Origin of the sequence: Sphingomonas sp. PAMC 26617 (assembly GCF_000242835.1) — a bacterium.
Taxonomy (GTDB): Bacteria; Pseudomonadota; Alphaproteobacteria; order Sphingomonadales; family Sphingomonadaceae; genus Sphingomonas.
Map to the genome: position 1 here is coordinate 12,970 of NZ_JH594425.1, position 230,686 is coordinate 243,655.

194 protein-coding genes and 5 pseudogenes (1 of these 199 cut by a window edge) are annotated in these 230,686 nt (G+C 66.0%); 88 read left to right on the forward strand and 111 right to left on the reverse strand.

The genetic code is table 11. From position 1 onward, the window contains the following. The 5 genes and pseudogenes from RH91_RS22740 to RH91_RS00080 form a co-directional block, all read right to left on the reverse strand. Positions 1–424: pseudogene (locus tag RH91_RS22740) on the reverse strand (hypothetical protein); the annotation flags it as partial. Positions 425–564: 140 nt separating this feature from the next. Beyond that, entirely contained in the window at positions 565–1,836 is a 1,272-nt protein-coding gene (locus tag RH91_RS21335; protein ID WP_198283211.1) for a reverse transcriptase domain-containing protein, read from the reverse strand. Positions 1,837–2,550: 714 nt separating this feature from the next. Then, complete coding sequence (gene typA, locus RH91_RS00070) at positions 2,551–4,392, reverse strand: translational GTPase TypA (RefSeq protein ID WP_010160405.1); 1,842 nt, start codon at positions 4,390–4,392, stop codon at positions 2,551–2,553. Between the two features lie 141 nt (positions 4,393–4,533). After that, a complete protein-coding gene (locus RH91_RS00075) occupies positions 4,534–5,361 on the reverse strand; it encodes a 2OG-Fe(II) oxygenase (protein WP_010160406.1) in 828 nt (275 codons plus the stop codon). Between the two features lie 122 nt (positions 5,362–5,483). Beyond that, a pseudogene (locus RH91_RS00080) lies at positions 5,484–7,853 on the reverse strand (TonB-dependent receptor). A 175-nt stretch (positions 7,854–8,028) separates the two neighbouring features. Between RH91_RS00080 and RH91_RS00085 the strand changes: the two are divergent. Both RH91_RS00085 and RH91_RS00090 read left to right on the forward strand, forming a co-directional pair. Next, entirely contained in the window at positions 8,029–9,240 is a 1,212-nt protein-coding gene (locus tag RH91_RS00085; protein WP_010160409.1) for a toxic anion resistance protein, read from the forward strand. A 4-nt stretch (positions 9,241–9,244) separates the two neighbouring features. Further along, a complete protein-coding gene (locus RH91_RS00090) occupies positions 9,245–9,931 on the forward strand; it encodes a hypothetical protein (protein ID WP_010160410.1) in 687 nt (228 codons plus the stop codon). A 114-nt stretch (positions 9,932–10,045) separates the two neighbouring features. On the opposite strand, the gene RH91_RS00095 is transcribed toward RH91_RS00090, so the two are convergent. Beyond that, positions 10,046–10,585: a PEPxxWA-CTERM sorting domain-containing protein gene (locus tag RH91_RS00095; protein WP_010160411.1), complete on the reverse strand. Its 540-nt coding sequence runs from the start codon at positions 10,583–10,585 to the stop codon at positions 10,046–10,048. Positions 10,586–11,185: 600 nt separating this feature from the next. Here RH91_RS00095 and rplK point away from each other — a divergent pair. From rplK to RH91_RS00110, 3 genes are all read left to right on the forward strand, one after another. Further along, positions 11,186–11,617 (forward strand): 50S ribosomal protein L11, encoded by a 432-nt coding sequence (rplK, locus tag RH91_RS00100; protein WP_010160412.1) that lies wholly within the window; start codon positions 11,186–11,188, stop codon positions 11,615–11,617. A gap of 4 nt (positions 11,618–11,621) precedes the next feature. After that, the gene (gene rplA, locus RH91_RS00105; RefSeq protein WP_010160414.1) at positions 11,622–12,320 is read left to right on the forward strand and encodes a 50S ribosomal protein L1; all 699 of its coding nucleotides are present in this window, start codon (positions 11,622–11,624) and stop codon (positions 12,318–12,320) included. Between the two features lie 412 nt (positions 12,321–12,732). Next, positions 12,733–14,805 carry a catalase gene (locus tag RH91_RS00110; protein WP_010160415.1) on the forward strand — a complete coding sequence of 691 codons (2,073 nt, stop codon included), beginning with the start codon at positions 12,733–12,735 and terminating at the stop codon, positions 14,803–14,805. Positions 14,806–14,993: 188 nt separating this feature from the next. Here the strand turns inward: RH91_RS00110 and RH91_RS00115 are convergent, their stop codons facing one another. Then, positions 14,994–15,707: an ArsR/SmtB family transcription factor gene (locus tag RH91_RS00115; protein WP_010160416.1), complete on the reverse strand. Its 714-nt coding sequence runs from the start codon at positions 15,705–15,707 to the stop codon at positions 14,994–14,996. Between the two features lie 135 nt (positions 15,708–15,842). Between RH91_RS00115 and RH91_RS00120 the strand changes: the two genes are divergently transcribed. Further along, positions 15,843–16,172, forward strand: a complete 330-nt coding sequence (locus tag RH91_RS00120; RefSeq protein WP_010160417.1) for an NIPSNAP family protein — start codon at positions 15,843–15,845, stop codon at positions 16,170–16,172. Next, positions 16,169–16,516, forward strand: a complete 348-nt coding sequence (locus RH91_RS00125) for an antibiotic biosynthesis monooxygenase family protein (RefSeq protein WP_010160418.1) — start codon at positions 16,169–16,171, stop codon at positions 16,514–16,516. The genes RH91_RS00120 and RH91_RS00125 overlap by 4 nt, the downstream gene beginning before the upstream one ends. A 53-nt stretch (positions 16,517–16,569) precedes the next feature. Here RH91_RS00125 and RH91_RS00130 read toward each other — a convergent pair whose 3' ends face one another. Continuing rightward, a complete protein-coding gene (locus tag RH91_RS00130; RefSeq protein WP_232283347.1) occupies positions 16,570–18,444 on the reverse strand; it encodes an AsmA family protein in 1,875 nt (624 codons plus the stop codon). Between the two features lie 159 nt (positions 18,445–18,603). Beyond that, a complete protein-coding gene (locus RH91_RS00135; protein ID WP_037478404.1) occupies positions 18,604–19,773 on the reverse strand; it encodes a pyridoxal phosphate-dependent aminotransferase in 1,170 nt (389 codons plus the stop codon). A 579-nt stretch (positions 19,774–20,352) separates the two neighbouring features. Between RH91_RS00135 and rplJ the strand changes: the two genes are divergently transcribed. Together rplJ and rplL are read left to right on the forward strand one after the other, a co-directional pair. Beyond that, complete coding sequence (rplJ, locus tag RH91_RS00140) at positions 20,353–20,886, forward strand: 50S ribosomal protein L10 (protein WP_010160422.1); 534 nt, start codon at positions 20,353–20,355, stop codon at positions 20,884–20,886. Between the two features lie 70 nt (positions 20,887–20,956). Continuing rightward, positions 20,957–21,334, forward strand: coding sequence for a 50S ribosomal protein L7/L12 (rplL, locus tag RH91_RS00145; protein ID WP_010160423.1), 378 nt, complete (start codon positions 20,957–20,959; stop codon positions 21,332–21,334). A 424-nt stretch (positions 21,335–21,758) separates the two neighbouring features. Here the strand turns inward: rplL and RH91_RS00150 are convergent, their stop codons facing one another. From RH91_RS00150 to RH91_RS22920, 6 genes are all read right to left on the reverse strand, one after another. Beyond that, positions 21,759–22,574, reverse strand: a complete 816-nt coding sequence (locus RH91_RS00150) for a hypothetical protein (protein ID WP_010160424.1) — start codon at positions 22,572–22,574, stop codon at positions 21,759–21,761. 1,168 nt (positions 22,575–23,742) lie between these two features. Then, positions 23,743–24,783, reverse strand: coding sequence for a hypothetical protein (locus RH91_RS22745; protein WP_086010149.1), 1,041 nt, complete (start codon positions 24,781–24,783; stop codon positions 23,743–23,745). Between the two features lie 355 nt (positions 24,784–25,138). Beyond that, a complete protein-coding gene (locus tag RH91_RS00165; protein WP_010160427.1) occupies positions 25,139–25,927 on the reverse strand; it encodes a hypothetical protein in 789 nt (262 codons plus the stop codon). Then, complete coding sequence (locus tag RH91_RS00170) at positions 25,924–26,142, reverse strand: helix-turn-helix domain-containing protein (protein ID WP_010160428.1); 219 nt, start codon at positions 26,140–26,142, stop codon at positions 25,924–25,926. The genes RH91_RS00165 and RH91_RS00170 overlap by 4 nt, the downstream gene beginning before the upstream one ends. After that, on the reverse strand, positions 26,142–26,666 hold the full coding sequence (locus tag RH91_RS00175) for a DUF2975 domain-containing protein (RefSeq protein WP_010160429.1): 525 nt from the start codon (positions 26,664–26,666) through the stop codon (positions 26,142–26,144). Before RH91_RS00175 ends, RH91_RS00170 begins: the two co-directional genes overlap by 1 nt. A 52-nt stretch (positions 26,667–26,718) precedes the next feature. After that, positions 26,719–27,930, reverse strand: a complete 1,212-nt coding sequence (locus RH91_RS22920; protein WP_232283348.1) for a hypothetical protein — start codon at positions 27,928–27,930, stop codon at positions 26,719–26,721. 350 nt (positions 27,931–28,280) lie between these two features. Between RH91_RS22920 and rpoB the strand changes: the two genes are divergently transcribed. The 3 genes from rpoB to RH91_RS00195 all read left to right on the forward strand — a co-directional run bounded on the left by rpoB (position 28,281) and on the right by RH91_RS00195 (position 37,578). Next, entirely contained in the window at positions 28,281–32,465 is a 4,185-nt protein-coding gene (gene rpoB / locus RH91_RS00185; RefSeq protein ID WP_010160433.1) for a DNA-directed RNA polymerase subunit beta, read from the forward strand. 169 nt (positions 32,466–32,634) lie between these two features. Further along, the gene (gene rpoC, locus RH91_RS00190; protein ID WP_010160434.1) at positions 32,635–36,927 is read left to right on the forward strand and encodes a DNA-directed RNA polymerase subunit beta'; all 4,293 of its coding nucleotides are present in this window, start codon (positions 32,635–32,637) and stop codon (positions 36,925–36,927) included. Positions 36,928–37,029: 102 nt separating this feature from the next. After that, positions 37,030–37,578, forward strand: coding sequence for a pseudouridine synthase (locus RH91_RS00195; RefSeq protein WP_010160435.1), 549 nt, complete (start codon positions 37,030–37,032; stop codon positions 37,576–37,578). Positions 37,579–37,739: 161 nt separating this feature from the next. Here RH91_RS00195 and RH91_RS00200 read toward each other — a convergent pair whose 3' ends face one another. The 3 genes from RH91_RS00200 to ubiA form a co-directional block, all read right to left on the reverse strand. Further along, positions 37,740–38,519 (reverse strand): inositol monophosphatase family protein, encoded by a 780-nt coding sequence (locus tag RH91_RS00200; protein WP_010160436.1) that lies wholly within the window; start codon positions 38,517–38,519, stop codon positions 37,740–37,742. Then, complete coding sequence (locus RH91_RS00205; protein WP_010160437.1) at positions 38,512–39,867, reverse strand: TldD/PmbA family protein; 1,356 nt, start codon at positions 39,865–39,867, stop codon at positions 38,512–38,514. The genes RH91_RS00200 and RH91_RS00205 overlap by 8 nt, the downstream gene beginning before the upstream one ends. Before the next feature lie 82 nt (positions 39,868–39,949). Further along, positions 39,950–40,876, reverse strand: coding sequence for a 4-hydroxybenzoate octaprenyltransferase (gene ubiA / locus RH91_RS00210; RefSeq protein ID WP_029623477.1), 927 nt, complete (start codon positions 40,874–40,876; stop codon positions 39,950–39,952). A gap of 136 nt (positions 40,877–41,012) precedes the next feature. Between ubiA and RH91_RS22750 the strand changes: the two genes are divergently transcribed. Next, a complete protein-coding gene (locus RH91_RS22750; protein WP_029623478.1) occupies positions 41,013–41,168 on the forward strand; it encodes a hypothetical protein in 156 nt (51 codons plus the stop codon). Positions 41,169–41,501: 333 nt separating this feature from the next. On the opposite strand, the gene RH91_RS00220 is transcribed toward RH91_RS22750, so the two are convergent. Beyond that, positions 41,502–42,158, reverse strand: coding sequence for a YoaK family protein (locus RH91_RS00220; protein WP_010160439.1), 657 nt, complete (start codon positions 42,156–42,158; stop codon positions 41,502–41,504). 172 nt (positions 42,159–42,330) lie between these two features. Here RH91_RS00220 and RH91_RS00225 point away from each other — a divergent pair, with 172 nt between their 5' ends. Then, a complete protein-coding gene (locus RH91_RS00225; RefSeq protein ID WP_010160440.1) occupies positions 42,331–43,071 on the forward strand; it encodes a 16S rRNA (uracil(1498)-N(3))-methyltransferase in 741 nt (246 codons plus the stop codon). A 54-nt stretch (positions 43,072–43,125) separates the two neighbouring features. Then, on the forward strand, positions 43,126–44,499 hold the full coding sequence (locus RH91_RS00230) for a glutamate--cysteine ligase (protein ID WP_010160442.1): 1,374 nt from the start codon (positions 43,126–43,128) through the stop codon (positions 44,497–44,499). Positions 44,500–44,534: 35 nt separating this feature from the next. Here RH91_RS00230 and RH91_RS00235 read toward each other — a convergent pair whose 3' ends face one another. After that, on the reverse strand, positions 44,535–44,750 hold the full coding sequence (locus RH91_RS00235; protein WP_010160443.1) for a hypothetical protein: 216 nt from the start codon (positions 44,748–44,750) through the stop codon (positions 44,535–44,537). A gap of 118 nt (positions 44,751–44,868) precedes the next feature. Here RH91_RS00235 and RH91_RS00240 point away from each other — a divergent pair, with 118 nt between their 5' ends. Together RH91_RS00240 and dinB are read left to right on the forward strand one after the other, a co-directional pair. Continuing rightward, complete coding sequence (locus tag RH91_RS00240; protein ID WP_232283349.1) at positions 44,869–45,600, forward strand: PAS domain-containing protein; 732 nt, start codon at positions 44,869–44,871, stop codon at positions 45,598–45,600. A 243-nt stretch (positions 45,601–45,843) separates the two neighbouring features. Further along, entirely contained in the window at positions 45,844–46,938 is a 1,095-nt protein-coding gene (dinB, locus tag RH91_RS00245) for a DNA polymerase IV (RefSeq protein ID WP_010160445.1), read from the forward strand. A 38-nt stretch (positions 46,939–46,976) separates the two neighbouring features. Here the strand turns inward: dinB and RH91_RS00250 are convergent, their stop codons facing one another. After that, positions 46,977–47,603 carry a hypothetical protein gene (locus RH91_RS00250; protein WP_010160446.1) on the reverse strand — a complete coding sequence of 209 codons (627 nt, stop codon included), beginning with the start codon at positions 47,601–47,603 and terminating at the stop codon, positions 46,977–46,979. 220 nt (positions 47,604–47,823) lie between these two features. Here RH91_RS00250 and RH91_RS23395 point away from each other — a divergent pair, with 220 nt between their 5' ends. Beyond that, positions 47,824–48,507 (forward strand): PEPxxWA-CTERM sorting domain-containing protein, encoded by a 684-nt coding sequence (locus RH91_RS23395; RefSeq protein WP_198283278.1) that lies wholly within the window; start codon positions 47,824–47,826, stop codon positions 48,505–48,507. A 28-nt stretch (positions 48,508–48,535) separates the two neighbouring features. On the opposite strand, the gene RH91_RS00255 is transcribed toward RH91_RS23395, so the two are convergent. The 4 genes from RH91_RS00255 to RH91_RS00270 all read right to left on the reverse strand — a co-directional run bounded on the left by RH91_RS00255 (position 48,536) and on the right by RH91_RS00270 (position 53,335). Then, a complete protein-coding gene (locus RH91_RS00255) occupies positions 48,536–48,943 on the reverse strand; it encodes a retropepsin-like aspartic protease family protein (protein ID WP_232283350.1) in 408 nt (135 codons plus the stop codon). Between the two features lie 191 nt (positions 48,944–49,134). After that, positions 49,135–50,049 carry a hypothetical protein gene (locus RH91_RS00260; protein WP_010160448.1) on the reverse strand — a complete coding sequence of 305 codons (915 nt, stop codon included), beginning with the start codon at positions 50,047–50,049 and terminating at the stop codon, positions 49,135–49,137. Between the two features lie 430 nt (positions 50,050–50,479). After that, positions 50,480–50,977, reverse strand: a complete 498-nt coding sequence (locus tag RH91_RS00265; RefSeq protein ID WP_010160449.1) for a DUF3833 family protein — start codon at positions 50,975–50,977, stop codon at positions 50,480–50,482. Positions 50,978–50,986: 9 nt separating this feature from the next. After that, the gene (locus RH91_RS00270; RefSeq protein WP_010160450.1) at positions 50,987–53,335 is read right to left on the reverse strand and encodes an FdhF/YdeP family oxidoreductase; all 2,349 of its coding nucleotides are present in this window, start codon (positions 53,333–53,335) and stop codon (positions 50,987–50,989) included. A 136-nt stretch (positions 53,336–53,471) separates the two neighbouring features. Here RH91_RS00270 and fdhD point away from each other — a divergent pair, with 136 nt between their 5' ends. Then, positions 53,472–54,296, forward strand: coding sequence for a formate dehydrogenase accessory sulfurtransferase FdhD (gene fdhD, locus RH91_RS00275; protein ID WP_010160451.1), 825 nt, complete (start codon positions 53,472–53,474; stop codon positions 54,294–54,296). Further along, on the forward strand, positions 54,293–54,823 hold the full coding sequence (mobA, locus tag RH91_RS00280; RefSeq protein ID WP_010160452.1) for a molybdenum cofactor guanylyltransferase: 531 nt from the start codon (positions 54,293–54,295) through the stop codon (positions 54,821–54,823). The genes fdhD and mobA overlap by 4 nt, the downstream gene beginning before the upstream one ends. 53 nt (positions 54,824–54,876) lie before the next feature. On the opposite strand, the gene RH91_RS00285 is transcribed toward mobA, so the two are convergent. Beyond that, complete coding sequence (locus RH91_RS00285; protein ID WP_029623480.1) at positions 54,877–56,178, reverse strand: molybdopterin molybdotransferase MoeA; 1,302 nt, start codon at positions 56,176–56,178, stop codon at positions 54,877–54,879. 471 nt (positions 56,179–56,649) lie between these two features. Here RH91_RS00285 and RH91_RS00290 point away from each other — a divergent pair, with 471 nt between their 5' ends. The 5 genes from RH91_RS00290 to RH91_RS00310 all read left to right on the forward strand — a co-directional run bounded on the left by RH91_RS00290 (position 56,650) and on the right by RH91_RS00310 (position 60,974). Beyond that, entirely contained in the window at positions 56,650–57,945 is a 1,296-nt protein-coding gene (locus RH91_RS00290) for a sugar transferase (RefSeq protein WP_232283351.1), read from the forward strand. 152 nt (positions 57,946–58,097) lie between these two features. Next, positions 58,098–58,337, forward strand: a complete 240-nt coding sequence (locus RH91_RS00295) for an XrtV sorting system accessory protein (protein ID WP_010160455.1) — start codon at positions 58,098–58,100, stop codon at positions 58,335–58,337. 138 nt (positions 58,338–58,475) lie between these two features. Continuing rightward, positions 58,476–59,369: an exosortase V gene (gene xrtV / locus RH91_RS00300; RefSeq protein WP_010160456.1), complete on the forward strand. Its 894-nt coding sequence runs from the start codon at positions 58,476–58,478 to the stop codon at positions 59,367–59,369. Further along, positions 59,366–60,067: an exosortase-associated protein EpsI, V-type gene (epsI, locus tag RH91_RS00305; protein WP_232283352.1), complete on the forward strand. Its 702-nt coding sequence runs from the start codon at positions 59,366–59,368 to the stop codon at positions 60,065–60,067. Before xrtV ends, epsI begins: the two co-directional genes overlap by 4 nt. Before the next feature lie 49 nt (positions 60,068–60,116). Beyond that, complete coding sequence (locus RH91_RS00310; protein WP_010160458.1) at positions 60,117–60,974, forward strand: SurA N-terminal domain-containing protein; 858 nt, start codon at positions 60,117–60,119, stop codon at positions 60,972–60,974. A gap of 40 nt (positions 60,975–61,014) precedes the next feature. Here the strand turns inward: RH91_RS00310 and RH91_RS00315 are convergent, their stop codons facing one another. Beyond that, on the reverse strand, positions 61,015–62,496 hold the full coding sequence (locus RH91_RS00315; protein WP_010160459.1) for a tetratricopeptide repeat protein: 1,482 nt from the start codon (positions 62,494–62,496) through the stop codon (positions 61,015–61,017). Between the two features lie 284 nt (positions 62,497–62,780). Between RH91_RS00315 and RH91_RS00320 the strand changes: the two genes are divergently transcribed. The 5 genes from RH91_RS00320 to RH91_RS00340 are packed head-to-tail and all read left to right on the forward strand — an operon-like array spanning position 62,781 to position 68,114. Beyond that, positions 62,781–63,338 carry a polysaccharide biosynthesis/export family protein gene (locus RH91_RS00320; protein WP_010160460.1) on the forward strand — a complete coding sequence of 186 codons (558 nt, stop codon included), beginning with the start codon at positions 62,781–62,783 and terminating at the stop codon, positions 63,336–63,338. Next, a complete protein-coding gene (locus RH91_RS00325; RefSeq protein ID WP_010160461.1) occupies positions 63,335–64,633 on the forward strand; it encodes a hypothetical protein in 1,299 nt (432 codons plus the stop codon). Before RH91_RS00320 ends, RH91_RS00325 begins: the two co-directional genes overlap by 4 nt. 5 nt (positions 64,634–64,638) lie before the next feature. Next, the gene (locus tag RH91_RS00330) at positions 64,639–66,072 is read left to right on the forward strand and encodes a Wzz/FepE/Etk N-terminal domain-containing protein (RefSeq protein ID WP_010160462.1); all 1,434 of its coding nucleotides are present in this window, start codon (positions 64,639–64,641) and stop codon (positions 66,070–66,072) included. 24 nt (positions 66,073–66,096) lie between these two features. Continuing rightward, positions 66,097–66,894, forward strand: a complete 798-nt coding sequence (locus tag RH91_RS00335; RefSeq protein ID WP_010160463.1) for a CpsD/CapB family tyrosine-protein kinase — start codon at positions 66,097–66,099, stop codon at positions 66,892–66,894. A 38-nt stretch (positions 66,895–66,932) separates the two neighbouring features. Continuing rightward, positions 66,933–68,114, forward strand: a complete 1,182-nt coding sequence (locus RH91_RS00340) for a glycosyltransferase family 2 protein (protein WP_010160465.1) — start codon at positions 66,933–66,935, stop codon at positions 68,112–68,114. An 18-nt stretch (positions 68,115–68,132) separates the two neighbouring features. Here the strand turns inward: RH91_RS00340 and RH91_RS00345 are convergent, their stop codons facing one another. The 3 genes from RH91_RS00345 to RH91_RS00355 are packed head-to-tail and all read right to left on the reverse strand — an operon-like array spanning position 68,133 to position 70,743. Beyond that, entirely contained in the window at positions 68,133–69,182 is a 1,050-nt protein-coding gene (locus RH91_RS00345) for a glycosyltransferase (protein WP_010160466.1), read from the reverse strand. Continuing rightward, positions 69,179–69,706: a serine O-acetyltransferase gene (locus RH91_RS00350; RefSeq protein WP_010160467.1), complete on the reverse strand. Its 528-nt coding sequence runs from the start codon at positions 69,704–69,706 to the stop codon at positions 69,179–69,181. Before RH91_RS00350 ends, RH91_RS00345 begins: the two co-directional genes overlap by 4 nt. Further along, on the reverse strand, positions 69,703–70,743 hold the full coding sequence (locus RH91_RS00355) for a glycosyltransferase (RefSeq protein ID WP_029623481.1): 1,041 nt from the start codon (positions 70,741–70,743) through the stop codon (positions 69,703–69,705). Before RH91_RS00355 ends, RH91_RS00350 begins: the two co-directional genes overlap by 4 nt. A 104-nt stretch (positions 70,744–70,847) precedes the next feature. Here RH91_RS00355 and RH91_RS00360 point away from each other — a divergent pair, with 104 nt between their 5' ends. Beyond that, positions 70,848–71,645 (forward strand): WecB/TagA/CpsF family glycosyltransferase, encoded by a 798-nt coding sequence (locus tag RH91_RS00360; protein ID WP_010160469.1) that lies wholly within the window; start codon positions 70,848–70,850, stop codon positions 71,643–71,645. Between the two features lie 49 nt (positions 71,646–71,694). Here the strand turns inward: RH91_RS00360 and RH91_RS00365 are convergent, their stop codons facing one another. Continuing rightward, positions 71,695–74,895: a beta strand repeat-containing protein gene (locus tag RH91_RS00365; protein ID WP_232283353.1), complete on the reverse strand. Its 3,201-nt coding sequence runs from the start codon at positions 74,893–74,895 to the stop codon at positions 71,695–71,697. Positions 74,896–75,628: 733 nt separating this feature from the next. Here RH91_RS00365 and RH91_RS00370 point away from each other — a divergent pair. Beyond that, a complete protein-coding gene (locus RH91_RS00370) occupies positions 75,629–77,116 on the forward strand; it encodes an O-antigen ligase family protein (RefSeq protein ID WP_010160471.1) in 1,488 nt (495 codons plus the stop codon). Between the two features lie 188 nt (positions 77,117–77,304). On the opposite strand, the gene RH91_RS00375 is transcribed toward RH91_RS00370, so the two are convergent. Continuing rightward, positions 77,305–78,630, reverse strand: coding sequence for an oligosaccharide flippase family protein (locus RH91_RS00375; RefSeq protein WP_232283354.1), 1,326 nt, complete (start codon positions 78,628–78,630; stop codon positions 77,305–77,307). Positions 78,631–78,939: 309 nt separating this feature from the next. On the opposite strand from RH91_RS00375, the gene RH91_RS00385 reads away from it, so the two are divergent. Continuing rightward, complete coding sequence (locus RH91_RS00385; protein WP_037478413.1) at positions 78,940–80,511, forward strand: hypothetical protein; 1,572 nt, start codon at positions 78,940–78,942, stop codon at positions 80,509–80,511. A 32-nt stretch (positions 80,512–80,543) separates the two neighbouring features. On the opposite strand, the gene RH91_RS00390 is transcribed toward RH91_RS00385, so the two are convergent. Together RH91_RS00390 and RH91_RS00395 are read right to left on the reverse strand one after the other, a co-directional pair. Continuing rightward, positions 80,544–81,938: an HlyD family type I secretion periplasmic adaptor subunit gene (locus tag RH91_RS00390; RefSeq protein ID WP_010160475.1), complete on the reverse strand. Its 1,395-nt coding sequence runs from the start codon at positions 81,936–81,938 to the stop codon at positions 80,544–80,546. Continuing rightward, positions 81,935–84,118, reverse strand: a complete 2,184-nt coding sequence (locus tag RH91_RS00395) for a type I secretion system permease/ATPase (RefSeq protein WP_010160476.1) — start codon at positions 84,116–84,118, stop codon at positions 81,935–81,937. Before RH91_RS00395 ends, RH91_RS00390 begins: the two co-directional genes overlap by 4 nt. Before the next feature lie 294 nt (positions 84,119–84,412). Here RH91_RS00395 and RH91_RS00400 point away from each other — a divergent pair, with 294 nt between their 5' ends. The 3 genes from RH91_RS00400 to prsR all read left to right on the forward strand — a co-directional run bounded on the left by RH91_RS00400 (position 84,413) and on the right by prsR (position 88,407). Further along, positions 84,413–84,868 (forward strand): PilZ domain-containing protein, encoded by a 456-nt coding sequence (locus RH91_RS00400; RefSeq protein WP_010160477.1) that lies wholly within the window; start codon positions 84,413–84,415, stop codon positions 84,866–84,868. 146 nt (positions 84,869–85,014) lie between these two features. After that, positions 85,015–87,027, forward strand: coding sequence for an XrtA/PEP-CTERM system histidine kinase PrsK (gene prsK, locus RH91_RS00405; protein WP_010160478.1), 2,013 nt, complete (start codon positions 85,015–85,017; stop codon positions 87,025–87,027). A gap of 12 nt (positions 87,028–87,039) precedes the next feature. Continuing rightward, positions 87,040–88,407: a PEP-CTERM-box response regulator transcription factor gene (gene prsR, locus RH91_RS00410; RefSeq protein ID WP_010160479.1), complete on the forward strand. Its 1,368-nt coding sequence runs from the start codon at positions 87,040–87,042 to the stop codon at positions 88,405–88,407. A gap of 61 nt (positions 88,408–88,468) precedes the next feature. Here the strand turns inward: prsR and rfbB are convergent, their stop codons facing one another. The 7 genes from rfbB to RH91_RS00445 form a co-directional block, all read right to left on the reverse strand. After that, positions 88,469–89,542: a dTDP-glucose 4,6-dehydratase gene (gene rfbB, locus RH91_RS00415; RefSeq protein WP_010160480.1), complete on the reverse strand. Its 1,074-nt coding sequence runs from the start codon at positions 89,540–89,542 to the stop codon at positions 88,469–88,471. Next, on the reverse strand, positions 89,535–90,392 hold the full coding sequence (rfbD, locus tag RH91_RS00420; protein ID WP_010160481.1) for a dTDP-4-dehydrorhamnose reductase: 858 nt from the start codon (positions 90,390–90,392) through the stop codon (positions 89,535–89,537). Before rfbD ends, rfbB begins: the two co-directional genes overlap by 8 nt. Beyond that, complete coding sequence (gene rfbC, locus RH91_RS00425) at positions 90,389–90,934, reverse strand: dTDP-4-dehydrorhamnose 3,5-epimerase (RefSeq protein ID WP_010160483.1); 546 nt, start codon at positions 90,932–90,934, stop codon at positions 90,389–90,391. The genes rfbD and rfbC overlap by 4 nt, the downstream gene beginning before the upstream one ends. Then, positions 90,928–91,824: a glucose-1-phosphate thymidylyltransferase RfbA gene (gene rfbA, locus RH91_RS00430; protein WP_010160484.1), complete on the reverse strand. Its 897-nt coding sequence runs from the start codon at positions 91,822–91,824 to the stop codon at positions 90,928–90,930. Before rfbA ends, rfbC begins: the two co-directional genes overlap by 7 nt. Positions 91,825–92,029: 205 nt before the next feature. After that, on the reverse strand, positions 92,030–92,626 hold the full coding sequence (locus RH91_RS00435; RefSeq protein ID WP_010160485.1) for a Smr/MutS family protein: 597 nt from the start codon (positions 92,624–92,626) through the stop codon (positions 92,030–92,032). Next, on the reverse strand, positions 92,601–93,809 hold the full coding sequence (gene mltA, locus RH91_RS00440; protein WP_051116703.1) for a murein transglycosylase A: 1,209 nt from the start codon (positions 93,807–93,809) through the stop codon (positions 92,601–92,603). The genes RH91_RS00435 and mltA overlap by 26 nt, the downstream gene beginning before the upstream one ends. 50 nt (positions 93,810–93,859) lie before the next feature. Next, positions 93,860–94,504, reverse strand: a complete 645-nt coding sequence (locus RH91_RS00445; protein ID WP_029623484.1) for a Tim44/TimA family putative adaptor protein — start codon at positions 94,502–94,504, stop codon at positions 93,860–93,862. Between the two features lie 179 nt (positions 94,505–94,683). Here RH91_RS00445 and secB point away from each other — a divergent pair, with 179 nt between their 5' ends. From secB to trpS, 3 genes are all read left to right on the forward strand, one after another. Beyond that, on the forward strand, positions 94,684–95,199 hold the full coding sequence (secB, locus tag RH91_RS00450; RefSeq protein ID WP_010160488.1) for a protein-export chaperone SecB: 516 nt from the start codon (positions 94,684–94,686) through the stop codon (positions 95,197–95,199). Positions 95,200–95,280: 81 nt separating this feature from the next. Beyond that, positions 95,281–96,846 carry a murein biosynthesis integral membrane protein MurJ gene (murJ, locus tag RH91_RS00455; protein WP_010160489.1) on the forward strand — a complete coding sequence of 522 codons (1,566 nt, stop codon included), beginning with the start codon at positions 95,281–95,283 and terminating at the stop codon, positions 96,844–96,846. Positions 96,847–96,862: 16 nt separating this feature from the next. Beyond that, complete coding sequence (trpS, locus tag RH91_RS00460) at positions 96,863–97,864, forward strand: tryptophan--tRNA ligase (RefSeq protein WP_010160490.1); 1,002 nt, start codon at positions 96,863–96,865, stop codon at positions 97,862–97,864. 161 nt (positions 97,865–98,025) lie between these two features. Here the strand turns inward: trpS and dnaA are convergent, their stop codons facing one another. The 3 genes from dnaA to mutM form a co-directional block, all read right to left on the reverse strand. Beyond that, positions 98,026–99,429 (reverse strand): chromosomal replication initiator protein DnaA, encoded by a 1,404-nt coding sequence (dnaA, locus tag RH91_RS00465; protein ID WP_010160492.1) that lies wholly within the window; start codon positions 99,427–99,429, stop codon positions 98,026–98,028. Positions 99,430–99,897: 468 nt separating this feature from the next. Next, positions 99,898–100,161 carry a 30S ribosomal protein S20 gene (gene rpsT / locus RH91_RS00470; protein WP_010160493.1) on the reverse strand — a complete coding sequence of 88 codons (264 nt, stop codon included), beginning with the start codon at positions 100,159–100,161 and terminating at the stop codon, positions 99,898–99,900. A gap of 107 nt (positions 100,162–100,268) precedes the next feature. Further along, entirely contained in the window at positions 100,269–101,078 is an 810-nt protein-coding gene (mutM, locus tag RH91_RS00475) for a bifunctional DNA-formamidopyrimidine glycosylase/DNA-(apurinic or apyrimidinic site) lyase (RefSeq protein WP_010160494.1), read from the reverse strand. A 56-nt stretch (positions 101,079–101,134) separates the two neighbouring features. On the opposite strand from mutM, the gene RH91_RS00480 reads away from it, so the two are divergent. From RH91_RS00480 to coaBC, 4 genes and pseudogenes are all read left to right on the forward strand, one after another. Then, positions 101,135–101,878, forward strand: coding sequence for a class I SAM-dependent methyltransferase (locus tag RH91_RS00480; protein WP_010160495.1), 744 nt, complete (start codon positions 101,135–101,137; stop codon positions 101,876–101,878). A gap of 139 nt (positions 101,879–102,017) precedes the next feature. After that, positions 102,018–103,553, forward strand: coding sequence for a 2-polyprenylphenol 6-hydroxylase (ubiB, locus tag RH91_RS00485; protein WP_010160496.1), 1,536 nt, complete (start codon positions 102,018–102,020; stop codon positions 103,551–103,553). A 62-nt stretch (positions 103,554–103,615) separates the two neighbouring features. Next, entirely contained in the window at positions 103,616–104,668 is a 1,053-nt protein-coding gene (locus RH91_RS00490; RefSeq protein WP_442852536.1) for a hypothetical protein, read from the forward strand. Beyond that, positions 104,665–105,873, forward strand: a pseudogene (coaBC, locus tag RH91_RS00495) (bifunctional phosphopantothenoylcysteine decarboxylase/phosphopantothenate--cysteine ligase CoaBC). The gene RH91_RS00490 and the pseudogene coaBC overlap by 4 nt, the downstream one beginning before the upstream one ends. A 31-nt stretch (positions 105,874–105,904) precedes the next feature. Here the strand turns inward: coaBC and RH91_RS00500 are convergent. Continuing rightward, positions 105,905–106,129, reverse strand: coding sequence for a DUF3072 domain-containing protein (locus tag RH91_RS00500; RefSeq protein ID WP_010160498.1), 225 nt, complete (start codon positions 106,127–106,129; stop codon positions 105,905–105,907). A gap of 358 nt (positions 106,130–106,487) precedes the next feature. Between RH91_RS00500 and RH91_RS22930 the strand changes: the two genes are divergently transcribed. After that, positions 106,488–107,108, forward strand: a complete 621-nt coding sequence (locus RH91_RS22930) for an ABC transporter permease (RefSeq protein WP_232283558.1) — start codon at positions 106,488–106,490, stop codon at positions 107,106–107,108. A gap of 330 nt (positions 107,109–107,438) precedes the next feature. Here the strand turns inward: RH91_RS22930 and RH91_RS22935 are convergent. Both RH91_RS22935 and RH91_RS00510 read right to left on the reverse strand, forming a co-directional pair. Beyond that, positions 107,439–108,428 (reverse strand): annotated as a pseudogene (locus RH91_RS22935) (DUF2341 domain-containing protein); the annotation flags it as partial. A gap of 2 nt (positions 108,429–108,430) precedes the next feature. Beyond that, positions 108,431–110,140 carry a ShlB/FhaC/HecB family hemolysin secretion/activation protein gene (locus RH91_RS00510; RefSeq protein ID WP_010160501.1) on the reverse strand — a complete coding sequence of 570 codons (1,710 nt, stop codon included), beginning with the start codon at positions 110,138–110,140 and terminating at the stop codon, positions 108,431–108,433. A 513-nt stretch (positions 110,141–110,653) separates the two neighbouring features. Here RH91_RS00510 and RH91_RS00520 point away from each other — a divergent pair. The 3 genes from RH91_RS00520 to kdsB all read left to right on the forward strand — a co-directional run bounded on the left by RH91_RS00520 (position 110,654) and on the right by kdsB (position 113,307). Continuing rightward, positions 110,654–111,346 (forward strand): STN domain-containing protein, encoded by a 693-nt coding sequence (locus RH91_RS00520; protein WP_010160502.1) that lies wholly within the window; start codon positions 110,654–110,656, stop codon positions 111,344–111,346. 135 nt (positions 111,347–111,481) lie between these two features. After that, entirely contained in the window at positions 111,482–112,474 is a 993-nt protein-coding gene (locus tag RH91_RS00525) for a KpsF/GutQ family sugar-phosphate isomerase (protein ID WP_010160503.1), read from the forward strand. Continuing rightward, on the forward strand, positions 112,474–113,307 hold the full coding sequence (gene kdsB, locus RH91_RS00530; RefSeq protein WP_010160504.1) for a 3-deoxy-manno-octulosonate cytidylyltransferase: 834 nt from the start codon (positions 112,474–112,476) through the stop codon (positions 113,305–113,307). The genes RH91_RS00525 and kdsB overlap by 1 nt, the downstream gene beginning before the upstream one ends. Before the next feature lie 27 nt (positions 113,308–113,334). Here the strand turns inward: kdsB and RH91_RS00535 are convergent, their stop codons facing one another. From RH91_RS00535 to RH91_RS00550, 4 genes are all read right to left on the reverse strand, one after another. Continuing rightward, positions 113,335–114,018, reverse strand: a complete 684-nt coding sequence (locus RH91_RS00535) for a helix-turn-helix transcriptional regulator (RefSeq protein ID WP_232283357.1) — start codon at positions 114,016–114,018, stop codon at positions 113,335–113,337. 254 nt (positions 114,019–114,272) lie between these two features. Continuing rightward, a complete protein-coding gene (locus tag RH91_RS00540) occupies positions 114,273–115,274 on the reverse strand; it encodes a FecR family protein (RefSeq protein WP_010160506.1) in 1,002 nt (333 codons plus the stop codon). A 62-nt stretch (positions 115,275–115,336) separates the two neighbouring features. Continuing rightward, positions 115,337–115,885 (reverse strand): RNA polymerase sigma factor, encoded by a 549-nt coding sequence (locus RH91_RS00545; protein WP_010160507.1) that lies wholly within the window; start codon positions 115,883–115,885, stop codon positions 115,337–115,339. 54 nt (positions 115,886–115,939) lie between these two features. Further along, positions 115,940–116,545 carry an energy transducer TonB gene (locus tag RH91_RS00550; protein WP_232283358.1) on the reverse strand — a complete coding sequence of 202 codons (606 nt, stop codon included), beginning with the start codon at positions 116,543–116,545 and terminating at the stop codon, positions 115,940–115,942. Positions 116,546–116,906: 361 nt separating this feature from the next. On the opposite strand from RH91_RS00550, the gene dut reads away from it, so the two are divergent. From dut to wecC, 5 genes are all read left to right on the forward strand, one after another. Beyond that, positions 116,907–117,398, forward strand: coding sequence for a dUTP diphosphatase (gene dut / locus RH91_RS00555; RefSeq protein ID WP_010160509.1), 492 nt, complete (start codon positions 116,907–116,909; stop codon positions 117,396–117,398). A gap of 111 nt (positions 117,399–117,509) precedes the next feature. Then, a complete protein-coding gene (locus RH91_RS00560) occupies positions 117,510–117,905 on the forward strand; it encodes a hypothetical protein (protein WP_232283359.1) in 396 nt (131 codons plus the stop codon). Continuing rightward, complete coding sequence (locus RH91_RS00565; protein ID WP_010160511.1) at positions 117,902–118,654, forward strand: HesA/MoeB/ThiF family protein; 753 nt, start codon at positions 117,902–117,904, stop codon at positions 118,652–118,654. The genes RH91_RS00560 and RH91_RS00565 overlap by 4 nt, the downstream gene beginning before the upstream one ends. A gap of 34 nt (positions 118,655–118,688) precedes the next feature. Beyond that, entirely contained in the window at positions 118,689–119,828 is a 1,140-nt protein-coding gene (gene wecB, locus RH91_RS00570) for a non-hydrolyzing UDP-N-acetylglucosamine 2-epimerase (protein ID WP_010160512.1), read from the forward strand. Further along, positions 119,812–121,110, forward strand: a complete 1,299-nt coding sequence (gene wecC, locus RH91_RS00575) for a UDP-N-acetyl-D-mannosamine dehydrogenase (RefSeq protein WP_010160513.1) — start codon at positions 119,812–119,814, stop codon at positions 121,108–121,110. Before wecB ends, wecC begins: the two co-directional genes overlap by 17 nt. A gap of 240 nt (positions 121,111–121,350) precedes the next feature. On the opposite strand, the gene mnmA is transcribed toward wecC, so the two are convergent. Further along, the gene (gene mnmA, locus RH91_RS00580; RefSeq protein WP_010160514.1) at positions 121,351–122,478 is read right to left on the reverse strand and encodes a tRNA 2-thiouridine(34) synthase MnmA; all 1,128 of its coding nucleotides are present in this window, start codon (positions 122,476–122,478) and stop codon (positions 121,351–121,353) included. A gap of 117 nt (positions 122,479–122,595) precedes the next feature. On the opposite strand from mnmA, the gene RH91_RS00585 reads away from it, so the two are divergent. The 3 genes from RH91_RS00585 to RH91_RS00595 all read left to right on the forward strand — a co-directional run bounded on the left by RH91_RS00585 (position 122,596) and on the right by RH91_RS00595 (position 123,602). Next, positions 122,596–122,835, forward strand: a complete 240-nt coding sequence (locus tag RH91_RS00585) for a hypothetical protein (RefSeq protein WP_232283360.1) — start codon at positions 122,596–122,598, stop codon at positions 122,833–122,835. A 105-nt stretch (positions 122,836–122,940) separates the two neighbouring features. Then, positions 122,941–123,240 carry a CtrA inhibitor SciP gene (sciP, locus tag RH91_RS00590; RefSeq protein ID WP_010160517.1) on the forward strand — a complete coding sequence of 100 codons (300 nt, stop codon included), beginning with the start codon at positions 122,941–122,943 and terminating at the stop codon, positions 123,238–123,240. A gap of 107 nt (positions 123,241–123,347) precedes the next feature. Continuing rightward, positions 123,348–123,602: a GlsB/YeaQ/YmgE family stress response membrane protein gene (locus tag RH91_RS00595; RefSeq protein ID WP_010217999.1), complete on the forward strand. Its 255-nt coding sequence runs from the start codon at positions 123,348–123,350 to the stop codon at positions 123,600–123,602. A 70-nt stretch (positions 123,603–123,672) separates the two neighbouring features. Here the strand turns inward: RH91_RS00595 and RH91_RS00600 are convergent, their stop codons facing one another. Both RH91_RS00600 and RH91_RS00605 read right to left on the reverse strand, forming a co-directional pair. Continuing rightward, on the reverse strand, positions 123,673–124,398 hold the full coding sequence (locus RH91_RS00600) for an SIMPL domain-containing protein (RefSeq protein WP_010160519.1): 726 nt from the start codon (positions 124,396–124,398) through the stop codon (positions 123,673–123,675). Positions 124,399–124,480: 82 nt separating this feature from the next. Beyond that, a complete protein-coding gene (locus tag RH91_RS00605; protein ID WP_010160520.1) occupies positions 124,481–125,935 on the reverse strand; it encodes a glycosyltransferase family 2 protein in 1,455 nt (484 codons plus the stop codon). A gap of 104 nt (positions 125,936–126,039) precedes the next feature. Here RH91_RS00605 and RH91_RS00610 point away from each other — a divergent pair, with 104 nt between their 5' ends. Continuing rightward, the gene (locus tag RH91_RS00610; RefSeq protein ID WP_010160521.1) at positions 126,040–126,606 is read left to right on the forward strand and encodes a cytochrome b; all 567 of its coding nucleotides are present in this window, start codon (positions 126,040–126,042) and stop codon (positions 126,604–126,606) included. A gap of 10 nt (positions 126,607–126,616) precedes the next feature. On the opposite strand, the gene RH91_RS00615 is transcribed toward RH91_RS00610, so the two are convergent. From RH91_RS00615 to rpiA, 6 genes are all read right to left on the reverse strand, one after another. Next, positions 126,617–127,639 (reverse strand): acetamidase/formamidase family protein, encoded by a 1,023-nt coding sequence (locus RH91_RS00615; RefSeq protein WP_010160522.1) that lies wholly within the window; start codon positions 127,637–127,639, stop codon positions 126,617–126,619. Positions 127,640–127,691: 52 nt separating this feature from the next. After that, positions 127,692–128,513: a Cof-type HAD-IIB family hydrolase gene (locus tag RH91_RS00620; RefSeq protein ID WP_010160523.1), complete on the reverse strand. Its 822-nt coding sequence runs from the start codon at positions 128,511–128,513 to the stop codon at positions 127,692–127,694. Continuing rightward, entirely contained in the window at positions 128,510–129,493 is a 984-nt protein-coding gene (gene gnd / locus RH91_RS00625; RefSeq protein ID WP_010160524.1) for a phosphogluconate dehydrogenase (NAD(+)-dependent, decarboxylating), read from the reverse strand. Before gnd ends, RH91_RS00620 begins: the two co-directional genes overlap by 4 nt. A gap of 85 nt (positions 129,494–129,578) precedes the next feature. After that, positions 129,579–130,703 (reverse strand): transaldolase, encoded by a 1,125-nt coding sequence (gene tal, locus RH91_RS00630; protein WP_010160525.1) that lies wholly within the window; start codon positions 130,701–130,703, stop codon positions 129,579–129,581. Next, positions 130,703–132,784, reverse strand: coding sequence for a transketolase (tkt, locus tag RH91_RS00635; protein WP_010160526.1), 2,082 nt, complete (start codon positions 132,782–132,784; stop codon positions 130,703–130,705). The genes tal and tkt overlap by 1 nt, the downstream gene beginning before the upstream one ends. A gap of 70 nt (positions 132,785–132,854) precedes the next feature. Continuing rightward, on the reverse strand, positions 132,855–133,514 hold the full coding sequence (gene rpiA / locus RH91_RS00640; RefSeq protein WP_010160527.1) for a ribose-5-phosphate isomerase RpiA: 660 nt from the start codon (positions 133,512–133,514) through the stop codon (positions 132,855–132,857). 103 nt (positions 133,515–133,617) lie between these two features. Here rpiA and RH91_RS00645 point away from each other — a divergent pair, with 103 nt between their 5' ends. Next, complete coding sequence (locus RH91_RS00645; protein ID WP_010160528.1) at positions 133,618–134,247, forward strand: DedA family protein; 630 nt, start codon at positions 133,618–133,620, stop codon at positions 134,245–134,247. 88 nt (positions 134,248–134,335) lie between these two features. Next, positions 134,336–134,995, forward strand: coding sequence for a peptide-methionine (S)-S-oxide reductase MsrA (gene msrA / locus RH91_RS00650; protein WP_010160529.1), 660 nt, complete (start codon positions 134,336–134,338; stop codon positions 134,993–134,995). 153 nt (positions 134,996–135,148) lie between these two features. Here msrA and pdeM read toward each other — a convergent pair whose 3' ends face one another. Further along, positions 135,149–135,811: a ligase-associated DNA damage response endonuclease PdeM gene (pdeM, locus tag RH91_RS00655; RefSeq protein WP_010160530.1), complete on the reverse strand. Its 663-nt coding sequence runs from the start codon at positions 135,809–135,811 to the stop codon at positions 135,149–135,151. Between the two features lie 112 nt (positions 135,812–135,923). Between pdeM and RH91_RS00660 the strand changes: the two genes are divergently transcribed. The 3 genes from RH91_RS00660 to RH91_RS00670 all read left to right on the forward strand — a co-directional run bounded on the left by RH91_RS00660 (position 135,924) and on the right by RH91_RS00670 (position 139,351). Further along, positions 135,924–137,870 (forward strand): potassium transporter Kup, encoded by a 1,947-nt coding sequence (locus RH91_RS00660; RefSeq protein ID WP_010160531.1) that lies wholly within the window; start codon positions 135,924–135,926, stop codon positions 137,868–137,870. A 430-nt stretch (positions 137,871–138,300) separates the two neighbouring features. Continuing rightward, positions 138,301–138,846 (forward strand): PEP-CTERM domain protein, encoded by a 546-nt coding sequence (locus tag RH91_RS00665; RefSeq protein WP_010160532.1) that lies wholly within the window; start codon positions 138,301–138,303, stop codon positions 138,844–138,846. Positions 138,847–139,093: 247 nt separating this feature from the next. Continuing rightward, on the forward strand, positions 139,094–139,351 hold the full coding sequence (locus RH91_RS00670) for a hypothetical protein (RefSeq protein ID WP_010160534.1): 258 nt from the start codon (positions 139,094–139,096) through the stop codon (positions 139,349–139,351). Here the strand turns inward: RH91_RS00670 and RH91_RS00675 are convergent, their stop codons facing one another. The 20 genes from RH91_RS00675 to sdhC form a co-directional block, all read right to left on the reverse strand. Beyond that, a complete protein-coding gene (locus RH91_RS00675; RefSeq protein WP_029623488.1) occupies positions 139,352–140,758 on the reverse strand; it encodes a M20/M25/M40 family metallo-hydrolase in 1,407 nt (468 codons plus the stop codon). Between the two features lie 109 nt (positions 140,759–140,867). Further along, the gene (locus RH91_RS00680) at positions 140,868–141,857 is read right to left on the reverse strand and encodes a retropepsin-like aspartic protease (protein WP_010160536.1); all 990 of its coding nucleotides are present in this window, start codon (positions 141,855–141,857) and stop codon (positions 140,868–140,870) included. A 36-nt stretch (positions 141,858–141,893) separates the two neighbouring features. After that, positions 141,894–144,323 (reverse strand): ligase-associated DNA damage response DEXH box helicase, encoded by a 2,430-nt coding sequence (locus RH91_RS00685; protein ID WP_029623489.1) that lies wholly within the window; start codon positions 144,321–144,323, stop codon positions 141,894–141,896. Between the two features lie 127 nt (positions 144,324–144,450). Continuing rightward, a complete protein-coding gene (locus RH91_RS00690) occupies positions 144,451–145,065 on the reverse strand; it encodes an SOS response-associated peptidase family protein (RefSeq protein ID WP_010160538.1) in 615 nt (204 codons plus the stop codon). A 96-nt stretch (positions 145,066–145,161) separates the two neighbouring features. Then, positions 145,162–145,446 (reverse strand): hypothetical protein, encoded by a 285-nt coding sequence (locus RH91_RS00695; protein WP_010160539.1) that lies wholly within the window; start codon positions 145,444–145,446, stop codon positions 145,162–145,164. A 123-nt stretch (positions 145,447–145,569) separates the two neighbouring features. Continuing rightward, positions 145,570–146,967, reverse strand: coding sequence for a dihydrolipoyl dehydrogenase (gene lpdA, locus RH91_RS00700; RefSeq protein WP_010160540.1), 1,398 nt, complete (start codon positions 146,965–146,967; stop codon positions 145,570–145,572). A gap of 98 nt (positions 146,968–147,065) precedes the next feature. After that, complete coding sequence (locus RH91_RS00705) at positions 147,066–147,353, reverse strand: GIY-YIG nuclease family protein (protein ID WP_269724622.1); 288 nt, start codon at positions 147,351–147,353, stop codon at positions 147,066–147,068. A gap of 110 nt (positions 147,354–147,463) precedes the next feature. Then, a complete protein-coding gene (gene odhB, locus RH91_RS00710) occupies positions 147,464–148,720 on the reverse strand; it encodes a 2-oxoglutarate dehydrogenase complex dihydrolipoyllysine-residue succinyltransferase (protein ID WP_010160542.1) in 1,257 nt (418 codons plus the stop codon). Positions 148,721–148,855: 135 nt separating this feature from the next. Beyond that, positions 148,856–151,789 (reverse strand): 2-oxoglutarate dehydrogenase E1 component, encoded by a 2,934-nt coding sequence (locus RH91_RS00715; protein ID WP_010160544.1) that lies wholly within the window; start codon positions 151,787–151,789, stop codon positions 148,856–148,858. 103 nt (positions 151,790–151,892) lie between these two features. Next, positions 151,893–152,777: a succinate--CoA ligase subunit alpha gene (sucD, locus tag RH91_RS00720; protein WP_010160545.1), complete on the reverse strand. Its 885-nt coding sequence runs from the start codon at positions 152,775–152,777 to the stop codon at positions 151,893–151,895. A gap of 37 nt (positions 152,778–152,814) precedes the next feature. After that, complete coding sequence (locus RH91_RS00725) at positions 152,815–153,105, reverse strand: GIY-YIG nuclease family protein (RefSeq protein ID WP_010160546.1); 291 nt, start codon at positions 153,103–153,105, stop codon at positions 152,815–152,817. A gap of 90 nt (positions 153,106–153,195) precedes the next feature. Next, on the reverse strand, positions 153,196–154,158 hold the full coding sequence (gene mdh, locus RH91_RS00730; RefSeq protein ID WP_010160547.1) for a malate dehydrogenase: 963 nt from the start codon (positions 154,156–154,158) through the stop codon (positions 153,196–153,198). Positions 154,159–154,421: 263 nt separating this feature from the next. Next, complete coding sequence (zapE, locus tag RH91_RS00735; protein WP_010160548.1) at positions 154,422–155,531, reverse strand: cell division protein ZapE; 1,110 nt, start codon at positions 155,529–155,531, stop codon at positions 154,422–154,424. A gap of 7 nt (positions 155,532–155,538) precedes the next feature. Next, complete coding sequence (locus tag RH91_RS00740) at positions 155,539–156,012, reverse strand: PaaI family thioesterase (RefSeq protein ID WP_010160549.1); 474 nt, start codon at positions 156,010–156,012, stop codon at positions 155,539–155,541. A 69-nt stretch (positions 156,013–156,081) separates the two neighbouring features. After that, positions 156,082–156,867, reverse strand: a complete 786-nt coding sequence (locus RH91_RS00745; protein WP_010160550.1) for a succinate dehydrogenase iron-sulfur subunit — start codon at positions 156,865–156,867, stop codon at positions 156,082–156,084. Between the two features lie 139 nt (positions 156,868–157,006). Next, entirely contained in the window at positions 157,007–157,567 is a 561-nt protein-coding gene (locus tag RH91_RS00750) for an ATP-dependent Clp protease proteolytic subunit (protein WP_029623490.1), read from the reverse strand. A 276-nt stretch (positions 157,568–157,843) separates the two neighbouring features. Beyond that, complete coding sequence (locus RH91_RS00755; protein WP_010160553.1) at positions 157,844–158,089, reverse strand: DUF1902 domain-containing protein; 246 nt, start codon at positions 158,087–158,089, stop codon at positions 157,844–157,846. Positions 158,090–158,223: 134 nt separating this feature from the next. Beyond that, entirely contained in the window at positions 158,224–160,026 is a 1,803-nt protein-coding gene (sdhA, locus tag RH91_RS00760; RefSeq protein WP_010160554.1) for a succinate dehydrogenase flavoprotein subunit, read from the reverse strand. Continuing rightward, entirely contained in the window at positions 160,019–160,417 is a 399-nt protein-coding gene (gene sdhD, locus RH91_RS00765; RefSeq protein WP_010160555.1) for a succinate dehydrogenase, hydrophobic membrane anchor protein, read from the reverse strand. The genes sdhA and sdhD overlap by 8 nt, the downstream gene beginning before the upstream one ends. Before the next feature lies 1 nt (position 160,418). Further along, positions 160,419–160,838, reverse strand: coding sequence for a succinate dehydrogenase, cytochrome b556 subunit (gene sdhC / locus RH91_RS00770; protein ID WP_010160556.1), 420 nt, complete (start codon positions 160,836–160,838; stop codon positions 160,419–160,421). A 233-nt stretch (positions 160,839–161,071) separates the two neighbouring features. Between sdhC and RH91_RS00775 the strand changes: the two genes are divergently transcribed. The 3 genes from RH91_RS00775 to RH91_RS00785 all read left to right on the forward strand — a co-directional run bounded on the left by RH91_RS00775 (position 161,072) and on the right by RH91_RS00785 (position 164,608). Further along, positions 161,072–162,415 carry a methyl-accepting chemotaxis protein gene (locus tag RH91_RS00775; protein ID WP_010160557.1) on the forward strand — a complete coding sequence of 448 codons (1,344 nt, stop codon included), beginning with the start codon at positions 161,072–161,074 and terminating at the stop codon, positions 162,413–162,415. A 40-nt stretch (positions 162,416–162,455) separates the two neighbouring features. Then, positions 162,456–163,844 carry a methyl-accepting chemotaxis protein gene (locus RH91_RS00780; protein ID WP_010160558.1) on the forward strand — a complete coding sequence of 463 codons (1,389 nt, stop codon included), beginning with the start codon at positions 162,456–162,458 and terminating at the stop codon, positions 163,842–163,844. 65 nt (positions 163,845–163,909) lie between these two features. Then, the gene (locus tag RH91_RS00785) at positions 163,910–164,608 is read left to right on the forward strand and encodes an SDR family NAD(P)-dependent oxidoreductase (protein WP_010160559.1); all 699 of its coding nucleotides are present in this window, start codon (positions 163,910–163,912) and stop codon (positions 164,606–164,608) included. Positions 164,609–164,748: 140 nt separating this feature from the next. On the opposite strand, the gene RH91_RS00790 is transcribed toward RH91_RS00785, so the two are convergent. The 6 genes from RH91_RS00790 to RH91_RS00815 all read right to left on the reverse strand — a co-directional run bounded on the left by RH91_RS00790 (position 164,749) and on the right by RH91_RS00815 (position 172,305). After that, positions 164,749–165,333 (reverse strand): nucleotidyltransferase family protein, encoded by a 585-nt coding sequence (locus tag RH91_RS00790; RefSeq protein ID WP_010160560.1) that lies wholly within the window; start codon positions 165,331–165,333, stop codon positions 164,749–164,751. Next, positions 165,330–166,262, reverse strand: coding sequence for an XdhC family protein (locus tag RH91_RS00795; RefSeq protein WP_010160561.1), 933 nt, complete (start codon positions 166,260–166,262; stop codon positions 165,330–165,332). The genes RH91_RS00790 and RH91_RS00795 overlap by 4 nt, the downstream gene beginning before the upstream one ends. A 94-nt stretch (positions 166,263–166,356) precedes the next feature. Further along, positions 166,357–168,564 carry a xanthine dehydrogenase family protein molybdopterin-binding subunit gene (locus RH91_RS00800; RefSeq protein WP_010160563.1) on the reverse strand — a complete coding sequence of 736 codons (2,208 nt, stop codon included), beginning with the start codon at positions 168,562–168,564 and terminating at the stop codon, positions 166,357–166,359. Between the two features lie 26 nt (positions 168,565–168,590). Further along, complete coding sequence (locus RH91_RS00805; RefSeq protein WP_010160564.1) at positions 168,591–170,816, reverse strand: xanthine dehydrogenase family protein molybdopterin-binding subunit; 2,226 nt, start codon at positions 170,814–170,816, stop codon at positions 168,591–168,593. After that, on the reverse strand, positions 170,813–171,787 hold the full coding sequence (locus RH91_RS00810) for an FAD binding domain-containing protein (RefSeq protein WP_010160565.1): 975 nt from the start codon (positions 171,785–171,787) through the stop codon (positions 170,813–170,815). The genes RH91_RS00805 and RH91_RS00810 overlap by 4 nt, the downstream gene beginning before the upstream one ends. Next, a complete protein-coding gene (locus tag RH91_RS00815) occupies positions 171,784–172,305 on the reverse strand; it encodes a 2Fe-2S iron-sulfur cluster-binding protein (protein WP_010160566.1) in 522 nt (173 codons plus the stop codon). Before RH91_RS00815 ends, RH91_RS00810 begins: the two co-directional genes overlap by 4 nt. 165 nt (positions 172,306–172,470) lie before the next feature. Between RH91_RS00815 and RH91_RS00820 the strand changes: the two genes are divergently transcribed. Both RH91_RS00820 and RH91_RS00825 read left to right on the forward strand, forming a co-directional pair. Next, positions 172,471–173,475, forward strand: coding sequence for a glycerophosphodiester phosphodiesterase (locus RH91_RS00820; protein WP_157136812.1), 1,005 nt, complete (start codon positions 172,471–172,473; stop codon positions 173,473–173,475). Beyond that, positions 173,472–173,720: a hypothetical protein gene (locus RH91_RS00825; protein WP_010160568.1), complete on the forward strand. Its 249-nt coding sequence runs from the start codon at positions 173,472–173,474 to the stop codon at positions 173,718–173,720. The genes RH91_RS00820 and RH91_RS00825 overlap by 4 nt, the downstream gene beginning before the upstream one ends. On the opposite strand, the gene RH91_RS00830 is transcribed toward RH91_RS00825, so the two are convergent. Together RH91_RS00830 and RH91_RS00835 are read right to left on the reverse strand one after the other, a co-directional pair. Beyond that, positions 173,717–174,415 carry an esterase/lipase family protein gene (locus RH91_RS00830; RefSeq protein WP_029623492.1) on the reverse strand — a complete coding sequence of 233 codons (699 nt, stop codon included), beginning with the start codon at positions 174,413–174,415 and terminating at the stop codon, positions 173,717–173,719. The two genes, RH91_RS00825 and RH91_RS00830, sit on opposite strands and share 4 nt — an antisense overlap. Further along, positions 174,412–175,047 (reverse strand): TIGR02117 family protein, encoded by a 636-nt coding sequence (locus RH91_RS00835; RefSeq protein WP_232283361.1) that lies wholly within the window; start codon positions 175,045–175,047, stop codon positions 174,412–174,414. The genes RH91_RS00830 and RH91_RS00835 overlap by 4 nt, the downstream gene beginning before the upstream one ends. Before the next feature lie 73 nt (positions 175,048–175,120). Between RH91_RS00835 and phhA the strand changes: the two genes are divergently transcribed. Then, positions 175,121–175,987 carry a phenylalanine 4-monooxygenase gene (gene phhA, locus RH91_RS00840; protein WP_010160571.1) on the forward strand — a complete coding sequence of 289 codons (867 nt, stop codon included), beginning with the start codon at positions 175,121–175,123 and terminating at the stop codon, positions 175,985–175,987. After that, positions 175,984–176,316 carry an EthD family reductase gene (locus tag RH91_RS00845; RefSeq protein WP_010160572.1) on the forward strand — a complete coding sequence of 111 codons (333 nt, stop codon included), beginning with the start codon at positions 175,984–175,986 and terminating at the stop codon, positions 176,314–176,316. The genes phhA and RH91_RS00845 overlap by 4 nt, the downstream gene beginning before the upstream one ends. An 83-nt stretch (positions 176,317–176,399) precedes the next feature. Here RH91_RS00845 and RH91_RS00850 read toward each other — a convergent pair whose 3' ends face one another. Further along, positions 176,400–178,103: a glycoside hydrolase family 43 protein gene (locus tag RH91_RS00850; RefSeq protein ID WP_157136813.1), complete on the reverse strand. Its 1,704-nt coding sequence runs from the start codon at positions 178,101–178,103 to the stop codon at positions 176,400–176,402. A 78-nt stretch (positions 178,104–178,181) separates the two neighbouring features. Between RH91_RS00850 and RH91_RS00855 the strand changes: the two genes are divergently transcribed. From RH91_RS00855 to RH91_RS00865, 3 genes are all read left to right on the forward strand, one after another. Next, positions 178,182–179,762, forward strand: coding sequence for an aldehyde dehydrogenase (NADP(+)) (locus RH91_RS00855; protein WP_029623493.1), 1,581 nt, complete (start codon positions 178,182–178,184; stop codon positions 179,760–179,762). After that, positions 179,759–180,730 carry an AraD1 family protein gene (araD1, locus tag RH91_RS00860; protein ID WP_010160575.1) on the forward strand — a complete coding sequence of 324 codons (972 nt, stop codon included), beginning with the start codon at positions 179,759–179,761 and terminating at the stop codon, positions 180,728–180,730. Before RH91_RS00855 ends, araD1 begins: the two co-directional genes overlap by 4 nt. Positions 180,731–180,794: 64 nt before the next feature. Beyond that, positions 180,795–181,511, forward strand: coding sequence for a FadR/GntR family transcriptional regulator (locus RH91_RS00865; RefSeq protein WP_010160577.1), 717 nt, complete (start codon positions 180,795–180,797; stop codon positions 181,509–181,511). 174 nt (positions 181,512–181,685) lie between these two features. Here the strand turns inward: RH91_RS00865 and RH91_RS00870 are convergent, their stop codons facing one another. Further along, positions 181,686–183,482 carry an IlvD/Edd family dehydratase gene (locus tag RH91_RS00870; protein ID WP_010160578.1) on the reverse strand — a complete coding sequence of 599 codons (1,797 nt, stop codon included), beginning with the start codon at positions 183,480–183,482 and terminating at the stop codon, positions 181,686–181,688. A gap of 114 nt (positions 183,483–183,596) precedes the next feature. Here RH91_RS00870 and RH91_RS00875 point away from each other — a divergent pair, with 114 nt between their 5' ends. Continuing rightward, positions 183,597–184,883: a sugar MFS transporter gene (locus RH91_RS00875; RefSeq protein ID WP_442852549.1), complete on the forward strand. Its 1,287-nt coding sequence runs from the start codon at positions 183,597–183,599 to the stop codon at positions 184,881–184,883. A 127-nt stretch (positions 184,884–185,010) separates the two neighbouring features. Here the strand turns inward: RH91_RS00875 and RH91_RS00880 are convergent, their stop codons facing one another. Genes RH91_RS00880 through RH91_RS00890 form a run of 3 tightly spaced genes read right to left on the reverse strand, consistent with a single transcriptional unit; the run spans position 185,011 to position 189,844 of the window. After that, positions 185,011–186,078, reverse strand: coding sequence for a DUF2252 family protein (locus RH91_RS00880; RefSeq protein WP_232283362.1), 1,068 nt, complete (start codon positions 186,076–186,078; stop codon positions 185,011–185,013). Between the two features lie 37 nt (positions 186,079–186,115). Beyond that, positions 186,116–187,432 carry an MFS transporter gene (locus tag RH91_RS00885; protein WP_051116658.1) on the reverse strand — a complete coding sequence of 439 codons (1,317 nt, stop codon included), beginning with the start codon at positions 187,430–187,432 and terminating at the stop codon, positions 186,116–186,118. A gap of 39 nt (positions 187,433–187,471) precedes the next feature. Beyond that, a complete protein-coding gene (locus tag RH91_RS00890) occupies positions 187,472–189,844 on the reverse strand; it encodes a glycoside hydrolase family 3 N-terminal domain-containing protein (RefSeq protein WP_010160582.1) in 2,373 nt (790 codons plus the stop codon). Between the two features lie 222 nt (positions 189,845–190,066). Here RH91_RS00890 and RH91_RS00895 point away from each other — a divergent pair, with 222 nt between their 5' ends. Next, positions 190,067–192,214 (forward strand): alpha-glucuronidase family glycosyl hydrolase, encoded by a 2,148-nt coding sequence (locus tag RH91_RS00895; protein ID WP_010160583.1) that lies wholly within the window; start codon positions 190,067–190,069, stop codon positions 192,212–192,214. 52 nt (positions 192,215–192,266) lie between these two features. Further along, positions 192,267–193,352: a LacI family DNA-binding transcriptional regulator gene (locus tag RH91_RS00900; RefSeq protein ID WP_010160584.1), complete on the forward strand. Its 1,086-nt coding sequence runs from the start codon at positions 192,267–192,269 to the stop codon at positions 193,350–193,352. Positions 193,353–193,424: 72 nt separating this feature from the next. On the opposite strand, the gene RH91_RS00905 is transcribed toward RH91_RS00900, so the two are convergent. Genes RH91_RS00905 through RH91_RS00920 form a run of 4 tightly spaced genes read right to left on the reverse strand, consistent with a single transcriptional unit; the run spans position 193,425 to position 197,657 of the window. Continuing rightward, the gene (locus tag RH91_RS00905) at positions 193,425–194,858 is read right to left on the reverse strand and encodes a sugar porter family MFS transporter (protein ID WP_269724625.1); all 1,434 of its coding nucleotides are present in this window, start codon (positions 194,856–194,858) and stop codon (positions 193,425–193,427) included. 21 nt (positions 194,859–194,879) lie between these two features. Then, positions 194,880–195,737, reverse strand: coding sequence for an SMP-30/gluconolactonase/LRE family protein (locus RH91_RS00910; RefSeq protein WP_010160586.1), 858 nt, complete (start codon positions 195,735–195,737; stop codon positions 194,880–194,882). Positions 195,738–195,750: 13 nt separating this feature from the next. Beyond that, positions 195,751–196,518, reverse strand: a complete 768-nt coding sequence (locus RH91_RS00915) for an SDR family NAD(P)-dependent oxidoreductase (RefSeq protein WP_010160587.1) — start codon at positions 196,516–196,518, stop codon at positions 195,751–195,753. Between the two features lie 5 nt (positions 196,519–196,523). Next, the gene (locus tag RH91_RS00920) at positions 196,524–197,657 is read right to left on the reverse strand and encodes a fumarylacetoacetate hydrolase family protein (protein ID WP_010160588.1); all 1,134 of its coding nucleotides are present in this window, start codon (positions 197,655–197,657) and stop codon (positions 196,524–196,526) included. Positions 197,658–197,762: 105 nt separating this feature from the next. Here RH91_RS00920 and RH91_RS00925 point away from each other — a divergent pair. Beyond that, positions 197,763–198,989, forward strand: a pseudogene (locus tag RH91_RS00925) (SGNH/GDSL hydrolase family protein). A 117-nt stretch (positions 198,990–199,106) separates the two neighbouring features. After that, positions 199,107–199,490: a hypothetical protein gene (locus RH91_RS22940; RefSeq protein WP_157136814.1), complete on the forward strand. Its 384-nt coding sequence runs from the start codon at positions 199,107–199,109 to the stop codon at positions 199,488–199,490. Between the two features lie 52 nt (positions 199,491–199,542). On the opposite strand, the gene RH91_RS22150 is transcribed toward RH91_RS22940, so the two are convergent. Then, positions 199,543–200,016 (reverse strand): hypothetical protein, encoded by a 474-nt coding sequence (locus RH91_RS22150; RefSeq protein ID WP_157136815.1) that lies wholly within the window; start codon positions 200,014–200,016, stop codon positions 199,543–199,545. Between the two features lie 405 nt (positions 200,017–200,421). Here RH91_RS22150 and RH91_RS00935 point away from each other — a divergent pair, with 405 nt between their 5' ends. The 3 genes from RH91_RS00935 to RH91_RS00945 all read left to right on the forward strand — a co-directional run bounded on the left by RH91_RS00935 (position 200,422) and on the right by RH91_RS00945 (position 203,695). Then, a complete protein-coding gene (locus RH91_RS00935; RefSeq protein WP_010160592.1) occupies positions 200,422–200,871 on the forward strand; it encodes a DUF2231 domain-containing protein in 450 nt (149 codons plus the stop codon). Next, positions 200,871–202,220 carry a PQQ-dependent sugar dehydrogenase gene (locus tag RH91_RS00940; RefSeq protein WP_010160593.1) on the forward strand — a complete coding sequence of 450 codons (1,350 nt, stop codon included), beginning with the start codon at positions 200,871–200,873 and terminating at the stop codon, positions 202,218–202,220. The genes RH91_RS00935 and RH91_RS00940 overlap by 1 nt, the downstream gene beginning before the upstream one ends. A 185-nt stretch (positions 202,221–202,405) precedes the next feature. Then, entirely contained in the window at positions 202,406–203,695 is a 1,290-nt protein-coding gene (locus tag RH91_RS00945) for a dipeptidase (protein WP_010160594.1), read from the forward strand. A 242-nt stretch (positions 203,696–203,937) separates the two neighbouring features. Here RH91_RS00945 and RH91_RS00950 read toward each other — a convergent pair whose 3' ends face one another. The 5 genes from RH91_RS00950 to RH91_RS00970 all read right to left on the reverse strand — a co-directional run bounded on the left by RH91_RS00950 (position 203,938) and on the right by RH91_RS00970 (position 209,789). Continuing rightward, positions 203,938–206,247: a TonB-dependent receptor domain-containing protein gene (locus tag RH91_RS00950; RefSeq protein WP_010160595.1), complete on the reverse strand. Its 2,310-nt coding sequence runs from the start codon at positions 206,245–206,247 to the stop codon at positions 203,938–203,940. Positions 206,248–206,719: 472 nt separating this feature from the next. Further along, entirely contained in the window at positions 206,720–207,610 is an 891-nt protein-coding gene (locus RH91_RS00955) for an HpcH/HpaI aldolase/citrate lyase family protein (RefSeq protein WP_010160596.1), read from the reverse strand. After that, complete coding sequence (locus tag RH91_RS00960) at positions 207,607–208,071, reverse strand: MaoC family dehydratase (protein ID WP_010160597.1); 465 nt, start codon at positions 208,069–208,071, stop codon at positions 207,607–207,609. Before RH91_RS00960 ends, RH91_RS00955 begins: the two co-directional genes overlap by 4 nt. Positions 208,072–208,261: 190 nt before the next feature. Then, complete coding sequence (locus RH91_RS00965) at positions 208,262–208,888, reverse strand: 2-dehydro-3-deoxy-6-phosphogalactonate aldolase (RefSeq protein WP_010160598.1); 627 nt, start codon at positions 208,886–208,888, stop codon at positions 208,262–208,264. Positions 208,889–208,892: 4 nt separating this feature from the next. Next, the gene (locus tag RH91_RS00970; protein ID WP_010160599.1) at positions 208,893–209,789 is read right to left on the reverse strand and encodes a 2-dehydro-3-deoxygalactonokinase; all 897 of its coding nucleotides are present in this window, start codon (positions 209,787–209,789) and stop codon (positions 208,893–208,895) included. Positions 209,790–209,974: 185 nt separating this feature from the next. Between RH91_RS00970 and RH91_RS00975 the strand changes: the two genes are divergently transcribed. Continuing rightward, positions 209,975–210,913 (forward strand): Gfo/Idh/MocA family protein, encoded by a 939-nt coding sequence (locus RH91_RS00975; protein ID WP_010160600.1) that lies wholly within the window; start codon positions 209,975–209,977, stop codon positions 210,911–210,913. 336 nt (positions 210,914–211,249) lie between these two features. Here the strand turns inward: RH91_RS00975 and RH91_RS00980 are convergent, their stop codons facing one another. The 3 genes from RH91_RS00980 to RH91_RS00990 are packed head-to-tail and all read right to left on the reverse strand — an operon-like array spanning position 211,250 to position 215,474. Beyond that, on the reverse strand, positions 211,250–212,638 hold the full coding sequence (locus tag RH91_RS00980; protein ID WP_010160601.1) for an efflux transporter outer membrane subunit: 1,389 nt from the start codon (positions 212,636–212,638) through the stop codon (positions 211,250–211,252). Continuing rightward, positions 212,635–213,816: an HlyD family secretion protein gene (locus RH91_RS00985; RefSeq protein ID WP_010160603.1), complete on the reverse strand. Its 1,182-nt coding sequence runs from the start codon at positions 213,814–213,816 to the stop codon at positions 212,635–212,637. Before RH91_RS00985 ends, RH91_RS00980 begins: the two co-directional genes overlap by 4 nt. Continuing rightward, a complete protein-coding gene (locus RH91_RS00990) occupies positions 213,813–215,474 on the reverse strand; it encodes an MFS transporter (RefSeq protein ID WP_010160604.1) in 1,662 nt (553 codons plus the stop codon). Before RH91_RS00990 ends, RH91_RS00985 begins: the two co-directional genes overlap by 4 nt. A gap of 176 nt (positions 215,475–215,650) precedes the next feature. Here RH91_RS00990 and RH91_RS00995 point away from each other — a divergent pair, with 176 nt between their 5' ends. From RH91_RS00995 to RH91_RS01010, 4 genes are all read left to right on the forward strand, one after another. Next, positions 215,651–217,108 carry an ATPase domain-containing protein gene (locus tag RH91_RS00995; RefSeq protein WP_010160605.1) on the forward strand — a complete coding sequence of 486 codons (1,458 nt, stop codon included), beginning with the start codon at positions 215,651–215,653 and terminating at the stop codon, positions 217,106–217,108. 7 nt (positions 217,109–217,115) lie between these two features. Beyond that, on the forward strand, positions 217,116–219,992 hold the full coding sequence (locus RH91_RS01000) for a PAS domain-containing protein (RefSeq protein WP_010160606.1): 2,877 nt from the start codon (positions 217,116–217,118) through the stop codon (positions 219,990–219,992). Positions 219,993–220,103: 111 nt separating this feature from the next. After that, entirely contained in the window at positions 220,104–220,385 is a 282-nt protein-coding gene (locus tag RH91_RS01005; protein ID WP_010160607.1) for a DUF6916 family protein, read from the forward strand. A gap of 46 nt (positions 220,386–220,431) precedes the next feature. Beyond that, entirely contained in the window at positions 220,432–221,595 is a 1,164-nt protein-coding gene (locus RH91_RS01010; protein WP_010160608.1) for a glycosyl transferase, read from the forward strand. On the opposite strand, the gene RH91_RS01015 is transcribed toward RH91_RS01010, so the two are convergent. Next, the gene (locus RH91_RS01015) at positions 221,588–222,433 is read right to left on the reverse strand and encodes a glycosyltransferase family 2 protein (RefSeq protein ID WP_010160609.1); all 846 of its coding nucleotides are present in this window, start codon (positions 222,431–222,433) and stop codon (positions 221,588–221,590) included. The two genes, RH91_RS01010 and RH91_RS01015, sit on opposite strands and share 8 nt — an antisense overlap. After that, complete coding sequence (locus tag RH91_RS01020; protein ID WP_010160610.1) at positions 222,430–224,502, reverse strand: HAD-IIB family hydrolase; 2,073 nt, start codon at positions 224,500–224,502, stop codon at positions 222,430–222,432. The genes RH91_RS01015 and RH91_RS01020 overlap by 4 nt, the downstream gene beginning before the upstream one ends. 106 nt (positions 224,503–224,608) lie before the next feature. Between RH91_RS01020 and RH91_RS01025 the strand changes: the two genes are divergently transcribed. Beyond that, a complete protein-coding gene (locus tag RH91_RS01025; protein ID WP_010160611.1) occupies positions 224,609–225,763 on the forward strand; it encodes a glycosyltransferase family 4 protein in 1,155 nt (384 codons plus the stop codon). Here the strand turns inward: RH91_RS01025 and RH91_RS01030 are convergent. Further along, the gene (locus RH91_RS01030) at positions 225,739–226,635 is read right to left on the reverse strand and encodes a hypothetical protein (protein ID WP_010160613.1); all 897 of its coding nucleotides are present in this window, start codon (positions 226,633–226,635) and stop codon (positions 225,739–225,741) included. The genes RH91_RS01025 and RH91_RS01030 overlap by 25 nt on opposite strands. Then, positions 226,632–227,705 (reverse strand): glycosyltransferase family 4 protein, encoded by a 1,074-nt coding sequence (locus RH91_RS01035; RefSeq protein ID WP_010160614.1) that lies wholly within the window; start codon positions 227,703–227,705, stop codon positions 226,632–226,634. Before RH91_RS01035 ends, RH91_RS01030 begins: the two co-directional genes overlap by 4 nt. 209 nt (positions 227,706–227,914) lie before the next feature. Between RH91_RS01035 and RH91_RS01040 the strand changes: the two genes are divergently transcribed. From RH91_RS01040 to RH91_RS01050, 3 genes are all read left to right on the forward strand, one after another. Further along, the gene (locus tag RH91_RS01040; protein ID WP_010160615.1) at positions 227,915–228,340 is read left to right on the forward strand and encodes an organic hydroperoxide resistance protein; all 426 of its coding nucleotides are present in this window, start codon (positions 227,915–227,917) and stop codon (positions 228,338–228,340) included. Positions 228,341–228,703: 363 nt separating this feature from the next. Then, on the forward strand, positions 228,704–229,954 hold the full coding sequence (locus RH91_RS01045) for an arsenic transporter (RefSeq protein ID WP_010160616.1): 1,251 nt from the start codon (positions 228,704–228,706) through the stop codon (positions 229,952–229,954). Between the two features lie 47 nt (positions 229,955–230,001). Beyond that, positions 230,002–230,686, forward strand: the 5' portion of a protein-coding gene (locus tag RH91_RS01050) for an MFS transporter (RefSeq protein WP_010160617.1). The gene runs 578 nt beyond the window's last position; the window shows 685 of its 1,263 coding nt (coding positions 1–685); it begins with the start codon at positions 230,002–230,004; its stop codon lies beyond the right edge, outside the window.

Here is a 230,686-nt window from a genome sequence, read left to right on the forward strand (position 1 = left end):
CGATGGTGGTGCGCCGCCCCTCGGCGTCATGGCCATAATGGCGCAGGCAGAACATCAGCAGCGCGTCGTTGGTCTTGCGGCGATAGCCCATCAGCTTCCCGCCGACGAACACCGGCACCTGATACCCCTCGATCGCGCGTTCGAACGCAATGTCCTTCAGCCGCTGCAACCCGAAGTCGAGCGCGGCATCCCACGCGCGGCGGAACTCCTCCGCGCCGGGCGCGCGGCGCAGCGTGTAGCAATTGGCCTGCGCCATGTTGACCATCGCGGCGGCGCGGCTGACACAGCCGGTATCGGCGAGCGCCTCGATGAACGCCTTCTGCCGCTCGGGCGTCCAGCCATCATGCCGGTATTTGCGCGGCACGGGCGCGCACTCGGGAAGATCCGGCCGATCGCTGCGCGCGACGGGGGTGCGGTTCTGCATGACGCTGCCTCCTGTTGGGGTGGTGGCGTGCAGGGTAGGCAGGATTGGGGCGTGTAGGACAGAGGTTTGTGCGCGTTTTGTTCTCACTGCGCGTTGGTTGTCGACGACAAGCTTGGTTAGGAGCCCAAGAAAGAGCTAAATCATTCGCGACTTTTTGGATACGCGAACGGCTCGCGCTGCAGTCGAGCTAGCTCAGAGAGACCTAGAACCTGCATTTTCGTAGTAGCCGGAACATCTTCTCTAACGGCGCGATAACACCCTAAATAACCGGAAATTCGTTCAGCGATCCGCTGATCAATGCCTTGGAAAGTCTGCCCATCGTTGCAGAACCAATAATGCTTGCCCCAACCGTCGATCATACCATCCACACGCTTGAGAGTAGCTATCAGTGATCGATCACGATGCAGCAGCGCCCCTCCGTTTTTCATCGACAGCATTGCTTTTTGGGAATCAGCAAGTGTTTTTGCAACGGACTCTATAAATCGTGCCTGTGCTTTATCGCTCGGTCTAATCAGACCAGGGTAGATTGTTATACCCAAAAACTCGACGCCTTCAGAAACGGGGGCACCGCCTTTTGAACTTTTCTCTGGCGACAACTCCATCTTCATTTCAGACAATAAGGCTGTCGCCTTCGTAAGCCTTGCAGTCGCCGCCCTGCGTGTTGGGGCGAGAATTATAAAGTCATCAATATAGCGAATACAGCGACAGTCACCTTCATTCATTAACTCGTCGAACTTTGCGAGAGCTATGTTTCCTAACAGTGGCGACAGCGAGTTGCCTTGTGCAACTCCGATCTCCTCTGTCGGAAACTCGGATACTTTTTCCTTCAACAACGCAATATTATCTAATTCTACAGTAATCGCACTAAGCAAGAATTCACAGAACTCTTGATCACCGTCGACTGCGTGTTGGATCACCTGCATCACGTACGGTTTTGATATGGGGGTAAAGAATGCACGTATGTCCGCACTCGCAAAGAAAACGCGCCCTTGCCCGATTTCATGCAATACTGCTTTAATGGCGGCGGGGACAGCCGACAGTTCGTCTCCACGCACCTGTCCGCTTCGCTCGCGATTACTTCGTATCCCGCCAAAGCTATATGGCGTTTTTACGTAGGGTTTGAGCGCTTCAATCTCCACGAGCACGTTAAGAACTGCCCGCTGCACAATCCTACTCTCGACGGGCGCGAGTACGATAGGGCGAATTTTACCGGTCGGGGTGCCCTTAGCGTCGAGCTTTGGGATTGGAACGCCTTTCGCCTTCTGAAATTTGAAACGCCCGCCGCTTAGTTGGCCTTTCAAAGAACGAATATTACGTGGCGCATCTTCGGCGAAACGCTCTAGTTCGAGGCGAACCGCCTCAGACTTTGAGGAACGCCCGTTTTGTTGGATAACGCGCCATGCGCGCTCCAAGTTGTCGAGCTTTCGTACAGCTGTGATCAGATCAGAAGTCAGAGTCCTATGGGTCCTGTCAGTTCGCCTCACCCGTCCGACGGGGTGCTGTACTCCGCAGCGGTTCCTTTCGGCCCGTGCCGCACTAGCGAGGTAACGACCTTCGCCGTCGCCTCGCCGTAGCAGGTTCGCTTGGTCCCGACGGTCATCCCGCCTGCCAGGCTACCGGCTAAAGCCAGTCCGATCAGGAGGCGCGAGGCTCCCCAACCGGCCCGTGCCGAAGTGGCACGTTTTTGCATGTCTGACGCATCTTCATCACCTCCGCGAAAGCCTAGCGTTTTTGGACGCTTAGGCAACCGCCGCGATGAATTCGCGCCCGGCTCCCGCCCGCCCCTCAGAATAATGCCACTAGCCGCCTGACAGGTACCCGAAACGGTAAAGGTTGCAGCTAGAGTAAACTCTTCGGACGAGTGGGTGCTGTACTCCGCAGCGGTTCCTTTCGGCCCGTGCCGCACTAGCGAGGTAACGACCTTCGCCGTCGCCTCGCCGTAGCAGGTTCGCTTGGTCCCGACGGTCATCCCGCCTGCCAGGCTACCGGCTAAAGCCAACCTCAATACAGTAGCGAAACATTCAGGACGCGGTCAAGCTCAACGTAATCGACACCCAAGTTGTAAAAGAAAAAGGCCGGGTGCTTTCGCACCCGGCCTCCCTCCTAGCCCCTAAAGACCAGCAACCTTACCCGGCCTGCTTCGCCCGGCTCGCGCGCTTGCGCTCGTTGGCATCCAGGAAGCGCTTGCGCAGCCGGATCGACTTGGGCGTCACTTCGACCATCTCGTCGTCGTCGATATAGGCGATCGCCTGCTCGAGCGTCATCTTCTTCGGCGGCGTCAGGCGCACCGTGTCGTCCTTGCCGCTGACCCGGAAGTTGGTCAGCGCCTTGGTCTTCATCGGATTGACTTCCATGTCCTCCGGCTTGGCGTTCTCGCCGACGACCATGCCCTCGTACAGTGCCTCGCCGTGGCCGACGAACAGGATGCCGCGCTCTTCGAGCGGACCCAGTGCGTAGGTGTTGGCTTCGCCCGACCCGTTGGAGATCAGCACGCCGTTCTTGCGGCCTTCGATGTTGCCCTTGAACGCGTCATACTTTTCGAACAGCCGGTTCATGATGCCGGTGCCGCGCGTGTCCGACAGGAACTCGCCGTGATAGCCGATCATCCCGCGCGACGGTGCGGAGAAGGTGATGCGGGTCTTGCCGCCGACCGACGGACGCATGTCGGTCATCTCGGCCTTGCGCAGGTTCATCTTCTCGACGACCGTGCCCGAATATTCCTCGTCTACGTCGATGATGACGGTCTCGTACGGCTCGGTCTTCTTGCCGTTCTCGTCCTCGCCGAACAGCACGCGCGGGCGGCTGATGCCGAGCTCGAAGCCCTCGCGGCGCATCGTCTCGATCAGCACGCCGAGCTGGAGCTCGCCGCGCCCGGCGACTTCGAAGCTGTCCTTGTCGGCGGCTTCGGTCACCTTGACCGCGACATTGCTCTCGGCTTCGCGGAACAGGCGCTCGCGGATCATGCGGCTGGTCACCTTGCTGCCCTCGCGGCCCGCCATCGGCGAATCGTTCACGGCAAAGCGCATCGACAGCGTGGGCGGATCGATCGGCTGGGCGTGGAGCGGCTCGGTCACGGTGATGTCCGCGATCGTGTCGGCGACGGTGGCGACCGAGAGGCCCGCGAGGCTGATGATGTCACCTGCCTTGGCTTCGTCGACCGGCACGCGGTCGAGCCCGCGGAACGACATGATCTTGGAGGCGCGGCCGGTCTCGATGATCTTGCCATCGTTGTCGAGCGCGTGGATCGGCTGGTTGACCTTGACCACGCCCGAGTTGACGCGGCCGGTGAGGATGCGGCCGAGGAACGGATCGCGATCGAGCAGTGTGACGAGGAAGGTGAACGGCACGCCGGCGACTTCGACCGCGGGCGGCGGCACGTGCGCGACGATCGTCTCGAACATCGGGATCAGCGTGCCTTCGCGCGCGTCCATGTCGGTCGAGGCGTAGCCGTTGCGGCCCGATGCGTAGAGCACGGGGAAATCGAGCTGCTCGTCGTTCGCGTCGAGCGACACGAACAGGTCGAACACTTCGTCGAGCACTTCCTGGATGCGCGCGTCGTTCCGATCGACCTTGTTGACGACGACGATCGGCTTCAGCCCGAGCGCGAGCGCCTTGCCGGTGACGAACTTGGTCTGCGGCATTGCGCCTTCCGACGAATCGACCAGCAGGACGACGCCGTCGACCATGCTGAGGATGCGCTCGACTTCGCCGCCGAAATCGGCGTGGCCGGGGGTGTCGACGATGTTGATGCGGATGCTCTCGTCTGCACCCGGTGGCGTCCAGTCGACCGAGGTCGGCTTGGCAAGAATGGTGATGCCACGCTCTTTTTCCAAGTCATTGGAATCCATGGCTCTTTCTTCAATCCGCTGGTTGTCGCGGAAGGTCCCGGACTGGCGGAAGAGCTGGTCGACCAGGGTCGTTTTGCCATGATCGACGTGTGCGATGATGGCCACATTGCGGAGGCTCATGGGTGTCTCGTTACAAAATCGGGAAAAGGATCGCGTGCCCCTAGCGGAAACCGTGCACTGCAACAAGGGCGGGGGCGAAACGAGCTGCGGGCCGGGCGGCGCGAACGCCACCCGACCCGCCGCGCTTTGGTCGGACAAGGGTCAGATCCGCTTGATCCGGCGCCGGATCACCGGCGGCACCCAGTCGTCGATCAGATGCTTGCTGCGGATCCGCCAATCGACCTGATCGGCCGATTTGGGCCGCACCTGGAACGCGGTCGTCCGCTTGGGCAAGGTCGCGAGCCCGCCCTCGACCGCCTTGTAATAATACAGCGCCATCGACCGGCGCGAGAGCTCGGGCGGGCACGTCACCGGGTCGGGCTGGCCATGATAGCTGTCGAGCGTGGTCGTGAACACGACCGCACGCCCGAGCACCGGCAACACGCTGACCTCGCGCGTCTTCATGCCCTTGTCCCAAAGTTCGAGATTGCCGCCGTAACTCTCGTCCCAATCCTCGTTGAGATAGACGAGCAGGTTGAGCTGGCGCACCACGTTCAGCCGGACATGCTGGTTGAAGTCGGCATGCACCCCGAGATGCCCGCCGCGCTTGGTCTCGTGCAACCCGCCCCCGACGAACGACGGATCGACGATCAGCCCGCTGATCCCGGTCATTTCCTCAAGGAAGCCGACGAACGCGTCGCTGTTGAACGCCGCGAACAGGCTGTGCGTAACCGGCCCGGACCATTCGCTTGGCGGATATTGATATTTCAGCCGTTCCTGCGACCGGTCGAAATGCGTCTTGCCGTCCGACCTTGGAAATTCCGCGACAACCTTGCGCAGAAGGTCCGGATCCAGAAAATCGTCGATCACGATGCTGGGGAAAGGACTGGCCGCTACATATTGGTCGTGCAGCGCCTTGCCCGCGGCGCGACATGCCGCCTCGTCGAAGACGACAACCCCCGAATCGACCTTGAGATCTAATACAGCCATCAAACGCCCCCGTTTATAGAAGCGAATGTCTATAGTATTTAAGGTGTATCGGCAATTAGGCATTCTTCCCGGGACTTGGGGCTTCAGTCTGCCAAGTCGCTCTGAAGCCCCATAACTTGGCCTTAGAACCGGCCGCTCACCTCCACGCCGTAGACGCGTGGCTCACCCCGGATGTAGGTCGGGATTCCGAAGCCGCCGCCGGTGTTGCCCGCATCGATCAGATACTTGCGGTCAAGCAAGTTGCGCGCGAAACCGCCGATCGAATAGCGCCCGTCCGCCAATTCGACGCCGGCGCGGATGTTGGCCAGCGCCTAGGCACCCTGGCTGATCGCGGGGTTGTTGGGCAGCTCGAAGAACTGGCTGCTTTGATACGTCGCGGACGGCGTAGCGTAGAAGGTCACCCGCTGTACCGGCACCCGGATCGTCGCCCCGCCCGAGGCGGTATATTGCGGCTGCAACCGGAAGCGATCGCCCGAGAAGACGCCGTAGCTCGCGTTATTGGCGATCTTGCCGTCGACATAGGCGAAGTTCCCGAACAGCTGGACGAACCGCCCGAGCTTGAGATTGCCCTCGGCCTCGACGCCGGGGTTGCGCGCCTTGCCCGCGCTCTGCGTGGTGGTGCGGCCGCTGCTGTCGGTCACGCTGACCTGGAAGCCGTTATAGGTCTGATAGAACACCCCGACAGACCCGTTGAACGGCCCCACCGTGCCCTTGATTCCGCCCTCGTAATTCCACACCACTTCCTCGGGCACGATCTGCAGGTTGGGGATCACGCCCGCCGCCGAATTCATCGCCGCCAGCTGAACGACCGGCGAGCGCCGCCCCTTGCTGATCGTCGCGTAGAGGTTGATGTCGCTGGTCACGCGGTACAGCGCGTTGAAGCGCGGCAGGATCGCCTGGAAGCTGCGCACCGCGGTGAACAGTTGCCCCCCGGTACTGACGGTCGGCAGCAAGGGAACCCCGCCCAGCACCGACTTGGGCTGGACCGAGCTGTAGCCCGACTTGCGCTGCTCGATCAGTACGCGCGCGCCTGCGGTCAGTTCGAGCCTGGGGGTCGGGATCCACGTCCCGTCGGCAAACACCGAATAAGTGTCGTTGGTCCCGTAATTGGTGAAGACCGAGGCGTAGGGAATTTGCGTTGCCGCGCCGCGGGTCAGGATGCCGGTGGTGCGAGTCGCGGGGATCGTCCCGTTGGGCAGTACGCACCCTGCCCCGCTTGGGATTCCGGCGGCCGCCAGCGCGGTGCGTGTGGCCGCGGGCAGCGCGCCCGCGCAGGTCAGGTACGTCCCTTCCTCGGTCGAAAAGGGAACGCGCTGCAGATTGTTCTCGAAGAAGGCGTTCCAGCCGAACGACGCACGGTATGTGTCACCGGTGAAGTTGAAGCGGCCTTCGTGGCTCCACTGGTCGCCGCGCGCGTCCTCGCCGAATTCGAGATACCAGGCGGGCCCGCCGTCCGCGTCGAACACTTCGTTGCTGTTGAACTTGCGATAGCCGTTGACGGTCGTGAAGGTCACCCCGGGGGCGAGCTCCGCGACGACGGTCAGGTTCGCGTCATAGACATCGCGCTTGAGCCCGAGCTTGCGGGCGCCCAGCACGCTTTCGCTGAACGGCGAGCCCGACAGTTCGGCGTAGCTGTAATCGCCGCCATTGCCGCCGGTCGGTGCCTGCGCGCGCGAGCGGAAGGCGGTGCCCGGGTTGCGCTGGCCGTCATAGCTCAGCACGAGATTGGCAGTCAGCCGGTCGGTCGGTGCCCAACGCAGCGAACCGCGGATGCCGCGCTGGTCCTGTCCGTTGAGATCGTCCTGATTGACCTTGCCCTGGTTCTGGTTGGGCACCTTGGGGTCGCCCGCGATGTTGCGGACGAACCCGTCGTGATATTTGTACGCAAACGCGACGCGCGCAGCGAGCGTGTCGTTGCCGACGTTGAGGAAGCCAGACGCCTGCCCGCGATTGTAATTGCCGTACGTGCCGATCAGCTGCGCAGACGTCCCGGCGCGCGCCGGCGCGGAGATGAGGTTGACCGCGCCGACGGCGGAAGCGGTGCCGAACAGTGTCGCCTGCGGCCCCTTGACCACTTCGATCCGCTCGAGATCGTAAAGATCCTGATACGCGCCGCGCGTCCGCGAAATGTCGACCCCGTTCGCATACAGCGAAACGCGCGCACCCTGCTGCGACGAACCGCTGTCCGACGTGATCCCGCGAATGACGAAGCCCGGATTGTTGGCGCTCTGCTCCTGAATCCGCAGCCCCGGAATATAGAGGGCGACTTCGGCAAGCGAATTGACCCCCAGCTCGGCCATCCGCGCGCCGGTGACCGCGCTGACCGTGATGGGAACGTCCTGGATCCGTTGCTCGCGCTTCTGCGCGGTCACGACGATGTCGCCGCCTTCGGCGGTCGGCTCGCTCGGTTGCACGGTTGCCTGCGCGATCGCGGTGGACGAACAGCAGCCGAGCAGGATTGCACTCGTTACAAAGGTAATATGGTTACGCATCAAGGACCCCCAGTTTTGTGTTGCGCCGCAATATGGAGGGGATGCGTCGAACGCGTGGCTGAACCGTTACGGTTTCGTTACAACCTGCGGGAATTACGTGTACTGTTGTTTTAATACACTTGAAGCGACGGAAGATCGGCGGCATTTATCGTCCGCGTAAGTGGGAGACTGACCGATGGCGACGACTGCACCGACTGATACGGATGCCGCGGCGTCCGGGCTGGTCCTGACGCCCCCCGATCCCGTTCCCGTGCTCGCGCCCGAAAAGGCGATCGGGCTCGTGCCCGTAGAAGATGGCGTCCGCAGCAAGTTGCAGGACAAGGTCGCGGGCTTCGTCGACGATCTCGTGGCGCAGGACGTCAACTCCCCCGAATTCGGCAAGCGCGTCGACGCGATCGCCGCGATGGGCCAGAAGGAAATCCGCGCCGCAGCCGAGCAGTCCAACCGCTTCCTCGACCGTCCGGTCAAGGCGATGGACGGCGAGACCGGAGTCGGTGCCGACCTTACGGAACTCCGCCGCACGATCGAAAAGCTCGACCCCTCGACCAACAGCAAGCTGATCTCGAGCCGGGGCATCATGTCCAAGCTGTTCGGCGGCGGACTCAACACCTATTTCGACAAATACCGCTCCTCGCAGTCGCACATCTCGGCGATCCTCAAGACGCTCGCGCGCGGCAAGGACGAGCTGCTGATGGACAATGCCGCGATCGATACCGAACGCAGCAACCTGTGGACCGCAATGGGGCGGCTCGAGCAGATGATCGTGTTGTCGAAGGAAATGGACGCACGGCTCGAGGACAAGGCGAACGACCTCGACCATAGCGACCCCGCCAAGGCCAAGGCGATCCGCGAGAGCGCGCTGTTCTACGTGCGCCAGCGGACTCAGGATCTCCTTACGCAGATGGCGGTGACGGTGCAGGGGTATCTCGCGCTCGACCTCGTCAAGAAGAACAACGTCGAGCTGATCAAGGGCGTCGACCGCGCCTCGACTACCACCGTGTCCGCGCTGCGCACTGCGGTCACGGTCGCGCAGGCGCTCGCCAACCAGCGGCTCGTGCTCGACCAGATCACCGCGCTCAACACCACCACCGCCAACATCATCGATGCGACCGGCAAGCTGCTCAAGTCGCAGACCGCGACGATCCACGAGCAGGCCGCCGCCTCGACCATCCCGGTCGAGACGCTCCAGCGCGCGTTCCAGAACATCTACGACACGATGGATGCGATCGACTCGTTCAAGCTCAAGGCGCTGGATTCGATGAAGACCACGGTCGGCACGCTGTCGAACGAGGTCGAGAAGTCGAAGGGCTATATCGCGCGTGCCGAGGGTGCCGCGCAGAACCGGCTGTCCGGCCCGGGCGACACCTTCAAGCTTGAGGCGGAGTAAGCCGATGACCGACGTCGATCGCCAGGTAGCGCGCGCGGGCGAGGTTCTCGACCGAACCCGCGCGGCGCGCGCGCTCCAGCGCGGACGGCGGCGTGCGGCGACCGGCATCGCGAAGCGGGTCGGCTATGCCGCGGCGGCGGATCTAGCGATCCTGGTCGTGGCGGTCACGCTCGGATGGTTCATTCCGCTCGGCATGGGCGGCGCGTTGCTCGTCTTCGCGCTGATGGCGGTCGTGACCGCGACCCTGCTGTTCGCAAGCCTGACACCGCAGGTTCGCGCCGAACAGTTGACCGCGGTGCCGCTCAAGACCCTACCGCGAATGACCGAGCAATGGCTCGAGACACAGCGTGCCCTGCTCCCTGCCCCTGCGCAAACGCTGGTGGACGGAATCGGTGTCCGGCTCGAGGCGCTCGCGCCGCAACTCGCCACGCTGGACGAGCAACAGCCCGCCGCGACCGAAGTCCGCAAGCTCGTCGGCGAGCAATTGCCCGAACTGATCCGCGATTATGCCAAGGTTCCCGCCGGATTGCGCACGGTCGAGCGCAACGGGCGGACCCCCGACGCGCAGCTTGCCGACGGCCTTCGCCTGATCGACGAGGAGATTTCGCAAATGTCCGCGCAACTGGCGCAGGGCGATCTCGACCTGCTGGAAACGCGCGGTCGCTTTCTCGAGATCAAATACCGCGACTGACGTGTCTGCCGATCCGTTACCCTGAAGCGACCCGGCTTCGGACGGCTTGGCGACCGGACAAAAAAATACCGCCGTCCCGAAGGACGGCGGTACCTTTAGACGTTGGTCTTACGCTTAGGCGTAGGTGACCTTGGTCGACTTGCGCTGGTACGAACGCAGGCCGAAACCGATCATGCCGAAGCCGACCAGCATCATGCCCCACGTTGCGGGCTCCGGCACTGCAGCGACCGAAACGGTGTACGAACCGCCGTTGTCACCGAACTGGTCGTCCAGCACGCCGAACGACAGCAGGCTCGCCTGCGACAGGCCGGTGTTCAGCACGAAGCTGTAGGTGTTGTTCGCGCTGTACGTCGGCACGACACCGCCGAAGATCGAGTTCGAAACAGCCTTCAGCGCCGCGCCGTTTGCCGCGAAGCCGAGCTGGTACAGACCCGAGTTACGGTTCTGCGTCGAAACCGAATAGAAAGCGTCGTTCACGGCAGTGCCGTTCGAGAAGCCCGTGCCGCTGACGGTCACGCGAACCAGACCCGAGAAGGCCTCGGTGGTTGCAACGCCGGTCGGCGCGGTGAACGGAACGTTGATCGGCGTGGCGGCGAATGCCGGCGCTGCGGTGGCGAGCAGTGCAACCGTCGCTGCGCTCAAAATCTTCTTCATAATAGGAACCCTTTTCCTCTGATCACCCGGGGGGGGCATGAGCACTGGTTAACAAGAGTCGTGCCAACCGCGGATTTCCGCCACTTTCTATGATGCATTGCAGCAAAACGTCCGGATCTGTGATCAGGAGCGGCAGGGCACCTTGCTGCGCCGACCGGCGTCGAACAGGTTCGGGGTCACGCAAAATGGTCGCGGGCAATGGCACTGTAATTGGTGTAACCGATACCGACAGGTCGCCTGCGATCGTAGTCGCGCCAAGTGGACAACACGCGGTTTCCTTCGTTTTTCAAGAAAGATACGGCCAACACCTGCCAAGTCGGGAAACGATCCTCCGTCCTCGGACGGGAATTTCCACCAAAAGGATTGTAGACTTTTCACGACTTTGCCTTGCCCCGAAACGACCGCGCCGACGGACGGGATCGCCCTCGAGCCCGCCTTGCGCACTCGTTGCCGATCGGCTATGCGCGCTCCCTTCCGACGAGACATCGCTGGGATTTGCGGGAGGCGGCTCTTTATGGAGGCGTCGCTAGAACCGCTAAACTTGAACCGGGCACGGCACCCTCGCGGCGCCCGCGCCCCATGACAGAGTGAGACCGCCTTATGGCAAAGAAGATTACAGGCTACATCAAGCTTCAGGTGCCGGCCGGCAAGGCCAACCCGTCGCCCCCGATCGGTCCTGCGCTGGGTCAGCGCGGCGTCAACATCATGGAATTCTGCAAGGCGTTCAACGCGTCGACCGGTGACCAGGAAGTCGGCACGCCGCTCCCCACCGTCATCACCGTCTATGCCGACCGCAGCTTCTCGTTCGAGACCAAGACGCCGCCCGCGACGTTCCTGATCAAGAAGGCCGCAGGCCTCAAGTCGGGCTCGAAGGAGCCGGGCAAGACGGTTGCCGGCAAGATCAAGCGCTCGCAGCTTTCGGAAATCGCGACCGCGAAGATGAAGGATCTCAACGCCAACGACATCGACGCGGCAACCCGCATCATCGAAGGCTCCGCCCGCGCAATGGGCCTCGAAGTGGTGGAGGGCTGAGATCATGGCAAAGCTGACCAAGAAGGCAAAGACGCTCGGCACCGCGATCAACAGCGAGAAGCTGTACGGCATCGACGAGGCAATTGCGCTCGCCAAGACCCACGCAACGTCGAAGTTCGACGAGACGATCGAAGTCGCGATGAACCTTGGCGTCGATCCGCGTCACGCGGACCAGATGGTGCGCGGCGTCGTTACGCTGCCAAAGGGCACCGGCAAGACGGTTCGCGTTGGCGTGTTCGCCAAGGGTGCCAAGGCTGACGAAGCCCGCGCCGCTGGTGCAGACGTCGTCGGTGCGGAAGACCTGATGGAAATCGTCCAAGGTGGCACGATCGATTTCGATCGCTGCATCGCGACCCCGGACATGATGGGCGTCGTCGGTCGCCTCGGTAAGGTGCTCGGTCCCAAGGGCCTGATGCCGAACCCGAAGCTCGGCACGGTCACGATGAACGTCGCCGAAGCGGTCAAGGCAGCCAAGGGCGGCCAGATCGAATATCGCGTCGAGAAGGCCGGGATCATCCACTCGGGCATCGGCAAGGCATCGTTCACGAACGAGGACCTGCGCGCGAACTTCGACGCGCTGGTCGACGCCATCGTCAAGGCCAAGCCGACGGGCGCCAAGGGCAAGTATGTCCGCAAGGTCGCCGTCAGCTCGACGATGGGCGCCGGCATCAAGGTCGACACCGCCGAGGTTTCGGCGGCGTAAGCCTGCGTTCGACGAACGGAATGCGAAAGGGCCGGGGGAAACCCCGGCCCTTTTTCTTTGCGCGGCGGGGCGTGCGGACAGGTTCCGACGCCCTCCGCGCGACGGCAGGCGGCGGTATACCCGCCCCTCCCCACACCGTCGTCATGCCGAACTCGTTTCGGCATCCACCGTGCGGCGGGCTCCCGCACCCGTTGGATCCGGACCGCGGTGGATCCCGAAACGAGTTCGGGATGTCGGGTGCGTTGGGCGGGCGCAGTGCCCGTTCTGCGGCACCAGTGGTCTACAACAAAGCCATCTCCACGCACCCCGCCCCACCCCGCCCCACCCCGCACCAATCTCGATCAACCATCTTTCACGGAACCTAGCCGCCCCGCATTCGTCGTCTGCCCGAACCCCCAAGAAGGCTCCCTACATGGCAGATTTCGACACGGTCACCGGCAACGGTGGCGAGACGCATCAGCAGGCGCAAGGCGATGCGCCCGTCCTGACGACCAACCACGGCGTTCCCGTTTCCGACAACCAGAACAGCCTCAAGAGCGGTTCGCGCGGCCCCACGCTGCTCGAGGACTTCGTGCTGCGCGAGAAGATCTTCCACTTCGATCACGAGCGGATCCCGGAGCGGATCGTCCACGCGCGCGGTTCGGGCGCCCACGGCTATTTCGAAGCGACCGACGACATTTCGGACCTGTCGCGCGCGGCGGTGTTCAAGAAGGGCGAGAAGACCGAGGTCTTCGCACGCTTCTCGACCGTCGCCGGCGGTGCAGGCTCGGTCGACACCCCGCGCGACGTGCGCGGCTTTGCGGTCAAGTTCTACACGACCGAGGGCAATTGGGATCTCGTCGGCAACAACATCCCGGTGTTCTTCATCCAGGACGCGATCAAGTTCCCCGACCTGATCCATTCGGTGAAGATGGAAGCCGACCGCGCCTATCCGCAGGCCGGCAGCGCGCACGACACCTTCTGGGACTGGGCATCGCTGATGCCGGAAGCGACTCACATGCTGATGTGGGCGATGTCGGACCGTACCCTCCCCCGCTCGCTGCGGATGATGGAAGGCTTCGGCGTTCACACCTTCCGCCTCGTCAATGCCGAGGGCAACAGCAGCTTCGTCAAGTTCCACTGGAAGCCCAAGCTCGGCCTCCAGTCGACGATCTGGGACGAGACGCTCAAGCTCCAGGCCGCCGACAACGATTATCATCGTCGCGACCTGTTCGAGGCGATCGACGGCGGCGATTTCCCCGAGTGGGAGCTCGGCATCCAGGTGTTCGACCAGGCGTTTGCCGAAGCGCAGCCGTATGACGTGCTCGATTCGACCAAGCTGATCCCGGAAGAGGACGTGCCGGTGCGGATCATCGGGCGGATGGTGCTCGACCGCAACGTCGACAACTTCTTCGCCGAGACCGAGCAGGTCGCCTTCCTGCCGACCAACGTCGTGCCGGGGATCGATTTCTCGAACGATCCGCTGCTGCAAGGGCGCCTGTTCAGCTATCTCGACACGCAGAAGTCGCGTCTGGGGACGACCAACTTCCACCAGATCCCGATCAACAGCCCGCGCTCGCCGGCTGGCAACTTCCAGCGCGACGGGATGATGCAGACCAAGGTCCCCAAGGGCCGCGCAAACTACGAGCCCAACAGCCTTGCCGCGCACGGCGAGGATGGCGGACCGCGCGAGAGCGCGACCAAGGGCTATGTCACGACCAACGCCGCGACCGGCGCCGACGAGACGGGCGACAAGCTCCGTGTCCGTTCGGAACTGTTCGCGGATCACTACAGCCAGGCACGGCTGTTCTTCCATTCGGCAACCGAAAACGAGCAGGCGCACATCGCGTCGTCGTTCGTATTCGAGCTGTCGAAGGTCGGTTTGCTCGATCAGGTCCCGCCGCGGATGGTCGCCAATCTGCGCAACGTCGATGAGGGTCTAGCGCAGCGTGTCGCGGACGGCCTCAACATCGATTTGCCCGAGAAGGCGAAGGCTGCGCGCGAGCCGGTCGACATGAAGCCTTCGGACGCGCTGTCGATCCAGAAGAACATGAAGGAGACGCTGGAAGGCCGCGTCGTCGGCATCCTGATCGCGGACGGCACCGACGCCGCCGAGCTCGACGCGCTGGTCGCGTCGATCAAGGACGCCAAGGGCAAGGCCGTGCTGGTCGCGCCCAAGGTCGGCGGCGCAACGCTGTCGGACGGCAGCAAGCGCAAGGCCGACGGCCAGCTCGCCGGTACGCCGTCGCAGATCTTCGACGCGGTCGCGATCGCGCTTTCGGCAGAGGGTTGCGCGATGCTGCTCAAGCAGGGCGCGGCGGTCCAGTTCGCGATGGACGCGTTCGGGCATCTCAAGGCGGTCGGTGCGAGCGCAGCGGCACAGCCGTTGCTCGACAAGGCCGGCGTGGAGAAGGACGAAGGCGTGACCGATCTTGGCGCGGGCTTCGTCAAGGCAGCGGCGAAGCGCTTCTTCGCGCGCGAGCCTAACGTGCGCGATCTCGCCTGATTGCTGAGGCGATAGGGTAACGGAAAAGGCCCGGTGCGCTTCGCACCGGGCCTTTTTTGTGTTTCGCCGGTATGCGGGGTGAAGGTATTCGCCTGGGTCGTGGACGAGCGGACGGACAGGATGAATTTCAGAGCGCTGGACGGGGACGCTATCCTGCTGCGGGTTCCTGATCGGAAACAGAACGCCTGCTATTGCTCGACTGATTCGATCCCGAAGTTGAGTTTCAATGCGAGCGCGCCGGTCCACGTGAGCGAGATCGCCCGCGAGCCATCGGTGCGGCGCATCCAGTCATGTTCGAAGCATGCCGTCAACAAGGCCGCACCAATCGTACCGGCGATGTGCGGGCGACGTTCGCTCCAGTCGAGGCAGGGACGACAGAACAGCCTGCGGGCGGTCGTACGGCTTAACGCAGTATCGACGTCGATGCCGATCGATCGGAGGAACGCCACCCCTTCGGCAGTTAACGCGCCACCGTCCGCCAGATCGGCGATGTAACCCTGCTCACCCATGCGATCGGCGACGGTGACCGCAATACTGCCGGCGAGGTGATCGTAACAGGAGCGGGCACGACGCATTGCCGCATCACGCGGCCCCGTTCTTACCGTGCGTTTGGACCTGTTGGCCGGCTCGGCCGCAACCGCCATGATTCCCTCGATCATGGTCGCGACGGTCGAGGATGCGAGCCGATGATACCGATGGCGTCCTTGTCGTTCGACGGCCAGCAATCCCGCAACCGTCATGCGCCCCAGATGGCCGCTCGCTGTCTGGGGCATTATGCCTGCAACGTTGGCGAGTTCGGTTGCGGTGAGCGCGCGCCCGTCCATCAGCGCGACCAGCATCGCGCTTCGGGCAGGATCGCCGATCAGGGCGGCGATCTCGGCAATTCCGGTCGTGGTAAGCATCGATCGTCCCTTCGGAATAAGCCCTCTTGCACGACTCATCGCACAAAGGGGCGTCTTCACGCTTCGGTGGCGACCGAAACATCGTTCGATGCCTCGAGTCTACGGCGGTCCGGTAACGATCCCGGAAGGCCAGCCATGATTACATGTTTCATCCGCTACGAAATCGACCAGTTCCGTGTCGACGCGTTCGAGGAATATGCCCGCAATTGGGGAGAGGCGATACCGCGGTGCGGAGCCGATCTGATCGGCTATTTCGCGCCGCACGAAGGCTCCGCCACGACCGCCTATGGCCTATACAACATCGCGGACCTCGCCGCCTACGAGGCTTACCGTGCCCGACTTCGCGACGATCCGCTCGGCCGCAGCAATTACGACTTCGCGAAGCGGGAGCGCTTTATCCTGCGGGAGGATCGGATGTTCCTCCGACTTGCTTCTGCGCCCCATGCACCGTTGATGAAACCATGATCGCCGTCATCTTCGAGGTCGAGCTCGCTGAAGGACAGAGGGATCGATATCTCGCGTTCGCCGCTGCGTTGTGCGACGAGCTTGGAAGGATCGACGGGTTCCTGTCGGTCGAGCGCTTCCAGAGCATGTCGGTGCCCAACAGGTTGGTGTCGCTCTCCTTCTTCAGGGACGAAGACGCTGTTCGGCAGTGGCGAAACACCACCGCGCATCGCGCCACGCAGGCGCATGGACGAGCGGGCATCTTCATGACCTATCGGCTACGGGTTGCGTCTGTCATCCGTGATTACGGCATGGTCGATCGCGCTGAGGCCCCGGCCGACAGTTTCGATTTTCACGCGCCGTAGCGCATGCGGTCGGACGACGGAAACACGCAGTCCTTACCATGTTGCGCCCGCCCCTATCGCAACGCCGCCGCCACCGCCGCCGAGCAATTCACCGTCGTCGGCGGACGCCCCGCCGCCGAGGGCGGCGTCTTGGTAATCCCCAGCGCCTGCCCGATCGACCGCCCCAACACGCGCAGCACGCCGCCAGCGGTCGGCTTCTCCGACGCGCCGAGCCCCGCGACGGTCACCGTCGGCGACCCCAGCGTGCCCCGGACGTGGATCGGGTCCGCGATCCGCAGCAGCGCATTGCTCTTGCTCGCGCCCGCCAGCGTCAGCTCGAGCCGTTCGCCATCGAGCAAAATCCGCCCCGACCCGCGCCCGACCGAAGCGCCCGTATCGATCGCCAGCGGATTGGGCGTCAGCACGCCGCCGCTCGCGCGGAAATTGGCGACGAGGCAGCGCAGCGGCACCGTCTCGCTCGGGCCGCCGATCGCATGCGCGACCGCGCCGCTGAGATTCTGCCCGAGCACGTCCGCGACCATCCGCTGGACATGCCCGTCGGTCGCGACGATCGCGGCCTTGCCGCTCGCATGCGCCATCGCCTCGCGCACCGTGTCGCCCTGCCCGGTCATCACGATATGCCCGCGCACCGGCCCCGAGATCATCCTTGGCTGCCCGACCAGCGCATCCAGCGTCAGCCCCGCCAGCCGCAGGTCGATCGCGAGCTTGGGCACGCCGCTGCGGTGATCGACCTTGACCGTCCCCGTCATGCGCCCGCTCGCCAGCGTCGCGACCACGTTGCTGACCGTGATCACGCGGTGGTCGAGCGTCAGCGAACCCGACAGGCTCTTGAACACCGTCCCCCCGCTCGACAGCAGCCGGTGCGCGACGAACACGATCCGCCCGTCGGTCTTGCCCATCTTGGACAGGTTGATCCGTGTCGGCGGGATCACGCGCGGGCCGAGCGCCGCCTTGCGCGCCGCCGATTGCGCGCGCCCCTCGGCATCCGCAAGATCGTCGAAGTCGAACTGCCGCGCATCGACCTTGGCGTCGATGTTGGTCCGCCCGCCATCCTTGTGGATCGTCGCCACGCCGCTGAACAACGACCGCCCCATGCTCCCGGCGATCCGGTCGACATACCAGTCGCGCCCGTCGTGGCGGATCTTGCCCGCGAGGTTGATCGGCTGCGACCCGAACAGCCCCGCCTCGATGATCCGGTCGAGGTTCTTGAGCGTCGGCGCGCGGGCGGTGATGTCCGCGCTGAAATGCCGTGTGTCGAGCACCCCACGCATCTGCCCGTTGACCGCCATCCGCAGCGCAGGCGAAGCGAGCGTCGCCTTGAACGGATAGGGTGCGGTCGGGTCGATCCCGGTGATCTTGCCGCCGGTAAGGTTCAGCGTGGCGGGGGTATCCTGGAACGTCCCCGTCGCGGCATAGCGCAGCCCGTTCTGTGCATCGACGCTGAGCGGCCCGCCGACGATCAGCCCACGCTTGGCATCGCGGATCACGACCTGGCTGTTGGTGATCGTCAGGTCGGACAGGCTCGGGCGGCTGTCACCGTCGCGCTTGGGCTTCTTGCGTTCGGGCTTCCAGTTCTCGCGCCCCGTGGCGTCGCGCACCAGCGCGATCCTCGCGCCGTCGATGCTGACCTTGTCCGGGCGAAACTTGCCGAGCAGCAGCGACAGCACCGGCACGCGCACGCTTGCGGTCGCCACGCGGACGAAATCGCCCGGCCCGACCCAGGCGGGCTGCGCGATCCGCATGTCGCGGACCGACACCACCGGGGTATAGGAAAACACGCTGTCGCGCGTCACCGATCCGACCTGCACCTTCGTATCGAGCGCGGCGGACAGGCGGTTCTCGATCGTCCCGCGGAGCAGGCCGAACGGAAACGCCCCCAGCGCGACGACCCCGACCACCACCACCGCGCTGCCCACGACGGCGCTCACGAGCAACCGCGATCGCAGGCGCGATCGCGGCTTGGGGGTGAAGGAGATCGCGGGCTGCTCGGACGGGGCCGGAACGGGAGGATTGGTCACGGCCAATCAACCCGAAAACCGGCAGTTGGTTTCACTCGCGTATCATTATGTGTCCGGGCTTACCCCGCGTCAGGCGATCACCCGGTCGAGCGCGGTGCAGAACGCCTTCATCTCCGCCGCCGACCCCACCGTCACCCGGCTGACCGTCGGCCAGATCGGCCACGACCGCCCGATCTCGACGCTCTCCTTGCGGAACGCGACCTGCATGTCCTTCGCCTGCCGGGTCTTCCAGTCGATCATGAACATGTTCGCGTTGGTCGGCTTGACGCTGATCCCCTTCGCCTTGAGATGATCGAGCGTCAGTCCCCGCGCAGTCTCCATCTGCGCGCGGCGGGCGGCGATCAGCGGCGCGGCGGTCAGGCTCGCGGTCGCGCAGGCGATGCTCGTCACCGGCAGCGCGCCCGATTGCATCCCGCCGTCGTAGCGCATCATCCTGGTGATATTGGCCGGATCGGTGATGATATAGCCGACGCGCAGCCCCGCCATCCCGAACAGCTTGGAGAAGGTCCGCAGCACGATCACGTCGGGATGCTTCACCGCAAGATAGGAGGCGACCGGCACGCCCGCGAAATGCGTGTACGCTTCGTCGACCAGCACCATCGACCCTGCGGGCTTGTTCGCGATCAGCCATTCGATGTCGGCGAGCGGGGTGATCGTGCCCGTAGGATTGTTGGGGGTGCAGATGTAATAGAGCCCCGCGTTCGGGTCCGCGGCGAGCATCGCCTTCACGTCGTGCGTATACTCGGCCGTCAGCGGCACCGCCTTGACCGGCGCGCCGAGCCACGCCGCGGTCCGCCCCGCAAGCTCGAAGGTCGGATCGGCGGTGACGAGGCCGCGGGTCGGCGAACAATAGCTCACCACCGCGCGGCACAGCGGATCGCTCGATCCCGGCCAGGGCGCGACATGGTCGAACGGGACCTGCTCGACCGTCATCACCGCCTTGATGAAATCACCGCGCTGGTCCTGCGGCGAATAGCGGTTGCCCTGCCCGATCATCGTCGCGGCCGCGGTCGCGCCGGGCGCGAGCGGGCCGGTCCAGCATTCGTTCGCGCCGATCCGCACCTTCGCGCTTGGGGCGGGATCGGGCACGCCGCCCGACGCCCAGGCGGGTTGCCCGATGCTCGCCGCAACCGCGCCGGCGCCGAACACCGCCGCGATTCGCGCCAGATCGCGCCGCGCGAACCCGCGCGTCAGCAGGTCGTCGTCGGTTTCCGGGTTCAATAAAATGGTCTGTGTCATCGGTCGGCTCCTGTTGGAGGAAGTCCGTCCACTCCTGCGCGGGCTCACCGGCCCTTGGCGACAGAGTGTTCCGTAAAACAGCCCGAAAGGGAAGGTGGCAAATCGTTGCGTAAACAGATTCGCAACATTGTTTCTTCGGCCGCCGTTCACCTTCTAATTCCGTCATCCCCGCGGAGGCGGGGATCCATACGGGCTGACCTCGAATATCAAGCGTAACGCTAATGGATTCCCGCGGTCGCGGGAATGACGGTGGTGGGGACGGCGCAACGCCCCCCGTTGACTTTCCCCCGCATCCAGCTATCAGCGCCGCTCTCCCGACCCGAGTTCGCTTGGGGAAGGACCGTCCGAGACAGCAGGTGGCCGAATTCCGTCGGTCTTAATGCCCTGCCGAGACGGGGACAGGATTTTCGCCGCAACCGGGTTCGCCCGCGTTCCGGCTTGCCGCCCTCCTCCTCGCCCTTGCGGCGATGACGGGCGTCGCTCCCATTCCCCATCGCTGGACACTTCCGGGGTGCATCTGCGCCCTGGTTCGTAACCGGTCGTGCCGTTCGCGGCATGGCCAAAAAAGTGGAGAATGGCATGGATCGTGCTCAAAAGACCGAGCTCGTTGCAGAGCTGAACCGCACTTTTGCCGAAGTCGGCGTGGTGGTCGTCACCCGCAACCTCGGCATGACCGTTGCCCAGTCGACAAAGCTGCGCAATGCGATGCGGGATGCTGGCGCGAGCTACAAGGTCTCGAAGAACAAGCTTGCCAAGATCGCTCTGGACGGCACCGACTACACCCCGCTGGGCGACATGCTCACGGGTCCGGTCGGTCTCGCCAGTTCCATCGACCCCGTCGCGGCCGCCAAGGTGGCCGTGGAATTCGCGAAGACGAACGACAAGTTCGAAATCGTCGGTGGTGCGATGGGTGCGACCGTCCTCGACGTGGACGGCGTGAAGGCACTCGCGACGATGCCGTCGCTGGACGAACTGCGCGCGAAGATCGTGGGCCTCCTGGTTGCACCTGCAACCAAGCTCGCGACGATCGCCCAGGCGCCTGCGGCTCAGCTCGCTCGTGTGCTTTCGGCCTATGCCGAGAAGGACGCCGAACAGGAAACGGCGGACGCCTGACATCTGTCGGGTATTCGAGATCTTTTGAACTGAAACCATGGGGCGATGCCCCTGTTACTGGAGACTACACATGGCAGACCTCAACGCGCTGGTTGACCAGCTTTCGGCCCTCACCGTCATCGAAGCAGCAGACCTGTCGAAGATGCTCGAAGAGAAGTGGGGCGTTTCGGCCGCAGCAGCAGTCGCAGCAGCTCCGGCAGCTGGCGGCGGCGCAGCAGCACCGGTTGCTGAAGAGCAGACCGAATTCGACGTCATCCTCACCGGCGACGGTGGCAAGAAGATCAACGTCATCAAGGAAGTCCGTGCGATCACCGCGCTCGGCCTGACCGAAGCGAAGACGCTGGTCGAGTCGGCTCCCAAGGCCGTCAAGGAAGGCGTTTCGAAGGACGAAGCAGCCAAGATCAAGGCGCAGCTCGAAGCAGCTGGCGCGACCGTCGAAGTCAAGTAAGGCAGGCGAAGGGCGGCGGGCAACCGGCGCCCTTCCCTTCCGGACCTTGGTTCGAACCGAAAAGGGCGGCCCCTCTCGAGGGGGTCGCCCTTTTTGCGTCCGGCGGGTGGTGGAGCCGTGCGTTTGCCCCCGACCGTTCGCCCAACAAAGCGCCCGTCTCCCTTAGCCCCTCCCCTTCAGGAGCGTCGGGTGAACAGCGCCCCGCGCTGTTCAGGTCATGCCGGGGGCATGACCGACCCGACGCTGGGTTGGGGTGGGGAAGTGCCTCGCAGAGAACACCCCCTAGACCCACGCCACGCCAAACTGCCCCGAAACGACCGCAGCCAGGCGGTCCGCATCCCGGTCGAATGCGAACGTCCTGCGCGCGCAGCCCCCTCCTGGCCGCCGGGGATGCCTAAACAGGCGGCGACAGGGCCCGGGCGCCCTACCGCGCGGCGACGAAGCTGCCGACGATGGTTCTGGTTCCGCTCCTGAACTGGAAGACGCCGCCGACCTGCAGCGCGTTGACGCCGTAGGTCTGCCCCTGGAACGTTCCGGGTAGCGGGCTCGTCTGGCCGAAGCCGGTCAGCGTCAGCGACGTGCCCTGGAGCACGCCGCTCGCCAGCGCATCTGCGACCAGATCGACCGTGAACGGCTTGGTGGTATCGCTGAGCGCCTGGAACTGGCTGACCGTGATGTGGCCTAATGCGCCCCCTGCGGTCGCGGCATAATTTACCGTGATCGTAACCGGCCCGATGAACTGCGTGGCTACACCGGTACCGTCGCCATAATCATAGGCATAGCCGACCGCTTCGCCGGTATAGGTATAGGTGCCGGTCGTCGGTCGCGTTGCCGGGGCAGTCGGATCGCCGATCACGCTGAACGCATGCTGGTTGCCGAGCGAGCCTGCGCTACTGGCATAGCCGATGAGATAGACGTTCTTGACCGGCGTGTTGGTGCTCGTCTGGCCAGCCGCGGGCACGCCTTGCTCGGCGCTGTAAATGTCGATCTGATCCCCGGTGCGCGTTATGCCGCCGTTCGAGAGGACCGAGACGGGGATGATCCGCTTCGTGCCGTCGGCGCCGATATAGGTCTGCGGCGCCTGGAACGGGATCGCCGGATCGTTGCTGAAGCTTTCCGTAATGCCGTTGATCACCAGCGTCGCGGTCTCGTTGCCGTTGATGTTCAACCCGGCGATCGTGCCATTGCCATCCGGGTCGGTGATCGATCCGGTCAGGCTGCCAAGGCCGGTCGCGGCCACCGCGCTGACCGGCGACGAGAAATTTGCGACAGGCGTCGGTGTGGGAGTGGGTGTCGGCGCAGGAGCCGGTGTCGGCGTTGGGGTCGGAGTGGGTGTCGTCACCGCAGTCACCCCGCCGCCGCTCGCTCCATTGCCACCGCATCCACTGACGAGCGCCAACGCCGAACAGGCACCGGCGAACCTGACAAACACCTTGCTTCGGATCATACCAATAAATCCCCCTGAAACGTACCACAGTCCTGCCGACACAGTAACAACAGTCTATAGGATCGAAGTCGAGGGAGCCGCAACGCCGTTATGCGTATCAAATAATGGATGTTTGTGCCTGAACGGTCGAACCCGGTCGATATTTGCCTGACCTATTCTTCCCCCCGATAGCTGCCGGTTGGTTTTCCCGAGACGGTGGCTTGCAATCGCGTGCGGAACGGCGAAAAGTGGTGGGAAAGCGACGGTCCGGTTTGAGGTGGCTCTTTCGAAAAGAGGACCTCAATAAAGTGGCAACAATGCTCTGCGTAAGACGGATTTCATGACAATCCGCGGGCACCTTGTCAGGGCAGCTTTGTGCCTGCTCCTCGTCTTTAGTCCTGTCGGCGCGCCTCTGATCGGAGTGTTCATTACCGAAATATGCCCCGTCGATCACACAGTCTTCGCAGATGGGCCGTTCGCGTTGGACTTGGCGTATTGCGGTATCAACAAACCCATCGAGTTCTTTTATCAACGATCGCTATTCCTTCCGGTCATCCCAGTTTTTTTCTTTGACCCCTTGGTGGGAGGTCTCCTTGCGATCGTCTGGTGGCTCTGCGTTATCGCCGTGGCTGGTCGGTGCGTCTGGCATGTGTGGCGAACTGTATCTGCGCTAACGATTGCGCGTATCTGAAGAAGTCGTGTCCGCTTTCGGCGGTAGTATTATGGTTGATCTACGGCAGCCATTGGGCGACCGCGGAAGGGCCTCTTTCCGCCCGATGGCCGGTGCGCCTTCGGAAACGGCGGTCGCGTTCATCGCCGCCGAACGTCGCCATGCGGCGGAAATTGGTCTGGCCACTATTCGTTGGTGAACTATAGTATGAAGCCGTTCATTCCCAACGCCATATCGACAGTCTCGGCCCGGCTCCGTCAAGCGCGATCACAACTTGCATCCAGCCCCGCCGCGGCTTTGTGCGGGCGCATGCTAGCGCTTGGTAGCAAAGGCAAGGGTCAGCACGAAGTCAGGCCGGCTCGGATCGACATCCTTCAACCGGAAACCGACGCCACCGGCAAGTTCCTCGCTCGCAGGGCCGTAGGCCGTATATGCGATCTGACCGGTGCCGCTCGTAAAACGACCCGACGCGCTCATCTGCGCAAGCGTACCGTTCTTCATGATGGTGAAACTACCCAAGGTCTCGGTTGCCCCGGTAAGGTCGTTGACGCCGGTCAAGGTGATCGTGCCGGACAAGGACCCGCTCGCAAAGTTGACGATCAAGCTCGCCTGCCCGCTTAGCGCGTAAACCGGAACGCCGCTCGTATAGGAATCCCGCAAGCCGACCCCAGTTACGATCCCTTGATAAGCGGTGTCGCTGCCGGGAAGCGCTGCGCCTGCCGATGGTGCAATGCCGTAAGAGAAAGCCTGCAGAGTATCCGGCGAAAGCAAGGGGGGCTTTCCCGGTAGCATGCGCACTTCGTAAATTCCGATCGAAGCGTAAGTCAGCGCTATCAGCGAGTTCGTCGGACCGGGATTGAGCAGCCGCAGGCTGTAGCTCGGGAAGCCGGAACCGGGCACGCTGTAGACGGAATAGTCCGACGTCGATTGCGCCGCCACGCGCTGCGCTTCGCCGAAATCGGTGTAAGTGATCGGTACTTCCGTGGCCGGATTATAGGTCGGGTCAAACACACGATAAGTCTTGGTTGCGGCGAAATATTGGACGAACGTAGCGCTTGATCCCGCGCCCACCGCGTTCACGCTATTTTGGTTCGCCGCGTTACGCCCATACTTCAACTGGCCATACGGGGTGACGAACTGCTGGTCGTAGCTCAGGTCGGTGAGCGTCGTGTTGGTTGGCGTCGGCGCAGGGGTCGGCGTTGACGTTGGCGTTGGCGTTGGCGCCGGCGTCGGACCGGGGGTCGGGCTCGGGGTCGGGGAAGGCGTTACGACAGGAACCGACGTCGGATCCCCTCCGCTGCAACTGCTCAGGAACAAGCCGATAATGGATAGTGCGATTTGACGGTGACGCATGGTTCCCTCGTATCTCTTTCACGCACTTTCGGTACACGTATTAGAAGGGAAGAGCGCCAGCAACGGATATCACCAACAAGTTAAATCTAATTCGTTTGAAGGAGATATTCGTGACATTTCGTAGCAGTCCCGCGTCCTTAGCAAAGCGTCACTTTGAAAAGGAGTAGGCGGCTGGAATAGCTTTAGCGGCCACCCGCTCAATCCAAGGCTACTATGAGAAACGAACGAGTGACTGGTTTTAGGATACAGACGTGGGGACTAAACGTCCCACTTGGGCGTTTCCGGTCCGTCCGATCTTGGGCGTTACCAGTCGTCAACCGCGACGAGTTTGCCCCCCCCCCGTCCGGCACCCCCCTCAAGCCACCGCCACCCCCCGCGCGACCTCCGCCAGCACCCGCACCCCCCGCCGCTCCGCGACAAACCCCGCCGCGCGCAGCTGCACCGCCGCGATCATCACCACCATGATGCTGACGAGCACCGCGTCGAGCGCTAGCATTCCCCACATCACACCCGCCGACTGCCCCATCGCATAGCGGTTGAGCGCCTGATGCGCCGCGTTGAACGGCAGCCGGGTGACGAACACCATCAGCAAGACGACGAAATACCACCACCCTGTCGCACGCGCCGAAGCGACCGGGCCAAAGCCCGTTGTCCCGATCGCGGCGTTGACGAACCACAGCAGCAGCAGCGGCTCGAGCAGTTGCTGGCCGAGCCCGAAGACGAGCCGCACCCCCATCACTGCCGGTGCGGTCGGCGTGGTCCCCAGCGCCGCGAGGATCGGCTCGGCATAGATGATCGCCAGCGCCGGGACCAACTGGAACACCACCACCCCCGCATAGCGCCGCCACGCCAGCGCGGGCACGCGCAGCGCCGCGCGCGCATCGTCCAGCACGAGGAAGCGCACCGCGAAGAAGGCGAGCGCCCAGGTCGCGACCATCTTGGGCCAGCCGAGCGCCATCCGTACCGGCGTCAGGCTCGCCGCCTTGCGCACCGCCGGATCGAGCGAGAAGAAGCCGGTGTGGACTTCGATCACATGCTGCACCAGTTCGAGCGCGATCATCCCGGCGACCAGCCACGGCAGCGCGCGCAGCGCCTTCACGCCATCGCCGAACCCGCCCGCCCAGTTTGTGAAAAAGCGTTTCATGTCGTTTCCCCCTCTGCTTCGAACCGCAAGATGTCCCCCGGCTGGCAGTCCAGCGCCGTGCAGATTGCCTCCAGCGTCGAGAAGCGGATCGCGCGCGCCTTGCCCGTCTTGAGGATCGACAGATTGACGACGGTCAGGTCGACCGCGGCGGCGAGCTCGGTCAGCGTCATCCGCCGGTCATGGAGCATCGCCTCGAGCGTGACGACGACCGGCATCAGACCGTCATCGCCAGATCGTCGCGCATCTCCGCGCCGCGCTGGAACACGCGCGCAAGCACGAACAGCATCAGCACCACGATCCAGCCGCTGAAGGTCGGGGTCCAGCTCGGCATCTCGAGATGCCGCGCCATCGCCCAGGCGGTAAAGCCTCCGAGCCCGAGGTCGAGCAGCTGGATCACCAGCATTGCCCAGGCGATCGTGTGGAGCCGCTTCGCACTGGCGGCGGTGAACGGGTCGCCCGCGCGCACCGTCGCGACGATCGCGAGCAGGGCCTTGAAGATCTGGTGGAGCGTGACCCCCGAAACGATCCCCGCCACCGCGAGCAACCGAAGACCCCAAATGATCGCGCCGACATCCATCGCCGGCCCGTATTTGCGGGTCAGCTGCGCCGTCAGCGCGCCGTCGAGCGGGAAGGACACGAGGATCGCAACCGCGAACATGACCGCTGCAGCGATGTTCACATAGAGAAAACCGCGCAGCACCAGCCGCGCTGCGCTTAGAACCCGGTCCTGTCCCGCCATATGCCACTCATATCGTTTATCGATGTCAAACGTATCGATAAACGATATGGCGTCAAGTGGTAACGCCATCCGTGTACGCGATGATCGCCACGTTCTGGACCATCCGCGCCCCGGCATCGAGGCGGAACGGCTGCAACCGCCCCCCCGTCCCCGGGTCGATCCCGATGACGAACGGCCGCGCGGTCTGGCCCTTCCCGCCATTCGACCCGTCCCCCGCCAGCCCGTAGCGTAGGTTGACCGCGAGCAGCGGCACCACCATCGCCCGCCCGCCGATCTCGACCGTCTCGATCGTCTCCTTGGGGTGCATCGCCATCCCACCGAGATCGACCGCGGTCCCCGGCGGCAGGTCGAACGGCGCGGCGATCGACTTGTCGATCGGCATCGCGAACAGCGCCGCCAGCAGCGCATCGTGCTGCGTCCCCATCCCGAGCAGGCGGATATCGACCCGGATCCCGGTCGCCAGCGCGTCGCCGACGTTGCGCACGACGATCTTGTAATCGACCGCCACGCTCAACAGGTTGGTCCCGCCGCGGGTCGCGACGCACTCGATCTCGATCCGCGCGCGCGCTGCGGTCGCGGCTGGCACCGGTGGCGGCGTCGGAGCGGTTGGTGCCGGAGCGACCGCCCCCCGCGGCGCGGCGACCGGGAGTTCGGGGGGCGCCGCATCCTCGGGCGCTTCACCCGCATCCCCGCGCTGCCCCCGACGCCACACCAGCAGCGCCACCCCTGCCAGCGCCGCAGCCAAGATCGCCAGCGCCACCCAGCCCCAGGACGAGCGCGTCTCGGTTACCGGCGCGGCTTGCGAAGAGGTTTGCGGCGTGGCCGAAACTGCGGGCGTCGGTGCGGCGGTTACGGGTGTCGGCGCAACGGTAGCAGGAGTCGGCGCCGTCACCGGCTCGGGCAGCGGCCCCGTTGGCGGCGCTGCTGCGGTCGGAGTCGCGACGGGCTCGGGCCGCGCCGGTACAACGACGCGCGGTGCCGGGGTCGGCCGCGCGACCGGGGTCGGGCGGACGGTCGGAACAACCCGCGGCGGTTCGACCGGTGCCGTGACAACAGGCGCGGCGGGGCTCGGCGTCGGGCGCGGCGCAGTAGCGCCCGTCGTCGGCTCGGCATCGGGCGCGACGCGTGGGGTCGGCCGCGACGACGGCAAGCTGAAGCCGCCAAGATCGGGCAGTGGCGTCGCCGGCGCGGAGGTCTGCGCAGAGGCCGGAGCCGCTAGCGCGGTGGCGAGGGCGAATGGAACGGAGCGGGAGAGGTTCTTCACAGTCCCGGCCATAGCGACAATATGACGTGCGCCAAAGCATACCGTCCGACGCGCCCCACGATCCACCGCGCGCGACAGTCGGCTCGCCCGATCGGACTCCGCCCGCGCCGCGTGTCAATCCATGATTTGACACCCCGGACCACCGTCCCTATATGGCGCACTCCACCACAGTCTTCGGGAAACGACGTGCCGTCGCGCAGCTCGTCGATCGTATTGGGATTGTGGTTTCACGAGACGCATGAAAGCTGCTGTCGTTCCACTCCTGTGGAGGACATGCGGCTTTTTGCGTTTTCGGCGTGCCCGCCCGGGCGTTTCCGGGCACGAATTTAGAGCTTGAGGGCAAAAACTCCATGGCGACCAAGGCAACCAACGAGGGCACGGCCAAGCCGCGCGCAGCAGAAAGCGGCACCGCCAAGCGCCGCATCCGCAAGGTTTTCGGCAACATCCACGAAGTCGTGCAGATGCCGAACCTGATCGAGGTCCAGCGCGAAAGCTACGAGCAGTTCCTGCGTTCCGACCCCGCGATCGGGTATGTCTCGGGTCTCGAGAAGACGCTGCGCAGCGTCTTCCCGATCCGCGATTTCGCGGGCACCGCCGAACTCGACTTCGTCAATTACGAGCTCGAGCCCCCCAAGTTCGACACCGACGAGTGCCGCCAGCGCGGCATCACCTACGCGGCGCCGATGCGGGTCACGCTGCGCCTGATCGTGTTCGAGGTGGACGCCGACACCGATTCGCGTTCAGTCCTCGATATCAAGGAGCAGGACGTCTACATGGGCGACATGCCCCTGATGACGGGCAACGGCACCTTCATCATCAACGGCACCGAGCGTGTCATCGTCTCGCAGATGCACCGTTCGCCGGGCGTGCTGTTCGACCATGATCGCGGCAAGACCCACGCATCGGGCAAGTATCTGTTCGCCGCGCGCGTCATTCCGTATCGCGGGTCGTGGCTCGACTTCGAGTTCGACGCCAAGGACATCGTTAACGTCCGCATCGATCGCAAGCGCAAGCTGCCGGTTACGGCGCTGCTCTATGCGCTCGGCATGACCGGCGAGGAGATCCTCAACCACTTCTACAACCGCGTGACCTTCGTCCGTGGCCAGGGTGGCTGGATCATCCCGTTCCAGCCCGAGAACTGGCGTGGCCAGAAGCCGATGTACGACATCATCGACGCCAAGACCGGCGAGATCGTGTTCGCCAACGGCCAGAAGATCAGCCCGCGTGCCGCCAACAAGGCAGCCAAGGACGGCCTGACCGACCTGCTGATCCCGACCGAGGAAATCTTCGGTCGCTACAGCGCCTATGACCTGATCAACGACAACACCGGCCAGATCTACATCGAGGCGGGCGACGAAGTGTCGGCCGAGAACCTCGAGCTGCTCGACCAGGCCGGCATCGATCGCATCGAATTGCTCGACATCGATCACGTCGCGACGGGTCCGTGGATCCGCAACACGCTCAAGGTCGACAAGGCCGAGGAGCGCGAGCAGGCGCTGTCCGATATCTACCGCGTCATGCGCCCGGGCGAGCCGCCCACGCTCGAGACCGCAGAGTCGCTGTTCAGCGGCCTGTTCTTCGATCCCGACCGGTACGACCTGTCGGCGGTTGGTCGTGTGAAGCTCAACATGCGTCTCGACCTCGACGTCGAGGACACCGTCACCACGCTCCGCACCGAGGATATTCTCGAGGTCGTCAAGACGCTCGTGAACCTCAAGGACGGTAAGGGCGACATCGACGATATCGACAACCTCGGTAACCGTCGTGTGCGTTCGGTCGGCGAGTTGCTCGAGAACCAGTATCGCGTCGGTCTGCTCCGCATGGAGCGCGCCGTGAAGGAGCGTATGTCGTCGGTCGACGTGTCGACCGTGATGCCGAACGACCTGATCAACGCGAAGCCCGCGGTTGCCGCGGTCCGCGAATTCTTTGGCTCGTCGCAGCTGTCGCAGTTCATGGATCAGACCAACCCGCTGTCGGAAGTCACCCACAAGCGACGCGTGTCGGCGCTTGGACCGGGTGGTCTGACGCGTGAGCGCGCAGGCTTCGAAGTCCGCGACGTTCACCCGACGCATTATGGCCGCATCTGCCCGATCGAGACGCCGGAAGGCCCGAACATCGGTCTGATCAACTCGCTCGCGTCGTTCAGCCGCGTCAACAAATATGGCTTCATCGAGACGCCGTACCGCAAGGTCATCGACCACAAGGTAACCGACGACGTCGTGTACCTGTCGGCGATGGAAGAGGCCAAGCACACGATCGCACAGGCCAACGCTGACCTGAGCGCGGACGGCACCTTCACCGAGGAACTCGTTTCGTCGCGTCAGGCGGGCGAATTCCTGATGGCGATCCCCACCAACATCACGTTGATGGACGTCAGCCCCAAGCAGCTCGTCTCGGTCGCTGCATCGCTCATTCCGTTCCTGGAAAACGATGACGCCAACCGCGCGCTGATGGGCTCGAACATGCAGCGTCAGGCGGTTCCGCTCGTCCAGGCCGAAGCGCCGTTCGTCGGCACCGGCATGGAAGAGACCGTGGCACGCGATTCGGGTGCGGCGATCTCGGCCAAGCGGGCGGGCATCGTCGACCAGGTCGACGCGGCGCGTATCGTCATCCGCGCAACCGGCGAGATCGATGCCGGCCAGTCGGGTGTCGACATCTACACGCTGATGAAGTTCCAGCGCTCGAACCAGAACACCTGCATCAACCAGCGTCCGCTGGTGAAGGTGGGCGACGTGATTACCGCCGGCGACGTCATCGCCGACGGCCCGTCGACCGAGTTCGGTGAGCTCGCCCTCGGCCGTAACGCGCTCGTCGCGTTCATGCCGTGGAACGGGTATAACTACGAGGATTCGATCCTCATCTCCGAGCGCATCGTCAAGGACGACGTCTTCACCTCGATCCACATCGAGGAATTCGAAGTCATGGCGCGCGACACCAAGCTCGGGCCGGAAGACATCACGCGCGATATCCCCAACGTCGGTGAGGAAGCGCTTCGCAACCTCGACGAGGCTGGCATCGTGTACATCGGTGCAGAGGTCGAGCCGGGCGATATTCTCGCGGGCAAAATCACGCCGAAGGGCGAAAGCCCGATGACGCCGGAAGAAAAGCTGCTCCGCGCGATCTTCGGTGAGAAGGCGTCGGACGTGCGCGACACCTCGCTCCGCCTGCCGCCGGGTGTTGCCGGGACGGTCGTCGAGGTCCGGGTGTTCAACCGCCACGGCATCGACAAGGACGAGCGTGCGATGGCGATCGAGCGCGAGGAAATCGAGCGCCTGAAAAAGGACTCGGACGACGAGCGCAGCATCCTCAACCGCGCGACCTGGTCGCGTCTGCGCGAGATGCTGATCGGCCAGACGGCAACCGCCGTCCCCAAGAACGGGCCGAAGAAGGGCGTGGTCATCGACCAGGACGTCCTCGACAGCGTCGATCGTCACGAGTGGTGGAAGTTCGCGGTTGCCGACGACAAGACCCAGAGCGATCTGGAAGCGGTCAAGACGCAGTATGACGATGCCGCCAAGCTGATCCTCGACAAGTTCCACGATCGTCGCGACAAGCTCGAGCGTGGTGACGAGCTGCCGCCAGGCGTGCTCAAGATGGTCAAGGTGTTCGTCGCGGTGAAGCGCAAGCTGCAGCCGGGCGACAAGATGGCCGGCCGTCACGGGAACAAGGGCGTCATCAGCCGCATCCTGCCGGCGGAAGACATGCCGTTCCTCGCCGACGGCACGCCGGTCGATCTCGTGCTCAACCCGCTGGGCGTGCCGTCGCGCATGAACGTTGGTCAGATCTTCGAGACGCATCTCGGTTGGGCTGCCCGTAACCTCGGTCAGCAGGTCCATCGTGCGCTCGAGGAATGGCGCGATGCCAATCCTGAGCCGAAGCCGGGCGACATGCCCGACGCGGTCAAGGCACGGCTGCTCGAAGTCTACGGCGATCACTATGCCGCAGACATCGAGGCGCGGACTGCCGAGCAGATCATCGAGCTCACGGACAACCTGCGCACCGGTATCCCGATGGGAACGCCCGTGTTCGACGGTGCCCGCGAAGCCGACGTTTCGGCGATGCTGGAACTGGCGGGTCTCGATACGTCGGGTCAGTCGGATCTGTTCGACGGACGCACCGGGGATCAGTTCGACCGCAAGGTGACCGTGGGCATCATCTACATGCTCAAGCTCCACCATCTGGTCGACGACAAGATCCACGCCCGGTCGATCGGGCCGTACTCGCTCGTCACGCAGCAGCCGCTGGGTGGTAAGGCGCAGTTCGGTGGCCAGCGCTTCGGCGAGATGGAGGTCTGGGCGCTTCAGGCATATGGTGCTGCGTACACCTTGCAGGAAATGCTCACGGTCAAGTCGGACGACGTCGTCGGGCGCACCAAGGTCTATGAGGCGATAGTCAAGGGTGACGACACGTTCGAGGCCGGGATTCCGGAGAGCTTCAACGTTCTCGTCAAGGAAATGCGCTCACTCGGCCTCAACATCGAGCTGACCACGACCGAGCATTTCGACAGCGACGGCGTCGCGATCGCGGCGGAATAACAAGAGCCTCCCCTCCTGCTTGCGGGAGGGGATTGAGGGATGGGCTCCCGGCCCGCGGCCGACCGCACGGTCGCTACCGGGTGCCCACCCCCTCCCAGCCTGAAGAGGCTGGGTCCCTCCCCCTCCCGCACGCGGGTGGGGGTAAGATTTCGAGGAAAGGTTCATCTCCATGAACGAACTGACCAATTTCGCGAACCCGGTCGTCAAGGCCGAGACCTTCGACCAGATCCAGATCGGCATCGCCAGCCCGGACAAGATCCGCAGCTGGTCGTTCGGTGAGATCAAGAAGCCTGAGACCATCAACTATCGCACGTTCAAGCCTGAGCGTGACGGCCTGTTCTGTGCGCGCATCTTCGGTCCGATCAAGGATTACGAGTGCCTGTGCGGCAAGTACAAGCGCATGAAGTACAAGGGCATCGTCTGCGAGAAGTGCGGCGTCGAAGTCACCGTCTCGAAGGTCCGGCGTGAGCGCATGGGCCATATCGAGTTGGCCGCCCCGGTTGCGCACATCTGGTTCCTGAAGTCGCTGCCGTCGCGCATCGGCCTGCTGCTCGACATGCAGCTCAAGCAGCTCGAGCGCGTGCTGTACTTCGAGGCGTATATCGTGATCGAGCCGGGCCTGACCCCGCTCGAAAAGTACCAGCTGATGACCGAGGACGAGCTCCTCGACGCACAGGACGAGTATGGCGAAGACGCCTTCTCGGCCGGCATCGGCGCGGAAGCCGTCCGCATCATGCTGCAGGACCTCGATCTCGAGGGCGAGCGCAAGGAGCTCCTCGAGGAGCTCGCGGTCACCAAGTCCGAGCTTAAGCCCAAGAAGATTATCAAGCGCCTGAAGGTCGTCGAGAGCTTCATCGATTCGGGCAACCGCCCGGAGTGGATGATCCTCGAGGTCGTTCCGGTCATCCCGCCCGAGCTGCGCCCGCTGGTGCCGCTGGACGGTGGTCGTTTCGCGACGTCGGATCTGAACGATCTGTATCGCCGCGTGATCAACCGCAACAACCGCCTCAAGCGTCTGATGGAGCTCCGCGCGCCGGACATCATCGTCCGCAACGAGAAGCGCATGCTGCAGGAGGCCGTCGACGCATTGTTCGATAACGGTCGCCGCGGTCGCACGATCACGGGCGCCAACAAGCGTCCGCTCAAGTCGCTGTCCGACATGCTCAAGGGCAAGCAGGGCCGCTTCCGCCAGAACTTGCTCGGCAAGCGCGTCGATTATTCGGGTCGTTCGGTCATCGTGACCGGTCCGGAACTCAAGCTGCACCAGTGCGGTCTGCCGAAGAAGATGGCGCTCGAGCTGTTCAAGCCGTTCATCTACGCGCGTCTCGATGCCAAGGGTCTGTCGATGACCCTGAAGCAGGCGAAGAAGTGGGTCGAGAAGGAGCGCAAGGAAGTCTGGGATATCCTGGACGAGGTGATCCGCGAGCATCCGGTCATGCTGAACCGTGCGCCGACGCTTCACCGTCTTGGCATCCAAGCGTTCGAGCCGGTGCTGATCGAGGGCAAGGCGATCCAGCTTCACCCGCTGGTCTGCTCGGCGTTCAACGCCGATTTCGACGGCGATCAGATGGCGGTCCACGTGCCGCTGTCGCTGGAAGCACAGCTCGAAGCACGCGTCCTGATGATGTCGACCAACAACATCCTGTCGCCCGCGAACGGCAAGCCGATCATCGTGCCGTCGCAGGACATGGTGCTGGGTCTGTATTATCTGTCGATGCTCAAGGAAGGCGAGCCCGGCGAGGGCATGATGATCTCCGACATGCAGGAGGTTCATCACGCGATCGAGGCTGGCGCGGTCACGCTCCACACCAAGATCATCAGCCGCGTCCCGCAGACCGACGAGGACGGCAAGCAGTACCTCAAGCGCTATGAGACCACCCCCGGTCGCATGCTGCTCGGCGAGTGCCTGCCGCAGAACCACAAGGTGCCGTTCGACATCGTCAACCGCCTTCTGACCAAGAAGGATGTCGGCGACGTGATCGACGAGGTCTATCGCCACGCCGGCCAGAAGGACACGGTGCTGTTCGCCGATGCGATCATGTCGCTGGGCTTCAAGCACGCGTTCAAGGCGGGGATCTCGTTCGGCAAGGACGACATGATCATTCCGGACGCCAAGATCGCCCTGGTCGACGAGACCAAGGGTCTGGTGAAGGACTTCGAGCAGCAATATCAGGACGGCCTGATCACGCAGCAGGAGAAGTACAACAAGGTGATCGACGCCTGGAGCCGTTGCGGCGATCAGGTCGCGAACGCGATGATGAACGAGATCAAGGCGGTCAAGCATTACGACGACGGTCCCAACAAGGGCCGCGAGAAGCCGATCAACTCGATCTACATGATGGCCCACTCGGGTGCTCGTGGTTCGCAGGCGCAGATCAAGCAGCTTGCCGGTATGCGTGGTCTGATGGCCAAGCCGTCGGGCGAGATCATTGAAACGCCGATCATCTCGAACTTTAAGGAAGGCCTGACCGTCCTCGAATACTTCAACTCCACCCACGGTGCCCGTAAGGGTCTCGCGGATACGGCATTGAAGACCGCCAACTCGGGCTACCTCACCCGCCGTCTCGTCGACGTGTCGCAGGATTGCGTCATCATCGAGGAGGATTGCGGGACGACCCGTGCGCTCGAAATGCGTGCGATCGTTCAGGGCGGTTCGACCATCGCGTCGCTCGGTGAGCGCATCCTCGGTCGTACGACCGCGGAAGACATCGTGGACAGCAAGACCGGCGAGATCGTGATCCCGTCGGGCACGCTGCTCGACGAGCCGATGGTTGCGCGGATCGAGGCAGTCGGGACGCAGTCGTGCAAGATCCGCTCGCCGCTGGTCTGCGAGACCAAGATCGGTGTCTGCGGCAAGTGCTACGGGCGCGATCTCGCCCGCGGTACGCCGGTGAACATCGGTGAAGCGGTCGGCGTCATCGCCGCGCAGTCGATCGGTGAGCCGGGCACGCAGCTGACCATGCGTACCTTCCACATCGGTGGTGCGGCGCAGCTCAACGAGCAGTCCAACCTGGAGGCAGTGGCCGACGGCACGATGGAATATCGTGATCTTCGCACCATCACCGACCAGCGTGGCCGCCGCGTCGTGCTCAGCCGTTCGGGCGAAATCGCGATCGTCGACATGGACGGCCGCGAGCGCGCGGTGCACCGCATTCCGTACGGCGCGTACGTGCTGTTCGACGATGGCCACATCGTCGAAAAGGGCGATCGTCTGGCGGAGTGGGATCCCTTCACCATGCCGGTGATCACCGAGAACCCCGGTGTCGTGAAGTACGTCGATCTGATCGAGGGCAAGACCCTCACCGAGCAGGCCGATGAAGCGACCGGTATCTCGCAGCGTGTCGTCATCGAATATCGTGCCACGACCAAGGCCAAGGAAGATCTTCGTCCGCGCCTCACCCTCACGGGTGAAAGCGCAGAGGAAGCCGGCCGATATATGCTGGTTCCGGGCGCGACGCTCTCGGTCGAGGATGGGGCGACGGTTTCGGGCGGCGACGTTCTGGCCCGTGTCAGCCGCGAGAGCGCCAAGACGCGCGACATCACCGGTGGTCTGCCGCGTGTTGCCGAGCTGTTCGAGGCCCGCAAGCCGAAGGAGAATGCGATCATCGCAAAGGTCTCCGGCCGCGTGGTGTTCGGCAAGGATTACAAGGCGAAGCGCAAGATCGGTATCCAGCCCGAGGACGGCGGTGATGTCGTGGAGTATCTGGTGCCGAAGTCGAAGGTCATCGACGTGCAGGAAGGCGATTACGTCAAGCGCGGCGACAACCTGATCGGTGGTTCGCCCGATCCGCACGACATTCTCGAAGTGCTCGGCATCGAGCCCTTGGCGGAATATCTCGTGTCGGAAATTCAGGAGGTCTATCGTCTCCAGGGCGTGAAGATCAACGACAAGCACATCGAAACGATCGTTCGTCAGATGCTGCAGAAGGTCGAGATCACCGACGGCGGCGACACCACGCTGCTCGCCGGCGAGCAAGTCGATCGCGACGAGATGGACGAGATCAACTCGAAGATCGACAAGAAGGAGCGTCCGGCACAGGGCAAGCCCGTCCTGCTCGGCATCACCAAGGCGTCGCTGCAGACCCGCAGCTTCATCTCGGCGGCGTCGTTCCAGGAGACCACCCGAGTCCTTACCGAGGCTTCGGTGCAGGGCAAGAAGGACACGCTGACCGGTCTCAAGGAGAACGTGATCGTGGGTCGTCTTATCCCGGCGGGTACGGGAGCGGGGCTTAACCGCCTGCGCGTCACTGCTTCGTCGCGCGATGCGGCGCTGCGGGTCCAGCAGCGGCGTCTCGCGGAGGTTGCGATCGTCGCGCCGAACTCGGCGAAGGAAGAGCATGACGCAGAGCTCGCGCGCTCCACGCGTGACTCGGGCGGTGCCGGGAGCGATCCGCTCGCGGCCGTCACCACCAGCGGTCATGGCACCGATGCCGATGCGGGCGAGTATCTGAACAAGGAGTAAGCTCCGCGTTCGGGTGATCTGCCTGATCTGAAAAGAGCCGCCGTCCGGGACCATTCCCGGGCGGCGGTTTTTTTATGTGAGCGGAACGCGTAAGGCACGGCGATGGCGCGCCTGATCCTGCTCAACAAACCCTATGACGTCCTGTCGCAATTCACCGACGCGAAGTCCCCCACCCCGCGCGCGACGCTGTCCGCCTATGTCGCGGTGCCCGGCGTCTATCCCGCGGGGCGGCTCGACCGCGACAGCGAGGGACTGATGCTGCTGACCGACGACGGCCGGTTGCAGGCGCGGATCGCGGACCCGAAGTTCAAGCTGCCCAAGACCTATCTGATCCAGGTCGAGGGTGATCCCGACGACGCGGCATTGGCGCCGTTGCGCGCGGGGGTGCTGCTCAAGGACGGGATGACGCTGCCCGCCGAGGTTGAGCGGATCGACGACCCTTCGCTGTGGCCGCGCGATCCTCCGGTGCGGTTTCGCAAGAGCGTGCCGGATGGGTGGATTTCGCTGACGATTCGCGAGGGGCGTAACCGGCAGGTGCGGCGGATGACTGCGGCTGTGGGGTTTCCGACGCTGCGATTGGTGCGGTGGAGGATCGGGGAGTGGACGATCGCGGGGCTGGCGCCGGGGGAGATGCGGGAGGTTCTGGTTTAGGCACGTAGGCCGGGTTCTCGGTGAGACACGGCCCCACCCCAACCCCTCCCCTGAAGGGGAGGGGCTAAAAAAGAAGCGCGCGTGGAAAGCCCCTCCCCTTCAGGGGAGGGGTTGGGGTGGGGCCGTGCAGCAAAACCAACCTCAGTTGGCGGCCTCACCCATCACCGCGACAAAACCGTCGCCCGCTCGCGCAACCGCTCGATCGCAGCGGCATGGATCCCCGGCACCGACGTCACGACGCCAAACGCCTGCGCCCGCGGCGTATTGAAGGAAAGCCCCTGCCCCAAGGCATCGGAAACGCTAGCCCCCGCCTCGGCGGCGATCAGCACTGCTGCCGCCACATCCCACTCCCAGCCCCAGCGCAGCGTCGCGACCAGATCCGCTTCGTCCGCCGCGACCATCGCGATCCGCAGCGCGATTGAGTTGGGCTTGGCCACCGCGACGAGATCGCGATCGACCTTGGGCAGCGCATCGGTCGGCACCCGCGACCCGCTGAACACCGTCCGGTCGCCGACCCGCAGCCGGACGCCGTTGCCCCACGCCCCCTGCCCCAGCTCGGCGCGGAACACCTGCCCGCGCGCGGCGGCATCGAGCACGCCGATCACCGGCTGCCCCTGGTCCACCAGCGCGACCGAGACCGCCCAGCCGTCGCGCCCGCGGATATAATCGCGCGTCCCGTCGATCGGATCGACCACCCACAGCCGCGAACACGCCAGCCGGTCCGCATTGTCCGCCGTCTCCTCGGACAGCCAGCCAGCGTCGGGGAGCAACGCGGACAGCCGCTCGCGCAACAGCGCGTTCACCTCCAGATCGACCGCGCACACCGGATCGCCCGGGCTCTTTTCCCAGCGCGCGAAGTCGGTCCGCCACTGGCGCAACGCCAGTGCTCCCGCTTCCGCCGCAATCGCCGCGACCGCATCCGCCAGGCCGGGCTCAACCACTGGCGATGGTCATCCCCTCGACCCGGAGCGTCGGCACGTTGGTGCCATAACGGAACTCGAGGTCGTTGGCGGGGGTGAGGTTGCGATACATGTCGCGCAGATTGCCCGCGATCGTGAACTCGGCGACCGGCCCCGCGATCTGCCCGTCGACGATCCGGAACCCCGCCGCACCGCGCGAGTAATCGCCCGTCACGCCGTTGACGCCCATGCCGATCAGCTCGGTCACGAACACGCCATTGGCGATGTCTTCGATCAGCGTCGAAACCGGCACCTTGCCCGCGACCATGTGGACGTTGCTCGGCGAAACCCCCGGCGCGCCGGCGACGCCGCGTGCGGCATGCCCGGTCGGCTCCAACCCCAATTGCCGCGCCGAAGCGCTGTCCAGCAGCCATGCCTCGAGCATGCCATGCTCGATGATCGCGGTGGGGCTGACCGGCAGCCCCTCGCCGTCGAACGGACGCGAGCGCAGCCCGTGCGGGCGGTGCGGATCGTCGAGCACGGTGACGCCGTCCGAGAATACCTGCGTTCCGAGCGCATCGAGCAGGAAGCTCGTCTTCCGCGTGATCGCCGATCCCGAGATCGCGCCCATCAGATGCCCGAGCAGGCTCGACCCGACACGCGGATCGTACACCACCGACATCGGCCCGCTCGCGAGACGACCTGGATTGACCCGCGCGACCGCACGTTCGCCCGCTTTTGTCCCGATCACCTCGGGGGCTTCGAGCGCCCGGCGATGCCGTGCCGAGCTGAACGCATAATCCCGGACCATTTCGCCACCACCTTCGGTCGCGCCCGCAAGGACGCTTGCCGAGAGACCATACGCGCTGGTCGCATAGGCTGCGGCGAAGCCGTGGCTCGTCGCCAATGCCCAGATCGACCGGGAGGCACTTGCCGAGCCGCCCTCGCTGTTGGTGACGCCCGCAACCGCGCGGGCCGCGTCCTCGGCAGCGAGCGCGACTTCACGCAGGCTCTCGGGCGAGGCTTCGCCACCATCGTCGAGGTCGAGCAGCGGCGGCGCGCCGTGCATCAGTCGCTCCTTCGGGGCGAGCCCGGCCCAGGCATCCTCGGGTGCCTCGCGCGCCATTGCGACAGCCCGCTCGACCAGTGCGCCGATCGAGTCGTCCGACAGGTCGGATGTGGAGACACTCGCCGACCTCTTGCCGACGAAAACGCGCAGGCCGAGGTCCGCGCTTTCCGACCGGCCGACGTCCTCGAGTGCGCCGAGCCGGACCGAAATGTCGAGCGACATGTCGGCGGCATAGACGGCATCGGCGGCATCGGCGCCAGCGGCGGTGGCACGGGTGACGATGGCGGCGGCGCGATCCTGCGCCTGATCGGGGGTCAACATGGCGTGGACTTAAGACGTCGCACCGCTCGATGCTAGAGCGGTTTCGCGGTCTTCACGGGTGCAACCGCTTCGGACCGGGCCGTCAGAGCGTCGTTCCGACCACGACGCACGCCAGGAACATCAGCAACCCCGCAAACCGGTTCGACCGGAACCGCGCCAGCGCGCCCGCGCTGTCATCGGGGCGAAGCGTCGCCACCTGCCACGTGAAATGCAAGGCGACCGGGAGCAAGGCCACGATCGCTAGCCAATCCGGCCGCAAGACCCAGATCGCGCCCGCCCACAGCGCCAGCGCCGCCATATAGAAGGCTGCGACGCCCGATCGCACGCGGCTTCCCATGCGCAACGCCGACGAGCGCACCCCGATCAGGGCGTCGTCTTCCCGGTCCTGGAGCGCGTAGATCGTGTCATAGCCGACCACCCAGCAGATCGACCCCGCGTACAAGAGTAGCCCGGGCCAGGAGAGCGCGCGCGTGATCTCCGCCCAGCCGACCAGCGCCGCCCACGAAAAGACCAGCCCGAGCCAGATCTGCGGCCACCAGGTGATCCGTTTCATGAACGGATAGGCCGCGACCGGCGCGAGACTGCACAAGGCGACCACCGCAGCGAAGCCGTGCAATTGCAGCAACACCGCCAGCCCGACCAGGCACAGCAGGACCAGCCACACCGCCGCCGCCGTGACCGAGACCGCGCCACTCGCGAGCGGTCGACTGCGTGTCCGCGCGACCTGCCGGTCGAGATCGCGGTCGATGATGTCGTTGAACACGCACCCCGCGCCGCGCATCGCGATGCTGCCCAGCAACAGCCACAGAATCAGGTCCCAGCGGTCGACCGCGCCCCCGGCCAGCGCGACGCTCCACGCGCCGGGCCAGAACAGCAGCCACCACCCGATCGGGCGATCGAACCGCGCAAGCAGCGCGAACGGCCGCGCGGGCGCGGGCAAGAGGCCGATCATCCCGCGATGCTCGGTATCGGGGGTGAGGAGCGGAGCGGAGGGCGGGATGGCGGACATGCCGCCGCCGTAGCCCAAGAGGCCTCGCCGGGGAAACATTGCGCCTCGCTTTTGCCATCCGGGGTCGGCACAGAGGTGACCACACCCGCCCCTCCCGTTCGGCCCCGCTTGGCGAACGCCCCGGAGACCCCCGCTCTTGGTCCATCTTTCCGTCGCGATCGGGCGCTTCTTCGAAGCCTTGCTTTGGGCGGTGGCGCGCAGCGTCGGGATGGTCGCGGCCTGGGTCGTGCTCGGCGCGATCGCGGTCGCGCTGCTCGCGGTACTGGTCCGTGCGGGGTTTCGGCGGCGGTAGACGGAAGCGGTGGCACGTCATCGGTAGCGCCGCCCCAAGCCGCACTGGCTTACACCGGTGACCGGCCGTGTGAAAATGCCGGGAAGTCGTCACCGGTCGCGACGAGATCGCCGCGCGACCGCCGCGCAAATGGGCGGGTGACCTGAAATATTAGCTGGTCTACGAAGCGCGGGCACCCGACCGCAACCGGATCGTGCTTCGCTCCGCTTAAGCCACTACGGAAGCACCTAGTGGTGGTGCGCCACCCATCGATCACAACCTGCCGGTCGCCCCTCCAGCTGGACACCGGGCAAAGCGCCCCGCGGGCCATCCGACACCTGGCGGCTTCGGGCTCTAGGCGCGCGTGCGCGAAGGCTCGGCTGGCCCCAGCAGCAACGCGAACCCCGCCAGCACGGTCGCCACGCCCGCTGCGCCCCACAGGCTCGCCAGGCCAACCGCACGATACGCCAGGCTGCCTGCCAGCGCGCCCGCGACCAGACCCACCCACAGCGCCAGATACGGCACCCACGCCCAGCGCGCCCCGCCCAGCACCGCATCCGCCAGTCGCTGCCCGAACTTGACGAGCGTGCCGGTCATGTACGTGACGCCGATACTCACCTCGCCCGCGCGCTGGAAGGTGGTGTTCACGCAGCCCATCGCCGCCGCCATCAGCGGCGTTGCCCATCCCGCCACGCCCTGCGTATCGAGCCAGCCCGCCATCGCAAGCAGTGCGCCTACCACCAGCAGGATCACGGGCTTGCGCCACCGCCCTGCCGCCGCCGCGATCAGCGTGCCGAGCACGACGCCCCCGACGAACGCACCGAGCAGCCCGATCGCGACCCGCGCGACATAAGGGTCGACGACCAGGCCAACCGCGAGCCGGGTCGAATTGCCGCTCATGAACGACACGAACAGCCCCCCGAGCTTGAGGAAACCGATCGCATCGACATAGCCCGCCATGCTCGACGTTCCCGCCGCGAGCAGCCAGACGCGCGCGCTGTATCGTGTCATGGTCGAGTCCTTAGCTTCATCCCCGGCGAAGGCCGGGGCCAGTGGCGCAGAGTGCTCAATAGGGCATTCCGTCCAAACGCCTGCACGTCGACTGGGTCCCGGCCTCCGCCAGGGAAGCAGGGTTCGAATGCGAACGATTGTGCAGCGGCGGCAATACGCCCTAGGAGGCGCCATGCCCGCAACCCCCGCATGGCCCCCGCAATCCACCCCGCGCCTGTTCGTCGAGCATCGCCTCGCGCGCGGCCCGCTGCGCGTCGAGGGCGCGCAGGCGCATTATCTTGCGACCGTGATGCGGATGAAACCGGGGGACCCGGTCAAGCTGTTCGATGGCGAGTCGGGCGAATGGCTCGGCGTCGCTGCGAGCGTCGGCAAGCGCGACCTGATGCTCGACGTTACTGACCAGTTGCGCACGCGCGAGCATGTCCCCGACCTGTGGCTGTGCGCCGCGCCGATCAAGAAGGGCCGGATCGACTGGGTCGCGGAAAAGGCGTGCGAGCTCGGGGTTGCGCGCCTCGTGCCTGTCCTCACGCGCCGGACGATCGTCGACCGGCTGAACGGCGAGCGGCTTCGCGCGCACATGATCGAAGCGGCCGAACAATGCGGCCGGACCGCGGTTCCCGAGCTTGCCGAACCGGTGAAGCTCACCGCCCTGCTGCGGGATTGGCCTGCCGGACGCGCGCTGTATTTCGCGGACGAAACGGGCGGTACCCCCGCCGCCGCCGCGATGCGCGACGGGCCGCCATGCGCTGCAATCCTGATCGGTCCAGAAGGCGGATTCGATGATGCCGAACGCGACGCGATCCGCGCCGTGCCGGGCGCAACGGCGATCACGCTGGGCCCGCGCATCCTCCGCGCGGACACCGCCGCGGCGGCGGCGACCGCGCTGTGGATGGCCGCGCGCGGCGATTGGTAGGTAGCGGATCGAAACCCGCTGGCGGGCGACGCATCGCGGCGCTAAGGCGCGACGATGACGACCCGCTCCGACACCATCAAGACCTCGCCCCTGATCGAGTCGCGCGACCAGCTCGTCGCCAGTTTCGCCAGTGGCGAAAAGCCCCCCGAGCGCTGGCGGATCGGCACCGAGCATGAGAAGTTCGTCTATGCCGACAGCGACCATCACGCGCCGAGCTACACCGAAAAGGGCGGCATTCGAGACCTGCTCGACGCGCTGACTGCTTATGGCTGGCAGCCGGTGGAAGAGAATGGCAACGTCATCGCGATGACCGGGAGCGACGGTTCGATCAGCCTCGAACCCGCCGGCCAGTTCGAACTGTCGGGCGCCCCGCTCGAAAACCTGCACCAGACCTGCGCCGAGACCGGCCGGCATCTGGAACAGGTCAAGGCAATCGGCGAGAAGTTCGGGATCGGTTTCCTCGGCCTCGGCATGTGGCCCGACAAGACCCGCGCCGAACTGCCGATCATGCCCAAGGGGCGCTATGCGATCATGCTGCGGCACATGCCGCGCGTGGGCACGATGGGCCTCGACATGATGCTGCGCACCTGCACGATCCAGGTGAACCTCGATTACCAATCGGAAGCCGACATGGTGCAGAAGTTCCGCGTCGGGCTCGCGCTGCAGCCGCTCGCGACGGCGTTGTTCGCCAATTCGCCGTTCACCGAGGGCAAGCCGAACGGCATGCTGTCGTATCGCAGCCATATCTGGTCCGACACCGACCCGGCGCGGACGGGCATGCTGCCGTTCGTCTTCGAGGACGGGTTCGGCTACGACCGCTACACCGAGTATGCGCTCGATGTGCCGATGTATTTCGTCTATCGCGAAGGTCGGTATATCGACGCGGCGGGGCTGTCGTTCCGCGACTTCCTCAAGGGCGACCTGTCGGTGCTGCCCGGCGAGAAGCCGACGCTCGACGACTGGAACGACCATCTCTCGACCGCCTTCCCCGAGGTGCGGCTCAAGACGTTCCTCGAGATGCGCGGTGCCGATGGTGGTCCGTGGGGACGAATCTGCGCGTTGCCCGCGCTGTGGGTCGGGTTGCTCTACGACAATCAGGCGCTCGATGCGGCGTGGGACCTCGTCAAGCACTGGACGATCGAGGAACGTCAGGCATTGCGCGATTCGGTGCCGAAGCTCGGGCTCGATGCGCCGATTGCCGGAGGGCGTACGCTGCGCGCCATTGCCGGCGAAGTGCTCGACATCGCCCATGCGGGCCTCGTCGCGCGCGCGCGCCTCGACGCGGGCGGGAGCAACGAAACCGGTTTCCTCGACCCGCTCCGCGAAGTCGTCCGCAGCGGAAAGGTGCCTGCCGAGGTTCTGCTGGAAAAATATCACGGCGTCTGGGGTGGCGATGTGTCGAAGGTTTACGACGAACTGCGCTTCTAGCCTGACCGCAACGCGCACGCGGCGCTTCGGGGCGGTCAGGCGCTCGGCCCGCCGCCCTTCGCCTGCGCGACGCTTTGTTCGATCAAAACGCCGATCCGTCGCCATGTCTCCGCGACCGGAGGCTGGTCGGTAGCGGCGGCTTTCGCCTGCGCCTGCGCGACGGCAACCGCGCGTGCGCCAAAGGTATCGACCATCACCTTCGCCATCGCTGCGATCTTGTCGTCAGTCTCGGACAGGACGGTCGTCATCATGCAACGCTCCCAGAGAGGTCTGCACTGCCGGATACGCGCCGGTTCGACGGTGTTCCATAGCGCATATCACTCTAATATGGCATTGATTCTGCACCTTAGGTTTATGCGAGCGGCGATTTTGCACGATTTCGTTCATCCGGCGCGCCCGATCGCGCATGTCCTGACCGACCTTGCCGGTACGTATCTGGCGGTGGACGACGCCTATTGCGAAATTCTCGGGCGCGAGCGGGGCGCCTTGATCGGTGAAGGCGCGGTGCAATTCACCAATCCGGTCGAACAGGCGGAGCATGTCGCGGTCATCGCGCAGTTGTGCGACACCGGGATCCCGCTCACGATCAGCAAGAGCTACATGCGCCCGGACGGCAAATTGATGCGCGTTCAGAACCATGCATCGGTCATCACCGACGGCATTGGCCCGCGACGACTTGTCGCGACGGTCATGCCGCTTGCCGACCTGACACCCGTCACTGCGCTGGAAAGCAATTTCGCGACCGTGACGCGGATGCTCCGCGCGCGGCGTGGCCGTGCGCTGGCCTTTGGCGAGGATCGGTTCGCCGGGCACAAATGGGATATCGCACTCGCCTGCTACAAGCTGGAATGCACCGGCCCGCGGCTGACGATTGCGGATCTTTGCCGCGAAGTCGGGCTCGATCCCGCGGGCGGCGCGCTGACTGTGGTGGAAATGGTGGCGCGTGGCGATCTCGAGATCGAACATGCCGGACGCGGGCTCGCGGATTCGGCGATCCGCAGTTCGATCGCGCTCCAGCACGAACTGACGCGGTATTTGTCGTCTTATGGCGGGGTGCCGGGTAGCATTGCAGAAGCAGACGCGGTTTCGCCTGGTCCTTGAGCCGACCCCGGCGACCGACGTTTTCAGGCGGGGCGTGACTGCCCGCACGGGATTGCAGCAGACACGATCAGTCTCCCCTTTTTCAAGCAAAACCGGCATTCTGGCGCACCGAACGCGCCTTTCCGTTCACCCCATGTTCTCACTCTTCGCTGGTGTTCGGGGCAATCGCCAGCTATCTTTCGTGTCTGAAACCCCGTCGATCCGGGCGTGGCGGGGTCAGCGGTGCGAAGTGCCAAACCCCTGATGAGTAAGCTGGATAAGCCGTCGACCATCCGGAAGATCATTCACGTCGACATGGACGCCTTCTTCGCCTCGGTCGAGCAGCGCGATGATCCGGCGCTGCGCGGCAAGCCGATCGCGGTCGGGCATGCCGCTGCGCGCGGCGTGGTGGCGGCGGCAAGCTACGAGGCGCGGGTGTTCGGCGTTCGCTCCGCCCTGCCCTCGGTTACCGCTTTGCGCCGCTGCCCCGATCTGGTGTTCGTCCCGCCACGTTTCGATGTCTACAAGGCGGTCTCCCGTCAGATCCAGGCGATCTTCCGGGACTATACCCCGCTCGTCCAGCCGCTGTCGCTCGACGAGGCATATCTCGACGTGACGGCGAACCTGCAGGACCTCCCGACCGCCTGGGCGACCGCAAAGGCGATCCGTGCGCGGATCCTCGAAGAAACCGGGCTGACGGCTTCGGCAGGGATCTCGTACAACAAGTTCCTCGCCAAGCTCGCCTCGGACCAGCGGAAACCCAACGGCCAGTTCGCGGTCACCCCGGACATGGGGGCGGCCTGGGTCGAGACACTCCCGGTGTCGCGCTTCCACGGCGTCGGGCCGGTCACCGCGAAAAAGATGCACCGCCTCGGCATCACGACCGGCGCCGACCTGCGCGCGAAGTCGATCGATTTCCTGCGCGCCAATTTCGGCAACGCGGCGGACTGGTATCACGCGATCGCCCGGGGCGAGGATCACCGTCCGGTCGACCCCGACCGGATCCGCAAGTCCTCGGGATCGGAAACCACGTTCAATCGCGACCTGCTCGACCCCGTGGAAATCGCAACGGGGGTACAACAGATGGCGGACGATGTCTGGGCATGGTGCGCCAAGGCGGAGGCGTATGGCCGGACCGTGACGGTCAAGGTCAAATACAATGATTTCCAGCAGATCACCCGCAGCCGAACCTATCCGGGGCCGATCGACACCGCCGCGAAGCTGAGCGCGGCGAGTGCCGAGTTAATCCGGTCGGTCCTGCCCCCGACCAAGGGAATTCGGCTGGTCGGGGTTACGGTGTCGACGTTCGATACGCTGGGCGACGGGGCTGCTGCATTGCCGTTGTTCGAAACGGACTAGCAGGAGACGGGATTCCAAGGACCGTCACCGCTTCCCGCTTAGAACAGCCAGTTGCTCCACTGGCCGATCGCGATCCAATCATCGTTGCGGCGCTGGAACGCATAGGTCGTTCCCCAATGCTCGATGTTCACCGTGACGAAGGCGGTCGTGTCCGACCACACCGGATCGGATACGACATATTTGTAATTGCACTTCCGCGACAGGCGGACGAACGGCCACCACCGCGCGTCGACACCCGCGACGCCAAACCCGCCGACGAAATCGACGATCTTGGTCTGGCCGGTTCGCGATAAGACCATCGCGGCGTTGTTCAACCGTTGCTGCTCCAGGAAGCCGAGCGAGGCGGTCGTGTTCCCGGGGTCGGGGATATGCGACGGTCGATTGACGATCGTGTCCTGATAGAGTTGCTGCGTCGTCAGCGCTTCCTTCGAGCGTAGCGGCGCAACGACGTGCCACGCCAGCGGACGCCGCGAGGGTGCGGGTGCGACTGCCATCGTCGCAAAGATCGCCAGCGGCCTGCCGTTGGTACGATTGTCGACGCAGATCGCGTTGCCGTCGTTGGTCAGCACCTTGAGCGTCGCGCGCACGAGCTTTTGCGAGTCATCGAACGGCGGCTTCGGCGCTGCGGCGCAGGCGGAAACCGACAGCGTTGCCAGCGTCACCACGACCCGAGGGATCGACCGGGATGGCCGGTGCTGGCGTTCACCCATGGTTCCGTCGCCGCATTGGTATCACTCCCCCTGTTTACACGACCCACACCCCCGAGTGGGAAGTGCGGCGACTTTGCGCGCCGGTCCTCATGAATAGGTCGTAGCCGGTCCCGTCGGGGGATTCCACCCGTTCAAATGTATCGCTATTTTCATGCCGACGGCATATCAGCCAGTCATGGCTACTGAGACATTCGATTTCAAAAGCGGTGAAAACAAGGCCCGCTCGCTGATCGTTGGTTCGCTTGGCGCGACCCTCCTGCTGGCAGCACTGGCGCCGCAAAATACACGCGCAGTCTTCATCGTCGATGGCGGTCTGCCGGGCGCAAAAGCGTTTACGGCAACCGTCGACGCTGACGGCACAGGGCCACGACCTCCAAGTTTCCTTTCCGGCCTGGCCGGTCCGCGTCGCCCCGCGGGAGTGCGATCGCGAGGCATCCCGGGCGTTGGTCGTCCTGGTCCGGTTGGCGCAGGTGTACCGAACGGCGGTCCCGTCGGACCACAGGGCGCAAGCGGTGCCATTCCGCCGGTTGCGCTCGCGGACAACGCCTTCACGCCCGCCGGTCGCGACGCGGCAGTCGATGCTGGTGTCGGATCAGGCCCGGCTGGTGGCGGCCAGCCATTCGCGCCATTCATCTCGCAGCCGGTCGCTGGTTCGGGCTTTGGCGGGACGACGCCGGGCAATGCCGGAACGCCGTCCACGCCGGGAACGCCAGGTACCCCAGGCACGCCTGGAACTACTACGCCAACACCCGTGTCGGCTGTGCCGGAACCATCGACCTGGGCCATGCTGGTGGGTGGGTTCATGCTGATCGGGCTAGCGCTTCGTCAGCGTCGACGGGGTGCAACCCACCTCGCCTGACCACGCGTGCTGCGACCGCAGACACCGTTCACTTCAGTTCGAGGGAATCCCCGGAGATCGTGACCGGGCCAAGGCGCGACAGCAGGTCCTGACCAAGCAACGACACCTTCAGGCCCTGGCGGACGACCGCGGCATCGACTTCGACGACGTGATGCCCTGCAATCGCGACATGGTTCAGCCTGACGCGATCGATCGCCGAGGGCCCCGAGGCCGTTTCCATCATCACCGCACCGCCATGCCGCGCTGCCCCGACCCGCGCCGCGTCCGCCTTCGTCAGCACGACCATCGTTGCCCCGGTATCGATCAGGAATCTGACCCTGACACTATTTACGCGCGCCGTAACGTAGAACAGCCCGTCAGCGGCGCGCCGGAACCGGCTTTGCGGGTCGGCGAGCGCGCCCTCGGCTAGATCCGGGGCCGCTGGAACGGTGACCATGCGGGAGGCCGCGGGGGCCGGGATCGCCGCTATCGATCGCGCCGCCGGTACGTGCGCGCTGAGCGAAAGGCCGGCAAAAGCCGCCATTCCGACTAGGCCGGGGGTCGCCAGGAGGAGCTTGACCGCGAACATGCCGCAACCCTGCGGGTCACGGCATAAAGATCGCGTACCCTTAAGTAGTTAACGTCCAATCAAGCGTCTGCTTCCGCGACCGGTCGCCCGTCGCGCGCGATGAGCCGACGACGGCGAAACCATTGCACCAGCGCCCCTAGCGCAATCAGGAAAGCCCCCACCGCGAATTCGGACGCCCAGACCCAATACGGCCAGCGCATCGTCGCGGCCGATCGGAACAGGACGTAATGCGTCGGCGTGACGCGAAAGCCCGCGTAGCGATACAGTCGGAACAGCTCTCCCGGCAGCGCATCCTTGACCAGGATGCCCTGGCGCGGGCTGATCGTTTCCGCCCGTTGTGACCCGTCGGTGGGCGACAGCTCGATGAAGTAGCGGACTGCCGACGGGTCCGCGCCGGCATCAACCATCGGTGCGAAGCGGATGTTACGCCGCGTCAACCAGAGATCCTCGTCGAACGCCGAAGTCCGGGTGTAGAGGATCGCGCCGCGGAGCTCGGTCAGTCCTTGCGACGGCGTCTCGGGAAGAGTCGCGCTTGCGGAGATCCGCTGGATTGGCCCCGCGGCGGTCGGCAGCATCAGGATCATCCCGCACGCCAGCAACGCTGCAGCAAGGCACCCCACCGCAGCCACCAGCAGGACGTTGAGAAATCGGGTCGCCTCCCCGATGGCGCGGGACAGGTCGCTGCGGACCGGAACAACGTCGCTGGCGGGGACCGCGGCGGAGGATGCCGCCGGTGACTTGCGGTGGCGGCGCGTAAACAGGAATGGCAGGGGTGCCAGGACCAGGACGAACAGCAGGAACGTCAACAGCGGGTGATAGACACCGAATTCATTGAACTGCCATTCAGCCAGCAGCGCGATCAGCCCCCGATATGTCCCAGCCTGCCATGTGAAGAACGCGACGACGAGGACGATCCAGAGCGGCAGAAGCACCTGCGACGGGTGCTGGCGCACCGAACGAAACCGTACGCGCATTCGACTTCCTACTCATGTCACAACAAAACTCTTAATTTCCAGTTCATAAAGCGGCAAACGGGGGTGTCAAAACGGATTAACGCAATTCGCGCAGCCCCCTTGCGTCCGATGGACCCGGCATTTTCTCTCAGAGTTCTGAACATCTTACGGTTCGGGAGAATGGTGTTGGGGCAAAACGCGACTTCGGCTGACCACATCCGTACCAGAGAATCGGTAAAGATCGCGTCGCTGCGGTATCGTAATCGCGGCCGGGACTGCCTCGACGGGTGTACTGAAAAACCTCCGGCAGGCGAACGCTGGAAAATTGTCGTTCAATAACAACGACGAACCGCACCGGCCGGGACGTTGACCGGACGCGGAGGCTGGACGCCGCTCATCCGAAGTATCGAATGACGCAGCGTTGCTCTGCCATTCCTGATCGACCGCGGCGTCAGGAAAGCTTGCGGATCGTCTCGTCGAGCACTGCGACACGGATCCCGAACTTGCGAACGACGAGGTGGTTCAGCACCGTACGGCCGTCGGGCTGCAGTCGCATCGTCTGCTGGATTTTGAAACCGCCCTTGGCGTGGAAGGAGATCCTGAACACCGCGCCCTGCACTTCGCCCGACACCGGGCCGACGGCCTCGCTCAGCACCCCCGTGTATCTACCGTCGCCAAGCGCGTGCAGCGTCCACCGCCGGTCGGTCGGCGGTTTGCCCGCAACCTCGACCCGCTGCTCGAGCAGGATCGTATCCCCGCCACGCACGGTGCCTCGGCCGCGGACATGAACCGCGCGGTGGCGCGCGGCGATGCGGCGAAAATTGCCGTCCCCGACGGTGTCACCGGAGAAGAACGCCAGCGGCGAGAACGGCGCCGCGCTCGTCCCTCGCCCTATATTGGGGGCCGAAACGCTCGACAGCGTCAGGACGATTAGAAGCGCGCCGTTCACTGCTCCGTCCTAAGCGGAAGTCGCCGTCGCGACAGTATCCGCGACGATCCGCACGGGAACCGACTTGCTCGCGGGCGTCTTCGACAATTCGTCGTGATGCGCGACCGGCACCAGCACGTTGCATTCGGGGTAATAGCCCGCGATCGTCCCGCGTGGCAGCTTGTACGCCGTCAACGTCAGCCCGCCGAGCTGGCGATCATGGCCGTCGTCGACATCGGTGATGAGCCGGATCTTCTGGCCGTCCTGGAGACCTGCCTCGGCGATGTCGTCCGGGTTCATCAGCAGCACCTCCCGCGTTCCCTCGATCCCGCGGAAACGATCGGAATAGCCGTAGATCGTCGTGTTGAACTGGTCGTTCGACCGCATCGTGATTAGGCGGAAGCGGCCCGGTGCGTCCTGGAACCCGATCGACGTCAGCTCGCCCGGCGTCGTGAAGACCGCCTTGCCCGACTCCGTCTTCCAGATCCGCTCGTGCGCCGCATTGCCCCGCCAGAACCCGCCCGCCTGATACATCCGCTTGTTATAATCGCGGAACGCATCGGGATAGGTCCGCTCGATCAGGTCGCGCACTAGCCCGTAGTCCGCGGTCCAAGCATCCCACTTCAGATGCGCGCTCGGCGGAAGCGTCGCCTTGGCGATCCCGGTTACGATCGCGAGTTCGCTCATCACCTGATCCGAAACGGGGGTGCGATAGCCGATCGATGCGTTGATCATCGAGAAACTGTCTTCGGACGTGATCGTCTGTGGCCCGCCCGCCTGCTCGTCCTCCTCGAACCGCCCGAGGCACGGGAGAATATAGGCAAGCTTGCCCGGGAACAGGTGACTGCGGTTGAGCTTCGTCGAGACCATCACGGTTAGGTCCTGCGCGGCCCACGCCTGCTCCATCCGTTCCTGATCGGGAACCGCGCGCAACAGGTTGCCGCCCAGCGAGATGAAGGCGCGCACCTTGCCGGCGAACAGACCCTCGGCTGCCTCGACGATGTTCATGCCGTCCTTCGCCGGAGGATCGAAATCGAACAACATCTTGATCTTGTCGACCGGGATCAGATGGATCTTCTCCGCGATGCCGACGGTGCGCTGCCCCTGCACGTTGCTATGCCCGCGAACCGGGCAGCAGCCTGCGCCGGAACGCCCGATGTTTCCGCGCAGCATCAGCAGGTTGACCAGCATCGCGACATTGACCGACCCATGCGCATGCTGGGTCAGCCCCATGCCGTAGACACCGATCACCTTCTCCGCGGCGATATAGACGTTGCCCGCCTCGCGCAGCGCCTGCTCGGTCAGGCCGCTTTCCTGCACGATCTCCGCCCAGGTGACATCGCGGCACTTCTGCAGGAATTCATCGAACCCGATGGTATGCTGTGCGATGAACGCATGGTCGATCACCTCGGCCTTGCCCGCCGCCTTGGCGGCGTCATCCGCCTCGACCACCACCTTGCACATGCCCAGCATCGCGGCGATGTCGCCGCCCGCCTTGAGCTGGTGATACTGGTCGGAAATCTTGGTTTCCTTGCCGGTCAGCATCGCCACCGGGCTTTGCGGATCGACGAACGAGACCAGACCCTGCTCGATGACGGGGTTGAAGGTGACGATCTTGGCGCCACGATCCTTCGCGTCCTTGAGCGGATGGAGGAAGCGCGGGCTGTTGGTGCCCGGATTCTGCCCGAAGAAGAAGAAGGCGTCCGCCTCGGCGAGATCGTCCCACACGATCGTCCCGACCGGCGACCCGATGACTTTCGTCAGGCCGACCGACGTCGTCTCGTGACACATGTTCGAACTCTGCGGCAGGTTGTTGGTGCCATACACGCGCGCCAGCAACGCGTAGAGATACGACGCCTCGAGGCCGGCATGCCCCGAAGCGTAGAACACCGCACTGTCCGGATCGAGCGGCTTGAGTGCGCCGGCGATCCCGGCAAAGGCTTCGTCCCACGTCGTTTCGACATAGCGATCGGTGGCGGCATCGAAGCGCAACGGGTGCGTCAAACGGCCGGTCTTTTCGAGATCATGGTCGCGCCACTGCCGCAGTTCGGTGACGCTGTGGCCGTCCTTCGCCCAGAACGCCGGGGTGCAGCGCGCGCTGGTCGATTCCCACAGCGTCGCTTTCGCGCCATTCTCGCAGAATTCGAACGCGGAATAGTTGACCGGCTTGGGCCATGCGCACGACGCGCACATCACGCCCTTCGGCTTGTTCATCTTGCCGAGGCTGGCGAGCGACGCCGGGCTGGACCACGTCTCGCCGAAGATGCTGGCGATCCCGCGCATCGATCCCCAGCCTCCCGCCGGACCCGGCGAATGCGGCAGGTCATCGGGGAGTTTGGAAAGGTCAGCGGGCGCTTGCGTGTGGTCTTCGTTCGGCATTTTCAATCCCATCTCGCGCGTCAACGTCCGGAGCTTCTGTCGAAGCGTGCGGCGCGGCGCTAGGTTCCAACCCGATGCGCCAGCGGGCACGATTAACGATGCTTCCACCGCCTGTCTCCGTGCGTTAGGCGGAACGATGCCTTTCCCTGCCCCCGCTAGCGACCCGATCCGCCCTGCGCTCGAAACGATCTCGACCGACGGTGTTCGACTGGGATCGCCGCGCCCGATCGCGCAGGAAGTCGCCGTCGCGATCGAACTCGACGGTGTCGGTTTCGCGGTGATGATGGCGACTCCGCATGATCTCGAAGATTTCGTTGTCGGCCTGCTGCTCGCGGAGAACGAGATCGCATCCGCCCACGACCTGGCGAGCATCGATGTCGCGACCGTCGACGTCGGCGTGATCGTTCGTGCCGACCGACGGCATCCGGATCCGGTCGCGGTGCTGGAACGGATGCGCCCGCGCACCACCGATTCCGCCTGTGGCCTGTGCGGACGCGACAGCTTAGACCGCGCGTTGCTGCCCCTGCCCGCCGTCACTGCGCAAAGCCGCGCCGACGCCGCTGCGGTGTTTGCGGCCGCGAGTGCGTTACGCGATCACCAGCCGCTCAATCGTGCGACCGGCGCAGTGCATGCGGCGGCGCTGGTGGACGCCGACGGCGCGATCCTGCTGGTTCGCGAGGATGTCGGGCGGCATAACGCCTTCGACAAGCTGATCGGCGCGATGGCACGCGACGGGCGCGGCTGGGACGGCGGGTTCGCGCTGCTCAGTTCGCGCTGTTCTTTCGAGCTTGTCGACAAGGCGGTGCGTGCCGGTTGCCCCCTGCTCGCGACGATCTCCGCCCCGACCTCGCTCGCGCTCGATCGCGCGGCGGATGCCGGGCTGACGCTGGCGACGCTGGTGCGCTCCGACACGCTGACGTTGCAGCTTTGCCCGGCCTCCGCGCCAGGTCTGATCGCGTGACGGTGCTCGGCGCGGTTCTCGCGGGGGGCGAATCGCGGCGGTTCGGGAGCGACAAGCTCGCCGCGCGGCTCGGCGACCAGTCCCTGCTCGACCATGCGCTTGCGTGGGTGCGGTCCCGGACCGAAGCGGTCGTCCTGTGCGGACGCGACGTGCCCGGGACCGCATCCGTCGCAGACTGGCCTACCCCCGGGCTGGGACCGCTCGGGGGGCTGGCGGCGGCGCTGCGCTTTGCCGTCGAACACGGACATGACGCGGTCTTTTCGATCCCCGGCGATACGCCGGTCCTGCCGGATTCGTTGTACGACCAGCTCCGCGCGATCGGCGCCCCTGCGTTCGTGCGCGGATGCCCGGTGATCGGGTTATGGCCCGCGTCGGCGGCGGCCGGACTGAGCGCCTGGCTTGAGCACAGCCCGGACCGGTCGATGCGCGGCTGGGCGCGAACGATCGAAGCGCGCGCGCTGGAACTTCCCGAACCGATCCCGAACGTCAATTTCGTGGCCGATCTGGCAACGTTGAACCGCGGATAATTCAGCCGGACGGTCCCGAAGGCCGCTTCAGCGTTCGACGACCCTAGTGCGCATCAGAAGCGCAATGTCGGCACGAGCGTTCCGGCGGCGAGCGCGGGCCCGTGGGCGGGTCGGGCCACAAGCCGATCCGCCGCGGCCAGCATCACCTGCCCCGAGACGACCGTGCGATCGAGCAGGCGCACGGTGTCGCCCTCCGCCATTGCACAGAGGAAGGAGTCGCGATTGCCGGTCGCGGCGGCCGGTCCCGCCAGCGGCAGGTCTGCCCATGCCAGCGCGGTATCCGCGTCGCCCCCGCCAAGCGAGACCAGAAGCGGCGCGAGCAGAAGCCGGGCAAGCGTCATCGCAGCCGTGGGATTGCCGGGCAAGGCAAGCACCTGCATCGCACCGATGGTCCCGTACCACGTCGGTCGCCCCGGCCGGACCGCCAAACCGTCAAAGCCAGGCACGAGCCCGAGCGGTGAAAGCGCCTGACGGGTTGCCGCGCGCGCACCATGCGCCGCCCCGCCAACCAGCACGATGACGTCCGCGACATCCCGAAGGGCGTCGACGGCGCCGACGAGGGCCGCCGTATCGTCCCCGACGCGGATCGATCGGACCGGCATTCCGCCCCAGACGGACGCGAACAGCAAAAGCGCCTCGCCCAGGCTTTCGGGCACCGCCGCATCCGCCGCCGCCGCAGTCCCGGGTTCGACCTGTCGACTGCCGAGGACCACGATCGCAACGCGCGGCGCGCGCAGCACCGAAACCCGTCCGACATCCGCCGCCGCAATCGCGACGAGCGCGCGCGGGTCGATCCTGCGTCCCGCGGCCAGAACCATCGCTCCCTGCAGAAAGTCCGACCCGGACCGCCGGACATGCAGGCGCGCGCCTTGCGCGCGGTCGACCGCCACGTGATCCCCGGTCTGGAGGGCGTCTTCGATCGGCAGGACCCGGACCGTCCCCCGCGGCAGCGGCGCGCCCGTGGTGATCCGGATCGCGCATCCTGCCGCGAGCGCCGAGTCGCCCGCCCGGTCCAGCACGATCAGCCGCCAGCGCTGATCGGAACCCGGCGCGAGCGCTTCCCCCAAGGCGAAACCGTCCATCGCGGCCGCGTCCCGCCGGGGCGAGTCGATCCTTGCGTACACCGGTTCGGCGAGCGTTCTGCCCCCCGCCTGTGTCAGGCTGACACATTCGATCCCAAGCGGCGGCGCGGTCCGACGCAGCATGGCGGATGCCGAGGCAAGGGTTTCAAGCGCCCGCGAGACACCAGGCGGATCGGGACGGTCGGACGATGGCATCGCGGCGCTATACCGAACGTCCTGCGCTGCGGCGAGCGCAGAGCAGCCTTGCGATGTCATGGGATCGGATGACTTCATCCCATGTTAAGGCGGGATTGCGATATTAAGCATCGTTCGCACTGCGGTGATGCCGTCGTACGACCGTATGATGGTCCTTCCGGGAATTCGCACATGCAATACGAACGACGATCGGTTACAATACGTATCATCGCGGGACTGTCGTCCCCGGTTTAGTACGTGCGTGAACGATCATCGGTCCCGAGGGACAAGCTGGAATGAACAACCTGCAGGGTCGCGATATCGCTGTTGAATACCATATCCCAAACCCTTAGTCCCCATGCCCGCCTGCCCAGAGGGTTGCGCGTGGTGTAGAGGAATTTCCGCGAAGCCATTCGAATTGCGGGAAAACCGATAACCATCCACGCCTAACTTGCACCGGAGTCTGCCAGAGACATGCTGCAAAAAGCAGACGGCGAAACAGAATTCCAACGCCTTCATGCCGGGGCGAAACCCATTTCGAAGCAGACCCGTCGGTTTCAGCTTTATGCCTTGCTGACGGTCTTCGACGTCAGTGCGATTCTGCTCGCGTTCCTCGCCGCCGGCCTGTTGCGGTCCGAACCGACGTTTGGCGCCAACGGTCTGCGCCTCGCCTTGCTGATTTCGCCGATCTACGTGCTGGTCGCGTCCAATGGTCAGGCATTCGGCTATCAGGCACTGCTCAACTGGAAGCGCGGCCTTGGCAAGGCGCTCGGGGCGCTTGCATTCGCGATGGCCGCGGTCCTGTTCGTCGCCTTCTTCTCGCGCGCCACGCTCGAGTTCTCGCGTCTGGTGTTCGGCACCGGCGCGGCTTGTGCCTTCGTGCTGATCGGGCTTGGCCGCTATGCCTTCAACAGCGTGGTCGAGCGCACGCTTGGGTCGGTCTTGCGAACCGAATTGATCATCCTCGACAATTGCGACCTCCCGCCGCTTGGCGACGTTCGCGTGATCGATGCGGCGGCCTATGGCTTGCGACCCAATTTGCGCGACCCGAACATGCTCGACCGACTCGGGACCGCGGTGCACGGCGCCGACTTCGTTCTGGTGTGCTGCGCGATCGAGGATCGGGCGGCCTGGTCGCTGCTGCTCAAGGGGACCGACGTCCAGGGCTTCGTGCTCGCCCCGGAATTCGACGAGGCCGGCGCGAACAGGATCATGCGCTATGAGGGGCAGAGCGTGATGCAGGTCGCGTCGGGCCCGCTCGACGTGCGCAGTCGCGCGGTCAAGCGCGCGATGGATCTCGCCGTGACGCTCCCCGCGATCATCGCGCTTTCTCCGCTATTGCTGACGGTGGCGCTGGCGATCAAACTCGACAGCAAGGGGCCGATCCTGTTCCGGCAGCAGCGGCTTGGCCGGTCGAACCGTCTGTTCTCCGTCTTCAAGTTTCGGTCGATGCATGTCGAGGATTGCGACGCCGACGGCAATCGATCGACGACGCGGGGAGACCGTCGCGTGACGCGAGTCGGCGCACTGATCCGCGCGGTCAGCATCGACGAACTTCCCCAGCTCTTCAACGTACTGCGCGGCGAAATGAGTCTGGTCGGGCCGCGGCCGCATGCGCTTGGGTCGCTCGCCGGGGCCGAACGCTTCTGGGAAGTCGATCAACGCTATTGGCACCGCCACGCGCTCAAGCCGGGGATTACGGGGCTCGCGCAGGTCCGTGGCCTGCGCGGTGAAACGCGCGAGCGCGACGATCTGGTCAAGCGCCTGCAGGCGGATCTGGAATATCTCAACGACTGGTCGCTCGGACGCGATATCGCGATCATGCTCGCGACCTTCCGGGTCATCGTTCATGACAAGGCCTATTAGCCGTTGCGGTATCGCAACCGTTCGCTTGCACGATAAATTACCGATGTATTCGTCGCGGTTATGACGCTATTTACCTCATGCGTCGTAACTAGACAAAATCTGCTGACGTCCTCTCCGCGGCTCTCATGTCCCGGGGATTGGGAGGGAAAACTTTGGAAACGCCGTACGACTGGCTTACGCTGGCGATCTTCGCAGGGTTGATCATCCTGTTCCTGCAGCGCTCGACCGCCGAGACGCCGAGCGATCGAATGATCGAATACGCGCCGCCGGCGATCGGTTGCGCGGTCGCGAATTATCTGGGCAACCACGATCAGCACGCGCTGGCGATCATCGCGATCGTCGCGATCGTCGTGTATATCTGGTTCGTGCTCAAACCCCTGCAGCGGACCTGATGACACCAGACCGCCCCCGGCCTGTCTCGGCTTGCCGGCCCAACGAGGGATTCGTGCGATAGAAATGATTCCGATTCTGACGGGTCCGTCCGGGCCCGTTTCGTCGTTCTTCCACCGCTCGCGCCAAGGCAAAGTGTGATGCTGACTACCCTATCCGCACCCGAGGTGCGGCAAACGCGGACCTGGTCCTGGACGCCGGCGACAATTCTGCTGGTCGTGGCGGCGCTTGCCTTCACCGTTCCGACGATGCTCGATGTCGCCCGCGAGAGTTGGGGGACGGAACAGGGCGCGCATGGTCCGCTGGTGCTGGCGACGGGGATCTGGCTGATCGTGCGCGAGCGGGAACGGATCACCGCGGTGGCGCGGCCCGGTTCCGCGCTGCTGAGCTTCCTTCTTCTCGTGCCGCTCGCCATTGTGTTTGCGGTCGCGCGGATCACCTCGATCATCGAGATCGAATCGATCGCGATGTACCTGAGCCTGATCGTCGTGTTCTACGCCCTGTGCGGCGGGGCCGCGGTACGGACGATCTGGTTCCCGCTGGTGTACCTGCTGTTCGTCTTCCCGCCCCCGGACTCGCTGTTCGCCGCGCTGACCCAACCGCTCAAGATCGCGATCTCCGAATGGTCGGTCGATATCCTGTACCTGCTGGGGTATCCGGTCGCCGGATCGGGCGTGACGATCCAGATCGGCCAGTATGAAATGCTGGTGGCTGCCGCCTGCGCCGGCCTCAATTCGCTGATCAGCCTTACCGCGCTGGGGCTGTTCTACACCTATCTGCGGCACAGCTCGAACTGGCGGTTCATGCTGCTGCTGGTGTGCTGTATCGTCCCGATCGCGATCCTCGCCAATCTGGTGCGCGTCTTGATGCTGCTGCTGATCACCTATCATTTCGGGGAAGCGGCCGGTCAGGGCTTCTTCCACGAACTCGCGGGCATGACGATGTTCATAACGGCCTTGCTAGGGATCTTCCTGATCGACTGGATCTTCACGCCGCTCCGGCAACGCTGGGCACCGGCAGGACAGGACGCATGACCAAGCCCATTCCACACACGTCGACGCACGCCACTGCCGTTTCCCGCCGACAGGTGGCTGCGGGCGTGACACTGCTGGCGGCGGCCGGCGCGGCCTATGCCTTCACCCCGCGGACGGTGCTTCGCACGCTCGGCACCGCAAAGCTCGACACGCTCGTTCCGCACGCCTTCGGCGGCTGGCGCTTCGAGGCCAATAGCGGGCTGGTCCTGCCACCCGCCGATCAGCTGCGCGACCGGATTTACAGTGAGTTGCTGACGCGCGTATACCGCCATACCGACGGCAGCGTGATGATGCTGCTGATCGCCTATGCGGGCACGCAGGACGGGTCGATCCAGGTCCATCGCCCGGAGGTCTGCTATCCCGCGAGCGGCTTCCGGCTGACCGATATCGAGGATCACGACGTCAAGCTGGCACCCGGCGTCGACGTGCCGTCGCGCTATATCGTCGCCGAGACCGAATTGCGCAGCGAGAAGATGATCTACTGGACCCGGTTGGGCCATCTCTTTCCACGCAAATGGTCCGCACAGCGGCTCGCGGTGATGGAAGAGAATCTCAAGGGCATCATACCCGACGGGGTTCTCGTCCGGATCTCGACACTCGGGCAGGGAGACGGCCGGCCCGGCCTGGATCGCTTCGCCAGCGCCATGTTCAGCGCGGTCGGTGCGCAGATGAAGTCGGTGCTCGTCGGCCCCGCCTGACACCCGCATCGAACGACCAGACATCCTACATTCAACAAGGGGTACCAGAATGACGATCAAGAAGACGATGCTGCTGACGGGCGCGAGTGCCCTGCTCCTGCTGGCTGCAGGCTGCGAGAAGAAGGTCGGCGGTCAGGTCGTTGCCGTGGTCAACGGCGAGGAAATCACCCAGCAGGAAGTGAATGCCGAACTCCAGGGGGCCAACATTCCGCCGAGCGCGGACAAGAAGGCGATCATGGCGCAGGTCGTCCAGCAGATCGTCGATCGCAAGTTGCTGGTGCAGAAGGCCAAGGCAGAAGGCCTCGACAAGTCGCCGAGCTACATCGAGCAGCTTCGCCGCGGTGAAGATGCGCTGATCATCAACCTGTTGACGACCAAGGCCGCGAAGGGCGTATCGCTGCCCGACGCGAGCGCGGTCGACAAGTTCATCGCGAGCAACCCAACGCTGTTCAGCGCCCGCAAGCGCTACACGCTCGATCAGATCACTTTCTCGCAACCGAATGACACGGCGGTATTGCGCCAGCTCGAACCCGCCCACTCGCTCGAAGCGGTCGCGGCAACGCTGTCGGCGGCCGGCGTCCAGTTCACGCGCGGGACCAACACGCTCGACACCGCGATGCTTCCCCCCCCGGTCGCTGCCAAGATCGCAGCGCTTCCGGCCGGCGAACCGTTCATCACGCCCGACAAGGGCCGTTTCATCGCCAGCGTGATCACGTCGAGCACGGCAGCCCCCACCCCCGAGGCGCAGGCTCGCCCTGCCGCGCTCGAACTGCTGCGCCGCCAGGCGCTTGGCGATACGATGCAGAAGCAGTTGCAGGCAGCACGGTCGGCGGCGAAGATCACCTACCAGCCCGGCTTCTCGCCGCCCAAGACGCCGGCCGCTGCCCCGCCGGCAATCGCACCCTGAGGCGAAGAACCGCTGATCCGGGCGGATTCGTCCGGCCGGATCAGTCGGTTACGGTATTGTCGCAAAGGTGGAAGGTGGCCAGCACCGCCTGCGCGCGCGGGCTGATCTTGGCGGCCTTCGCCATATCGCGAAGGACCGTAGCAGCCTCGTCCTTCTGCCCCTTGGCGATCAGCATCTGCGCGAGACGAGTCGCCGCCCGCGGTGAATCGGGAACGATCCGCAGCGCTTCGCGCATGTTGCTCTCGGCAAGTTCGGGCTGATTCTGTGCCACCAGGATATCGGTCAACGCCAACCGCGCCGTGATGTTGGCGGGGTCATCGGTGACGAGCTGTCGCCCGTCCGACAGCGCCCCCTCGAAATTGCGGGTTGCCGCACGCAGCCGCGCGCGCGTCAGCAAGGCTCTCGGCTGTGCGGAATCGACGTCGAGGATCAATTCGGTGCGCGACAAGGCATCGAGCATGCGTCCCTTCAACCCGAGCGCAAACGCGTAGGCCGCCTTGGCGTTGGAATTGGCGGGGTCCGGCGAGGCGCCGGGTTCGTCGCTGCCCAGCACCTGGAGCGCAAGATCGGGCTGCCCGGTCTCATTGGCGAATTGCGCGAACAGCGCCTTGGTTTCGAGCGAAGCCCCGGTACTGCCGCGCATGATCTGATCGCGGGTGACCGCATCCCGCCCTTCATCGAGCCACATTTCCAGAATCGTCGAGGCGAGCGCTATATTTTTCGGATTTTTATCCAGCACCTGCCGGACGATCCCGAACGCCTGATCGGCGCGGTCGGTCTGATACAACCAGTCGGCATAATCGAGCTGCATCCGCGTATCGCCAGCGTTGCGTTCCGCCAGCCGTGCAAGCGTGCGCTGATAGCCGGCGCTGTCACCCGACTTCAGATACAGGTCGCGCAGGAACACCAGTCGCGAGGTCGGGTCGCTTTGCTGGTCGAGCGACTCCTCGATCAACTTCGCCGCGGCCGGGTTTTCGCCTCGATACGCCAGCGTCTGGCCCTTGAGGATCAAAGCGCTGACGTCCCGCGGATTGCCGGCCAGAACCTTGTCCGCGAAGGCCAGGGCCGTCTTGGAATCGCCACGCTGCAGCGCGGCACCGCCCTTCATCGTAATCGGCATCGGGTCACCCGGATTGATGACGAGCAACTGATCGGCGTAGCGATCGACCTTGTCGGCCTGCCGGACGTTGAGGCCGAGCTGGCACAATTGCCGAAGGGCCTCGATATTGCCGCGGTCGAGCTGGTAGACGTTTTCGTAAGCATCGAACGCGCCACCGAAATTCTTCGCGGCCAGCTGGATCCGGGCCAGGGTCAGCCAGTAATCGCTGACGTCGTCGCGCGCGTCGATCGCCTTCTGGATGTTCTGGCGGGCGCCCTGCAGGTCGCCTTGCTGGAGGGCCGTCTCCGCAAGGGCGGCGGCTGCGGCGGCGCGATCGTCCTTAGAGGCGCATCCCGCCACCCCGCCCATCAACAGAAGTGGCGCAGCCCAGACCGTTGCGAACCGTAGCGACAAGCATTTCATGAAACGACGCAATCCAATACCACGAAGGGATGAGACGGACCGGCTGAGACGGACGGGATCAAAGGAGGCAACCGTGCCGGGCCGTGACGCGCCTTGTCAACGGCTTCATCCCGCAAAGCCAAAAGCGGTATAGCGTCAGCAACGCTTAATCCGGCCGGCGTTACCGGTGCTTTAACCTAGCGTCGGCTAGGACAGTTGCGCTAGGGACCGGAAAACCGGTCAGCAGGGAAAATTCTATGATGTTTTCGGTACAATCCGTGCGGTGTTGTGTAGCGTTCGGACTTATGGCGCTCTCGGTCCCCGTCATGGCGCAAGGTGCGTCCAGTGCGCCGGCCCAGTTGCGTCCGTACCGGATCAACCCAGGCGATGAGCTCGAGGTTTACGTGTGGGGCGAGGAGCGCCTGCAGCGCGCCGTCAAGGTTCTTCCGGACGGTACCTTCGCCTTCCCGCTCGTCGGTCAGGTCGATGCGAACAACAAATTGCCCGCCGATATCGAAGCCGCAATAACGAAGGGTCTTCGCTCGCAGTATCGCGAGGCAGTGCCGCAGGTGACGGTGTCGGTTCGCACCCCGATGGGGCTCCAGTTCAGCGTCGCGGGCAAGGTCAAGACGCCCGGGGCGTTGACGGCTGGTCGCTACATCAACGTGCTCGACGCAATCGTCATGGCGGGCGGCCCGGCCGATTTCGCCGACGTCGGCAATGTCACGATCCTGCGCAAATCGGGCTCGGGCCTGAATGTCATCAAGGTTCGCCTGACCGATATCCTGAAGGGGAACCCGAACGCGCGGGACCTCGCCGGTCTGCCGCAGCTGGAAAGCGGCGACACGGTGATCGTACCGTGAGGGCGCGCGCGTACCTCGCCTTGTGCGCCGCGACCGTGGCGATGCCTGCGTTCGCGCAGACGACCGAAACGCGGCTGAGCACGGACGTGTCGAGCACGCTCGGCTATTCGAACAATCCGTTCTCGATCAACGGATCGAACACGGGTGCGGCGTTCGTCTCGGTCGATATCCGGCCGCAGCTTCGGCTGCTGCGGGAGCGCAGTAGCCTGACGATCAGCGCAGACGCGAACGTCCAGCAGTATGTCAACAAATACAACCGCTCGGACAATTACTCGGCGGGCGCAGTCTACGCCTTCACCCCGTCCGAGCATATCAATGCCAGCCTGAGCGCGGCGTTCCAAAGCTCGCTGATCGGGTCGACGAACGCACCGTCAAACCAGTTCGCGGTCGTGACCCCGATCGATCCGACCGCACCCGTCGCTCCGGGGACCGGCGCGGGTACGGGCGCCATCGTCACCAACCCGGTCGACACTTCGCCGATCTACAACGGCACCGACATCGGTCTCTTCGGAACCGGCGCACGCCGGCGCACGATCAACGGCGGCGGTGCCATTTCGGCTGTTTTGTCGGCACGCGACATCGTGAACGCAAGCGCGTTCATCATCAACTCGCGCTATTCGAACGGCGCCAACACGACCAATGTCGGCGGGCTGCTGGGCAATCGCGACAATTACACGGGGTTCGGCGGCACGGTCGGGTACAGCCGACAATTCACCGCGAATATCCAGGCGGGTCTGCAGGGGTCTGCGTCTAAGTACAATTACGACACGACGAACGGCGACACGACCGTCTATTCGGTTCAGGCGACCACCACGGCGCGGGTCAATGCCTATTGGACGGTCAACGGCGCGATCGGCGTGTCCTTCATCGAACGCCAGACCGGCAAGTCCGACCCGGCGCTTTCAGGGAGCCTGGCGTTGTGTCGGCGCGGTGTCCGTTCGGCCTATTGCCTGAACGCCAATCGCTCCGTTCAGCCGACCGGGATCCTCGGGACGCAGATCTCGACAACGGTCGGCGGCAATTACACCTATCGCCTGACGGAACGAAGCAATATCGGCGCAACGGCAGACTATAGCAGGAATACAACACCGCCCGGTCTCAATGGTCCGATCAATACGCTTGGCATCGGGAACGAATATGGCCGGGCAATGGTCAATTACGATCGTCAGCTGCGCCAGCGGTTACGGTTCATTGCCTCGGCAAACTACCGTCAGATCTTCGGCGGAAACCTGAACCGGCCGAGCGATTTTGGCGGACAGGTCGGCCTTGCATTGCGCCTCGGGGATTATCGATGAATGATATGACGACCCTGGCGCATGACCAGGAACCGGATACCTCTTCGAACTTCATCGGCAGCCTTCCCGTGATCCTGTGGGAACGGCGCTGGTTGATCATCGTGCCGTTCATCCTCCTGAGCATCGCCGGGGTGGCTGCGGCATTGCTTCTGCCGCGTTCCTATCGCTCGAGCGCGACCTTGCTGGTCGAATCCCAGAACCTGCCGACCGACGGGGCGGCGTCCGGCCCGGGCGATACCGTCATCGATCGGCGCATGGCGAAGATCCGACAGCAGATCCTCAGCCGTCCGGACCTGGTTGGCCTGATCCAGGCGAACAACCTGTATGACGCCTCCGCCCGCCGCGAGCCACTGTCGAAGCTCGTCGATCGGATGCGCAACGCGACCAACCTTTCGGCGGTCGACGCAAATATTTCGCGCGGCGGCAATTCGGGGTCGATCGCTTTCGCGCTGACCTTCGACTATCCGACCGCGCCGCAGGCGCAGCTCGTCGCGCAGACGTTCGTCGATCGCCTCCTGAAGCTGGACGCCTCCGAAACCCAGGCGCAGGCGCAGACCAACGCCCGCTTCCTGGAGGACCAGGAGTCCAACCTGCAGACCCAGGTCAACGCGATCGAGACGCAGATCAACCGCATCACCGGCCAGAACGGCGCCGCGCTCGCGGCGGGCACTGCGGGCATGACGGTGATGACGGGCGGTGGCGATTATGACGGCCAGATTGCCGGCCTTGAGCGGCAGAACGCCGAGCTGCAGGCGCAGACCGGTCGGCCAGCGGTCGGTCGCGACCCCAACGTCATTGCCGCCGAAGCGCAGCTTGCCGCGGCACGGGCCCAATATTCCGATGACCATCCCGACGTGAAGCTCGCCGAAAGCCGGCTTGCGGCGGCGAAGTCGACTGCCTCTGCGTTCCAGACCAACAGCGTTTCCTCGGTCGTGCAACGTCAGGTCGCTGCCAACAACGCGGCGATCGGCCGGTTGCGCAACGCCAAGTCGATGGAAACCAGCCGCGCGACGACGATGGCGGCGGCGCAGGCCCGCGGGCCGCTAGTCGCACAACAGGTCGCCCAGTTGCAGTCGCGTGCGGACGTGCTGCGGGCCAACCTCGCCCGGATCCAGAGCAGCCTGCTCAACGCGCGGTCGGTCGTGAAGATCTCCGACGAGCAACGCGGCGAGCGGCTGACGCTGATCGATCCGCCGGTCACGCCCGATACCCCCACCCAGCCCAACCGGCCGATGCTGATTCTGGGCGGAGTCCTGGGTGGCCTTGCGGTCGGGCTTGGTCTCGCGCTGCTGCTCGAGCTGATCGCACGGCCGATCCGCAGCGTGGGAACGCTCACGCAGTTGACCGGTGCCCCGCCGCTCGCCGTCATCCCGGTGATTTCGAAGAAGAAGGCGCGACGCCGTTCGGGCGCCGCCAAGACTCCCGAAATCAGCGCCTGACCTCCTGACGATCTAAGGTAAGCCATGCCCAGTTCCTGGAACTCCTCCGCCGGCGACGCTCCTGCGCCCAAGCTGGTGCTGTCGCCTGACAGCATCGCCGAACCGCTCGACCGGTACGATTCGCCGCGTCGGGGGATCTTCGGCTTCAACAGCCGCGATCGCCGCTCGCGGCCCTTCAACCTGCTCCGCTCGCAGGTCGTCAAGATCATGCAGGCGAACAAGTGGAAGGTGATCGGCATCACCTCGGCCACGCCGCGCGTCGGCAAGTCGTTCATGGCGGCCAACCTCGCGGCGTCGCTGTCGCGCATCCCCGGGACGCACACGTTGCTGTTCGATCTCGACCTGCGTCGCGGGTCGATCGCGGACATTTTCGACATTCCCGAAGGCGTGGGGATCAACACCTTCCTCGCGGGCGAAGTCGATTCGCTCGACGCGGCGTCGCGGGAGATCACCGGCACCGGGCTGACCGTCTTCCCGTCCTTCCCGACCGATCACAGCTCGGCCGAATTGCTTGCTGGCGAGCGGTTGCGGACGCTGGTGCAGGCGATGCGTAATCTGCCGGATGACGTGATCTGCATCTGCGACCTGCCCCCCGCATTCGCCAATGACGATGCATCGATCGTCCTGCGCGAGATCGACGCCTATCTGATGATCGTCGAAGAGGGCAAGACGACCGCACGCCAGGTCAAGGACACGCTTGAGATCCTCCGCCCAGCCCCGTGCATGGGCACCGTGCTCAACCGCTACAAGGGCGGTATTGGCGGGGACGATTACGGGTTCGGCTACGGCACGCAGCGTTATTACGACGCCTATTACTCCTGATCGCCCGGGCCGGACCGGCGATCTGACAGGGAATTGAGATGGGACCGTTCGATGTGGTCGCGGGCCTCGCGCTTGCCCCGATCGCGCTGGTCGATGCAGCGTTCCTGCTCGAGACCGGGCTCGGGCTGTTCCCCGGTCGCGCCCCGTCGCCGCCCTCCCGCGACAAGCGTGTCGTCGTGCTCGTTCCGGCGCATGACGAGGAACTGACGCTGGCGGCATCGGGTGCTGGCCTCGTTCGGCTGGTCGGGCCGTCGACGCGGGTCGTCCTCGTCGCGGACAATTGCACCGATGGTACTGCGGGCGCTGCGCGCGCACTCGGGCTGGAGGTGGTCGAACGATCCGATCCGGTCCGACGCGGCAAGGGGTATGCGCTGGCGTTCGGGCGCGACCACATCGCCACTTCTCCGCCGGATGTCGTGGTGGTGGTGGATGCCGATTGCGAGATCGACCCGGCCGGACTCGCGCGGCTGACCGACTCGGTCATCGCGACCGGACAGGCGGCGCAATCGGCGTATCTGTTCCGCCCTGCCCCGGACGCACCGCCCGTAGTGCAGATTTCGAACTTCGCCTTCTTCGTCAAGAACCGGATCCGCCAGCGCGGGATCGCGCGGCTCGGCGGCGCTGCGATCCTGACCGGATCGGGAATGGCGTTCCCGTGGTCCGCCTACCGCGCGCTCGATCTTGCGACCGGCAACGTCGTCGAGGATCTCGCGATCGGGATCGGGCTGATCGAACTCGGCCAGCCCGCGCGCTATTTCGACGGGGCGACGGTCCGGTCGGACTGCAGCAGCGATTCCGGGTCGAGCACCCAGCGCGCGCGCTGGGAAGGCGGCTTCCTTGCGATGGCACGGCGGCACGGCTTCGGGCTGCTGCGCTCGGGGATCGCGCGGGGCAATTGGCGGCGGTTCTGGATGGGGGTGCACCTGTGCGTGCCGCCCCTGTCGATGCTGCTCGCCGCCAACATTGCGGTGACGGGAGTGCTGGCGGTTGCCGCGCTGCTCGGGGCCTCTCCGCTTCCGCTGGTGGTCGCGGTGGTTCTGCTTGGGTTGCTCGGGCTCGTCGTGACGCTGGCCTGGACCGGCGAGGGTCGGATGCATCTGCACCCCGCCGCCGCGGCACGGCTCCCGCGCTATTTGGTCTGGAAGCTTGCCATGTATGCCCGGTTGCTTACTGGCCGCCAGAAGGTCACGTGGACCCGCACGGAGCGGATCGACCCCTGACGACGTCCCTCAAAGCGGCTACCGGGACGCCATCCAGGCAGGCGGCTGGTCGATTGGATCGTCCCACCGCGCGACATGCGGTTGCAGATCCTGCACCGTCGGAAGGATCCCGTGGCGCAACAGATCGCGCGCCTCATTCGCGATTGGAAGGTGCTTGCCCCCGAGCCCGACGGCACGGCGCGCGACAAACAGGCCGTGGCCTGCCATCCACAAGCCCCCCGCCAGAATCGCCCCGGTGCGCCCGCGGGTCCGCGCGTACATCCGTCGGCGCGCCTCGAACCAGTAGCGTGGCAGCGGCGGAAGCGCGCGCTTGACCTTGCGGTCGTAGTTGATCCCGGTCGATGCCCCGCCGATATGCCGGACCCGGCTCGCGGGTTCGTGGCGCATGCTCCAGCCCGCGTTGGCGAGCCGCCACATCAACTCGACCTCTTCGAAATAGAGGAAGAAGCCGGTGTCGAACAAGCCTGCCTGCTTGAGCGCGGCCGCGCGGAACATGACGCTTGCGCCGGTCACCCACGCCGCCTCGCTCGCTTCGGTGACGAGCATCGGCTTGATCCCGAGCATCCGGCGCATCATGTCGAGCCGCGCGCCCCGCACGAGTTCGCGCAGCGGCGACATCTCGGCGAAGGCGGAACCGGAAAGGCTGCCATCCTCGTTGAGCAACAGGCTGCCAACCGCCGCGCAGCGCGGATATTGGTCGAGCACCCGGCGCAAGGCGGTGACAGCGCCGGGCTCGACCTCGGTATCGGGGTTGAGCACGTGGATATAGTCGGGTGCGTTGCTCGACTGGAGCAGCCGCTGGATCGCCTGATTGTTCGCCCAGCCGAAACCGCCGTTGATCGGCAGCGCGAGGACCTCGACCCAATCCGCGAGCGCGGGATCCGCCACCCCGGCGTGCAATACGTCCGCCGACGTGTCGCCCGATCCGCCATCGACGATGATGACGCGCAAACCCGAATTGTCCGCGCGCTCGGGAATCAGCGCACGCGCGGCCGACAGGGCAAGCGCCGGGGTCCGGTAATTGACGATGATCACCGCAACCTTGGCGGGGTCGGCGGCACCGGTCATCGACTGTCCTTTGGTATTCTGCTTTTTGCGGGGATGCCGACCGCAATTGCCCCCGGCGCGACATCGTCGAGCACGACCGCATTTGCACCGATCGCGGCCCCGGCACCGATCTCCACCCGCCCGAGAATCACCGCCCCCGCCCCCACGTCGACGCGCGCGCCTAGAATCGGCGCGTCGGCAGGCGCATCGATGCGACGGATCCCGAGGGTACAATTCTGACGGATCACACAGTCATCGCCGATCACGCTGTTGCCGTGGATCACGATCCCGCCCTGATGCTCGATCACGACGCGGCGACCAAGTTGGACCGAATACGGAAGTTCGATCCCATAATGGTTGCGGCACCGCCGGAACAGCAGGCGATACATCAGGCTGAACGGGATGCGCAGCGGCTTCGGGCGAACCGCCATGCGCCACACGCCGAACCGATGCACCGCGACCGCGCGGAACCCGGGGCGAGTCCAGTCGCGCCCATGCGCCACCCAATCCTCGCGGATCTGCGTCCATAGGGGCAGCGCCGTCATCCGCGCGCGGGGCCGCGATGATATTCGATCAGATCGGACCGGCGACCGGTCAGCTGCCCCAGTTTATACCGGGCCAGACCGATGGTTTCCGCGACCTTCCCGATGACCAGGAATATGCCCGTCAACATCGCCTGTCGCGGCGGCAGCGTCGCGCGACGCCGTTTCGCGATCCGCAGCATCTGCACCGGCCACAGCAACGCCAGCGCGATTGCGGGAACCGACCAGATCGCGCCAAACGCCATCGCCGCGATGAGCAATACCACCACGGCTGCGGGAAGAATGCCGCCCCACAAAGCGATGCTGCGACACTGCCGCCGGTAATCGGGCGCGCGCAGCCCGGGGTGCCGGTCGGCAAGCTCGCCAAAGGCGTGACCCGCCCGCTCGGTCCGGCGCCACCACTGCCCGAACCGCAGGATCGCCGCGTCGTGAATCGTCATCGCATGGTCGATCCGGAACAGGCGCCATCCCGCCTTGCGCAGCCGGACCGCCATATCGGGATCCTCGCCAGCGATCATTAGAGAATCATAACCCCCAACCGCATTGAGTGCATCGACCCGGACCATCACGTCCCCGCCGGCGGCCATCGCCTCACCGACCGGGCTGTTCCATTCGTCATCGCAAAAGGCGTTATAGATCGACCGCTCGGGAAACCGTTCGCGCCGACGACCGAAGACGAGCGCGAGCGTCGGATCGGCTTGCAGCGCCGCACTGGCGGCATCGAGCCAACCGCTCGCCAGTTCGCAATCGCCGTCGACCATCTGGACGCGCTCGAGCTGCGGATAATCCTGCAGCAGACGCTCGAGACCCGCGTTGCGCGCGCGCGCCGCGGTAAATTTGGGCGGGACTGCGAGTTCCACGACCACGACCCCTTGCGACCTAGCCCAGGCCACGCTGTCGTCGGTCGACCCCGAATCGACATAGACCCGCGCCGCGACGGTGCTGGTCGACGCGATGCATCGCCGCAATCGCTCGCCTTCGTTGCGACCGATCATCACGACGCCGACCAGCGCCGCGCGCGATTCCGTCTGGGGCGTCACGATTCGATCCATACCGTCCGCTAGCCTTACCCGACGCATGGTTGTCAACCGCTTGACGTCGCGGCGTGCAAGCTGTCACGCGCATCGCAGAGCAGCAAAAGGGAATGATTGCGGTGACTCCGACGCGACAGGCGCCCGACCGAAAACGCTCGTCGTTTCCGAGGACGAATTTTCTCGGGCTCGATTTCGATACGCCCGACGCAGCGGCCGTCGTCGCCTTCCTGCAGGGCCGACGGGCAGATGATTCGTTCGGCTATATCGTCACGCCCAACGTCGATCACATGGTCCAGATCGACACGCATCCGGATCTGCGCCCGGTCTATCAGGGTGCGTTGTTGTGTCTCAACGACAGTCGCGTGCTGGCGCGGCTCGCGCGCTTTCATGGTGTCTTGCTCAGCGTGGTGCCGGGGAGCGACCTGATCGTCGCGTTGTTCGGATCGGTGCTGCAGGATGGCGACCGGCTGTGCCTGATCGGCGGAAGCGATACGCTCGCAAACGAATTAAGAGCGCGCTATCCCCGCATTACGCTCGTGCATCATGTTCCACCGATGGGGTTGCGCCGCAACGTTGCCGCGCGTGCCGAAGCGATCGCCGCCGCCGCTTCCGCCGATGCGCGTTTCACGCTGCTTGCCGTCGGCGCACCGCAACAGGAGATCCTGGCGGCGGAGATGGCGGCTGCGGGAACGGTCCGGGGAACCGCCTTCTGCATCGGTGCCGCGGTCGACTTCATCGTCGGCGCGCAGGTCCGCGCGCCGCGGATCGTCCAGCGGGCCGGCATGGAATGGTTCTGGAGACTGGCCGGAAGCCCGCGCCGGCTCGGGCGGCGTTATCTGGTCGAGGGACCGAGGATCTTCCGGATCGCGATGCGGTGGAAGCGCGATCGAGGCCGCTCGGCTGGTTGAGCCAGGCTGCACTGCCGGAGACGCTTGGCCCCCGGCAGTGCATGCCCGATCAGAACACGAAGTCGGTCGCGCGGATCCCGTTGGACGATTGGACGGTCAGCACGATGTCCGCAATGCCGTCGCCATTGGTATCGGCCAATACGGTCCAGTTGCTGCCACTGCCCTGAACCCGCAGTTCGCCCGCGCGCTTGGTGAAGTCGGCGGTGCCGACGAAGCTGAAGGCATCGCGCAGCGTCGTTGCCGAATTGGCGTCGATCGCGCTGAGGTCGATCTTGTCGGCCTGGTCCGCACCGAGCACTACGCTCGCCGAGGTCGCAGCGGTTGCGCCGAGGTTTCCAGGAAGGAAGCGATAGGTGTCAGCCCCCGCGCCGCCGTCCATGACATCGCGCCCACCGCCGCCGTACAGCACGTCGTTGCCGGCATCGCCGAACAGCTGGTCGTCGCCGGTACCGCCATAGAGCGTGTCGTCGCCCGCGCCACCGCGCAGGATATCATTGCCGCCGCCGCCGGTCAGAATGTTGTTGGCGGAATTGCCGGTGATCGTGTTCGCCGCCGAATTCCCGGTTCCGTTGATCGCCGCGGTGCCATCCAGCCACAGCGACTCGACATTGTCGGACAGCGTGTAGGTGACGGTCGACCGGACGATGTCGTTGGTCCCCTCGCCGGGCAGTTCGATCACCTTGTCGTTGACGTTGTCGACGAGATAGGTGTCGTCGCCCGCGCCGCCGTACATGGCGTCCGCACCAAGGCCGCCATCGAGGATGTCGTTCCCGGCATTGCCGTACAACGTATCGCTTCCGTCCCCGGCCCACAGATAGTCGTTGCCGGAACCGCCCGTCATGACATTGGCGCTGCTCGTGCCCATGCCGATGAAATTGCTCGATCCCAGATAGCGCAGATTCTCGACGTTGTTCGACAGCATGTAGAGCGTAAGCGTGGTGTCGACCTGGTCGGTCCCGCCATTGGCGAGCTCGGTCACCTGATCCGCGTAATTGTCGACGACGTAGGTGTCGTTGCCTGCACCACCGGTCATCTTGTCGGCCCCGACCCCGCCGTTGAGATAATCGTTGCCATCCCCGCCAAGCAACGTGTCGTTGCCCGCGCCCCCGGTCAGCGTGTCGTTGCCCGCGCCGCCCGACAGCGTGTCGCTCCCGTCGCCACCGGTGATGACGTTGTCCGAGGCATTGCCGGTGCCGACGAAGGCGGCTGCTCCGGTGTAGGTCAGATTCTCGACGTTGTCGGACAGCGTGTAGCTGGTCAGCGCGGTCCGGACCTCGTCGGTGCCGCCACCGCTGAGCTCGGTCACGACGTCGCCGGCATTGTCGACGACATAGGTATCGTTGCCCGCGCCGCCCGCCATCTTGTCGGCACCCGTGCCGCCGTCGAGCAGATCGTTGCCGGCACCACCGACCAACGTGTCGTTACCGGCACCGCCCGACAGGGTATTGCCGCCTGCGCCGCCCGTGATGACATTGTCGAGCGCGTTGCCCGTGCCCGTGAAGGCGGCCGAGCCGGTGTAGGTCAGGTTCTCGAGATTGTCGCCGAGGGTAAAACTCGCGAGCGTCGTGCGGACGAGATCGGTCCCGCCGTCGGCCAGTTCGGTGACGACATCGCCCGCGTCGTCGACGACATAGGTATCGTTCCCCGCGCCGCCGGTCATGCGATCGGCACCCGTCCCGCCGTCCAGCGTATCGTCGCCGTTGCCGCCGACGAGCGTGTCATTTCCTGCCCCGCCCGAAAGTACGTTGCCGTACTTCCCGCCGGTGATGACGTTGTCGAGCGCGTTGCCGGTGCCGGTAAACGCCGCTGCGCCACTGTACGTCAGGTTCTCGACATTGTCGCCGAGGGTATAGCTGGCCAGCGTCGTGCGGACCTCGTCCGTTCCATCGCCCGCCAATTCGGTGACGACATCGCCTGCATCGTCGACGATATAGACGTCGTTGCCAGCACCGCCGAGCATCGTGTCCGCCCCGGTTCCCCCATCGAGATAATCCGCATCCGCGCCACCGACGAGCCGGTCCTGCCCGGCTCCACCGCTGAGCGTGTTCCTCGAGGCGCCGCCGACGATGACGTTATCGAGCGCATTGCCGGTACCGACGAACGCGCCCGTGCCTGCGAAGGCGAGGTTCCGCGTGGTTGCGTCGAGTACATACTGGCCAAGCGTCGTCGCGACATCCATCCGGTCGGTCGAGAACACCGTGTCGGTCGGTGCCGCTGCGACCTTGCCGGCCTTTGCAAGGGCGACCAGCGCGTCGTACTTCACGCTGCCGGTGTCGTAGGTGCTCGTCAGCGCTCCCCATTCGCCCCACTTCGAATCGTAACCGACATTGTTGAACGCGTTGAGCAACTTGCCGCCGGCGGCGGAAAAGTCCGCCACCGCCTGTTGATAGGCCGTCGCCATCCGCGGATCCTTACTCAGCTTTTCGAGGAAGGCCTGAATCTCGGGCTGCGCTGCGGCGGAATATTGATAGGATGTGGTGTGGACACCAGCCTCGTACGAAACCAGATCCAGCCCCCATTTCGCGGCCACCCCCGCCTGATAGTTGACCGTCGATTTCAACGAACTGATGTCGTTCATGATTGCGGCGAAACCTGCCGCGAGCCCGTCACTCCCGGCCCGCGCCCAGCCTAGCACCGTATCTTCACTCACGTTGCCGAGATTGAAATAGTTGGTGATCGCATAGTCATCGAACAGCGTCGACACGTCCCCGACGCGCTGGACCCCCTTGATGATCGACGACTCCAGTCCGCGATAGCCGGTCTGCGTCGATAGGACGGTTCGGGCGCGCGTTTCATCATCGCCGAAGACCGACTTCGCAATCGCTGCGATCTGCGCGGAACGATAGCCGTAGAATTGCACCCAGCCGTCGCTGACATGCTCGGCGGGGTTGCTGGAATCAATGACGCCATCGCCATTGACATCCTTGCCGAACAGTTGGTCACCCATGCTCAAGGCATAATGGGATTGGGAGAACTGCCAGTTCCAGACCTCATTCGAATATTCGATCTGGACTTTAAGCCCTGCGTCTAGGTGATCATGCACATAAGATAATGTCTTGGCCACATAATCGTCATTGGCCTGGGTCGGGATGTTGATCCACATATCGGTACGTGTCTTGTTCGCCAGCGCGACCAGCACCTCGATCGGGGCGCTGCTCGTATTGCCGTTCGCGCTGTACGACGCGCTCGTTGGCGTTACACGGTCGGACCAGTTGACGACATTCGAGTTGTTGGTGTTCGACCAGTCCATGTACCGCAAGGTGGAAAATGGCGCCACTTTCTCAACGAAGGCCGGGTTAAAAATTTCCCCCGAATCGAAAAGGGCGAGCTGATCCTGCCGGACGATATTGATTTTCGTAATCGGGTTTGCCGGATCAACCCACCAATTGGTCAATTGCTCCTGCCCGGTACCCGAGTACTGGAAGACGATCTCTCCAGGCTTTTGACTCAATATCTTGGAATACAGGAAAGTGAAGCTGGCATCTCCGGTATATCGCATGACATAGATGTCAGACGTAGGAAGCGCGGATGGGTCGAGCTCGAGCATCGTGTACTGATTCATCGCACCTGCCGCCAGCGCCGTCGGGTAGCCATTGGCATCCAGTGTCGGACCATTCACGGAAGCATATTTACTATCACGCGCCACCCACGTCGACGACGTCTTGAACCGATCCAGAAACGGAAACTGGTTCCCATAATAGCTCAGGCCATTCAGGTTCATACCGATTTCAGTTGCGGACATGGCTAAGACCCTCGAATAATTGCGCTTTCTTCTTCGGTACACTAGGGTGCGTATGAGATTTGATAGTTTCTATGGTAAACAACGGCTTAAGCACTTGGCTAGAGCAATATGGACGATGTCACCACTCGTCTCATTCCGATACCCGCGGCCGTCTCAGACGGCGCTTGGCTAGGCCTGCAAACCTCCGTAGGGTTTGCGGCAACGCCGCATTCCGTCGGCTTCCGGATGAACGAGCGAGCTCATGTTAATAGCTGCAAAGAACTTTGTCTACCTGCAAGCAATGCTCCTCATCGGCTGGTCGATATTTTACTATTCCTTGCAAAGTTCAAAGCGCTCCATAGTCGGCCACTTTCCGGTTTTGGTGATGTCGGCAATGGCTGCCATTTTATTCCTTTCTCCCTTCTACAGTCTTACAAGTCTGGCGTTTTTTCTGTTTCCGATCGTGGCATGCCGGACGCGCAAACAGCTACTGATCGTCATGATAATCGGTATCCTGGCCACCCCCGGTCTCCAGACCCAAGTCGAGGCGGGAGGACTTTGGTTGTTTGCCTGGTCAATCCAGTCGACACTCGGTCTCGGCGGCTTGATTGCCCTGTTTACGACACGCAAGGACACCGCGACAGGACGATCCGGGGTAAATATTCCTCTTCTTCTCTTTCTGATGCTGCTGATTGCAATTGCGACACGAGAGTCCGCTCTCTCGAATTGGTCGCGACAAACCATCGCACTTTTCTGCACGTACGGGGTCCCGGCATTCGTTATCGCCAACTGCTTGCGGTCCGAGACCGGTCGACAGACGCTGCTCGCCACTCTGGCGGGCCTGGGCAGCATGCTGGCGGTGGTGCTTGCCTACGAAGCCCGCGTCCACTGGCCTCTGTACGCTGGCCTTGAAGACCGTTACGGATTGATCCGGGGCGGAGCATTTGTCGTCAAGTTCCGGGGCGGGGCGATGCGGGCCTATGGACCAATGGACGAAGCAACCAACGCAGGTTTCACGCTGGTTATCCTCTTCGCCGCCGCGCTAGCGTGCAACGCTATCTTTAAAAAGGGTGGTTTCCGGTACCTCATTCCGGCGGTCATATTGTTGGGCGTGGCAGCACCGCAATCCCGCGGCGCATTGATCGGCGCAGGCGTCGTAATCTTGGCACAGGCATTCTACCGTTTCGGGCCTGCTGGGCTGGGCAAGGCTGTCGCCATCCTAGCCCCAATTGCGGCAGCCTATTATGCCCGACGGTCTGCCACAGGACCACTTGCCGACGCCGAAAGCACCAGCGATTACCGTTCGCAACTGTTTACACGCGGGATGCAGGAATTCTGGCATCATCCAATCGCTGGTGACGCGATGGTCCGGGTGTACGCCCAAATGGAAGATCTCCGCCAAGGCGAGGGAATCATCGATTTCGTGAATACCTACCTGTATTTTGCACTTGCCACCGGGATCATCGGTCTTGCGGTCTTCTGCATCGTCCTGCTTCTGCCGATGGGGCAACTGCTTGCAAAGCGAAAAAACTTGATTGCCGACCCTGCCACGGGAGCGTTTGCGGGGTTTGCCTTCGCGACGTATGCTGCCTGTAGCGTGATGCTTATCTTCACTTCGATTCAACAGCGTCCGATGATCCTGATGCTTGCACTTGCCGGCGCCGCTGCCGTAATCCAGCGCCCGCGCCGCGTTCCTCTGGGCCGCCAAGTCAGCCGCACGCCGGCGATACAGGCTTGGCCAGTCCTCTAACCTCGCCACAACCGTCGGCTGCCGCGCGGCTGTGATATCTGGCGTTCAACGGCGTTAAAACCGGCCGCCCACGGGGCCAAACCCCTTATCGCTCTGTCGACGGTCCGTCTGAGCACGAGCTTACCGCGGACCGGCCGATTTCCCTGGCCTTTACGCTTTCATCCAAACTGGAGCCGGCACTCCGCCAATCAGAAATACAGATACCAGACCACGCCCCCCATGGCCGCGATCGTCGCCAGGCAGATCCCGTCGACCTTGCCCGAGAACAGCCCATCGCGCGCCGCGACATAGGCCACGTAGGCATAGCCGACGAAAGTCGAAACCGCGGCACCGACCAGCATCCCGACCACGCCCCCGGCATAAAAGCCCGCCACCGTCCCAAGGATCTTCGTGACCATGAAGACCGCCATGAGATTGGCATGCAGCCGCACCTTCCCCAGCGCCAGAAAGGCGCTCTGGTAGCCCGACGATACGACCGCGATGGGTCCCGTGACACAAAGCAGCGCCATGTATCCGGCGGCCGCGTGATAGCGGGAATCGTACAGCGTCCAGATCAATGGCCCCGACGCCAGCGCGAGCAGGAAAAATACCGGGAGCGTCAAGAGCAGGACGCGCAACCGGATCTTGGCGAACGTCCCGAGAAACCGATCATGCCCCTCCCCGCGCGCCTCCGCCAGCGCCGGGAACCCGACCACGCCTTGGACCTGGCCCGCCAAATCCGACGGCATTGCCGCAAAGGTCTGCGCGATCCCGAGGATCCCGAGCGTTTCGATCGGGATCAGGCCGCCTTGAATCGCACGCAGCCCCTGTCCGCCGAGATAGGTGAACATCGTCGAGACGAAGATCCAGCGCCCGAAATTGAAGAGGTTACTGACGGTCTTGGGGTCGAGATAGAAGCGGTGGCGGTGCCCCGGGAGCAACACGAAGCTCAGCACCGTCCAGATCACCGAGCCGATGATCGTGCCATAGGCCAACGCCCAGACCGAACCCATTTGCCATGCCAGCAGCGCGGTCACGATCAGCGTGACGAACTGGCCGACGACCTGAACGGTCGTCAGCGCGCCGAGATGCAGGCGCTTTTCACGAACCGCGAGCATCGTCGACTGGAAGCCGGTGATAAAGGCGGACGACCCCATGACGATCATCAGGCCAAACAGCGTCGGTTGCTTGTAGATCAGCGCTACTGGCCAGGCCAGCAGGCAGCAGACACCCCACAGGATCGCGCCACGAATGACCTGAACCGTCCAGGCGGTGTTCAGGAAATTCTCCGTCGCGCCATCCGCACTCTGCACGATCGCCGGCTTGATGCCGACGTCACTGAACATCCCGAGCCCGATCATGATGACATTGGCCAGCGTCATCAGTCCGAAGGCCTCGGGAAACAGCAGCCGCGTGAGAATGATGTTGGAGGCGAGCTGCATGACGCGCTGCGTCCCGAACCCGGCCACGGCCCAGGCGCTGGCGATGGTGGCCCGTTGCCGCAGCGTCTCCGCATTGGATACCAGGCTCGTCAACCGCGCTAAAATCATGAGGGAACCCGTCGCTGGAAGATGATTGGCAAGGCAACCGTCCGGCTCTGCCGTTCCACCCGCCCGCGTATCGGGCGTGCTGGAAAGGCAATGCGCACGAACGCCAGGATAGCCATGGAGGCCGCCCGCCTATATAGCCGGGGCATGGTCATCGATAGACGAAATATGCTGCGCTGGTCGGGTGCCGCCACGGGCGCCCTTCTTTTCGGATCCTGCGGCCGGGCGTCCGCGGACGGTTCGGGCTGGCCGGGCCCATCCGTCCCGCCGACCACGATACCGAAATTGCCGATCGGCATGAACCTCGCGCCCTTTTCGGACTATGCAGGCGGCTTTCCCTTTCGCAACCTGATGTGGGGTGCCCGCCCCTGGATGACGCACAACGCCGATGGCGGCGGCCCCTGGAGCACCAATCAGGAGCAGGCCTTCACGTTTGACACCAATGGGTATCCGCTGGAAGTCCCCGTAAAGAGTGCTGGCGGGCTTCCGCGACAATCGGTCTTCACACTTCTCCCGAATACCTTGAAGCCCGGCAAATATGTTCTGCTGTACGACGGCGACGGCAGCATCGCTGGCGTGATGGAAACTCGCGTCGTCAGCCAGAGCAAGGGTCGGGTCCTGCTTCAAATGTCTCACAACGGGAAAATCGTCGAGGGCATTTCGATCGCGCGCTCCAACCCAGCGGACCCGGTGCGCAACATTCGCATCGTGGCGCTGGCCGACGAGCATGTCGATCTCGCCGCGAATCCCTTCCTGCCCGAATTCGTCAAGTTCTGCAGTGCATTCCATGCGTTGCGCTTCATGGACTGGGGCGCGACGAACGGGTCGGTCGAGGAGGAATGGGCCAGCCGCCGGCGTCCGACCTTCTATACGATGATCGGGACCAGCGGCGACCCGGGCGAAACGGGGGAGCATGCGATGACCCCGTACCAGCGTCGCTTCTCTGGGGGTGCAGCGCATGAAGTAATGATCGCGCTGTGCAACAGGGTCGGCGCCGACGCCTGGTTCTGTATTCCGCACCGCGCGACCGACGAATATATCACCGAGTTCGCGAAGCTGATCCACGCAAAGCTCGATCCCAAGCTGAAAGTCTATATCGAGGTCTCGAACGAGATCTGGAACTGGCAGTTCAAGCAGGCGCACTGGATGCTGCACTCGCGACGTCTCGGCGACCTGGTCGAGGCGAAGGGCGGCAAGGCCTGGGAAGATCCCGCCAAGACCAAGGGCGCGAACCATCCCGAACGGATCGGCATGCTGTTCGGGCACGCGTTGCAGACGTTTCACACCGCATGGCCCGCACGCGACCGTGGACGCGTGATCCGTGTCTGTGCCACGCAGACGGGATGGCTCGACGTCGCGTTGCGGACGATCGACACATGCGTGGCGAATGGCGGTTGCGATGCCGTCGCACAAACGGCCTATTTCGGCCCGGGCGTCCCCGAATACGATCGCTGGCAGGCGCGTGGCGCGGCGTTGACGGGCGAAGAAGTCATCAACGACATGCGCAGCGTGGTACACCAGCAGACCCTGGGCGGCGCTGCCCTCGACGCCGCGCGGCATGCGCAGAAACTGGGCCTGAAATATATCGTCTACGAAGGCGGGCAGCATATCCAGCCGAAGGGGCAGGCCGACCTTCCCTATAATCCCGCATTGGGGGCCGCACAGTCGCTTCCCGGGATGGAGGATCTGTATCTCGATATCCTCAGGACCGAAGTTCATCTGGGCTGTTCGCTGTTCTGCGCATTCAACAGTGTGGGCGGCTACGGGTCCCGGTTCGGGAGCTGGGGACATAAGGTCAGCTATGACCAGCCCGATTCCGAATCACCGAAATTCCGCGCGTTGGTCGCCGCGAACGTTCCCCGCACCTAGCGGGGAACGGGTCGACGGTATCCGGCGCAGCGTCAGCGTTCGCGCAACGCCGATGTCCGCGCTTCGTCGATCGGGCTGGTAAGGTAGCTGAAGAAACTGCGGTTGCCGGTCACGATATCGGCAGTCACCATCATGCCGGGGGTGACCGGTACGGTACGGTCGCCGCGCGAAATCGTCATCCGATCGAGCGCCACGCGCAGCACATAGACCGGGCCGAGCTTCTCGTCGTCGACCGCATCGGGACTGACCCCGAGGACATGCCCGGGGATCAATCCGTAGCGCGCGAACGGGAAGGCCTCGAGCTTGACCCCGACCTTCTGGCCAGCGCTCACGAACCCGGCGTCGCGGTTGAGCAACCTGACCTCGGCGACGAGCTTCCCGTCGCCCGGCACGACCGTCATGATCGGCTTCGCCGCCTCGACCACGCCGCCTTCGGTATGCACCGAAAGCTGCCCGATCGTCCCCGCGACCGGCGCGCGCAGCGCCTGCAGCGTCGCGCGCTGCGTCGACTTGAGCAGCTCGTCCTGCCGCAACCGCATCTCGGCGGTGGACTTGACCAGTTCGTCGAGCAGCGCGGAGCGCGCGTCAGCGCGTGCCTTTGCCGAATTGCTCGCGGCCCCGCCCGCCTGCGCGGTTGCGCGGCGGATCGACTGCAGCGCCGAATCGCGGTCGCGCACCTGCCCGATCCGCTCGCGGCGCATCTCGAGCACCTTCATTTTCGAGACATAGCCCTTGGCGAGCAATTGCTCGTTCGCCGCAATCTGTTCGTCGAGCAGCGGAAGCGTTTCGGTCAGCTTGGCGACGGCGGCTCGTGCCGCGCCGATCTCCGCGCTGGCAACCGCATTGCCCGCGACCTGCGCCTGGATCGACGCCTGCACTTCCGCCAGTTTGGCGCGCGCGAGCGATTCCTGCAGCGCCGCGGCAGACGGCTCGGTCCCCGCAGGGGCCGCAAAGCGGAAGCCCTTGCCGTCGAGCGCATCGACCACGGCGCGCGTCCGCGCGACCTCGAAGGAGACCGTCTCGAGCGACTTGCGCGCCTGTGCCGCTTCGGTGGCGGAGAAGGTTGGGTCGAGCAGCACGAGCACCTGCCCCTTTTTCACATGGTCCCCGTCATGGACGAGGATCCGGCGCACCACGCCAGCCTCGGCGGGCTGGACGAGCTGGACCGCGCCGGTCGGCACGATCTTCCCTTGCGCGGACGCGATGATGTCGGTCCGCCCAAGCGTCAGCCACAGGCCGAGCGCAGCCACACCGGCGAGCAGTACCTTGGCGGTGATCCGCGCGGTCGGCGACACCGGCCGCTCGATCACCTCCAGCGCGGCAGGCAGGAAGGCGGCGTCGTCGATCCGCAAGCGGCCGGCGGAACGCGCCTTTTCCTCGGCGAGCGTGGCGGTGATCATCCGCCAGTTGGTGGTCAGCCTGTTCATGCGGCGATATCCTTTAGACCCGATTGGCGACGGTGGAGTTCGGCGTAGCGCCCGCCCAGCCTCAGCAGCTCGTCATGCGTCCCGACCTCGACGATCTTGCCCTTCTCCAGCGCGACGATGCGGTTGCAGTCGCGCACGGCGGACAGGCGATGCGCGATCACCACGACGGTGCGCCCCTTGGAGATTGCACTGAGATTGTTGCGGATGATCTCCTCGCTCTCGGCATCCAGCGCGGACGTCGCTTCGTCGAGGATCAGGATCCGCGGATCGGTGACCAGCGCGCGCGCGATCGCGATCCGCTGGCGCTGACCGCCCGACAGGTTGACCCCGCGCTCGACGATCGGCGTGTCATAACCCTGCGGCTGCTGCAGGATGAAGCCGTGCGCCCCCGCAAGGTTCGCCGCGCGCATCACGCGGTCGAGCGGCATCGCCGGATTGACCAGCGCGATATTCTCGCGGATCGAGCGATTGAACAGGATGTTCTCCTGCAGCACGACGCCGATCTGGCGGCGCAGCCAGGTCGGGTCGACCTGCGCGATATCCATCCCGTCGATCAACACCCGACCGCTTTCGGCGAGATACAGCCGCTGGAGCAGCTTGGTCAGCGTCGACTTGCCCGACCCCGACGACCCGACGATCCCGATCGATTCCCCGGCCGCGATCTCGAGCGACACGCCCTCGAGCGCGGGCGGGCTGTCGACTGCGTAGCGGAAGCGCACCGCATCGAAGCTGATCGCGCCCTTCATCGACGGGAGCGTGACGCGCGAGCTCGCCTGCGGCTCGACCGGATGGTTGAGGATGTCGCCGAGCCGTTCGACCGAGATGCGGACCTGCTGGAAATCCTGCCACAATTGCGCGAGGCGAATGACCGGCCCCGATACCCGTTGCGCGAACATGTTGAACGCGACCAGCCCGCCGAGCGTCAGCGCGCCGCCCATCACCGCTTTCGCGCCGAAGAACAGGATTGCGGCAAAGGTCAGCTTGGAGATGAGTTCGACCGCCTGGCTGCCGGTGCTGCCGAGGTTGGTGACGCGGAGCGACGCGGCGCTGGTCGCGGCAAGCTGGCGTTCCCAGCGGTCCTGCCACTGCGGCTCGACCGCGGCGGCCTTGACCGTCTGGATCCCGCTCACGCTTTCGACCAGCAGCGCATTGCTCGCCGCGCCGCGTTCGAACTTCTCCTCGATCCGCCGACGAAGCGTTCCCGTGACGGCGACGGACACCACGACATAGCCCACCAGGCTGACCGCGACGATGCCGAACAGCGGCGGCGAATAGATCAGCATCGCCACCATGAACACGCCGATGAACAGCGGATCGACCAGCACGCTGAGCGACGCGGTCGTCAGGAATTCGCGGATCGTCTCGAGCTGGCGGACGCGCGTGACGGTGTCGCCGACGCGACGCTTCTCGAAATAGCTGAGCGGGAGCGCGAGCAGATGGCGGAAAAGCCGTGCGCCCAATTCGACGTCGATCTTCTGGCTCGTTTCGGAATAGACCCGGCTGCGGATCCAGCCGAACATCGTCTCCCACACCGACACCGCGACGAAGCCGATCGCGAGCACGTTGAGCGTCGTCTGCGCATTGTGCGCGAGCACCTTGTCGATCACGTTCTGGAACAGCAGCGGGGCGGCAAGCCCGAGCAGGTTGAGCGCGAAGGTGATCAGCAGCACTTCGCCGATCAGCCGGCGATACCGGACGATCTGCGGTACGAACCAGCTGAGGTCGAACCGCCCCTTCCCCGCGCCCCGCGCCTCGCGCGTGGTCAGCAGGATCAATTGGCCGTCCCACAATTCGTCCAGTTTCGCGCGATCGACCTTTTCGACTTGCTGGCCGGGGCGCTGGATCAGCACGCCATCGTCGACCAGCCGACCGATCACGAACCACCCCCCCGGGCCGCTGGCGAGGGCGGGCAGCGGCTGCCGCGACAGGCGACCGGGTTCGACCATCACCGACTTTGCCTTCGCCCCATCCTGCCGCCGCGCAAGACGGACGATATCGCCGGCCGTCAACGGATCGGCGTGACCGAGCTCGTGGCGCATCTGTGCGGGATCGACCGAGACGTTGAGGATCGCGAACAGGATGGCGAGCGCGCGCGGCCCGGTCTCGGGATCGATCGCGGGTGCGTCCGCAGGGCCGTAAGCTTCGGTCAATCGACGTTCGACGCTATCGTGCAGTTTCATGGATGCGGACCTGACAACCTTGGGATGCCGCGGATGTGCCCGACAATGGTAAAGATTGCGGTAACGAAGCTGCCAGGCCGCACCTAAATACCGTATTTTTCGCGAGTCTTGAAGCGGCCACGACGGCCGGCGCGCGTGCGTGGGGCGTTTGCGCAATTTTATTTGCGAAATTGCCCTTTCCGGGCGTCGCTGGCTCTTTTCGTTTGAGGATCGATATGCCACGATCCGAAAACGGCGCACATAACGATGTACCGGAAAAGAAGTTCCTTTAGGAGAGTGAGAGAGTTGATGATGATGGCCGCCACGCTTTCGTGCCCGGGTCGCGCCGCTCACCGCATTCCAGCCGCGCGTCCCGCGACGCTTCGCAACGCTGATCGACAACCGATCGATATCTTCATCGAAAATCTCTCCGTCGTCGGCTTCGGCATGTCCACCACCGCGGATCTTTCGCTGGGAACGTTCGTCAGCTTGCAGCTTGCCGGCATTGGACGACGGGACGTACGGATCGTGCGCCGTCTGGGCCTGAGTTATGGATGCGAATTCGTGGCTCCGCTCGACGCCTCCGAACTCGCATCCGCGGTCGGGGCGGGCGCGGTGCTCAGCGGCAAGTTCGGCGCCGATGACGCCAGCATCTCGGGCCGGTCACCGTCGACGCGGTTCCATCCGCTTGGTCGCGTGGCCGTTCTCCTCATGGTCAACCTCGTGCTGTGGAGCACGATCGTCTGGGGCGTTCGCACGATCCTCGTATGATCGGTCGCGGGGGGTGGCTATTGCGTGCCCGTCCCCGTCGTCCGGTCGCGCTCGCCGACCGAGGCTGGACGCTCTCCGCACCGGCGCGGCGTTGCACCCCAACAAAAGCGTGCGCGATCGGTGTGACAACGGTGTAGGCAGACTGCGTGCTTCTCTTCTGGATCCTCGCGGCCACTGCCGCCGCCTACGCCATCCTCGCCGCCTGGCGAATCTCGCTCGGCACCGGCACCGAGCGGGCACCGACGCTGGTCCTCGCGTTCGTCGGCATGTCTGCCTGGGCGGTCTCCGGGCTCGTTCAGGATCCGGTGGTCATCGTGCTCGCGCAACTGCTGCGCAACCTCGCCTGGCTGGCGTATCTTGCCAACGCGACCCAACCGCTGGCCGACGCACCCGGGAGCCGGTCCCACAGCGCAGCGCTGCTTGCGCTGCTCGCCGTCCTCGGTGCCGCGGCCGCGATAACCAGCGCGGTACAGGTCACGGATTCGTCGAACGGCTTGCCCTGGCTGGTCGTGACGATCGCCCTTCGGCTGCTCTTCTCGATGGGCGGGGTCATCTACCTCCACAGCCTGTACAATGGCCTGACCAGCAGCAGCGGAACCGGCTTCCGCCTGATCCTGTTCGGGTTGGGCATGTTGTGGGCGTACGACCTCAATCTCTACACCGTAGGGCTGCTGGGGTATAAGGTCGCCGAACCGCTCGCGGCCGGGCGGGCAGTCGTCGCGCTGCTGCTCGTCCCGCTATTCCTGCTCGCGGCGCGCCGGCAGGAACATTGGAAGATCGCCCTATCACGCAAGGTGACGTTCCAGTCACTCTCGCTGGTCGCGATCGGCCTGTATTTCGTCAGCATGTCGCTGATCGCCCGGTCCGAAATGCTGTTCCAGGGGTCGGCGGGGCCGGTCCTGGCGATTGTCGCCGTCGCCGCTCTGTCCGCGGCAGGCGCGCTGCTGCTGTTCTCGACCCGCGCGCGGGCGTGGTTCAAGGTCATCATCGTCAAGAACCTGTTCAGCCACCGCTACGACTATCGTGCCGAATGGCTGCGCTTCAGCGCGACGATCGCCGATTCCGCGGGGACCGCGCTATCGCTCGAGGAACGGGTCGTGAAGGCGGTCGCGGACGTGACCGAATCCCCCGCCGGGTTGCTGTTGCTGACCAGCGACCGCCGCAGCTTCGACGTCGCCGCCGCCTGGTGCTGGGGTCACCGTGCGCCCCCGCCGAGCGGCGCGGTCCGCTTCCCCGACGCCGAACAGGACCTGCTCGAACAGGGCCTGATCGTGACGCTCGACCCCGAAGCGCACCGCAGCGACGCCTCGGTCGACACGATCGCGGACGCGTGGGTCGCGGTGCCGCTGATCTGGATGTCGGCGATGATCGGCGTCGTCATCCTCGCCAAGCCACGGTTGCAGCGCGCGCTCGACTGGGAGGATTTCGATCTGCTGAAGGTCATCGGCCAGCAGGCCGCGGTCCATATCTCGGATTCGCACAAGCAACTCGAACTGGAGGAAGCGCGGCGCTTCGAGGAGTTCAACCGGCGCTTCGCGTACATCATCCACGACATCAAGAACGTCGTCAGCCAATTGTCGCTGCTCGCCAGCAATGCGCAGCAACACGGCTCGAACCCCAAGTTCCAGGCCGAGATGAACCGCAGCCTGACCAGCGCGGTGCAGAAGATGAACGTCCTGCTGTCGCGGCTGTCGCCCGACCGGGTGCTGCAGACCGCGCCACCCGCGAGCATCGATGTCGACGCGCTGATCGGCGCGGTCGTCGGCGGGCGAGTCGGGCAACGCTCGCTGTCGGTCGGCACCCCTTGCGCCGCGCACGCGCGCGGGGATCTCGAAAAGCTCAAGCTCGCGCTAGAACACCTCGTCCAGAATGCGATCGAGGCGAGCCCGGTCGACCAGCCGGTGGTCGTCGCCGCGACGCGCAACGCGACGCACTGCCATATCACGGTCACCGACAGCGGCGTGGGCATGTCCGCGGACTTCATTCGAAAGGGCTTGTTTAAGCCTTTCGTGTCAACGAAGGGCGGCGGCTTCGGGATCGGGGCCGCCGAGGCGAAAGCGCTCGTGACGGGGATGGGCGGATCGTTGCGCGTGGCCAGTACCGAGGGCCATGGCAGCGTCTTCACGATCGAACTTCCGCTCAGCGACGCGCGCGATTAGGTAAGCACGGATATGGCCGACACGAGCGAAAAACAGAAGCTGCTGATCGTCGAGGACGACCTCGACCTGCAGGCCCAACTCGAATGGGCGTTCACCGAATATGACGTGGTCGTCGCCGGCGACCGTGCCGCCGCGCTGACCGCGCAGCGGACCGAGAACCCCGCGGTCATCACGCTCGACCTCGGCCTGCCGCCAGATCCCGACGGCACGTCGGAGGGCTTCGCCACGTTGCGCGAGCTGGTCGCGCAGAACCCGGCGGTCAAGGTGATCGTCGCCTCGGGGCACGAGGCGCGCGAGAGCGCGCAGAAGGCGATCGCGCTGGGGGCGTATGATTTCTACTCCAAGCCGATCAACATCACCGACCTGAGCCTGATCGTCGGGCGCGCCTTCCACCTCGCGCAGATCGAGGCGGAGAATCGCCGGCTTGCCGAGCAGGCGGACCAGCTTGCGAGCGCGGAGGGGATCATCACCGGCGCGCCGCAGATGCTCACCGTCCTGCGCACGATCGAGAAGGTCGCCGACGTCGATGCCTCGGTGATGCTGCTCGGCGCATCGGGGACCGGCAAGGAATTGCTCGCCAAGGCGATCCACACCAAGAGCGCGCGCGCGCGGGGCAATTTCGTCGCGATCAACTGCGCGGCGATCCCGGAGACGCTGCTCGAATCCGAACTGTTCGGCCACGAGAAGGGCGCGTTCACCGGCGCGGTGAAGGCGACGGTCGGCAAGATCGAGATGGCCAATGGCGGCACGCTGTTTCTCGACGAAATCGGCGACGTGCCCTTCGCGATGCAGGTCAAGTTGCTGCGCTTCCTGCAGGAACGCGTGATCGAGCGAGTCGGCGGCCGCAAGCCGATCCCGATCGACGCGCGCGTCGTGACCGCCACGCATCAGGACCTGACGACGCTGATGCAGGAAGGCCGGTTCCGCGAGGATCTGTATTTCCGGCTTGCCGAAATGGTGATCCGCATCCCCTCGCTCGCCGAACGGCCGGGCGATGCGGTGCTGCTCGCGCGCTTCTTCCTGCGCAAGATGAACACGGGGAAGCAGGCGCGGATCAAGGGTTTCGCGCCGGATGCGCTGACCGCGATCAACAACTGGCCGTGGACGGGGAACGTCCGCGAGCTCGAGAACCGGATTCGTCGCGCGACGATCATGGCGGAAGGATCGATGATCACCGCGCAGGATCTCGATTTCGAGCAGACCAGCGTGGCGATGGAGCGCACCGAATTGCGCGTCGCGCGCGAACGGGCGGATCGCTCGGCAATCGCGGCGGCGATCGCGCTCAACGACGGCAACCTGTCGGCGGCGGCGCGTGACCTCAACATCTCGCGCCCGATGCTGTACGATCTGCTCAACACCTACGGCATGGCGAAGAGCTAGAGCCGCCTCCCCCGTCACCCCGGCCTTGTGCCGGAGTGACGGGGGTTGGCGAAGCGCTTCGTTACCGGTTGCCGAGCTTTGCGCGCTCGAGCATCGGCTGCCACCACGCTTCGTTCGCAAGATACCAGCCGAGCGTATCGGCAAGGCCACCCGCGAAGTCGCGCGCCGGGGTGTAGCCGATCTCCGCGCGTGCCTTGCGCTCGTCGATCGCATAGCGGCGGTCATGGCCCTTGCGATCCTCGACGAAGGTCTTGAGCGTGTTCGTCGGCACGCCGCGCGCGGCGGGCGCATCGGGGTAGCGCGCGGCAAGCGACGGATCGGCGGCGAACGCCGCATCGACGCTGCGGCAGATCTCGTCGATCACCGTCAGGTTGGGCACTTCTTCCCCGCCACCGATGTTGTAGACTTCGCCCGGGGTCCCGCGCTGGAGCGCCGCCTCGATCCCGCGGCAATGGTCCGACGTGTGGAGCCAGTCGCGCACGTTCATCCCGTCGCCATAGATCGGCAGGTTGCGCCCGTTGAGCGCGTTGATCAGGAACAGCGGGATCAGCTTCTCGGGAAACTGGAACGGACCGTAATTGTTCGAGCAATTGGTCGTCGTGACATCGAGACCGAAGGTGTGGTGGTACGCCCGGACGAGATGATCCGCCCCCGCCTTCGACGCCGAATAGGGCGAGTTGGGCGCATAGGGCGTCGTCTCGCTGAACGCCGGATCGTTCGGCCCGAGCGAGCCGTACACTTCGTCGGTCGAGACGTTGTGGAAGCGGTGCGGCGTACCGCTGCCGCTGTCGAGCCACACCGTCCGCGCGGCGCGGAGCAGGCTGTGCGTGCCGAGCACGTTGGTCGTGACGAACGCGTCGGGGTCGAGGATCGAGCGGTCGACATGGCTTTCCGCCGCGAAGTGGACGACCGTGTCGATCTTGTGGTCGCGCAGCAGCGACGTCACCAGATCGGTGTCGAGGATGTTGCCGTGGACGAACTCCACTGAATCGAGCCCGCCGAGGTTCTCGCGGTTGCCCGCATAGGTCAGCGCGTCGAGCACGACGACCGCGTCGTCGGCGTGGTTCTCGCGCCAGTAATGCACGAAATTCGCGCCAATGAACCCGGCGCCGCCGGTGACGAGCAGATTAGCCATTCTTGCGGATCTCTTCGAGCATGAGGATCAGATTGTCGCGCCACGGGGTCGCCGGGCGACCGAGCAGCGCATAGGTGGCGGTGCAGTCGAGCACCGAATAGGCCGGGCGCTGCGCCGGGGTCGGATAGTCGGCGGTCGGGATCGCGAGGACCGGCACTGCCTTTTCGAGCAGACCAGCCGCCAGCGCTTCGTCCTGGATCGCGACCGCGAAGTCGTACCAGCTCGCCTGTCCGCCATCGCTGAAGTGGTAGAGGCCGGTCGTGCCCTGCGCCGCGAGCGACCACAGCGCGGATGCCAGCGCCGGCGCATAGGTCGGGCAGCCGATCTGGTCGCCCACCACGCGCAACTGCGGATGCGCCGCCATCAGCCGCAGCATCGTCCGGACGAAATTGCCGCCGACCGGGCCGTAGAGCCACGCGGTCCGAACGACCAGCGCCTCCGGCCCCGCCGCCTGCTCGCCGGCGCGCTTGGTGCGGCCGTAGACCCCGAGCGGAGACGCGGGCGCATCCGGCGCATAAGGCGTGGTCGCGCTGCCATCGAACACGAAGTCGGTCGAGACATGGACGAGCCGCGCTCCCGCCGCCTTCGCCGCGGTCGCAAGATACCAGACCGCATCGGCGTTGACCGCCTGTGCGGTCGCCGCATCGCTCTCGGCTTTGTCGACCGCGGTATAGGCCGCGGCGTTGAAGATCACATCGGGCGCGACCTCTGCGACGAACGCCGCGACCCGCGCCGCATCGGTGATGTCGACCGTGTCCTGATCACAGGTGACGATCTCCACGCCCTCGGGCGCGGTCGCGACGAGCGCATGGCCGAGCTGCCCCCCGGCTCCGACGATCAGCGCCTTCATGCCGCAGCGATCTGTTCGAGCGTCCGGCCGACGCGGTCCTTCGCGGACAGGATCGGATCGATCCCGTCGAGCGGCCACTCGATCCCGACTGCGGGGTCGTTCCACAGCAGCGCATGCTCATCCGCGGGCGAATAGGCGCTGGTGCACTTGTAGAGGAAGTCGGTGTTGTCCTCGAGGCAGAGGAAGCCGTGCGCGAGGCCCGGCCCGATCCAGAACATGCGCTTGTTCGCAGCGCTCAGATGCACCCCGACCCATTGGCCGAACGTCGGCGACCCTTTGCGGATATCAACCGCGACGTCGTACACCGACCCCGAAACGACGCGCACCAGCTTCCCCTGCGGGTTCGGCTGCTGGTAATGCAGCCCGCGCAGCACGCCGCGCGACGACCGGCTGTGGTTATCCTGGACGAAGGTCCAGTCGAGCCCCGCCGCCTTGAACGACGCCGCGTTCCAGCTTTCGAGGAAAAAGCCGCGATCGTCGCCAAACACCTTGGGCTCGAGGATCAGCACGTCCGCAAGCGCGGTTTCGATGACGTTCACCATTGCGCGTGATCCTCTTGCAGCAGGCCGAGCAGATAGTCGCCATAGCCGCTCTTGCGCAACTCACCGCCAAGGCGTTCGAGCTGGGCTGCGTCGATGAAGCCCTTGCGCCACGCGATTTCCTCGGGGCAGCAGATCTTGAGTCCCTGGCGTTCCTCGATGATGCGGACGTAATTGCCCGCGTCGATCAGCGAGTTGTGCGTGCCGGTGTCGAGCCAGGCGTAGCCGCGCCCCATGATCTCGACGTTGAGGTCGCCCGCGTCGAGGTACATGCGGTTGAGATCGGTGATCTCGAGTTCGCCGCGCGGCGAGGGTGCAAGCTGATGCGCAAAATCGACCGCGCGCTCGTCGTAGAAATAGAGGCCGGTCACGGCATAATTCGACTTGGGGTTCTTCGGCTTCTCCTCGAGGTCGATCGCTGCGCGCGTCTTGGGGTCGAACGCGACCACGCCGTACGCCGAGGCATCGCGGACATAATATGCGAAGACCGTCGCGCCGGTCGTGCGCGCGTTCGCCGCATCGATTAGCCCCGGCAGGCCGTGGCCAAAGAAGATGTTGTCGCCGAGCACCAGCGCGGACGGCTTGCCGCCAACGAAATCGGCGCCGATCAGATAGGCCTGTGCGAGGCCGTTCGGCTCGGGCTGGACCGCATAGGTGATCGAGATGCCGAGCCGGCTGCCGTCGCCGAGCAACCGCTGGAACGCCGATTGCTCATGCGGGGTGGTGATGATCAGGACCCGCCGGATCCCCGCGAGCATCAAGGTCGACAACGGGTAATAGATCATCGGCTTGTCGTAGACCGGCATCAGTTGCTTCGAGGCTGCCTGCGTCAGGGGATGCAGGCGCGTGCCCGAACCGCCCGCCAGGATGATGCCGCATCGTTCCGCCGTCATGCTGTATCTTTCTTCCGTTGCCGCAAGGCGGCGCCGCATTGGCGGGGCACACCGTTGGTTTGGGCCTATCCAAGAACGGCGCGGCGTCCAAGGCGATACTGCTTGGCGGTGGCGGAAAAGTGCCCGGTTCTGGCGGCGTCCGTCCGGTTTGCTACCCATTTCACCGGACGCTTGCGACTTGTACGCGTCCGACGGTCTTCGCCGGTCAGATAGGATCGGAAGTCCGCGGCCGCTTGAGCACGATATACAAGGCTCCTGCCCCGCCGTGACGCGGATGCGCCGCGCGGACCGCAGCGATGGCGGCGGCGTGGCGCGATCCGGCGAGCCAGTCCCCGGTTGCGGCGCGGATCGCACCGCGGGCATGCGGTCGCTCGCTGGCTGGACGCGGCGGCTTGCCGGTGACGAGCAGGATCGTGCGATCCCCGCTGCGGATCGCCATCGCCAGCGCCGCGTCGAGCAGGTCATAGGCACTCGCGAGCGTATGGCCGTGGAGATCGACCGTCCGATCGGGTGACACCAGCCCGCGCGACAGCCGCTTGTCCCACGATCCGTCGAGCGTGTTCGACGGGGTGGCGGCTTTGGGCGGCGCAGGCCGGGCCGCGGTCGACCGAGGGGGCGGCGCAGGCTTAGCGGTGACCACGAGACGGTGCGGCTTGGGCGGAATGGTGGTCGGCGCCGCGGTAGCGACCGGTTGCTTCGGCGGCGGCGCAGGTTCGGCGGGGCGTCGGACGATCGGGCGGACGCCGGACATCACGCGCACCCAAAGCGCGGCTTCGTCAGGGCTGAGCGATCGGTGCCCCATTGGCCCTCTCCCCCGTCAGGCGCGCGACCGTGCCAATCGGCAATAGCAGGAACGCGGTGCCGCGCGCAGACATCCCACCCGCGGTCGCCTCGGCGTCCGGCCCTGCGCCCCAGAAGGTGTCGATCCGGTTCGCGCCCTTGATCGCACCCCCGGTATCCTGCGCGACCCACAACCGGCTGGCGTCGGCGCGGTCCATCGACAGGAGGATCGGCGCGCCCAAGGGGACGAATTTCGGGTCGGCGGCGGCACTCACTCCGCCCGTCACCGACACGCCGAGCGCACCCTTCGGCGCCCCCGTCTGTTCGCGGAAGAAGACGTAGCTTTTGTTCTCGCGCATGATCGCTGCGCCGTCTGCGGGATGGTCGTGGAGCCAGCCGACGATCCCCTGCATCGACGTCTGCCCCGGGCCGAGCAACCCGCGCTTCTTCATGAGTGCGCCGATGCCGGTGTAATCGCGTCCGTTCTGCGAGACATAGCCAACCCGGATGATCGACCCGTCGGGCAAGCGCAGCCGGCCCGACCCCTGGACCTGGAGGAAGAACAGCGCGACCGGATCCGCTGCATAAGCGATGATCTGGGCGCGACCGTTGAGCGATCCCTGTTCGATCGCAGTCCGGTCGTCATACGGCACCAAACCCGTGCCGGAGACCTTCCCGCGGACCTTGCGCCCCTTGAGCGTATCGCTGAACAAGCCAAGGTCGACCTCGATCAGGTCGCTCGGGCGGGCGTAGATCGGGACATCATAGCCAGGCTGGCGATCGCGCGCCGCGGCGATTTCGGGCTCGTAATAGCCGGTCGCGAAGGCTTGACCGCTACCGACCTGCACCGCCTCGAAATATTGAAGGAAGAACGCGCGGGCCGCGCCGTCGGCAACGCTCGCTGCCGCGGTGCAGGCGGGTTGCCAGTCGGTCCCCCGAGTCAGGCCGGAGGCATCGGTCCGGCGCTGCAACGCGGCACAGGAGGCGCGGAATGCCGACAAGGCGCGCGCCGCATCGTCCTCGCGGATGGGCAGCGTGGTCAACGCGGGGCCGGCGACAAACCCGGTACTGGCGGCGGTCAGAGCGCCTGCAGTCGGGGTTGCAGCAATCGCTGGCAGCGGGGTCGCCGGAACCGGGCGCGCCACCGGTGCCGGTCGCACGACTCCGACCGGCCTTGCCACTTGCCCACCACAGGCAGCCAGCAGAAACGCCAGGCCAAGCCCGAGCGCACGACGTCCCCCGGTCCTCACCTGCCTCACACCTCGTCGGTGTCGGCGAGCTTCCAGTTCGGATCATTGCTCTTGAGCGCCCGCGTAAACGTCCAGACGTCGTGCGTCTCGACCGCGTCGGTCATCGAGCCTGCGATGACGACCGAATCGGCATCACGCGTGATCGCCGCGATATCGGCGTCGAACCGGACCGTGATGCGCGCAAGCTTGCCCTCGAGCACGGCGTCCGCGATCACCGCGCGCTCGATCGAGACCAGACGGTTCTCGAGGCTGTGCCCGGCATCGTCGCGTTCCGCGATTGCTGCGACGAACGCATCGCGCACACTCTTCTCGGTCAGCCAGTCGAGCTGTTCCTGGTCACCCTGCCAGAAGGCCTCGAGGATCATGCGGTACGCGGCCTGCGCGCCTTGCAGGAAGCGCGCGACCTCGAACGACGAATCGGCCGCGATGATCGAACGAACCCCGGCCTCGGCCTTGGGTTCGACCAGACGGCTTGCGGGTTCGCGCGCGTCGGCGATCGCCTCGACCGGACGCGGGACGAGCGTCAGCGGCGTCCGTTCCTCGGCCGGCTTGGGCAAGGGCTGTTCGTGCCCGGTACGCTTACCGAGAACTCGATACAGTTGGAGCGCCATAAAACCGGCGATCATCGCGAGAATGACTAATAGGAACACGCGGCCTCCGGCGGGTTGGCAGACAGGGATACATAGGCGCAACGCACGAAGGTTTCAAATGATGCGCATTACCTAGCGGATCAGCGCCCGTTGAACTCCGCTCGCCCCCCTGCTACGCGCGCGGCTTCGACTGCGCCACCCGTGGCGACGTTATGACGGACATATTAAGGACGCGTTGCATGAGCGAGCAGGATGACGGCTTCATCACTTCCACCGGGATCTCCGGGGACCCCCTCGCCAATGGCGCCGATTCGGCCCCGGCCGCGGGCATGATCTCGCAGTACATCAAGGATTTCTCGTTCGAGAACCCGAATGCACCGGCGATCTTCCAGAACCAGACCGCGCCTGCGATCGACGTGCAGTTCAACATCGCGTCGGCGCAGGTCGGCGAGGACGTCTATGAAATCGTGCTGCGCATCGAAGTGAAGGCGGATGCCGACGGCCAGGTCGCGTTCCTCGTCGACCTTTCCTACGCCGGGCTGTTCGGCCTGCGCAATTTCCCCGCCGAGCATCTCCAGCCGTTCCTGCTGGCCGAAGCGCCGCGGCTGATGTTCCCGTTCGCGCGCCGCGTGCTCGCCGATGCGATTCGCGACGGCGGCTTCCCGCCGCTGCTGCTCGAGCCGATCGATTTCAGCGGCATCTTCCTTGCGCAGCAGGAAGCCGGCGCGACCGCAAACCCGCTCGGCTCGGCCTAAGCGGACCCTGTCCCCCCGGCACCGCGCCGGGGGGACGATCGGGCCGCGATTTCCCATGCTCTTCGAAAGCGCCCCGATCCGATGAACCTCACCCGCGCGCTCGGATCGATCGGCGGCCTGACCCTGGCGAGCCGGGTGCTTGGCCTCGTCCGCGATTCGCTGTTCGCGCGCTATGTCGGCGCAGGCTTCGCCTCCGACGCCTTCCTCGTCGCATTCCGCCTGCCCAACCTCTTCCGCGCGTTGTTCGCGGAAGGGGCGTTTTCGGCGGCGTTCATCCCGATGTTCAATCAGAAGGTCGGCGACACGGCGGGCGACGGCCTGCCGACCGGGCTCGCCTTCGCGCGCGACGTGCTGTCGGTGCTGCTGCCGATCCTGATCGTCATGACGGTCGTGCTCGAGCTTGCCGCCTGGCCGGTCACCTACATGCTGTCGGGCGGGTTCAACGACGTTCGCGCCGACCAGTTCGATTTCGCGGTGCTGCTGTCGCGGCTGACGATCCCGTATCTCATGCTGATCAGCCTCGTGTCGCTGCTGGGCGGCATCCTCAATTCGCTCCAGAAATTCTGGGTCAACGCCGCCGCACCGATCCTGCTCAACCTCACGCTGATTGCCGCGCTGTTGCTGTTCCACGCAAGCGACCCTTACGGCACCGCGCGCAACCAGGCGATCGCGGTGAGCATTTCGGGCGTGTTGCAGCTGCTGTGGCTGGTCTTGGCGTGCCGTGCCAACGGCGTCCGGCTCGGCTTCCGCCTGCCGCACGTCACCCCCGACGTGAAGAAGATGCTGTCGCTGATCCTCCCCGCCGCCGCGGGCGCGGGCGCGGTGCAGATCAACCTCGTCGTCTCGACCGCGCTTGCGGCGTCACTGCTGCCGCACGGGTCGGTCACCTATATCTATATGGCCGACCGGGTGAACCAGTTGCCGCTCGGGCTGATCGGGATCGGGCTCGGCACCGTGCTGCTCCCGCTGATCTCGCGCCAGCTTGCGGCGGGCGAGGATGCGGTCGCGATGACGACGCAGAATCGCGGCCTCGAACTCGCGCTGCTGCTCACCCTCCCGGCGACCGTCGCGCTTGTGCTGTGTGGTGCGCCGATCGTCGCGGCGCTGTTCGAGCATGGCAAATACAGCGCGCTCGACACCTATTATACCGCACAGGCGCTCGCCGCTTTCTCGATCGGGCTGCCGAGCTACATCCTGGTCAAGGTGCTGACCCCGGGCTTCTACGCGCGATCGGACACCAAGACGCCGGTCCGCTTCGCGACGCTGTCGATGGGGGTGAACCTGCTGCTCAACCTCGCGCTGATCGTCCCGCTCAAGCACATGGGTCCGCCGCTCGCGACCGCGCTCGCCTCGACCTTCAACGTCGTGCTGCTGTATCGCACACTGCGCCTGCGCGGGCATTTCGAGCCCGACGCGCGGCTCAAGCGGCGCGCGTGGCGGCTTGCGCTCGCAGCGCTGGCGATGGGGATCATCCTCTGGCTGCTCGAGGGGCTGCTGACGCCCTATACGCATGGCGGCTGGGTGATCCGGACCGGCGCGATGGTCGTGCTGGTGGCGGCTGGCGGGCTGGTCTATGCGATCATGACCTTCGTCCTCGGGGCGTTTACCCGCGACGATCTTTCCTTCCTGCGGCGCAAGCGCGCCTGACCTACGAGACCCTATCATGCGCGTCGTCTCCGGCATCCAGCCCACGGGCAATCTCCACCTCGGCAATTATCTCGGCGCGATCCGGCAATGGGTCGCGATGCAAGATGCGATGCCCGCGGGCGACGACTGCCTGTTCTTCCTTGCGGACCTGCATGCACTATCGCAGCCGGTGGTCCCCGCCGAGCTCGACGCGAACACGACCGAGATGGCGGCGACGCTGCTCGCCTGCGGGATCGATCCGGCCCGCGCGATCCTGTTCAACCAGGGGCGCGTGCCGGCGCATAGCGCGCTCCACTGGATCCTGGGCGGGACCGCGCGGATGGGCTGGCTCAGCCGGATGACGCAGTGGAAGGACAAGGCGGGCAAGAAGGGCGAGACGCAGAGCGTCGGGCTGTTCACTTATCCCGTCCTCCAGGCCGCCGACGTGCTGCTGTACCAGGCGACGCATGTGCCGGTCGGCGAGGATCAGAAACAGCATCTCGAGCTCGCGCGTGATATCGCGGTCAAGTTCAACGGCGATTATGGCGACACGTTCGTTCTGCCCGAGCCGCTGATCTCCAAGGCGGCCCCACGGATCATGAGCCTGCGCGATGCGAGCGGGAAGATGTCGAAGTCGGATCCGTCGGATGCGTCGCGGATCAACCTGGTCGACAGTGACGAGCTGATCCTCGCGAAGTTCCGCAAGGCCAAGAGCGATGCGGATGCGCTGCCGAGCGAAGTCGCGGGGCTGGCGGAGCGGGCCGAGGCGCGTAATCTGGTGACGATCTATGCGGCGCTCGAGGGGTCGACGCCCGATGCGGTGCTTGCGCAATATGCGGGCCAGGGGTTCGGCGCGTTCAAGCCCGCGCTGGCCGATCTGGCGGTCGCGACGCTTACGCCGATTCGTGAGCGGCTGACCGGTTTGCTCGATGATCGCGCGGCGGTGGGCGCGGTGCTGGCGGATGGTGCTGCGCGGGCGGCGACGCTGGCGGCGCCGACGCTGGCGGCAGCGCAGCGTGCGGTGGGCTTGCAGGTCTGAGGCTGAACGACCTCACTGGCGCTTCCCCGGCGAAGGCCGGGGCCCAGTCGTGGAACCGAAAAATGCTGGCGACTGCGCGCGGTTACCGCCGCCATCGCTATTGGGCCCCGGCCTTCGCCGGGGAAGCGCCTTTAGGGGGGGGCTTATCTAGCCCCCCAGCCTTACCCCTCGAGCTGCCGCATCAGCGTCCGCACCGAACTGTCGATCTCGTTATCCTTGTCGCGCAGATCCTCGATCCGGCGCACCGCATGGATCACGGTCGAATGATCGCGCCCGCCGAACTTGCGCCCGATCTCGGGGAGCGAGCGCGTGGTCAGGCGCTTTGCGAGATACATCGCGATCTGCCGGGGCCGCGCGACGACGACCGCGCGGCGTGCCGACACGAGGTCGATCGGCTTGATCTCGAAGTGCGCGGAGACCGCCTTCTGGATCTCGTCGATCGTCACGCGGCGTTCCGCACCGCGCAGCACGTCGCCGAGCGTCGCGATCGCGAAGTCGAGGTCGATCTCGACATTGCTGAGCTGCGCATAGGCAACGACGCGGTTGAGCGCGCCTTCGAGGTCGCGGATGTTCGCGCTGATCCGCGACGCGAGCAGGTCGAGCACCGCAACCGGAACGCGCGCGCCCGGCATGTCGGCGAGCTTGCGGTCAAGCACGCGGCGGCGCAGCGCCAGATCGGGCGCCTTGATGTCCGCAACCAGACCGCACGACAGGCGCGAGGTGATGCGTTGTTCGACGCCATCGAGCCCCTGCGGGCAGCGATCGGCCGAGATGACCAGACGCTTCCCCGCGCCCATCACCTCGTTCATCGTGTGGAAGAATTCCTCCTGCGTCGCATCCTTGCCCGCGATGAACTGGAGATCGTCGATCAGCAGCAGGTCGGCGGCGCGGAGGCGCGTCTTGAACGCATGCGTCTCACGGGTGCGCAGTGCCTGGACGAATTCGTACATGAACCGCTCGGCCGACATCAGCAGGACGCGCGCATTCGGCACCGCCGCCAGATAGGCCGCGCCGATCGCGTGCATCAGGTGGGTCTTGCCCTGCCCGGTGCCGCTGTGGAGGAACAGCGGGCTGAACCGCGGCACCCCCGGCTGCGCCAGCGCCATAGCGGCATTGTACGCGACCATGTTCGACGGATCGACCACGAAGCGGTCGAAGGTAAAGCGCGGGTCGAGCGACGGCTGCTCGATCGTCGGCACCGCGTCGGCGGATGCGACCGGCGCGGGTGCGGCGATCGTCTCGACCGTCACGACCTGCGGCGCGCGCGCGACCGTCTCGATCGAGACGCTGCGCACCGCCGGGATCAGGACGCGAAATTCCTGCAACAGCCGGTCGGCGTAATGATTCCGTACCCAATTCGTCATGAACGCCGACGGCAACCCGAGACGCACTGCGTCGAGATCGCTGTCGGGGATCAGAACGATCGGCTTCAGCCACTGATCGAACAACCGTACGCCGGACGATTCGCGAAGATTCGTCCGGACCGTGGCCCACGCGTGTGCAACCATGTCGTCCTGCGTCGTGCTGGCGCTATGGTTGTTCGCGATCGCTGCCCCCTGCCCCAAAGATGCCACGACAAAACCCTTCCTCGGCCCCCCAGCGATGCCGGCGGAGCCCTAACGTATTAAAGACAAAAACCCCCACAGCCGGAATCAAGTCCGCCTGAACGTGCCATTCGAATTGAGTCGCGAGACGATCGTCTGCGCGGTGGAGGGCCAGTTATGAAGAACGGCCCGAGTCTATCAAGGCCTGCCCCTGTCAGATTTTTGAAATAATCAGCATTGACTCGGATTCAGCCAAGGATTCGCGTCAAAAATCGCATAACGCACAGAAAACACGCGATTATTTATCGTTACACTTCCGTGAAGGTTATGCGAATCGCAGTAAAACGGGGCTTTCCAAAAACCATCCCAAAGAAGTTCTTGTGATGTTCTTGATTAGCGGAAAAGTCACCTTTTTGCAGTGCACAAGGCACGACAAAAAGCCCGCCGGACACTGTCCGACGGGCGAATTGTTGCAACGGCGAAAGCCGATTAAGCGAGCGCGGTAAGGCGCTTCGTCAGGCGCGCGAACTTGCGCGACGCGGTGTTCTTGTGGAGCACGCCCTTGGCGACGCCGCGCATCAGCTCAGGCTGAACCTGCAGCATTGCGGCAGCGGCTGCTGCCTTGTCGCCGGACTCGAGTGCCGCTTCGGCCTTCTTGACGAAGGTGCGGATTCGGCCGACGCGGTTGCCGTTCACCAGTGCCCGTGCAGCGTTGCGACGGATACGCTTTTTCGCCTGTGGCGTGTTCGCCATGAAGCCCTCTGACTTTAGAAATAAGAAAGGGCGGGAGATGTCTCCCGGCCCCGGAAGCCGCTGCCCTTACCGAGAAGCGTGTCCCCGGTCAATCACTATGCACAGAATTAGCGCTGACAAACCGGGCACCAGAACGTCGACCGCCCCCCTTCGGCATAGCGCTGAACCAACCCGCCACAGGCGCAGGGCTGCCCGTCCCGGCCATAGACCGCGAACTGCTTGGAAAAATATCCGAGCTCGCCGTCGGGCTTGGCATAATCGCGCAGGGTCGATCCCCCCGCCTCGATCGCGGCGAGCAGCACCGTGCGAATCGCAGGCACGAGTCGCTCGAGCCGGGCGCGCGACACCTTGCCCGCCGCGCGCTTGGGAGAGATGCCCGCAAGGAACAGCGCCTCGCACACATAGATGTTGCCCAGCCCCGCGACGATCCGCTGGTCGAGCAGCATCAGCTTGATCGAGGCGATCCGGTCCTTGAGCATCCGGTGGAGATAGGCCGCGGTCAGGTCGGGTCCCAAAGGTTCGGGCCCGAGCGCGAGGAACGCCGGAAACGCCGCAAGCGATTCGGTCGCGACCAGATCGACCGAGCCGAACCGCCGCGCATCGTTGAGCGCGAGCCGGTGCTGCGCGGTTTCGAGAATCAGATGATCGTGCGGCAACAGCTCCGCCGGATCGACTCGCCAGCGCCCCGACATGCCGAGGTGGAAGATCATCGTATCGCCGCGGTCGGTGTCGATCAGCCCGTATTTGGCGCGCCGCCCGAGCGCGGTCACGGTCGCGCCGGTCAGCCGTTGTCCGAGATCCTCCGGGAACGGCCGCCGCAGGTCGGGACGACGCAACTGGACCGCGGTAATGCGCTGCCCTTCGAGTACGGGGCGCAGGCCCCGCACGGTGGTTTCGACTTCGGGCAATTCTGGCATCGCAATCAGCTAGGTTGCGTTTGCCCGCGCCACAAGCACTGGCTAGAGCAGGCCGCATGACCGACCCCGCGCCCAGCACCGTCTCCTTCGGCTACGAAGACATCCCCGCCTCCGAGAAGACCGCCCGCGTCGGCGGCGTTTTCTCGAGCGTCGCGGCCCGCTACGACATCATGAACGACGCGATGTCGGGCGGCATGCACCGCGTGTGGAAGGATCGCTTCGTCCGCCGCCTCAAGCCGCGCGACGGCGAGCAGATCCTCGACATGGCGGGCGGCACCGGCGACATCGCGTTCCGCATCGCCGAATCGGGTGCGAGCGTGACGGTTGCGGACATCAACCCGCAAATGCTCGAAGTGGGCATGGAGCGCGCGGCAAAGCGCGGGATCGACGGACTCGTCTGGACCGAGGCGAATGCCGAGACGCTGACCTTCCCCGACCGCTTCTTCGATGCGTACACGATCGCGTTCGGAATCCGGAACGTGACCGACATCCCCAAGGCCCTGCGCGAGGCGCACCGCGTGTTGCGGCGGGGCGGGCGGTTCTTCTGCCTCGAATTCTCGACCACCGTGTGGCCGGGGTTCGCGGACGTGTACGACGCCTATTCGCACAAGGTCGTGCCGCAGCTCGGCAAACTGCTCGCACAGGATTCGGAGAGCTATCGCTATCTGATCGAGTCGATCCGGCGCTTCCCCGACATGCCGACCTTCGAGGGGATGATCCGCGACGCGGGCTTCGTCCAGACCGGGGTCGAGCCGATGCTGGGCGGGCTGGTCGCGATTCACCACGGCTGGAAGATTTGATGCGGCCGACCCAAAAAGCCCCTCCCCTTCAGGGGAGGGGTTGGGGTGGGGCCGTAGTGGGTCATTGCGCCTACGCCTGCCCAATCACCCAGCACTGCCCCACCCCCAACCCCTCCCCTGAAGGGGAGGGGAGAAGAGCATGACCGCGCCTGCCGTCCATCTCTGGCGCCTGCTGAAATGGGGCCGCATTCTCGCGCGCCACGGTGCCCTGCAAGGCATCGAGCGCGACCTCAACACCCCTGCCCCGGTGCGCCGCCTCGCGCGGATCGCACGGTTCGGTGCGCGCGTGCCCAAGGTGCCGCGCTATGCCGATGCGCTCCAGGCGATCGGTCCCGCCGCGATCAAGCTCGGCCAGACGCTGGCGACTCGCCCCGACATGGTCGGCGACGCCGCCGCGCTCGACCTGATGCGGTTGCAGGATGCGCTGCCCCCCGTCCCGTACGAGACGATCCACGCCGCGCTGACCCGCGCGTTCCAGCGCGACCCGGCCGAGTTGTTCCGGTCGATCGAGCCGGTGCCCGTCGGCGCCGCGTCGATCGCGCAGGTCCACCGCGCGGTGACGACCGATGGCCGCACCGTCGCGATCAAGGTGCTCCGCCCCGGGGTCGAGGAAGACTTCACCCGCGCGATCGACACGTATGAATGGGCCGCCGCGCAGGTCGAGGCGATGGGCGGCGAACTGTCACGGCTTCGCCCACGCCTGACGATCGAGACGTTCAAGCGCTGGACCGCGCGCGAGCTTGACCTGCGGCGCGAGGCCGCGTCCGCGTCCGAGCTCGCCGATTCGATGGAAGCGGAGCCCGACTTCAAGGTTCCGACGATCGACTGGCAGCGCACCACCGGCAAGGTGCTGACGCTCGAATGGATCGACGGGATCAAGCTGTCGAACCGCGCCGCGCTGATCGCGGCAGGCTACGACCTGCCCAAGCTCGCCGACACGTTGGTCCACGCCTTTTTGCGCCAGGCGATCGCGGAAGGGTTCTTCCATGCCGACATGCACCAGGGCAATCTGTTCGCGCTTCCCGGCAACAAGATCGCCGCGATCGACTTCGGCATCATGGGCCGGATCGACCGGCGTGCGCGGGTGTGGCTGGCGGAGATCCTCTACGGGCTGATCACCGGCAACTACAAACGCGTCGCGGAGATCCATTTCGAGGCGGGCTATGTGCCCTCGCACCACAATGTCGCCGAGTTCGCGACCGCTTTGCGTGCGGTCGGCGAGCCGATGCGCGGGATGGCGGTCAAGGACATGTCGATCGGGATGATGCTCGACGGGCTGTTCAACATCACGCGTGATTTCGACATGCAGACCCAGCCGCACCTGCTGCTGCTGCAGAAGACGATGGTGATGGTCGAGGGCGTGGCCACCAGCCTCGATCCCGAGATCAACCTGTGGGATGCCGCCGCGCCGTTCGTGCGGGAGTGGATCCGCACCGAGCTCGGGCCGGAAGCGGCGGTCGCGGACCGGATCGTCACCGATCTGCGCACGTTCGCGCGGCTGCCCGACCTGATCCGCAACATCGAGCTGCGCTTCCCCAACCCGCCGGGCGCGCCGCCCGAGCCGCCGCTGCGGCACATCGAGATCGTCCGCTTCGGCGGCGGCTGGCGCTATGCCACGGTCGCGATCGTCAGCGCCGCCGCCAGCCTCGGTATCGGATGGGTGCTGTGGGGGTAGCCACGCCGCCGCCGACGACCCCGCGGCCGCCGCTCTGGCTTGCCGGACCGTCGCGCTTCGCGATGCTGAACCGGACGCAGGCGCGCTGGGGGTTGGGGGCATTCGTGCTGCTGCTCGCCGCGACACTGCTGGCGCTGGCGAGCCCGCCGCCGGCTACAGTAGCGGGCGACACGACCCAGACCGACACGGCGTTATACGGTGCGATCGTATCGGGGATCCGCGGTGGCGGTGACTATTACAGCGTCACCGCCAACGCGCTTCGGCGTGGCGATTACCCGCTGCGGCCGTTCGTCACCTTCCGGTTGCCCGCGTTGGCGGTGGTCGAGGCCCATGTCCCGCAGTCGGTCATGGAGACGCTGCTCTACGCCCTGGTCGCGGGAACCGCCGCTGCGTGGTTCGTCCGGTTGCGCCCCGCCTTCCTGCGGACGCTCCCGCTGACGTGCGCGATGCTGTTGCTGGCGGGGGGCATGGCGGCGTTCGTCCAGCGCGACCTGATCGGCTTCCACGAGATCTGGGCGGGTTTGCTGATCGCACTGTCGCTCGCGTTGCGACGCGATGATCGATGGTCGGCCGCCGTCGCGATCGGGCTGGTCGCGATGCTGATCCGCGAGACGGCGGTCCTGTATGTCGGCATCATGGCGGTGCTTGCCTTTGCCGAGGGCAATCGCCGCGAAGCGTTTGGCTGGGGCGCGACGATGGCGGTGCTGGCGCTCGTCCTCGCCTTTCATGCGCATGCCGTCGCCGACGTCGTCCGGCCGACCGATCCTGCATCGCCAGGTTGGGCGGGCCTGCTCGGATTCGGCTTCTTCGTCCGGGCAATGGCCGCGTCGACCGCGCTCACCCTTGCGCCGCTGGTGGTCGCGGCCCCGCTGGTCGGGGTCGCGCTGTTCGGCTGGGCGAGCTGGGTCGAGCCGCTCGCGCTGCGCACACTGACGGTCTTCTGCGGCTATGCCGCGCTGCTCGGGCTGTTCGGGCGAGCCGACACCTTCTATTGGGGCCTGATGATCGCGCCTGTCCTTCTCGTCGGCCTCGCCTTTGCGCCCGATGGCCTGCGCGACCTCGTCTCGCGCGCGCGCGACCGGCGGCGGATCACGGTCACGCGGCTGGTGCGATGAAGATCCTGCTGATCATCGGCGGCGGGATCGCGGCGTATAAGGCAAGCGAACTGATCCGGCTGTGTCGCAAGGCCGGCATCTCGGTCAAATGCGTGCTGACCGACGGCGGCGCGCATTTCGTCACGCCGATGACGCTCGCCGCGCTGTCCGAGAACCCGGTGCACACCAGCCTGTGGGACCTGAAGGACGAGGTCGAGATGGGGCATATCCAGCTCAGCCGCGAGGCCGATCTGGTCGTCGTCGCCCCCGCCACCGCCGACCTGATGGCGAAGATGGCGGCGGGAATCGCGGATGATCTCGCGACGACGCTGCTGCTCGCGACCGACAAGCGAGTCCTCGCCGCCCCCGCGATGAACTTGCGGATGTGGCAACACCCCGCCACCGTCCGCAATGTCGCGACGCTGCGCGGCGACGGGATCACGGTGCTCGACCCCGACGAGGGCGCGATGGCGTGCGGCGAATTCGGCCCCGGGCGCCTGCCCGAGCCACCCGCCATCCTCGCCGCGATCCTCCAGTTGCTGAACGGCTGAGGGACGCTGGTCGCGATGCTGGACGGCAAGCATATCCTGGTCACCGCCGGGCCGACGCACGAGCCGATCGATCCGGTCCGCTATCTGGCCAACCGATCGTCGGGAAAACAGGGCTTCGCGATTGCTGCCGCGCTCGCGCGACGGGGTGCGCGGGTGACGCTGGTGGCGGGACCGGTGACCCTGCCGACGCCAGCCGGTGTGGAACGGATCGATGTTGAGACGGCGCTGGAGATGGCGGCGGCGGTCGCGGCCGCGCTCCCGGTCGATGCTGCGGTGATGGTCGCCGCCGTCGCCGACTGGCGCGTCGAGGGTGCAGCGCAGAAAATCAAGAAGGGGGCGGAAGCCCCCGTGCTGCGGCTGGTCGAGAACCCGGACATTCTCGCAACGCTTGCCAGGAGCCCGAACCGGCCAGGACTGCTGATCGGTTTTGCCGCGGAGACCGAGCGCGTGGTGGAACATGCCAGCGCCAAGCGACTGCGCAAGACGGTCGACTGGATCGTCGCCAATGACGTGTCGGGCGATGTGATGGGCGGGGATGCCAACAGCGTCCATATCGTCACCGCAACGGGTGTCGAGACTTGGGCGCGGATGCCGAAGGATCAGGTCGCCGACCGTCTCGCCGAGCGCATCGCCAGCGCCCTGCTTGCGCTGGATACCGCCCGCCGCCACCCCTGAGGTCAGGGATGGCGGTCCGGGCAGCCCGGGCTCAGTGCCCGAGCTTCTGCTTCAGTTCGTCGATCATCTTCGATGCATCGGCCTTGCTCAGGTCGGCGCTGGGGGCCTCGACCTTGGCTTCTTCGCAGAGGGTGGTGAGGTAGGACGCCTGCGCCCCGGTCATCGGATCACCGCCCGAGACCCAGTCCGCCGGGTCTTTCTCGGTGTTCGAATCGGGATGTTCGTCGAGCTTCGGATTGTGCAGCTGTTCGGCCATGATGGGTCTCTCGATGTTTCTCGTATGTTCCGAACCCGCGAATGACTTTCCGGTTCCAGAATAACGCAGCGACGCGATTTCTTCGCCGCCACTCGGGGAATCCCGAGCCGCCGGTCGCGGGACATCAGCGATAGCGGAGGCGGGCACATCACCGCTGCCCCTGCCGGATCCAGATGACACGCATTCCGACCCTACGAGCCTCCGGCAGCCTGATCGGTGCGCCAAAGTGCTGATGGCGCAGGACCTGCGCCGTTGGCTGCGGCGGACCGTCGACGGCGCGGATGTCCAGCGTCATGTGATCGGCGCGCTGATCATGCGGGAAATCCAGACGCGCTACGGACGCGCCAACATCGGATACATGTGGATGCTGGTCGAACCCGCGATGCTCGCGGCCTCGGTCGCGCTCATCCACGTCGGCAGCGGCGGGACTGGCGGTGGGCATTACACCTCGGACCTGCGGCTGATCCCCTTCACGCTCATCGGATATTGCACCTTCATGATCTTCCGGTCGATCGTGACGCGGGCGGAGACGACGCTCGATGCAAACAAGGCCTTGCTGTTCCACCGCGCGGTTACGATCCTCGACATGCTGCTCGCCCGCGCGATCCTCGAACTGCTGGCGACGATGGCGGCGCTCGCCTTGCTTCTGTCCCTCGCCATCGCTTTTGGCATCGCGGACTGGCCCGCCCGTCCGCTGCGGTTGCTTGCGGGCATCGTGCTGCTGACCTGGTTCTCGCTCGCTTTGTCGATGGGGATCGCGACCGGATCCTATTTCAGCAAGGCCTTCAACAAGCTGGTTCATCCGGTGACGTATATCGCGATGCCGCTGTCGGGTGCGTTCTTCGTGCTGCAGTGGATCCCGCAACCCTATCGTGGCTATCTGTCGTGGTCGCCGCTCGGTCAGCGGCCGGTTGCCATAGAGGCTGCGGCGCACCTCGACCTCGTCGATCCCCTCCTCGTAGATCCGCCCGAGCGGTGATCCAGCGACGACCGCGACTTCGCGCGGCGAAATTCCCGCGACGGTCTTCACGCTGACCAGCTGCTCGTGCATCGCCCGGAAGCGCTTCATGAACGCGGCGTTGGCGCGCCGCGCCCGGCCGACATAGCGGGCCTTGGCCGCCATCACCGCGAGCGCGACCGCGAGCATCAGCAGGCAGATCGCGATGATCGCGCCGTCAACCGCCTCGATCTTGCCGATGATGAACATCAGCGTCCCGCCACCCGCGCTCTGCCGCTCGGCCGCATCCGCGACGCTCAGCAGCTTGTTCGACGGGCCTTCGCCCTGCGCGCTCGCGAGGATCATCGCCGCCGGCAGCGCGGTCCGCGACAGACGAGTCTCGTCGAGCTCGCCGCTGAACGGCCGCCCTGCCGCGCCGCCGAGCGTCATCGGTCCATCGAGCGCGGGCAGCGCGCCCGCGCCCTGTGCGGCCTCGACCCCGTTGACGTACAACCGATTGGCCATCCCGTCGGCGACGAAGGCGAGATGCGCCCAGGCGCCCGGCTGGACCGGCGTCGTTCCCTGCAGCCGCTGCCCGCCGATCTGCGCGAACGGCAGCCCGTTGGCGAAGCCGAGGACGAGTGCCCCCCGCGCAAAGGTCGCCTGCTCGCCGTCGAGCTTGTCGAGCTTGACCCAGCTTTCGATCGTCAGCGGCTTGCCCGCCGCCATCGTGAGCGAGGGGCTTGCCGGCACCACCAGTTCGCCCTGCCCCGCGAATTTCGCGGCGCGCGCGATGATGCCATTGTCGTCGCGCCCCGGCGCAGCGTTCTGCGCATTGTTCTTGTAGGCGGTCAGGTCGCGGACCGGCTGCCCGGCATTCTCGCTGAAGTGATAGGCCGCGATCGTGTCGGGATCATAGGTCCCCGCGACATCGCTCGCGGCGGTCGCATTCTTGTTGCCGAAATAGATCCACAGCGTGCGCTTCTCGCCGCCGGTCAGCTTGGGGACCGCAACCCACAGCGCCGCGATCCCGTTGGTCGCGTCGAACCGTTCGATATGGAACGGCAGCGGCGTCTTGCCGTCGCTGTCGACGACGCGGAGGTCGGCGCCATTCTCAAGCGCGTCTGGGAAGGTGAAATTGCCGTTATGGAGCCGGACCAGCAGCACCGTCCGCCCGATCGCGCCGCTCAGGTTCGCGCCCGACGGCGCGGTATCGACCGTCACCGCCTTGCGATACGGCCAGTCCTTGCTCCACCAGCCGGTGGCCTGCTGCGCATGCGCCGGTGACGTGATCGTACAGACTGCAAGCACCAGCGCCAGAATATATCGCCGCACGGTCGCTATCCCCCAAGTCAAAACCATGATCAGAACCCGCCCTTGATAGAAAAACTGTAGCGCGGGTCGTACCGTCGCGAGACGGGCCCTCGACGCAATGGAACGCCGACCAGCGCTTCGCCGCTGATCGTCTTGAAGATCTGCACCCGCAGCCCCCCGCCGGTGCTCGAAAGGCGGAACAGATCGGCCTGGGATGCCAGCGGTGCGCGGATTCGCGCGTAGCCGGCGTCGCCGAATGCGAAGAGGCGCAGATCGTCGACGAACGACCCGAACACCGGCGCGAGACTTGGCGAGCGCAGTTCGAACGACGAGACGAAGCCGTCGTCGCCGACCGCCTCGGACACGTAATAGCCGCGCACGCTCGACATGCCGCCGAGCGAGAATTGCTCGTTGGTGACGAGGCTCGCATCCGCCAATTGCCCGGTGAAGCGCAGCGCCGCCTGGATGTCGGCGGGCAGCAGCCGGGTGTAATTGAGGTCGAGGTTCCAGTGCAGGAAGTTCTCGCTCGCATCGACGCCGCGGCCGGTGAACTGGTCCGCGACGATCCCGGTCTTGCCGCCGCCGAGCGAACATGTCGCGACGTCGGCCGGGGGCGCGCTGCCGAACGGATTGTCGAAACAGGCGTCCCGCCGGACGACCCGCACCCCCGCGGTCGTTCCGAACGACAGGCCATAGCTCGAGTGCTCGTCCGCGCCGGTCAGAGTATATTCCGCGACGACCGGGACATAGCGGATCGTGGTCGGCTGGAGCGCCGCCCCCTGGAACGAGATGTTTTCCTTGAACGCCTTGAAATCGGGGCCGAAGCTGATCTGCTGGAAGGTCTTTTCGCTCGGCAGCCGGTACGTCGCGCGCAGCCCGATCTGATAGCCGTTGCCGAGCACGTTAGTCCCGCCCAGCGCGGCGACATTGCTGTTCGAGCGATAGCCGTAGAGCAGGAACGACCAGGGTGAGCCGAGGATCGGCGCATTATACGATCCCGAGATCACCGCGCTCTGCCGCGTATCCTCCGGCGCGAGCGATCCCGTGACCGAGAGCGTATGCCCCAGCCCCAGGACGTTGGTGTAGCGCACCGTGCCGCTGAGGCGGAGCGGCTTGGTATTGGGGCTGTTGTCGTTGTTGAGTTCGAGCGAGGCGTGGACCGGCAGGCTGTCGTCGACCTTGAGGTCGACGTCGATCGTGCCGGGAACGCTCCCCGCCTTGAAGCGCGGGCTGATGAGGCGATCGGGGAAGCGGTTGGCGTCGCTGATGTCGCGCTGGAACGCCTTGAGGTCGATCGGCTGCCCCTCGACCAGCGACGGGATCTGCGCCCGCGCGGTCGCGACCGAATGATGCCGCGAGTCGACGACCTGCACCTTGCCGAGCGGCGTCTCGCTGACCGTGATCTGGACGATCCCGCGCGCGAACAGATCGTTCGGCTGGATCGGGATCGTGACGTCGACCGCCTCATAGCCGCGTGCGGCATAGGCCTCCTGCAACGCCTTTTGCGCGGCGATCACATCGGCATTGGTCCGGTCCGGGCCGAGATGCGGATAGATCAGCCGTTCGACGTCCGCCGCCGTCAGCTTCGTCACGCCGGACACGTCAATCGCGCTGATCAGGAAGCGTTCCGGCGCGCTCGTCGGTTGCGCCTCGCCGCCCGGCGCCCTGGGCGGACCGGCTTGCGCGACCGCGATACCCGGTACCGCCACGGCGCAAACCGCCAGGAACAGCCCGCTGGAGATCGTCTGGAAATGGCGCATGTCAGGCCCGGATGGGTCCGGCGAAAACCATCGCCAGCAGCGTCGTCACCGTCGGACGGAGCGACCCGACACCTGCAACCCAAGCAGTCGTCGCGCGAACAGAATGCGTAACCGGGCCGATCCACCGTGTTGCGACACCGCCGTGGCCAATCCCGCCCGTGACGTGACGCACGAACGCACTGCTCGATACCATGTGATCTTACCCCCCGGAACAAGCTCCTGCTGAAAGGACACAGCCAGGCGGTAAAATGGCAAAAGTTTTTTGTTACAAAATGGTGACGACAACTGGCCCGGACCGGCCTTCAACCTGTTGCACTCTCTATATCTTTGACAGGATTCTGGCGTATCGAGGCGGCTGACAGCACACGGCCTCTACAACCGCGACAATCGATCTTGCCGGATCGCGCGGCGTCATCCAGGCAGCCCTCCGTTCCGGCAACGGGTGGTCCTATTTTCATGGATATCGCGATCTTGTCTCGCCACAGGGTGCCCCGCCGCTTACCGTATTCGGCGATGCCGCGCCTGAAGACCTTTCGCATGGTTGCGGGATCGCTGCTGCTCGCCGCCGCCGGCGACGCGACACTGCTGCGAGACGCAGCCGTAGCGCAGCAAGCCGCCTCCGATCGCGCGATCGCGTTCGACATACCGTCGTTGCCGCTCGACGCCGCGCTCGACCGCTATTTCCGCGTGACCGAGGTCCAGCTCCTGTATGATGCCGCGCTTGCCACCGGGCGGCGGTCCAGCCCCGTCCGCGGCAGCTATACCCCGCGCGAGGCGCTGCGCCGGTTGCTGGCGGGGACGGGGCTGATCCCCCGCTACACCCGGCCAAACGCCGCGATCCTGACGCTCCCCGCCGCATCGCCGCAAGCCGCACCGATTTCGCTCGGGCGGATCGTCGTGCGCGAACGCGTCGCGATCGGACGCCCCTCCCCGGTGGCACGGCTGGCCTATTACGGCATCCTCGAAACCGCGTTCGAGGAGCACCTCCGCGCCGACCGCCGGACCAGCGGCCTTGCCTTCACGGTGCTCGCCGATCTCAGCATCGACGACCACGGGCACGTCGTCGGCATCCGGCTGTCCAAGGGAACCGGACAGACGCGCGGCGACCGGGCGGTGGCCGCCGTGCTCACCGATACCGTCGTGCCGCCCCCGCCCGACGGCCTCGCGCAACCCTTGCGCCTCAGTCTCAGGGGCCGGACGCGCTAGTCGCGCCCGCGGCGCTGCACATCCGACACCTGCCTGCCGCGCCGCCCTGCGGATTACCCCAGTCCGGCACGCCGCGATCAATCCTAGAACGCAGAGGCGGGCGGCCACAGCGCGGGGAAGGACGATCGGGACGTCATGATACGCTTACCCCAGAAGCACGAGACCGACCCGAGCGGGGCAATCGCGATGGGGCGCCGCACAATCGCGACCGAGGCGGAAGCGCTGTGGGCGCTCGCCCAGGGGCTCGATCAGACATTCGGCCGGGCGGTCCAGCTCATCCAGGCGACCGCAGGACGGCTCATCGTCTGCGGACTAGGCGGGGCCGGGCAGATCGCGGACAAGATCGCCTCGACCCTGATGGCAAGCGGGACGCCCGCGTGCTTCCTGCATGCCGGCGATGCGGTCCACGGCGATATCGGGACGATCCTGCGCGGCGACGCGCTGCTGATGCTGTCCAACTCGGGCGACGCGCGCGAGCTCGGCATCATCGTCCGCCGCGCGGCCATGCTGGCGGTGCCGATCATCGCGATCACCGCCACCGGTCAGTCCGCGATCGCCGATGCGGCGGACGTCGTCCTAATGCTCCCGGCGCGCGCCGAAGCCTGCCCGTTCGGCCGCTCCCCGACCACGTCGACGACGATGATGCTGGCGCTGGGGGATGCGCTGGCGGTCGCGCTGCTGCGGCTGCGCGGGCTCGACGCGCGGGATCTGGTCGACCTGCACCCGGGAAGCCGCCTCGGGCTCGATCTCGTCGCGGTCGAGGGGTTCATGCACAGCGGCGACGCGCTCCCGCTGGTCGCGCCGGATTGCCCGCTCCCCGCCGTCCTCGCGATGGTTTCGGAAAAAGGGCTCGGACAGGCGATCGTGATCGATTCGCAACAGCGGCTGCTGGGCATCATCACCGACGGCGACATCCGGCGCAACGCGCTGCGCCTGACCGACGCGACCGCCGCGGACGTCATGGTGCCGCGACCGCGGACGCTCTCGCTCGGCGCGATGGCGCGCGACGCGCTCGTGCTGATGGCGGGCGCGCGCATCACGTCGGTGGTCGTGATCGATTCCGAGGCAAGCGGCCGTGTCCGCGGGCTGGTGCATATCCACGATCTGCTGTGGCTCGGGATCGCGTGATGCTGACGCTGGTCGGCGGGAGCGATGTCCCGCCATCCCCACCGCGCGTCGCGATCGTCGTTCCCGCGCGCTTTGGCTCGACCCGCTTCCCGGGAAAGCCGCTCGCGCCGCTGCGCGGGGCCGGCGGCGCTGTCAAATCCGTGCTCGAGCGGACGTGGGAAGTCGCCTCCGGCGTCGGCGGGATCAGCGAGATCTGGATCGCGACCGACGATCACCGCGTCGCCGAAGAGGCGCTGCGGATCGGCGCGCGGGTCGCGATGACCGCGCGGTCCTGCCGCAACGGAACCGAGCGCTGCTGGGATGCGGTTCGGTCGGCGGGGATCGACGCGGACGTCATCGTCAACCTGCAAGGGGAAGCACCGCTGATCCCGCCGCTCGCGATCGATGCGCTGCTCGACACGATGCTCTCCGATCCGACGATCGGGGTTGCCGCGCCGATGGTCCGCTGCTCGCCGCTGATGGCCGCGCGGCTTCTGGCCGATGCACGCGCGGGGACGGTCGATGGCACGACCGTCGTTTGCGACCGGGCGTGCAACGCGCTGTATTTCTCGCGCCAGATCCTGCCGTTCATGCCGGATCGCCTGCGCGACCCCATCGTCCACGTTCCGCTGAGCGTCTTCGCCGACCGTCGCGCGGCGCTCGCCTGTTACGCCAGCGAAGCTCCCTCCGCACTCGAACTTGCCGAGGGGCTCGAGCAACTACGGTTCCTCCACATCGGGATCACGATCCGCATGATCGAAGTGTGCGATCCCCCCGGGGGGTTGCGGGCGGTGAGCCACCCGGCCGATATCGCAAGCGTCGAGGCGGCCCTCGCCGAACGCCGCCTCGCCTGATCCGGCACCGCCGCCGAAGCGAAGCCCTCAGGCCTGCGCCGCGACGATGCCAGTGCCGAACGCAAGGACGACGGCGCGGATCTTGGTCGGCGCGCCAAGCTTGTCGAGCGCGTTGCGCAAGTGGAACTCGACCGTCCGACCCGAGATGCCCAACGTCTGCCCGCTCTCGTTGACGTTCTGCCCGAAGGCCGCGAGCCGAAGACACTCGATCTCGCGGTTCGACAGTTTCGGGCCATGCCCGACCCAATGCGCGACCGGGACCAGCGCCTTGGCGCGCGCGTGGAATTGCGCCGCGGTGAAGGCCAGTTCGGCTGCGCGCGCGTCGATGAGATCGCGGACGGCGGCCTCGTCGATCCCGAACAGGTTGAGATACGCGGGACACCCTTCGCTGTCCTGCACCGGGATCGTCAGCCCGGCATCGATCCCGCGACTGCGCTCGCCATCGAGCCACGCGCGCTGTTGCGGCGTCACGTCCTGCCCCGACCGCGTCGACCAGGCGAAGGGGGCGAAGGCGTTCCGGATCTGGCCGATCGACGGGTCCGCCCGGATCCATTGCTCGTCCTCGCGGTCTGCCTGGCTCGAGGTCGACAGATAGCGGATTGGCTGCGCGCTGTCCGCGTCGCCAAGCCCCCAGCACAGCCGCCTGAGTTGAATGTAGCGCGCGCCGTAGAAGCCGAGTCCGCGCGCGAACTTGAGCAGCCATGTCCGCAATTCCGCTGCCGTCCTACAGGTTTCGATGACAGCCGACGAGTCCTTCGCGGGCGGAACGGCGCGCGGGACAGTCTTCGCGATGAACACATTAGAGAATGTCTGCCCCACATCGTCGTGCGGTACCCGGCTTATCAACATCGCTGCCCCCTGACTGTTCCCCGCTTCAAGGACACGTCGAAAGCACAGGTTTGGCAAAAGTTTTTTACTGCAGTTTTGTTACGATACCGCCCATTTGCGCGCGCTCGTCCTGCCGATCATGTCAGTATGACGACATTGCCCGGAAGCCGGTAAATCCTGACGCCCAGGCCCAGTTCCGCCTGGTCGAAGAAGGCGTCCAACCGGTTCATGGCGTACGTCCCGCTCAGCCGCCGGTCGGCAAGGCGACGGTCGGCCAGGAAGATCCTGCCGGCGCGGTAGCGGTTGAGCTCGACCACCACGTCGCGCATCGGCATGTCGTGGAAGATCAGCGTCCCTCTCTGCCACGCGGTGAGGACCGCCGGGTCGGCCCCGCGCTCGACCGCACCGATCCCGCTGCGATCGTACCGGACCGCTTCGCTCGGCTCGAGCCTCCGCGTCTCCCCGGACCAGGCGACCGCGACGGTCCCCTCGAGGCAGGTGATACAGACCTGGTCGCCGTCGCGCCGCGCGCTCATCCGGCCTGCGGTCACGGTCCCCTGCCCCGGCCCCGCCAGTACCGCGGCGCGCGCCGATGGCCCGTCCGCGATGATCGCCTCGCCGTCGATCAGGTCGATCGCAGGCATCCCCAGCCCGGTCCGCAGGCCGACACTCGTCCGCGTGTTGAGATCGGCCAGCGCGCCACCGGCCAGCCGGATCCGCCGGCGTTCGCCGGGTCCGGTCCGCACGTCTGCCGTGAAAACGGACGGTGCGGGAAGAACGTCGAGCGTCCGCCCCGCGAACACGGCGCCCCCCGCCACCGAGGCGGCGAGCGCACCGCCTAGGATGCCGCGCCGGCTCAGGGGCCGACCGAGGACCCCGCGCGACGCCACCGCCGCGCCGTCGTCGTTCGCCGCCGGGCAGGTCCGGCTTGGCTGACCGGGCCGGGCGTGCGGGATCAGGCGAGTCAGGCGGATCGCGGAGCGAAAGGCTTCCTCATGCGCCGGGCTCGTCGCGCGCCAGGTGATGAAGGCGGCGGCGTCATGGTCGGTCGCCTCGCCCGAGCGAAGGCGAGTCAGATGATCGAGCCCCTCCAGCCGCAGGCGCGCCAGATCGTCTTCCCAATCCAGGCGTTCCGTCATCGTGACATGGTACCCAATCGCTCAAGGGCAAACGCGCTGCCAACCAGCATCGTACTCAATCCCTACAGTGATGACACTTGGGCGAGCCGTTTTTGCAACTCCGCCACACAAAAATTCGCGGTCGCGGCGTGAACGTAGCGGTTTGCGAGCAGCAATTCGTGCCGCACCGTCCGTTCCGACACGTTGAATTCGATCGCCAGATCCTTGTATCCGGATCCTTCGACCCAGAACCGCAGGAACATCGCGCGGCGCCGCGGGGCCAGTTCGCGCAATGCGCGTTCGACCGCCGCGAGCTCGGACCGCGCCTCCAGCGTGCGCAACGCATCGGGTGTCTCGTCGGGGATATCGATCAGCGGATCGATCTCCGCCGAGGACAGGTGGCGCGCTTCGGGGCGTGTGTTGTTCTTCGCGATGTTGAGCGCGGTGACGAGGATATAGGAGCGCGGGTTGCGGATCTCGCCGAGATTCTCGGCACGACTGAGCCGGATGTAGGTGTCCTGCAGCGCCTCGTTCGCCAGATCCGCCGAACCCAGCCGCCCCGCGAGCCGTCGCCGGAACTCGGGATAGGCCGAAATGAGGAGGCTGACGAGCCCGTTGCGGCTGGTCGTCACGCCAGCGCTCCGGTCATGCAGGATCCCGCGAAGGAACAGACAGCGTCCATCGGCTTACCGTGCCGATCCGCTGGCGACCTGCTGGATGGCGGCGGAGTCGAGTTCGATCACGAAATCCATCCGCGCCGGCAGCGCCACCGGGATCGGCGGCAGGGGTTGCGCCCGCGTCAGCGCGTCGGTCGCGGCGGTGTCGAGCACGTCGGACCCCGAGCTTTCCTGAATCCAGCTGGTCAGCACGTTGCCGGCGCGGTCGAGGCGAAAGGCGAGCTGCGTCACGCCGGACAGATGCAGCCGGCGCGCGGCGGCGGGGTAGCGGCTGTTGCGCGCGATCGTTTCGTACAACTGCCGTTGATAGGTCGCCAGCGTGTCCTGTGCTGCGGCGCCATCCGGAACCCTGGGTGCGACGGGCGCGGCGTCGGGCATGGAGGCCGCATCGGCCGCGCCGGCCGGTGCGACGGTCGCGTCCGGAGTCGCGCTTCCCGTTTGGGAACGCGGTGCCCCGGGGGGTGCGATGGCCGCCGCTGCCGCCGCGCTGCGAATCGGCGGCAGGCTCCGCTGCGGCGCGGCGGCGCGCGGCACCGGGGCGAACGAAACCGCCATCACGGCACCGTGCGGCACTGGCACGGTCGCGCCATGCGGCATGCGATAGCCGGCGAGCAAGCAACCGCCAAGGATTGCCGCATGCGCCACACAGGAGCAGACCATACTCAACAAGTTGATTCGGTTGGTGGCGGGCATGATTACTCGCATGGAGTCGCGGTGACACTCACTATCTAGACCATCGTTTGGGACGTTCGTGTGACATGGTGTAGCTGGTGACTTTCCCAGCTAGGGATTTACCGAGTTAAGATTCCCCTTGTGCGCTGAAAACACCGGACTCACCGCCATTGCCGAAGCGCCGGACAGAAACGCGGACGGCCCCCGTCGGCGGTTGGCCCGCCGCGGACTTGCCGGTATGGCACGCGCTGCACCACGGGGCCGCCAGCACCGCCGCCGCGGTTGGGCATGGGAACAGACACAGATGACAGACTCGGCCCGGATCGACGTCGAATTGCGGATCCTCGACGACCGGCTCCATGGCTGGGGCCTGCCGCGCTACCAGACCGACATGGCGGCGGGGCTCGATCTCCACGCCTGCATCGCGGAACCACTGACGCTCCAGCCACAGGCCCCCGCGGTCCTCATCCCGTCGGGCATCGCGGTGCTGATGAACGACCCCGGCATGGCCGCCATCCTGCTCGCGCGTTCGGGCCTCGGCCACAAGAAGGGGCTGATCCTCGGCCAGTCGGTCGGGCTGATCGACGCGGATTATTGCGACCAGATCTATATCAGCGCGTGGCTGCGAACGCCCCCCGGCTCCGAACCGCTGGTGATCCAGCCGGGCGACCGGATCGCGCAGCTCGTCTTCGTGCCGATCCTGCGCCCGACATTGCGCGTGGTCGACACCTTCAGCACCGGGACGACCCGCGGTCTCGGCGGCTTCGGCTCGACCGGCATTCGACGCGAACCCTGAGCCGGTCGACCGTTCCGGGCCTGTTTCGGTCTCGGCTGAGCGCGCTATAGTGGAAAACCGCAATCGCGCGGCCGATATGGCGGATGCCCGCACGGGCAGATCGAAGGGACGATGATACTAGCCTTACTTCTGATGCAGGCGGAGCCGCAGCCCACCCCGCCGCCGGCGCTGCCGTCCGACTGGTCGGCGATGATCCAGCTGCCCTATGTCGCACCCCGTCAGGTGACCCCGCAGGTGACGCGCTTCGTCGCGAGCGAGATCGCGGCGGGTCGCTGCGCCGCGCAACGCCCGGGCGACGGCCACTATGTCGTGCGCGTCGACGTCGCGACGCTGGTCGGCACCGACGGCGCGGTCCGCCGGATCGTCCCGCACGCGATCGGCTGCCCGACGGTCGAGCAATATGCGGTCGGCCTCGTCACCGGCTTCGCGCGCGGCAACCTGATCCCGACCGCGCGGACGGGCGAAACCTGGTATCGCACCTCCATCGTGTTCGACTGGCACGAATGAGCACGCTCGAAGACGCCGAACTCGATCGCTACGCCCGCCATATCGTCCTGCGCGAAGTCGGCGGCGCGGGGCAGTTGAAGCTGAAAACGGCGAGCGTCGCGGTGGTCGGCGCAGGCGGGATCGGCAGCCCCGCGATCCAGTATCTTGCAGCAGCAGGGGTCGGCCGGCTGGTGCTGATCGACGACGACCATGTCGACCTCTCCAACCTCCAGCGGCAGACGCTGTTCGGCGACGCCGACGTCGGCACCGCCAAGGTCGCAGCCGCACGCGCGGCGGCGGAACGGATCACCCCGCACGTCACGATCGAACCGCTCCAGCAGCGCCTTGATCCGACCAACGCCGCGACGCTGCTCGCCGGAGTCGACGTCGTGCTCGACGGCACCGACAGTTTCGCCACCCGCCTCGCGGTCGCGGATGCGGCGCATGCGCTGCGCATCCCGCTCGTCTCCTCGGCGGTCGGGCAGTTCGAGGGCCAGCTCGGCGTGTTCCGCGGGTGGGAGCCGGACAAGCCGTGCTACCGCTGCTTTGTCGGCAACAGCGTCGACACCGCGGGTGACAGTTGCGCCGAGCAGGGCGTGATCGGCGCGATGACCGGGGTAATGGGGAGCCTCGCCGCGCTCGAGGCGATGCGCAGCATCGTCGGCTTCGGCGAGGACAGCGCGGGCAAGCTGCTGCTGGTCGATGCGCTCGCCTTTCGTTTCCGCACGATCAAATTGCCGAAAGACCCCGGATGCCCGGGTTGCGGTTAGCCCGACCTTAAGCGATCGGCGGTAAGCCCGCGGGATGAGCGCGCCCCATCCCCGCAAAGTCCTCGTCATCTTCGGCACTCGTCCCGAGGCGATCAAGCTGTTCCCGGTCGTCGCGGCGCTCGCCGCCACGCCGGGGCTGGTGGTCCGCACCTGCGTCACCGCGCAGCACCGCGGGTTGCTCGACCAGGTCCTCGCGATTGCGGGGCTGACCCCCGATATCGATCTCGACCTGATGGAGCCCGGCCAGTCGCTCGACCGGCTCACCGCGCGGCTGCTCGTCGCGCTCGGCGAGGTGATGGACGCCGAGCGGCCCGACCGCGTGATCGTCCAGGGCGACACCGCCACCGCGATGGTCGGCGCGCTCGCGGCCTATTACCGCAAGATCCCCGTCGCGCATGTCGAGGCGGGCCTGCGCTCGGGCGACATCTATCACCCGTGGCCCGAGGAGGTGAACCGCCGGATCGTCGCGCCGATCGCCGATCAGCATTACGCCCCGACCGAAACCGCCGCCGCCGCGCTCCGCCGCGAGAACGTCGACCCCGCGACGATCCACGTCACCGGCAACACCGTCATCGACGCGCTCCACGCCACCCGCGCAAAGCTCGCCGCCGATCCGTCGCTCGCCGCCGGCCTCGACGCGATTGTCACGCGCTTCGCCGGCAAGCGCATCGTCCTCGTCACCACGCACCGTCGCGAGAATTTCGGCGGCGGCATGGAAAACATCGCGCGCGCGCTCGCGCGGATCGCTGCGCGCGACGACACCGCGATCCTGTTCCCGGTCCATCCCAACCCCAATGTCGTCGCGGTGATGGACGCGCTGCTCGGGCAACGCGCCAACATCGCGCGGATCGACCCGCTCGATTACCCGCACTTCATCCGCGCGCTCGATCTCGCGCATATCGTGCTCACCGATTCGGGCGGCGTGCAGGAGGAAGCGCCCGCGCTCGCCAAGCCCGTGCTGGTGATGCGCGAGACGACCGAACGCCCCGAAGGCGTGGAAGCGGGCACCGCGCGGCTGATCGGCACCGACAGCGACCGCATCGTTTCCGAAATATCAACGCTCATCGACGACAAGGCTGCGTACCAGGCCATGGCCCGCGCCCACAATCCGTTCGGCGACGGCCATGCGTCCGCACGGATCGCAAAGGGTGTAGCCGATGGTTTCGGATTCTGAGCTTAACGTCGTCGTCGTCGGCCTTGGCTATATCGGCCTCCCCACCGCCGCGGTGATCGCGCGGACCGGCGCGAAAGTGCTCGGCATCGACGTGTCCGAACACGTCGTCGAGACGGTCAATTCGGGTAAGGTCCATATCGAGGAAGTCGATCTCGACGGGCTCGTCTCGGGCGTCGTCGCGCGCGGCTATCTGCGCGCCGCGACCCAGATCGAACCCGCCGACGTGTTCGTCATCGCGGTCCCGACGCCGTTCGCGGACGATCACGCCCCCAACATCGGTTATGTCCTGCGCGCCGCGACGACGATCGCCACCGTGCTCAAGGCGGGCGACGTGGTGATCCTCGAATCGACCTCGCCGGTCGGCACGACCGAGAAGGTCCGCGACCTGCTCGCGCAGTTGCGCCCCGATCTGAAAGTCCCCGGCAAGACCGGCGAGAGCGCCGACGTCGCGATCGCCTATTGCCCCGAGCGAGTCCTCCCCGGCCGGATCCTCGTCGAGCTGATCGACAATGATCGCGTGATCGGCGGCATCACCCCGCGCTGTGCGCGGAAAGCACTGCAATTCTACCGTCGGTTCGTGCGCGGCGCGTGCGTCACCACCACCAGCCGCGCGGCCGAAATGACCAAGCTCACCGAAAACGCGTTCCGCGACGTCAACATCGCCTTCGCGAACGAACTCAGCCGCGTCGCCGACACGATGGACGTCGACGTGTGGGAGGTGATCCGCCTCGCCAACCGCCATCCGCGCGTCAACATCCTGTCGCCCGGCCCCGGCGTCGGCGGGCATTGCATCGCGGTCGACCCGTGGTTCCTCGTCCACGCCGACCCCGCCAACACCCCGCTGATCCGCACCGCGCGCGAAGTGAACGACGCGAAGATCGACTATGTCGTCGCGCGCGCCGAGGCGATGGTCGCGGCCAATCCGGGGATGACGGTCGCGTGCCTTGGCCTCGCGTTCAAGGCGAACATCGACGATTTCCGCGAAAGCCCAGCGCTCAAGGTCGCGACCGCGCTCGCGCAGCGCTTCGGCGACCGGCTGTGCGTGGTCGAGCCCTACACCAACACGCTCCCCGCCGCGTTCGACGGCACCGGCGCGCGGCTCGCCGACATCGACACCGCGATCGAGACCTGCGGGATCATGATCGTGCTGGTCGATCACGACGTGTTCAAGTCGGTCCCGGTCGACGAGCGCGCCGACAAGCTCGTCTACGACACGCGCGGCATCTGGCCGGACCAGCCGCGCGCCGTGGCGCGGGTCGAGCCGATGCGGCTCGCGGGGTGACACCGTTTCTCCCCTCCCCCGTTTGCTTCGATCGCAGTCGAGAAGCGGTTACACGCGCCGTGCCATGTTTCTCGACTACGCTCGAAACGAACGGTTGGGAGGGGAGCTAGCCCCGAAACTAACGAGGCAGGTCGAGCCCCCGCAGCTGGCAAGAGCCTGACCACACCCCATCCGTTCGTTTCGAGCGAAGTCGAGAAACCCGACACCACGTAGGTTTTCGCAGCGTCGGACGCTACACCCTCACCCCGAAACCGCGACCGCCTCCGCCCCGGCATAAGCGCTCTCGGTTTCCTCGATCCACCCGCCGCCGATCACCCGGTCGCCGCCGTACAGCACGGTCGCCTGCCCCGGCGCGACGCCATATTCGGGTGAATCGAACACCACCCAATCCCCGTCGCGTCGTGCCGGCACCGGCTTGGCGAGCGATCGCACCTTGGCGGTGAGCGGCCCGTCATACCCGCCCCCGAGCCAGTTGATCCCGCTCAGCCGCGCCGCGCGCACCGCCAGCGCGGCGCGCGGGCCGACGACGACGCGCCGCGTGTCGGCTTCCAGCCGGATGACGTACAAGGGTTCGGGCGTTCCGCCGATCTCGAGCCCGCGCCGCTGCCCGACCGTGAAGTGGATCAGCCCCTTGTGCCGCCCGAGTACGCGGCCCGCCGCATCGACGATCTCGCCCGCGGTATCCGCCTCGGGTCGCAGTTTCTTGACGAGCGCGGCGTAATTGCCGTCGGGGACGAAGCAGATGTCCTGGCTGTCGGGCTTGCCCGCAACCCCCAGCCCGAGCTCGGCGGCGATTTCGCGCACGCGGGTCTTGGGCAGGCCGCCCAGCGGGAAACGCAGATAGTCGAGCTGCGTCTGCGTCGTGGCGAACAGGAAATAGCTCTGGTCCCGCGCCGGGTCGATCGCACGGTGCAGCTCGGCGCCTGCCGGACCCTCGACCCGCCGGACATAATGGCCGGTGGCGAGGCAATCCGCCCCCAGATCGCGCGCGGCGCTGAGCAGATCGGTGAATTTCGGCCCCATGTTGCACTGGATGCACGGGATCGGCGTTCGCCCGGCGAGATAGTCGTCGGCGAACCGGTCGATCACCTGGTCGCGGAAGCGCGTTTCGTGGTCGAACACATAATGCGCGATGCCCAGCCGGTCGCACACGCCGCGCGCATCGCGAATGTCGCGCCCCGCGCAGCACGATCCCGCGCGCCCCACCGCTTCGCCGTGATCGTAGAGCTGGAGCGTGATCCCGATCACCTCGGCCCCGCTGCACGCCGCCAACGCGGCGACGACCGAGCTGTCGACCCCGCCGGACATCGCCACGACGATGCGCTTGCCCGCGCTGTCGGGCCCCAACTGAAAGTCTGCGTCTGTCATGATGCGACCAGATAGGCGTTCCGGGCCGCACATGCAAAATCGTCCGAAAATAATCCCGGGCTTTACGCGCCCTTTAAGACCTTGCCTCTACAACACCGATACTCGCCTCTTGGAAGTATGTGTGTGGACCTGAGTTTCTCCCGATTTGAAGCAGACGGGCAGGTCGTGGCGCTCCCGCCCGACCTTGCCGTGCTGATGGTCGGCGTGGCGGCGCGACAGGCGGCGAGTCCGACCGCGATGGTCCAGGCCGGGCTGCCGCGAATCCATCGCAGCGATCCGTTCGTCCCGGCGCACGGGGCGTTCAACGTTGCCGTCTGGGATCTGCTCGAAAAATGCGGCGAGCGGAGGAAAGCGTGAACGCGCCGTTTACCCAGACGCTTTAGCCAGCGTTCAAGTCCACTGTTTAAGACCGTAACGATTGAAATGCCGGGGCCCCCCCGCCCCAAGACGAGGTCCTTTAGAATGATCGAGAACCAGAAGATCCGCCCGGCCAAGGTGATCGGACCGCTTGGAGAGCCGCTGACGCTCGACACGCTGCCGCCGCCCGAGACGACGCGTTGGGTCGTACGCCGCAAGGCGGAGGTCGTCGCTGCGGTCAATGGCGGGCTGCTGTCGGTCGACGAGGTCTGCGAACGCTATGGCCTGACGGTCGAGGAATTCGCGGGCTGGCAACGCGCGATCGATCGCTCGGGAATGCCGGGGCTTCGCGTCACGCGGATCCAGCATTACAAGTCGCTGTACGAGCGTCAGCAAAAATACTGATTGCCAAAGCGGCAACGGCTTTTGCTCGAACCGGGGCCGGAACAAAATTTGCTGGTTGAGAGTCTTGCTTCCGTGAACCCGGATGGACCCGGGCAACGGAGGGTAAAATGGTTGGACTTATTGTTTGGCTCGTCGTCGGTGGCGTGTGCGGTTGGCTTGCCAGCATGATCATGCGGACCGATGGCCAGCAGGGTATGGTGCTTAACGTCGTCGTCGGCATCATCGGCTCGGTGATCGCGTCGTTCCTGTTCGGTGCGGGCATCAATGAAGCCATCACCATCAACACGTTCATCTATTCGCTGATCGGCGCGGTGATCCTGCTCGCGATCGTCAATCTCGTGCGTCGCGGTACCGTTCGCTAACAGCGAACCGTTCGACCCGAACACGATGGGCCGCTGGGGAAACCCAGCGGCCTTTTTTGTATTTATCGTTCTATTTCAACAAGAAGCGCACCGATACCGAAACGCTGACCTGCGTTTCCCCGGCAGCGATCGGGGTCGATTCGCTGGCCTTCATCGCCCGCGCCATCGCATAGATCGGCGGCTGCGGGTTCGACCCGTCGTTCGCGCCATTCTCGCTGATCGTCACGATCCGCGCGACGCTCAAGCCCGCCGCCTTGGCGTACAGCTCGGCCCGCGCGCGTGCGATCTTGACTGCGTTTGCCCGCGCCTCGTCCAGCGCCGCCTCGGGCTGATCGAGCGACAGCGACGGTCCGTCGATCTGGTTCGCGCCCTGCGCGACGAGCGCATCGAGGATCGCACCCGATTTCGCCACGTCGCGGAAGCGGATCGAGACGCTGTTGCTCGCCTGATAGCCGGTGACCGCGGGCGGCTGGTTCTCGGCGTAGCGATATTGCGGGCTGAGGGCGACGCTGGCGGTCCGGATGTCGCGCTGCGCGACCCCCGCCTGCTTCAGCGCGGCGAGGACGCGGGTCATCCGCGTCGCATTCTCCGACAAGGCGACGGCGGCGGTCTGCCCCTGCGTCACGACGCCAGCGCGGATCGTCGCGACGTCGGGAACCCGCGTGGTGCGTCCTTCGGCGGATACTTCGAGCACCGTCGCGTCGGGGAGGATCGTCGGCGCGGTCTGCGCCAGGGCGGGGGCGGCCACGCCCAGAACCGCGGGGGCCAGCAGCAACATCGTCGAACGCATCGTCATCTCCCAATATGCCAGGCAAACCGGCCCGGCGCAGCGCCCTGTTGCCAGCTTTGCCTGAAACGGGCGATGAACAATCGTAACGCTAGCGTATTCGCTCCGGGACCGGGATGGGGGCTTCGTCCGCGATCGCGGTGCGCCGCTGCTGCCCCCAGCTTTCGCGTCCGGTCAGAAAGGCGTGCCAGCCCCACACCGCGCCCGCATGCCGCAAGAGCTGGAAACTGAACGGCTCGGCGATCGCCGCGACGAGGGCGGGCAGCAGCGACAAGCCATCGCGCTGCCCGGTCCAGCGCTTGTAGATGCCGAGCGACCACAGATGGAAACTGAGGTCGATCGCGATCTTGGCGACCATCACCGCAAGGATCGGCAGGGCGACGGCAAACCGTCCGGTCACCACCAGTCCGATCAGGATCGCGAATGCCGCCAGCCCGTAGATCGGCTGCAGCGTGTCGAGCGCCTTGACCGGCAGCATCGCGGTGCCGAGCCAGCCGAACCGCCGCGCGCCGACCATGTCGCGGTTCCAATATTGCGTCTGGAGGAACCCGCCGAACCACCGCCGCCGCTGCCGCAGGAACGCCATCGGGCTGGCAGGCGCATCGGTCCGCGCCAGCGCGCCGCCGACCACCCGGACACGCCAGTCGTGCCCGTGATCGACCGCATGGCGGTGAAGCCGGTGGATCAGCTCGTAATCCTCGACCATGCAATCGGGATCGAACCCGCCGACGGCCACCACAGCATCTCGCCGGAACGCGGCGAACGCGCCCGAGATCAGCAACAGGCTGCCCAATTGCTCCCACGCATGTCGCGACAGGAAGTTGCGGACATATTCGTAGCTCTGGAACCACTGGAACAGCCGGCCTTGCAGATCCGGCCCGCAGATCGGCGCGAGGACGCCGGTCGCCGCAACCAGTTCGGGCTCGGCGGCAAACGCCGCGCGCATCGCCGCAATCGCGCCGGGTTCGAGCAGCGTATCGGCATCGACCGTCAGCACGACCGTGGTATCGATCCGCAGCATCGCTTCGTTCAGCGCGCGCGCCTTGCCGCCGTGCGGCAACCGCAGCCACCGGAGCGCGGGGAGCACCGCTGACCGTTCGGTAATCCCGCCGAGCGGGGGCACCGCAAGTCCGTACCGCCGCGACAGTACTTCGGCGGTCGCATCGCTCGATCCATCGTCCGCAATCAGGATCAAGTCGGGCGACTGCGCCTGTCCGGCCAGCCGGTCGATTGCGGCGGCAATCACCCCCGCCTCATTGTGCGCGGCGACGATCACCCCGAAACTCGAATTCTGCACCGGCACTGCCGCTGGGGCATGCCGCAAACCGCGGATGTTCCACGCGGTGAACAGCAGCAGGGCAGTGTCGTACAGGATGTAGGCGATCCCGATCGACCACACCGCCACACCCTGTCGCTCGAATGCCTGGATCAGCAAGGCGATGAACAGCACCGGACCGACCGCCCCGACCGCCCGGCTGGCGAACGGTATGCGACGCGGGGTGTGCCGCGGCGACTCGACAACAAGCGTCTGGGCAAGCGAGGTCATTCGGACGCGGATACCGATGGAGGATGAACGGTGGCTTACGCCGCTAGCGCACGCCTCTTCGCACGGCTAGAGTTGATCGATATTGTGCTTATGGGAGCGGTCGCTTGGTCCAACGCTATACCGGTATCGCGATGCTGCTCCATTGGGTGGTCGCGGCACTCGTCGTCCTCAACGTCGCGCTGGCGTGGAGTTGGGACGGGCTGCTGCCCGATGCGCAGGTCCGTCCGGCGATCAACCTGCACAAGTCGGTCGGCATCACGATCCTGGGCCTGGCGATCCTGCGCCTGCTGTGGCGGTTCGCACATCGTCCCCCGCCCTTCCCGCGCGGCTATAGTGTTTGGGAGGCACGTCTCGCGCATGGCACCCACTACATGCTCTATGCGATCCTGTTCGCGATGCCGCTGACCGGCTGGATCATGGATTCGGCCTACGAGCATGCCGCCACGACGCCGATGTACTGGTTCGGCCTGTTCCAGTGGCCGCGGCTCGGCTTCATCATGGCGCTCGATCCGGCGACCAAGAAAAGCGTCCATGACGGCTTCGGCGCGGCGCACGAAATCATCGCCTATCTCGTCTATGCCCTGTTCGTGCTGCACGTCGCGGGCGCGATGAAGCATCAGATGCTCGATGGCACCAAGGAGCTCCAGCGGATGTGGCCCGGACGGCCCTAACCGTCGCGGCTCATTTCGCGCGGCGCTGCTCGAACACCGCCTTGGACAGCGCGACGTGGACGCCCTTGTTGCGATCGACCAGTTCCGTCACTTCGACATCCCCGGCGACGCTGAGCAGCATATACGCGTCGTCGCGGGTCATGCCCTTCTCCGCGACGAGGAAGTCGATCATGTTGCGCAGCGCCTTGCGCGTCGCGTTGCTGAGATCGTCATCGAAGCCCATCGCGATATAGTGGGTCGGCGTCTCGGCGCGCGGATAGGGTGACGCCTGGTGCTTGTGCAGGATGAACTGGAGCCGCCCGGTGAGCGACGTCTCCAGCGCGGTGATATCGACCTCGCCATTCCCCTGCGCCGCATGGCCATCCCCAACCTGGAACAAGGCCCCCGGTGCGTGGACCGGCAGGAACAGCGTGGTCCCTTCGACCAGCGCCTTGTCGTCCATGTTGCCACCGTTGATCGTCGGCGGAGCGCTGTCATAGCGACCGAACGACGGCGGCGGCGCCACCCCCATGCTGCCGAAAAAGGGGTGGAGCGGCACCGTGATGCCAGGCCCGAACCGCGCGACCATCGCCTTGGCATCGAGCGGTACGATCTTGGTGCGCGCGTAGGGGAAGTCGTCGGTCAGGAACCCCGCACCGTAGCGAAACCCGTTATAGGCATAGGGGATCGCGAGATCGACCTTGAGGATGCGAACCTCGAGCGTGTCGCCCGGCTCTGCCCCCGTGATCGCGATCGGTCCGGTCAGGATATGCCCGCCGGGGCCCCGTTCGGATGCGGGTACTCCGGCAAAGACGGCACGAAGCGCCGGTTCGACGTCGGACGGGGCGATGCCCGCCTTTTCGAGGCCCGTCGGGCTGTTCGTCAGCAGCGTGTGGACGATCACGGTATCACCCGAGTCGATCGTCAAGACCGGTTTGGATGTCGCGTCGTAATGGCCCCAGGCGACCGTGGTAGGGGTCGCGGGCAATTCGACCGTCTTGCTCGCAAGCGGTGCGGCCACGACCAGCCCTACAACTGCCGTCAGATACCGCATCCGCCTATCCCAATTCGCTTTTCAATACGAACGACGATGGCGGATGCTGTGGTCAGCGTCCAGCCAGGATCGCTTCGATCGCTTCGGCGACGCCATCGTCATTGTTGCTCGCGACGACATGCGTCGCCTTGGCGCGGACCGGTTCCGGCCCCTGCCCCATCGCATAGGAAATCGCGGCGCGCGCAAACATCGGCAGGTCGTTCGCCTGATCGCCGAACACCGCGATCTGATCGAGCGGTACGCCCATTGCCTCGGACAGGGCGGTCAGCCCGTCGCCCTTGTTCCCCGTCAGCGGGGTGACGTCGAGATAATAGGTCTGCGACTGGACGATCGTCGCCGCATCGGCAAACCGGTCCATCCGCTTGCGCAGGTCGATCAGCAGGTCGGGATCGTCGCTGACGAAGGTGATCTTGTCCGCCCGGTCGAGCAGATCGGTGAAGTCCGTCGTCACGACCGGCTGCTGGTTGGACGCGCGCCGCTCACTGTCGACGTGGCCGCCGACGTCGGTGGTCGCATACCATTGGTCGTCCGCGAACACCCAGGTGTCGACCGCGGCACCCTCCGCCGCCGCGAGCGTGCCATCGACCACCGCGCGGTCGATCCGGTCGGCACTGAGCACCGTCCCGTCGCGCTTGAACAGCGTGCCGCCGTTGAAGGCGCCCATCGGCCCGTCGATCCCCAGCGTCTCGGCGATCGGCATCATCCCCGAGCGTGGACGCGCGCTGATGATGCTGAACCCGATGCCCGCAGCGCGGAGCTTGGCGACCGCTGCCTGAACCCCGGGCGTTACCTCCTTGTTGCTGTCAACCAGCGTTCCGTCGACGTCAGAGACGACCAGGCGGATCGTGCCGGTCTCGTACCCCGAACCGCTCATTGCGGCATCTCGACATGGCCGCCGAAGCCGAAACGCATCGCCGACAGCAACTTGTCGCCGAACGTATGCTCGACCCGGCTGCGATAGCGCGCGAAAAGCGCCGCCGAGAGGACGTAGACGGGAACCGCTTCCTCCATTGCCGCCTGGACGGTCCAGTGCCCCTCACCCGAATCCGCGACATGGCCCGAGAAATGCTCGAGCGCCTGATCCTTCGCGAGAGCCGATGCCGAAAGATCGAGCAGCCACGACGAAATAACCGATCCGCGCCGCCATACTTCGGCGATGTCGGTCAGGTTGAGGTCGAAGCGCTCGTCCTCCGGAAGCTTGTCCGACGACTTGCCCTTGAGCACGTCGAAGCCCTCGGCATAGGCAGCCATCAGCCCATACTCGATGCCGTTGTGGACCATCTTGACGAAATGCCCCGCACCGGGAGCGCCGGCGTGGATATAGCCCTGCTCCGCGCGGGGGTCTTCCTGATCTAGGTTGCGCTCGGGCGTGCGTGGGATCGTCCCCATGCCGGGGGCGAGTGCGGAGAGGATCGGATCGATATGGTCGACCGCGTCCTTTGCGCCGCCGATCATCATGCAAAAGCCGCGCTCGAGGCCCCACACGCCACCCGAGGTGCCGACGTCGACATACCGGATGCCCTTTTCCGCGAGCATCTTCGCGCGGCGAATATCGTCCTTGTAGAAGCTGTTGCCGCCATCGATGACGATGTCGCCCGACTTGGCGAAAGCGCCGATTGCCGCGACGGTCTGTTCGGTCGGCTCGCCTGCCGGGAGCATGACCCAGTAGATCGACGGACTGTCGAGCTTGCCCGCCATGTCCTCAAGCGAAGTCGCGCCGACCGAGCCGTCCCCGACGAGCTTCTGCACTGCGGCGTCATCACGATCGAACACCACCGTCTGGTGGCCAGCACGCATGATCCGGCGCGCGATGTTGCCGCCCATCCGGCCAAGGCCGATGATACCGATTTTCATGTCGCGCGCACTCCTGAGGGGATCCGAGAAAGAAACGTCCGCCCCGGAGACCTCCGGGACGGACGGCTAAACGTGCAAGGTGGCTTTAAGCTGCAACCGGATGCTTGGCCGCAATCGCGCCGAGCAGATCGTCGAACGCCTTGGAGAAGGAGGCGACCCCCTCTTCCACCAGTTCGTCCGTGACTCCGTCGAGATCGAGCCCGAGCCGCTCGGCCTCGGACAAGACATGGCGGGCACCCGCGATATCCTGCGTCAGCGTCTCGGTCGCGGTGCCGCGGAGGCGGTAGGCGTCGAGCGTCTTGGGCGGGATCGTGTTGACCGTGTCCTTGCCGATCAGCGAGTCGAGATACAGCGTATCGGGATAGTCGGGATTCTTGGTTCCCGTTGACGCCCACAACAGCCGCTGGACCTGCGCACCCTTGGCGGCGAGCGCCTGCCAGCGCGACGAAGCGATGAATTCCTCATACCAGGCGTAGGCCAGTTTCGCGTTGGCGATTGCGACCTTGCCCTTGAGCGGCTTGGCCTCGTCGCCGCCGACACCCCCCTCTTTAACCAGGGCGTCGATCTTGTCGTCGATCTTCGAATCGATCCGGCTGACGAAGAAGCTCGCGACGCTGGCGATCCGGTCGATCGGCTCGCCGCGCGCGGCGCGCTTCTCGAGACCCTCGACATAGGCCTCCGCCACCGCCTGATACGCGCTCTGCGAGAACAGCAATGTGACGTTGACGTTGATCCCGGCGTCGATCGTCGCCGCGATCGCGGGGACGCCAGCCGGCGTGCCCGGAATCTTGATCATCACGTTGGGCCGGTTGACCGCCTTCCACAGCTTCTGCGCTTCGGCGATCGTCGCGTCGGTGTCGTTCGCCAGATACGGCGAGACCTCGAGGCTGACATAGCCGTCCTTCGCGTCGAGCCGGTCATAGACCGGGCGGAGCGTGTCCGCCGCCGCCTGAATGTCGAGGATCGCGAGATGCTCGTACCGGTCGATCGTCGGGGCGTCGGGGTTGGACTTGTCATAGGCGGCGAGCTCAGCGTCATATGCGTCGCCATGCCCCATCGCCTTTTCGAAGATCGACGGGTTGGAGGTCACGCCGGTCAGCGCGTCCTCGTCGACCATCTTCTGGAGGCTGCCCTCGGCGAGGAACTTCTTCTCGACGAAATCGAGCCAGACTGCCTGGCCGAGTGCGGCCAGATCGTTGAGCTTGCCCATCAGTTCTTCTCCCGCAGTTCGTTGGCGATCTTCACGATGTTGTCGACCGTGAAGCCGTATTTGTCCTGAAGCTTGGTGATCGGCGCGGACGCGCCGAAGGTCGACATCGTCACGGTCGCACCGTCGAGCCCGACATAGCGATCCCAGCCGATCTCGCCCGCCATCTCGATCGCGATGCGCGCCTTGACGGCTTTCGGCAGGACCGATTCCTTATAGGCCGCATCCTGCAGCTCGTAGCGATACCAGCTCGGCATCGATACGACCCGCGAGGCGACGCCGCTTTCCTTGAGCTTCTCGTGCGCGGCGACCGCGAGCGAGACTTCCGAGCCCGTAGCGATCAGGATCACCTCGGGGTTTTCGTCGCCGTCGAGGACATAGGCCCCCTTCTTCAAGCCATCGGCGCTCGCATATTTGGTACGGTCGAGCGTCGGCAGCGCCTGCCGCGACAGGATCAAGGCGGTGGGATGGCTCGCATCCTCGACCACCGCGCGCCACGCGGCGGCGACTTCGTTCGCGTCTCCCGGACGGATCGTATCGAGCCCCGGGATCGCGCGGAGCGTCGCGAGATGCTCGATCGGCTGGTGGGTCGGGCCGTCTTCGCCGACGCCGATCGAGTCGTGCGTGAACACCCAGACCGAGCCGACCTCCATGATCGCCGACAGGCGGATCGGTGCGCGCATGTAATCGCAGAACACGAGGAAGGTGGAGCCATAGCCGCGCAGGTGCGACAGCGTCATGCCGTTGACGATCGCACCCATGCCATGCTCGCGCACGCCGAAATGGAAGTTGGTCCCGCCGTAATTGTCCGCCTCGAACGAGGGCGCGCCCTTGATGTCGGTCTTGGTCGACGGCGCGAGATCGGCGGAACCGCCGAGCAGCCACGGCAGCTTGGGCGCGATCGCGTTGAGCACTTTGCCCGACGAATCGCGCGAGGCGACGCCCTTGGCATCCGCCTCGAATACCGGGATGTCGGCATCCCAGCCATCCGGCAGGCTGTCCGACAGCATCGAATCGAGCTGGTTGGCGAGCTCGGGATGCGCAGCGCGATATTCGACGACCTTGGCGTCCCATTCCTGCCGAAGCGGACCGGAGCGATCCATCATCGACGCCTTGAAGCGCTCGGCAACGCCTTCGGGGACGTAGAACTGCTTGTCTTCCGGCCAGCCGTACGCCTGCTTGGTCAGTCGGACGTTCTCGACGCCGAGCGGCTCGCCGTGGGCCTTTTCGCTGCCCGCCTTGGGGCTGCCGTAGCCGATCACCGAATGGACGACGATAAAGGTCGGCTTGTCGGTGGTCGCCTTGAACGTCTCGAGCGCTGTGCTCAGCGCAGCCGTGTCGTTCGCGTCATCGACGTGGATGACGTTCCAGCCATAAGCGACGAAGCGCGCGCCAACGTCCTCGTCGAACGCGAGCGCGGTGTTGCCCTCGATCGAGATGTGGTTGCTGTCGTAGATCCAACAGAGGTTGGACAGTTTGAGATGCCCGGCGACCGACGCCGCCTCTGCCGAAACGCCCTCCATCATGTCGCCGTCGCCGCACAGCGTGTAGACGTCATGGTCGAACAGCGTGAAGTTCGGCTGGTTGAACTTTGCCGCGAGCCAACGCTCCGCAATCGCCATGCCGACCGAATTGCCGCAACCCTGGCCGAGCGGGCCGGTCGTAGTCTCGACCCCCGTGGTGTGGCGATATTCGGGGTGGCCCGGGGTCTTCGAATCGAGCTGGCGGAACTGCTCGAGGTCATGGAGGCTGAGCGCGGGCTTGCCGGTCTTGTTACCCTCGGCATCGATCTCCTCGATTCCGGCGAGGTGGATCAGCGAATAGAGCAGCATCGACGCATGGCCGACCGACAGGACGAAACGATCACGGTTGGGCCAATCAGGGGTAGTCGGATCGTAGCGCAGGAACTTGGTCCACAGCGTCTGACCCACCGGCGCGAGCGCCATCGGCGTGCCGGGGTGGCCCGAATTGGCGGCCTGCACCGCATCCATCGAAAGCGTACGGATCGTGTCGATCGCGAGCCGGTCGGGGCTGCCGTCTTCGTGGACGCCGTTTGCGGCGGTTTGGGTCTGGGTATCGGCCATGGAGCAGGTTCACCTTGTTGTTGCGCCCTGAACGCTTCCGCGTCGGTCGGGTTGCCGGGATGGATGGGCTTTAATCCGCGGTGCGTCCGCGTTCCAGTCGCGTAACGACGCCATTTTCGGCGATGTACACGGCCGACACTTCGGAAAGGAACAGGCCGTGGCCAAGCGCGCCCGGGATCTGCGCGATGTGCGCGGCGAGTAGCGCATGGTCCACGTCGGGCGGGAAACGGCAATCGAGAATCGGGTTCGCCTGATCCGAAACGAACCCCGTGCGCGGCGTAACCGTGCCGCCGAGTGCCGCAAGCCGCGCCGCGACAAAGGCCTGTGCGAAGGGGAGCACTTCGACCGGGATCGGGGCAACGCCGATCGTGTCGACGCGCTTGGACGAATCCGCGATCACGATCATCCGAATGCTCGCGCTAGCGACCACCTTCTCACGCAGCATCGCGCCGCCCGCACCCTTGATCGCGCGGAACCGCGAATCGATCTCGTCCGCACCGTCGATCGTGAGGTCGATCTGCGCGGGAAGGTCGATCAGCGCGATTCCGGCGGCGCGTGCCAGCGCCGCACTCGCCAGGCTGGTCGGGACCGCGCGGATATCGAGCCGGCGTTCGCCGAGCGCAGCGATCGCGAAGGCAGCGGTCGACCCCGTCCCCAGCCCGACCACCATGCCCGGACGGACTTCCTCGATCGCGGCGAGCGCTGCGGCGCGTTTGTCCGACTCGTTCATGGCGGCTGCCTTAGCACCACGGCCGTCGCCGGGAACCCCGTGTTCCCCACGCGCGCATATTTCCGCTGGCCCCCCGTGCGCGAGCAGGGCAAAGCGCGGACCCATGTTCGAAAAGATCCTGGCAACACTCGCCACCTTCACCATCTGGGTCATTTCCAGCGGCGGCTATGTCGGCATCGCCATATTGATGGCGATCGAGTCTGCGTGCATCCCACTTCCGTCCGAGATCATCATGCCGTTTGCGGGCTACCTCGTCTCGGTCGGACGGTTCAACCTGTTCTGGGCGGCGACCGCGGGCGCGATCGGGTGCAACGTCGGATCGATCGTCGCCTATGAGATCGGCAAGCGCGGCGGGCGCCCGCTCGCCGAACGCTGGGGCCGTTACCTGTTGATCGGTCCAGGCGAACTCGACACCGCAGATCGCTTCTTCGCGCGGTTCGGGAGCATCGCGGTGCTGATCGGACGCCTGCTCCCGGTGGTCCGCTCGTTCATCGCGTTTCCGGCGGGTGTCGCGCGGATGCCGCTGATCCCCTTCCACCTCTACACGTTCCTCGGCTCGTGGCCGTGGTGCTTCGGGCTGGCCTGGGTCGGCATGACCCTCGGCGACAAGTGGAACAGCGATCCGCGGATCAAGGCGGCGTTCCACAGCGCGGATCTCGTCATCGGCGTGGTTCTGATCGCTGCCATTGCCTTTTATATCTGGCACCGCGTCCGCGGCTTGAAGCGGCACTGAGCCGTCCCGACATCCTTTTTACGGCAGATCCGTAACTTCGCTGGCACCACCGGCGGATAGCAGACTGTTACAGAAAAGGTTTCTTGCGATGCTCAAGCCCGTTCTCATCACCGCTGCCTGTGTCGGCGCGGCCGCCTTCGTTTTTGCCGGCGGGGCGGCGCAAGCCGAACGTGCCGTCCCCATCCCCGCCGCCGCAGCGGACGTCACCGGCGTATCCGGGCCTCAGACCGCCGTTTTTGCAGGCGGCTGCTTCTGGGGCATGGAAGCTGTCTTCGAGCATGTGAAGGGCGTGCGCCAGGTCACCGCCGGCTATGCCGGCGGGACGCGCGACACCGCGACCTACGATCAGGTCTCGACCGAGACGACCCGCCATGCCGAGGCGATCCGCGTGGTCTACGATCCGGCCAAGGTCAGTTACGCGACGCTGCTTCGCGTCTATTTCTCAATCGCGCACAATCCGACGGAGCTGAACCGGCAGGGCCCCGACAGCGGGATCAGCTATCGTTCGGCGATCTTCCCGCAGAACGCCGCGCAACGGGGCGTTGCGGCGGCCTATATCGCGCAGCTTGGCAAGGCGCGCGTGTTCCCCAAGCCGATCGTCACCAAGATCGAGACCGGCGCGTTCTTCCCCGCCGAGGCGTATCACCAGAACTTCTACGACCGGAACCCGAACCATCCGTACATCGTGACGTTCGACAAGCCGAAGGTGGCAGCGTTTCGCGCCGGGTTCCCGCAGCTTGCAAGCTGAGGGAGGGAACGTACCGCACATTTGCCGCTTCCCCGGCGAAGGCCGGGGCCCAGGAGCCAACCGGCCGAATATTCAACGCTGCGCTCGATTACCTCGGCCATTACGTCTGGGCCCCGGCCTTCGCCGGGGGAGGTAATCAGGAGCAGCCTCCCCCTAAGCCGCCAGCCGGAACCGCAGCAACCGGTCCTCGATCGGGATCAGCGCCTCGGCGCCCTTGCCCACCGCGCGGACGATCTCGGGGTGCTGCGCGTCCAGCCCCCCGGTCAGCGCACCGAACGCCGGGAGGATGAGCTTGGTCGGCGTTGCCACGAAGCACCGTCGCGAGACGTTCTGCCCGCGCACGCGGAGCCGCAACTTGGGATGGAAGTGGCCGCTTAGCTCGGGCCGCGCATCGTTCGGATCGGCTTCGTGCCGCAGCACCAGTCCGTCGACCACCGCCTCGTCGACCACCGCCCCACCACACCGGTCGACCATCCCGCTATCATGGTTCCCCGTGATCCAGGTCCACCGCGTCGCGCGGGTCAGCGCGCGGAGCCGGGATTGCGCCTCCGCAGGCAAGCGATCGCACCCTTCGTCGTCGTGATAGCTGTCGCCCAGGCACCAGATTTCCGTGGCACCCGTCGCCGCGACGACGTCCTCGAGCGCCTCGAGCGTGACGAGCGAATCATACGGCGGGAGCATCTGCCCCCGCTGCGCAAACCAGCTCGCCTTTTCGAAGTGCAGGTCCGCCACCAGCACCGCCCCGCGCCGCGGCCAGAACAGCGCGCCGCTACGGAGTGCTAGCAAATCATGATTGGCGAACGAAAAGGGAACCATGTCCGTCGCTATGACTTAAGGTTACGCTTCATGCAACGTTCACGAAAGCGCTTGCGCTGAGGGACCACAAGCGTAAAGCGCGCCGTCCTTATTGGCAGGTCGCCTTATTATCATGTCCGTTGCAACCGCCACCACCACGGCCGTAAACCCCCATGGCGCGACGCCGCATCCGGCGCTGTTCGCGCTGACGATCGGCGCGATCGGGGTCGTTTTCGGCGATATCGGCACCAGCCCGCTCTACGCGTTTCGCGAAGCGCTCGAGCTTACCGGCAAGGACGGGCTCGACCCGGGCGAGATCCTCGGCGTGCTGAGTCTCGCGATCTGGTCGCTGATCCTCGTCGTGACGGTCAAATACGTCATCTTCCTGATGCGGATGGACAATCAGGGCGAAGGCGGCGTGCTGGCACTGACAGCTCTGGCACGACGTGCGCTCGGCAAACGTTCGCTGATCGCCTTGGTGCTGGGGTCGGCGGGCGCATCGTTGTTCTACGGTGATGCGATCATCACGCCAGCGCTATCCGTGCTGTCCGCGGTCGAGGGGCTCAAGACGATCCCGGGGATGGAAACGGTCATCAGCGAGCAGGTGATCCTGTCGATGACGATCGTCATCCTGATTGCCTTGTTCGCGATCCAGAGCCGCGGCACCGCCAGCGTCTCGCGGTTGTTCGGGCCGGTCTGCCTCGTGTGGTTCCTCGTGCTCGGCGCGCTGGGGCTGTGGCATATCGCCGACGAACCTTCGATCCTGCGTGTCATCTCGCCGCATTACGGCGCGTTCTTCCTGCTCGATCATGGCGTGACGGGCCTGTTCGTGCTCGGCGCAGTCTTCCTGACCGTGACGGGCGCGGAAGCATTGACCGCGGACATGGGGCATTTCGGGCGCCTCCCGATCCGGATCGGCTGGTTCGCGCTCGTTTTCCCCTGCCTGATCTGCAATTACCTGGGCCAGGGCGCGTTCGCGCTCAATGCGCTGGAAGCCGCGAAGGCCGCCGGGCAGCCGTTCCATAATCAGGACTGGTTCTTCCTCATGGCCCCCGCCGGGTTGCGGCCGTGGCTGATCGTGTTGGCGATGGCGGCGACCGTAATCGCGAGCCAGGCGGTGATCACCGGGGCCTATTCACTGACGCAGCAGGCGATCCAGCTCGGGCTGCTGCCACGGCTCCGGATCCGCCAGACATCGGCGACGCAGGCGGGACAGATCTATCTTCCGTCGATCAACTGGCTGCTGCTGTTCGGCGTGCTGGTGCTCGTCGTCCAGTTCCGCACCTCGTCCGCGATGGCGGCGGCCTACGGGATCGCGGTGACCGGCACGATGGTCGTCACCACGCTGCTCGCGTACATCGTCGTGCGGCATCGCTGGAGCTGGAGCCGCCCGGTCGCGCTCGCGGTCATCCTGCCGTTCCTGACGCTCGACCTGATCTTCTTCGGCGCGAACATCCTCCGCGTGATCGAAGGCGGCTGGGTGCCGCTGGTGGTCGCGGGGGGGATCGGGCTGGTGATCTACACCTGGAACCGCGGACGCGGGATCGTCCGGGCGTTCGAGGCGCGCCAGAGCGTGCCCCTTACCGACCTCGCCGCCGCACTCGCCAAGCGCCCGCCCGAGCGAGTCGAGGGAACCGCGGTCTTCCTCACCGCCAACCCCGACAGCGCGCCGGGCGCGCTGCTTCACAATCTCAAGCACAATAAGGTGCTGCACGAGAAGAACCTGATCGTCAGCATCCGCACCGCCGATCGCCCCTCGGTCGCGCCCGAGGAGCGTGCGGAGATCCGTCAGGTCGATCCGAATTTCACGATCGTCGTGCTGCACTATGGCTTCATGGAATCACCCGACGTCCCGCGCGATCTCGGTCTGGAAGCGACGTCGCACAAGAAGACGCTCAACCCCGCCAAGACGAGCTATTTCATCGGTCGCAACACGATCAAACCGGCGGCGGACCAGGGCATGCCGCTGTGGCAGGACCGGATCTTCATGTTCCTCCAGCGCAACGCCAGCGACCCGACCGACTTCCTCAAGATCCCGCCGGGTAAGGTGCTGGAACTGGGCGAACAGGTCACGGTCTGAGGCGATCCGGCTGCGCGCTGGATGCTGCAGTTTAGGGGACAGTCGTGCGATACGCGCTTTCAGTCTGCACGGTGCTGGGGAACGGCGTTGGTGCGCGGCTATTGATGCCCGCCTGCCCTGAAAAGCCCGAGATCCGCTTTCCGATCTCCGCGGCTCGTCAAACCCTCCGGAAAGGCAAGTCCCGTAACCCGCGGCATTGCGGTGTCACAGAGGTACCGCAAGTTTAGCAGTGACCGAAGCGGAATATCCGACATACTATGCACTCTGCGATCGTCTCTATTCCGAACACGGTGAGCCGATCTCCACAGCGAATGATCAACGTTTTGGTAATCCTGCGGTTTGGTTAATGTCTCCGCAACCTTTAACGCATGTTTAACGTAACTCCCGAAGAAACCTGCGCAAAGGCCGGTTTCAACAGGGAGAGTGAGTCATGAAAACGGTATTCGCGTTAACGGCAGCGATCGCGGCATTGTCGTCCACCCAGGCGTCTGCAGCCCAATTCAATTTCAGCTTCGATACCACAAGCACGCTGTTCGGCGGCCCCGCCCAGACGGTTCGCGGGATCTTCAACACCTCCGACACCGCGGTTCAGCGTGACGGGCAGACCGCCCTGGCGATCACCGGCATATCCGGCATGATCAACGACGTTGCGATCAGCGGCCTGTTCGATGCGCCAGGTAACCCGACATATTATTACTTCACGACGGGTCCGACCTTCCTGGATGGCAGCGGAGTGCGGTTCAATGCGGGGGCCGCATCGAACATCGCATTCTTCCATCAGGATGGGGTGTCGGCTGACGTGTACCGCATCAACGGCAACGGAACCATCTCCGCCTTCGGCTCGGCTTCATCGAGTGCGGTTGTCGCCGCTGCGGTACCCGAAGCTGCAACCTGGGCGATGATGATCGCGGGCTTCGGGATGACGGGTGCCGCGATGCGAACCCGTCGCCGCAATACCCGGATGACGTTAGCGTAGCACTGCGCTTCCGCGTCGACGCCAAGCCGCCGGTCGAAAGGCCTCCGGCTTGGTGTCGGTGCGCTCCCCGGTCTGACATTGTCTCAACCAACGTCCCGGGTCACCCCACCATCGGGCCCACCCGGCGGGATTCGGCGTCGATCCATAGCGATCAGACATGGTCGCCTTTGACCGCGCAGCCGCGCCACCATAAGCGCAGGACACCCGCCGGTCGGTCACGACCGGCTCCGCTCGCTAGGAGACGCGCATGTCCGACGATTACGACCACGGTCGACGCGATGGCCTGCGGCTCGCACTCGCAATCCTGTCGGCGGAAGAAGCGAAATGGGCGGCCGTACTCGGCGAGAGCAAGTCGTGGCGGACCAACCAGATCCGCGAAGTCCGCCACAAAACGCTGCAGGTCGCGCAGAAGCGGGTCCAGACCGTGCTGAACCGCCTCTCGCCGAAACAGGACGCCGGCATCAGCGACGAACTCGCTGCCGCGCTCGACATCGCGGGGCTCTGATCAGCCCGCATACGCCTTGACCACGTCGAACAGGTAATCCCGCCCGTCATACAGCGACTTGACGTTCATCCGCTCGTTCAGCCCGTGCGCGCGGTTGATGTCCGAACCGATGAACAGCCCGGGGACGCCGTAAACCGGGATCCCGATCGCCTCGAAGAAGATCCCGTCGGTCGCGCCGGTCGACATCAGCGGCAGGATCGCGGTGCCGGGGAAATGCTTCGCCGCGACCGCCTTGGCCGGGTTGAGGATCTTGGGATCGAGCGTCGGCGGCACCGCGGTCGGGCGGACCGGCTGGTTCGCGGTGACCGTCACCTTGGGTCCGGCAAGTTCTTTCAATTTGGCGAGCGTGGCGTCGACCGTCTCGCCCGGGAAGATCCGGCAATTGACGTTGGCGGTCGCGCGCTGCGGCAAGGCATTCTCGGCATGGCCCGCATTCAACAGCGTCGCGACGCAGGTGGTGCGGAGCATCGAATGATAGGTCTTGTTGGCGCTGACCACCGCATTCGCCGCGGCATCCGACGGATCGGCGAGCAGCCGCTTGATCGCGTCTCCCATCGGTCCGGGCTGTGCTGTGGCATTGCCCGCGAAGAACGCCCGTGTCGTGTCGGTAAATCGGATCGGGAATTCATACCCCTGCACCGCCTTCAACGCATCCGACAGCTGATAGATCGCATTGTCGGGGGTCGGCTGCGAGCTGTGTCCGCCGGGGTTGGTCGCGAGCAACGTGAAGTTCTGCGCGGCCTTCTCGCCGACCTGGAGGAACAGCGTCTTGCGCTCGCCCTCCTCGGTCAGCAGCCCGCCGCCGCCCTCGTTGAGCGCGAATTCGGCGGCGATCAGCTCGGGCTTGTTCTTCGCCAGCCACTCCGCGCCGTTGAACGCGAACGTCGTCTCCTCGCCGCACGTCAGCGCGAGCTTGATCGTGCGCTTGGGGTGATAGCCGCCGGTCTTGAACCGGATCATCGCGTCCGACCAGATCGCCGCCTGCGCCTTGTCGTCAGTGCTGCCGCGCGCGTAATAATAGCCGCCGTCCTCGACCAGCTTGAACGGGTCACGCGTCCAGTCCTCGCGCTTGGCCTCGACCACGTCGATATGCGCCATCAACAGCATTGGTTTGGCGCGCGGGTTGCTGCCTTTCAGGATCGCGACGAGGCCGCCTTCCTTGGGATGGTCCGGCACCGAGAAATAGGTGAGGTCGGCATCGGCATAGCCCGCCGCCTTCAACCGCGCGCCGATCTGCGCCGCAGCCTGCGTGCAACTTCCCGAAGACAAGGTGGTGTTGGTCTCCACCAGTTCCTTGTAGACCTCGAAGAACGCCTTATGATCGGGCCGGTCCTGCGCTGCGGCGGGCGTAAGCCCGGCCCCCGTTGCCGTCGTGCCGAGTAGGATTGCCAGAGTGATCGCGCGCATGGTGCCCCCCATTTGTTATGCGGCAGAGGCTAGCGCGGTATCGGGGGAACGCAACGGCTGTGTGGGCCCCTTGCCTTCCTCCTGTCACCCCGGGGTCTTGCCCGACCGTTCAGGGGATGCCCGGCACCGCCGCGGCCCTGGGGCGCGCCAGATGCAGCTCGCGATTGGCGAAGTCGATCCGCACCCGCCCGAACAACCGCAGCGCGTCCATCCCGAGCAGCAAGGCGGGACGGTCCGCCAGCCCGAGCCGCCGGAATGGCGCAGCGTCGGAAAAGGCGATCGGCAGATTGGCGAGGCCGATCTCGCCGACATGAACCCCCGTGACGATCCCATATTGCGCGTCGAGCATGGCACCGGTCACGCTCAGCAGACGGACCGCGGTCAATGATCCGCTACTGCGTCCGACCAGTCGCTGCAGCGCGATATTGCCCATGCTGACGACCGAGCCGGTATCGATGACGACCCGGATCCGCCGCCCATCGTAGACCGCATCGGTAACGACGAGCTGACCGAGGACGTTCTTGGCGCGAATCACGATATCGTCCGGCCCGAACGTCTCACGACGTGTCCGCCGCGTTGCGGGGGAGACCGTCATCACGTCCCGTGCAAAATCGATCTCGACGGCCTTGCCCTGCAAGGTATCGATGCCGACGAGACCGGCCGCACCAAGATTGCGCGCGAACAATATGGGCGCTTCGATCCGTGTCGCGGTGAGGGATGCGCCCGCCCGGGGCGTCCCGACCACGATCCGCGAGACCGCCACGGTCGGCACCGGCACCGTGCCCGCCATCGCGGTCACCCGGACCATCGGCCCCGGCGCGAGGCTTAACGCCGTGGCGACTTCGCGGGACACGACGGTTCGTTCCGATCCGGTGTCGACGATGAAACGATACGGACCTGCACCGCCGATCGTCACCGGAACGGTCATGCGGGTCTCGTCGGTCGCGAAGACGAGCTCGTCCTGCGGCGACGGCGACTGATCTTGCTGCGCGGTCTGCTGCATTGGCGTCTGCTGCACTCGCGGCTGCAGCACAGCCTGTCCCGGTTCGCCCATCGAGAACACGGAAACCGCCAGGAACAGGGCCGGGTGCATGACCATCACGGTACGCCTGTTCCCCCGCACCAACAAGCGTACCTAATCGAGCCGCATTGCCTCGGCCGCGAGCACCTCCGCCTCCGCGAGCAGCGCGTCGTCGGACATTCCCTGCGCGACTTTCTCGCGTCCTATCAGCGTCAACACCGGGACCGCCAGCGGCGATATGCGCGGAAGGTCGACATGCAGCATCGTCTCCGCCGCACGGTCGAGCAGGCTGGCGAGCCGCCCGACGTCGGTCATCCGCGCGCGCGCATCCGCCCATGCCGCCTGCAACAGGATATGCGCGGGCTCATATTTGCGCAGCACGTCGTAGATCAGGTCGGTCGAGAAGGTCACCTGCCGCCCGGTCTTGCGCTTCCCCGGGATCTGGCGCTCGACCAGCCCCCCGATCACCGCGACTTCGCGGAACGCGCGCTTGAGGAGGGCGGATTGCTGCACCCATTCGACGAATTCGTCCTCGAGGATATCGGGGGAGAACAACGCGGCGGGATCGGTGATCGGGTCGAGCCCGAAGCACGCCAGCGCATAGTCGTTCGAGACGAAGCCGATCGGCCGCAGTCCCTGCGTCTCCATCCGTCGTGTGACGAGCATCCCGAGCGACTGATGCGCGTTCCAGCCCTCGAAGCTGTAAGCGACCATGTAATGCCGTCCCTCGCGCGGGAACGTCTCGACCAGCAACTGGCCGGGGCGGGGCAACGTCGAGCGAAGCTGCTGGACCTCGAGCCATTCGCGCACATCATCGGGGAACCGCGACCATTCGGACGGTTCCGCCAGAAACCCGCGAACCCGATTGGCGAGATTGGTCGATAACGGCATCCGGGATCCGCCATAGCTCGGGATCCGTGCCGGCCTTGCTGTTGCCCGCACGACAAGGTCCTCGGTATCGATCCGCTCGACCTCGAGGCTCATCCCTGCGAAGAAAAACGTGTCGCCCGGGCTCATCGTCGCGGCGAACGCTTCCTCGACCCGGCCGAGCGTCCGCCCGTTCTTGAAGCGGACGCTGAGCATCGTCGCCTCGACGATGATCCCCGCATTGAGCCGATGCTGCGCAATAAACCTGGGGTGGGTGATCCGCCACGTCCCGTCCGCATCCTGCGTCAACCGCTTGAACTTGTCGTACGCCTGAAGCGCATAGCCGCCATCGCGAATGAAGCTGAGGACCTGGATGAAGGTCTCCTCGGTCAACGCGGAATAGGGCAAGGCCGAGCGGATCTCGTCGAGCAGCCGCGCCTGATCGAACGGTGCCGCACAGGCGCACGCCATGACATGCTGCGCCAGCACGTCGAGCGACCCCATGCGAAAGACGTCCTCGTCCAGTTCGCCCGCCTCGACCGCATCGAGCGCGGCGCGTGCCTCGAGATATTCGAACCGATTGCCGGGGACGACGATCGCCTCGGACGATTCATCGAGCCGGTGGTTCGACCGCCCGATCCGCTGGAGCAACCGCGACGATCCCTTGGGTGCGCCCATCTGAATCACGCAGTCGACGTCACCCCAGTCGACGCCAAGATCGAGGCTGGCGGTCGCGACCAGCCCGCGCAACTTGCCCGCCGCCATCGCACCCTCGACCTTGCGCCGCGCCTCGAGGCTGAGCGAGCCGTGATGCACGCCCAGCGGCAGGTTCATCGCATTGGCCTTCCACAGATCCTGGAAGATCAGCTCGGCGAGCGCGCGGGTGTTGCAGAAGACGATCGTGGTCTTGTGCGTCTCGATCTCGGCGATCACCTGTTCGGCGGCATAGCGCCCCGAATGCCCGGACCAGGGAATGCGACCCTCGGGCAACAAGATCGCGATGTTCGGCGGCGCGCCGGGATCGCCCCTCACGAGCCGGACCGTATCGATATCGCCATCGGGTGCGAGCCACGCGCGATAGCCATCGGGGTCTGCGACGGTCGCCGACAACGCGACCCGACGGAGCCCGGGCGAAATCGTCTGGAGCCGCGCCATGCCGAGCGAAAGCAGGTCGCCACGCTTGCCCGTTGCGAAGGCGTGGACTTCGTCGACGACGATCGTGCGCAATCCCGCGAACATCGTCGCGGCGTCGGGGTAGCTAAGCAAAAGACTGAGCGATTCGGGCGTGGTCAACAGGATCTGCGGCGGGCGGATCCGCTGGCGCGCCTTGCGGTCGCTGGGCGTGTCGCCGGTCCGCGTCTCGATCCGGATATCGAGCCCCATTTCCTCGACCGGGGCGAGCAGATTGCGCTGGATATCGACCGCTAGCGCCTTGAGCGGCGAGACGTAGAGGGTGTGCAGCCCTTCGGTAGGCGTTTCGATCAGTTCGGCGAGCGTCGGCAGGAAGCCGGCGAGCGTCTTGCCCGCACCCGTGGTGGCGACGAGCAACCCGTGCGCGCCAGCGCGCGCGACGTCGAGCATGTCCAGTTGGTGGCGTCGCGGTGCCCAGCCCTTGGCGGCGAACCAGTCGGTCAGGACGGTGGGAAGAGACGACGCAGGTTGAGGCACTTGTGCCATATGGTGCGTGCGGTGCGGCGGGGCTAGGATCGAATTGGCCAGCCCGTGCAGGGCCTCCCTCGATTATTGCTGCCGAGTAGCGCTACTGGCTGCTGCGCAGGAGCCCAAGGGTTACGGTGCGCGATACTTATCGCAGCACCGGCTCGACCGTCAGCGATCCTGCGGGTAGCGGGACGCAGACGTCCGACGCGGGCGTTTCTCCCGACAGCCAGCCCGCCCAGTCCCGCCGCTCGACGATCACGATCTGGCGGTCGTGGTAAGGCGCGATATCGGGCCCGGGCGGGCAGGTCAGCATGGTGAAGGCCTCCCCAACCGCGGGATGTTCGCGCCACAGTCCGGCGATGCCGAACCACGCCTCGCCCGTCTTGCGGAACGACCATTTGTCCTTTTTCTTCTGCCGCGGATCGGCGGGCGCGGTGAATTCATAAAAGGCGTCCGCCGCGATAAGGCAGCGTCCCTGCGCGGCACTGTTGCGGAAATTCCGACTGTCGGAGCGATAGTTATAGACCGGTTTGCCGGAGGGGCCGGGCCAGCTCCAGCGGCGCATGACGCCTTCCGCAGCAAATTCGGCGTCGGCGGCGCTACGGCTCGCGCGCACGATGAAGGTCGTGTCGGTGATGCGGAAGCTGTCGATACTCGCGAGGTTGGGGAGACTCTCTGGGAAACGCAGCGGGATGCGCAACGCGGTGAAATCATCCCGCATCAGGTCCAGCGCGATCCGGCGGGCTGCTTCGTTACACATGGCTGTATTTTTACGACACATTTGCCGGGAGACGAAACCGTCTCGGGGGAAAAGAGGGAGGGGACGCGCGGGAACGTGTTCCCGCGCGTCTACCCATCAACGAACCGCTGCTGCTTCGTTGGCGACGACTTCGCCACGCTGTTCGGGGGTCATTGCCTGCGCGTTGACGTCTGCCGCGCGGATCGCGTCGGCACGCTCGTCGGCAGTCTTGCGCTCGGCCTTGGCGGCGGCCTGGAGGTTCTCGGCTTGCGCTTCCATCGCATCGGCGCGGTTGTCGCCGGCCTTCTCGACCTGCTTGGCAAGCTTGCCGTCACCGTTGCCACCACAGGCAGCCAGCGGGAGCGCGAGCGCAGCCAGCGCAACGAACATCGTCTTCTTCATCGGTTAATCCCCGTTACTCATGCCCAAAGTCGGCACGGACGGGAAAACCGGCGGTACGGAGAATCGTTCCGCCTCCGGATCGGGGCAGGTCATCGTGTATGACCTGCCCCGAACGCCGGAAACTCAGACGTGGATCGCCTTGCCGCGAACCGCCATCGCGGCTTCCTTCATTGCCTCGGCATGCGTCGGATGCGCGTGGCAGGTGTAGGCAATGTCCTCGCTGGTGGCGCCGAATTCCATTGCGGTGCAGGCTTCGGCGATCATCGTGCCGCCGACGCTGGCGATGACCCACACGCCGAGCACGCGATCGGTCTTGGCATCCGCGATCACCTTCACGAAGCCGTCAGGCTCGTGATTGGTCTTGGCGCGGCTGTTGGCGGCCATCGGGAACTTGCCGACCTTGACCTCGGCAACTTTCTCGCGCGCGGCTTCCTCGGTCAGGCCGACGCCCGCAATCTCGGGCCAGGTGTAGACGACCGACGGGATCACGTCGTGATTGACGATGCCGGTCAGGCCACCGATGTTCTCGGCCACCGCGATGCCCTCATCCTCGGCCTTGTGCGCAAGCATCGGGCCGGGGACGACGTCGCCGATCGCCCAGATGCCGGGGACCGACGTCTGGAAGCGATGATCGGTCTCGACCTGCCCGCGCGCGTTGGTCGAGAGACCAGCGGCCGCGAGGTTGAGGCCATCGGTGTTGGGACGCCGCCCGATCGAGACGAGCACGGTATCCGCCTCGATCGTCTCGGGTGCGCCACCCGCTGCGGGCTCGACCGTGATCGTCGCCTTCTCGCCATCGACGGCCACGCCGGTGACCTTGGTCGACAGCTTGAACTCGATCCCCTGCTTCTTGAAGATCTTATTCGATTCCTTGCGGATCTCGCCATCGAAGCCGGGGAGAATCTGGTCGAGATATTCGACGCAGGTGACGCGCGCGCCAAGGCGCTTCCACACCGAGCCGAGCTCGAGCCCGATCACGCCGCCGCCGATGACGACCATATGCTCGGGCACCTTCGCAAGCTCGAGCGCGCCGGTCGAATCGACCACGACCTTCTGGTCGACGGTAACGCCGGGGAGCTGCGTAACCGACGATCCGGTCGCGATGACGATGTTCTTGGCGCGATACGTCTTGCCCGCGACTTCGACGGTATCCGTGCCGGTGAAGCTCGCCTGGCCCTTAAGCCATTCGACCTTGTTCTTCTTGAACAGGAAGGCGACGCCCGCGGTCAGCTGCTTGACCGCATCGCGGCGCTGTTCGTGCATCGTTTCGAGATCGAGCGAAACGTTGTCCATCTTGACGCCGAGCTTGGCCATCATGCCGTTCTTGGCGTCGTTATAAAATTCGGACGCGTGGAGCATCGCCTTGGACGGGATACAGCCGACGTTGAGGCACGTACCGCCGAGCGTCTCGCGGCTCTCGACGCATGCCGTGCGAAGGCCGAGCTGCGCCGCGCGGATCGCCGCGACGTATCCGCCGGGTCCGGCACCGATGATCAGAACGTCGAAATCATAGTCAGCCATTTTATGCTCCACTTGTGTTCCTGCGCAGGCAGGAACCCAGAGTTACGCCGGGCACCGTTTGAAACCCTGGACTCCTGCTTCCGCAGGAGAACGCGCTTTCAGAACAGCGTCTCGTACAAATCCTTCCACTGCGGGTTGTCCTGTTCGATCAACGCGATCTTCCAGGCCCGCTGCCACTTCTTCATCTGAAGCTCGCGATACCGTGCTGCTTCAAGATCGTCACACGCGTCGTACCAGACAAGATGCGTGCAACTGTATTGTTTGGAAAAGCCATCGATCAACCGGTTGCGATGCTGATAGGCCCTAGCCTGCAGGTTGCTGGTGACGCCCAGATAGAGCGTCCCGTTGCGCTGGCTCGCCATCAGATAGACGCAGCCCGGTTTCAAACGACCTCTCCTGTCCCTTGTCGTGTTCCTGCGAAGGCAGGAACCCAGAGTTACGCGGTACAGCGTTTGAAACCCTGGGCTCCTGCCTGCGCGGGAGCACGCCGGTCAGATCACAGGTCGATCAAGATCCGCGTCGGGTCCTCGATAGCATTCTTGAGCGCGACGAGGAACGTCACCGCTTCGCGACCATCGATGAGGCGGTGATCGTAGCTCAAGGCTAGATACATCATCGGGCGGATCACGATCTGCCCGTCGACCACGACCGGACGCTCGTCGATGCGGTGAAGCCCGAGCACCGCCGACTGCGGCGGGTTGATGATCGGGGTCGACATCAGCGAGCCGAACACGCCGCCGTTCGAGATGGTGAACGTGCCGCCCTTCATCTCGTCCATCTTGAGTGCGCCGTCCTTGGCGCGCTTGCCGAAGTCGCCGATCGTCTTCTCGATCTGCGCGACCGACATCTGGTCGGCATCGCGGATCACCGGAACGACGAGGCCACCCGGCGACGACACCGCGACCGAGATATCTGCGTAATCGTGATAGACGATGTCATCGCCCTCGATCGACGCGTTGACCGACGGGATGTCGCGCAGCGCCATCGTCGCGGCCTTCACGAAGAAGCCCATGAAGCCCAGGCGGACGCCGTGCTTCTTCTCGAACAGATCCTTGTACTTGGCCCGCGCCGCGATCACCGCGGTCATGTCGACGTCGTTGAACGTCGTCAGCATCGCGGCGGTGTTCTGCGCTTCCTTGAGGCGCTTGGCGATCGTCTGGCGCAAGCGCGTCATGCGGACGCGCTCTTCCTTGCGCCCGGTCGATGCAGCGACCGAGGCCGAAACCGGCGGAGCAGCGGCGGCGGGTGCAGGTGCCGGGGTCGAAGCAGCAGCCGCGGCGACGTCGTCCTTGGTCAGGCGACCATCCTTGCCGGTGCCCTTGACGGTCGACGGGTCGACCCCGTGCTCGAGCACCGCACGGCGCACCGACGGGCTCAGTGCGGCGGGGCCATCGCTCGACGACGACGGGGCCTGCTGGCCAGCCGTAGCGGCAGGGTTGGCCTGTTCGGCAGGTGCGCTGGCGGGCGAAGCGGTGACCGCAGGCTGGGGTGCCGGGGCCGAAGCCGCCGCGCCGTCACCGGCGTCGATCGTCGCGAGCATCGCGCCGACCTGGACCGTCTCGCCGACCTTGACCGCATGTTCGCCCATGATCCCGGCGACCGGCGACGGCACCTCGACCGAGACCTTGTCGGTCTCGAGGCTGGCGATCGGCTCGTCCGCCGCGACCTTGTCGCCCGGCTGCTTGAGCCATTCGCCGAGCGTCGCCTCGGTGATCGATTCGCCGAGTACCGGTACTGTGACTTCGGTTGCCATATGCGCCTCTTTTATCTTCCCCGGCGAAGGCCGGGGCCCAGGTGCGCAACGCTCGCTGATCAAGCGCCGCGCGAAATTACCTTATGCCCCGCTACTGGACCCCGGCCTGCGCCGGGGAAGCAGCGGAGCAGCGTCTCAAACTTTCCGCGTGCGGCGGATTTCCTCGCGGACGCTGTGGCCGAGCGCGTCGGCGACAAGCGCCGCCTGCTCGGTCTGGTGCCGCTTCATCAGGCCCGTCGCAGGCGAGGCCGAAGCCGCACGACCCGCATAGCGCGCCCGCGTCACCGAACCGCCAACGTCGGCGAGGACCTCTTCGAGGAACGGCTCGACGAAGCTCCACGCGCCATTGTTCTTCGGCTCTTCCTGCGCCCACACCACCGTCTCGAGGTTGGGCATGCGCTGCATCCGCTCGACCAGCGGCTCGCCCGGGAAGGGATACAGCTGCTCGACGCGCACGATGGCGGTGTTGGTGTCGCCAGCTGCGTCACGTGCCTCGATCAGGTCGTAGGCGACCTTGCCCGAGCACAGGACGAGCCGCTTGACGTCGATGTCGGCGGGGGCCGACGGATCGCTCAACAACCGCTTGAAGTGGCTGTCGCCGAGGAAGTCGTCGATCTGCGACACCGCCATCTTGTGTCGCAACAGCGACTTGGGCGTGAAGACGATCAGCGGCTTGCGGAACGACCGGTGCATCTGCCGGCGCAGCAGGTGGAAATAGTTGGCCGGCGTCGTGCAGTTCGCGACCTGCATGTTGTCCTGCGCGCACAGCTGGAGGAAGCGCTCGATCCGCGCGGAGCTATGCTCCGGCCCCTGCCCTTCGTAGCCGTGCGGCAGCAGCATCACGAGCCCGTTGGCGCGGAGCCACTTGGCCTCGCCCGAAGCGATGAACTGATCGATCATGATCTGCGCACCGTTCATGAAGTCGCCGAACTGCGCTTCCCACATGACGAGCGTCTTGGGGTCCGCGAGCGCGTAGCCATACTCGAAGCCAAGCACGCCATATTCGCTCAAGGGACTGTCGAGCACTTCGAACCGGCCATGCGGGATCGTCTCGAGCGGGCGATACTTGTGCTCGTCGGTCTGGTCGACCCAGACCGCGTGACGCTGCGAGAAGGTCCCGCGGCCCGAATCCTGCCCCGACAGACGGACGCCATAGCCTTCCGACAACAGCGACCCGAACGCCAAAGCCTCGCCGGTCGCCCAGTCGAAGTTGCGGCCCGACTTGAACATCTCGCGCTTGGCGTCGAGCACGCGGTTGAGCGTCTTGTGAACCGCCAGGCCCTCGGGGATCGTCGTCAGCGTGCGGCCGAGCGAGTCGAACAGCTTCTGCTCCATGCCCGTGTTGACGTTGCGCCGCTCCGTCTCGGCGTCGGCGGGGGCGTGAAGCCCCGACCAGCGCCCGGCGAACCAGTCCGCCTTGTTGGGCTTGTAGCTCGCGCCCGCTTCGAACTCGCCTTCGAGCAGCGTGGTGTACTGCTTGATATTCTCGTCGATCCAGGCCGCGTCGATCACCTTCTGGTCGATCAGCTTCTTGCCGTAGATCTCGCTGACCGGCGGATGATCCTTGATCGCCTTGTACATCAGCGGCTGGGTGAAGCCCGGCTCATCGCCTTCGTTGTGACCGAAGCGGCGGTAGCACCACATGTCGATCACGATGTCGCGGTGGAACTGCTGGCGGAACTCCATCGCCATCTTGGTGGCGAAGGTCACGGCCTCGGGATCGTCGCCGTTGACGTGGAAGATCGGTGCCTGGACGCCCTTGGCGACATCCGACGGGTACGGCGAAGAGCGCGCGAACTGCGGGCTGGTGGTGAAGCCGACCTGGTTGTTGATGATGAAGTGGACGCAACCGCCGGTGTTATACCCGCGGATGCCGGAGAAGCCGAGGCACTCCCATACGATCCCCTGCCCCGCGAACGCCGCGTCGCCGTGGATCAGCACAGGGAGCGATGCCTTATGCTCGGTCAGGTCGTTCGCGATCGTCTGGATCGCGCGGGTCTTGCCGAGCACGACCGGATCTTCAGCCTCGAGATGCGACGGGTTGGCGACCAGCGACATGTGGACGCTGATCCCGTCGAACTCACGGTCGGTCGAGGTGCCGAGGTGGTACTTCACGTCCCCCGAACCCGCGACGTCATCGGGATTGTCCGACCCGCCGCCGAATTCGTGGAAGATGATGCGGAACGGCTTGGCCATCACGTTGGTGAGGACGTTCAAGCGCCCGCGATGCGCCATGCCGAAGACGATCTCCTTCACGCCGAGCGAGCCACCATATTTGATGACCGATTCGAGCGCGGGGATCATGCTCTCGCCACCGTCGAGCCCGAAGCGCTTGGTGCCGACATATTTCTTGCCGCAGAAGCGCTCCCACTGCTCGGCCTCGATCACCTTGTTGAGGATCGCCTTCTTGCCAAGGTCGGTGAACTCGATCGCCTTGTCCTTGCCTTCCATGCGGTCCTGCAGGAAGCGGCGCTCCTCGACGTCGGCGATGTGCATATATTCGAGGCCGACATTTCCGCAATAATTGGCGCGCAGCGTGTCGACGAGTTCGCGCACGGTCGCCCATTGCAGGCCCATCGTCCCGCCGAGATAGACGGGGCGGTCGATATCGGCATCCGAGAAGCCGTGATATTCGGTCTGGAGATCGGCGGGCATCTCGCGCTTGGAGAGCCCCAGCGGATCGAGATTGGCGGCGAGATGGCCGCGCACGCGGTACGTGCGGATGAGCAGCATCGCGCGGATCGAATCGCCCGCGGCGCGGATGATGTCATCCTGGCTGACCGCGGGGGCCGCGGCCGGAGCAGGCTTCGCGCCGCCCTTCACGGGCTTGGGCGCGGGCTCCATCTGGGTCGGGTCGAGCGCGGCGGTCAGGTCGTCGGTGGTCGACAGCGGCCACCGTGCCGACTGCCAGCTAGGGCCCGACGACGAACCCTCGAGCCCCTCGAAAAAGCCACGCCAGGCCGGCTCGACGCTGTCCGGGGAAGTGCGGAAACGCGCGTAGAGCGTCTCGATGAACGCGGGGCTTACGCCGCCTGCGATATCGCCGAAGTCCTGGTTCTCGTAGCCCATAGCGAGTCCTCGTCACCCCGGAACATTGGGGTCTTTAGTAGTGGGACACCGCCGCGCCCGACCGGACGCGGCGGCCCCGACCAACCGGCCGGGGCGATGTGTCTTAACCCTTGAGCACTTCCAGCAAGGTCGTGCCCAGTTCGCTCGGCGAAGCGGAGACGCGGATGCCTGCGCGCTCCATCGCCGCAATCTTGTCTTCCGCGCCGCCCTGGCCGCCCGAGACGATCGCGCCGGCGTGACCCATGCGACGACCCGGAGGCGCCGTACGGCCCGCGATGAAGCCGGCCATCGGCTTCTTGCGGCCACGCTTGGCCTCGTCGATCAGGAACTGCGCAGCTTCTTCCTCGGCCGAACCACCGATTTCGCCGATCATGATGATCGACTTGGTCGCGTCGTCCGCAAGAAACAGCTCGAGCACGTCGATGAAGTTCGTGCCGTTGACCGGATCGCCACCGATGCCGACCGCGGTCGTCTGACCGAGGCCTGCGTTCGACGTCTGGAACACCGCCTCATAGGTCAGCGTGCCTGAACGGCTGACAACGCCGACCGACCCCTGCTTGAAGATGCTGCCGGGCATGATGCCGATCTTGCACTCGCCGGGGGTCAGGACGCCGGGGCAGTTCGGGCCGATCAGCCGCGACTTGGACCCCGAGAGCGCGCGCTTGACGCGAACCATGTCGAGCACCGGAATGCCCTCGGTGATCGTGACGATCAGCGGAACCTGCGCGTCGATCGCCTCGAGGATCGAATCCGCCGCAAAGGGGGGCGGAACGTAGATCACCGACGCGGTCGCGCCGGTCATCGCGACGGCCTCGGCCACGGTGTCATACACCGGCAAGTCGAGGTGAGTCGTGCCACCCTTGCCCGGGGTAACGCCGCCAACCATCTGCGTGCCATATTCCAGCGCCGCCTTGGTGTGGAAGCTGCCGGTCTCCCCGGTCATGCCCTGGGTAATGACCTTGGTGTTCTTATCGACGAGGATGCTCATCTAGTGCTCCTTGTACCCCGCGAGCGGGGGAACAGGTTTAAAACAGTGACTCGAACAGGTCGTTCCAGTCGGGGTTCATTCGCTCGATCTCTGACAGCTTCCACTGCCGGTTCCACTTCTTGAGCTGGCGTTCGCGCAACCGCGCATCGTCCAGATCGTCGTGCCCTTCGTACCAAACCAACAGTTTGCAACCATAAGTTTTCGTGAAGCCGTCGATCACGCCGTTACGATGCTGATAGGCCCGTGCGGCGAGATCGCTGGTGACACCGATGTAAATCGTTCCGTTCCGCCGGCTCGCCATGATGTAGACGTAGCCGACCTTGTTCACCGCCCGCTTCCTTGTTTCCCCGCGAAGGCGGGGACCCAGTCTGGGCACCCGCCTTCGCGGGTGAACAAGGAAGCTAGGCGCAGGATTTCCTTAACCCAGCGACCCGTCGATCGCCTTGCACGCAACCAGCAGCTCCTTGACCGCATCGACCGACACGCTGAGGTTCTGCTTCGCTTCGTCGTCGAGCTTGATCTCGATGACTTCCTCGACGCCGCCCGCACCGATCACGACCGGGACACCGACATAGAGATTGTCGATGCCATATTGGCCGGTCAGGTGTGCCGCTGCCGGAAGGACGCGCTTCTGGTCGTACAGATAGGCTTCCGCCATCGCGATGCCGCTGGTGGCAGGCGCATAATAGGCCGAGCCGGTCTTGAGCAGCGCAACGATCTCGCCGCCGCCGCCGCGGGTGCGCTTGATGATCGCGTCGATCTTTTCCTGGGTCGAACGACCCATTGCGACCAGATCCGGAACCGGGATGCCCGAGACGGTCGAATAGGAAATGACCGGGACCATCGTGTCGCCGTGGCCGCCGAGCACGAAGCTGGTGACGTCCTTGACCGAGACCTTGAATTCGTCGGCGAGGAAGTGGCTGAAGCGCGCCGAATCGAGCACGCCGGCCATGCCGACGACCTTGTTGTGCGGGAGGCCGGAGAATTCGCGCAGCGCCCACACCATCGCGTCGAGCGGGTTGGTGATGCAGATGACGAATGCGTCGGGTGCGTTGGCGGCGATGCCCTCGCCGACGGCCTTCATGACCTTGAGGTTGATGCCGAGCAGGTCATCGCGGCTCATGCCGGGCTTGCGCGCGACGCCAGCGGTGACGATGATCACGTCCGCGCCTGCGATGTCCTTGTAATCGTTGGTGCCGGTGATGGTCGCGTCGAAGCCTTCAACCGGGCTGCACTGGCTGAGGTCGAGCGCCTTGCCCTGCGGTACACCTTCGACGACGTCGAACAACACGACATCCCCGAGGCCCTTGAGCGCTGCGAGATGGGCGAGCGTGCCGCCAATGTTGCCGGCGCCGATCAGCGCGATCTTCTTGCGAGCCATCCGGGATCCTTTTCGCTTAGGCCCGCCCAGGGCGTTAATAACTCAGGAGCGATCGGGCGAGCTCTGCCGGGCGCGGGCTTAGGACGGTTTTTCGTCTTGGGCAACCCGGGAGGCGAACGATTTCACGCCGTATTGCAATTCATTCGCAAGTGCAATTGGCGCTTGCCGTGCTCCTGCGCAGGCAGGAGCTAAGAGATACGAGGCGCGACCCCCGCGACCCTGAACCCCGCTTCGCGGGGAAACGGTTCGTTACAGGAAGCCGATCAGTCCCCACCATGCCCAGCCGCCAGATACTCTTCCGACCGCATCTCCTCCAGCCGGCTGATTGTCCGGTCGAATTCGAACCGCCCGTCGCCGCTCTCGTACAGCTCCTGCGGCTGCGCATCCGCCGCCGCGAGCAGCTTGACCTTCTGTTCGTACAAGGCGTCGATCAGCGCGACGAACCGCGCCGCCTCGTTGCGATTGTCCGGCCCGAGCTTCGGAATGCCGACCACGATCACCGTATGATAGCGCCGCGCGATCGCGATATAGTCCGCGCTCCCGCGCGCTTCCTCGCACAGCCGCTTGAAGCTGAACACCGCGACGCCCTTGAGCGCTTTGGGCACGTGGACGCTGCGCGCCTGCACCATCAGATCCTCGGACGGCACGTGCGCGCGGTCCTCGACCGGAAAGTCGGTGAGGCGGAAGAAATCGCCCGAAAGCAATTTGGTCGCCTCGGGGCCATTGGGGACCAGCCACGTATCGATCGACCCCAACCGGTCCCGCCGATAATCCACCGGCCCGTTGAGCGTGATCACCTCCATCCGCGCTTCGATCAGCGCGATGAACGGCAGAAAGTGCTCGCGGTTGAGCCCGTTCTTGTAGAGATCGGCGGGCGGCCGGTTGGAGGTGGTGACGACGGTCACACCCTCTTCCAGCAACAGCGTGAACAGCCGCGACAAGATCATCGCATCCGGACTGTTCGTCACCATCATCTCGTCGAACGCGAGCAGCCGCACTTCCTCGGCAATCGCCTTGGCGAGCGGCGGGATCGGATCGCCCAGTTCCTTGGCGCGCTCGACCGCAAGCCGCTGGTGCACCTCCAGCATGAATTCGGCAAAATGGACGCGCCGCTTGCGCCGAATGTCGAGCGCATCGAAGAACAGGTCCATCAGCATCGACTTGCCGCGCCCGACCCCGCCCCAGACATACAATCCGCGCGGTGCCTCCGGCTTGCGCCCCAGCACGCGCCACAGCATCGACCCGCGCTTGGGCGTCGCTTCCAGCGCGGAAGCAAGATCGGCAAGGCGGCGTGCCGCGGCAGCCTGTTCGGGGTCGGGCTTGAGTTCCCCCGAAGCGATCAGCGCGTCATAGCGCGCGAGGACATTCGTCATTCTGCAATTATACTCGTTCGGAGGCCGGGCCGGGCAGCGGTGGCGTCGACTTGCGCAGCGTGCCCGTAAAACTGGCGATGGTCGGCCGGTCTTCCTGAACGATCAGCCCGCGCAGGAAGAGCATGTTGCGTGTCTCGCGGAGCAGCTCGAGTCGCGCCTCCAGCGGAACGCCGATCGCGCCACCGCCGATGAATTGCGCCGACAGGTCGAGCGTCACCGCCCCACCGGCCGATAAAACGCCGAAGCCGCGCGCGGCGGCAAACAGCGCGACGTCCATGAAGCCGAGCAGCGCGCCCCCGTGGACGTCACCGCGCATGTTGGAATGTTCGTGGCGCGGCAGCATCCGAACGCGCGCGACCCCGCCTTCGACCTTTACGAGCAACGGCTCGAGAAAGGCATTGTAGCGAGTCGCATCCCGGAACTGCCACCGCTTCCACCCCGGCTGTTCGGGATCGTCCTCGTAAGTGAAGGGTGCGGTCAAACGCGGGCGTTCCCTGGGGCCTGTCCCCGCCGCGACGTCAGATCTAACGCCGGGCGGGGATGGCGAAGCTCAAACGACGCGTTCGGCTTCCATCTTCTTGATTTCCGCGATCGCCTTGGCGGGGTTGAGACCCTTGGGGCAGACATTCGCGCAGTTCATGATCGTGTGGCAGCGATACAGGCGGAACGGATCCTCGAGCTCGTCGAGTCGCTCGCCGGTCATCTCGTCGCGGCTGTCGGCGAGCCAACGATAGGCCTGCAACAGGATCGCCGGGCCGAGGAACTTGTCGCTGTTCCACCAGTAGCTTGGGCACGCGGTCGAGCAGCATGCGCACAGGATGCACTCGTACAGACCGTCGAGCTTCTCGCGCTCTTGCGGCGACTGGAGTCGTTCCTTGCCCGCGGGGGGCGGGGTCACCGTCTGCAGCCACGGCTTGATCGACGAATATTGCGCATAGAAATGCGTGAAATCAGGGACGAGGTCCTTGATCACTTCCATGTGCGGCAGCGGCGTGATGCGGATGTCGCCCTTCACGTCCTCGATGGCGGTCGTGCAGGCGAGGCCGTTCTTGCCATCGATGTTCATCGAGCACGACCCGCAAATGCCTTCGCGGCACGAGCGGCGGAAGGTGAGCGACGAATCCTGCTCGCCCTTCATCTTGATCAGCGCGTCGAGCACCATCGGGCCGCACGAGTCGAGATCCACCTCGAACGTGTCGTAATGCGGGTTCGCGTTCGCATCGGGGTCATACCGATAGATCTTGAACTTCTTGATGCGTTTCGCCTCAGGCGCGGCCTTGTGGACCTTGCCGCCCGACTTGGGCTTGGAGTTGGCGGGGAGGAAGAATTCGGCCATCGCTTGCTCGCGTTTTCCATCCAGGAGGGCGGGTTACCGCCGGGTTGTGCAGATAGCCGTACACAAGCAACGCCCGTGTCGCAAACCCTTGCAGCACTGAATTGCTGCATGTGCGATTGCACGGGACGGTCTCGTCCGATCAGATGACGTCGAGCACCAGCCCCCGGTCGCGCGCTTCCTCGGCCTCGATATACCAGTTGGACGGTGCCTTCTCGCGCAGCTCCTCGAACGTCACCTGGCTGTCGCGGACGATCGCGTGGAAGCCCTCCTCCTCAATCTCGATCGAATGCTCGACCTCGTGGAGCGCGGCCTTGATCGATGCTACCACCATCCGCAGCGGCCCGTTGAGGTCGATCTGCTTGGTGATCTGCCGCTCGTGCAGCATCAGGCGCGTATGCCGCGTCAGGAACCGACGCGCGACCGGGAACGCCGCCATGAAGGTCGCCCCCGCCGAATAGACCGCGACCTTGCCGAGAAACAGGATTTCGCGCCCGTCGTGATCCTCGAGCAGGCGGATATCGTCCGCCATCGTCCGCGCGACCTCCGGGTCGCCCCCGAGCGTGGTCAGCGCGATGACGAGCGTCCCTTCCGCCGGGCAATTGCCAAGCTGGGCACGAAAGTTCTCGTACATCAGCTGGTCGACCGTGCCGGACAGGCGGATGTGCGGATTGGCGAGCAGGGGATAGCGCGGGTCTGACATGATCGCGGAAACCGGCGGGGCGGCGGCGGGGTTCCCGGCGCAGTGAAATTCGCCTGCGCGCACCCTTTTGCGACACAGACTCGATCTTTGCCTTGATGCCGGCCTGCTTGAGAACTGCGATCGCGGTAAACCGTTTGCGGGTCCCGGCATCGACCGTGAAATGCAGATCGGTGATAGGACTATACCCGATCTCGTGATCGCCCTTTCCATTGCGGACGAACGAACACCCATGCTCCCGTAGCAGGCGCTTCAAGTCACGGCCGTAGCCCGTAACCATCAGGCTGCGACCGGGACCGTGCTTTCGTGAAACGCAACCAGCCGAAGCGCATGCGGTCCGGAACGGCGGTCCTCATCGATCAGATGCGCATTATCGGAAATCAGTTCGGGCATCACCGCAGCGGCGCGGTCGCGCAACCGTTCCAGCGTGTCGCCCTCGGTCACGAGACCCGGGACGTCGCAATCGACGGTGTACCAGATATGCGCCTCTGGGTCATAGGCCGCATGAAGAGTCCAAAGCGCCATCGGTGCCTCCGTAGATCCCGACGATAGGCCGGGAAGCCGAAGCCTTCAAGCTTCCACCCGGGAGGCTGCAGGTTGTCGCGGCGAACGTCTGACAGGAAGTCCCCGTCATAGGTTCGCCGCAACCATCCGTTCCCTCAATAAACGCGCTTCTTCGGCTTGATGTATTCCGCATCGTCCGTGAGCGTGTAATCGTGCACCGGGCGATAGCCCATCTCGACCTTGCCCGCCTTGCCGCCCCAGCCGCCGAACGTCGCGGTTGTGTGCTTCATCCAGTTCGCGTCGTCGCGATCGGGATAGTCCTCGTTCACATGCGCGCCGCGCGATTCCTTGCGGTTCGCAGCACTCTCCATCGTCACGACCGCCTGCGCAAGCAGATTGTCGAGCTCGAGCGTCTCGACCAGATCGGTGTTCCAGATCATCGAGCGATCGGTGACGTGGACGTCCTGAAGCCGCTCGTACGTCGCGGTGATCTTCTGCTGCCCTTCGGAAAGCAGCGCATTGTCGCGGAACACCGCGCAATGCTTCTGCATCGTGCGCTGCATCTCGATCCGGATTTGCGCGGTGGGCGAGCTGCCGTTGGCGTTGCGGAACGTGTCGAGACGACCGAGCGCCATCTCCTCCGACCCCTTGGGGAGCGGATTGTGCGGCGTATCGGGCTTGAGCGTTTCCTTGAGCCGCAGGCCCGTTGCACGACCGAACACGACGAGATCGATCAGCGAGTTCGAGCCCAGGCGGTTCGCGCCATGGACCGAAACGCATGCCGCCTCGCCGACCGCGAACAGGCCGGGGACGACCGCATCGGGGTTGCCGTCGCGCAGGTGGACGACTTCACCGTGATAGTTCGTCGGGATACCGCCCATGTTGTAATGGACGGTCGGCGTCACCGGCAGCGGCTGGCGAGTCAGGTCAACGTTGGCAAAGATCTTGCCCGTCTCGGTGATGCCCGGAAGCCGCTCTGCCAACACCTTGGGATCGATGTGATCGAGGTGGAGGAAGATGTGGTCCTTATGCTCGCCGACACCGCGGCCTTCGCGCATTTCCAGCGCCATCGAGCGCGACACGACGTCGCGCGACGCCAGGTCCTTCGCCGACGGAGCATAGCGCTCCATGAAGCGCTCGCCCTCGGAGTTGGTGAGATAGCCGCCCTCGCCGCGCGCACCCTCGGTGATGAGGACGCCCGCGCCGTAGATGCCGGTCGGGTGGAACTGGACGAACTCCATGTCCTGCAGCGGGAGCCCCGCGCGGAGCACCATCGCATTGCCGTCGCCGGTGCAGGTGTGCGCCGAGGTCGCCGAGAAGTAGGTGCGGCCATAGCCCCCCGTCGCCAGCACGACCGAATGCGCGCGGAAGCGGTGAATCGACCCGTCGTCCATGCACAAGGCGATCACGCCGCGGCAGACGCCGTTTTCCATGATCAGGTCGAGCGCGAAATATTCGACGTAGAAGTCCGCGTCATACTTCAGGCTCTGCTGGTACAAAGCGTGGAGCATCGCGTGGCCGGTGCGATCGGCGGCAGCGCAGGTGCGCTGGACCGGAGGCCCCTCGCCCATATTCTGCATGTGCCCGCCGAACGGACGCTGGTAGATCGTCCCGTTTTCGTTGCGGCTGAACGGCACGCCCGCGTGCTCGAGCTCATACACCGCCTGCGGTGCTTCGCGCACCATGTACTCGATCGCGTCCTGGTCGCCGAGCCAGTCGGAACCCTTGACGGTATCGTACATGTGCCACGACCAATGATCGGGCGAATTGTTGCCGAGGCTCGCCGCGATGCCGCCCTGCGCCGCAACCGTGTGGCTGCGCGTCGGGAACACCTTGGTGATGCACGCGGTCTTCAGGCCGCTTTCTGCGATTCCCATGGTCGCCCGGAGACCCGAGCCACCCGCACCCACGACGACGGCGTCATAGGTATGGTCGATGATCTTATATGCCTCAGGCATGCGGAACTCCGGTGGTTGCGGTGAAGGCGACCTTGAGGATCGCGAAGATGGCGATGCCCGCGGTCACGACGGTGAAGAAGTTGAGCGCGACCATCGCGAGCACCCGGCTCTCGGCGTGTGCATAATCCTCGATCAGCACCTGCATCCCGAGCCGGAAGTGGTAGAAGACCGAGGCGATCAGCAACGCCATCGGGATCGCCGCCCAGCTCGACGACAGCCAGGTGTGGACCGTATCGTAATCATAGGCGGGCAACCGCAGGATCGCGATGAAGAACCACAGCATCAGGAACAGGTTGGCACCCGCCGTGAGACGTTGCTGCCACCAGTGATGCGTGCCTTCCTTGGCACTGCCGAGACCGCGCACGCGGCCGAGTTCGGTTCCGTAGCGCATCTTATTTGAACCCCAGGAGATAGATCCAGATCACCGCGGTCGCCGCGACCGAGAAGACCATCGTGCCAAGCGCGCCGGTCCGGTTGCGCTTGAGCTCATAGCCGGCACCCGTATCCATGACGAGATGGCGGACACCGCTCGCCATGTGCTGGAAGAACGACAGCGTCAGCCCGATCCCGAACAGATAGCCGAGCGCGCCCCCGGCGAATTCGCCGAACACGTAGTGGAACGTCGCATAGGTCGCCGGACCACCCGAGATCGCGGCCAGCCACCATACCATGACCAGCGTGCCGACCGTGGCCATGCCGCTGCCGGTGACGCGGTGGAGGATCGAGACCGTCATGTGCGGGCCCCATTTCCAGATGGTCAGGTGCGGGCTGAGCGGCCGTGCGCGTTTCGTCGTGGGGGTCGTGCTGGCCAAGGCGGCGTGTCCTCATCGGTTGCAGGGTCGATTGCGGGTCGATTGCGGGTTGGTGCCCTCTTAATCCGACGAGCCGATGATGCAAGGATTCTGCATGATGATGCAGATGCATGCGCTGCAATCATCCGAACGGGCGGTTACTCCGCGTTAACCAGAGGACGTTACGCCGTGCCCAGGCCGTCATGCGCGCTGGCCTTACCCGATACGGAGCGTCCGCCTTGAACCCCAGTGAATTGCCCGCCCCCGGTGCGGTTGCCGCGACGATCGACATTCGCGCCCGGCTGCGCGCGTTCGATTTCGACAATACCCTGGAAACGGCCGCGCGCGACGTGTGGACCGTGCTCGAACGCGACGCCGGCGAGATCGCGCTCGCCTTCTGGGGGCAGTGGCGGCGCGCCGGGCTCGGCGATCGGAGCTGGCAGCCGCACGAGGAGACCAAGATGGTCGAACTCGGCATCGCCTTCCTGCGAAACCGCTTTTGTGACGTGAGCGGGCGGGCGTGGGTCGAGTCGATGGAGCGCTCGGTTTCGGCCGGCTATGTCGCGGGGGTTTCGACGATGGCCTTGCTGTCGATGACCTGCGCGAGCGACCGCGCCGCGCTCGATATCCTGTTCAAGCGGCTGAAGACCGACGACCCGCGCCTGCCCGTCTTCATCGACACGATCCTGCGGCTGACCGGGCTCGAAAGCGAGATCACGGTCGAAATCTACAACGCCTATTGCGCGCATAGCGCCGCGTGCGAACGCGACCGGCTGGCGGACGAATTCCGCGAGGGGATCGCGCTGACGGTCGAGCAGGCGACACAGGAGTCCGGCGTGCTGCGCGGCCAGTCGGTCCGCACCTCGACGTCGGCGCGCGGGATGCTCGGCAAGACGAGCGAAGTCGCCGCCGCCGCCGAACAGTCCGCAGTCGCGATGCGCGAGGCGGCGCAGACCGCCGCCGGGCTGATCCGCGCGATCGAGGATGCGCGCACCGAAGTCGAAGCGGCCGCCGAAATCGCGAACCGCGCGTCCACGCAGGCGGGCGCAGCGGTCGGCATGTCCGAAACGCTGAGCGACCATGCAAAATCGATCGAATCGATCCTCGGGCTGATCCGCGACATTGCCGGCCAGACCAATCTCCTCGCGCTCAATGCCACGATCGAGGCGGCTCGCGCAGGAGACGCGGGTCGTGGCTTCGCGGTGGTCGCGCAGGAGGTGAAGAGCCTCGCCAACCAGACCGCGCGTGCGACCGACGACATCGCCGCGAAGATCGCCGCGATCCAGTCCGCAACGCGCTCGACCGTCGAAACCAACGCGTCGATCAAGTCAACCGTCGCCGAGGTACAGGAAAGCGCGAACCGCATCCGCTTCGCCATGGAAGCGCAGGCGCAGACCGTCACCGCGATCACCGCAGCGGTCGACGAGACCGCGCTGGCGGCGGACTCGATGTCGAACACGATTACCGCGATCCGCGAGGATACCGAGACCGTGGCGTCCGAAATCGACAGGGTCGGGCGCGGGTTCGACTCGCTCGATCACAAGCTCGGCGCGCTGAAAAGCAGCGCCGGGGAATTCGTCGCGAAGGTCGCCGCGTAAGCCACCAATGCCAGTACCGCGTATTCAAGGATATCCCGCCATGGCGGATCATGACGGCCAACTCGCACGCGACTTTGCCGTGCCCGGCGGCTGGAGCGGCGAGAACCGCTCCGCCGCGCAGCGCGTCGCGGACTATGACTGGGACAATACGATTCTGGCCGCGGGGGCGGAGATCGCCGAGATCATCACCGGGCAAGAGCGCGCGATTTCACGGACCTTCTGGAACCACTATCTCGCATTGGCCATGTCCGCGCATATCCGCAGCCGCTTCGACGAGGACTATATGGCGGCGCGCGTAGCGGATAGCGCGCGGTATACGCTCGTCAAATATGCCAGGCCCGACAAGGACGACTGGGCGCACATGGCGGCTCGCCACGTCGCCGAATCGCAGCATGCGGGCATCCCGCTGCAGGCGCTGCTGTCGTCGCTGAGCTTTGCGCACAGCTGCACGCTACGGCTGATCGAGGACAGGCTGGGCGCGGGATCGCCACGGTTCCGGGTGCTCGCCGACGCGGTTCAGCGGCTGGCTCTGGTCGAGGCGGGCGTGATGGCCTCCTATCTGGGCACGCATGATGCCGAACGCGCGCGTATCGAGCGACAGGGCCGGTCGAGCCAGTTCAGCGCGACCATTGCGACCGCGATCAAGGGGGCGGCGGCACTTGGTGACCGGCTCAGGGTCCAGGCGCAGGGGGCGGCGCGATCGACTCGCGGCATGATCGGCAAGACCAGCGAAGTCGCCGCCGCCGCCGAGGAATCGGCGCTGGCCATGCGCGAGGCGGCACAGACCGCCGGCGGTCTGATCCGCGCGATCGAGGATGCGCGCACCGAGGTCGAGGCCGCGACCCAGATCGCGACCCGCGCCTCGACTCAGGCCGGGACCGCAGTCTGCATGTCGGAAACGCTGAGCGATCATGCGAAGTCGATCGAATCGATCCTCGGCCTGATTCGTGATATTGCCGGACAGACCAATCTCCTCGCCCTCAACGCGACGATCGAGGCGGCACGCGCCGGGGATGCGGGGCGTGGCTTTGCGGTGGTCGCGCAGGAGGTCAAGAGCCTCGCCAGCCAGACCGCGCGCGCGACCGACGACATCGCCGCCAAGATCGCCGCGATCCAGTCCGCGACCCGCTCGACCGTCACGACCAACGCCTCGATCAAGACAACCGTCGCCGAAGTGCAGGAGAGCGCCAACCGGATCCGGTTCGCGATGGAAGCGCAGGCGCAGACCGTGACCGCGATCACCGCGGCGGTCGACGAGACCGCGATGGCGGCGGATTCGATGTCGCATACGATCGCCACGATCCGCGAGGATACCGAGCATGTCGCCGGCGAGATCGATACGCTCGAACGCGACTTCGGCGAGGTGGACGACGAACTGCGCAAGCTCAAGGGGGCAGCGGACAGCTTTTCGGCGAGCGTCGCCGCCTGACGGCGGGGCGTTTTCGCCGAACGGCGGGGGTTGGTCGCGGCGGGCGATCCCGGTAGTGCGGGGGGATGACCAACATCCTCCTCACCGGCTCCTCACGTGGCATCGGCGCCGCGATCGCAACCGCGCTCGATCGTCCGGACGTCGCGCTCGTCGGGCATGGCACGCGCAGCGGAATCCCTGCGGACTTCGCCGATCCGTCGGCACCCCGCGCCCTGTGGGACGCTGCGCTCGACCGGCTCGACGGGACGATCGACGTGCTCATCAACAACGCGGGCGTGTTCGACGCCAATCCGATCGACCGCGCCGATTCCGAATGGGTCGCGGACTGGGAGCGCACGATGCGGATCAACCTGACAGCGTCGGCCGAACTGTGCCGCCTCGCGGTGCTCCACTGGCAGGCCCGCGGAGTCAGTGGGCGGATCGTCAACATCGCGAGCCGTGCCGCCTATCGTGGCGATTCACCCGCGCACTGGCATTACGCCGCGTCGAAGGCGGGGATGGTCGCGATGACCAAGAGCATTGCGCGGGGCTATGCCGGACAGGGGATCCTGGCCTTCGCGGTCTGCCCGGGGTTCACGATGACGGGGATGGCGGAAGAGTATTTGTCGAGCCGCGGCGGGGACAAGCTGCTCGCGGACATCCCGCTCGGCCGGGTCGCGATGCCGGAGGAAGTGGCGGAGGTCGCCCGCTTCCTCGCGCTGGACGCGCCACCGTCGATGACGGGTGCGGTGCTCGACGTGAATGGCGCAAGCTACGTCCGCTGAGGTCTAAACTCCCCCCTACCCACTTCCCCGGCGAAGGCCGGGGCCCAGGAGTGGCCCAGCGGTAAGGAGGCGCAGCACTTGCTACCCCGGCCCTCTCGACTGGGCCCAGGCCTTCGCCGGGGAAGCGATCAACGGAAAAATCACCGCAACGCGCGCAGCCGTTCCATATCCTCGGGCCGGTCGATATCGAGCAGGTCCGCTTCGGGTGCGATCACATGCCGTCCTGCGCGGACCATCGCCCGCGCGCCCTCGTCGCCTTCCAGCGTCAACAGCGCGTCGAACTGGTCCGCGCCAAACACCGCAGGCGGGCTCGGATAGACGCCGTTGCTCGACGCGATCACTGCGTCAGGCCCTGTCACCGCCTCCAGCAGCCGGTAAACATGCGTCGCAGTGACGCGCGGCATATCGGCCAGTACGATCACCACGGCGGCACATCCGATCTCGCGCGCGGCCGCGACGCCGAGCTTGACGGACCCCGACATGCCGTCGCCGGGATCGTCATTGTGGATCACCCGATAGCCGCACCTGCCGAAGTCGAGGTCGGACCCGGAGCAGACCGCAAGCCGAGCCTTGAACGGCACGCTCTCCAGCGCGGTGACGACGTGGAACGCAAGCGGTTTGCCAAGAAATGGCTGCTTGAGCTTGTCGGTATCGCCGAACCGCTCGGAACGGCCCGCCGCCAGCAGGACGAGAATGCAATGCTCGGCGGCGATCCCCATCGTCATCCCCTCTTGCGTTCGCCGGCGTTGAACGCGCCGACCATCGCGGCGGCGATCGAAAGCGCGATTTCGGCAGGGCCGACCGCACCGATATCGAGCCCGACCGGCGCATCGATCCGGTCGAGGTCCGCCTCGGACACGCCCGCCGCCGCGAGCCGCTCGCGGCGCGCGGCGTGGCTGCGGCGCGATCCCAGCGCGCCGACGTAAGCGGTCGGGCGCGCCAGCGCCGCGATCAGCGCCGGGTCGTCGATCTTCGTGTCGTGGCTCAGCGTCACCACCGCGCTCGCGGGACCTGGATCGAGCGCCTCGACCGCCTCGTCGGGCCAGCGGTCGTCGAGCGTGACGCCGGGAAAGCGTTCCTCGGTCAGGAAGCGCGCGCGCGGATCGATCACGGTCGTCGCAATCCCGAGTTCGCGCACCAGACCGGCAAGTGCTTGCGCGATCTGCACCGCACCGACGATCAGCAGGCGGCGCGGCGGATCGTAGCGATTGACGAACGCCGCCCCGTCCTGCGGGCGGAGCGAGCTCTGCCCCGAGGCGAGATCGGTCGTGACCGCCAGCCCCTTGCCGGTATCCCGCGCTTCGGCGATGCGATCGAACAGTTCGGGGTCGAACCCTTCCGCCGATACCGGCTGGACCAGCACCGAAATCTCGCCACCGCACGGCAGCCCGACTTCCCAGGCTGCCGCATCGGCGATGCCGTAATTCTTGAGCTGGAACGGCGCGCCCGCGATGACGTCGGCGGCGGTGGCGAGGATATCGCTCTCGACGCATCCGCCCGAGACGGATCCCTCGAAACGGCCGTCGGCGTGGACTAGCATATGGCTCCCGCGTGGTCGCGGTGCAGAGCCCCAGGTCGACACCACCGTGGCAAGCGCGAGCGGCGCGCCTTTCCACTGGGTCGCTGCATTCAGGACGGAATCGTTATCGGCCATTTCACTCCCTCTCCCGCTTGCGGGAGAGGGCCGGGGCGAGGGGCGTGCCGATACCTGGCCGTCACACGTCTCGCACTGCCCTCTCCCCAAGCGATCACATATCCGGCAATCCGCCGAGGATCTTGTCGAGCGTCAACGGGAAGTCGCGGACCCGCACCCCGCAGGCATTGTAAATCGCGTTGGTCACCGCAGCGCCTGCGCCCGAAATCGACAGTTCACCGAGTCCCTTGACGCCGATCGGATTGGCATGCCGGTCGATATGCTCGACGAACAGCACATCGAGCGGGGGCACGTCGGCATGGCTCGGCACGTGATATTCGCCGAGGTCGCTGTTGACGAACGCACCGTGGCGCTGGTCAAGCATCGCGTCCTCCATCAGCGCATAACCGATGCCCCAGATCATCCCGCCGATCGCCTGGCTGCGCGCAAGCTTGGCGTTGAGGATCCGTCCAGCCTCGAACACGCCGAGCATCCGGCGCACGCGAACTTCGCCGGTCACGCTGTTGACCGCGACCTCGGCGAATTGCGCGCCGTGCGCGGCCTGGCTGAAGGTCTTGGCGTTGCTGCCCTGGCTGATCTTGCCCAGCGCGACCAGCGGTTCGCCGCCGACCAGTTCCGAGAGCGGCACGCGCCGGTTGCCCGCGATCGCGTGCCCGTCCTTGAGCGTCATGTCCTTGGGGTCGGCCTGCATCCGCTCGGCCAGCGTCGCAACGATATCCTCGCACGCCAGCGCGACCGACGAACCCGCGCTCGCCGCGCCGAACGACCCACCCGACCCCGCGCCCGGCGGCAGTTCGGTATCGCCGAGGATCACGTCGACGCAGTCCATCGGCAGCCCGAGCGATTCGCCCGCAATCTGGCCGAGGATCGTGTAGCTGCCGGTACCGACGTCGGTCATGTCGGTCTCGACCCGCGCCCGGCCATCGGACGACAGGGTGACACGCGCCTGCGAATCGACCAGCAGGTTGATCCGCACCGCTGCCGCCATCCCCATGCCGATCAGCCACTCGCCGTCGCGCACCTGCCCGGGTCGCGCGCCGCGCTTGGCCCAGCCGAAGCGCTCCGCGCCTTTATCGAGACATTCGACCAACGCGCGAGTCGAGAAGGGCGCGCCGGTCATCGGGTCGACCGGGGGCTCGTTGAGCTTGCGGAAATCGATCGGATCGCGGCCGAGTGCCTCGGCCATCTCATCGATCGCGGTCTCGAGCGCGAGCATGCCGACCGCCTCGCCCGGCGCACGCACCGCGCCAGCCTGCACCATGTCGAGCGTCACGATCTTGTGCGTGAAGTGCCGGACCGGCGCATCGTACAAGGCGATCGAGCCGAGCGCGACCGGCTCCATGAAGCCGCCGTCCGGGCCCTGACTCACCACACTGTCGTGCGCAAGCGCGGTCAGCTTTCCGTCCTTGTCGCACGCGAGCCTGATCCGCTGGTTGGTATCGGTGCGGCGATAGATGTTGTGGAACAACTGCTGTCGCGCCATCGCGATCTTGACCGGACGCCCGATCTTCTGCGCTGCGATCGCCGCGAGCACCGCTTCCGGTCCGAGCAACTTTCCACCGAACCCGCCGCCGATATAGGGGGAAAGGATCCGCACCTTCTCCGCCGGGATCCCGACCGCCTTGGCAAGGATACCCTTGGCAGCATGGAGAATCTGTAGGCTCGAATGGAGCGTAAGCATATCGCCGTCCCACACCGCCACCGAGGCGTGCGGTTCCATCGCGGCATGAACCTGATTGGGCGTCGTGTAGACCTGATCGATCGTGACAGCAGCCTCGGCCATCGCCGCGTCGATATCACCCTTGGCAATATCCTGCAGTCGCGAGTCCTTGGGCGGGCCGCTCGCGCCTTCGACACCCGCCATCGTGTCGAAATGGCCCTGCTCGGACTCGATCGTCATCGTCACCGATTTGGCCGCATCGCGTGCCGCCTCGAAGCTGGTCGCGACCGCGACGCCGACGACCTGGTCCCAGTGATCGATCGCGTCATTCCCGGCGTGCGCCGGCGTAAAGGCTGCGGCCTGTCGGGGAATGCGCGGATCGTCGACGATAATGTCGAGAACCCCCGGCAAACTCCGCGCGGCATCAGTATCGAAGTGCGTGATCTTGCCCTTGGCGGCGGGGGCGGTGATCAGATAGCCGTACGCCACCTCCCCCGCGACGGGGTGCTCATAGCCATAGCGCGCGGCACCGCTGACCTTGAGCGCACCTTCGCTACGGTCAAGCCCGGCACCGAGCACCCCCTGGACGCCACGTTCCAGCGCGAGGCCGGAGTGGTCGGCGTCCATTTTATAATCGGCCATGATGTTCCCCGCGCGCGAGCCTGCCCTTAAAGCTCGGGCAGGCCTTCCAAGATCTTATCGAGCGTAAGTGGGTAGTCGCGCACGCGGATGCCAGTGGCGTTGTACACCGCATTCGCGATTGCCGCACCCGCCCCCGAAATCCCTAGCTCGCCGATACCCTTGGCGTGCATCGGGTTGGCGTGGATGTCGCGTTCCTCGAGGAACTCGACTTCGAGCTGCGGAACGTCGGCGTTTACCGGCACATGGTATTCCGCGAGATCGCGGTTCACCAGCTTGCCGTTGCGCGGATCGTGGATCAAATCCTCGGTCAGCGCGGTGCCGATCCCGAAGGTCATCCCGCCAAGGCACTGCGACCGTGCCGTCTTGGCGTTGAGGATCCGCCCAGCGGCAAACACGCCGAGCATACGGCGGACACGGACTTCGCCCGTCACCGCGTTGACGCCGACTTCGGCGAAATGCGCGCCGTAAGACGACTGGCGCGTCTCCTTCTCCTGCTTGCCCGGCTTGATCGCGCCATTCGCCACGATCCCCTCACCCGCGAGTTCCGAGAGCGGAACGCGGCGGTTATCGGCGATCGCATAGCCGTCCTTTAGCGTCATCGCTTCCTCGTCGACGCCCATTGCCTTGGCTAGCTTCTGGCGGATTTCCTGCGCCGCGAGATACACCGACGTCCCGGCGGATCCTGCGCCGAACGAACCGCCCGACCCCGACGAGGTTGGGAAGTTGGTATCGCCGAGCTCCACGTCGACCTGGTCAAGCGGCAGACCGAGCACCTCACCCGCGATCTGGCCGAGGATGGTATACGAGCCGGTGCCGATATCGGTCATGTCCGTCTCGACCGTGGCACGCCCTGCTGCCGACAGCGTGATCCGTGCCTCGGATGGCTGCAGCATGTTCGCGCGCGCCGCGGCTGCCATTCCGATGCCGACGAACCATTCACCGTCACGACGGCTGCCAGGCGTCGCATTGCGCTTGTCCCAGCCGAAACTCTTTGCCCCGACGTCCATGCACCGCACCAGCTGCCGCGACGAGTGCGGAACCTGCGTTTCCGGATCGACTTCGGGCTCGTTGATCTTGCGGAACTCGATCGGGTCGAGCCCCAGCTTCTCCGCCAGCTCATCCATCGCGCCTTCCAGCGCGAGCATCCCGACCGCCTCACCCGGCGCGCGCATCGACCCCGACAACAGCCAGTCGAGCCGGACGATATCGTGATTGATCTCGCGGTTTTCGGCCGCGTACATGAAGTGCGTTGCCTGACCCGTCGGCTCGAAATAATCGTCGTCCGGCAGGTTCGACGTGAGCGTGTCATGTCCCATCGCGGTCAGCTTCCCGTCCGCGGATGCCGCGAGCCGGATGCGCTGCTCGGTGTTGGACCGACGGACGGTCGCGTCGAACACCTGCTGGCGCGCCATCACCGCCTTGACCGGACGACCGAGCGCCTTCGCCGCGAGCGCTGCCGCAACCGACTCCGGCGCAATCCCGAGCTTCGACCCGAAGCCACCGCCGATATAGCGTGCGACGATCCGAACCTTCGACTTGCTGACGCCAAGCGCCGCTGCAAGCTGCTCCACGTCGTTACCCGGCATCTGGTACGACCCGTGAAGAGTCAGCATTCCGCTGTCGTCCCACGTCGCGATGCTGGCGTGCGGCTCCATCGCCGCGCTATTCTGGCTCGGCGTAGTGAAAGTGACGTCGAGCGTCACCGCCGCATCGGCCATCGCCTTGTCGAGATCGCCTTGCGAGAAATGCGCGGGCGTATCCGCGTCGGCTGGCTTCTCGGTCTCGTTCTTCAGTGCCTCGAAATCGAACCGGCCATCGTCCGCCGCGTCGAACTTCACGACGACCTGCTGCGCCGCATCACGCGCCGCCTCGAAGCTTTCCGCCAGCACGATCGCGACGAGTTCGCCGAAATACTGGACGTTCTCGACGCCCTGCGGTGCCTTGGGCGCAAGGCCCTGGCCCGGGGTGGTGAGGAACTTGTCGAAGTCTGTAATGACATCGATGACGCCCGGAAGCGCCTTCGCCACTTCCGAATCGACGCTAGTGATCTTGCCCTTGGCGAACGGTGCGCCGACCAGCACGCCATAAGCCAGGTTCTCGATCTGATATTCGGCCGCATAGGTCGCCGCGCCCGACACCTTGAGCGGACCTTCCTTGCGGTCGAGCGGCTTGCCGATGATTCCCTGCGTGCTCGTATCGAGCAGGCTGTGGGGGACCGGCTTGTCCATCGTCAGGGCATTGGTGCTGCTCATGCGGAAACTCCCGTCAGCTCGCGCAGGCTCGCGATCAACGTGCGGCGTGCGAGCGGAATCTTGAAATCGTTCGTGCCGTAGCCCTTGGCGTCCTTCAGCAACGCATCCGCCGCCGCGTTGAACGCAGCATCGGTCGGAGCCTGCCCGACCAGTGCCGCCTCGACCGCCGGATTACGCCACGGCATCGGACCCAGACCACCGAACGCGAGCGAGGCCGATGCAATCTTGCCGTCCTCGACCGAAACGATCCCGGCGACCGATACGAGCGCGAACGCATAGGACGCACGGTCGCGTACCTTGCGGTACAGCTGTTCGCCCTTGGGTGGCGTCGGCAATTCGACGTGCGTGATCAGTTCACCTGCCTCGAGCACGTTCTCGATCTGCGGCGTGTCGCCCGGAAGGCGATAGAATTCGCCGATCGCGATGCGACGACGGTCGCCATCTGCCTTCAACGTCACGATCGTCGCGTCGAGCGCCTGCATCGCAACCGCCATGTCGCTCGGATGCGTCGCGATGCAATGCTCGCTCGTGCCGAGGATCGCGAGGATGCGGTTGACCCCACCAATCGCGGAGCAACCTGTGCCCGGCTCGCGCTTGTTGCAGGCGGTCGCCTTGTCGTAGAAATAATAACAACGCGTCCGCTGGAGCAGATTGCCCCCGGTCGACGCCTTGTTGCGCAACTGACCCGACGCGCCCGCGAGCAACGCCCGGCTGAGCACCGGATAGCCTGCGACTACGCGTGGATCGGCGGCAAGGTCGCTGTTGGGCACGAGTGCGCCGATCGTCAGGCCGCCATCCTCACGCTCCTCGATCTTGGCGAGATCGAGCCGGCTGATGTCGACCAGCGATTCCGGCGTCTCGATCTGCAGCTTCATCAGGTCGAGCAGGTTGGTCCCGCCCGCGATGAAGCGACCACCCGCGGCGACCGCGGCTTCGGGGCTCTCGGCCCGGCTATAGGCGAAGGTCTTCATGCGTCCGCTGCCTCTTTCTTGGCGGGGGTAAGCCCGGACACTTCGGAAATCGCGTCGACGATATTGGGATAGGCCGAGCAACGGCACAGATTGCCGCTCATCCGCTCCGAAATCTCGTCATTGCCGAGCGACACGCTGTCGAGCTTGTCGCTGACATGGCTCGCCCAGCCCTTCTTGACCTCGTCGAGCATCCCGACAGCCGAGCAGATCTGCCCCGGCGTGCAATAGCCGCACTGATAGCCGTCATGCTTGACGAACGCCGCCTGCATCGGGTGCAGATTGTCCGCGCTGCCAAGACCTTCGATCGTCAGAATGTCATCATCCTGATGCATGACCGCGAGCGTGAGACACGAATTGATTCGGCGCCCGTTGACGAGGACGGTGCACGCTCCGCACTGGCCGTGGTCGCAGCCCTTCTTGGTGCCGGTGAGACCGACGTGTTCGCGGAGTACGTCGAGCAGCGACGCGCGGATATCTGGCTCGACCTCGTGGGTTTCGCCGTTGATGGTGAATTGCATGGGGTATGGCCTCCCTTTCAGCACGGGTTAACGAATATGAACCGAATGGTTTCCGCTTATACCGGCGGTCTACGTCCTTTTTCGTACAGCCTTCGATCAAGCTTTCTGCATCTGGCCGTGCTGTCCCTGGTAGCCGGACCTCCGGCGATGGCGCAAAGTGCGCCGATGGCCACGCCCGCACCGCATCCGCTCTCCCCGCCGATCGTCATTGCGCATCGCGGCGCCAGTGGATTACGCCCCGAACATACCCTTGCCTCCTATTCGCTCGCGATCGAGCAGGGTGCCGATTTCATCGAGCCCGACCTTGTTTTGACCAAGGACAATGTCTTCGTCGCACGCCACGAGAATGACATCACCGGCACGACCAACGTGGCGAGCCACCCCGAATTCGCTGCGCGCCGCACGACCAAGCTGATCGACGGCGAGAGTCACACCGGCTGGTTCACCGAGGATTTCACGCTCGCCGAACTCAAGACGCTCCGCGCAATCGAGCGGTTGCCCAGGCTGCGCCCCGACAATGCCAAATATGACGGCCAGTTCGAAATCCCGACGCTCGCCGAAGTCATCGCGCTGGCAAAACGCCATTCCGTCGGCGGACGGGTCGTCGGCATCTATCCCGAGACTAAGCACCCCAGCTACTTTGCGAGCATCGGCCACCCGATGGACGCACTGCTGGTCGCACAACTCAAGGCGGCGGGCTGGAGCAAGCCGAGCGACCCGGTGTTCATCCAGTCGTTCGAGGTCGCCAACCTCAAGCGCATCCACACCATGACCGGACTACGGCTGATCCAGCTGATGGATTCGAGCGGCGGTCCCGCCGATCATGCCGCACCGAGCTATGCCGAAATGACGACCCCGGAGGGGCTCAAGGCGATCGCGCGTTACGCCTACGGGATCGGCCCCGGCCTCGCGATGATCCAGAATGGCGACGCGGCACCGACCACGCTCGTCGCGGATGCCCACGCCGCCGGGCTGCGGCTCCATCCCTGGACGTTCCGCGCGGAAAATGCATTCCTGCCCAAGAGCCTGCAGGTGGGAACCGATCCGGCAACCCATGGCCATATCGACACCGCAATCCGACGCTATCTCGACCTGGGGATCGACGGTTTCTTCACCGACTTCCCGGGAATTGGGGTACAGGCCCGCAACGCCGCGAAGGAAAACCGATGAAATACCGCCTCTTGCTTGCCGCCACGCTGCTTCCGCTGCTGGCGGGCGGCTGTGTCCGCACGGCGGCGAGCATCGTCACCTTCCCGGTCAAGGCCGTCGGCAAGACGGTCGACTGGACGACGACCAGTCAGTCCGAAGCCGACCGCAACTATGGGAAGAAGATGCGCAAGCAGGAGGAACGCGAAGGCCGCGAGCGCAAGCGCGCGCAAAAGCAGTGCCGCGAGGAGCGCCGCGGGGACTGCTAGGCCTTGCGCCCGCTTTCCCCCAGCACGCGCGCGACCGCGAGCAGTACTTCCGGCCGCACCTGCACCAGCACGTGGCTGCTGCGGACCTCGATCGTCCGGCCGTTCTCGTCATGGCAGATCATGCCGTTGACGAACCCGTCGCTGCGGCTCCAGATCGCCGTCGACGGGACCGGCAGCGGCTCCGCGACCAACTTGCGCTGCGCGAGGACGCTCGGCGCGTCGATCTGCTCGCCCGTCAAAAGCTGGAAGCTGCGCCAGACGTTGGTCGCGCGCGGCGATCCGGCGAACGGTGAGCTGATCGTGATGACCTCGCGCACCAGATCGGGCAGGCGGTGCGCGGCGTAGCGTGCCATGATCCCGCCGAGGCTGACCCCGATCAACGTCACTTTCTCGCCCGTTTCGACTTCCAGCGCGCGGACCCGATCGAGCAGCAAAGCGCCCTGATCGCCAACTGCACGGATCCCGAAATTCCGACCGAGCCCCCAGCCCTCCGCACGATACCCGAGGCTCGTCAGATACCGACGCAAGACCACGAGCGACCGGTCGCTGTTAATCAGCCCGGGCAGCAGCAACACCGGCCGCCCGTCGCCGCGCGGGGCCAGGCCAAGCCGTCGCCGCGCGCCGAGCAGCGACGCCAGCCCGAACGCGGCGCGCGGCAACTCTGCCGCCCATAACAGGCGTGACGGCGGCCTCACGCGGCCAGCCATTCGAGCACGGTGACAGGGAACGGCGTCCACGCACCGATCCGCACGCCAGCGGCGCGCAGCGCGTCGCCGGTCCAGCTGTTGCAGGTGCGGATCGCGTCATAACGACCGGTCGCTGCGTAGAAGGCATCGTCCTGACCGTAGCCACGACGGTGCCAGCCACGCGGCGCAACGCTCGCGCGGACGAACGCGGCAAGTCGGCGATATTCTTCCGGGCGAAGCCTCACGACGCGCACCTGCGCGCCGGGTACGGGTTCTGCAATATGCTCGACATGCAATACCGTCTGCCCGCTGCCGAGCGCGGCGGACACGACCGTCATCGGTCGCACGTCTGCCCAGGTCGGTGTCTCGACGTAGAAACGCCGGTCACCCCAGCCGATCGCGACGTGATCGTAGCCTGCATAGCGTGGATCGCCGAGATCGTTCGCCGGGAAAAACCGACGCCAGTCGACCCCCGCCGCGACCTTGGGCAGAACCAGTCCGGTATGGATTCCATTGCTCTCGACCAGGATCCGTATCCCCCGCGCAGGCTGCGTCGCGGTCGCATTGGTCGGAACCATGCCTCCGATCATCCCCGCCACGCCATAGCCAATTGGCACTAACAGGAAGATAAATAGGGCCATTCCGATCCAGTGACGCAGCTGTGGCATTCGCTTCCTGTTTCATCCCCGACAAACGCTATGATAGAGGGTGCGGATGATGGAAGATACGCATGTTCTCGACACGCCCCCGGCCGGCGCCAATGCCGACTGGACGATCCCGCAAAACTGGTCGCAATTCACCGCCGAAGAACACCGTGTCTGGGACACGCTGTTCGAGCGACAGGCGAAATTGCTGCCCGGACGTGCTTCCAACGCCTATCTACGCGGGCTTGATGTACTCAAGCTGTCCAAACCCGGGATTCCCGATTTCGAGGAACTGTCCGAACGGTTGATGAAGCTGACCGGCTGGCAGGTCGTCGCCGTCCCCGGGCTGGTGCCCGACGAGGTGTTCTTCGACCATATGGCGAACCGGCGCTTCGTCGCGGGCAATTTCATCCGCCGTGCGGACCAGCTCGATTATCTGCAGGAACCCGACGTGTTCCACGACGTGTTCGGCCACGTCCCGATGCTCGCCGACCCGGTGTTCGCGGACTATCTCGCCGCCTACGGTCGCGGCGGGCAGCGTGCGCAGGGGCTGGACGCGCTCAAATATCTCGGGCGGCTCTATTGGTACACCGTCGAGTTCGGGCTGATCGCCGAACCCGAGGGCATGCGCATCTATGGCGCGGGGATCGTGTCCAGCTTCGCGGAAAGTCGCTTCGCGCTCGATGATCCAAGTCCCAACCGGATCGCGTTCGATCTCGAGCGCGTGATGCGCACCGAATATCGGATTGACGATTTCCAGCAGAATTACTTTGTCATTCCCAGCCTCGAGGATTTGCTGCGCGTGACGGTCGAGACCGATTTCGCACCGCTGTATCGCGAGCTCGCGACGCTGCCGGATGTACCGGTCGCGGAAATCCTTCCGGGTGACGCAATAATCACGAACGGAACGCAGGCTTATGCGTTGAGCAAGCGATGACCGATACCCCCAAGGAAACCACCATGATCATCGTCAGCGTGATGTACGAGAAGGCAGAACGCTTCGACGAGGATTATTATCTCAACAGCCACATGCCGCTGGTGCGCGACCGGTGGAAGGCCGAACTGTCCGGCACGCGCGTGCTCAAGGGCACGCCAGCGCCCGACGGCAGCGCGCCGCCGTTCATCATTGTCGCCGAACTTTCCTTTGCGACGATGGGCGACGTGCAGCAGGCGATGAGCGGCGCGCATGCCGCGGAGATCTTTGGCGACGTCGCTAATTTCACCGATGCCAAGCCAAAGCAGATGATCAGCGAAGTAATCGGCTGACCATCCTGCGTCACCCCGGTTTGGTGCCGGGGTGTCGCCGGATGGCGTGCGGGACCCGATACCGTCCTCCCCTTCGTTTCGCGCTATCGCGGCCCCTGGGCGAACGGACCGATCATCGTACCGACGAAGCCCCCCGCCTTGTCGGTGCTGAGGTTGGTCGCATCGACGTTCGCCGCCAGCGTCACCCACGCTTTGCCGACGGCATAGGCAAGATCATACCGTCCCCCATGCGCCGAGATCCGGAACCGGACCGGCTCGCTCACGGTTATCGGTCGTTCCGCCACGATGACCCCATTGCGTGGCTCGCCCGCCCCGGATCGGCGGGCGGCGCGGACGTACGTGTCCCCCCCATGCCTCGTCAGCGCGATCGTCAGGAAGAAATTGTCGTTTTGCACCGCGGCAAGGCCCGCCATCTCGCCTTCGGCTGGCGCGAAGCGCACCGAGGTCGAAACGGTCGCCACGCCATGCTCCTGCCGTCGCGCCACGAATGCGGGCTTGCCGAAATCGCCGATGCCGTCCGCTAGCGGATCGAGCAGCAGGTCGCCCTGCCCCAGCCGATACGGTGCGCCGCGCATCGTCATCCATTCGAGCCCGAGTTTCGCGCCCGCAAACTCTTCGCGCATGCTGTAGCTGCCGGTCAGCGGCGTGGTCCCGGCCGTCGCTATCGGCAACGGTGCCTTGGCGACCCGCGGCACCGCCTGGCCCTTGGGCAGGATCACCGGCCACCCGTTCGACCAGTCGACCGGGAGCAGGAACGTCTCGCGCCCGATGTTGTAATAATCCTTGGCATAGGGCCGCGTGCCCAGGAAGATCGACCACCAGCGTCCGTCCGGAAGTTGCACGAGATCGGCATGCCCCGTCGCGCTGACCGGGTTCGCCCGGCCGACGGGCTGGTCGCGCTGGGTAAGGATCGGGTTGATCGTGCGCGGTGCCGGGACATAGGGCCCCTGTACCGCCGGCGCGCGGAACACGACTTCGCTGTGGTTCACGCTCGTCCCGCCTTCCGCCGCGATCAGGTAATAGGCGTCGTTCACGCGGTAGATGTGCGGCCCCTCGATCCACACCGGCTTCGCCGCGAGATCGACCCCGCCGTTGACGACCATCTTGGCATTGCCGAGCATCTTGAGCCCGACCGGATCGAACTGCTCGATCCACAACGCGCGGTGCCCGTCATACGTCGAGCCGCCGACCGGCTCGCGGTTGTTGATCAGCCACGCCTTGCCGTCGGTATCGAAGAACAGCGACGGGTCGATCCCCTCGACGCTCGGCAGGAACACCGGATCGGACCACGGCCCCGCGGGATTGGCCGCGGTGATCACGAAGTTACCGCCGCATTTCACGCAGGTGTTTACGATGAAGAACCGTCCGGCGTGGAAGCTGATCGCGGGGGCGAACACGCCCTCCGAAATTGCGCGCCCGGTGAAATCGAGTTGCCCCGGCCGGTCGATCGCATTGCCGATCTGGCGCCAGTGGACGAGATCGCGGCTATGGAACACCGGGATGCCGGGAAACCAGGAGAAGGTCGAATTGACGAGATAATAATCCGCGCCAACCCGCACGATGCTCGGATCCGGGTGATAGCCAGCGAGGATCGGGTTGCGATAGCGGTCCGCCGGCACCGCCGCGCCGTCGTTGCCGGAATAAGACACCCAGCCGAACCGCGCAGGCCCTGCCGCCTGCGCAGCACCTGCGACCAGCGCGGTCGCGCCGAGTGCCACGGCGCTGTAACGCCCCGCCGCTAACAAAGCGGTGACAGCACGGACTGTCGTCGAAATCGGTCGGGACATGGCGCGCATCCTCAGTCTCGCCTTGCAGTCGGCGTCCGCAAACCCTATTATGTCTGAGTTATTATGGAAGGGCTTTTCGTGATCGATGGAGCAATTTTGATCGGTGCTGACGTTCGTCAGGCCGATACGCGGTTTACCGCGATCAACCCCGCGACCGGCGAAACGCTGGAGCCGAACTTCTCGGCAGCAGGCCCCGAAGCCGTCGCGGAAGCCGCCGCGCTCGCGGAAGACGCATTCCCGGTCTATTCGACGACGGATCTCACGACCCGCGCGACCTTCCTCGAGGCGATCGCCGAGGCGATCGTCGCGATCGGCGACGATCTCATCGTCCGCGCGATGGCCGAGAGCGGCCTGCCCCGCCCACGCCTCGAAGGCGAGCGCGGTCGCACCGTTGGCCAGCTCCGCATGTTCGCGCAAATGGTCCGCCAGGGTGACTTCCTCGACGCGACGATCGACCCCGCGCTCCCCGACCGCGCACCGTTGCCCCGGCCCGACCTGCGCCGGATCAACCTCGCGATCGGTCCGGTCGCGGCGTTCGGTGCCTCCAACTTCCCGCTCGCCTTCTCGGTCGCCGGTGGCGACACCGCGTCGGCCCTCGCCGCAGGTTGCCCGGTGATCGTCAAGGGTCACCCGGCACATCCAGGTACCGGCGAACTCGTCGCACGCGCGATCGCGTCGGCGGTCCAGTCGAGTGGCCTGCCCGCGGGCGTGTTCTCATACCTGCCCGGTGACAGCAACGCGCTGGGCGGCGCGCTCGTCGCCGATCCGCGCGTCAAGGCGGTCGGCTTCACCGGCTCGCGCGGCGGTGGCCTCGCGCTGATGAAGATCGCCGCCGGGCGGGACGAGCCGATCCCGGTCTATGCCGAGATGTCGAGCATCAACCCGGTCATCCTCTTCCCCGCCGCGCTTGCCGCGCGCGCGAAGGAGCTTGGCGCGGCTTATGTCCAGTCGCTGACGATGGGTGCCGGCCAGTTCTGCACCAATCCGGGTCTGGTCATCGCGGTCGAAGGACCCGATCTTGACACGTTCGTTGCCGCCGCTGGTGAGGCGCTGACCGGCAGCGCCGCGCTGACCATGCTCACGCCCGGCATTCACGAAGCTTATGAAAAGGGTGTCGACCTTCTCGGCGGCCATGACGCGGTCCGCACCGTCGCGCGCGGAGTCGCCAACACCGGCCCCAACCAGGCAGTCGGTGCGCTGTTCGAGACCGATGCAGCGAGCTTCCTCGCCGACCGCGCGCTCGGGCACGAGGTGTTCGGCTCGTCGTCGGTCGTCGTACGCTGCAAGGACCTTGCCGAGGTCGGCCATGTCATCGCCTCGCTCGAGGGCCAGCTCACCGCAACTGTCCAGATCGACGCGGGCGATGCGGAAGCCGCCGCCGGGATCGTCCCGATCATCGCGGGCCGCGTTGGGCGCATCCTCGCCAACGGTTGGCCGACGGGGGTCGAAGTGAGCCACGCGATGGTCCACGGCGGCCCGTTCCCCGCCACCAGCGACGGGCGCACGACCTCGGTCGGCACGCTCGCCATCTATCGCTTCCTGCGCCCGGTCTCGTTCCAGAACCTGCCGCAGGCGATGCTCCCGGCGGCGCTGCGCGACGGCAACCCGTGGGACATCGCACGCCGGATCGACGGGGTACGCGAGGCCTCCGCACGATGATCGTCTCGCTCGTCCAGTTCGACGACGGCGCGCGCGGCGTTGCGGCGATGACTTCCGATGGCGCGCGCCGCGTCATCGGGGTGTCGACGATGCTCGAGCTCGCCGATCTCGCGGTCCAGTCCGAAATGGGGCTGGCCGCGCTGGCGGAAACCCGGCTCGGTGATGTGGTCGACCTGGCGAGCGTGCGGTTACTGACGCCAATCGATCACGCGGATGACGCGCATCTGCTCGTCAGCGGCACGGGGCTCACGCATCTCGGATCAGCCGAGGGCCGTGACCAGATGCACCGCAAGGCGGCGGAAAACCCCGACCCGACCGATTCGATGAAGATGTTCCTGATGGGCGTCGACGGCGGCAAGCCCGTAGCAGGCGAAACCGGCGTACAACCCGAATGGTTCTACAAGGGCGACGGCGCGATCCTCGCCGGGCCTGGCGACGCGCTGACGATGCCGGGCTTCGCGCTCGACGGCGGCGAGGAGCCCGAGATTGCGGGCATTTACCTGATCGCCTCGGACGGCACACCGGTCCGGCTCGGCTTCGCGCTCGGCAACGAATTCTCGGATCATGTGACCGAACGCGGCAATTACCTGTGGCTCGCGCATTCCAAGCTGCGTCCCGCCGCGCTCGGCCCCGAACTGCTGCTCGGCGACCTGCCCGCCGACGTTCGCGGCACCAGCAAGATCATCCGCGACGGGGCGACGGTGTGGGAAAAACCGTTCCTGTCGGGCGAGGCGAACATGTCGCACAGCATCGCCAACCTCGAGCATCACCACTTCAAATATGCCGGCTTCCGGCGTCCCGGCGACGTTCACGTTCACTTCTTCGGCACCGCGACGCTGTCGTTCAGCGAAGGCTTCCAGACCCAGCCGGGCGACGTGTTCGAAATCGCGGCCGCGCCGTTCACGCTTCCCGTCAGCAATCCGCTCGCGGTGGGCGATACCATCGTGCCACAGGTCCGCGCGCTATAAGCGTGTACCGCTTCCGGAGCGCGGCGCGATCGGCTAGCATCGGCGCGACACGCAAGGGAGCGGCATGACCGGAGACGACGACCGCAGCTTCGCCCCGCGCATCCACGGGATCATCGCGCACGACATCGGCGTGGAGATCGTCAGCGGGATGCGCCAGCCCGGCACGGTGTTCGGCGGCGAGATCGAGGCAAGCGAGGCGCTCGGCATCTCGCGCACCGCGTATCGCGAGGCGATCCGTATTCTGGCCGCCAAGGGGCTGGTCGAGAGCCGCCCCAAGGCGGGTACGCGCGTCACGCCGCGCAGCCGCTGGAACCTGCTCGACGTCGACGTTCTCGCTTGGACGTTCGAGGGCGAACCCGACACCGACTTCATCATCGACCTGTTCGAGCTGCGCGGCGTGATCGAACCCGCAGCCGCTGCGTTTGCGGCCCGGCGGCGCGCAGACGCAAACCTCGCCGAGATGCACGACGCGCTCGAGGCGATGCGGCTGTACGGCCTGAAGGACGCGCGCGGGCAGACCGCCGACCAGCGCTTCCACCGCGCGATCCTTGCCGCGGCGCGCAACGAACCGCTCGCGGCGCTGGCGAACAGCGTCGGCGCGGCGGTGCGCTGGACGACGACGTTCAAGCATCGCAAGCACGCGCTACCGCGCGATCCCCTGCCGGATCACGAGCGCGTGTATGAGGCGATCGTCGCGGGCGATGGCAAGGCGGCGCATAACGCAATGGTCGACCTGCTGCGGCTGGCGCTGGGGGATATGGGGCTGGCCGAGCGCGAGTAAGGGTCTTCCCGATGGGGCGGTATCGCCGGGAGATTAACCCGCCCATACCTAAGGGTGCTCCCCCGCCGAAGGCCGGGGGCCAGTAGCAGTGGTCATCGTTATTCGAGCGCAACCGCCCGTTACAACGACCTGCGCGACTGGCCCCCGACCTCCGCCGGGGAAGTCTGGTTCGCTTCAGTGGTTATCCCGCGGCAACCCGCGCGTCTGGGCGATACGCTGATACGCCTCAGAGCCTTCGAGGATCGCGCCCGTCCCCAACTGCCCAACAACCGAACGCTGGATCTCCTGCCACGGCGTCTGCGACGCGGGATACTGATACCCCCCCGCCGCCGCCAGCGCTTCGCGCCGCGCAGCGATCTCGGCATCGTCGATCAGCACGTCGGCAGTTCCGCGATTGAGATCAATCCGCACCCGGTCCCCCGTGCGCAGCAGCGCAAGCGTCCCGCCGGCTGCGGCCTCGGGCGATGCATTGAGGATCGACGGGCTGCCGCTCGTCCCAGACTGCCGCCCGTCGCCGATGCACGGCAGCGCATGGACACCGTCGAGAATCAGATGCGCAGGCGGGCGCATGTTGACGACTTCGGCCGCGCCCGGATAGCCGATCGGCCCCGCGCCGCGCATCACCAGCAGCGTTTCGGGGGTGATCCCGGTTGCGGGGTCGTCGATCAGCCGGTGATATTCCTCCGGCCCATCAAACACCACGACCGGGCCTTCGAACGCATCGAGGTCGCCCGGCGTGGAGAGATAGCGTTCGCGGAATTCGGGCGAGATCACGCTCGTCTTCATGACCGCATTGTCGAACAGATTGCCCGACAGCACGACGAACCCCGCCGCCTCCATCAGCGGAGTCGCGAACGGACGGATAACCTTCTCGTCCTCGATCGCGACGCCGCGGCAATTCTCGCCCATCGTCTTGCCGTTGACGGTCATCGCGCCCTCGGCGATCAACCCCTGGTCGATCAGCTGCGACACGACCGCCGGAACGCCGCCCGCACGGTAGAAATCCTCGCCGAGATATTCGCCCGCGGGCTGCAAATTGACGAGCAGCGGAATGTCGAGCCCGTGCGACTGCCACGTCTCGACCGGCACGTCGACGCCGATGTGGCGCGAGATCGCGGTCAGATGGATCGGCGCATTGGTCGATCCACCGATCGCCGAATTGACGCGAATCGCGTTGAGGAACGCATCGCGCGTCATGATGTCCGACGGCTTGAGATCCTCGGCGACCATGTCGACGATGCGCTTGCCGGTGAGATACGCGACTTCCTGGCGATCACGATACGGCGCGGGGATCGCGGCCGAACCGGGCAACGACATGCCGAGCGCCTCGCACAACGAGTTCATCGTCGTCGCGGTGCCCATCGTGTTGCAATAACCGGTCGACGGTGCCGACGAGGCGACAAGGCGGATGAATTCGGCGTGGTCGATCTCGCCCGCTGCGAGCAGCTCGCGCGCCTTCCACACGATCGTGCCTGAACCGGTCCGCTCGCCCTTGTGCCAACCGTTGAGCATCGGCCCGACCGACAGCGCGATCGCCGGGATGTTCACGGTTGCCGCCGCCATCAGGCAGGCGGGCGTGGTCTTGTCACAGCCGATCGTCAGCACGACGCCGTCGAGCGGATAGCCGTACAGCGTCTCGACCAGCCCGAGGTAGGCAAGGTTGCGGTCGAGGCCAGCGGTCGGGCGCTTGCCGGTTTCCTGAATCGGATGGACCGGGAATTCGAGCGCGATCCCGCCGGCTTCGCGAATACCTTCGCGCAGCCGCTCGGCCAGCACGAGGTGGTGGCGGTTGCATGGGCTCAGGTCCGACCCGGTCTGCGCAATGCCGATGATCGGCTTGCCCGATTGCAGCTCGGCCAGGCTCAAGCCGAAGTTGAGGTACCGCTCCAGATACAGCGCGGTCATGTCAATGTTGTCGGGATTGTCGAACCAGGCGCGGCTGCGGAGCTTGGGGGGTGTGGATTCAGACATTTTCGAAAACTCCGCGTTTGACGCTATCCAGATCGGGATATACTCAGACAATTATAAGATCAATGAGGATGCGTGCTGATGGCGATGGTTCCGACCCGGCAATCTGCCCCCGACATGGTGGCGACGGAGGGTGGCGTCCGCCCGTCCTATGTCAGCGCGCTCGTGTTGCTCGGCACGTTGTTCTTCATGTGGGGCTTCATCACGGTCATCAACAACACGCTGCTGCCGCATCTGCGCAGCGTGTTCGAACTGAGCTACACCCAGACGACGCTGATCGAGAGCGTCTGGTTCATCGCCTATTTCTTCGCGTCGATCCCCTCGGCCAAGCTGATCGAGCGGATCGGATACAAGAAGTCGCTCGTCACCGGGCTGTTGATCATGGCGGCGGGTGCGGTCGGCATGACGCTTGCGGCCAGCATCCCGTCCTACGGTGTCACGCTCGTCATGCTGTTCGTGATTGCGAGCGGGATCACGCTGCTCCAGGTGGCGGCAAACCCCTATGTCGCGGTGATCGGCGCGCCCGAGACCGCCTCGGCGCGGCTCAATCTCGTGCAGGCGCTCAATTCAGCAGGGACGATGCTCGCGCCGCTGTTCGGCGCGTATCTGATCCTTGGTCGCTCGACCAGCGGCACAGCCAAGTCCGGGGCCGTCTTTACCCAGGCGGAACGGCTCGCCGATGCGCAGTCGGTAGTGTTGCCCTATGTGCTGGTCGCGATCGTACTGATCGTGCTCGCGGTGGTGATCGCCCGCTTCCCCCTGCCCGCGATGGGGGGATCGACCAGCCGGATGGCGAAGGCCGAGCGCAGGAACCACTCCTTGTGGAAGCACCGCAACCTCGTGTTCGGCATTCCGGCGATCTTCATCTACCTGATCGCCGAGATCGGCGTCGCCAACCTGTTCGTCAACTTCGTCAGCCAGCCCGAGATCGCCGACCTGACGCATGAGCAGGCCGGGCGTTACCTGACGTTCCTGTGGGGCGGGATGATGATCGGGCGGTTCGTCGGCTCGTTCATCATGCAGAAGATCCCCGCCGAAACGGTGCTCGCCGCTTTCTCGATCGGGGCGTTCGTCGTGATGCTCGTCACCGTGTTCACGACCGGGCCCGTCGCGATGTGGGCGCTGATCCTCGTCGGTCTGTTCCACTCGATCATGTTCCCGACGATCTTCACGCTCGGGATCAAGGGGCTCGGACCGTTGACCGAGGAGGGTTCAGGGCTGCTGATCATGGCGATCGCGGGGGGCGCGCTTGTCGTGGTGCAGGGCAAGCTTGCGGACATGTACGGGTTGCAGGCTTCGTTCCTGCTGACCGCGGCGTGCGAGCTGTATGTGCTGTTCTACGCGCTATGGGGGTGCCGGACGACGGAAAGCACCCCGGTGCCGGGCCAGCAACTCGACGACTGACGCTGCGACCACGCGTCGCGTTGCGATCCTTCGTCATCCCGGCAGGGAGCCGATGTGACGAAACCGGGCTTCCCGCTGGGGGAATCGTGTTCCTGGCCACCGCCATCCTACGAGGTGCCACGGGCGTTCAGCTCTTCGCCGTTTCCCGCCGCCAAACGTCCCAGTCTGCCTCGGTCGAACACGTAACGGTCCGGCCTGCGCCCTTGAGCCATCCACCCGGCAGCGCGGCGAGCTCGCGCTTGAGCGTCGACGCATCGCCCGTGCCGCAATGGATCGCGGCCAGATCACGCCCCATCGCCGCGAACAGATTGGCGTGGAGGGCGGGTGAGAGCGTCTCGAAGTCGATCTTGCTGCTGTTCGGACCAAGCCGTCGGACGACATGGTCCGTGCCGTAGCGCAACGTCGCATCAGGCGAGCGGTAACGACCGTGAGCCAGCCGGTCCGCGAGCCCGGCTTCCTGTCCGCTTCCCCAGGCCGACGGCAACACCGCCTTGATCTCGGCTGCGACCGGCCCGCCGCGCCACGCCCCCATCGCGACGAAGCGCGGGCGACCGAGGCTGCCGACGCCTGCCGACCGCGCCGCGATCGTCGCTGCTTCAACCGGTCCAAGCGCTGCCATCAACGGCTGCTCGAACGCGCGCGGGTTGCATATAGCGGGCGGAGCCGCTTCTAGCTTCGCCCAATAGGCCGCGCGCTGCTTGTCGGTCGCGGCGAAGGCGTCGCGCAGCCACAGATGGTCGCGTTCGAGTACGAAGGCGTTCGGCGCGGCGAGCCCCTCGGCGTAGCCGGCGAGCACCGCGTCAGCGATCTCGCCGGCGCGCGTATCGTCGAGCGCGAGGATCAGGCTCGTCGCGAGCCGCACGAGATCGAACGGCCATGGCGCATGCGCCGCTTCGTCGAAATCGTTGACGCCCCACACCAGCCGCATCTGCGCATCGCGCCACAGGCCGAAATTGCCCGCGTGTGAATCGACCACCGCGCCAACCCGAGTGGCGGCGATCAGGTCGGGGCACAGCGTCGGCGCGGTTTCGGCCCAGCGGAAGCAGGTCGCGCGGAGGAACTGGAACGGCGACTTTCGCATCTTGCGATGCTTTTCGGCCAGGTCCGCAGCGACCACGGCGGTGCCGAGCGAAGCGACGAGCGCGGCTTCGTAGCGGTCGACCGACGCGACGATATCGGAATGATCCCTGGGCATGCCCGGCAGCATAGGACGCGCAGCTCCCCGCGCAACGCTACGGGTTGATCGTCACCGGTTCGTAGCGCGGGTTGAGCAGATGCGTCACCAGCAGCGCGAGCAGATACGCCAGCCCGCAGGCGATGAAGAACGGCTGGTAGCTCCCGACCGTATCGAGCAGCAACCCGAGCGACTTGGATGCGATGAAACCGCCCGCCGCGCCCGCGAACCCGCCGAGACCGACCAACGTCCCCTGCGCGTAGCGCGGGAACAGGTCGCCCGGGAGCGAGAAGAGGTTGGTCGAGAACCCCTGATGCGCCGCGCAGGCAAGGCCGATGAAGGCGACCGCGATCCAGATGTTGCTCGCCTGCACCGCGAACATCACCGGGAGCGCGAAAAGCGCGCAGACGAACATCGCCCGCTTGCGCGCGCGGCCCGTCGCGACCCCGCGCTTGAGCAGGTGCGACGAATACCAGCCCCCCGAAATCGCCCCGAAATCGGCGAGGATGTAGATCGCCACCAGCGGCGGGCCGAAGCTCTTCAGGTCGTAGCCATATTGCTTGCTGAAGAAATCGGGGAGCCAGAACAGGAACGTCCACCACACCGGGTCGATCAGGAACCGCCCCGCCATATAGGCCCAGGTCTCGCGGTGGCGCAGCACGCTGCGGAAGGTCGCGCGACCGACGTCGACCGACGGCTCGGTCTCGATCCAGGCACGTTCCTCGGGCGTCAGCCGGGGGTGGTCGGCCGGCTTGCGGTACAGCCAGAACCACAGGCCCAGCCACACGACGTTGAACAGCCCGGTCACGATGAACGCCCAGCGCCAGTTGAGCGCGAAGGTCACGACCAGCAGCGAGACGAGCAGCGGCGTCACCACCGCGCCGACGTTGGCGCCGGCGTTGAAGATACCGATCGCGAGTGCGCGCTCCTTCTTGGGGAACCACTGCGACACCGCCGCCAGCGCGGATGGGTAGGTCCCCGCCTCGCCCAGCGCGAGCGGGATGCGGGCGATGACGAAGCCGGTCGTGCTCGTCACCAGCACCTGCGCGAGATGGCCGATCGTCCAGGTCGCGACCGCCAGCAGATAGCCCGTCTTCGCGCCGATCCGGTCGATCAGCCAGCCGAAGAACAGGAAGCCGAAGCCGTAGCAGACCTGGAAATAGCCGGTGATGTCGCCATAGCCGGTGTTGGACCAGCCGTAGGTCGCCGACAGCTCGGGCTTGAGCACGCCGAGCACGAGCCGGTCGATGTACGACAGGACGACCGCGGCGAACAGGAGCCCGCAGATGATCCAGCGGACTCGCCCGCGCGGGCGGGGGACGGCGTGTTCGGCGGTCTCGGGGGCCGTCGCGATCTGATCGCCCAAGGTGGTCATCGTTGCACAGGCGGACGGGGGGAAATCATGCGCGGTTCCTCAGGCGATTTCGAGTTGGGCGGTCTTGAGATCGGCCGAGCTGGGGCCCGCCATGATGTCGAACAGACCGGGTTCGACGACTTCGTGCATCTCATTGTTCCACAAGGAGAAAGCGTCCGGTGCGAGCTGGAAGCGGAGCGTCCGCCGCTCGCCGGGCTTGAGCGTAACCCGTTCGAATCCCTTCAATTCCTCGACCGGGCGCGTCACCGACGAAACCTGGTCGTGAACGTAGAGCTGGACCACTTCGTCCCCTGTTCGGTCACCGATGTTGGCGACGTCGACCTCGACGCTCACCGTGTCGCCGACGCCGATCCGCGCGGCCGACAGGCGGGGCGCGCCGACCTCGAACCGGGTGTAGCTCAGCCCGAACCCGAACGGAAACAAGGGGCGCGCGTCCTTGAACAGATAGCCGCGCCGCGCGGACGGTTTCTCGTTGTAATACAAAGGCACCTGCCCGACCTCGCGGACGACGCTGACCGGCAGTTTCGCGCCCGGATTGATGTCGCCGAACAGCGCCTCCGCGATCGCGGTGCCGCCTTCCTGCCCGACATACCAGCATTCGAGCAGCGCATTCGCCCCGCGCACCACATTCGGCCATGACGGCGGGCGCCCGTTGATCGCCACGACCACGACCGGCTTGCCGGTCGCCTTCAATGCGTCGAACAAGGCGTTCTGCTCGCCGAGCAGGTCTAGGTCGATCCGGTCGCCGAGATGCGTTTTCGCATAGCCTTCGCGGCTGGTCTGCTCGGTATCGCCGATCGCGAGCAGCACGATGTCGCACCCTTGCGCCACCGCGACCGCCTCCGCGATCAGCGCGCGGTTCTTCGCGGGATCGCCGAGCAGCACCGCGTTCGCCGACCGGTCCTCGCTTTGCGTGATGAAGACGCCCTGTGCGTGGACGACCTCGGCCTTTCCCGCGAGCCGCGCGCGGACGCCTTCGAGCAGCGAGACCGTCTGCCGCGGGATCGACGAATAACCGCCGAGCCGCGCGACCGCCGCGTTCGGGCCGATCACCGCGACACGCTTGTGCCTGCCCGCGGTGAGCGGGAGCGTGCCGTCGTTGACGAGCAACGCGATCGACCGCCGCGCCGCTTCCAGCGCAAGCGCGCGTGCCTCGGCGTTGGCGGTGAGCTTCGCCGCCGCGGCGGGGTCGACCGGCCCCGCCTCGAACAGCCCTGCGCGGAACTTCATCCGCAGCATGTGCGCGCACGCCGCATCGACCAACGCAACCGGCACCTTGCCCCCGCGCACCGCCGCCGCGAGCCCGCGATAGGCGACGCCGTCGGGCAGGTCGCAATCGACCCCCGCCTGCAACGCGAGCAACGCCGCGCCGTCCATATCCTTCGCAAGATGGTGGAAATAGGAGAGCTCGGGGATAGCCGCATAATCGCTGACGATCGCGCCATCGAAGCCCCATTCGCCGCGCAACACGTCGTGCAGCAGCCAGCGATTGGCGTGGCTCGGGACGCCGTCGATCTCGTTATACGACGGCATCACCGCGCCGATCCCGATGCGCTTGACCACCGCGCGGAACGGCGGGAAGAAATCGGAGCGCAATTCGCGCTCGCCGAGCGCAGCGGGCGCGACATTGTCCCCCGCCATCGGCTGGCCGTGCCCGGTCATGTGCTTCAAGGTGGCGAACACCTTGCCCGGCGCGAGCGTCTTGCCCTGCCCCTGCAACCCGGTGACCGCAGCGACCCCCATTTCCCCGCAGAGATACGGATCCTCACCGAACGTCTCCTCGATCCGCCCCCAGCGTGGATCGCGCGCGATGTCGACGACCGGCGACAGCGCGAGCACCGTCCCGTGCGCGCGGACCTCACGCCCGATCACCGCATTGACCCGCTCGACCAGACCGCGGTCGAACGACCCGGCGAGCGCGATCGCCTGCGGGAAGCTGGTCGCCTCGGGCGCCATATAGCCGTGGAGCGCTTCCTCGTGGAACAGGATCGGGATGCCGAGCCGGGTCCGCGTCCGCGCCCAATCCTGCGCGGCATTGACGAAGGCGATCGTATCGGCGGGCTTGCGCCAGCGCCCGGTAACGTCCGTGCCGGTATTGTTCGCGGTCGCCGCGCCGCCGCGATCCGACGGGCGTGCGATCTGGCCAATGCCGTTGGGATAAGCGGTATCCGCGCGCGTGGGCGCAAAGGCGCTGGCGTCGTCCATCACGTCGCGCTTCGCGGTCGACAGCGTAATCAACTGCGCAACCTTCTCCTCGAGCGTCATCCGCCCGAGCAGGTCGCTGACGCGAAGATCGACCGGCGCGCGGCGGTCGCGATAGACCGGCTGCGTCGCGGCGCGGACGCCACCCGGAAGAAGCCCAAGCGCGGAGACCGAGGCGGTCCAGCGCAACACGTCGCGGCGAGTCGTCACGCAGCAGCCCCGCGCGTCGATTTCGCGCGATCACAGGGGCCTTTGCCCCCTTGCTTGCCTGCGACCAGACCCATCCGCATCCTTCCCGTTCGACGTCAACGTGGCATTGCTGGCGATGCCTTCGTTGTGTTAGCGTTATCATGCGTCAGGCGTCGTCGTTCTGTCAACGACCGCGCGGCAGACCGACGACCGGACCAATCCGGCGGGCGACGACGGAGGGTGATGATGGACATGCGCAACCTGGTGAAACGGACGATCGTCGCGGCGTTGCTCGCGGGCGTTGCCACCCCCGCCTTCGCTGAAGACGGCTATGATCTCTGGCTGCGCTATCGTCCGCTCGCCGCCGCGCAAGGGACCGACACCGCCGCAATCACCGTTCTCGGCGACACGCCGACGCTGCGGGTCGCGGGTGCGGAACTGACGCGCGGCCTGTCCGGTCTGTCGGCGCATCCCGTTCCGCTGGTTGCCGATGCGCGCGCGGGTGCGATCGTCCTTGCGGTGAGCAGCGCGCCGCAGCTTGCCGCGCTCAGGCTGCCGACCGAGGCGCTCGGGCAGGAAGGCTATCTCGTCCGCGCGGTCGATCTCGACGGCCGCCGCGTGACGCTCGTCACCGCGAACACCGATCGCGGGGTGCTGTATGGCGCGTTCGCCTTGCTCCGCTGGGTCCAGACCGGCCATCCGCTTGCCGAGGTCGACCTGTCTTCCACCCCGCACGTCGCGCTGCGGGTGCTCGATCATTGGGACAATCTCGATGGGACGGTCGAGCGCGGCTATTCGGGCCAGTCGCTGTGGGACTGGTGGACGCTCCCCGACTATCGCGACCCGCGCTACACCGATTATGCGCGCGCCAATGCCTCGATCGGGATCAACGGCAGCGTCCTCAACAACGTCAACGCCAAGGCCGAAAGCCTGACCCCGTTCTATATCGCCAAGGCGGCGGCGCTTGCGGACATCTTCCGGCCCTACGGGATCAAGGTCTATCTCTCGGCGCGCTTCTCCGCACCGATCGAGCTTGGCGGCCTCAAGACCGCCGATCCGCTCGATCCGCAGGTCGCGGCGTGGTGGCGCGCGAAGGCGGACGAGATCTACCGCGCGATTCCCGATTTCGGCGGCTTTCTCGTGAAGGCCAATTCGGAAGGCCAGCCCGGCCCGCAGGATTACCACCGCACGCATGCGGACGGCGCGAACATGCTCGCCGCAGCAGTCGCGCCGCACCACGGAATCGTGATGTGGCGCGCGTTCGTCTACGCGCAGGAAAACGCCGAGGATCGCGCCAAGCAGGCGTATGACGACTTCCATCCGCTCGACGGGAAGTTCGCGTCGAACGTGATCGTCCAGGTCAAGAACGGCGCGATCGACTTCCAGCCGCGCGAGCCGTTCCATCCCTTGTTCGGCGCGATGCCAAAGACGCCGCTGATGATGGAATTCCAGATCACCAAGGAATATCTCGGCCAGGCGACGCACCTCGCCTATCTCGGCCCGATGTTCGAGGAGACGCTGCGGAGCGATACGCTCGCACACGGCAAGGGATCGACCGTCGCGCGCGTGGTCGACGGGACGCTCGACCGTCATGCGCTGACGGGCATGGCGGGGGTCGCCAATATCGGGCGCGACCGCGACTGGTCGGGATCGACCTTCAACCAGGCGAACTGGTTCGCGTTCGGGCGGTTCGCGTGGAACCCCGACGACAGTGCGGACGCGATTGCGCGCGACTGGGCGGCGATGACGTTCGAGCCCGCGCCCGCGGTGGTCGGCCCGGTAGTGAAGATGATGGCGGGCTCGCGCGAGGCGGTGGTCGACTACATGACCCCGCTCGGGCTCGCGCATGTGATGGCGACCGGGCATCATTACGGGCCGGGGCTGTGGATCTCCGATCTCAAGCGGCCCGAATGGAACCCCTATTATTATCATCGCGCGACCCGCGACGCCGTCGGGGTGGAGCGCGGGCCGAAGGGCAATGCCGCGACCGCCCAATATGCGCCCGCGCTGGCGCGGCTGCTGGCCGACCCGAAGACGACGCCCGAGCGCGACCTGTTGTGGTTCCACCGCGTGCCGTGGACGTACCGGCTGAAATCGGGCGAGACGGTGTGGCAGGGGATGGTCGGCGATTACGATCGCGGCGTCGGCTATGTCGCCGGGATGCGCGCGGACTGGGCGGCGCTTCGCCCGCGGATCGACGCCGAACGCTTCGCCAAGACCGAGAGCTTCCTCGGCGTGCAGCAGCGCGAGGCGCAGTGGTGGCGCGATGCGAGCCTGTCCTACTGGATGTCGGTCAACGCGCTTCCGCTCCCGGCGGGCGTGCGCGCGCCCGCGCATGACCTCGCCTGGTACAAGGCGCAGCGGTTTCCTTACGCCCCCGGAAACCCCTGACTTGCCGAGAGCGTAAGGATCGGCCCATAGTCCGCGCGACGAAAGGATCCGAATGACGGAAACACGACCCTCGCGGCGGCAGCACAATGTGCCGACGATCACCGATGTCGCGCGCAAGGCGGGGGTGTCGCCGATGACCGTGTCGCGCGTCATCAACGCCAAGGACACGGTCCGCGCGCAGACGCGCGAGCGGGTCGAGGCGGCGATCGCGGAGCTCAACTACGCGCCCAATGCCGCCGCGCGGACGCTGGCGGGGGGCGAGGAGATCCGCATCGGGCTGCTCCATTCGAACCCGAGCTTCGCCTATCTGAGCGCGTTCCTCGTCGGCAGCCTCGACCAGGCGAGCCGGAGCAACGTCCAGCTCGTCGTCGAGAAATGCGACGAGCCCGGGCAGGAAGCCGCCGCGGTCGCGCATCTGCTCAACGGACGGGTCGACGGGATCGTGCTGCCGCCGCCGCTGAGCGATTCCCCCGACGTGCTGGCCGCGCTCGAGGCGGCGGGCGTGCCGATCGTCGCGGTGGCGACCGGGCGCGCACCGGGCTGGGCCTTGTCGGTGAGCATCGACGATCGCCAGGCGGCGTATGACATGACGCGGCATCTCGGCACGCTCGGGCATCGCCGGATCGGGTTCATCACCGGCAACCCCAACCAGACCGCGAGCGCCGAACGGCTCGACGGCTATCGTGCGGCGCTCGCCGATCTCGACCTGCCCGATGATCCCGCGCTGGTGGAGGAAGGGCTGTTCACCTATCGCTCGGGGCTCGATGCGGCGGACCGGCTGCTCGAACTGAGCGATCCGCCGTCGGCGATCTTCGCGTCGAACGACGACATGGCGGCGGCGACGGTCGCGATCGCGCATCGCCGCGGGCTCGACGTGCCGAGCGACCTGACGGTGTGCGGGTTCGACGATACCGCGCTCGCGACGACGATCTGGCCCGAGCTGACGACGATCCGCCAGCCAGTGGTCGAGATGTCGCGGATGGCGGTCGAGCTGCTGGTCCATGCGATCCGCATGGGCAAGGCGGGGCGGCCCGAGGATGTCGGCGAACCGCATGTGCTGGCGGATTACACGCTGATCCGGCGCCAGTCGGATGCGGCACCGCGGCGTCGGCCTGCGGCACGGCGCGTGCCGGACTGACCGGTCCGCGCACGAAAAAGGCGTCGTTCCGATCGGAACGACGCCTTTTTCGCGTCCCTCGGAGGGGCTGGGTTACCCCTCCATGTCCTCGAGCTCGCGCCCGCGGGTTTCGTTGACCATCGCCTTCACGAAGAAGAACGAGATCGCCGCGAACACCGCATAGCCGGTGTAGGTGACCGCGAGGCCCGGCGACACCACGAGCGCGGGGAAGCTGACCGAGATTGCGGCATTGGCGATCCACTGTGCGAAGCCCGCGACCGCAAGCCCCGACCCGCGGATCTGGTTGGGGAACATCTCGCCGAGCATGACCCACATGATCGGGCCCCAGCTGAAGTTGAAGAAGATGACGTAGAGGTTCGCCGCAACGAGCGCGATCACGCCGTTGTTGCCCGGCAGCGACACCGCGCCATCCGCGCCGGTCACCGCGGTCGAGAACGCGTACGCCACGGTCGCGAGCGTCACCGCCATGCCGGCCGAACCGACCAGCAGCAGCGGCTTGCGGCCGATCTTGTCGACGAAGGCGATCGTGAAGACGCACGCGCCGATCGACAGCACGCCCGACAGGATGTTGGTCTGAAGCGCGTAATTCTCGGAGAAGCCGACCGCTTCCCACAGCGTCGCGCCGTAATAGAAGACGACGTTGATGCCGACGAGCTGCTGGAACACCGCAAGCCCGATGCCCGCCCACAGGATCGGACGGATCTTGCCGGTGCGCTTGTCGAGCAGGTCGGACAGGCGTGGCTTGTGATGATCGGCCGACAGGCTCGCGCGGATCTCGGTGACCTTGCGGTCCGCCTCTTCCTGCCCGAACAGCCGCGCGAGCACGACGCGCGCCCGCTCGTCATACCCCTTGACCATCAAGTAGCGCGGGCTCTCCGGGATGATCAGCAGCGCGAGGAAGTAGATCGCGGCGGGGATCGCCTGGAGCCAGAACATCCAGCGCCAGGCGGGCTCGCCGAGCCAGAGGATCGCGGTCGAACCGCCCGCGTAGCGCGCGAGCACGTAATTGGCGACGAACGCGCCGGTCAGCCCGGTGATGATCATCACCTGCTGGACGCTCGACAGCCGCCCGCGAATCGAGGCGGGGGTGACTTCGGAGATATAGACCGGCGAGATCACGCTCGCCGCGCCGACGCCGAGGCCGCCGACGATGCGCGCGAGGATGAAGATGATCGACGAGCCTGCAGCCCCCGCCGCGAGCGCGCTGACGAGGAACAGCGCCGCGGCGAGCATCATGACGCTGCGCCGCCCGATCCGGTCCGCCAACCGCCCGGCGGTGAACGCGCCGATCGACGAACCGACGAGAATCGCACCGACGTTGATGCCGATCCCGAGCTTGCCGAGGTCGAACGCCGCCTCGAGCCCCTTTTGCGTGCCGTTGATGACGCCCGAATCATAGCCGAACATGAACCCGCCGATCGTCGCCACCGCGACGATCGCGGCAATGAAGCCGAAATTCACCTTGCTCATGTCCGGGCCCACCCCCGGCAGCGATACCGTCGCCATAGTCCGTTCCTTCTCCGTCTTTTATAGTTTTGCCGGCGTCACGGGGAGACCCGCCACGCCGGGATCGAATGCGAAAAGATTGCCCGCCTCGGGCTGGTCGGCCAGCGCGGCGGGATCGAGCCCCTTGCGCGCGGTCGTCGCATAAGCGGTGCGCAGGTCGGGGCCGCCGAAGGCGATCTTGGTGATGTTGCCGACCGGGAAGCGCACCGACTGGAGCAGCGCCCCCGCCGGATCGTAGCGCCGCACCGCCCAGCCGCCCCACAGCCCGGTCCACAGGCAATTCTCGGAATCGATCACGCAGCCATCGGGATGCCCCGCGCCGTCCTCGATCTCGATATGCAGCTCAGGCGCGCCGAGCGACCCGTCGTCGTTGATCGCGGCGCGCCAGATGCGCTTGCCGAGCGTATCGGTGTGATACAGCATCGTCCCGTCCGCGCTGATCGCGGGGCCGTTGGTGATCGCGACCGGCGGCAGCCCGCTGTCCTGCGTCACGCCGTCGGCATGGCGGTGCAGCCGTCCGGTCAGGCCCGCTTCCGAATCGTCCATCGTGCCGAACCAGATCCGGCCCTTGGCGTCGGTCGCCGCGTCGTTGAGGCGGTTGCCCGGATGGTCGGGCTCGGGATCGTGCAGCAGCGTGAACACGCCGCTTGCCGGATCGAACCGGTGGAGCCCGGTCTTGACCCCGGCGACGAAGTCGCCCGCCTCGGTCGGGAGCACCCAGCCGATCTGGTCGGGCGCGGTCCAGTGCTGCGCGGTGCCGGTGGCAGGGTCGAAGCGATACAGGCGGTGCGCCTTGATATCGACGAACCACAGGGCGTCGCCGATCCACACCGGCCCTTCCCCAAGCGTCGCCGCGACCGCGAAAACCGACTGGACCATCGCCTGTATCCCCTTAGCGCCAGCCGGCATCGACGAAATAGTCGTGCCCCGTGCACATGCGGGCATCGTCCGATGCGAGGAACAGCGCAAGCGCCGCGACATCGGCGGGCTGGATCCGGCCGTCGAGGCACTGCGCGGAGACGATCTCGGCCTCGCCCTCGGGCGTGTACCATTTTTCCTGCCGCGGGGTCTGGACGTTGCCGGGGACGATCGTCGTCACGCGGATGTTGTCGCGCCCGAGATCGCGCGCGAGGCTGCGCGTCATGCCCTCGATCGCGGCCTTGGCGGTCTGGTAGAGGACGAGGTCGGGCAAGCCGAGATGCCAGCTAATCGACCCGAAATTGACGATCGCCCCGCCGCCCGCGCGCTGCATGTGCGGCACCGCCGCTTGTGCCGCAAAGAACAGGTGACGCAAATTGACCGCCATCCGCTCGTCCCAATAGTCGGGCGTCACTTCCGCGATGCCGTGGCGATCGTCATTGGCGGCGTTGTTGATCAACACGTCGATCCCGCCGAGCTGCTCGGCGACCGTCGCGATCGTCTGCTTGAGCGCAGCGATGTCGCGCAGGTCGCATCCATGGAATCCGCCCGGCGCGAACTTCTCGGCCACCGCCGCGCCCGCATTGTGATCGATATCGAGGAAGCAGATCTCCGCGCGCTGTGCGGCGAACGCCTCGACCAGGCCAGCGCCGATCCCGGTCGCGCCCCCGGTGATGAGCACGCGCTTCCCTGCGAGGCTCGGATAGATCGCCCGTGTCGTCATCGTGGCGTCGGTCGGCATGGCCGTCACTGTTTTGTCTCCAGCAGGCCGCGTCGGGCCAGATTGGTCATCAGCGCGCCGATCCCGGTCGCCCAGGGCGCGGCATCGCGCGAGGTGACGACGCGGTTGACGAGGCGCCCGAGCTTGGCGCTTTCGATCGACACCGTGTCGCCGACCTTGTGGGTAAAGCCGCGGCCGGGTTCGTCGCGGTCCTGCACCGGCGCGAACAGCGTGCCGAGGAACAGCGCGAAGCCGTCGGGATATTGATGCTCGCTCAAGGTCTGGCGGACGAGCTCGAGCGGATCGCGGCTGATCTCGGCCATGTTGCTCGCGCCTTCGAGGACATAACCGTCCTCGCCTTCGATCCGGAGCGCGACCTCGGCGGAGCGGACGTCGTCGATCCCGAAACTGTCGTCGAACAGCCGCACCAGCGGGCCGAGCGAACAGGACGCGTTATTGTCCTTTGCCTTGCCCAGCAGCAATGCCGACCGCCCCTCGAAATCGCGCAGGTTGACGTCGTTGCCGAGCATAGCGCCGACGGTCTTGCCGTGGCTGTCGACCAGCAATGCGATCTCGGGCTCGGGGTTGTTCCAGGTCGAATCCGAGCGGATCCCGATCTCGGCATCCGCGCCGACCGTGGCGAGCACGGGAGCCTTGGTGAACACCTCCGCATCGGGGCCGATCGCGACTTCGAGATATTGCGACCACAGGCCATCGTCGATCAGCGCCTGCTTGAGCGCCGCCGCCTCGGGCGTGCCCGGCACGACGCCGCGGATCGACCCGCCGACGCGCGTCTCGAGCCGTTCGCGGATCGCGCTCGCGGCGGCGGGATCACCGCGCCCACGTTCCTCTATCACGCGTTCGAGCGCGGAGACCGCGAAGGTGACGCCCGCGGCCTTGACGCATTGCAGGTCGACCGGGCTGAGCAAGGCGGCGGTTTCGAACGCGAAATCGGGGAGCGGCGTGCCGCCCGTACCACTGAAATCACCGCGGTCGATCAGCGCGGAGACGGTCGGCGCGACGCGCGCCATGTCGAACGCCTGCCCGCGCACGAGCAGGATCGGCGACGGCCCGTCCTCCGTCTGGATCCGACCGATGAAACTTCCCGAACCCCAGTCCCCCGGCAGCGCAGACGCCATCCCGCCTCGTTCGCCCTTCATACCCGCTCCACTCGACATTTTATTTTGATAGCGCTAACAACACCAGCGTCGGCGCGCTGTCAAGGCCGCGACAGCCACAAGATAGTGGCGTGGAGAGGAAACGGGATGAAAACGATCCGCACGATCGGGCTCGCGGCTTTAGGGGTGCTGCTGCTGGGGGCCGCGGCGCCGCAACCCGCGCGCTGGGTCGGCAGTTGGGCGACCGCGCAGCAGATCCCCTAACCGCGCAACGCGCTTGCCGATCCGCTGCTGACCGATGCGACGCTGCGGCAGGTCGTCCGGCTTTCGGCGGGCGGCAAACACCTCCGTATCCAACTGAGCAACGCGTTCGGGACCGAGCCGCTTCGCGTCCAGGCGGCGCATGTCGCGCTGGCCGGCAAGGGTGCCGCGCTGATCGTCGGAAGCGACCGCACGCTGACCTTCGATGGCGCGGCGGAGGTGCTGATTCCGGCGGGGGCGAGCTACTGGTCCGATCCCGTCACGCTCGACGCGCCCGCGCTGTCCTCGATTGCGGTGTCGGTCTATCTTCCGGTCGCGCCCAAGGGCCAGACGAGCCACCCCGGGTCGCGTGCGACCAGCTATCTCGTCCACGGCAACCACGTCGGCGATGCCGCGCTGGCGGACGCGCAGACGACCGAACACTGGTTCCAGCTTGCCGGCGTCGCGGTCGAGGCGGCCGCGCGCGATGCCCGTGCGGTCGTGACGCTGGGGGATTCGATCACCGACGGGCATGGCGCGACCACCAACGGCAACGACCGCTGGCCAGACCTGCTGGCGGAGCGGCTGCAGGCGGATCCGGCCACGCGCGGGGTCGGGGTGCTCAACCACGGGATCGGCGGCAATCGTCTGTTCGTGGACGGACTCGGGCCGAACGCGCTCGCGCGGTTCGACCGCGACGTGCTCGCGCAACCGGGGGTGCGCTATCTGATCGTGCTCGAGGGGATCAACGATCTCGGCACGCTGACGCGCGAGGCGCCCGTCCCGGGCGAGGCGCATGCCGCGCTGGTGGCGCGGATGATCGGCACGTACCGGCAGATCGTGGCGCGCGCGCATGCCGCCGGAATCAAGGTTTACGGCGCGACGATCCTGCCCGATGGCGGATCGGGCTATTACCACCCCGACGCGCAGAACGAGGCGGATCGCGCGGCGGTCAACGCGTGGATCCGCGCGCCCGGGCATTTCGACGCGGTGATCGATTTCGACGCGACGATGCGCGATCCGGCTGCGCCGACGAAGCTGCGCAAGGATTATGACTCGGGGGACGGGTTGCATCCGTCGCCGGTCGGGTATCGGGCGATGGCGGCGGCGGTTCCGTTGGGGCTGTTTCGGTAGGGCTGGGGTTGTGAACGCGGGTGTCGGGAAACGCTTAAAGCCGGCCGTTCCGGCCAAGTCTACCGATCCCAAAACCGGCCGTTGACGGCGGAGAAGCTACCGTTACCATCCGCAACAATGAGGGCAGCACTACTAGCGACATTGATGATTTGCTCAGGGTGTTCGGACGCCTGCCAGAACACCGTGGTTTCGCGAAACCTTTCGCCTGATGGCACTCATGTCGCGGTGCTGTTCCAGCGTGACTGCGGAGCGACCACGGGCTTCTCTACTCAAATTTCGATATTGGACGCGAAGGATAAACCATTAGGAGGCGGCAACGCCTTCGTTGCGGACGACGATCACGGTGCCGCTAGGATCGGTAACTGGGAAGGGTCATGGGCTGATATAAAGTGGCTTTCGCCGGAACGCCTACGTATCCGATACGCCACAAAGTCGAGGCTATTCAAACAGAAGGAGCGTGTTTCCGGCGTCATCATCAGTTATCAGATGGTCGGCAGCTGACGATCAACTATCGCCATTCGGCTGATCAGGCGAGATTTTCGACAGCAGTCAATCAGACCGTGGCAACGTGGAGGCCGAGCTTTTGTAGGCTACCTATGAAAGCGTCGTGGTGCCGCAGGCGCAGCTCCATCCGGCGGACCTTGGGGTCGGCGTAGGTTATCGTCAGGTGCCTGCCAAGAATGCCCTTCCGGTCGGCCATCTCCCGAATAGCCGAAATGTCGAGGCTGTGATCAAGCCCATATATCTCGGGCAAGAATATCAGATTGAACGGGAAGGTTGGAATGATGACGAGCTTTTGCGGTGTGAGCGCCACAAGCAAACAGTTCCGTGCGCCGCCTATCCTTGCCCAAGGCGTATCAAGAGAACGACCAGAGCAACCGCGTTCAGAGAAAAGAGCATCCACCGGCGCTCTCGGAAATATCGGTTTTCCTCGCTTCTTCCGAAATGCGATCGAGACGGCGATGGCTAGAGCGATCCAACTGACAGCAAGCAGCGGGAACCATTTGAACGCGGCGGGGTCGGTCATGGCCCTGATAAAACCACGTCCGCTATCCGATACCAAGCCTCAAAAGCTGTCGGTCAGCTGTCCACCAATCCTTGCGGTTCAGCCTGATGAGTCGCGGCTGATTTTCATAGGGTCACGGCCATCCCCCGTTCCGTCATCCCCGCGACGGCGGGGATCCATACTGGCTGAATTCGCAGGACTGGACGGACGGTGATAATGGATTTCCCCCTACGCGGGAATGACGGACCGGTTGCGGGGAATTCCGCTCCCCCATCGTCATCCCCATAACAGCAGCCCCCACCAACGCCGGCCATCCGCAGCCATGACGCGACGCGCCCACCCAAACCAAAACCGACAATCCAGCAACACTTTGGAACAGTCGCGCCCTCGAAACGTAGGAGCGGGGACTTCCGAGGATTGCAGACCATGCCGCAACGAGACGTACACGCGATCGGGACGGCAATGCCCCCGCATCCGATCCACACTTTGCTTGCGGCGTTTCCGCTTGCGTTCTTCACCACCGCGTTCCTGACCGATCTGACCTACGTCAACACTGCCGAAATGCAGTGGGCGAACTTCTCGATCTGGCTGATCACCGGGGGGCTGATCATGACGGTGCTCGCGGCGATCGCGGGGATCGTCGATTATGCGCGCAACCGCCATGCGCGCCGCGCGCCGCGGCCGTGGTTTCACAGCCTGCTCAACCTCGCGGTGCTGGTGCTGGGGACGATCAACGCGTTCGTCCACAGTCGTGACGCGTGGACGTCGGTGATGCCGACCGGGATCCTGCTGTCGGCGATCGTCGCGGTGCTGGTGATCGCGGCGAGCTGGACCGGCGTCTCGGTCGCCCATCGTACCAATGCAGGAGTCGCCTGATGCGCCATCTTTCCCCCCTCGTCCTCGGCGTTGCGACGCTGGCGCTGGCGTCCTGCAGCGGTGCGGGCGGCTCGACCGAGCAACAGATCGGCGCGAACCCGTCGCTGCCCGCGATCAACCAGTACCTCCTTCCGCCGATGCACGTCGCGCCGGTCGGCACCTGGGCCGCGGGCGAGACCCCGACGGTCGCGCCGGGGCTCCAGGTGACCGCGCTCGCCACCGGGCTGACGCATCCGCGCCAGCCGTTCGTCCTCCCCAATGGCGACGTGCTTGTGGTCGAGGCGAACGGCCCCGGCAGTGCACCGATCAAGCGCCCGAAGGAGCTGATCATGGGCTGGGTGCAGGGCTACGCGGGTGCGGGCGCCAAGGGCGGCAACCGGATCACGCTGCTGCGCGACACCAATGGCGACGGCAAGCCAGACGTGCGCAGCGTGTTCCTCGACCATCTCCACTCGCCGTTCGGGATCGCCTTGGTCGGCGGTGACCTGTACGTCGCCAATACCGATGCGATCGTGCGCTTCCCCTATGTCACCGGGCAGACCAGGATCACCGCGCCGGGCGTCAAGCTGACCGACCTGCCGGGCGGGCCGATCGACCATCACTGGACCAAGAGCCTCGTCGCGAGCCCCGATGGCAGCAAGCTGTACGTCGGGGTCGGATCGAACAGCAACATCACCGAGAACGGGATCGAAGCGGAGAAGAACCGCGCCGCGGTGTGGGAGGTCGACCGCTCGAACGGCGCGTCGCGGTTGTTCGCGACCGGGTTGCGTAACCCCAACGGGCTGACCTTCAACCCGGCGAACGGGCAATTGTGGGCGGTGGTCAACGAACGCGACGAGATCGGGCCGGATCTGGTTCCGGACTATATGACCTCGGTCAAGGACGGCGCTTTCTATGGCTGGCCGTACAGTTACTGGGGCCAGCACGTCGACCCGCGCGTGATGCCGCAGCGGCCCGATCTGGTGAAGAAGGCGATCCTGCCGGATTACGGGCTCAGCTCGCACGTCGCACCGCTCGGGCTGGTGTTCTATGCGGGGGCGAACCTGCCCGCGGCCTATCAGGGCGGCGCGTTCGTGGCGGAGCATGGCAGCTGGGATCGCGGCAATCTCAACGGCTACAAGGTCGTCTACGTGCCCTTTGCGGGCGGCAAGCCTAGCGGCAAGGCGCAGGACGTCGTGACCGGCTTCGTCGGCGGCAACGGCAAGGCACGCGGGCGTCCGGTCGGGCTGGCGGTCGACAAGACGGGAGCGCTGCTGATCGCGGACGATCTCGGCAATACGGTGTGGCGCGTGACGGCGAAGACGCCGCCGATGGCAACCGCTTCGCTGCGGTCGGGGCGCCTTCGTTGATACCGCTTCCCCGGCGAAGGCCGGGGCCCAGTAGCGGAGGTCGAGGTAAGTCAGGTCACCGCCCGAACTCGATCGTTTCGCTACTGGGCCCCGGCCTTCGCCGGGGAAGATGTGTTGTTGCTGTTTGCGGCTTGTCGCTCGTGTCGGGTCGGCTACCACGAGTCTTTCCCCGGGAAGGATCGCCGATGCCGCGCTATCGCACTGCCCTCGCCCTCGTCGCCACGATCCTAGCGACCCCCGCCGCCGCCGACGTCTACGACACCCGCGCCGCGCATGTCCTCCGCGCCACCCCGCTGATCGACGGCCACAACGACTGGCCCGAAACGCTCCGCGAGCGCGAGGGCGAGCAGCGCTGGAGCATCGACCTCGCCACCGGGCTCGACCGGCGCACGCCGAAGTATGACACCGACATCGCGCGGCTGCGCAAGGGTGGAGTCGGCGGGCAATTCTGGTCGGTCTATGTCGACGCGGCACTTCCCGGGCTCGAGCAGGTCAAGCAGACGCTCGAGCAGATCGACCTCGTCCACCAGATCGTCGCGCGCTATCCGAAGGACTTCGCGCTCGCGCGCACCGCGGACGATGTGCGGCGGATCCACCAGTCGGGGCGGATCGCGTCGCTGATCGGGGTCGAGGGCGGCGGGCAGATCGACGCAAGCCTGTCGGTGCTGCGCGCCTATCACGATCTTGGCGCCGGATATCTGACGCTGACGCATTCGCGGACGATCGACTGGGCGGATTCGGCGACCGACGACCCGCGCCACGGCGGTCTGACCCCGTTCGGCGAGGCGGTGGTCGGCGAGCTCAACCGGCTCGGAATGCTGGTCGACCTTTCGCACGTGAGCGAGGAGACGATGCGCGATGCGCTTCGTGTGACCAAGGCGCCGGTGATCTTCTCGCATTCCGGCGCGCGCGCGGTGGACGACCATCCGCGCAACGTGTCGGACGACGTGCTCAGGCTGGTCGCGGCGAATGGCGGCGTGGTGATGGTGAATTTCGCGCCCAATTACGTGTCGGACGCCTATCGCCGCTGGTCGGCGGACAAGGCGGCGGAAGCGACCCGGCTCAACGCGCCGCCGCTCGGCGGGCTCTATATCGGGCAACCCGACAAGGCGGCGGCCGCGATGCAGGACTGGCTGGCGAAGAACCCCGCGCCACGCGTGACGCTCGCGCAAGTGGCGGACCATGTCGCGCATATCGCGCGGGTCGCAGGGGTCGATCACGTCGGGATCGGGTCGGATTTCGACGGGGTCGGCAGCGTGTTGCCCGAGGGGCTGGGCGATGTCTCGACCTACCCCGCGCTGCTCGCGGAAATGATGCGGCGCGGGTGGAGCGACGGCGACGTCGCGAAACTGGCGGGCGGCAACGTGCTGCGCGTGATGGCGGCGGCGGAGCGGGTGGCGAAGGGGATGGCGGGGACGCTGCCGGCGACGGGGACGCAGGCCGGGATGGATGCGGTCGGCACGCCCGCTCGGTAGCGTTGAAGGGCGGTGCCGAACCACCCCCCCCCGGGGGGGGAGGTGCGGGCTTTGAAAATCAGCGTGGGAGTATCGCGGGTTTTTCCCCTTTTGATTTCTCCCCGGCGAAGGCCGGGGCCCAGTAGAGAGGAACGAGGTAACGAAGCGCATCCGCCTGCATTCTCTCGTTTCGCTAATGGGCCCCGGCCTTCGCCGGGGGAGCACGTAGGGAGGGAGCGGGCACACGCCCGCCCCCTCGCCCGTCAGAACCCCTTCTTCACCGTCACGAAGAATTGCCGCGGCGCACCCGCGAGCAGCGTCTGGTTGTCGCCGCTCTTGCCGAAACCGTTCGACCCGATCGTCGCGATATAGCCGAGGTCAGTCAGGTTGGTCACGCTGCCCTCGATCCCCAGCCCGTCCAGCACGCCGTCGCCGTGGAAGGTATAGCCGATCGTCGCATCGACCAGCACGCGCCCGGGCACCGACTGATCGTTGAGATAGGTGAAGTACCGCTTCGACATATAGTTCGCGCCGACCCGTGCGAGGACATGGCCGTCGTCATAGACCGCTTCACCCTTGAGCATATGCTCGGGATTGTCGGGAACGGTCTTGCCCTTGGTCGCGGTGTCGATCTGCCCGATCGAACCGACCGCGGTGCTGATCACGTTGTCGCGATATTCCGCCTTGCCGTAGGAATAGGACGCATAGAGCGATACCGCGGGCATCACCTTGTACGTGCCGGTCACTTCGACGCCGTAGTTGCGCACAGACCCGACGTTCTGCAGCGTCGTCGGGTTGCCCGCGCCGCCGGTGCCGTTCGCCAGCGACAGCAGGCGGTTCGAGAAGTCGACATAATAGCCCGCGATCGACGCCTGGAACCCGTTCATCCGGAAACGTCCGCCGACTTCATAGCTGTCCGACCGCTCGGGCTTGAGCGTGTTGCGAATGAGGTCGAGCCCGGTCTGCGTCGTGGCAAACGGCGATCCGCCGACCGCCGCCGAGGTGAACGCGCGCATGTTCTGCGTGAAGGTCGCGAACAGTTCGGTCTGCCCGCCGATCCGGTACAAAGCGCCGACCTGCGGCAGGAACCAGTCCTTCGCCTCGATCCGCCCGGCGGCGAGCGTGCCGACGATCGCCTTGGCGCGGTTGATGACCTGCAGGCCCTTCCACCCGCCCGAGAGCGTCAGGTCGCCGAGCGTCAGCTTGTCCGAGACGTAATACATCAGCGTCTCGGTATCGAACTTGGCGTCGAACTGCGTGAAGAACGGGTTGGTCTTGAAGTCGAGCGTCGGGAGCGACGCGGTCGCCTGGTTGGCGAGGCCGTAGAAGCGACGCGCATTCTCGAAATTGTTCGATTCATACCAGCCACCGATCTCGAGATGGTTTGGCCCGGTGTCGACCGCGACATGGCCGAGCACGCCACCGCGATGGATGTCATATTCGGTCGTGCGTACCGACAGCGCCGCGCCACCCGGCGTCGGGGTGTACGGCAGGTACCAGACGCCTTGACCGTGGTTGTTGTGATAATAGCCGGTCAGCTTGAGCGAGACGTGGTCGGTCAGCCGCCCGTCGAAGGTCGCCCCCGCGAGATAATCCTTCCGCAGGCCGCCCGCGTCGAAATAGGCGTCGTCGACGGTCTGGTACGGCGCGGGGAAGGTCGTGCCCGCGGTCGGATAGGGCAGCGGCTTCCCGGCACCGGCGTTCTGGTTGGCATAGACTTGCGCGAGCCGTGTCGCGAGCGGGAAGTCGTTCGAGATGTTGTCGAGATTATAGCCGAACCGCTTGATCAGATCGAGGCTGAGATCCTGGTAATCCTGCTCGCGGCGATCCGAATAATCGAAAAAGCCGGTGATCGAGCCGCGGCTGCCGAGGTCCTGCATGATCTTGGCGTTGACCTGATGCTGGCGCTGTTCGCCGAAGCCCTTCCACTTGTCGGTCTTGAGATAGCCGTAGCTGATATAGCCCTTGAGCCCCTGGCCGGTGATGTCGCCGCTCTCGAGCCGGACGAAGCCGCGATAGGTCTCGTCGCTGCCATAAGTGCCCGAGGCGACGATGCCCAACTTGTCGGAGGGTTTGAGCGAGGTGAATTCGATCGTCCCGCCGAGGTTGCTGCTCGACGCAGTGCCGAGCGCGCCCGCGCCTTGCGCCACCGCGGCGACGCCGAGGTTTTCCGAGATGATCGCGCGGCTGATGTGGAGGCCGTTCGAATTGCCGTAGCTCATGTCGCCGAGCGGGATGCCGTCGAGCGTGAAGCCAAGCTGGTTCTGATTGAACCCGCGCAGCGTGATCCGCGACGACCATTCATACGCGCCGAATGCGTCGGCGGCCTGGTAATTGACGCCGGGGAGCTTGGCGATCGCTTTCAACGGGGTCGAGCCGGGGGTGAGGCGCTCGATGTCGAGGTTGCTGACGGTCTGCACCTGCCGCGCCTGGCCGAAGCCGAGCACGACGATGTCGGGCTGGTCGGTGGCGGGGGTCTCGGTTGCGGACGCATCGCTCGGCTGCGGTTCGGTCGTTTGGGCGGGCGTCGGGGCTGTCTGGGCGAACGCGCTCGGCGAAACGAAGGCAAGCATCATCGAACCCGCAAGCAGGTGAACACGAAGCGTCATTCTGGAGACTCCCTGACGGGCCGGTTGTCGACCTCATCGCCGCGCATGACGGGTTTTTGTTGCGGGGTAATGACCGTTTCGGGTCTATTCTGCGTCGGTTGGGTAGCGGTTTTTGGCGAGCGTCAGCGCAAGATCGCTGCGGCGGTGGAGGCGTTGGAGATACGCGGCGCGCGAAGTTAACGGTGGATATTGTGGAGGTGGTTGCGGAGGACTCTCAAGCCCCTCCCCTTCAGGGGAGGGGTTGGGGGTGGGGCAGTGCCTCGCAGAGAGCGTAGTTCTGCTGGACCGCCCCACCCCAACCCCTCCCCTAAAGGGGAGGGGCTTTAAGAAGGCTCTCACATGTCCTGCAACCCTTTGGCTGCGGAACATTGGTGCGGTACGGTGGTCACTTTCCGTATCGAGCACCCTGCACCATCAAGCGCGCCAGATACGCCGTTTACCCCCCGTAAGCCCCCACCTTCGCCAGCACAGCCCGCGCCTGCTTCAAATGTGGAATATCCAGCATCCGCCCATCAAGCCCGACCGTCCCCGCGCCGCCCGCCGCCTCGAACGCCGCAACGACCCGCTCGGCGAACGCGACTTCCGCGGCATCCGGCAAATAACTCTCGTTGATCGCGGCAACCTGCGCCGGGTGGATCGCGAGCCGCCCGGTAAACCCCTCCGCCCGCGACGCCCGCGACGACGCGCGCAACCCTGCCTCGTCGCGGAAATCGACGTACAGCGTATCCACCGCCTGCACCCCCGCCGCCTTCGCGCCGAGCAGCGTCAGCGTCCGCACGGTGCGATAGGTCAACGCCCAGCCGCCCGCCGGATCGAGATTGGTCGAGGCCCCCAGCGCTGCCGCCAGATCCTCCGCGCCCCACGTCAGCCCCGCAAGCCGCGCCTGCCGCACCCTGGCGTATTCCCCCAGCGTGAACGGCGCAGCGGCGGTCTCGGTCGCGACCGGCAGGATCGCGATCGATCCGGCAGAGAGCCCCGCCTGCGCCTCGAGCGCATCGAGATAGAAGGACAGTTGCGCGATATCGGCAGGGCCGGCGCATTTGGGGAGCATCACGCCATCGGGGGCCGCCGCGACCACCGCGACCAGATCGTCGAGCACCATCCCGCTGTCGAGCGGGTTGATCCGTACCCACAACTGGCTGGTCCGCGCTGCCTGCGGCCGATCCGCGAGCAGCCCCGCGACGAGCTCCCGCCCGCGTGCCTTGTGCTCGGGCGCGACCGAATCCTCGAGATCGAAGATCAGCGCATCCGCGCCGGTGCTGTCCGCCTTGGCGAGCTTCTTCTCGCTGTCGCCGGGGATGAACAGCCAGGAGCGCAGGTCGATCATGCGGCGTCTCCCGCCGGGGTCTTGCGCTGCAATCCGGTGCGCTTGCACGTCGCGACGAGTTCGTCGCGCTGGTTGAACGCGCGGTGGACGAAGGTGACGATCCCCGCGTCGGGGCGCGAGCGGGACTCGCGCAAGTCGACCACCTCGGTCTCGATCCGCAGCGTGTCGCCGATGAACACGGGGGCGGGAAAGCGCACTTCGTCCCACCCGAGATTGGCGACCGCGGTACCGAGCGTCGTGTCGCCGACCGACACGCCGACCATCAGCCCGAGCGTGAAGGTCGAGTTGACGATGATGCGGCCATAGTCGCTGGTCTTCATATATTCGGCATCAAGGTGAAGCTGCGCGGGGTTGTGCGTCAGCGTCGAGAACAGGAGGTTGTCGGTCTCGGTCACGGTGCGCCGGATCGCGTGGGCGAAGGTCTGCCCGACCTCGAGCTGCTCGAACCACAATCCCGCCATCGCCTGCCGCTCCCGTTCTACCGCCCTGTGCCGGGCCTGTCTGTGTTGCAGGCACGGCCATACCAGCGATTTCGGGAAGGGCCAGAGGGCGACGTCCCCCACGCCCCCCGTTCGTTTCGAGCGACGTCGAGAAACCTGCGCTGTGCCGGGTTTCTCGACTTCGCTCGAAACGAACGGGAGGGGGATCCGTCTATTTCAGCGCGGCAGTGAAGGCCCGCGCGTTGGCGCCGACCTGCTCCGCCGTCGCACCGACCGAATAGAGCGCGCCGCCAAGGCCGAACCCGGCCGCGCCTGCCGCGGTCCACGGCGCCATCCCCTCGGGGGTGATCCCGCCGACCGGAAGCACGCGCACCGTTTTCGGCAACACCGCGCGCATCGCCTTGAGCACGACCGGGCTCGCGGCTTCCGCCGGAAACAGCTTGAGCGCGGTCGCGCCTGCCTCGAGCGCCGCGAACGCTTCGCTCGGCGTCGCGATGCCGGGAAGCGAGACCAGCCCGGCGGCGGCAGTCGCCGCGATCACGCGCGGGTTCATGTTGGGGGAGATCACCATGGTCCCGCCCGCCGCCTGCACCGCCGCGACGCCATCGGTATCGAGCACCGTCCCCGCGCCGATGATCGCGCGCCCCGCGAACCGCTTCGCGAGCCGCGCGACGCTGTCGAGCGGGTCGGGCGAGTTCATCGGCACTTCGATCAGCGTGAACCCTGCGTCGACCAGCGCCTCGCCGATCGCCTCGACTTCGTCGGGGCGGACCCCGCGGAGGATCGCGACCAGCGGGCAGCGCGCGAAGGCGGCGTCGAAATCGGCGATCATGGTCATGCGATCATTCTCCAAGGGCTTGCGCGAGCGCGATAATACCGGCGGCAAAGGCGGCGTGGCTGTCGACGACGTGCGGCGTGCCGCCATTCGCCGACACCGCGATGGCATAAAGCCCCCCGAGCTCGGGGTCGGACAGGATATGGACATCGCCCGCGCCACTTTCGAGCCGCACCGCGACGTCGCTGCCGATCAGCAGCCCGCTCGCATAGGAGGCGGCGTCGGAATCGTCGCGCTGGCCGAGCAGCTTGCTCGCGCGGATGCCAAACAAGGCGGCGGACAGGTCGCGCCGCTTGCCCGCCGCGACGCCGTCGCGGAACGCCGCGCCGGGCGTGACCGTGCCGCCGAGCTGCGTCGACAACAGGCCGTGGCCGCGCAGCAAGGCGAACAGTTCGCCGGTCATCGCGGTGGTGAAGTCGACCACCACGCCGCCTGCGACGCGCGCCCATTTGCAATGCGTGCCGGGCTGGCAGAGCAGACCGTCGCGCGGCACCAGCCCCGCAGCGATCGCGCCGAGCAACTGGATTTCCTCGCCCCGCATCACGTCGGCACGCGCGCCGTCGCGGAACGAGAGACCGGGGACGATCGCGGTGCGGTCATCGATCCAGCCGAGCCGCGGTGCGATCGTATCGATCCCGGCGGGGACGCCGACATAGGGCACGTCGCGCCAGCCGATCGTCGAACCGACCATCCCCGCGAGCAGCATCGGCAGATCCCCGAAGCGCGCGCGCAGGTCGGCGATTTCGGCGGGGAAGCCATCGGCGGGGACCGCGGTCACCCCGCGCGCGTCGCGGTCGGTCGCGACCACCTGCCCGCCTTCGATGCGATAGACGCGGCGGTTGGTGGTCCCCCAATCGACCGCGAGAAAGGCGTCGCCAAAGCGTGCGGCGCGGGATGAGGTCATTGCTGCGCGTCCTTCGCGGCACCGGCCGAGGCGGGATCGATGTGCCTCCGGGAGGCGGGTCGCGTCCTATTGATCCGACTGATCGTCCTTGTCCACCCGCGCCGGCGCTCCCGGGATCGCGTCGCTTGCTGACCTTCCTGTGGCGTTCTATGGCCGCAATACTCAGACCAAAGACGAGACACGCCATGCCCGACGCCGCCGCACACCCGATCCGCCTCGCGATCGTCGGAATCGGGAAGATCGCGCGCGACCAGCATGTCCCCGCGATCGACAAGGATCCGCGGTTCGCGCTGGTCGCGACGGCGGACCCGCACGGCAGCCTGCCGAACGTCCCGAACTATCCCGATCTCGGCGCGATGCGCGCCGCGCTGCCCGATCTCGACGCGGTCGCGATCTGCACCCCGCCCGCCTACCGCGCCGCGATTGCCGCCGAGGCGATCGCGGCGGGGCTGGCGGTGCTGCTCGAGAAACCGACCGCGGCGACTTTGGCCGAGGCCGAGACGATCGTCGCGCGGGCAGCCGCCGCCGGAACGACGCTGATGACGACGTGGCACTCGCGCGAGGCCGCGGCCGTCGCCGAGGCGCGCGCCTGGGTCGCCGGGCGTCGCGTCGACCGGGTCGCGATCACGTGGAAGGAAGACATTCGCCGCTGGCATCCCGGGCAGGAATGGATCCTCGCGGAGAACGGGTTCGGTGTGTTCGATCCCGGCATCAACGCGCTGTCGATCCTGACCGCGATCCTGCCCGATCCGGTGATGGTCGAGACCGCGCACGTCGAGATCCCCGACGGCCGCGCCGCCCCGATCGCGGCGACGCTGGCGATGGTGTCGGGCGGAACCGCAATCAGCGCCGACTTCGATTTCCTCCAGACCGGCCCGCAAAGCTGGGACATGCGGATCGACACCGATCGCGGCACGCTGTTGCTCAGCGACGGCGGCGCATCGATCGCGATCGACGGCGAAACCGCGCGGGCCGCGGAAAATATCGAATATCCGGCGATCTACGCGCGGTTTGCCGCGCTGATCGCGGCGGGGACGTCGGAGGTCGATCTTGCGCCGTTGCGGCTGGTCGAGGACGCGTTGCGCGTGGCGACGCGGGAGACGGTGGCGGCTTTCGCGTTTTGATTTCCCCCGTCACGTCGGCGGGGGCGAGACCTGTGCGGAGGTGGGTCTGTTCTCCTGCGAAAGCAGGAGCCCAGGAGTCACTAAAGCCGTAAGCCGTTGTATTGCTTGGCTCTGGATTCCTGCCTTCGCAGGAAAACGGCACCAAATCCGTAACGAGCTACCTTTCGCAGAGGTTTGATCGTCATCCCGCGCTCTGAAAAAAGCTGCCGTCATGCTGAACGTGTTTCAGCATCCAGCGTGCAACGGGCCTGGTCCGGGCGCGCGGAGGGCTGGATCCTGAAACGAGTTCAGGATGACGGACGGTTTTGCAGAAGTCTTGCCTTCGCCGGGGCGCGCCTAGCGGCGTACTGCGGCGATATCGGCCTCGGTCCAGCCGCCGCCCATCGCCTGATATACCAACACGTACGACGTCAGCCGGTCCGAATTCGCCTGGACCAGTGCGAGTTCGGCGGTGAGCAACCCGCGTTGCGTGTCGAGCTGGTCGAGATACGACGAATAGCCCGCGCGATAGCGGTTCGACGCGTTGCGCAGCGCCGCCGCCAGCGCATCGCGCTGCCCGCGGATCGCCACCGCCTGCTGCCCCGAGCGCTGGACCCCCGCAAGGCTGTCGTCGACGTCGCGGAACGCGCTGATCGCGGCGCGGCGATAGGCGTAGGCCGCCTGATCGCGCCGCGCGGTCGCCGCGTCGGCGCTCGCGCGCAACCGCCCGCCGTCGAACAGCGGGGACAGGACGCTCCCGCCGAGCGAGAAGACCCCGACCGGATTGGCGAGCGCGGTCGTCAGGATCACCCCGGCGGATCCGGTCAGCGCGACGTTGGGGAGCAACGCCGCGCGCGCGCTGTCGAGACTTCGGTCGGCAGCGACGAGCGTCTGTTCCGCCTGATACAGATCGGGACGCCGCCGCAGCAGATCCGCCGGCAGCCCTTCCGGGATCGGCGGAAGCGTCAGCGCGGTCAGCGCCACCCCGCGCGGAATCGCGCGCGGATTATCCCCGAGCAACAGGCTGAGCGCATCCTCCTGCCGCGTGATTGCGAGCTGTGCCTGCGGGATCAATTGCTCGGTCGCGCGATATTCGCCTTCCGCCTGATGCAGTTCGAGGTTCGAGGTATAGCCCGTCTCCGCCCGCCGTCGCGCGATCCGCAGGCCGTCACCGCGCGCCGCAAGCGTATCGCGCGCGACCGCGAGCCGCGCATCGAGCGCGCGCAGCGTGATGTAGCCGGTGGCGACGCTGCTCGCGAGGCCGAGCCTGACGACATCGCGCGCCCCTTCGCTCGCGAGCAACTGCGCGCGCGCCGCGGCGCTCGCGTTGCGGAGGCGCCCGAACAGGTCGGGGTCGTAGCTCGCGGTGATCGAGGGCTGCGCAGCGACGTTGGAGGTCGCGGTGCCGAACGCGTTCAAGGCGCGCGCCTCCGAGGCGGGCAAACCCGCGCTGACGCTCGGGGACAGTTGCGCGCGCGCGAGCCGCTCGGTCGCGCGGGCTTCCTCGACGCGGGCCGCCGCCGCACCGAGATCGGGATTGTTGGCGAGCGCGCGCGAGACGAGGTCCGTCAGCACCGGATCGCCGAACGCATTCCACCAGTCCGCGCGGATCGGCGCATCCGGGCCGAACGCGGTCCGCCAGGCGGGCGGGGCCACGACCGCGGTCGCGGCGGGTGCCACCGGGCGCGGACCGATGCAACCCGCCAGCGCGAGCGCCACCGCCAGCCCCCCGAGCGCGCGCGTCATCGGATTCGCGGCCCCGACGAGGTATCGACCCGCGCCTGCACCGACATGCCGGGGCGCAGCCGCGCCGCGAGTGGCTGGCCCGGATCGACCTTGATCCGCACCGCAATCCGCTGCGGCACCTTGGTGAAATTGCCGGTCGCATTGTCCGCCTTGATCACCGCGAATTCGGACCCGGCGGCGGGGGACAGCTGCTCGACGTGGCCGGTCAGCCGCGCATTGGCGAGCCCGTCGACGGTGAAGCTGGCCGGCTGGCCGACCGCCATCCGCGCGGTCTGCGCTTCCTTGTAGTTGGCGATCACCCAGGTCTCGGGCGGCACGAGGAACATCAGCTGCGACCCCGCGGTCACATATTGCCCGACCCGTACGCCGACTTCGCTCAGCCGCCCGGTCTCGGGGGCGCGGACGACGGTGTTGTCGAAATCGATCTGCGCGAGCCGCTGCGCCGCATCCGCGCCGCTGACCCCGGCGCGCTGCCCGCCGCGCCCGACCTCGACCGTGCGGATATCCTGCCGCGCGATCTCGCGCGCGGCATTCGCCTGGAGCACGCCGGCTTCCGCCTGCCGCAGCGCCGCGAGCGTCTGGTCGCGTTCGCGCAGCGACACCGACCCGTCAGTGACGAGATCGTTGACTCGGTTCATGTCCGCCTGCGCACGGAGCAACTGCGCCCTCGCATTGGCGACCGCCGCGTCCTGCGCCTGCAGGCTGGCGGCGCGCGCGCGCGCGGTCTGGTCGCTGTTGGCAAGCGTCGCCTGTTGCGCTGCGACCTGCGCCTTGGCCTGGTCGACCCGCTGACGGTAGATCCGGTCGTCGATCCGGACGAGCGGCTGGCCTTGCGTGACGGTCGCGAAATCGCGCTGCAGCACCGCGGTGACATAGCCGCTCACCTGCGGGCTGATGACGGTGGTGCGGCCGCGCACATAGGCGTTGTCGGTCGATTCGGTCGCGGTCGCGAACGGCGGGAGCCGCCAGGCGGACAACACCGCGCCGATCCCGACGAGCGACAGCACCACCGCGACGATCAGCGCGGTGCGCGACGGAAGCGGCGGGCGCCAGCCGGAGCCGACCGGGGCAGCGGGCGCTGCGGGCGCGGCGGCGGCGGCGTTTTCCGCGGCGCGCGCTTCGGTGACGGGGGCCGCCGCGACGGGGCTGGCGGGCGGCGGTTGGCGCGTATCGGTCATGCAGGAGCCTTGGCAACCGTCGCGCGACGCTGACGCCATTCGCGACGGATCAATAGAATCGCGAGATAGGTGGTCGTGAGCCCCGCGAGAATAGCGACGAGCCGGAAGGTGTCGTCATAGGCGAGCACGTTCGCCTCGCGCGTCGCGGTCTGCGCGAGCAGCGCGCCGCCTTCCGCGCTGCGCAGCGTGGGGTCGCCGAGCACCCGGCCGACCGCGCTGCCGCCGGCGGCAATCCGCGCGGTGACGATCGGGTCGGTCGGGTCGAGCGTCTGGACGATCGCCGCGCTGTGCGCCTTTTCCGCGATCGTCTGATAGGTGCCGAGCAGCGCTGCGCCCCCCAGCGAGCCGAGCGAATTGACCATCCCGAACAGCGCGAGGAAGCTGATGATGTGCCCCGCCCCCGCCTGCAACGCGCGCGTCATCCCGAACAACAGCGACGGCCCGAGGAAATAGGTGCCCGCGAATGCGATCACCGCCTGAGTCAGATACAGTTGCGGCGGGCGCGTCAGGCTGGTCGAGAGCGAGTCGACATAGGCGGCCACCGCGACCAGCCCGATCGCGAGCATCACCGGATGCGCGAGCCGGTTGACGTCGAGCGTCACCGCGCTCGCGATCACGCCCGCAATCGAGGCGAGGAAGATGATCACGAACAGCGTCTGGAACTGGTCGTTGTTCTGCCCGAGCACGGTCAGCAGCCCGACCGCGGCATAGGTCTGTTCGGACAGCACCAGCCGCGCCATCAGCGTGACGATCGTGAAGCGCACGATGTCCGCGCTGCCAAGCCAGCGGGTGTTGAGCAGCGGGTTGGGCCGGCCATGTTCGAGCACCAGCGCGGTCGCGAGCAGCGGGATCGCGATGACGAGGCACCAGCCGATCCACGGCGCCTCGAACCACCAGACCAGCCGCCCCTGCCCCAGCACCGCCGAGAACAGCGCGATCGACACCGCGAACAGCGTGAAGGTGACGAAGTCCATCGGCTCGAACGCGGGCTTGCGCTCGGTCGGCGGGAGCCGCAGCAGGCTGACCGCGACGAGCGACAGGACCGCCAGCCCGAATTCGAACAGGTACAGCGCGCGCCACTGCGACATCGCGAGCAGGTCGGGCGAGAACAGCCGCGCAAGCGGGGTCGCGCATTGCGGAATGCCGATCCCGACGACCAGCGCGCGAAGCCGCCATTTGGTCGGCAACGCCTGCATCATGTAATAGAGGCAGAGCGAGCTGAGCGCCGCCCCCGCCATCCCGCTCGCCGCGCGCACGCCGACCGCGGACCAGAAGCCGTGGACGAACAGATGCGCGAAGGTGAACAGCACGTACAGGCCGAGGAAGATGATCGTGAACGGCCGCAACCCATATTGCTGGCGGAACTTGATCAGCAGCAGGTTCATCGACGCATTGGTCATCACATAGACCGTCGGCAGCCACGCGATTTCGGTCGGGTCGAAGCCGAGCGAGCCTTGCAGCGTCGTGGTGTTGACCGAGATGAGCGCGGTGCCGAGCCCGCCGGTCAACCCGACCAGCACCGCAATGATCCCATAGGCGAGACGCACCGCCGACGTGTGTTCGGGCGACGCCGGGGAGCCCGGCAGCGCGGGCCGCTCGTGCGGCGCGAACGTCCATTGTTCCTCGGTCAGGAAATGGCGGATACGACTGGCGAGCATCCTGTCTTCCTACGCACGATCGGCGGACGGGATCAATCCATCAGGAGGCGGAGAAACCGTCACGATTTATTACAATCGTCGGACAAAGGATTGATCTGGATCAGCACCTGTGGCGTACGCTCCCGCTACGGCGGACCATCGCAAGAGAGGTGCTCGTGTCCAATTGTCCAACCGGGGTGGCCGGGCTTGATGAAATCCTCGCGGGCGGCCTCGAGGCCGGGCGATTGTTCCTGCTCGAAGGCACCCCCGGCGCGGGCAAGACGACGATCGCCACGCAGTTCCTGACGCAGGGCGCGGAAGCCGGGGAGCCGGTGTTGTACATCACGCTGTCCGAAACCGAGGAGGAACTGCGCGCCGGGGCCAAGTCGCACGGCTGGACGTTTCCGCCGTCCTTCACCGTGTTCGAACTCGTCCCGCCCGAGGCGCTGCTCAACGACGACCAGCAGCAGAGCCTGCTCTATTCGTCCGACCTCGAGCTCGGCGAGACTACCAAGCGCATCTTCGAGGCGTTCGAGCGGATCAAGCCGACCCGCGTCGTGCTCGACAGCCTGTCGGAAATCCGGCTGCTCGCGCAGAGCTCGCTGCGCTATCGCCGCCAGATCCTCGCGCTCAAGCATTATTTCGCGCGGCATGACGCGACCGTGCTGATGCTCGACGATCTGACCGCCGACGTGATGGACAAGACCGTCCACAGCGTGGCGCATGCGGTGATCCGGCTCGAGGAACTGTCGCCCACTTATGGCGCAGAGCGGCGCCGGATGCGCGTGCTGAAATATCGCGGGCGGCGGTATCGTGGCGGCTATCACGATTTCATCATCGACACCGGCGGGGTGCGCGCGTTCCCGCGGCTCGTCTCCGCGGAACATCGGGGCCGGTTCACGCGCGAAACCGTCCCGATCGACAATGCGGAATTCAACGGGCTGATCGGCGGCGGGTTCGAACGCGGCGCGAGCACGCTGATCCTCGGGCCTGCCGGTACGGGCAAGTCGCTGCTGACGCTGAGCTTCGTCAAGGCGGCGATCGATCGCGGCGAGTGCGCGGCGATGTTCGTGTTTGACGAGGAACTGGGCCTGCTGTTCGATCGCGCGCTCGGGCTCGGGATCGATCTCCAGGCGATGGTCGATAGCGGGCATCTGGTGATCGAGCAGATCGACGCCGCCGAGCTGACCCCGGGCGAATTTTCCGAACGCGTGCGGATCGGCGTCGAGCGGCACAAGGCGCGTACCGTCGTGATCGACAGCCTCAACGGCTATCAGGCGGCGATGCCCGAGGAGCAGGCGCTGATCCTGCACATGCACGAACTGCTGCAATATCTGAACCGGCAGGGCGTGATGACCTTCCTGACGGTCGCGCAGCACGGGCTCGTCGGCGACATGAAATCCCCGGTCGACGTCACCTATCTCGCCGATACGGTCATATTGCTCCGATATTTCGAGGCGTTCGGCCGGGTCCGACGGGCGATTTCGGTCGTTAAGAAGCGTATGGGTCATCACGAGGACACGATCCGCGAATTCACGATCGGGAGTACCGGTATCACGCTGGGACAACCGCTCACGACATTCCAGGGTGTTCTTCGCGGTGTCCCGACGTTGATCGGCGACGACGCACGGTTGCTGGACGTGACACAGGCTTGACCGTTTCTTGAACCGCACCCTCGCCGAAGGCGCCATCATCCTAGCCCCACGCGGTCGCGACGCGGCGATCGCGCAGGCGATGCTGGTCGAGGGTCAGTTGCAGGCCGCGGTCGCGCGCGACCTTGCGACGATGGTCGCGGTGCTGCGCGAAGGCGTGGGCTTTGCGATCGTGACCGAGGAAGCGTTGCGCGGCGCGGACCTGCGCGCGCTGACCGACGTTCTGGCCCAGCAGGCGGAATGGTCCGACCTGCCGTTCATCGTGCTGACCGAGCGCGGCGGCGGGCTGGAGCGCAACCCCGGCGCGGTGCGGCTGCTCGAGACGCTCGGCAACGTCACCTTCCTCGAACGGCCGTTCCACCCGACCACGCTGCTGTCGCTCGCACGCGCCGCGCGCCGCGCGCGGTTGCGGCAATATGAGGCGCGCAACCGGCTCGAGGATATCCACGCCGGGCAGGAACGGCTGAAGCTGGCGATCGCCGCCGGGGGGCTCGGCGCGTGGACGCTCGACATGACGACCGAGTCGCTCCACGTCGAGCCAGACACCAAGGCGCAGCTCGGGCGTGCCGTCGGCGACTCGCTCACCTATCCCGAACTGCTCGCCGCGATCCATCCCGACGACCGCGAGGATATCGTCGCGGGCGCGCGCCGCGCGATTGCCGAGCGGACCGATTACCGGGCGGAGGTCCGCTGCATCTGGCCCGACGGATCGACCCACTGGCTGCAGATCGACGGACGGGTCGAGCGCGACCCGCGGGGCAGCGCGGTGCGGGTCGTCGGCGTCTCGCACGAGATCACCGCGCGGCGGGTGGTCGAGCTGCGCCAGCGCGCGCTGCTCGCGCTCAGCGACCGGCTGCGCGAGGCCCCCGACGTCGCGACGATGTCGTTCGAGGCGGCGGCGATCCTCGGCAGCACGCTGGGGGTCAGCCGCGCGGGGTACGGCGTGATCGATCCCGTCGCCGAGACGATCACGATCGAGCGCGACTGGAGCATGCCCGGGACCGCCACGCTGGCTGGCGTGCTGCGGTTTCGCGACTACGGGTCGTATATCGAGAACCTCAAGCGCGGCGAACTCGTCGCCTTCGACGATGCGCGGACCGAACCGCGCACGCAGGGCAATGCCGCCGTCCTCGAGGCGCTCGATGCCCGCGCGATCATCAACCTTCCGCTGATCGAACGCGGCACGTTCTCGGCGCTGCTGTTCATCAACAACAGAACCGCGCGAACCTGGTCCGCCGACGATCTGGCGTTCGTCCGCGACGTCGCCGACCGGACCCAGGCCGCGATCGAGCGCCGCCGCGCCGAGACCGCGCTTGCCGCCCTGGCCGAGACGCTCGAACGCCAGGTCGCCGAACGCACCCGTGAACGCGACCGGACCTGGCAGAATTCGCACGACATGCTCGCGATCCTGTCCGCCGAGGGGGTCATCCTGTCGGTCAACCCGGCGTGGACGACGGTGCTCGGGTGGAACGCGGACGAGATCGTCGGGCGCAGCCATCTCGCCTTCGGTCACCCCGACGATCTGGCCGGAAACGTCACCGCGCGCGCACAAGCCTTGCAAGGCACGCTTCGACAACATGAGAACCGCTATCGCCACAAGGACGGCAGTTATCGCTGGATCGCCTGGGTCGCGACGTTGGAGGGCGACCGGCTTTATGCCAGCGGTCGCCACATCACCGCCGAACGCGAAGCGCAGACCGAGCTGGAAAGCGCGCAGGACCAGTTGCGACAAGCACAGAAGATGGAGGCGGTCGGCCAGCTGACCGGCGGGCTCGCGCACGATTTCAACAATCTGCTGACCGCGATCTCGGGCAGCCTCGAACTGATCCAGGCGCGGATCAAGCAGGGCCGCACGGGCGAACTCGACCGCTACGTCAACATGGCGCAGCAAGGCGCGAAACGCGCGGCGGCATTGACCCACCGGCTGCTCGCCTTCTCGCGGCGCCAGACGCTCGATCCGCGCCCAACCAACATCAACCGGCTGATCGCCAGCTTCGACGAGTTGCTGCGCCGCTCGGTCGGGCCGTCGATCGAGATCGAGATCGTCGGCGCGGTCGGCCTGTGGACCACGCAGGTCGACCCCAACCAGCTCGAGAATGCGGTGCTCAACCTGTGCATCAATGCGCGCGACGCGATGCCCGGGGGTGGCCGGATCACGATCGAGACCGCGAACGCCTGGCTCGACGATGCCGCCGCGCGCACCCGCGACATGACGCCGGGCCAGTACATCTCGCTATGCGTCACCGACACCGGATCGGGCATGACCCCCGAGACGATCGCGCGCGCCTTCGACCCGTTCTTCACCACCAAGCCGCTTGGCGAAGGCACCGGCCTCGGCCTGTCGATGATCTATGGCTTCGCCCGCCAGTCGGGCGGCCAGGTGCGGATCTATTCCGAACTCGGCAGCGGGACGACGATGTGCCTGTACCTGCCGCGCTCGCACGACGCCGAGGACGAGGAGCCCGAACGCATCCCTGCCCCCGAGCCCGGCGTGGTCACCAGCGGCAAGACCGTTCTGGTGGTCGACGACGAACCCGCCGTGCGCGCCTTGGTGATCGATACGCTGACCGACCTCGGCCATGACGTGATCGAGGCGGGCGACGGCCCGAGCGCCGTGGTCCTGCTCGAATCGGATCGGCATATCGACCTGTTGATCACCGATGTCGGGTTGCCGAAGGGCATGAACGGCCGCCAGGTGGCGGATGCCGCACGCGTGATGCGGCCTGACCTCAAGATCCTGTTCATCACGGGCTATGCCGAAAACGCAGCGGTGGGTAATGGTCTCCTTGCGCCAGGCATGCACATCCTCACAAAACCCTTTGCGATGGACGTGCTAACGAATAGAATTCAACAACTCACCGACGACAAAATACATAATTCGAAGTAAGTCGAAGGATAGTCGCACCACTTCATTGCACCGTATGCCGGTAGTTTGTTAATCATGTAACCGCTTCCGATTTAGCCGGAGAGCGGACGTGAGGAACGAATGGCACTTGCCATGATGACCTGTAGTGACTTTGCCGGGCACGTCGGGACGACCTTCACCATCGGTCTCCCCAAGACCGGAGTCGCGCCGCTGACGCTGGTCGAGGCATCGCGGCGGCGCGGTGTCGAGCGCGGCCGTGCGCCCTTCTCGCTCGTCTTCCGGAGCACCTCGGCGGAAACCTGGCCGGAATCAACCTATCACCTCACCCATCCGGTAATGGGGCAGCTCGATATCATGCTGGTGCCGCTGCGGCGGGTGGAAAACGGCATGGACTATGTCGCGACGTTCGATTGAGCGCTGACCGCAGGCAACGAAGCCGCCGGCGTGGCGTTTGAGCGAAATGACCCGTCAACCGATCAGCTTCTTCATCCATCACCAGGGCCGCGGCCACGCCAATCGTGCGATGGCGATCATCCGCGAGCTCCCGGCCGAGCGCCCGGTGACCGTGCTGTGCGCGCGTCCCGAATTGTTCGACGGGTTCGACCGGCCGATCGATCTGGTCGCGCTGCCCAACATGATCGGCGCACCGGTCCCCGCCCCCGGCCTGTTCGCCCAGCCGACGCCGGAGGTGATGCATTGCGTCCCGCTCGGGGTCGAGAAGACGCGCAGCACGATGCGTGCGATCATCGACCATCTCGACGACGTCGATCCGGCGCTGTTCGTGGTCGACGTCTCCGCCGAGATCGCGATGCTCGCGCGGATCGCGAGCGTTCCCGCGATCAGCCTGCGCATGCACGGCGACCGCACCGATCCCGGCCATCTCGGCGCCTATCAGGCGAGCGTCGGGTTGCTCGCGCCGTTCGACCGGACGCTCGAACAGGACGATACCCCGGACTGGGTACAGGCGGCGACCTGCTACACCGGCGGGCTGTGCACCACGCTGGACGCAATTCCGACGCGCGAGGCGGCACGCGCGAAGCTCGGGCTCGATCCGACGCAGGAGATCATCGTCGTGCTGACCGGCGGCGGCGGCGCGGGAACGCCCTATGCGCCGCTGACGATCGCGGCGCGTGCGGTACCCGACGCGTTGTGGCTGGTGCTCGGCCCGACTCACCGCGAGGGGCATGAGACCGATTTCGGCAACCTGCGCGAACTCGGCTGGGTCTCGGGCGTCACCGATTATATCGCGGCGGCAGACGTCGTCATCGCGTCTGCGGGCGACAATACGGTGCATGAGATCGCGCGCGTCGGGCGCCCCTATGTCTGCGCGCCGGAATGGCGGTATTTCTCCGAACAGACACGCAAGGCCGAACGGCTCGACGCGCTCGGCGCGGCGGTGATGCTGCGCGAATGGCCGGGCGCCCTGGCGCCGTGGCGGTCGATCCTCGATGCGGCGAAGGCGCTCGATCCCGCGGCGCTCGCAGCCTTGTACGATGCGGATGCCGCGCGGAACGCAGCGGCCTATCTCGAGGCGATGGCGGTCGACCTCTGGGCAGGATCGACCCGACCGGCAGCCGTCAGCCCCGCCTCCGACGCGCCGCCGCTGATGGCCGTCGTCAGCTGAACCGCGCCTCGCGGTCGAGCGTGGCGGCGATTTCGTCCTGCGTTGGGTGGCGCAGAATGGTCAGCGTGTCGGCGTCGATCGCGATCAGGCCGCGTTCGGCGAACTGCCCTAGCCAATAGTCCATGCACCAGCGCCCCCAGGTTGCACGGAACAGCCGCGCGTTGCGCAGGATCGCGTCGAAATGCTGCAGCGGGGGAATGTGGATCGGGTGATGCTGGTGATAGGCGCGCGCGCCGCCGACCCATGCCATCGTCACCCCGGCGCGCTCGAGCCGCGCGGCGAAGTCGGTCTCCTCGCCGCCATAGCCGATATAGCGTTCGTCCATCCCGCCCGCACGCCGCCAGTCCGCCGCCGCCAGCGCGAAGGACAAGCCCCAGAGTTCGCCGTGGCTTGGCGTCGGGCGGATCTCGTCCTCGGCGAGCGGGGGCTTGGCCGGATGGCGCATGCCCGCCGCATCGAGCGCGGCGACGTCGACCGGGTCGACCGGTCCCGGCGGCAGGTACAGCACGTCCCCCAGTCGCACCCCTGCCGCGTCGGCGGTCGCGGCATAGCGCTCGACCAGCGTCGGGGCGGGAATGCAGTCGACGTCGAGCAGGATCAGCTGCTCCCCGCCAGCCGCCTCGGCGGCGCGGTTGCGCGCGGCGGCGAGCGGCATCGGGTCGCCCGGCACCAGCACCGACCGCACCGGGAAGGCGGTCTCCGGCACCGGAGACGGCGAGTCCTGCATCCACGCGACCACGAGCTCGTCAGGCAGCCGGGTCTGTCGGCCCAGCCCGGCGATCAGGTTGGCGAGATGCGCCGATCGCCCGCGGACGATCGTCAGGACGCTGACACTCACGCGCGCTTGGCGCGCTGGCGGAAGTGCGCCACCCCCTCGAGGATCCCGCGCGCATGGTGGCCGCGCGCGACGTAGCAACGGCTGAGATCCTTGCGCTCGGCGAGACCGTCGGAATGATTGCCGACGATGATCGCATTCGGCGCGGACCGCAGCATCTCGATGTCATTGCCGCTGTCGCCCGCGACGATCACCTGGCTCGCCGCCAATCCGAGCGCCTGCCGGACATGTTCGACCGCCGTCCCCTTGGAGGCCGCGAACGGCAGTACGTCGAGATAGCGGCCGTGACTCTGAATGATCGTGCAGGTCAGCCCGCGCGAACCGAGCAACGCGCGAATCCGCGCGCCCGCGTCGGGATCGCCCTGGATCATGTAGCTCAGCTTGGCGCGACGCTGCTCGAGCGGGCTTTGCGGGGTCAGCCCGCCCTCGGTGGCGATGACGTGCGCGATCGCCTCACGGTCCCACCCGGCGGCGACCTTCGCGTCCCACACGGTGTCGCGGGCATAGACGCCCCCCGGACGGCGATGGTAGATTTCGGACCCGACCGAGGAGATGACGATCGCGGGAAGCGGCGCGTGATGCTGCGCCAGCACCGACATCGCGCTGTGGAAGCTGCGCCCGGTGGCGACCGCGAAGACCAGCGCGCGTTCGTCGCCATGCCACTCCCGGAACGCATCCAGCGCATCCCCGCATCCGAGCAGCGTACCGTCGATATCCGACACCAGGAGTTGCCGCGGTGCCGTATTGGTCGACGGGACCGATGGGACACTCGCCGCAGCCACTTCGGCCAGCAACTCGGCGTAAATCGCGACGTGCGCTTTCCAGTCGAAGGTACGGACCGCGGTCCGACCGCCAGCGGCATAGCGATCCCACCGCGCCGGGTCGCGGAGGATGGTCAGCAACGCCTCTGAAATCGCCTCGGGCGCGCGCGGATCGACCAGCAGGCCGTTGCCGCAGGTCTCGACGATGTCGTTGGGTCCGCCGCTGTCGGTCGCGACGACGGGCAACCCACAGGCCGCCGCCTCGAGCAGCGTCAGCCCGAACGGTTCGTTGAGCGCTGGATTGACGAACACCCCGCGCCGCGCACGCGCATAAGCGTAGACCGCGGGAATATCGCTCGGCTTGTGCGTCTTGGGATAGGCGACCTTGCCGTACAGATCGTAGCGATCGATGAGGATCAGCAGTTCGGCGAGATTGTCGCGCACCTCGGGCTCGAGCGTGCGCAGGTCCTCGCGGGTCCCGGCGACGATCACGAGGTTGGCAGCCGCCTGCAATTCGGGCGAGCGGCCATAGGCCTCGACCAGTCCGGCCAGGTTCTTCTTCGTGACCGGGCGCGCAATCGCAAGAAGTGCTGGCTTGGCGGGATCGGTCAGGAACCGGTCGATCGCCGCGTCAATCGCGGGATTGGGCAGCGCGTTCGCGAAGTCGCCGACGTCGCTGCCCGGCGCGATGATCCGGATCCGGCCGGGGTCATACGCGTCGTACAAGGCATATTGCAGCTCCGCCTCGTCGCGCGAGGACGCGATGATCGCGGTCGCACCGGCGATCGCGCGATCCTCGATCGCGATCCGGCGGTCGAGCCCGTCGAGTTCGCGGCAGGGGGCAGCGAACGCCGCGCGTTTTACGTGCCCGAGCGAATGGGCAGTGAAGACATAGGGAATGCCGAGCCGTTCGTGGACCGCCGCCGCCAGGGCGCCCGCATCGGCATAATGCGCGTGGATCACATCCGGCCAGCGATCCAGCCGCGAAATATGCGACACCAGTGCTTTGACCAGACTGTCATGCTGAGTCCAGAGCTGTTCCTTCGCGAGATAGGCGCAGTCGGCGCTCCGGAGCCGGACGATGCGGGTCTGCGCGTCGATCGTCTCGATACAGTCGTCATAGCACTCGCCATGTACGGGATCGACAAAGGCCCGGGTGACGATCTCGATCCGGTCGATCGCGGGATTGGGGCCACTCGCGCGCACCAGATCGAGCAGGTACCGGATGTGCCCGCCCGTATCGGCGGTGATGCCATATTCCACGTCGCGGGCCCGTAGGCAGCCCTGCAGGGCGATATGGAGTACGAACATGGTTCCCGTTCACCCTGGAGACAGGAAGATGGAACCCTTGCGCGAGCGCGACGGTTCCGATGCCATGTCCGGGAATCTACCTAATCGAAAGCAAGGCTCGCCGCGGTTGCAGGTCGGACTGCTTACCTGGGCGCTGCCACCGGAGAAAAGCGGCCTGTCGCACGCGGCGTTGGAGATCGCGCATGCCGTGAACGAGGCAGGCGCGGATGTCCGCGTCTTCACGCTCGACCGCGCGAATCGCGAGCAGGACGGTGCGATCACCATCATCGGATGCGCCCCGGGTGACGGGCTCGAACGGCTGCGCGGACATGCCGCGATCGGTCACCTCGCCGCGCCGCTGGCGTTCCGCGCGGCGGTGCTGGAGGAACACCGGATCCAGCCGTTCGACGTGATCGAGGCGACCAACTGGTATGCCCCGGGCGCGGCGATCACGGGGATCCCGCTCGTCACCCGCAATTCGACCCCCGCCGCAATCTCGCTCGCGCAGGACCCGACGATGCGCAACCGGATCGACCGTCTGGCCGCGACGCTGATCGAGAAGATCTCCGCACGCCGCAGCGCCGGGCTGATCTCGAACACCGCCGCGCATGGCGCGACGATCGCCAGACTGTACGGCGTTCCCGCCCCCGGCCCACGGCACGCGGTGATCGGCCTCAGCCTGCCGCAAGCGATCACCGAACGCGGCCAGCGCGCGACCTATCCGGGGGCCGGGCCGATCGAACTGCTGTTCGTGGGCCGCAACGAGCCGCGCAAGGGGTTCGACGCGGTGCTCGACGCCGCGACGATCCTGAGCGGCGATGTCGCGGCCGGGCGGCTCGCGCCGTTCCGCCTGACGCTGGTCGGCGCGGAGGACCGCGACGTGAGCGCGTTGCCGGCGCGGACCCGGGCGTATCTCCGGCTGTTCCACCGGGTCGGCGAGCAGGCGTTGCACGACCTGTTCGCACAGGCGCATATCGTCGTCGCGCCGTCGCGCTACGAGAGCTTCGGGCTGGTCTATCAGGAAGCGATGATGTTCGGTCGCCCGATCGTCGCCTGCGCCGAGGATGCGAGCGCGCGGCTGTTCGTCGGGCAAAGCGGCGCGGGGATCCTCGCGCGCCATTGCACCGGCGAGGCCGTCGCCGCCGCGCTGCGCCCGCTGATGACCGACCGGACGCTGCGCGAACAGCATGCCGCCGCCAGCCGCGCCGCTTCCGGCCAGTTCACGCGGCGGACACTGGGCGAACAGACGCTTGCCGCCTATCGGTCCGCGATCGCATCATAGGGGCGCAACAGCCGCGCCTCGTCCTCGGGGCGTGCCCCGTCGGGAGACATCGCGGCGTAGGTCCGGGTGCGTGCGCGGACCCGTTCGAACGCGAGGCGGTGTTCGATCGCGCCGCACAAGGCAAGCGACGTCTGTGCGAACGGCACCACGGGGCGTTCGTGCACCAGCCCCGCAAAGCGGACCTCGGCGCGATTGAGCCGGTACTGAATATCGGGAAACAAGGCGGAAGGTTTGCCATCGACCAGGTTGCGGCGCGCGAGCCCGAGCGAGCGCAGGTCGTCCCGATCGGCCGCCTCGACCAGCCAGCCGAGATTGTCGAGCAGCACGGCATCGGGACGTTCGTCGCTGTCGAGCTGGAGCACCCAGCCCGTTCCGGCGAGTGCCTGGAGGCGATTGCGCTGGCGGGCGAAATCGCCGTCGAGCGGATGCGCATGCACCTCCGCCGTGGCGAACAGCCCGCGCCACGGCGCCGCGTCCGACGCATCGACCAGCACGATCCGGCGCACGAAACCGGGCATCGCGGCGATGAGAGATGCCGCTGCGGCGCATTCGCCCGGCTGCGTCATGATCGCGAGCGTGATCGCATGCGCGCGGGGTTCGGCCGGGCGCGCGCTTTCCTCGGCCAGCACATGACCGAACCGCCACGCGGCGTTGCGCCATCCGCCGGGGGACAAGGCCCAGCGGTCGCCGGGGACGGGCCTCGCCACACCGTCCGCCAGGCGGTGCCGGATCGCATCGGCAACTGCGGCGAGCGGAACCCCCGCGTCGACCTGCAACCCGCAATGCGTACATTCCTCGCCCCCGATCCGCGAATGCCAGTCGGGGTTGCCACAGACCGGGCAGCGCAGCCGCGCGGCGTGGCGGATCGTCATCGCCCCGCCCGGGCGATCTGCGCGCGGTAGAGCGCGACGTAATCGCGCGCCATTCGCTCGGCGGTGAAGCGCGCCTCGAACCGGCGGCGGATCGTCGCGCGGTCGAGTGTCGCCGCCTGCGCCACCGCCGCGACCGCCTCGGCTTCGCTCGAGACGATGAAACCGGTGACGCCGGGCTCGACGATCTCGCGCACGCTGCCCTCGTCCCATGCGATCACCGGCGTGCCGCACGCCATCGCCTCGATCATCACCAGCCCGAACGGTTCGGGCCAGTCGATCGGAAACACCAGCGCCACCGCATTGCCGAGCAGGTCCTGCTTGGCGGCATCGTCCAGTTCGCCGACATGGACGATCCGCTCGCCGAGCGCGGGCGCGACATGCGCCGCGAAATAGGTCGGGTTGCCGACGTCGACCGCCCCCGCCAGCCGCAACGGCATCCCAGCGCCCCGCGCGATCGCGATCGCGCGATCGGGGCGTTTCTGGTCGGTCATCCGGCCAATGAACGCGAGATAGCCGCCCGCCCCGTCCCCCTGCGCATAACGATCCCGCGCGATGCCGTGATGGACGACGCCCGCGAGGTTCGCCGGCGGCAAGGCGCGCGCTTGCGATGCCGAGATCGCCGCGACCGGAAGATCGCGGAAATGCCCGAAGAACAGCTGCCGGTCCCGCTCGTCAAGCCGCCAGTGGACCGTGGTGATGCTCCGCGCCCGCGCATCGCCGAGGACAGCGGCATGCGCGAATTCGCCGTGACAGTGGATCACATCGAAGGACTCGAGCCGTTCGCGCAGCAGGTCGAGCTGCATCGCCTCGAGCGCAGCGGGGACGCCCGGCGCGACCTTGCCGTACATGTGCTCCAGCGCCGAAAGGCTTGGGCCGGCCGACACCAGCGGGGCCGAACTCCGGCTGTCCTCGGGCGCGAACAGCGTGACGGAATGCCCCTGCGCCACCAGCGCCTCGGTCAGGTCGTAGACCACGCGCTCGGTCCCGCCCGATCCCCGCGGCGGGACCGGGAAGATGACCGGAGCGACCTGCGCGATGCGCAGCGGGTTCGGAATCGGATCGTCGGCCATGTCTCTCCCGGTTCGGGACGATTGCCCGAACACGATGGACGAACCTGTAACGAGTCGGTTCCCGCGGACGTGGTCGCGCCTCCGTTCGCCCGCGGTCGGGCCAGGTGTTTTGCCCCGCAGTGCATCCTTACCGTACCGCCGTCCGTTCTGCACCGCAGCGCAGCAAGCGCCCCCCTTCACCCCCCTTTTTACGAGGAAAGGCAAATTCCTTGTCGATCAATGTCATTTACAAGACCAGCGCCACCGCCACCGGCGGCCGCGACGGCTCGACTCGCTCCGACGACGGGTCGGTCGACCTCAAGCTGGTCGTCCCCAAGGAGATGGGTGGCCCGGGCGGTGACGGCGCCAACCCCGAGAAGCTGTTCGCGGCGGGCTATTCCGCCTGCTTCATCGGCGCGATGAAGGCGGTTTCGGGCAAGGTCGGGGTCAAGGTTCCCGCCGACACGACCGTTACCGCGGAGATCGGCTTTGGTCCGCGCTCCGAGGGTGGCTTCGGCATCACCGCCGACCTTACCATCTCGCTGCCGGGCGTCGACAAGGCGGATGCCGAGAAGCTCGCGCAGGCAGCGCATGAGGTGTGCCCCTATTCCAACGCGACGCGCAACAACGTCGACGTCGGGCTGCACATCGCCTGACCTCGCGCCGACAATTCGCCCGGCCGCGCGGTTTCGCCGCCGCGGCCGGGCGGGTCACGGCCCGGGCGCACGGGGCGATCTCCCGAACGGGTGCCACCGCCCGAGCCGCGTTACCATTCCTAAACCCACGCTGAACGGTGTCGTTCAGGCGATGGTGTCAGTGCCCTGTTATCGCCCGACAAAACCGGACTAAGGCACGGATTGAAACCGTGCCGTCGCCATTCGGCAAAAGACCGAAAGACGATGCGACCATAGCGGACCTTCTTCGTTGTGCCGGCTGATTGTCGGAGCGCGTGTGATGTCCAACCCCCTTTCCCCTCCCCTGCGACGCCGCGCGACCCCGAGTTTTCCGGACGATCGCGCGTGATCCTCGCGACCGGGGCGACCTGGGGGATCTGCGCTGCGTCCACTGCCGGGGTCATCACCCGCCCGTTCCGCTGGCCGGAGGCGATCTGGGCGGTGCTCGGCGCGGCGTTGCTACTCGCGTTCGGCCTGCTCCCGACAAGCGCGGCGATCGGCGCGATCGCCACGGGGATGGACGTCTATCTGTTCCTGATCGGGATGATGCTGTTGAGCGAGACCTGCCGCCGGCAGGGGCTGTTCGACTGGGTCGCGGCGACCGCGGTCAACCACGCCCGCGGCTCGCGCCCACGGCTGTTCCTGCTGGTCTATGCGACCGGGATCGTCACCACGACCTTCCTATCGAACGACGCGACCGCGGTCGTGCTGACCCCCGCGGTCTACGCCGCCGCGCGTGCCGCCAAGGCGGAGCCGCTCCCGCTGCTCTTCGCCTGCGCGCTGATCGCCAATGCCGCGAGCTTCGTGCTGCCGATCTCCAATCCGGCCAATCTGGTGCTGTACGGCGGGCACATGCCGCCGCTCGGGCAGTGGTTCGCATCGTTCGCGCTGCCCTCGGTCGCGTCGATCGGCGTGACCTTCGTAATGCTGCGGTGGATCGAGCGCGACCGGATCGGCGGCACGTGCGAGGCAACCGTCGAGCGCGCGCCGCTGACCGCGGGCGGGCGGATGGCGCTCGGCGGAATCATCGCCACCGCGATCCTCCTGCTGGCGGCCTCGGCGTTCGACCAGCAACTCGGGTTGCCGACCTGTATCGCCGGTGTCGCGACGTTGCTCGTCGTCTGCGCGATGACCCGCAGTTCCCCGATCACGGTCGCGCGCGACGTGTCGTGGAGCGTCCTGCCGCTGGTCGCGGGGCTGTTCGTGCTCGTCGCCGCGCTCGATCATACCGGCGTGATCCGCGCCGTGGCGCAGGCGCTGCGCAACCTCGCGACCGATCCCGCCACGGGCGGCGCGATCGCGGGGACGGTGCTCGCCTTTGGGTCCAACCTCATCAACAACCTCCCCGCCGGTCTCATTGCGAGCAGCGCGGTCGCGCAGGCGCATCCGCCCAGGCTGATGGTCGATGCGCTGCTGATCGGGGTCGATCTCGGGCCCAACCTCTCGATCACGGGCTCGCTCGCGACGATCCTCTGGCTCCAGGCGATCCGCCGCGAGGGCGAGGACGTCGGTTTCTGGCGATTTCTGAAAGTTGGTGCCGTCACGATGGTTCCGGCGCTGGCCGCCGCGCTCGCCGCCCGCATCCTCCTCGGCTGACCTCCTCCCCACCGACCTGCCCCCTCCTGCGCAAGCGAGACCCTCTGATGGCCACTGCATCCGCGACCCGCACTTCGGGCGGTACGACACCCGGAACATCCCAGCCGGGCAGCACGCTCGACGCGCTCAACTTCTTCCTTGCAGATGTCCGTGACGGGCTCGGGCCGTATCTCGCGATCTATCTCGTCGCGGTGCGCGGGCCAGCACATGGCTGGAACGAGGCAACCGTCGGGCTGGTTCTGACGATCGCGGGGATCGTCGGCCTGCGCGCGCAGACCCCTGCCGGGAGCCTGATCGACCGAAGCAAGAACAAGCCGCGGATCGTGATGATCGCCGCGCTGCTCGTCACGATCAGCAGCCTGTCGCTGCCGATCGCCTCCGGATTCGCGATGGTGACGATCACCCAGTCGATCGCGGCTGTCGCGGGCGCGGTGTTCGCGCCCGCGATTTCGGCGATCACGCTCGGGCTGGTCGGCCCGAAGCTGTTCGCCAAGCGCGTCGCGCGGAACGAGGCGTTCAACCACGGCGGCAATGCGGTGTCCGCCGCACTGGCGGGCGTACTCGCGTGGAAGTTCGGGCCGGTCGTGGTGTTCTGGCTGATGGCCGGGCTGACCGTCGCGAGCATCGCGACGACCTTCCGCATCCGCAACGACGACATCGACAATGCGGTCGCGCGCGGGCTCGATTGCGAGCCCGAGGAAGGGTGCGAGGAACCGAGCGGCTGGAAGGTGC

What these genes read in the sequence shown, in the direction of transcription:
- typA (WP_010160405.1), bottom strand. Translation starts at nt 4,392, where the DNA reads ATGAGCCTCCGCAATGTGGCCATCATCGCACACGTCGATCATGGCAAA.
- RH91_RS00075 (WP_010160406.1), bottom strand. Translation starts at nt 5,361, where the DNA reads ATGGCTGTATTAGATCTCAAGGTCGATTCGGGGGTTGTCGTCTTCGAC.
- RH91_RS00085 (WP_010160409.1), top strand. Translation starts at nt 8,029, where the DNA reads ATGGCGACGACTGCACCGACTGATACGGATGCCGCGGCGTCCGGGCTG.
- RH91_RS00090 (WP_010160410.1), top strand. Translation starts at nt 9,245, where the DNA reads ATGACCGACGTCGATCGCCAGGTAGCGCGCGCGGGCGAGGTTCTCGAC.
- RH91_RS00095 (WP_010160411.1), bottom strand. Translation starts at nt 10,585, where the DNA reads ATGAAGAAGATTTTGAGCGCAGCGACGGTTGCACTGCTCGCCACCGCA.
- rplK (WP_010160412.1), top strand. Translation starts at nt 11,186, where the DNA reads ATGGCAAAGAAGATTACAGGCTACATCAAGCTTCAGGTGCCGGCCGGC.
- rplA (WP_010160414.1), top strand. Translation starts at nt 11,622, where the DNA reads ATGGCAAAGCTGACCAAGAAGGCAAAGACGCTCGGCACCGCGATCAAC.
- RH91_RS00110 (WP_010160415.1), top strand. Translation starts at nt 12,733, where the DNA reads ATGGCAGATTTCGACACGGTCACCGGCAACGGTGGCGAGACGCATCAG.
- RH91_RS00115 (WP_010160416.1), bottom strand. Translation starts at nt 15,707, where the DNA reads ATGCTTACCACGACCGGAATTGCCGAGATCGCCGCCCTGATCGGCGAT.
- RH91_RS00120 (WP_010160417.1), top strand. Translation starts at nt 15,843, where the DNA reads ATGATTACATGTTTCATCCGCTACGAAATCGACCAGTTCCGTGTCGAC.
- RH91_RS00125 (WP_010160418.1), top strand. Translation starts at nt 16,169, where the DNA reads ATGATCGCCGTCATCTTCGAGGTCGAGCTCGCTGAAGGACAGAGGGAT.
- RH91_RS00135 (WP_037478404.1), bottom strand. Translation starts at nt 19,773, where the DNA reads ATGACACAGACCATTTTATTGAACCCGGAAACCGACGACGACCTGCTG.
- rplJ (WP_010160422.1), top strand. Translation starts at nt 20,353, where the DNA reads ATGGATCGTGCTCAAAAGACCGAGCTCGTTGCAGAGCTGAACCGCACT.
- rplL (WP_010160423.1), top strand. Translation starts at nt 20,957, where the DNA reads ATGGCAGACCTCAACGCGCTGGTTGACCAGCTTTCGGCCCTCACCGTC.
- RH91_RS22745 (WP_086010149.1), bottom strand. Translation starts at nt 24,783, where the DNA reads ATGCGTCACCGTCAAATCGCACTATCCATTATCGGCTTGTTCCTGAGC.
- RH91_RS00165 (WP_010160427.1), bottom strand. Translation starts at nt 25,927, where the DNA reads ATGAAACGCTTTTTCACAAACTGGGCGGGCGGGTTCGGCGATGGCGTG.
- RH91_RS00170 (WP_010160428.1), bottom strand. Translation starts at nt 26,142, where the DNA reads ATGCCGGTCGTCGTCACGCTCGAGGCGATGCTCCATGACCGGCGGATG.
- RH91_RS00175 (WP_010160429.1), bottom strand. Translation starts at nt 26,666, where the DNA reads ATGGCGGGACAGGACCGGGTTCTAAGCGCAGCGCGGCTGGTGCTGCGC.
- rpoB (WP_010160433.1), top strand. Translation starts at nt 28,281, where the DNA reads ATGGCGACCAAGGCAACCAACGAGGGCACGGCCAAGCCGCGCGCAGCA.
- rpoC (WP_010160434.1), top strand. Translation starts at nt 32,635, where the DNA reads ATGAACGAACTGACCAATTTCGCGAACCCGGTCGTCAAGGCCGAGACC.
- RH91_RS00195 (WP_010160435.1), top strand. Translation starts at nt 37,030, where the DNA reads ATGGCGCGCCTGATCCTGCTCAACAAACCCTATGACGTCCTGTCGCAA.
- RH91_RS00205 (WP_010160437.1), bottom strand. Translation starts at nt 39,867, where the DNA reads ATGTTGACCCCCGATCAGGCGCAGGATCGCGCCGCCGCCATCGTCACC.
- ubiA (WP_029623477.1), bottom strand. Translation starts at nt 40,876, where the DNA reads ATGTCCGCCATCCCGCCCTCCGCTCCGCTCCTCACCCCCGATACCGAG.
- RH91_RS00220 (WP_010160439.1), bottom strand. Translation starts at nt 42,158, where the DNA reads ATGACACGATACAGCGCGCGCGTCTGGCTGCTCGCGGCGGGAACGTCG.
- RH91_RS00225 (WP_010160440.1), top strand. Translation starts at nt 42,331, where the DNA reads ATGCCCGCAACCCCCGCATGGCCCCCGCAATCCACCCCGCGCCTGTTC.
- RH91_RS00230 (WP_010160442.1), top strand. Translation starts at nt 43,126, where the DNA reads ATGACGACCCGCTCCGACACCATCAAGACCTCGCCCCTGATCGAGTCG.
- RH91_RS00235 (WP_010160443.1), bottom strand. Translation starts at nt 44,750, where the DNA reads ATGATGACGACCGTCCTGTCCGAGACTGACGACAAGATCGCAGCGATG.
- dinB (WP_010160445.1), top strand. Translation starts at nt 45,844, where the DNA reads ATGAGTAAGCTGGATAAGCCGTCGACCATCCGGAAGATCATTCACGTC.
- RH91_RS23395 (WP_198283278.1), top strand. Translation starts at nt 47,824, where the DNA reads ATGGCTACTGAGACATTCGATTTCAAAAGCGGTGAAAACAAGGCCCGC.
- RH91_RS00255 (WP_232283350.1), bottom strand. Translation starts at nt 48,943, where the DNA reads ATGGTCACCGTTCCAGCGGCCCCGGATCTAGCCGAGGGCGCGCTCGCC.
- RH91_RS00260 (WP_010160448.1), bottom strand. Translation starts at nt 50,049, where the DNA reads ATGCGCGTACGGTTTCGTTCGGTGCGCCAGCACCCGTCGCAGGTGCTT.
- RH91_RS00270 (WP_010160450.1), bottom strand. Translation starts at nt 53,335, where the DNA reads ATGCCGAACGAAGACCACACGCAAGCGCCCGCTGACCTTTCCAAACTC.
- fdhD (WP_010160451.1), top strand. Translation starts at nt 53,472, where the DNA reads ATGCCTTTCCCTGCCCCCGCTAGCGACCCGATCCGCCCTGCGCTCGAA.
- RH91_RS00285 (WP_029623480.1), bottom strand. Translation starts at nt 56,178, where the DNA reads ATGAAGTCATCCGATCCCATGACATCGCAAGGCTGCTCTGCGCTCGCC.
- xrtV (WP_010160456.1), top strand. Translation starts at nt 58,476, where the DNA reads ATGCTGACTACCCTATCCGCACCCGAGGTGCGGCAAACGCGGACCTGG.
- epsI (WP_232283352.1), top strand. Translation starts at nt 59,366, where the DNA reads ATGACCAAGCCCATTCCACACACGTCGACGCACGCCACTGCCGTTTCC.
- RH91_RS00310 (WP_010160458.1), top strand. Translation starts at nt 60,117, where the DNA reads ATGACGATCAAGAAGACGATGCTGCTGACGGGCGCGAGTGCCCTGCTC.
- RH91_RS00315 (WP_010160459.1), bottom strand. Translation starts at nt 62,496, where the DNA reads ATGAAATGCTTGTCGCTACGGTTCGCAACGGTCTGGGCTGCGCCACTT.
- RH91_RS00320 (WP_010160460.1), top strand. Translation starts at nt 62,781, where the DNA reads ATGGCGCTCTCGGTCCCCGTCATGGCGCAAGGTGCGTCCAGTGCGCCG.
- RH91_RS00330 (WP_010160462.1), top strand. Translation starts at nt 64,639, where the DNA reads ATGACGACCCTGGCGCATGACCAGGAACCGGATACCTCTTCGAACTTC.
- RH91_RS00335 (WP_010160463.1), top strand. Translation starts at nt 66,097, where the DNA reads ATGCCCAGTTCCTGGAACTCCTCCGCCGGCGACGCTCCTGCGCCCAAG.
- RH91_RS00340 (WP_010160465.1), top strand. Translation starts at nt 66,933, where the DNA reads ATGGGACCGTTCGATGTGGTCGCGGGCCTCGCGCTTGCCCCGATCGCG.
- RH91_RS00345 (WP_010160466.1), bottom strand. Translation starts at nt 69,182, where the DNA reads ATGACCGGTGCCGCCGACCCCGCCAAGGTTGCGGTGATCATCGTCAAT.
- RH91_RS00350 (WP_010160467.1), bottom strand. Translation starts at nt 69,706, where the DNA reads ATGACGGCGCTGCCCCTATGGACGCAGATCCGCGAGGATTGGGTGGCG.
- RH91_RS00360 (WP_010160469.1), top strand. Translation starts at nt 70,848, where the DNA reads ATGATTGCGGTGACTCCGACGCGACAGGCGCCCGACCGAAAACGCTCG.
- RH91_RS00365 (WP_232283353.1), bottom strand. Translation starts at nt 74,895, where the DNA reads ATGGACTGGTCGAACACCAACAACTCGAATGTCGTCAACTGGTCCGAC.
- RH91_RS00370 (WP_010160471.1), top strand. Translation starts at nt 75,629, where the DNA reads ATGTTAATAGCTGCAAAGAACTTTGTCTACCTGCAAGCAATGCTCCTC.
- RH91_RS00385 (WP_037478413.1), top strand. Translation starts at nt 78,940, where the DNA reads ATGAACCTCGCGCCCTTTTCGGACTATGCAGGCGGCTTTCCCTTTCGC.
- RH91_RS00390 (WP_010160475.1), bottom strand. Translation starts at nt 81,938, where the DNA reads ATGAACAGGCTGACCACCAACTGGCGGATGATCACCGCCACGCTCGCC.
- RH91_RS00395 (WP_010160476.1), bottom strand. Translation starts at nt 84,118, where the DNA reads ATGAAACTGCACGATAGCGTCGAACGTCGATTGACCGAAGCTTACGGC.
- RH91_RS00400 (WP_010160477.1), top strand. Translation starts at nt 84,413, where the DNA reads ATGGCCGCCACGCTTTCGTGCCCGGGTCGCGCCGCTCACCGCATTCCA.
- prsR (WP_010160479.1), top strand. Translation starts at nt 87,040, where the DNA reads ATGGCCGACACGAGCGAAAAACAGAAGCTGCTGATCGTCGAGGACGAC.
- rfbB (WP_010160480.1), bottom strand. Translation starts at nt 89,542, where the DNA reads ATGGCTAATCTGCTCGTCACCGGCGGCGCCGGGTTCATTGGCGCGAAT.
- rfbD (WP_010160481.1), bottom strand. Translation starts at nt 90,392, where the DNA reads ATGAAGGCGCTGATCGTCGGAGCCGGGGGGCAGCTCGGCCATGCGCTC.
- rfbC (WP_010160483.1), bottom strand. Translation starts at nt 90,934, where the DNA reads ATGGTGAACGTCATCGAAACCGCGCTTGCGGACGTGCTGATCCTCGAG.
- rfbA (WP_010160484.1), bottom strand. Translation starts at nt 91,824, where the DNA reads ATGACGGCGGAACGATGCGGCATCATCCTGGCGGGCGGTTCGGGCACG.
- RH91_RS00435 (WP_010160485.1), bottom strand. Translation starts at nt 92,626, where the DNA reads ATGGGGCACCGATCGCTCAGCCCTGACGAAGCCGCGCTTTGGGTGCGC.
- secB (WP_010160488.1), top strand. Translation starts at nt 94,684, where the DNA reads ATGAGCGAGCAGGATGACGGCTTCATCACTTCCACCGGGATCTCCGGG.
- murJ (WP_010160489.1), top strand. Translation starts at nt 95,281, where the DNA reads ATGAACCTCACCCGCGCGCTCGGATCGATCGGCGGCCTGACCCTGGCG.
- trpS (WP_010160490.1), top strand. Translation starts at nt 96,863, where the DNA reads ATGCGCGTCGTCTCCGGCATCCAGCCCACGGGCAATCTCCACCTCGGC.
- rpsT (WP_010160493.1), bottom strand. Translation starts at nt 100,161, where the DNA reads ATGGCGAACACGCCACAGGCGAAAAAGCGTATCCGTCGCAACGCTGCA.
- mutM (WP_010160494.1), bottom strand. Translation starts at nt 101,078, where the DNA reads ATGCCAGAATTGCCCGAAGTCGAAACCACCGTGCGGGGCCTGCGCCCC.
- RH91_RS00480 (WP_010160495.1), top strand. Translation starts at nt 101,135, where the DNA reads ATGACCGACCCCGCGCCCAGCACCGTCTCCTTCGGCTACGAAGACATC.
- ubiB (WP_010160496.1), top strand. Translation starts at nt 102,018, where the DNA reads ATGACCGCGCCTGCCGTCCATCTCTGGCGCCTGCTGAAATGGGGCCGC.
- RH91_RS00490 (WP_442852536.1), top strand. Translation starts at nt 103,616, where the DNA reads ATGCTGAACCGGACGCAGGCGCGCTGGGGGTTGGGGGCATTCGTGCTG.
- RH91_RS00500 (WP_010160498.1), bottom strand. Translation starts at nt 106,129, where the DNA reads ATGGCCGAACAGCTGCACAATCCGAAGCTCGACGAACATCCCGATTCG.
- RH91_RS22930 (WP_232283558.1), top strand. Translation starts at nt 106,488, where the DNA reads ATGTGGATGCTGGTCGAACCCGCGATGCTCGCGGCCTCGGTCGCGCTC.
- RH91_RS00510 (WP_010160501.1), bottom strand. Translation starts at nt 110,140, where the DNA reads ATGCGCCATTTCCAGACGATCTCCAGCGGGCTGTTCCTGGCGGTTTGC.
- RH91_RS00520 (WP_010160502.1), top strand. Translation starts at nt 110,654, where the DNA reads ATGCCGCGCCTGAAGACCTTTCGCATGGTTGCGGGATCGCTGCTGCTC.
- RH91_RS00525 (WP_010160503.1), top strand. Translation starts at nt 111,482, where the DNA reads ATGATACGCTTACCCCAGAAGCACGAGACCGACCCGAGCGGGGCAATC.
- kdsB (WP_010160504.1), top strand. Translation starts at nt 112,474, where the DNA reads ATGCTGACGCTGGTCGGCGGGAGCGATGTCCCGCCATCCCCACCGCGC.
- RH91_RS00540 (WP_010160506.1), bottom strand. Translation starts at nt 115,274, where the DNA reads ATGACGGAACGCCTGGATTGGGAAGACGATCTGGCGCGCCTGCGGCTG.
- dut (WP_010160509.1), top strand. Translation starts at nt 116,907, where the DNA reads ATGACAGACTCGGCCCGGATCGACGTCGAATTGCGGATCCTCGACGAC.
- RH91_RS00560 (WP_232283359.1), top strand. Translation starts at nt 117,510, where the DNA reads ATGATACTAGCCTTACTTCTGATGCAGGCGGAGCCGCAGCCCACCCCG.
- RH91_RS00565 (WP_010160511.1), top strand. Translation starts at nt 117,902, where the DNA reads ATGAGCACGCTCGAAGACGCCGAACTCGATCGCTACGCCCGCCATATC.
- wecB (WP_010160512.1), top strand. Translation starts at nt 118,689, where the DNA reads ATGAGCGCGCCCCATCCCCGCAAAGTCCTCGTCATCTTCGGCACTCGT.
- wecC (WP_010160513.1), top strand. Translation starts at nt 119,812, where the DNA reads ATGGTTTCGGATTCTGAGCTTAACGTCGTCGTCGTCGGCCTTGGCTAT.
- mnmA (WP_010160514.1), bottom strand. Translation starts at nt 122,478, where the DNA reads ATGACAGACGCAGACTTTCAGTTGGGGCCCGACAGCGCGGGCAAGCGC.
- RH91_RS00585 (WP_232283360.1), top strand. Translation starts at nt 122,596, where the DNA reads ATGTGTGTGGACCTGAGTTTCTCCCGATTTGAAGCAGACGGGCAGGTC.
- sciP (WP_010160517.1), top strand. Translation starts at nt 122,941, where the DNA reads ATGATCGAGAACCAGAAGATCCGCCCGGCCAAGGTGATCGGACCGCTT.
- RH91_RS00595 (WP_010217999.1), top strand. Translation starts at nt 123,348, where the DNA reads ATGGTTGGACTTATTGTTTGGCTCGTCGTCGGTGGCGTGTGCGGTTGG.
- RH91_RS00600 (WP_010160519.1), bottom strand. Translation starts at nt 124,398, where the DNA reads ATGACGATGCGTTCGACGATGTTGCTGCTGGCCCCCGCGGTTCTGGGC.
- RH91_RS00605 (WP_010160520.1), bottom strand. Translation starts at nt 125,935, where the DNA reads ATGACCTCGCTTGCCCAGACGCTTGTTGTCGAGTCGCCGCGGCACACC.
- RH91_RS00615 (WP_010160522.1), bottom strand. Translation starts at nt 127,639, where the DNA reads ATGCGGTATCTGACGGCAGTTGTAGGGCTGGTCGTGGCCGCACCGCTT.
- RH91_RS00620 (WP_010160523.1), bottom strand. Translation starts at nt 128,513, where the DNA reads ATGAGCGGTTCGGGGTACGAGACCGGCACGATCCGCCTGGTCGTCTCT.
- gnd (WP_010160524.1), bottom strand. Translation starts at nt 129,493, where the DNA reads ATGAAAATCGGTATCATCGGCCTTGGCCGGATGGGCGGCAACATCGCG.
- tal (WP_010160525.1), bottom strand. Translation starts at nt 130,703, where the DNA reads ATGGGCAAGCTCAACGATCTGGCCGCACTCGGCCAGGCAGTCTGGCTC.
- tkt (WP_010160526.1), bottom strand. Translation starts at nt 132,784, where the DNA reads ATGGCCGATACCCAGACCCAAACCGCCGCAAACGGCGTCCACGAAGAC.
- rpiA (WP_010160527.1), bottom strand. Translation starts at nt 133,514, where the DNA reads ATGAACGAGTCGGACAAACGCGCCGCAGCGCTCGCCGCGATCGAGGAA.
- RH91_RS00645 (WP_010160528.1), top strand. Translation starts at nt 133,618, where the DNA reads ATGTTCGAAAAGATCCTGGCAACACTCGCCACCTTCACCATCTGGGTC.
- msrA (WP_010160529.1), top strand. Translation starts at nt 134,336, where the DNA reads ATGCTCAAGCCCGTTCTCATCACCGCTGCCTGTGTCGGCGCGGCCGCC.
- pdeM (WP_010160530.1), bottom strand. Translation starts at nt 135,811, where the DNA reads ATGGTTCCCTTTTCGTTCGCCAATCATGATTTGCTAGCACTCCGTAGC.
- RH91_RS00660 (WP_010160531.1), top strand. Translation starts at nt 135,924, where the DNA reads ATGTCCGTTGCAACCGCCACCACCACGGCCGTAAACCCCCATGGCGCG.
- RH91_RS00665 (WP_010160532.1), top strand. Translation starts at nt 138,301, where the DNA reads ATGAAAACGGTATTCGCGTTAACGGCAGCGATCGCGGCATTGTCGTCC.
- RH91_RS00670 (WP_010160534.1), top strand. Translation starts at nt 139,094, where the DNA reads ATGTCCGACGATTACGACCACGGTCGACGCGATGGCCTGCGGCTCGCA.
- RH91_RS00675 (WP_029623488.1), bottom strand. Translation starts at nt 140,758, where the DNA reads ATGCGCGCGATCACTCTGGCAATCCTACTCGGCACGACGGCAACGGGG.
- RH91_RS00680 (WP_010160536.1), bottom strand. Translation starts at nt 141,857, where the DNA reads ATGGTCATGCACCCGGCCCTGTTCCTGGCGGTTTCCGTGTTCTCGATG.
- RH91_RS00685 (WP_029623489.1), bottom strand. Translation starts at nt 144,323, where the DNA reads ATGGCACAAGTGCCTCAACCTGCGTCGTCTCTTCCCACCGTCCTGACC.
- RH91_RS00690 (WP_010160538.1), bottom strand. Translation starts at nt 145,065, where the DNA reads ATGTGTAACGAAGCAGCCCGCCGGATCGCGCTGGACCTGATGCGGGAT.
- RH91_RS00695 (WP_010160539.1), bottom strand. Translation starts at nt 145,446, where the DNA reads ATGAAGAAGACGATGTTCGTTGCGCTGGCTGCGCTCGCGCTCCCGCTG.
- lpdA (WP_010160540.1), bottom strand. Translation starts at nt 146,967, where the DNA reads ATGGCTGACTATGATTTCGACGTTCTGATCATCGGTGCCGGACCCGGC.
- odhB (WP_010160542.1), bottom strand. Translation starts at nt 148,720, where the DNA reads ATGGCAACCGAAGTCACAGTACCGGTACTCGGCGAATCGATCACCGAG.
- RH91_RS00715 (WP_010160544.1), bottom strand. Translation starts at nt 151,789, where the DNA reads ATGGGCTACGAGAACCAGGACTTCGGCGATATCGCAGGCGGCGTAAGC.
- sucD (WP_010160545.1), bottom strand. Translation starts at nt 152,777, where the DNA reads ATGAGCATCCTCGTCGATAAGAACACCAAGGTCATTACCCAGGGCATG.
- mdh (WP_010160547.1), bottom strand. Translation starts at nt 154,158, where the DNA reads ATGGCTCGCAAGAAGATCGCGCTGATCGGCGCCGGCAACATTGGCGGC.
- zapE (WP_010160548.1), bottom strand. Translation starts at nt 155,531, where the DNA reads ATGACGAATGTCCTCGCGCGCTATGACGCGCTGATCGCTTCGGGGGAA.
- RH91_RS00745 (WP_010160550.1), bottom strand. Translation starts at nt 156,867, where the DNA reads ATGGCCGAATTCTTCCTCCCCGCCAACTCCAAGCCCAAGTCGGGCGGC.
- RH91_RS00750 (WP_029623490.1), bottom strand. Translation starts at nt 157,567, where the DNA reads ATGTCAGACCCGCGCTATCCCCTGCTCGCCAATCCGCACATCCGCCTG.
- RH91_RS00755 (WP_010160553.1), bottom strand. Translation starts at nt 158,089, where the DNA reads ATGGCGCTTTGGACTCTTCATGCGGCCTATGACCCAGAGGCGCATATC.
- sdhA (WP_010160554.1), bottom strand. Translation starts at nt 160,026, where the DNA reads ATGCCTGAGGCATATAAGATCATCGACCATACCTATGACGCCGTCGTC.
- sdhD (WP_010160555.1), bottom strand. Translation starts at nt 160,417, where the DNA reads ATGCGCTACGGAACCGAACTCGGCCGCGTGCGCGGTCTCGGCAGTGCC.
- RH91_RS00780 (WP_010160558.1), top strand. Translation starts at nt 162,456, where the DNA reads ATGGCGGATCATGACGGCCAACTCGCACGCGACTTTGCCGTGCCCGGC.
- RH91_RS00785 (WP_010160559.1), top strand. Translation starts at nt 163,910, where the DNA reads ATGACCAACATCCTCCTCACCGGCTCCTCACGTGGCATCGGCGCCGCG.
- RH91_RS00790 (WP_010160560.1), bottom strand. Translation starts at nt 165,333, where the DNA reads ATGACGATGGGGATCGCCGCCGAGCATTGCATTCTCGTCCTGCTGGCG.
- RH91_RS00795 (WP_010160561.1), bottom strand. Translation starts at nt 166,262, where the DNA reads ATGGCCGATAACGATTCCGTCCTGAATGCAGCGACCCAGTGGAAAGGC.
- RH91_RS00800 (WP_010160563.1), bottom strand. Translation starts at nt 168,564, where the DNA reads ATGGCCGATTATAAAATGGACGCCGACCACTCCGGCCTCGCGCTGGAA.
- RH91_RS00805 (WP_010160564.1), bottom strand. Translation starts at nt 170,816, where the DNA reads ATGAGCAGCACCAATGCCCTGACGATGGACAAGCCGGTCCCCCACAGC.
- RH91_RS00810 (WP_010160565.1), bottom strand. Translation starts at nt 171,787, where the DNA reads ATGAAGACCTTCGCCTATAGCCGGGCCGAGAGCCCCGAAGCCGCGGTC.
- RH91_RS00815 (WP_010160566.1), bottom strand. Translation starts at nt 172,305, where the DNA reads ATGCAATTCACCATCAACGGCGAAACCCACGAGGTCGAGCCAGATATC.
- RH91_RS00820 (WP_157136812.1), top strand. Translation starts at nt 172,471, where the DNA reads ATGGCCACGCCCGCACCGCATCCGCTCTCCCCGCCGATCGTCATTGCG.
- RH91_RS00825 (WP_010160568.1), top strand. Translation starts at nt 173,472, where the DNA reads ATGAAATACCGCCTCTTGCTTGCCGCCACGCTGCTTCCGCTGCTGGCG.
- RH91_RS00835 (WP_232283361.1), bottom strand. Translation starts at nt 175,047, where the DNA reads ATGGCCCTATTTATCTTCCTGTTAGTGCCAATTGGCTATGGCGTGGCG.
- phhA (WP_010160571.1), top strand. Translation starts at nt 175,121, where the DNA reads ATGATGGAAGATACGCATGTTCTCGACACGCCCCCGGCCGGCGCCAAT.
- RH91_RS00845 (WP_010160572.1), top strand. Translation starts at nt 175,984, where the DNA reads ATGACCGATACCCCCAAGGAAACCACCATGATCATCGTCAGCGTGATG.
- RH91_RS00850 (WP_157136813.1), bottom strand. Translation starts at nt 178,103, where the DNA reads ATGTCCCGACCGATTTCGACGACAGTCCGTGCTGTCACCGCTTTGTTA.
- araD1 (WP_010160575.1), top strand. Translation starts at nt 179,759, where the DNA reads ATGATCGTCTCGCTCGTCCAGTTCGACGACGGCGCGCGCGGCGTTGCG.
- RH91_RS00865 (WP_010160577.1), top strand. Translation starts at nt 180,795, where the DNA reads ATGACCGGAGACGACGACCGCAGCTTCGCCCCGCGCATCCACGGGATC.
- RH91_RS00870 (WP_010160578.1), bottom strand. Translation starts at nt 183,482, where the DNA reads ATGTCTGAATCCACACCCCCCAAGCTCCGCAGCCGCGCCTGGTTCGAC.
- RH91_RS00875 (WP_442852549.1), top strand. Translation starts at nt 183,597, where the DNA reads ATGGTGGCGACGGAGGGTGGCGTCCGCCCGTCCTATGTCAGCGCGCTC.
- RH91_RS00880 (WP_232283362.1), bottom strand. Translation starts at nt 186,078, where the DNA reads ATGCCCAGGGATCATTCCGATATCGTCGCGTCGGTCGACCGCTACGAA.
- RH91_RS00885 (WP_051116658.1), bottom strand. Translation starts at nt 187,432, where the DNA reads ATGACCACCTTGGGCGATCAGATCGCGACGGCCCCCGAGACCGCCGAA.
- RH91_RS00895 (WP_010160583.1), top strand. Translation starts at nt 190,067, where the DNA reads ATGATGGACATGCGCAACCTGGTGAAACGGACGATCGTCGCGGCGTTG.
- RH91_RS00900 (WP_010160584.1), top strand. Translation starts at nt 192,267, where the DNA reads ATGACGGAAACACGACCCTCGCGGCGGCAGCACAATGTGCCGACGATC.
- RH91_RS00905 (WP_269724625.1), bottom strand. Translation starts at nt 194,858, where the DNA reads ATGGCGACGGTATCGCTGCCGGGGGTGGGCCCGGACATGAGCAAGGTG.
- RH91_RS00910 (WP_010160586.1), bottom strand. Translation starts at nt 195,737, where the DNA reads ATGGTCCAGTCGGTTTTCGCGGTCGCGGCGACGCTTGGGGAAGGGCCG.
- RH91_RS00915 (WP_010160587.1), bottom strand. Translation starts at nt 196,518, where the DNA reads ATGCCGACCGACGCCACGATGACGACACGGGCGATCTATCCGAGCCTC.
- RH91_RS00920 (WP_010160588.1), bottom strand. Translation starts at nt 197,657, where the DNA reads ATGAAGGGCGAACGAGGCGGGATGGCGTCTGCGCTGCCGGGGGACTGG.
- RH91_RS22940 (WP_157136814.1), top strand. Translation starts at nt 199,107, where the DNA reads ATGAGGGCAGCACTACTAGCGACATTGATGATTTGCTCAGGGTGTTCG.
- RH91_RS22150 (WP_157136815.1), bottom strand. Translation starts at nt 200,016, where the DNA reads ATGACCGACCCCGCCGCGTTCAAATGGTTCCCGCTGCTTGCTGTCAGT.
- RH91_RS00935 (WP_010160592.1), top strand. Translation starts at nt 200,422, where the DNA reads ATGCCGCAACGAGACGTACACGCGATCGGGACGGCAATGCCCCCGCAT.
- RH91_RS00940 (WP_010160593.1), top strand. Translation starts at nt 200,871, where the DNA reads ATGCGCCATCTTTCCCCCCTCGTCCTCGGCGTTGCGACGCTGGCGCTG.
- RH91_RS00945 (WP_010160594.1), top strand. Translation starts at nt 202,406, where the DNA reads ATGCCGCGCTATCGCACTGCCCTCGCCCTCGTCGCCACGATCCTAGCG.
- RH91_RS00950 (WP_010160595.1), bottom strand. Translation starts at nt 206,247, where the DNA reads ATGCTTGCCTTCGTTTCGCCGAGCGCGTTCGCCCAGACAGCCCCGACG.
- RH91_RS00955 (WP_010160596.1), bottom strand. Translation starts at nt 207,610, where the DNA reads ATGATCGACCTGCGCTCCTGGCTGTTCATCCCCGGCGACAGCGAGAAG.
- RH91_RS00960 (WP_010160597.1), bottom strand. Translation starts at nt 208,071, where the DNA reads ATGGCGGGATTGTGGTTCGAGCAGCTCGAGGTCGGGCAGACCTTCGCC.
- RH91_RS00965 (WP_010160598.1), bottom strand. Translation starts at nt 208,888, where the DNA reads ATGACCATGATCGCCGATTTCGACGCCGCCTTCGCGCGCTGCCCGCTG.
- RH91_RS00970 (WP_010160599.1), bottom strand. Translation starts at nt 209,789, where the DNA reads ATGACCTCATCCCGCGCCGCACGCTTTGGCGACGCCTTTCTCGCGGTC.
- RH91_RS00975 (WP_010160600.1), top strand. Translation starts at nt 209,975, where the DNA reads ATGCCCGACGCCGCCGCACACCCGATCCGCCTCGCGATCGTCGGAATC.
- RH91_RS00980 (WP_010160601.1), bottom strand. Translation starts at nt 212,638, where the DNA reads ATGACGCGCGCGCTCGGGGGGCTGGCGGTGGCGCTCGCGCTGGCGGGT.
- RH91_RS00985 (WP_010160603.1), bottom strand. Translation starts at nt 213,816, where the DNA reads ATGACCGATACGCGCCAACCGCCGCCCGCCAGCCCCGTCGCGGCGGCC.
- RH91_RS00990 (WP_010160604.1), bottom strand. Translation starts at nt 215,474, where the DNA reads ATGCTCGCCAGTCGTATCCGCCATTTCCTGACCGAGGAACAATGGACG.
- RH91_RS01005 (WP_010160607.1), top strand. Translation starts at nt 220,104, where the DNA reads ATGATGACCTGTAGTGACTTTGCCGGGCACGTCGGGACGACCTTCACC.
- RH91_RS01010 (WP_010160608.1), top strand. Translation starts at nt 220,432, where the DNA reads ATGACCCGTCAACCGATCAGCTTCTTCATCCATCACCAGGGCCGCGGC.
- RH91_RS01020 (WP_010160610.1), bottom strand. Translation starts at nt 224,502, where the DNA reads ATGTTCGTACTCCATATCGCCCTGCAGGGCTGCCTACGGGCCCGCGAC.
- RH91_RS01030 (WP_010160613.1), bottom strand. Translation starts at nt 226,635, where the DNA reads ATGACGATCCGCCACGCCGCGCGGCTGCGCTGCCCGGTCTGTGGCAAC.
- RH91_RS01035 (WP_010160614.1), bottom strand. Translation starts at nt 227,705, where the DNA reads ATGGCCGACGATCCGATTCCGAACCCGCTGCGCATCGCGCAGGTCGCT.